The sequence below is a fragment of the Flavobacterium johnsoniae UW101 genome (assembly GCF_000016645.1).
Lineage (GTDB): Bacteria > Bacteroidota > Bacteroidia > Flavobacteriales > Flavobacteriaceae > Flavobacterium > Flavobacterium johnsoniae.
Genome location: NC_009441.1, coordinates 460,182 through 690,867, shown reverse-complemented (window position 1 = coordinate 690,867; position 230,686 = coordinate 460,182). Strand labels below are relative to the sequence as shown.

Below are 230,686 nucleotides of genomic sequence, written 5' to 3'. Positions count from 1 at the left end.
GTCACTTTTGTAGATATCTCCAGATTGTGGTTTGTCTAGAATTTCTTGTATTTTAGAATTTCTATATTCTTTTATGCGTGTCATAGCAAGTCCTGTAATGATAAGTCCTGCAAATAACAAAATACCAGTCCATGGATACAATAACTGCCAAATTGAAGATTTATAAGTGGTGTCTATATTATTTATTTCATTATTAATCTTTTTTGTGTAGCTTTTTTTTGCATAAACTGGTCCTGTTTCTGATTTTACAATATGCTGGCACTCTGTACAATGTACGCTCGTAGTACGGCCCATTCCAAAAACAGGAACAATGATCGATACATATTTCGTGTTTAAGGTAAGTTGTAAAGTGTCTTTTTTATTACAAACCGGACAGGTTTTGCCTAATAACATTTTTTGTGTTAAAGGCTTATTTTTAATTTGATAATAATAAATCATTATTAATTTTTTTTGTTTGCTTCTATCATTTGAAAAAATATCTTCTTGATTTCTATAACATCAAGATCCAAACGTTTTGTTTCTACCCATAAAAGAGCATTTTGATTGTTTTTGCTGGCACGAAAATATTGAGAGAGTTGTTTTTTGTCTTTTATTCTTGAACTGTAATACTCAGGATTTTTTACATATACCATTAAGTAATGTTCGTGGAAAAAGTTATTTATTGAGAAGTCATCACAGTGTTCTATATCTTTCCATTTTACTAAACCAATTTGATCAAAATGGTCTTCATAAAAAACAACGCCTTCGTTTAAGACTGTAATAAATGGTGAGGTATTAGATAAAAATCGTATTTCCTTTAGCAGTTTGCTAAAAATGATAACAAGACATGGAAGTAGTATAAGAACCAATGCGGGTTCATAATCATCTTGGGTAAAAAAGGAGCCAGATACATACCAAAGGCCGCCTAAAAAAGAAAGGAATAAAAAAGAACATAGAATTATGTTTTTTTGAACCTTTTTTTGAGATATATAAAAGTCTTGCTGTAACATAAAAAATAAGACAGATTATTAATAATGTATAAAATCTTACAAAACTAATATGTTTAAAATCTATGTTACTGCTGTAAAAAGCTATATTTATATTAAAATAAGCCATTTTTTGAAGTAAAAAAAGGATAGAAAACAATTAAATTTTCTATCCTTTATGAGAAAGCAGGCTGTGTTTATTATTTTATTAAATAATCATAATCTGCTTTTGAAAGTTTAGTAGGAACACGAAAAAAGAAATCGACATAGTTTTCATATTCTTCCAGATTAAGATGTTCTTTATTGAAGTGATTTGTAAGTTCTTCAAGACTATGGCGGCTCCAATCTGTTTTCTTTTGGGCATGTTTACTTCTGTCTTCGGTAACATAAACCTGCGGAAATGAAAATTCTTTTTTTACCGTTAAAGATTTTGCCTTAATAGCAGCCTGTTCAAGATTAATCCAGGTATGGATATTTACATCGCCATTTACCTGAAAGTTAAATGTTTTACCGCCTAAACCTTTTCCGGTTGTAAACAAAACTTCGTCTACTGTTACATTGCCCATTATCTGCGAAAAAGTATTGGGTCTTGAGGTGTAATTAACATCGAGATTTTTAGTGTGAAGATTTCCAGTTATTAAAACTTCACGCAGAGAAGCAGTTTTGCAAGTAACATTTCCCAAAATAACAGGAACAGAGAAAAGCGGAATATTTTCTTTTTCTTCTATAAATTTATAATAAACGCCCCACTGTACTTCGTCATGCGGAGAAAAAGCTTCAGTTTCGACATTCCCTTCGTAAACGCATATAAACTGCTGGTCAAATTTTTCTTTGTCTTTTGCTTTTTCGTATAATTTCTCAAATGGAGTGCCCGCAGGGAGTACAACTTTAAGTTCTTTATAGGTATATAATTTTAAATTGTCCTGATTGATCATTAATAACGACTTTTAAGATTAATCTAAATTGTCTAAATCCATTTCTTTAGAAAGCTGATCCCATTTTTTGTTGAGGAAATCTTTTGTCTTTTCTAAAAACTCTGGATCTATATCTTTTAAGGTTTGCGCTTTTGGGCACAATACCGCTTTTCCATCTTTGAACTCAATAAAAGCATGAACAGCATTATCTCCCCAAAAGAAAGGAAAAACAATCGCTTTGTTTTCAGTACTTTCAGTTACATATTTTTCCATGCTTATGATAAAGGCAAACATAGGAATCATTTCTACAAAGTTTTCACTAAAAAACATCATTCCCCAATTCCACTCTTCGGTTGTTTCATCATAATCTGAAAACGCCATTGCTTCAGGATAATCAATCCAGCCGTCGATAACTTCCTTATTAATATCGTCATTGTATGTGCGAAGCAGTTCCTGAGTCAAAACCGATTTTGAATACATTTTTCGACTTTCCCAATAGTCAAGCCAGTTTTTATTTAATTCTGGTTCTTCGAGCGGGCTGTTTAAAAACTTTTCGAGCTGTGATTTTGTAATTTTTACTTTGCAATATAAAGAGCTTAATTCAGACATAGTATGAGGTTTAGATTTATAGTAGTTTTAAATTTTGAAGATGGATGTTTTAGTCCCATCGGCTTAAATTTCCTTCGGCACGTTCAAATAATTCTTCCAGAACATTTTCAAGAGATCTTTCTGGAAGACCAGTTTCCAGATGTTTCAATAATTCATTTGTGGCAGCTTTTATATTATCCTGATGGCAATAAATATTTGCAAAGTTTCCGTTTTTGTCGAAAATAACATATTCGCCGCTTTCATTAATATCTTCTTCAGACATCATCCAGCCAATACATGGAAAGGCTTCGTTTATTTTTTGGGTTTGTTCTTCGGTAAGAAGCTTATATTCTTGAAGTTCTGGTCTGTCATTTGCCCAAAAAGCAATAATCATATCAATAATGCCCGCAGAATTATGAGAAAAAGCTGTTCTTTGTTTCATGTATCTGATTAGGTTTTCTGCCGAAGAAATACGGAAAGTTTCATCAGATTCTATACCGCCGACAGTCTTGTAAAAAGTAATTAATTCTTGTGGCAGAGGCAGAGAAAAATAAGAAGTCAGTTCTTGTATTTCTTCATCTGAAGCCAAAGAAGATTCCTGGATTTCATCATATTCAAGTTCGCATGCAGCGATACGGTTTTTAATTTCTTCCATTGTATAAATTTAATTTTTGTAGTTGGAATTTAGAATTTGAATTTTTAGCTCTTAATGACGATTATCGCATTGAATATTAATTTCTTCATTTGATTTGTCGATTACAGAAATACTCGGGCAGCCAAAAGAAAGATATTCGAAACCAAAAACAACGGCAGGTTTGTTTTTAAAAAGTTTCCCCGTCCATTGATCAATAGAATCTTCTCCATTTTCATAATTTAATGGAGTAGGAGATGTGCCTTCGCTTTGGCTGAAAAGTTTTTCGATTATAACATCTTTGGTTTTAGAATCGACAACTAAAAGGCGTCTGCCATAAATTATTTTATTGCTGTCCAGATAGTCTTGTAAAAAATACTCATGACTGTCAGTTTTATAAAAATATGTATTGCCTGTTACTGTGTTCTTTAGCAAATTACGATCGTTGTTTTTTAAAGCTTTAGACGGATAATCCTTTTTTGCAATTTTTTTCCATGTAATAGGTTTCAAACGTTCTTTCGAAAACGGATTTTCTTTACCTACATATACCAATGCGTCTCTGTAATATTCGCTGAATCCGTTTAAATGTTTTTTATTGATTTCAAAACCAATCATAAAATCATAATTGTGATACGGCCAGTCTTCTTCTGAAGAATATCCATTTAACATTGCGGCAGTTTTCAGATTTTTTACCGCAAAAGAAACCAGTTTGTTTTTGGCATAATCATAAACAAACAATGAATCGGTTTCAGAAATATTGGTTTTAGAGAAAAATCTTTTTCTGTAGTTTTTATCAAACGTAAAATAGGCCGCATTTTCTTTTCCCATTTTTTCTATGTTGGGTAAAGCAAGTGTGTCTTTTTCGTCGCCAGCAGGATAAATATCCGAAAGAGAAACAAAAGCAACATCGCTGCTGTCTTTTGGCGTAAGGGTAAATAGATAAATGCTTTCTTTTCGCGGGGTTTCTTCAGTTTCTTGTAAAGTGTCGGTTTCTGTTTCTGTATGTTCAGTTACTTCTGGAAGTGTGCCTGTGGTATTTTCTTTTTTGTTGCAGGAAAAAAGGAACAGCGTAAGAACTGTAGAAAGGGCGTATAGTTTTATTTTCATAAATTAAATTGGGGTTTAATAAAGGTTGTACAAGATAGAAAATTTACAATTTGTAAGAAGAATTAATCTGTTATGCGTTTATATTTTGTTACAGAAATTGTTTTTTTTGTGTTTAGGAAATTATCAGAAAAATTAAATCCCTCATTGCATTTGTAAACCAATAAATTGTATTGAATATCTATTTCACAATAAGGTGCGTGGTGATCGCTGTTTTCTGCAGGCAGGATTAATTTATTGTCTTTTATAAAAGCTTTATAAGCTTCAATATTCTCTTTTTTATCTATGCTGCCAGTCCAGGTGTTTAAGGTTGCATAATCATATCCTTCTTCAAAATAAAAAGTGAGATACAATTTTTGGGTTTCATCGTACCATGTTCCGCCATATTTTTGAGTCAGTCCCTTTATATTGAGCATTTGCGATACAATATTTCCTGTTTTTTTATCGAAAGTAATAGTTTTGTTTGGTCCGCCGTAAAACAAAGCCAGCGTAATGGTACTGTCGGTTTCACTTTTAAAAATAATATCTTTTGCTGTTCTGATTTTGATATCCAGATTGTCATCCATAAGCTCAGAATCGGTGCATTTGATAATTCTTTTTTCAAATAAACCTTTTTTCTCAATTACTTCAAGCCACGGATTAACCATAACACCGTAGCCTACAATTTGTGCTCTGTAATTTTTGTTAAGATCTTTATTTTGGTATAAACCTAAAGATGTGCTCGAAAGTAATAAAGTATAAAAAGGAAGCATCATAGCAATAATACTCATTGCAAATGTTATGAGTAATGCTGTCAAAAAGAGTTTTGCTAAGAGCTTTTTCCAAAAAACGATAATAATTACAAAACTGCTTATCAGCCAGAGCCATGATAAAACGACATCGCTGTAATAGCCGCGAAGACTGATTTCTTTAAAATAATATAACAGACAGTTCAGCACAAAAAGTACACAGATCATGAAATAGATTCGCAATATTATTTTTTTACTCTGACTCATAATTTTTTTAAGATATAATGTAAAGTAAATACAGTAACTATTGATAAAACCCAAATAGGCAGAAATGATAATGAAAGTGTATAAAGCAATTCTTCTTTAAAAAGATAAGTGCTCCACGACGATTCACGATCGACAAAAATGCTGTAATTCCAGAAAAACCAAACTGAAATTAAGGATATTAATTCAATTGTAATTTTTAAATATTTGTTTTTTATGAAAGTAAAAAGCAGAAACACAATTGTTAGAAAAACGGTCGTAAAAACGGATACTAAATAAGCATCGTCAAAAAAATGACTGTCTGGATTTCCGCTGGAAATTCTTTCAGAGAGACTTCCCATTGCCCAATATATTTCTATGAAAGTAAAAATGAAAAGCAGAAACGCAATTATAATGAGTTTTTTGAAGAATGATACTATTTTGGGTTTTACAGTTTGATTCATTTTTTAATTCTGATTACTGAACAAAAATATGAAACCTGTTTAAAGAAATATCTTTCAAAAGTGATATTTGTATCAAGAAAGTTTTTACTCAAAGATAAAATGCTTAACCTTTTGATAATATGGCGAATAGTTTTAATTTTTACTTTTATTCAAAATTAAAACTATGGAAATTAACTGGATTGTAATAGGAGCTGTCGTACTATTGGTTGTTCTTTTGGTTGTACTAACGATCAGAAAAAATCAAAAAGAAAAAAAGAAACTAACAGACTTACTGAATAATGATTTCAAAAAAGCTGAAAAAGCCGATGTAGATGCTGAAGATTCTGCTAATGAAAAGTAAGAGTATGAAGGAGTGAATTAAATTTTAAAACGAGCAATTATTTTTCTTTCTCTATTAAAATCTAATTCTAATGAATCACGAGTTATTTTTTTAAGTGCTATTCCATCAATTAGAGCATCTTTTCGCAAACGATACATTTTATTGTCGATTTTCATTATAACGAGTTCCCCTTTCGAATCTTTTATATATCCATGGTAAGATATTGCAGGCCAAATTGTTAATTGTCTTGTTTTAGCAATTGGCGCTGCTGTTTTTTTTACTGCTGTAGAAGTAACTGCGCTGTATTGTTTTTGTGCAGGAATAACAACTTGCTGAGTCTGTTTATTTAAAAACGGATCTCTTGTAATAGTTTCTAATGCAAATGTGTCTTTATGTATCTGGTTAAATTTTACATTTTGTGCCGTGTAAGTTTCATTTGCAAATGTTTCCTGTGAAGAAAAATACTTGTATACGGTTTTATAAAAAACAGCTCCCCAGAGTGCAATAACTACAATTATTAATACAATATTTATTTTCTTTTTTGCCATCTCTATTTTAGATTACAGTAAATTTGAAAGGAGTACTATATGCACTTACATTTCCGGCAGCATCTGTTGTTTTAATTCGCCAGTAATAATCGCCGGTTGTAGTAAATATTTGCTGATACGATGTTGTCGCATTATTTGTTGACGATAATAGGGTCGTAAAGGTATTTGTACTTGAAAATTCTATCGTGTACACTATTGGCGATTGTATAGTTCCGGTGTCTGTTGGTGAAATCCAATTAAAAGATGCTGACTGATTATTGGTAACGACAGCATTATTAGCAGGCAGGCTGTTTTGAGGCACCGGCGGGGTAACAGTATCAATATGGAAATTTCTGGTAGAAAATACCAATGTCTGGCTTGTACTGTTTACACCTCTTACTTTCCATTGATAAGTTGCATCCTTACTAAGCTGCGTACTGGTTAAAGCTACTGAAGTTGCGGTTAAATTTTCTTCAGCATAGACAGATTCTCCTGTTGTTGTATTTAGAACTTCTACATTATAACCTGTAGCGGCTGCAAGCTTTTGCCACTTTAGTGTAATACTGGCTGTGTTTTTGTAAATGTTGCTGTCTGGCGTTGATAAAATTACTTGTTGATTTGCTAAATCACTTGTAGTAACAACTGAAAATGTTGAAGAAAATGAATAGTTTGACTCATAAGCAAAATTTTCACCTCTTACTTTCCATTGATAGTTTCCTGGGGATAAAGGGCATAGAAAACTTGTTTTGGTAACTAAGGAATCAAGCACTACAGTTTCATCTAAATCCAAAACCTGAACACGATATTTTTTTGCTCCGTCAAGCTCATCCCACTGAAAATTAACTACGTTACTTTCAATAACTGTATTATCTTTTGGAGAAACTGTTTCGATTGTGTCGTCGGAAATATCTTCTTCAAAAATATCTTCGCAAGAGATAACGGTTAGAGAAAGAAGAATAAGTATAAGTTTATTTATTGTTTTCATAATTTTGAAAAATCATTTTTAAGTGTAAAACTTCGGATGTATTGTTTTTCTTGGTAGTATAGAAGTTCATGCTGACAATTCTTGAATAGTCGAATTTTTTTTCGAAACCATATCCCAGAGTTAATAATTGATTGCAGTTTCCTGTTACGTCGAGCTGATTGCTGATAATCTTGTAATTCTCATCTGAAAAAACATGAGATGACTGCAAATCATTAATCGAGATTCTAGGATCTTCTGTAGATGCAAAACTGATTATGCCCTGCTGTACCATTTCTTTTGTAATTCCTTCTTTGCCAATTACTCGATCTAAATAATTGATCTCCTGAGACAGCTTGTCTATATTATTAGCTTTTTTATTAATCGTATTGGTTTTCTCTGATAATGTTTTATTCTCACGAATTACGTCAATCAAAGTATGAAACGATCTTTTGTATGCTGTTATTAAAAGCATTATAAAAATCAATAATAATGCAGTGAATTTCTTTTTATATGAATATTTCTCAAACATCTTTTATGGTTATTTTGATTTCAAATTGAGATTTATTTTTTTTGTCTTTTTTAAAGCTTTTTATTTCAAAATTTTTAAGCCAGTTCATTTTTTTGAGCTTTTCCATCCAATTATTAAAAGATGATTCATTAAATGTTTCTCCTTTTATTATAATAGACTTAGCATCAAAGCTTATTTTTTTATTCTCTTTTATTTCCTGATTTACAGGAATTATATTTAAATCGGTAAGAGAAATATCAGAAGGGATTCCTTTTATAATTTCATAGCCGTAAAAAGATAAAAACTTTGCCGACAAGAAACCGGCTTCTTTTAAAAGGCGCTGTTTATTTTCTTTTTGCTTTTCAAGATCAAGTATCTTTTGATAGGATTGATTTGAGTAAACACTCTGAAGATTTAACTCAGCATTTTTTGAACCATAATATTGTATTAAAAGATAGCTTCCCAGTAAACTGATTAAAAAACCAGCCAGCATTGCGACTCCAAAAACATTAAAAGCTTTTTTGTAGATAATTTCTTCTGTACTGAGCGTTTCGTTTTTTGTTTTTGAAACTTCTTTCTGCTGGATAAAAAAATGGATTATTGTACCATAGAGAGGCAGGAAACTGCTGTTTATTTTTTCTTTTCCAAGAATATAAGTTTCTGTTTTTACAGTTGCAGGTTGTTTTGAAAATGCATCTAACTTTCCATTATCAAATTCCAAAATAATGTCATTTGAAATGATTGTATCTTTTTGAATAGCGTTATATAATAAACCAGATAAAAATGAGCCAACATAAATATCAGCGACTTGAAAACCTTTCTTTAGGAAATTTTCGCTTATTTCATTTACAATGTTTTTTCGGCAAAAACTAATAAAGCTGCTTTTCGAGCCTAATAAACTGGTATGATAAATAGATTCGAAATCAATATTTTTATACCAGCTTACGTCACTTTCGTTATTAAAATCGATTTCTTTATTTAAAATTCCTTTTCCATCAACAACTAAAATCACGGGAATTTTAAGATCAATGCTTTTTGCTGTTTTTTCAAAATTCTCAAAAGACTGGGTGCTGACAATATCAATTTTGTTACCTTTTTTCTTAACAGTAAGTACATTGTAAATTTCTTCATCTTCATTTCTGATGATTCCAATTACATGTAAATTGTTTAGTTTAATTATTTTAGATAAAAATGTAATCATTAATATACCACTGTTGGTTTAATAAAAATATGCAGTTTTGAATTGTTTTTCCCTTTTTTACGGCTGCTAAAAAACCATTTGATAATTGGAATTCTTGATAATAGGGGAGTTCCTGAGCCAGAATCTTCTTTCTTTAATTCGTCTAAACCGCCTAGCAAAATCATTTCTCCATTTTTTACACGTACCAATGATTCAAATTTTTGTGTTGCTTTTCCAGGAGGAGCGGTCTCGCCGGCTCTTCCCAAGAATGAACTTTTTTCGACAACAATTGTCAAAGTCACATTTTCATCAATAGAAACATAAGGCTTTATAGAGAGACTTAAATTAGCATCAGTAGATTTCCATGTTCCCGAATTCAAGATATCGTTACCAATATTACTGTTAATTAAACGGTTGCTTTGTTCAAAATAGTAACTTGTTTCTCCAATAGATAATTTAGCTTCATGTCCGCTTATTGTTGCAATCTTAGGAGTTGATTCTACTTTTACAATTGAATTGTTTTCGAGTAATTTTAAGTTTAGGTAGAAAGCCTCTGTAACTTTTCCTAGTTTAAAAATTCCGAATCCATTGAATGCATCAATTAAACTATTTACAGAAGTTGAATTTACAGTCATATCTGTGGTAGGAAACACAGTGCCGCCTGTAACTTGTTTGTTGATTTTGTCAAGTCCTGCTTTCATTCCGGTTTGTACATCGTGAGATTTGTTATATTGAGCGATTATGACTTCAATCTGCACCATTGGTACAATCTTATCAATTTGCTTTATATAAAGTTTTAATTCCTCAAGAATAGATTTTGAACCAGAAGCTACAAGTCCGTTTAGTTCGACAAACTCTTTAATTTCAAGTTTTTCAGAAAACACTTTTGGAAGCGATGGAAGAACCAATTCAATAGATCTGTTTTCAAGCTGAATTACCTCTGTAGCTCTTAATCCCTCAGAACCTTCTTCACCAATTAAATATAAATTATCCTGTTTTTTGTATGTATATTTTTTTCCTTTAAAAATGTGAAACAACAACTCATCGAAGGTTATATTATCAGCAGACAGAGTAGTTTTTTCATTCTCGGGTTTGTTGTATAAAAAATAGTTTACGTGCAGTTTTTCGGCAGCTTCTGTTAATACATCTGAGGCGTCTGCTATATATGCTTTTACAGACAGAAAGCCATTTTTATTTAAATTAACTTCATAATATCCAGGAAGTCCAGAACTTGCTTTTGGCGGTTTCACTTTTTGCGTGCTTCCATTTACAGTTACTGTCGCATCTTTATTTTTTTCAATATAGAAAAAGCCATTATCATCTTTTGTTGCTGTCAGATCATTTGATTTTGACATCATTTCTATAACCTGATCAAACGGACGATTTAGAATATAAGAGGAAACTCGAAGATTTTTTGCATCGGCCGCCACAATTAAGTTTTTACCCGATTTATCGATGATAGCTTTTGCAACAGCCGAAAGTGTATCGTTTTCTAGTTTTACAGACAAAAAATCATTTTGAGGATTGTAACTGACATCAATTACTTTTGGTGCTTTTTTCTCTACAACAGTTACTGCTTTTCTTTTTTTGAAAACAATGATGTTGTTCATGAAAGTTACTTCCAGATCATATTTTTGAACCAAATGAATCAATACATCTTTTACTGTTACATCAAAAAAGTTGTTGGATACCTGCTGGGTTAATTCTGAATCGACATCAATATTCAGCTGGTGTTCTTCGGCAATAGAAGAAATGAAATCTCGTAATGTTAATCCGGATACATCAATTTTAATAGTTTCATTAAGACCTTTTTTCTGTACAGAAAGAGCATCAAATTGTTTGCTTAATTGATTTATGTCTTGCTGAGCAATAATACTATTTGTAAAAAACAGTATGATAAATACGTAACCTAATTTTTTAAACATTTAGTTATAAGTTAATTAAAATAGAATATATTTCTTCTAAAGCTGTTTCTCCTTCTGCAAGGATATCAAAAGCTTTTTCTGATAATGATTTATAGTTTTCGTCGTTACTGAATAATTCTGTAATGGTATTGTTTTTTACAGCTTCGGCTATTTTGGTGTCAATGGTTAAGACTTCATAAATAGCAGTTCTTCCTTTATATCCGGTATGAAAACACTGGTTGCATCCAACAGGTTTATAGTAAGATGATATTTCATACGGAAATTGAAAGTTCATTGGAAAATCTTTTTTCGTACAAGGAACTTCGGTTTTACAATGATTACAGAGTTTTCGAATTAATCGCTGTGCTACCGAAAGATTTAAAGTTTCGGCAATTAAATAGGAGGGAACTCCCATATCAATTAATCTGGAAATGGTTCCTATTGCTGAATTGGTATGGATTGTAGATAATACTAAATGCCCGGTAAGCGATGCTCGTATGGCCATTAAAGCTGTTTCAGAATCACGAATTTCTCCCAGCATGATAACATCTGGATCTTGTCTTAAAAATGATTTTAATGCCGATGAAAAAGTCAGGCCGATATCTTCCTTAAGCTGTACCTGATTTATACCTTTTAAAGTATACTCAATAGGATCTTCTACTGTAACTATATTTCTACGGCTATCATTAAGCAATCTTAACGTTGCGTAGAGCGTTGTTGTTTTACCGGAACCGGTTGGTCCGCTTATTAAAATAATTCCGTTTGGTTTTTTTACGGCTTCAAGATAATGCTCTAATTCTTCCTTTTGTAGACCTAGTGTGCTTAAATCAATATTTGAAGCATCCTGACCCAAAAGACGCATTACAATTTTTTCTCCAAACAAAGTAGGTAAAATAGAAACCCTGATGTCAAAAGAGTCGTTTGTAATTCGACCATCCTGAGGTAAACGTTTTTCGGTAATATTTAATTTAGATTTTATCTTGATTTTATTTACAAGCTCAAGGTAGTTTTCGCGTTCTACTTTGTAACGTTCAATTAACTGGCCGTCAATTCTAAATCTGATTCTGGCGTTTTTTTCGTAAACTTCAAAATGAATATCACTGCATTTGAGTGATTTTGCTTCTTCTAATAAATTTTCAAGAAAATCTCCTCTGTCAAAATTTAGAGATTTGCTGGATGTTGTTATTCTTTCTTTTCGGTAATAAATAGAAAGTGCCTTTTCGATTTCATACGAATCTATTGGGCTGAAAACAATGTTTTTACCTAAAAAAAGTTCGAGTTCTTCTTTTGCGTCGGCACTGCTATTAGCACTGTCAACATACAATTCGAGAATATTTTCTGAAACAGATTTAGGAAGTATTCGATATTGATTAGCAAGATCACTTGATACAATATGCTGGTTTTCGGAAAGAACAATAATATCCTGCATAATTTATATCACGGTTAATTTTTGATAAAAGTGCAAATAGTCTTTTACCAGAATAATAAATAAAAACAAAGACGAAAAGCCTGCCAGTGGCACTGTATTTTCGTGTATATATTTCTTAAATGCAAATTGCAGTAAAAGAGCAAAAAGCATTGAGAGAATAAAAAACAAAATAAAATTTGGAAGGATAAACAGGGGAGTAACCGCCAGATAAAACAGCAGATCACCTAAACCAAAATAATGCTCAAACGGATTTAAAAACTGTTTGTTCTTTATACTCATATAAATAACAAGCACACCTAATGTTATAATAAAAAAGGCGGTGTTAAAAAGTATGTTCTTTATTGGAATGAGTTTTAAATGTGTCAGGTAAAATGAAAATAGAAAAATAATAACTGGCAGCAATACATGAATGCGCCTGTATTTCCAATCCTGAAAAAACACAAACAATAAAGAAAATGACAAACAAAGTAAAGTTAATTCCAAGCTTATTCTTTTGTTACTTCTGTTAGCATTTTTTTATTGTCGATTTCCCAGGTGTTAAAATTGCCGTCTCCATCTAAATCTGATGTTGCGGTAGCTCTTGCCACAAATGAATCGTTTGAAGCTTCAATGATTTCAATTTTATAAACAGCCTGCCCGCCTTCGTCAACGGTTTGTTCCTGTTCGAAGCCTAATTCTTCAAGACTGTTTGAATATTTTGAATGTCTGTAAAAATGACTTTTTTGTAATCCGTAAACCTGATTCAGCATTGCTTGTGCCTCTATAGCTTTTGCCTGCCCAATTACTGAAGTTTGGTTTGGTAATACCATCAGTAATAATATTCCAATAATGCATAAAACAATTAAGATCTCTGTTAACGAATATGCTTTAATTGTAGCTTTTTTACTATTTTTTAATAATGTTTTAATCGTTTTCGACATTTGTATGCATTTATTTATTAAATTATGTTAATTCGATGGGTCGCAAAAATACAAATTGTAATGAAACTATTACTATTTATTTATAATTTTACTTAAATCGAACATTGGTGCATACATCGACACCATAATTACTCCTACAATTACGCCAATGACAATGATAATCATAGGTTCCAGAATAACGCCAATCATTTTTGTCTGATGGCTTATTTCTTCGTTATATTGTTCCGTAAGTCTTTCAAACATGGTTTCCAGCTGGTTTACCTGTTCTGCTACTTCAACCATTGATACCATTTTGTTTTCAAACACTGAATGCTTTTTTAAACTTTCATGTAATGAGGCACCTCTTGTAATATCCTCTTTAATTTCCTCTATGGCTTTTTCGATAGGATAAAAGCCAATCATTTTTGCTGTTAAGGATAATGAGTTTATTAAAGTCGTTTTTGAGGTCGTTAATAAATTCATGGCCTGACAAAAACGTGAGATATAAATTTTTCTGATGAGGTTTCCGAAATAGGGAATTCTTAAAACAATTTTTGATGTAAGAGCACGATAAAATTCTTTTTCTTTCAGCATTGTATGCATAATGACTAATCCAATAATGACAGCAAAAACGATTGAAAAAATAGTTCCAGAATGATTGGAAATTTTGATAATTACTTGTGTGCTTTTTGGAAGTTCGCTGCCAAATTGTTTGAATACAGAGCTAAACATTGGGACAACTTTATTCAGCATAAAATATAGCACCAAAACCGTTACAATCATTACGATTGCAGGATAGGTTAAAACAGAAACGATCTGCCTTTTCATCTGAATTTTTCTGTTGAAATATTTTTGAAGTTCTCCTAAAACTTCTTCCAGTTTTCTGGTTTCTTCTCCAATCTGAATACTGTAATATTCGTATGCCGAAAACTGATTGGTTTCTTTCATTGACTCATAAATACTTCTTCCCGAAATCACCTTTTCTTTTATTTCCAGTATGATTTCTTTTTCCAATTTATGGGCAGACTGATTGCTGAGAATTTCCAATGCTTTTTTAAAATCTACTCCTGATTTTAAAAGCATCCCCAGTTCTCTGTAAAACACCTCTTTTTTCTTATCAGATAATTTTTTCGATAACTGAAAAGATGCCGAGCCAGATGGTAATTTAAAATCTGTCTTTTCGGCTTTTGGGGCTTTATATGTACTTAAATCTAGACTCATTATTTGGGTATCTTTTGCAGTAATTCATTAGCATAAACTCTTTTATAGAAACTTAAAGAAGATTCGTTTTCATTGATCTCTACATTTAATTTTAGTTTTTGAAACAATAACCTTTCTGATTTGTTTTTTACAGTGTCGATGACAATTTGTTTCAATTTTATTTTAAAAGTATCTACAAAAGTTTCCTGGCTTCTGGTGGTAAAATCTTCTTCAAAATGGTAAATTGTTTTTTCTCCGGCGTATCCGCGAAAAGCCAATTCATTATCCGTTTTAATCATTTTTTCTTTTTCGAATATATCTTTATTAAGACTGTACGTTAATCGGTTTAAATCGTTTACAAGCTGATTCTGATTTTTAAAATCCAGCATTCTTTCGGTTACAATCGAAAATATGAGAAACAATATTCCCATAATTATGGCTGTAATTGCCATTCCTACAAGAGTTTCTATAATCGAAAATGCAGCGACCGAGTTTTTATTATTACGGATTTCCTTCGACATAAAAACTTTTTTGAAATTTAAACTTAGTGCTGTCTTTATATTCGACCGAAATCTTTTTTAAATGATCGGTTACAACTTCTTCTTCGATAAGAAGATTTTCATCATTGCTTTCATATTGCAGAGAATCATTTTTTAACTGTGACAAGAAAAATAATTCGTTGACTTTATTTTGTGTGTTGTAAAATTTAGCCGATGTTCTCGGCGTGAAAACAGCAGCAAAAATCAAAATAGCAAAATACAAACAGATCGATATAATTGTTAAGGCAATTACCGATTCGAGAATAGAATTTGCTTTTACGCTACAATACTTTTTTAAGAATACCATAGGCCGTTTTTTGATTAGAAAATAAGGGGATAGAAATAAAATATTCCGGTCTTTTGTGCGGATTGATTTCTACATTGCTGATGACGTTATCGTGAGATGTTGCATCTGTTTTTAAAAAGAAACGATTGGTATAAACAGAGCCGTAAACATTGCTTCTTAAGGATAATTTTCCGGTACAGTAAATGTCTCCAAAAACCAACCCTTCTTCGGCTATCTCTACCGTTTTTTTGCTGAAATCATCGTCTGAGGAATTTCCAAAATAAACTACAGCGCCGCTTATTGTGGTTTCTTTTTTGATTCTGATCTGGCTTTCTTCTTCATTTTTGTTATAAACACAAATAACAGACGGATAGTTTAAAGTTACTTTTTCTTCTACGTCAATTCCTTTTGTGGCAAATGCCTGAAGGTTTCCTTTAAATCCGGTTTCGAATGTAATTTTAGGCGCGATTAGAATTACATCTTCTAAAACGGCATTTTTTCTGACCCTGATTGAATCCTTAGACCGCAGAATAAAATTGCCTTTGAAAATTATGTTTGAAAGTGATGAGGTGACATAAATATCCTTGGTCTCGTTAAAAAAGGAATTGTAATAAATAGAATCTTTTGCTTTTTCAATATCCTTTAAAGCTGTTTTTACGCCTTCTGTTTCTTCGAATATCTTTTCAAAATTTGGATTTATTTCAGGCAGCCGAATTTCTGATACCGCAATTTTTCCATTATTGTTCAGTTTGTTTGGACTGTTGTTAATGTAAGCGGTTTGAATAAAAGTCGAAGGCAGTTCGCTGTCGCCGTTTAAGGTTACTGTTCCGGAATAGGAAAGGGGTTTGGATATATTGGTTAAAAATACAGCCGTTTTATCTGTTGTGTAACTCCCCACAAAATGAGCCGATTTAACCGTATCATTTCCTACTGATGATTCGGCAAGCAAAAGGGTTAATAACCCGTATGGTTTGGTTTTGTAATTTCCTTCGATTCCTGAATTTTCATCTTTTTGAATTTCCTGCGGCTTAATTTTATTTCCCAAAGCAAAATTTACAACCGACTGGTTTTGGATATACAATTCTTCCTGAAGGTTGTAATATAAATTGAGCTGATTATACAAATTAGAAAAATACAACAGCGCACCGCAAATGATAGATACAATGAGGCAGATGTAAATGGCGTATAATAAACTATGAGCTTTGATCATTAGTTTATTTCTTTTTTGAAAACAGGTTTTTAAAGAAAGATTTGACTTTTGAATCTTTTTTTGGCTGTGATGCTTTTTCGGCCGCTTTTTTGTCTTTTTCAGCTTTCTTTTCTCTTTCTAGTTTTTCCTTTTCGGCTTTTTCTCTTTGTTTGGTTGCTTCTTTATACGAATTAAGCGTGTTAGAATCCTGAATGATTTCAAGTTCTTTGGCTTCTTTTCTAGATTTATCGAGTTTTTCCTGTTCTTCTTTCAGTTTGTACTCCTGAGATTTTGAGATTTTTTGCGGTTTACTTAAAAGAATACCTTTTTTGTAGACAAGTGTGTCTTTCTTTTCTAAGTCGACCCATTTTCCTGTTTTTAGATCCTGACTGTATTTTCCAGTTTCTACAAGGTCACCGTTTGAATTGTAACGAAAGTATTCGCCGCATTTAATGCCTTTTTTCCATTTTTGAGTAGACTCAATTATTCCGTTTGAGTGCCAGGTTTTCCAAAGACCTACTTTTAGACCTTCGTCAAACTGACCTTGTTCTGCTAATTGGTTGTTGTGATACATTTTTACAAATTTATCATCGAGCAGAGCTCCGGCAATACCAGATTGGGCGTTATGGATAGTACCGCCTTTGAACCAAAAGTATATTTTATTATCTTTTACTTTTACTTTTTTGTCGGTTGTAAAAAATTCATATCTGAAGTTCGCATCAGAGATGCGTTTTATGGCATACGGATCTGAAAAAGAAACAAGAAATAAGCTCAGAAAAAACAGCAAAAAGCCGGATAATACTTTTGTTTTCAATGTGGTATTTTTTTTAATAAAACGGGAGCAAGATAAACTTTTAAAATTCTTTTACAAATAAATCTGTAGGTTTTTTAAGGATAAATATATGTTATCAAACATTGCAATAATTCCTGTTACTGAACTATTAAAAAACATACCAAAAAGGGATTAATTTTTTATCTTTGAAAAAGCCCAAAAATGCCTTTTTATGTAATTTTTGATGACAGGTATTATTAGCTTAGCTCTTATTTTTATTGATGTTAAAGCGCTTTAGATTACTATCCTTTTGGAATGCTCGTGCCAAACCGTCATGAAAGCTCTAAAGACTATCGTTATGGCTTCCAGGGGCAGGAAAAAGATGATGAGATTAGAGGTGGTGAAGGGAATTCGATTAACTATACTTTTAGAATGCACGATCCTAGAATTGGTAGGTTCTTTGCAGTGGATCCTCTATTCAGAGAATATGCATATAATTCTCCGTATTCTTTTAGTGAAAATAGGGTTATGGACGGTGTAGAAAGAGAAGGTCTTGAAGTCGAAAATATAAATGCTTATTTAAAGGCTAAAAAATATGGTGTAGATGCTTTGGAAATTAAAAAAATGGATGATGGTATGGGGAATGTTTCATCGCAATTGTATTCACTAAGAACTCTAGGAATTACACCGAGTGAATTTGCTAATTTAAGAGATACTTTTTTGAATGCACCACAGACTTTTACAAATAACTTTATGGCGACATATAAGCCAGTTCAAAAAGCAAATTCAAATATTCTATCTCCCGGTGACGAAATTGGAATTAATTTACAGCCTGCAACACCATTCCCAATTTTTGTTAGAGTAATGAATGTTGTAAAAAAAGATAATTCTTTTGAAATGACATTTGCAACATTAGAAGGGCATACTGATGCTGGGTATATAACATTTTCTGGTGTTTTCAATAAAAGAACAGGACAAATGGATATAAATATTTTTAATGAAACCAGAGAAAATTTAGCCATGGCATATCCATTAGATCTAGGGAGAGGTGCCCAAATATTGCAATGGAAGATTGTAATGAAAAACATAGCCAAAGCAATACAACAAGATCCAAAAAACAATAACACTGTCATTGAAATTACAAAACATATTGAAGAATATGAATATGATGAATCTGGTACGGGAGGTAAAGGCAAGTTAGTTGAGAGTATTACTGAACAAATAGATATTCCTAAGAAGCCAAGTATCCCAGCAAAAACAACAAAGATAAAGAACACGAAAAGCGATTATGATATTCAAGATGGAGATGGTTTTTAAAATAGAATATAAAGTTGCAATTAAATATCAAAATTTGAGCTCGTTTTTATAAAGTTAAAATAATTAAGCGATGGACGATTATACCCTAAGTGGTTTTATATCTGTATGTTTTATTACATTCGTATTGATATATTATTTATCATTTTTATTATATAATAAAAATGATAAAATTAAACGAGCATTTTATTGCTCATTAATTTTCATGTTTTTTACTCTTATGAAATACTTTTTATTTAAATCATTCAACATAAGTTTTGTTTACCTTGATTATCTTTTTTTGTTATTTTCACCATCGGCTTTTTTAGCTTTCTTAGTGTTATTAATCAAAATTTCAAAAGATAAGCGAAAAGGCAAATAATGCATTAGTTTGGCATGGCCCGAATATTTACCTTATAATATATCCTCATTTTTCAATGAATTCTCCTTAAAAATGAATTTGTAATGATTGTTATACTAGTTTATTCAAGTTTGAGTTAATTAGTTATATAACGTGTTCTAAAAAATAGAAACTCGATCGCTTAGATATACGCAGCGATAGCACAGAAATCTTTTCTGTACTCGTAAAGAGCATACACAAAACAAATAGAATTTAAAAAAGAAAACCTCACATTTCCTGTGAGGTTTTCTTTTTATTTTTTCGATAGAAAAACATACATTTTATTCTACTTTCGTCTAAAATTGTATTTTTGACCAAAATCACAATCATGAAAAAAACAACTCCGATTGTTCCGTTATTCAAACAATTCATTAAAGAAACAGAATCAGGAAAACGGCTTAAAAAAAATGGAGAAAAAATAAAATCAGGATCAATTCAAAACTACTATTATGTACTAAATAATCTGATTCAGTTTTCGAGTGAAACAAAATTTGAACTTCGTATTTGTGATGCTTCTAAACTGGATAAACGCGAACTAGCATCAGAGAAAAGTTATTGGAAAAAGTTTTATCTAAAGTTTACAGAATTCCTATATAAAAAAGGCTGTCATGATAATTACGTTGGTGCTAACATCAAAATAATTCGTGTTTTTTTTAATTATCTTAAAAATGATAAAGATATTATTACCGGCGATTTTCAAAGACTATTCTATGTTCGCAAAGAAGAGATAGAAATCTTTGTATTATCTCCAGAGCAATTAAAATTTTTAATACACGATAAAGATTTCGAGCAAACTCTTATTCCAAGTCATAAACGAATCAAAGACATTTTTGTCTTTGGATGTTCTACAGGTTTACGTTACTCAGACATCTTTTTGTTGACTAATAAAAACTTTGAACAAATGGAAGGCGATTGGTATTTAAAACTCAAATCTCAAAAGACTAAAACCTTCAGTTTCATTAAGCTTTCTGCTTATGCCATTACGATCTTTCAACGCTATAAAGCTACCAGTGATAGAATTCCAATTTTTGGGACTATCAGTCTTTTTAATTTCAACAAAAGCCTAAAACAAATTGGCGAGCAAGCTGGATTTACAATGCCTATTGAAGTCTCTAGAGAACAACAAGGAAAAACTCAAAAGCTGACAAAAAAAACAGATACTTCAAGAAATCGCTTTTGCGATAAAATGAGTTCTCATATGATGCGACGTACAGCAATTACAACACTTCTTATTTTGGGAATGCCGGAGCATTTGGTTCGCAAAATTAGCGGACATAGTAACGCTAGTAGTTCTTTTAATCGATATGTACATTATGCACAAGCTTATATGGATAAGGAGATTGAAAAGGTCCATAGCAAATTGGAGAGTTACTAAAGCAGAAAATAGAACTTTTTAGTTGTTATGATTTTCTTCAACAATAAAATTTTAGACAAAAGTTAGATAAGATATATACTTTCACTTAAAAATGAAAAAGAAAACCTCAGATAGTTGAGAGGTTTTCTTTTTTTCTTTGTAGCCACTAGTGAGACGATCTTGACAATTAGAGGCTATTTATTAATAAATAAAATAACAGATTTCAGTTCATTGTCATTTAGTTTTGGAACATTTTCATGGGAAACATTTTTATATTTTTTGATAAATTTAGAAACTTCAATATTTTTAAGCTTTAGTAAAGGTTTTGATACTCCTTCTTTTTTGTAATTATGGCAATTTACGCAATAATTTTCGTACATAAATCTGCCATTATCTATATTTATATTTTGTAAAATTTCATAATCAAATTCTTTTAAAACTTTCCCATTTCTCATTTCAGCACTATATACAATTTTTCCCAAAGAGTTTTTTTGCTTAATTTCATAATCAAATTCGTTTTTGTCATTTTTATAGAAAATCAAACTTAAAATTGATTCTCCATTATCACCATAGAAATCCCAGAAATTTATTGGGCTACCAACATCATTAAATTCTCCTGTAAAAAGTACTTTTTTATCTATAGTTTTATCAATCTTTTTATCTTTTACTTCTATTAATTGCTTTTGATTACAATTCTTAAGTAATAAAATGCAATTAATAATTAATAACGCGCTAATTCCCCAGATTAAGTTTTTTTTGTTCTTCATTTACTTGTGATTTAGTACTATCTGTCTGTTCTTTACCTGATTTTTTCTTATTATATAGATCAATTCTAAAATTTGTAAAAATGTCATTTAATATTGATGCAATTTGTCTACTGTTAAGTTCTTTACCAGAACCTCCTGACATTTGATTATTTTCATAACCCGGATTAACTATAGCTTGGCCATCCTCCTTCATTTTGTATTCATCATCTAAGCCTAAATTATGTCCTGTTTCATGATTTATTGTTGCACCTATCTTTCTCGCAACAGTGGTCATTAGATTAAAATTAAAAGTGCCATTTGTCAAAATAGACTTATAATCTGGATTTCCAATGTCAACAGTCATTATGTTACCTGCCAAATTAGCATGTGCATGTTCTGGATATTTCTTGTTACTCAAACGTTGATTTACTAATATCACAACATAATCGCTATCATTAATCTCTTTTGTACTTTTTATTACTGAAAAAGTAGTTTCAAAACTTTTAATTTTACCATTAAGCTTATAAGAAATAGGCTGTTTTAATCGATTTCCTTTTCCATCAAAAGTTATGCTAAAGTTCCCCATACCAGCTCTGTCGGAGTAAACTAACCTAGAACGATCTCTAGCAAAGTCAGTTATTTGTTGAATTCCCTCAATCTTTCTTCCTGTAAGATTAAGTACTTTGTAATGAATTTTAATATCTGTCGAATAATTTAATTCTGGAGTTCCTTTTCCTTCTTTTAATGTAAAGACAGTATTACTAATTTGCATTTCTAAACCATCAAGATCTATTGCAAATATAGGAGAGTTTCCAGCAAATTGAAATGGAGAATAAAAAGGAAAGTCATGACTGAGAGGATCTAAAGATAAAAATCTTCCAACCCTAGGATTATACATCCTAGCTCCATAATCATAGCTATTAACATCGCCATTAAATTCATCATCCTTTTCTTTTCCATTAAACCCATAACGATAGTCTTTAGAGCTTTCATGACGGTTTGGCACGAGCATTCCAAAAGGATAGTAATCTGAGAAGCTTAGAACGTCCGGATCGAATCTGTAAGAAGAGCCATTTTGAACGAATAACGGACGGTCTGTAACCACAGATAATACGTTTCCTAAATGGTTCGATAACTCATAGTTTTTGTCTCCCACAAAACGGTATGATGTTAATGGACTTTCTGCTACAGTTTCGTTTCCTTCTCCTTGGTCAAGTCCCTCGCAGACATCGCCAATTCCGTTTCCGTTTGTATCTTTTTGATCTCCATTGGCAATTGTTCTACAGTTGTCGCATACATCACCTACACCATCATCGTCAGTATCTTTTTGATCAAAGTTAGGTGTTTTTTTACAATTATCACAAGCATCTCCACGACCGTCTCCATCAGTATCCAATTGGTTTCCTACACCTTCAATATCTTTTTCTAAAAGACCATTTCGTTTGTCTATACAATTGTCGCAGACATCACCTACACCATCACCATCTTTATCTTCCTGTTTTGGGTTAAATGTATAAGGACAGTTGTCTTCACTGTTTATCACACCATCACCATCTGAATCTTCATCCGGATTACCACAAAACGTTGCGTCAAATTTTGCCTGACTTATAACCATTGGGATACCAGTGTCTGATTTTGTTGATGTTTTAGTAGATGGCTCATCAAGTTCAAATTTGTTGATCTTAATGTCTTCCGGATCTTCACCATTGTTTATACTATATGTAAAGTCACAAATATCTGATTTCAAAGTTCTATATGTGCCAATACTGTTACCTGGCTGATATTCGATTGTAGCTGCTCCAAGTGTATTGTTTGGAACCTTAATTTTTAAGTTTCCATCGTTGCCTTCAAAACCTCTGTTTTCTTCTCCGTTTAGAATTGATCTAGGCTGTGCAGCTATTCCTTTGTAAACGTTTCCATTAAGTGTAATTGTAATATCATAATTTGATGTAGCTTGATTTAAAACAATATCAGCTTTATAATCCCATTCTTTTTCCGGTATTGAAATTACAGACATACCTGGTCTGTCGGTTGGTCTTACATCATAATCAACCGCAGTAGCATAACTTCTAAATGAATGACGTGTACGTTTTTTTAGTTTAATTACTGTTTTGTACTTATTATGATTTCGACGGTATTTGATTAAAGAGAATGTTGGACTATAGCCCGTTCCTACTTTCTTAATACCTAATACAATTGAACTTCTATATCCTACAGAATTATCACCAGGAAAATCTCCTTCTACTGAAGATCCATGGAATACGGCCAATGTACTATTTTCGGCATCTGTATTTGGATCGATTTTTAGATGAGTGCTTACCGTAAGCGATTCTGTTTTTCTTGATTTGTTATCAAATAAGTTAATTGCGTTTTTGTTATTTACTTCCCATACTGCAAAACCTCCCTCAGTAGAGAATTTTATTCCGGCTTTAGAAACTGTTTCTGCCACTTTTGCAACAATTGCATTTTTCTCGCTTGCTGTAATTGTTTTAGAATTTTTAAGCGCAGAAGCAACATCTTTTGTTATTTCTAATCTTCCTCTTTCAACTCCTAAACGGCTGCTTCCGTATATTTCCTGTTCAACAAGGAAATACTTTGTTGTACCGCCTTCTTCTTGCATTTCATAAGTACTCAAAACATTCCCTTGAGCATCACGCTGGTAATAAGTTGTTTTAGATGACGTTGCCGTTGTCGTTTTTTTGGCTGTACGGTTTCCTAAACCATCATATTCAAAACTAATAACTACCTTTTGCTGCGGTGTATTTTTAAATTTCGTTACAGATTCAACTTTACCGTCAACACGCCATTTAATTTCGTCTAAATTTTCTTTAGCATCTTTAATTAACTGGCCTATTTCATCGTATGCATAGTTACCGGCATCTTGACTGTCAATGTCTAACGATGTATCATTTGCATTATTTGGATCGTTTGAAAATGCACCGTTTGGAACGGCATCTTTAACGTGATCTAGTTTATTAGTACCGGCTAAATAATTATAACTCAGCTGATCCATTTGCGTTGTGTTTAATGAACCGTCTGCTAATGGAGCCCAGACATTAGTTTTGTCTAAGTTACCATTTCTATCATAGCTGTAATTGCTTTTAAATCCGTCAACTGGAGAATTTGTTGTACCGCCTATGTTATATGAAATAGCTTTAGAGTTCATGCTGCTAATACGATTAAGCTGATCGTATTTATAATAATTGAACTGGGTAGGAATAGGCTGCTGGCTGGTATTTAACAGAGAAGTAACCATTTCCTTGATGTTTCCGTTATATAAATTTGAATTACCGCTGAGATCTTTACTAAAACTAAAGATTGTATTGTCAATAGGATTGTTATTTCCGTTAACATTAAATCTCGATTTGTAATCTCCTGTATAATAATTTAAAGCATAGCCGAAAGCATCTTTTGCCACAACTAAACCATCTTTTCCGGCATCATAAAATCCGATTCTTTCATAGTTTACGCCTTTTAACCATCCTTGTAAAGTATAGATATAATCTAATCCTTGTACTTTTTTGTCTCCAACTTCTACACGAGCAAGAGGACCATGTTCATAATACAGATAGTTGGCTTCTTTCTCCCAGATTACATTGTCTTTACTGGTATAAACTTGTTTTATTCTATTATCGGCATCGTATTCATAGCGGTGTATAAACTGGTCTTTAGTACTGTTTGGCTGATACGTTACTTTGTTTACGTTTCCGCTGATTAAATCGTAGTCGTATACTACTTTTTTAAGATCTTGTTTAAAATCAATTAATTTTTGATTGTTATTGGTATGATGAACTAATTCTTTTACGTTTCCGTGTACATCATAATCATACAATATGGCATTGCTGTATTTATCGTATGCTTTGATTTCTCCTAACTCTGCTGTTAATTGGTTATAATACAATACAGCAGTAACTCTTTTATGGTTATTATCTCCAGCATAAGAGGTAAACCAGTCTTCTGTATCTTTAACCGGAATATCATACAATGTCTTGGTTACCTGATCAAATTTAGACCCTTGGTTGTAAGGGAAATGATCATTAACTGCATCAACAGGTACTAAATCATCATTTGCAAAAACCAATCTTCCGTTTTCATTAATGTGCATTGCAGTACCAGTTTTAACTTCAAGCTGTCCGGCTTCCATAATTCGGCCTAAACCATCATAACGAGTATAGCTGAAAAGAGCTGGCGTTGCTAAAGCTTGATTTGCATTTTGAGAAGCAATAATTCTTCCTAAAGCGTCATATGCAAATTTAGTTACACCTCCGTCTGGTGTTTTCTGCCAAACTAATTGGTTTAATGAGTTGTAACGATATTGTGTCTGCATTTTGTGATCTGGTGCCACTGGAACACCGCTTACAGGAGTAGTATCTACTTTTTCCGGGCTGTTTTCTCTTACGTCTTTAATAACGGCATCAGAATTTGGATCCAGTCTTTTAACTCCTTGTGGAGGAACGGTCTGAATTAAGTTTCCTGCCTGGTCATAATAGTATAAAGTATACTGATATTCTTTATCAAAAGAACTTTGAGTTAGAGTTTCTGTAATTCCTTCAAAGGCAGCTTTTAGATATTTTTCTTTAAATTCTTCTTTTTTTCCTGCGTAGAAAGTATTTTCAATTTCTTGTTTATTAGCAGCTTTTACTGTGGCTGCATATATTTCACAAGGTGTCCTTGTTTCCTCATTTGGAATTTCTAAACTAAATGAAGGAGGAATAATTGCAGGCGGACAAATTTTATTATCCACAGCATACTTATCTGCAAACTGCTGCCAAACTAGTAATTCTTCTGTTGGATTTGCAATTTGTGACTGTACATAATTATAATATTGAATAATTACTGAAGCAGTAACTGTATTTCCATATCTTAATTTAGTTGAACCAAATTCGCTTATGCTAACGAAAAGCGGATTTTTAACGGTTGTAATTTCAAGTTTTGCTAAATATTGTAAATAATCAGTACTGATGTAACCAAAATTAGCTTCACAGAAAAACTTTGCATATTTATCTAAGTCTTCAGGCAGTTTATAGTCAGGCACCTGTAAGTTGATCATATTTTTGTAAGTAAGCCATTGCGGTCTGCATGCTATTGGGGCAACTGCAACTGGAATACATAAGTTTGAACAACTGAAAGTTGGTGTTACTTCTAATATTGATTTAACAGCATTATTTTTAGCTGTCTTTGCTGTTAATGACGAACGATTGTTTTCTATAATTTTTTCATCTGCTACAGAAACATATAAATCATCTAAACTGTCAAAAGATTTTTTGCTTGTCGTTTTAGGCGGATATGTTTCTGACATGAAAGGACAGAAAGGTACAGCAGGAGCCTTAGCCTCTGAACTTGTAATTTTTGTAAAAGTATAATGAGAAATTTTACCACCTTCTTGTGTTAAAGTTCTGCCTTGACTGTCTACAAAATTAATTCTGAAAGTCAGGTCGCTTGTAACGTCTATATAATTAATTCTTCTGGCACTTTTAATGTTAATACCATAGAAATTAATAAAGTTTCTATTGTAAACCGAACCTGAATTTTCATCAAAATTGATGCTTACTAAGTCGTTTTCTGCTACAATAGAGTATTTGTCTATAACAACCGGACGGAAGTTATTTTCAGTATATCTTGTTCTTTGTTTTTGGAAATGAGAAACTAATTTAGAATCTCTCACAAAAGCATTAATAGGGCTGTAGCTTGAAACACTTCCAGCTTTATAAAAATCTCCGCTTGCATTAACTTCATGATTTCTTGTAATTAAGAAATCGTTTAGAATATTTTTTATGTTGTTTTCATAAGTAAGTTCGTCAGCTCCTGCAACGGTACAAGATGTAATAGGAGTGTAGCTGTTACAAGGTTCCTGATTTGGGTTTGGTGTATTAGGACAGTTGTCGCAGCCGTCATAGATTCCATCGCCGTCAGTATCTACAGTACCACAGTTTCCACCGCCTCCGCAGGCATCGCCTAAACCATCTCCATTATAATCCCATTCACCACAAGGAGAGCAACAAACAAGATATAATGGTCTGTTTGTATTTCCAGAAGTTATTTTAGCTGTAACTTGTCTTGTTGAAAATAAAAATACTGATCTTTTTGTCCCTATTCTTACCTGGTTGTAATTTCCTAATACGTTTCCAATTGAAAAACTAGTAATACGTTCTGAACCTAAATTATAACCTCCAAGATTTAAAACTACACGATTTTCATCATTTACAGAAATTGAAACCCCATCAGCTGTATTTTTCCATTTTACAATATCATTTGGTTTAATACCAAAATAAGTATACAAGTATCCATCTGTGAAAACAGGATTGTTAGTAATGTCTAAACTAGCGCTTCTAATAGTTCCTAATGTCTGCAGATTAAATACTAATTTTCTGAATGAGTCATCAAATTTGTCTTTTTTATCACATGGAGCATCTATTAAATAAGAGCATTCTCCCACATTTGCTTTAGTAGTACCTTCAATGATAATTTCTTCTGGAGAAATACAAGTTGAAGCCACTCCGTCACGTTTTACAATTCCAATAATTTGAAATTTATAAGTTTTAGTCACATTATCATAAGAATCCGGGATATAGTAAAAACTTTTAAAGTCTACGATATCTTCCCATCTTGGTGTATTTACATTATTACCACAGGCATCCTGATAGTAAGATGAATTGTTAACAAATCTTAATTCGATAGGAGTTGCAATCTCATTGCCTAAGTGGGTAAAAGTAATATTTAAAGCTCCAGAAGCATCTTCATAAGATTTTATCTTTGGAGTTTCTGATGCCGTTTGTAAATTAAAAGTTGGATTTACCTGTGCATTAAATAAATTTTTGGTCAGGTATATCATACTTGTAGTTTTAAGACCATTTACAAGTAAACCTTGACTTTGAATTTTTTTATCTACTAATCCTTTTAAGAAATATTCCATTTCAAATGCCATAGGACATTTTCCAGTTTCCATATACATGGCTTTTTCTGTAGTTGTGCTTAAATCAGAAATAGCCTGAGCATCTGTAAGGGCAGAATCATATCCATAATCTGCAGGGATGAATCTTTTTTCTTTAGTCGCAAATAATGAAGATGTTTCTTCTGAGCATGCCCATTCGATTCCTTCACTTCCGCTTGGTAGAGAAGGATTTTCAGGAATAGTATTTACTAATCTTGTGATTCTCTCATAGTTGTGCGGATTGCCAACTGTTGTATATTTTTTAAATAAAGTAACAAAAGTGTCTGAGCTTTCTACATTACCAATACAATCATTGTAATTATTTCTAGTAGCTGCATAAACATGTGAGAAAACTGTACGTGTTTTTTGCTTAAGCCCAGTATAATATGTTCTGAAGTTTGTCCAGATCTGCTGTTTAACTATTGGATCCTGAATTGCGTTAATTTTAACTAATAAGTCAGCAGTAGATAAATTGATATAATCTTCATATACTGATTCTGGAGTGATTCCGTTTGAATATACGGCAAAGTAATATGATGCCTGAAGCATATTTAACTTCTTTCCATTGCTTTGAGCGATACCATCAAAATTTGTATTTATGGCTTCTTTCATTATGTCTTTTCTCAAAGTAAAATCTGCTTCAGATTCTACATTATTTTGAGATGCGCGAGATAGATAATATGGATCGCTGTCATTATTTTGTGCACCAATATTTGACAGCTGTGTTATAATGCCGCCAGGTGTAAAAATAGTATTGTCTTTAATTACTCCTGTTTCAGGATCAGCGTAATCAATGTTTCTTAATTTTTCATCAAATCCATCTGAATTATCACCAATTGCATTAAACTTTTCGCAAAATGCAGAATTATAAACATAATATTGATATTCTGGGTGATAAGGCAATAATGCGTTTGCCCAGCTTGGTTTCCATAACGGAATGAAATCTGCTACATAACGTAAATATTTTGGTTCAACTAAGAATACATTTGGATCATCGCTTTCTGGATCGCGGTCGTTTTCTGTTAAAGTAACAGTGTCAACAAGACTTGGTCTATATACTCCGTCTCCAACAAGTGTTACTCTAATTTTAGAGATACTTCCATCTGCTTCTTTATAAGATCCTCCGAATGGTTTTTTCCAGTTATAGTTTGAAATTTTTACAGGAACATTTTGATTAGTGTCCGGGTCAAGTTCTACGCCATTTGTATAGCCGCCATATAAAAGCTGGTTATTTTCATTAAAAATACTTAATGGATCTGTTATTTTACTTGATGCAGGATCATTAATTTCTTCGTCTTCAGCATCTAAACCGGCTACAGAACCATATTGGCCATTAGGACTTACGTCACCTAATAATACTTCAAGATTAAGATTACAAACATTTATTGGCTGTTTGCACAATTCACGACAACCAGATAATAAGCCTCTAAATTCGGCTTTGTATGCGGTTACTTTTGGAAGTATGTTTTTTTGGTCAATACCCGCTGCAGTAAATTGTGTTCCATTATAAGCAAATGTTGAAACAGTAAAAAATGCATTAAGATTTTTAATTACATATTGTACCTCTGCATCTGTTATAAAAGATTCTCTTTCGCTTACTTTACCTAAATCTGCCGGGTCAGCCGACAGCTTTAATTTGAAAGCATCACATTGTTCTTTTGTAAGGTTTGTACAGATTAAAGATTCCTCACAGCTTTTGCAGGTAACATTACAATCTTCTGCCGTAATATCCGGTTCAAGACCTGCGTAATCTGGTAAACATTTTTTATCTGATATTATTTGAGCAATATAGTCATCTGCGTATTTGTTTAGTGCATCATAATCGATTCTAAGATCTTTACTCAAAGGATAGGTGCCTACCTTAAGATGCTGTCCGTTTTCTAATGCAAAATATTCTCTTTTTTGAAGTTCTATAGCAGCAGGACTGAAAGTATCTAAGCTGAAAGTGCCAAATTTTGTAGTTAACGGATTTCCAGTAAGTAATTCATCGGCACAATCATTCTTCATCCCAATAGACCAATTGTAAACAAATGGGTATTGTTTTGTGGTTAAGCAGGAATCTGTATAAGATGCAATATCTTTTTTGAAAGTGTATTCGATTTTAACTTCACCTTCTTTTACAACTGAAACAGGAGTATTTAGACGAATACCGTCTTCTTCAATTCCATTAATGCCAGAAGCATATTTGTCATTGTTTGACAATAAGTTTGTTACAGTTTTAAGATGAAGATTGTCGTTTGTTTCATCATCTAAAGAAATAAGACTGCCTTTGTTATCTCCTACAAGTGCAGTTGCAACTGTTCTTCCTTGCGGATCAAGATAGCTTACACTTGCTTGTTTATTAGGATCAATAACAATATTTTTTTTGTAACGTGAAAAATCACCTACTTTATAACCAAAAAGTCTGTTTAATTCTTCTTGTTTTGGCTGGCCGTAAAAGTATTGCATTTCATGTCCGGTGCCAATTTGGTGGTCTTTTCCAACGCCTCCTTTTCTTTTAATTCTTCCTGTATTGTCAGGAGTATATTCTACTTGAGAAAAAGGATAACCCTGTGCATTTGGAACTAAATCTTTATAGTTGCTGTTAACTGTATTGTTCTCAGAATAATATTTACCTGCACCATTTGCATTTGACATTGTAGGAGCGGGGATAGGAGTACAGTCTGTAACTGTTGGATTATCCCAGTCAAAATCATTATGAGAGTAAATTGTATTTGATGCGTTTTTATTTAAATCATTATAAAAATGAATTCCTGATGAGTTTACCGGAGCAGGCAACACTTCAACTGCCGGTCTTCCCTGATTATCATAAATGACTTCACCAACAATAGCTTTTCCTTGAGTTGCTTTTAATTGAGAACCTACCAGTTCTTCTCCCGGAGTATTTGTTTTAGTTACAGTTTGGCGATTACGCAAACTTCCATCAAAATAACTAACAACTTCTTTCTTTTTACCATCTTCTGCAAATGATGCCTGATACTGCCAGTTTTTCTTTCCAGATTCGTGTGCCTGATCAATCTCTACGAAATGAGGCCAGTGACTTACTTTTGTATAAGCATCTGTTAAACCGCTTGTCCATTGTCCGTAAAAGTTTTTGTTAGTATTGTCAAGAAATCGTCCAACAGGTCTTACACGGTAAACCAGATAACCTTTAGAATAAACAAGAGGTATTCTGTATGAAAGGTCTTTGGTTTGAATTCTGGTGCTGTTTAATTTAAAGTCTTTTTCAGTTAATGCAATCTCATCAGGAGATAATTTTCCATTTGCAGTTTTACTATAGTTGTCAATCCATGTCCATTCTAACTCATATTCTACGGCTGGCGCAACAGCATCTTTTGTCCAGTTAATGATTAATTCTTCGGCACCGGCGCTTACTTGTGAAACTGTTGTCTCGGTAAGTCCGTTGTATTTAATAAGCTGATGAGTTAAAGGAAACACAGAAGTATATTGTGTTGCATTTAACTGCATATTATAGTAACGCTCTGTAGAAAATTTTAGTTCTACATAGGCAGGCGAATTTGTAATAGTTAATACGTTGCTGTTAACATCAGTATATTTTATAGATTTAACTGTAATATCTGCATTGTGAACACCTGGAAGCTGATAGACAGCATAATCATTGAACTGTTTTTCTTTAGTTACGTGGTCATGTTTGATTTTTAAAGTAACTTCAAACGGATTTGTTTTTGGAGCACCTGGAATATCTGTATAAGTAGTAATTGGATTGCCGTTTTTGTCCATTGGTTTCACAATTAATACAACTTCAGCAAAATATACAGTTCCGTAAGCATTTAAAAATGTTTCATCTGAGGAAGCAGATAAATCCTCTTCAAATCCAAAATGAATGGATACAGAAGGTTTAAGGGAAGTGAATACATTTTTCTGATCTAAACTTGCCAATTTTGGATCAGAAACTTGTAAAATTGGCTGCCCATTCAACTGATTTCCTTTTTTCCTAGGACTTATAGTCTCTTCCTGCTGGCTAAAAGCAAACAATGAAAACAGTGTAAATACAAATGCTATTAGATGTTTGTTGATATACATATATCTATATTTTATTTTTATTTATTTGGAAATAACTCTTTGATCAATAATCTCATACTTTTTTAATTTCTCGGCCGGAACAATTTGTTTTTTAGCCGATGTTGTAAAGTATGTCTTAGTATTAAAAACCGATGCATTAACTGCATTTCGATTAAAATTGGTATTAACAATTTCTAACCTCGGATAATGCGGATCCGGTTTTCGATAATCATTGGAAAAATTGACTGCTGTGCTGTAATAAAAAACCTGTTTTTGTAAAAAGTAGTTTTTTGTAACCTGCACCACGATTTTCGAATAAGAAAGACTCGAATAAGGTTTGGCTGTCAGAGTTATTTCCCAATATGTTTTATAGTCAACGAATTTCTCAATTTTACAAAGCTGAAGCAATGGTTTTATGTCAAAGTCACCATTGTAATTCGGTACGGGATTTGAAATTTCAACTGCTTTTTCGCTATTACTAATTTTGAGATATACTTCTTTTGAATTTAATATTTCAGTATCTCCAATTTTAGTATAGATTTCATTGAGATCATTTTTGTAATAAATACCCTTGTAGGTTTCTTCAATTTTCTTTGAATCAAAATCTTTATACAAAGAGTAAGTTGATTTGTACTGCAATGGTTTGGCTAAACTATATTGTTTAGATATTTTTTGAATAACCTCGTTTACGGTCTGTGTATGTGCTAAACAACAATTGAATAAAACCCATACATATATTATTTTTTTATACATGCTTTTATGGTGTTGTATTTGTCGTTTCTATTACGTTCCCAGATCGTGTTTCCTGAATGGTTTTGATACCTTTTGCAGTTTCTTTTTTAACACGTACCAGTCCGCCTTCATTGTCATATTCATAGAATGTACTATAGTTGTTTTCATCTAACTCAGACATTAACTTGAATGTCTCAGGATCGTAAACAAATGATTTTACACTTCCCTGAAGAGGATGAATCCTGATATCGTCAAAATAAACAGGTATGCTTGGGCTTAAGTTTTCTAATTCAATACCAAGTGTAATAGTATTGTTTGGTATTTTGAATTTTTTAACGACTCTCTGCCATCCATCAATAATATCGCCACTTCCTTTTATAGATAAAGAATCAATTTTGTGTGCAGGAATATCAAGAGCTTCTTTATTATTATAAAATTTGATTTTGATTAATGGATTTACATATGTTTTAACCTGTTCGTTAGATTCTTCTTTTACCCATGCACTTAAAACATATTCTTTTCCTGGTTCTGGTTTGAAAGAGAAACAGTCATCACAAGAATCTTTTACAGCAGGTGTACCGCAGACAACCTCTCCAACAATAAGTTTGTCAGAGAAATAGGTTTCATCTGATGCTAACAAATCAAAATTAGAATGTCCGAAATAAGTACCCACAGTAAACTGATTGATATCTGCCACTGGGAACTCAGTTGGCGAAAGATCTAACAAAAATTGTAATGATTTTGTAAGGAACGGTGTTGTTTTAGCCGTTAGATTGTTTTGTGAACCAATTGCCGAATTGTAATTTGGATCTTCATTTCTAGGCAGTGCTTTGCCGGTAAGTGAGTTACGATCTATATAAACTCCATTTTCAATTCCCACTACATATAAGTGCGGTAATTTTGGATCAGTTACCGTTTTGTTATTGTTGTCAAACTTAGCCAATGTTTCTTTCAAGCCCGTAACATCATCTGTCTGAGCACCGTCGGTAATCATGATAACAAAATTTGGTTTCATACTATAGCTTAAAGCACCGTCAAGACCACTTTTCCAAAAATCGGAAGCCTGACTTATACCAATAGTGTCACCATATCTTTTTCCTAGTTTCTCAATCCAGTTATTAAATAAGTATACATTGCTAGCCGTTACTTTAGTTGGAATAATAAAATCCTTTCTCCTTTTATTCACATCATCACTATCAGACATTCCTGTTATTGAAATATGAATATTAGATCCTATATCATCATTTGTAAATGCTTGCTGCGCAACAAATAATTTTAATTGTTTTTTAATTTTATTAATTTCAGACTGATCTAAAGAACCAGACTCGTCTACTACAAGTGCTACGTGAGAAACACACGATAGTTCTTTAGGACAGAAGTCGATGTTTTTAACGCGGCCGTCAGAATTATTAGTTGTTCCATTACTGTAGCTTGTAGCAACTATTGTTGAAGTTACAGAATCAACATATTTGCTTAAATCTATAGCGGTAACAGATCCTGTAGAAGCTTTTGGAATATATACATCGTCGGTTCCGTTTTCTGTAAATGAAAAACTTATCGCAGTACCATTATTGACAAAGTTGTAAATCTTCGCAGTTTTTTCTGTTGTGTAAGGAGCAACAGCCGCAATTTCTTTATGCGCATAAACATTTACATTTGTTCCTGCAGGTGCTGAAGTTAATTTGGTAATCATATTGATAAACAAACGGTGTATTTCTGGCGAAAGTGGGTTGTCTCTCGTACAAGAAATATAGGGTGTACATTGATCGATTGTGATATTTTTCGTGAATAACGTTTTACAGCTTGTTGCACTGCTTGCTACCAATTCGATTACATATTCCCCAGATACCTGAGGGGTAAAAGTATAAAGTCCAGTTGTATCTGTTACTCGGTTTACAACTTTTCCTGTTGAATCAGTTGTGGTCCAAGTATAAGTTAAATTTGTTGCTGTTGTTTCAAAAGAAAAATCAACTGGTTCGTTGTCGCAATATCTTTCTGTTACGGTTATTTCTTTTGTAAATTCTGTTGTACAGCCAGTTGAATCTGTAGCTTTTACTTTCACAATATAATCTCCGGGATTTGTAAAGGTATAAGTGTAAATTTCCAAAGTATTTGATGGAATTTCGTTAACTGGAAGGCCTTCTGCAGTTGTTACAGACCATTCATAGCTTAAACCTGTTGCAGTAGTTTGAAATGCGAAATTGCTTTCTCCTCCTGTGTGAAATTTATCTGTTGTTGATGTTATGTTTCCGGTTAATGGAGTACAATTTACAACTTTTAATGTTATAGGTTCTCTTTCTAGTGTAAGAGCAGACATATCGGGATTGCTAGTATGATAAGATCTGCAAATATATGTTGCTGCATTTGCTGCAGTTAAATTTGTTAACGTATAAGTTCGTTCAGTTGCTCCAATAATTTCAACTCCATTTTTGAACCATTTAAAAGTGTCATCGTTTAAATAACGACTGTCTCCTTCTGGAAACATTTTTAATGTTACAGATTGTCCTATTCCTTTTGTTATGGTTTCAACTACGTTTATTCTTTTTTGATATTGATAAGTAAAATAATTTGATGCTATTTTTGTTTTGTAAATTTCAAATTCGTTTGCAAAATCTATAAAACGAAATTTATTGTCATAAATACCCAAAGTTTTATTTAAAAATGCCACTCCTTGACCGGCTATATAATAATTTACAGTTGAATTAGCTAAATCAAAATTTAGAGCAGGTATTTTTCCTTCAAACTCATTACTTGATATTTCAAAGGTATTGAGTTGAAGATTTTGAAGATATGATGGAAAATTTCCTTTTATTTTGTTTTGTCCTAATCGTATGTAATTTAATTTTGTTAATTCACTAAAACCAGACGGTATTGTAGATATTTCGTTCCACTGTGCATTTAGGTATTTCAGTTCTTTCATGTTGTTGATTACTGAAATATCTTTTATTTTATTATTGGATAAGTCTAGTATTTCGAGTTTCGTAAGATTAGCAAAATTTGGTGGTACAACTAATGTAGTGTTTTGAGAAGCAAAATTATTATTGCCTAAATTTAGATGGATTAAATTTGTTAAGTTACCTAATACTTCCCAGTTTTGGTTAACATTTCCAAAACGAATTTCTAATTTTTTGAGATTAACTAGTTTTGTAAAATCTGAAGGAATGCTATTATTAGTGAAATTGCAACTATGGAGACATAATTCTGTTAAATTAGTTAATTTACTAAGAGGATTTAAATCCTGAAAACTACTTTGAGAAGAAGTCGACCAGCCAATTCTCAGCTTTTCTAAATTATTTAAATTTTGTAATCCAGTCAAATTACCAGTAAAAGAAGAATTAAAAATATATAGTTCTTTGAGATACTGTAAAGCTGATAAATCAGGTAATGTACCAGTTGCATTTAAAATATCAGTAATCTTTGTTACATGACCATCAGTTATAGTAATTCCATACCATCCTGTTTGTGAAAAACCATCCCAAGTTGTTACTGGTGTAGAAAAATCCCAACCTTTTTTTAAAAGCCAGTTTGATCCATTGGTGCTATTGTAAAAAGCCAGAAGCGCATCTTTTTCAATTTGAGGGATGTCAAGGACAGCAGTTTTTGAGTTGATAGAGGATCTTGATTGTTTTACTTTATTTTCATTTATATTCATTTGTAAAAAATCATTTTCAGATTTTTTCATCTCCAAATAATCAGATAATCTTGTCTTTCTTAATTTTGAAAGTTCTGATTTCATGTCTTTATCAGTTACACCACGATTTTTAAGAAAAGCAGTATAATCAACCACATTAAACCCAATAGTTTCATCACTTAATTCCTGTGCAAATGAAAACAATGAAAAGAACACCAAGCAAAAAGTGGTTATCCAGTATTTTTTTATTTTAAGATTGTTTGTCATAATCTAATATCTTTTTTTATAACTACTTGTTTGTTAAAACAACTAGTGTGTTTCTATTTAAAGTGAGTTATATTTTTGAACTAGAGTTTGTTTTTTTATTTGTTGATGCTGTTCCTCTTTTTACAATATTGATGACTCCTGTAATTGGGGTACAGTCTATTGACGGACAGAAATCAATATTGGTAACATAGCCATTTGTGAGGTTTGATGATCCATTAGTATAATTGGTTTCAACTATTGTTTTGCTAGAAGAGCTTTCATACTTACTCAAATCGATACCTGTTATAGTGCCTTGAGAAGATTTAGGGATATAGACATCAATTCCTGTGTAATTTTCAGTAAATGAAAAACTTACAGAAGAGCTGTCGTTGCTAAAATTGAATATCTTAGCATTTGGACCAAATGTATATGGCGCTAAAGCTGCAATTTCGGTTTTCGCATAAGTATTTACATCAACGCCATTTGGAGTAGTCGCCGCTTTATTGATTAAATTGATAAACAGCTGATGTATTTTTGGCGTAAGCGGATTGTTCTGTGTACAAGAAACTACGACAACTGGTGTACAATTTTCTACAAAAATTGTTTTAGCAAAAATTGTTTCACATTTTTTCTCTGCATTTGCAGTTAGTTTCACTTCGTATGTTCCTGCAGTATTTGTTGTAAATGAATAATTCCCCGATGTGTTGGTAACAGTATCAACAATGTTTCCGTTTATGTCAGTAGTTGTCCAAATGTAAGTTACACCGTTCTCCTCTGTTTCAAAAGTAAAATTGTTACTATCGTTGGCGCAGCGTTTATTGTCTACAATTATTTTTTTAGTAAAATTTGTAGTACATCCCAATTCATTTTTTGCAGTTAGTTTTACAAAATAGATTCCTTCATTTAAGAAAGTATAACGATATGGAGTCGTAATATCAGTATCACTGGTACTTAATACTTCTCCAGTTTCGGATGTTATGGACCACGAATAAGTTAAATTAGGAATAATAGTTTCAAAGTAAAATGAATATTCTGTTTTAGGATAAATAAAAGGAAAGTTTGATTTTATTGTTCCCACAATTTCTGGTGTACAATTACTACCTTCTCCAGGGCAGAAGATTATATTTCTAACTTCAGATTCTCTAGTACATTCATAAGGCTCTAAAACTACTTTCCCGGTTTTAGCTTTTTTTCCACCATTTATAACTTGACAAGAAACGAAAAAATCATCTGCAGCTATATATTGACTTATATTAGTAAAGATGGCGGATGAAATATTATATTCAAGATCTTCCGGTGTACTATACTCCGAGTTGTAATAAACTCCATCGATGCTATAGATGTGAATATCATATTCTCTCTCTGGAGAGAATGAAAAATTAATTCCATTTACTCTTTGATCGCCATAACCTTCTTGTATACTTACAAAATTATAAATTTTGTCCCCAACACCATTTTTAATATACGGTTTGAGAGCCATAAATTCTGGCATAGCAATAGAGGAATTGATTTGTTCGTCAGTTTCACCAAGAACTAGTCTTTCAATTAGTTTCTTTACAAATTTTAAATACAGTTCATATACTTCAGATGATTTAGGATTGGTCAATACACATCCATTCTCAATTTGAGAAGCAACCGTTTTTTTTGCTGTAAGAATACATCCTGTTTCAAGATTGGTTAAATCTGCTGTAAGTGTGTAATATCCAGGTTCAGTTGGTGTAAATGGAAATACGCGATGACTCCCAGTACCAATCTGCTGTCCTTTAGGATCAAATAGTTTCCAGCTATAAGTAAACTCTTTATTACCACCACTAAAAAAAACAGGTTCTAAGGTTACTCTTTGTCCCACTTTTGCAAATGATACCCTTCCTCCCGCAGATTCTTCTGGGGCCATGATATCGAAGTAATCATCATATTGTGTATAGGTACATATATCTACTGTTTCAACATTTCTTGTATATGTTGTGCTGCAGCCATTAGGATCAGTAATTTTTAGATTTATCAGAAATTGACCTTTTGCAGGAGGGGTAAATTTAAATTCAGGTTCACTGCTTGTGAATATATTGCTGCCATTTACATCAAAAAGATCCCATTTATAAATAAGATTATTTGTAGAAAATCCAGAAGGAGATAAGGTAACAATAGATTCTCTGTTTTCTACAAGCTGATCTGAATTGCGAGGGGTGTAAATTGTACCATTTCGCTCTTCTGGTGAAATAACACAATTATTAGAATCTCGTACATATAAAGTTGCTTCAAATTCAGAACAGCCAATAGCATCTGTTAGAGTAAGTACTATTTTATAGGCACCAACAGCAGGTAATGTTATTGAAAAATTACTAGTGTTTTTAGTATCAATAACAATACCGTCTGGATTATATAATTTCCATTCGTAAGATAAATTTCCATTTGTACCATTGTAATATTTATAGAAAGTAATATTTGCAGGAGTATTTATTTTAACTGAATTTTGATCGTATGTTGGTCCCCCTGCGTATTGAATTCTTCCTGCCCGATAGTAATCATAGGAACATTCCATTTCTGTTTTTGCTAAGCTTGAAATCTTAGACGCAGTTTTTATGTTTTTAGTTAAAATAGATTTTGCCAGCGGTTTCATTTTATTTTCTTGTATAGCAGCAGCTTCTTTATTTTTTATGATAATAAAGCTGGCCATTTTTATTTTACGTAGTCTGGCAATCTCTTTAGTAAGGTCTTCATCTTTAAGACCTTGTTTTTTTAACACTTCTGTTTCTTTAGATAAATTAAATCCAATAGTGGCATCACTAAGGCCTTGAGAAAAACCAGCCAAAGAAAAAAGAACTGTACAAAGAGCAGTAATCCAGTATTTTTTTATTTTAAAATCATTTACCATAGTCTAGTATCTATTGTTTTTTTGATAAAATGTTATCAAAACAATTATTTAATTCTTTTTATTTGCCTGAATTACTTTTTTGGAGTTTGCTTTAATTGAGCCTTTTTTGCTGTTTTTTGAATTCCTACTACAGGTGTGGATTTGAGTGTTCCTGCAATTGGACTACAATCTTCCGGCGGACAAAACTCAATATATTGAACAGCTGTCTGGAACAGACATTCGTCTGTTTCTAAATGGTTTACATTTTTACCTGCCATCTTAGATGCATAATCAATAAAACAAGAAACAAGTGACTGATCTGCAGCAACGTATTGATTCAATGCAAGATATAAGGTATAATTAATGTCATCTATTGTTTTCTCTAAATCCCAACTGTTGTAATATAGTGACCATCTGGTATAATAATACACATCTGACTGTCGATCTGGAGAAAAAGAGAACTCAAACCCTGCAAAACTATTACCGCTTTCTCCTCCTAATTTTGTTTTGAAATTGTAAATTTTATCTTTTGGACCATTTGTAATGTACGGTACCAAAGCGGTAAATTCCGGGGTCATAGGACTTGTATTGATCTGTTCGTCAGTTTCACCAAGTAAGCATCTCATGACAAGACTTCTCATAAAATCTAAATACAGTTCTTTTACTATTTGTGATTTTGGATTAGTCTCCGTACAAGAATTATTAATTACACAACCAATTTTTTTAGTAAACTGAACAGGACAGTCAGTATCAGGATCAATTATGTCAAGAGTTACCTTGTAATATCCTGCTTTAGTTAATGTTATTGGAAATTTCTGTTGATCTCCGGTACTTACTAATGTATTATCTAAATCATAAAGATTCCATTGATAGGTATAAACCTTTCCATCATTTTCATCATAAGAGCGGAGAATTAAATCTTTTGTTTGATTTGCATCTATAAAAGCAACTTTATAGCTGTACTCTTCGTCAAAATTAATATCACCAGAAATATCACTTACATAAAATTGGCATTTTTCAACAACATTTAATTCTTTAGAAAAATGATGAGGACAGCCATATTGATCTGTAATGGTCAGTTTAAGAATTAAGCCAGCTGATGTTGTAGGTGTAAAGATGAATTCTTTTTCTGTTCCAGATGAAATAAGAGAACCGTTAAGGTCTGTTAATTCCCAATTAACGGGCAGATTTTCTTGTGAACTATAATCATACCAGAAAGTAAATTTGTTTGGAGCATTTATTAAGACATCTGAACTATAATAGAATTTATGATTATTGTTATAAATTGATCCAGTTACTAAGCCTGTATTTCGAGAACAATCGTATTCTAAATTATATGTTTTTTCAAGATTTAATATACACCCATTACCATCTGAAACTTCTACGGCAATCTTATATGTCCCTGAACCAGATTGGAAATAATATGGCGCATATTTATCAGTAGAATATTGAGAACTTACATTATCAGGTTTAGTAACAGTCCATTTGTAATTTAGATCTATTGCTTCGCTTTCAAACCAAAAATATACATATTGGTCTAATGAAATACTTTCTGCAGCAGGGTTTGATGCTATTGTGCCTTGAATACCGCATTCACCTGTTACAGTAACGATTTTGTCAATTGTAGTTTTACATCCAGAATTAAACAAATCATTTAATTCAAGAGTCACACGGTAATTACCAGTTGCATAATAAGCTTTATTTATTTTATTTGATGTTGATGTTGACTTAATTGAGCCGTCTAAATTATAGAATGTCCATTTATAACCTACACCATTACTGGTTGTACTATATTCAAAAGGAATAATTTGTCCGCTGGTAACTGTTTCCGGGATATTTGCAGATCCAGGAATAACAGGACATCCTCTAACTACATTAATGTTTTTTTCGATAATTGTATAACAATCGTTTTCATCCCATACAGTTAAAGTAACTTTATAATTATTAGGAAAAGTATACATTAAAGTAGGACTGCTTTCAGTCGTGGTTAAAAGGGGTGTATTATTTAAGCTGTGAAAAGTCCAATAATAGCGAAGGATAGTAGCAGTTGTTTCAAAAGAAAACGTAGTATTTTCATTTGTTGAAATTATAGGATTAGCAGTTTTAATCTCTCCAACGACATTAACGCAAGGTGGTTTTACTGTAGCAGTTACTGTAGTACGGAAAGTATTTTTACAACCGTTCGCATCAGTAACGATAAGTTTAACATTGTAATTGCCAGGATCTAAATAGTAAATATTAGCAGTATTTGTTGTAAATATAGTTATACTGCTGTTTACATTTCTGTATAGCGTCCATTCGTAAGTTAAATTTGTTGCAGTTGTTTCAAAAAGGAATTCCGTATTTGTTCCTGTAAATATATTAGGAGAAACTGTTTTTATTGTTCCAATTGCTGCTACACAGGCTGGGGCCGCTACAGTTATCATTTTCGTTAAAGTTGTAGTGCAATTATTTACATCTTTTGCTTCTAATTCAACTTTATAAGTTCCAGGAATTGTATAAGTCTGAAAAGCATTCGAAGTTGTTTGGTTTTCTCTTACACTATTGTCAGGATTGTAAAACGTCCAATTATAAGATAAGACAGAAGCGTTATTAGTTTCTAATGAAAAAACTGCTGGGGTATTTAAAGAAACGATTTCTGAATTTGTTTTGATTACACCTAACAAAGGATCACATTCATTAGGGCAAAAATCGATGTAGCGAATTTCAGATGCTCGTAAACAATCACCTGTATGTAAAACACTTTTAGCTGAAGCTTGTGAGTCTGATAGACACGAAATTAAATATTGATTTGAAGAAGCATATTGACTTAAATCAATATATATTTTAGATTCAATCATAGAAAGTAAATAATCTAAAGGCATACCTTGAGAATATTGTAAACTATGAGGAATAGAAATATAAATATCTGATGCTCTTTCTGGTGAAAATGAAAAAGAGACACTTGTAAATTCGTTAGCAGTACTTCTGGTAGTAGCAAAATTGTATATCCTGTTTTTTGCAGTGTTAGTTGTGATATATGGTTTTAAAGTATTAAATTCTGTAGGTACAGCACTAGAATTAATGTCTGCATCGCTTTCACCCATCATTGACCTTGAAATTAAATTCTTTAATAGGTTAATAACTAACCCTTTTACAACGGTGGATTGAGGATTTGTTCCTGTACAGCTGCTAGGAATAGTACATACTATTGATCTGACTAATTGGTATACACAGCCACTGGTATGATCTTTAAGATCTAAAACTGCTTTATAATAACCTCCTTTTACAGGCGTTATAGGAAAATTTAAATTGTTTCCTGAATCGACTACTTGATCATCTTCATTTAACAAACTCCATTTATATTCTAAATCATATTGAGGAGAATAGTTCTGACTAGAGAAAGTAATATTTGTAGTTTGATTTACAGAAATTGTTGCAGATTTGAATAGATCACTATCTGTTCCAACCTGGATATAAGAACGGCCAAATTGGATTACATTATCGCATAAAGAAGTACTTTGTTTGATAGTAACTGATTTTTGAAAGATAGATTTACATCCATTCGAATCTGTAACCTCCAGTCTAATTTCACTTGATCCGGGTAATAGGTAGGTAAAATCTACTGTTTTAGAGAAGAAAACGGTTGATTCATTAGTCTTATTTTGAGTAAATATCCATTTGTAAGTTAGATCTGTTGCCGGAGTTTCAAATGAAAAAGTAGTGTTTTTACTAACATATACTTCTGGAGTAGATGTCAATATTGTACCAGGAAGTGAAACACAGTTTGTATTCACACTTACTACAATAGTCTTTTCAAATGTAGCGCTGCATCCTTTTGAATCTGTAACTTCTAGAACAACATTATAATTTCCGGCAGTTCTATACAAATAATCCACATTGCTAGTCGTGAAATTTGTAAAACTCGTATTATCTGAATTATAAAATGTCCACTTATAAGTTAGATCTGTCGATAAAGTCTCTAGAGAAAAAACTGTTTTTCTGTTAGTAAAGAAATCATTACTAGATGTTTTCATCGTTCCAACGATTGGAGTACAAGGATTTGGACAGAAATTAATGTTTTTAATTTCTGAAGAATACCTGCAGTCTTTTTGCTCTAAAGCTGATTTTGCTAATGATCTGTCTTTAGCATAAGTCCAACATGAAAGTAAAGTTTCATCTGCCGTAACATATTGATTAATATCTATATAAACAGCATCATCTATATTTTTATATACGTAATCGCGTTGGAAATTAGTAAAAAGTCCGTCTCGTACTGAAATATGAACATCTGATTCTCTTTCTGGTGAAAATGAAAAATCTACATTTATAAGAATACCAAATTTATTTCTGGTTGTTTTATAATTATATATTTTATCATTAGGCGAATTAATAATAAATGGCTTTAGAGAAGTAAATTCTTCTAAAAACGGGCTGGCATTTATTTGAGCATCTGTTTCTCCAGTTACAGTTCGAAGAATAAGTTTTTTTATCAGAGCTCTAGTCAAATCTTTTACTTGATTTGATCTTTCGTTTGTTAGTGTGCAACTATTTTGTTTTACACTGCTAAATTTTCTTGAAACTTCTGTAAAACATCCTGTTTCAGGATCAGTAACTTTTAATGTTACTTTATAAAAGCCTTCAGTCGTCAATGTTATAGGGAATCTTGGTTGATTTCCTGTACTGATTAATTCAGAATTTGGACTATAAAAATTCCATTCGAGATTAAAAGTTTTACCCGTTTCATTATACCACTCACGGAAAAGCCCTAACTCAACAGTTTGATTAAGGTCTAGAAATAATACATCATTAAGGTATTCAGATTGACCGTTTAGACTGATATAACCATTACGAGTTAAATGTGTCATTCGACATGCGTCAACAGCTTCTAAAACGACACTAAAATCATATACGCAATCACTTTCGGGATCTGTTATTTTAAGATTTATTCTATAGTTTCCAACTGTTGGAGGAGTGACAGTAAAAACTGGATTTGACCCTGTTGAAACAATACTTCCATTTGGATTTAAAAATTCCCAATCGAATTGTTTTCCATCTAGGTCAAAATCATTACCAAAAAGTTTAACACTTAGTGAAGTGTTTTCTAATATTTCATCTAGGCTGGACCCTTCATATGTAAGTATTACTCCAGTTTTTCTACAATCTTTAATAACAGGAATTATTTTTTCGAATGTAGCTGTACAGCCATATAAATCTGTAATTTCTAAAACAACTTTATGTTCACCATTATTCTCAAAAATGATATCAAATGACTGGTAAGGCTTACTTGTTAAGAATGTACCATCAGGATTATAAAATTTCCAATTATAACTTAGATTTCGACTCATTGTATCAAAACTAAAGTAAGTAGATGTATTACTAAATACATTATTTGGTAAATTATTATAATCATAATCAAAACCTTTAACTATTATAGAACCAGTTTCTGAAGACAAACAAGGATTAGCATATTTGACAGTTATATATTTATCAAAACTTGTTGTACAGCCATTTTCCTGCATAACAATTAAGTTCATTCTATAAGTTCCAGGTGTATCGAATGATTTTAAAATATAATTACCCTCATAAGTTTCATTAGGAGTGTTATCTAAATTATAAAAGGTCCAATTATAGGTTAAATTTGGATAAGTACTGTCAAGATAAAATTCAATATTTGTATCAGTTGTAAAACTATTGTTAGATGGCATTATAGAAGCTCCAGTTACTTCTGTAGCACAAGCTATTTTTAAAGTAATAGGTTCTCTTTCTAAAACTAAATTTCGATCTGGATTTGTCGCAATAGTTATCTGCGGATGTGAAGATAAACAGTAATAATCCCCAGCATCAGATGCACCAAGATTTGAAATTGTATATTCTCTGTTTGTTGCTCCGTTGATTAAACCTCCATCAGGAAATTTACCTTTATACCATTGAAAAGTATCATTAATAGTGTACCTGTTATCAGTACACATTGTAAGAGTTGTGGAACTTCCAATATCAAAATTTTTGGTTTCTTTTGTATCTGTTTTTGCTTGATCAACATATTTAAAACCATAAAAATTTTTATATGTTTGATACTCATTTGCAAAGTCTATAAAACGAAATTTGTTATTATTAATATAAAAATTTCCAATTAAAGTTAACTGTGTAAGCCTGCTTGGTATAGTGCCGCTAAATTCATTGTTGTTTAAGAATAAATTACGAATGGATGTTAAATTGCCTATTTCTAAAGGTATGGAACCAGTTAATTGATTAAAAGACAAATCTAGCATTTGCACTTTAGATAATCCACCTAGTTCAGGAGGAATTGTACCTGTTAATTGATTATTACTTAAATTAAGATGTATTGCTTCAGGAAGGTTACCAATATTTGCTGGAATTGTACCTGTAAATTGATTGTGATCGAGATAAAGTAAGCCAATGTTTCTTAATCGGTTAATGCTGCTAGGTATTGGACCGCTTAATTGATTATTATCTAAATAAAGAGATACAAGGTTGTATAGTAAAATATCGTTAGTTAATGGACCGCTTAACTGATTGTTTCTAAAATAAACTTCTAGTAGGTTATAATATAAGTTACCAATTCCGGTAGGTATTGGTCCAGTTAATTGATTATTCGATAAGTTAAAAAATTTAAGACTTGATAAATTACTTATTTCATTTGGTATAGAGCCACTTAAATTATTGTATTCTAAAAAAAGAGCTTGTACCTTAGAAAGATTCCCAATTTGAGTTGGTATTGAACCACTTAATTGATTATGATATAAGTATAAATGAGTTACTTTTGATAAGTTTCCAATTTCAGGTGGTATAGAACCGGTAAGTTCATTGTTCCCTATAAAAAAAAACTCTACATTATTTAGATTCCCAAGTGAGCTTGGAATTGAACCACTTAATTTATTAAAACTTAAAGCAAACTGACTTAGATTAACAAGATTTCCCATTTGTGTAGGTATTGATCCAGCTAATTTATTATCATTTAAATAAAGAATTTTTAAGCTTAATAAATTTCCTATTTCATTAGGAATAGCACCACTTAGCTCATTGTCCTGTAAATAGAGTTGTTGAAGATTAGTTAAGCTACCAATTTCTGAAGCTAATGTCCCAGTCAAATTATTTTGTCCTAAATTAATGCTTGTTATAGTTCCATTAGTAACAGTAATTCCATACCAGCCATTAGTACCATCCCAAGAGGTAACAGGAGTACTAAAGTCCCAGCCTTGTTTGTTAATCCAATTGGCTCCATTTGTACTGTTGTATAACGCTTGTAAAGCAGCTTTTTCTGTTGAAGAAATATCTGCAGTCAGCGCAGATTTATTAGTCAGTGCTTTTGCTTTTGTTTCTTTTAAAATTTCATTCTCATTTTGTTTTATTTTGGCATATTGATTCGTATGCATTTTTCTTAATAACGAAATTTCAAATTCAATGTCAGCTTCTGCAACACCTTTTTCTTTTAATGATGCTGTTATTTTAGAAACATTCAACCCAATTTCCTCATCTGTATACTGCTGAGCAAACCCTGCAGTACTAATAAAAAAACTAATAATAGTAAAAACTAATGTATATTTTAATTTCATCTGGATCTTCATTATTTTTTAGCGGTTACAGTACTAGGAATTTCATTGCATGAAACCACCTGTTTTTTTATTATTGCTTTTTTACTCGGAGATATTTTTAAACTTTTTCTTCCGGTATGTGCTTGTCTGTCAGAAACACTCACATCATTTGTTTTTAGTTGTGCCTGGAAGTCAAAATGTGATTCAGTGCCGCAGTTAGACAAATCATAATCTTCAAAACCATCAGAAGCAAGCTCAGTATATTTAGTATTTGAAGCCACAGCAACCGGAAAACGATTATTGTATCCAAATAGAGCCGAAGAATAACGTTTTAAAGCATCCTTATTTTCAATTTCCTGTCCGGCAGGATTATATTGTGTTACTTCAGAGGCAAAAGTCCATCTGTCGTAATTAGATGCGGTCTTACCCCAGACATTCTTAGTAGTGTCATATACATAGAAAGGGTAGAAGTCGTTAAAGAAACCTGTTTTACGAGGTGTTGGATCTACAGTGTAATTTCTTCCGGTTAGATACGCATAAGATTTATTAGCTCTCCAATTACCGAGTATGTTATACAAATATGGGTTGAATGACCTTTTCGCAATATCATCTTCTTCAGCGGTATTGTTTTCTTTTTCATATTCAAAAACAAGATTTCCGTTTTCAAAAACCATTTTTGGTAAATTACATTCGCATTGAGATGGCCATACATCATTGTACTGAACTGCAGATGCATTTACAATTCGGTTGCTTGAATCAGATGACATGAAAGGATTATTGCCTATATTGGTTTTTATAGTTGTTATTTTATTGTTACCATCATAATTGTATAAAGGATTGGTCATTGAAGTTACGCTCGCCATAGAAGCCGTTTGAAGGTTTCTATATCCTGAACGGATTACTTTCATCTTAGCAGTATTGATTACATCAGACTTAATAAGGATACCTTTTTCATCAATAAGCTTAAAGTTGTCTTTCGTAACATGAACTGCCCAGGCTTTCATAAGAGTTTTCGTTTTTCCGTCTGGAGCTAAGCCATTTAACCACAATTCATCACCATCTACTAAATAATCAGATTCTAGAAAAGTTTTTATACCTTCATCCTTAAGTTGATATTGGTTATTACCAGTTTTAGTAATATCCCATTCAAGTCCAATGTTTTTAGCAGCCTGACTCATTCCTGCATAACTCCAATAAGCCGGGAAATTAAAACTAAAGTACTTATCGTTGTATTCATTTACAGTTTCAGTCAGCAATACCTCTCCAGTTTCAGCATCATATGCAAGATTTTTTGTAGATACCTTAGAACCAAGATCGTATGCTATAGTTTCTGAAAGTATAGCCGTAGTATGAATAACTTTTGTAGTCACAGCAGATCGAAGCTGACTTTCATATTGAGAATAACTAGGCAATGGAACAGGTACGACAATAATGGCTAAGAATATAGGTATCCCCGCAGTATTGTAATGAATACCGGCAATTTGTGTAGTAGATTTATTTTCTCTAAAGTCATTTATTACGTCATAATCAACACCAACTAACTTAGACGCAATATTTCCTTTTGAATCAATAGTCTGAACAGTATTGTTTAGTCTGCCTTCATTTCTGTTTTGAGCGTCTGTTATTGTATTGTATTTATAATCAACACCTGAGATGAAATCTTTTTGACCTTCACCATACACACGCTGATTTTTCATTTTACCATCCATATCATTCGTATGAACAGAAAACCCCTGAGATAAAGTAATATGATCTTTAACCTTCAAATTAAGAAGACTGGCCAATGCCGATGATTTATCATAATTTAAGGACAAAGTAGTACGGTCTGTTAGCGTTGGGAAATCTTTTGTGGTATAAAACTCCGTTACTACAGATCCTGTAGCATGTTTTTTTACAGAATTTGTCACAACATTTGATTCATTATGTTTCTCTCTGGATAAATTCGCAACCGTTACACGGCTATAAGTTACTTTCGGAGCAGGGAAAAAAGATTCGCCAAAAGGTTCTTCAACATAATTGGTATTGTCCGGACCAAGTGGCAAATCCCTTTTATTCTGATCATAAAAAGGTTTTACAAAAGGATTTTCCTTACATCCTAATGGCTCATAAGTTGCAACACCAGACGATTTTCCATTTTCTGTTTCATATACATATTTCTGTCCGTAAGATTGCTGATATAATTCTTTATTAGTATTTGCAGTCATAACGTCCCATTGGTCATTGATAGCGATATTTTTAACCCTTGTACCGCCTCCAACTTTCTTTCCAGTAGGCTGTATAAGTCTAATCCATGATTTATTGGTAATGAATCTGCTTGCTATTTCGGTTTGTTCTAATTTTGCATTTGGACTTTTGAAAATATCCAGAATAGTTGGCAGCCAGCCAATCATTTCCATAACAATACTTTTCAGATCAGTCGTATCTTCTTCATTATACATACTGTAAACTAATCTGTTAAGGTTTTGTCTTCCAAAGTTCCATCCTGCTTTTGAGATTGGGTTTACTTCATGTGAATCTTTGTTAAAGCCATCGCCTTTTCCAACATAATCAATTGGTATTGCAACATATTGTTTATCGTTTACTTCAAGAAAACCACAATCAACAGTTTTATTCTTAATTCCCTCGATATTAAGATATCCGGTAACATAATCATATTTATCTGTGCTGTCAACTCCTGGTAATGGATTTGGATTTACCATGTTTAACAGAAACCTGAAATATAACGGATTAGATGCATCTCCAACATTTTTTAAGTATTGATCATAAAACTCTTTAGAATTATCAACTTTATGATCTAATTGTACATAGATGTATTTTCCAAGGGTTTTTCTTTCAATTCCATTAGAAATATTGTTTGCAGTAAGTCCTTCTTTTGAACCGCTTCCCACCACTTTAAACATTTGCATGGCATCTTTGTTTTGTACAGAACTATAATCGTCTGCTTCGTAGTTTAATTCCATCTGGCCTCCAGACGGTAAGCGAATAGATTTAAGAAGCCAGGCACTGGCATATTCATCTGCCTGTGTTCTGTTGCTTTGGTCCACAAATGGAAATTCAGCATTTGATAATTGAGCTAATGTTCCTTCATTTACACCTTCTTTCACTTTTTTGTAATTACCCCAAACATCATAAGCCTTCATGTCATAATCTGGATTAAAACCATAATTAAAGACATAAGGCGTATATTTCCCCATATTAGAATTCTTATAGGTAAAGTAAACTTTGCTGAGAGTTAATTTTCCTTCATTATTGATGCTGTTGTCAATACCTTTGCATAAGCTGTAATTGTATTCAAAATTTGCTTCTTTAATTGGAGTAGCATTATCTCCTTGAGCTAAATATTCTGGTTTTGAATAAAGTGAAATTTTATCGAGCTTATACATTTTGGAATCGTAACCAATACCGCCATTTTCACCCTTAACACCATAAGCATCGTTTCTTTCTGAAAGATGAAAAACAGCGACATGTGTTTTAGTCACAATTTTTTTGATATAAAGGAGTTCTTTTTCTCCATATTGATAATTTCCTTTGTCATCTTTTTTACTTGAACGTAAACCTTCATCATAATTGGCTTCGTTTTCTTTAAAAGGAATTCTCCATTTATATAAATGTTCTGCAGTTTTATTATCGTACTCGAATTTTGTATAATTCCCTAAATCGTCATCTGTTGGGCCGTCATTTTTTAAATCCTGATAATCAGCAGATAATACAGAAGTTAATAAATAAGAGTGTGCATATGGAGGTGTTGTAACTCTATTAAAGTATTGATCTCCGCCTTTTTTATTGTTGGCAGAATTATCGCCTGAGTCATAATGAATTAATCCATTTCTATAATCTAATTTTTCAGCAGGCCTGTCTTTATCACTAACATCAAAAGTTACTTCTTTTTTAAGTGTATTATAGGCAGCTCTACCATAAATATATCTTTCTCCGCCTTCTTTAGTAATCCTGATTTCAGTTGTATGATGATCTCTCGAATATTCACTTGGCTGTAGTTTAGAACCAAATCTTTTTGCTTCAACTTTAGTTAATTTTTGTATAGATTGATTTCTAGACAACCTCGATGATTCTCTTTTAACAGCTCCAGTATAGGCAATTGCACCGGTGTTTTTAGCATATTTCACATCTGTGCTTCTTGAAAACTTGCCTCCGCTCAATCCTAGTTTTACAGCGTCGTAACCTCCCAATTTAGTGTTGAATAAGTCTAGTTCTTTGTCGACATGGTTACCTCCAATATTCTTAAAAAACACTTTTTCATAGTCAGGTCTGTTATTTGTTTTATTCTCCTTAAATCTTCCCAAAGCCGGATTCGATGCGCTCCAAAGAGATGTATTGCTTTTACCTAAAGTTACTGTAGCATCAATTCCCCAATGTGTTAAACCACCGGCACCAAGTTCTAAACCTAGGTTTGCACCAACACTATCATCGTTTGTTTCTTTATCGAATACATAACCTACCTGAGATTTGTATGGTCTAAACATTCCCGAGATCCCTTGTCCCTGAATGTTATATAAGTCATAAGTGTTATTAGTAAGAGGAAGAGAAGTAGTGTTTTTGTTAAATGTTCTGTCCTTTTCTCTGTTAAAATCTAAAACATCTGCAGTAGAAGCATTGTATGTGTTTTCAAAACCATAAGCTCTTTCTGTTTTATATTTTTCAGAATTCTTTATTCCCTGACTTGTTCTGTATCCGGTAAATTTCATTCCAGGCTCAATACCCCAGAATTCTCCCTCTATATTTAAATTAAAGATAAAATTGGAAGATACCATACCAACTCTTTTCGTTGGAGTGAAAGAGGCATCGATAAAAGATGTAGATCCGCTTCCAGCGAATCCATTAATGGTACGAGTTTTTTCATTGCCAGCTTTATCTTTAATTTTTTTTAGATTCATAGATGCAGAATAAGTTACATTTTCAACACCTTTTCTGCTGTTATAGCTTATACCAAAATTACCGGTTGGAGTATTGTCTCTTGTTTTTTTTGTGTCATCGATATCTTGATAAGCTACACTTGGTGAAGCAGAGACACCTTCTGAAGCAGATGATTCCAAGTTCATTCCAACCCTTATATTATTTGCAATTTGAGCGCTCAAACCACCGCTTGCAGTAGCTCCAAAACCTTCATAATTATTGTACTTAATGCTCATTCCAACATTTGCTTTCACCTCATTAACACCAAATGCACCAAAAAAAACATTAAAATCAGATCCTACAGTAACATTTGGTTTCATGTTGTTTTCATAGGTCATTTCATCACCATTGAAATCATCTGGAAGTCCGCGCATTTGTCTTGTAATCTGCCCAACATTTAAATCCCATCCTAATCCTACCCATGAAGCTTCTTGATCCATAGTCACTCCAGAATTGTAAGCTAAGTTTATTGGATAACCTCCAACATCCATAATAGGAATGTTGTAATTAAAATCACCGCTGGCAAGATCCACCATATCAGAAGTCCCGATAGGAGTAAAAGATTCGAATTCCGGCTGTGAAGGTCCTCCTGTCAATGCATACATCTGCATTGGCTGTAAAGTTTCCAAAAGAATCATCATCGCTAAGTAAATCGCGACCGTTTTTTTAAGCTTACTAATTTTTGGCTGAATCATAAGGCTATTTGGGTATAGGTGTCTTTAAATTGAAATTTTAAGGTTCCTTTTCTAAAAAGGTAATCGCTGTAAACTAATTGTATTTTTTCATTAGGATCGATTCCGGAAAAAAACAATAATACTTTTTGATAAGGAGCTATTTTATAAGTGCGTTCGTAGTTAACACCAGAACAAGCAATGGTGTCTTTTTTTGAAGTGACAACATAAAAATCTTTCTCTAGTCCAAACGACATATATTTTACTGCATCAGTATAATCGATACCTGTAAATTTTTTTTCGAGTAAATCTTTTTCTTCGTCCTGTTGAAAAGTAAATTCAATAATTCGTTCTCTTTTATTTTTCTCATAAAGAGAATCAACAGGAATTAGATTTTCAGTTCCTAAATCTTTTAATAAATAATATTGAATAGGAACTTCAATAGCAGTAAAAGCAATATCATCTGCTTTTTGAGTATAAGCACGAGATTTCCATCCTATTTTTTCAAGATTAAAATAGCGGTCTCTAATTTCTGAATTTTTAGAATCGTTTTTTGTTTCCTTTTTACAGGAGATAAAAAACAAAACACAAAAAATACAAAACAACTTATTTAAGTCCTTCATATCTTTTGTTTATATAAGTAAGTAATTCTTTTGTTACGGTAATTTTTTCATCGGCATATAAAACAGTAGTTTTATTTTCGGTACCAATTATTAAGTCGTAATTATTTTCTTTTGAAAAATCTTCTGAGTAGCTATTGATGCGTGACCAGATTTTTGAAGATTCAGTTGCAGCGTAGATTTGATTAAATTGTTCCAGTTCTTCTTTTTCCTGGATAAACTGCTTCATCAAAACTTCTTTTTGAGATGCGTTGATAGATTTTGATTGTATTTGAGAATATAAATTATCAAGCGCAATTTTTTTTGAAATAAATTCTTTCTCTCCTTTACTTTTTAATTCTTTGGTCATTGAAAAACCATTAAATAATTCTGTAGTATCTACATAAACTATTTTTGTTTTAGATGTAAAACTTGTCAGAATTACATAAAAAATTAGTGAGAAAACTAGTAAAGAATTGATAATGAGCAACAAACTGCTCTTGTGTTTTATCATGGAAAGCCTTGTTAAATTTGTGGTGTAAAAATAGTTTTTTATTTTTTTTAACAAAGAAAATTCTCATTTTATTTTTGATAATTATTGATTTTTTTAGCTTTAATTGTGAGATTTATTGTGTTTAATTCATTGAATTAAGAAAAAATATGATTTTTATTATAGGTTTTTACTTACCGTTAAAAATGTTAAAGTTTTGATAATTAAGATGTTAAATATTTTTATGCTATTTGATATATAAAATCAATTCATTATTTTATTGTGTTTTTCTATGAAAAATATTTTTTTTGAAAAATAAATAGGAAATATAAAATGTAAGAATTGAAAATAAAGCACCTAACTATTTAGTAGGAATAGTATTAAAAATAATTTATGCTTTAAGGAAAAAATATTACTTTTATTAAATAAAAACAAAACCCTTGTAAAACTAAATTTACAAGGGTTTTTAATTTTGTGGAGAATACCGGATTCGAACCGGTCACCCCTTGCCTGCCAGGCAAGTACTCTAGCCAAATGAGCTAATCCCCCAAAGTCATAGCAAATAAAGTCATTTAATTTTCAAAAAACAAATTTAGGAGCCTAACAGGCAAAATATTTTTCAAAAGTGTAACTTTACATTAAAACTGTTTTTATGAGTTCAGAAATTATAAAGGGTTCTTTACAAACCTCTTTTCAAAATACAATTGCCACGGTGCAGTTTGGACATCCGGCAAGTAATTCTTTCCCGCGTGAATTATTAGACCGACTTACATCTGAAATTAATGAATTAAGCCGAAATGAAAAAGTTTCGGTAATTATATTAAAAAGTGAAGGCGCAAAAGCATTTTGTTCAGGCGCTTCGTTTGATGAACTTTTGCAGGTAGAAAATGAAGAACAGGGAACTGAATTTTTCTCTGGTTTTGCACATTTAATAAATGCAATGCGCAATTGTAATAAGTTGATTATTGGCCGCGTTCAGGGAAAAGCTGTTGGAGGCGGTGTAGGAATTATATCTGCCTGTGATTATGTTTTTGCAACTCAAGAAAGTGATATAAAATTATCTGAACTTGCCATTGGCATTGGACCTTTTGTGATCGAACCGGCAGTTTCACGAAAAATAGGTAAAACAGCAATGGTCGAAATGACTTTGACGGCGCACGCATGGAAATCGGCAGAGTGGGCTTTTCAAAAAGGATTATATTCTGTTTTAAGCAATGCTGAAAATCTTGATGCCGAAGTTGAAAATTTTGCGCAAAAATTAAGTTCATACAATCCCGAATCTTTAAAAGAAATGAAAAAGATTATCTGGGAAGGTACAGAACAATGGGAATCTCTTTTGTTCGAACGTGCAGCTATTACAGGTAAACTCGTTTTATCTGATTTCAGCAGAAATGCTTTGTTACAGTTTAAAAAATAGGTATGATATAAGTCATTGATTTTAGAGAAATAGTAACATAGTTTTGAAAAACATTTTAAGAACAATTTTTCACTATATAAATTATTGAACATGACTATCATTTCACTATTTCAAAATGTCGATGTTGCAGAAAAAATAAAACACGCGCCAGACAGCAGTTACCAAATAGGAGTTGTTATTGGATCTTTCATTCCGTTTCTGGTTTTAGGAGGAATTGCCTTGTGGATGTATAACCGTGCTAAAAAAAGAGATAAAAACGGTTATTAATTTGTAAATTTGCAACCTTAAATTAAAAATCGATGAGTAATATCAGAATTACAAAACAATTTAGCTTCGAAACCGGGCATGCATTGTACGGTTACGACGGAAAATGCAAAAACGTTCACGGGCACAGTTATAAATTATCGGTAACGGTTATTGGTTCGCCAATTACAGACCGATCGAATGTAAAGTTCGGAATGGTAATTGACTTTTCTGATCTAAAGAAAATTGTAAAAGAAGAAATCGTCGATCAGTTTGATCATGCGACTGTTTTTAACCAAACGACACCGCATATAGAATTGGCAAATGAATTAAAAAATCGCGGCCATCATGTTATTTTAGTTGATTATCAGCCAACGAGTGAAAACATGGTTGTAGATTTTGCAGAAAGAATTAAAAACCGTCTGCCTGTTGGAATTTCTCTTTTCTCATTAAAACTTCAGGAAACAGAATCTTCGTTTGCAGAGTGGTACGCATCTGATAATTTGTAAAAAAGTCCAAAGTCAAAAGGTTTTATCTTAGTTGTTTAAAAATCTAAGAAGTCTAACAATCTAACAATCTAAATGAAAAAAGTATATTTTGCTTCAGATCAGCATTTTGGTGCGCCGACTCCAGAATTGAGTTTACCGCGCGAAAAGAAATTCGTAGCCTGGCTTGATGAGGTTAAAGAAGATGCAGAAGCGATTTTTTTATTAGGAGATTTATTTGATTTTTGGTTTGAATATAAAACCGTTGTACCAAAAGGATTTGTTCGAATTTTAGGTAAACTGGCTGAAATTCGCGACAGCGGTATTCCCATTTATTTTTTTGTTGGAAATCATGATCTTTGGATGAATGATTATTTTGAAACCGAATTGAATATTCCGGTTTATCACGATAACAAAGAATTTACTTTTAACGGGAAGACCTTTTTAATTGGTCACGGAGACGGAAAAGGTCCAGGCGATAAAGGGTATAAAAGAATGAAAAAGGTATTTACAAATCCGTTTTCAAAATGGCTTTTCCGCTGGCTTCATCCAGATGTTGGTGTTAGTTTAGCACAATATTTATCAGTTAAAAATAAATTGATTTCTGGTGATGAAGATATTAAGTTTTTAGGTGAAGAAAAAGAATGGCTTATCTTGTATGCTAAACGAAAACTAGAAACCAAACATTATAATTATTTTATTTTTGGGCATCGTCATTTACCAATGATTCGTCCAGTTGGCGAAAATTCCGAGTATGTTAACCTGGGCGACTGGATTGGCTACTTTACTTATGGCGTTTTCGACGGAGAAACTTTCGAACTTAAGGAATACAAGAAATAATTACTTCTTATTAGCCGGGTAAATTCCAATTTTGTGTGTTCGTAAAGAATAACTAGACATTGCGGCAGTATTTGACTGCTGAAATCGAATAGCATTTGAATCCTGTTTTGGCATATGGCATTCTATGCAATTTTCTGCCATTGCTGTTTTTGATACAGTTTTTAGGGTTTCTGGAGTGTGTTTTGGATCCTGATGACAGCTCATACAGATTTTAGAATATGAAACCATGCTTTTAGAAGTATTCTCATGCGGATTGTGGCAGTTCATACAAGTCATAGTTTCGTTTTTCTTGAAACATTTACTTTGAGATAATAATCCAAGCTGATTGCCGTGAACATCATAAACTTTATTATCATTTGATCCCGGAACGCCTCTAAAATAATCCAGAAGATTATCGCCGGGTCTAAACTCAAAACGAGATTTTATTTTTAGTTTATCATTTCCTGAATGACAAATTGCACAGGCATCTATTTTTTGTTGTCGGGTTAATTTTTTAAAAGAAACAATATCCTGTGCCAGTTTTAAATCAGGAAACTTTAAATGAGTCTGCACATGTTTTTTTGCCGGGCCGTGGCATCGCTCGCAGTCTATGCCATAGATTAACGTTTTTGGGTTCATAAAGTCTTCTACTTCCATGTTCGTAAACGTAATGCTGTCTGAACTCGTTGTAATATATCTGCTTGCTATGTTTGAACTATGACAGCCGTAACATTCTTTTTCAATCTTTCTCTCAAAATTTGGTACAGTTGCCGAATATCCTGGACTTGTAGCCCAGCTGTTCAAAGATTTATAATAAGAAACAGGCAATTCGTATGTGTAATGATTCTTCCAATATGCACTGGTTTGAGCATGTTTAACACCAAATAAAACCTCAAAAGGATAAGCTTCTACTTCTTTATTGTTTTTATATAAAACCTGATATAAAGTATCGTTTCGCTCTTCCATCACCAGTTTGGTGTTTTTGTCGTATACAAAAGTGTTTTTTCCTTTCGAAAAATGACCCAAAACGTTTTCTTTAAGAGCGGGAGAAGTTGCTTTAAAATGTGAACTGTGAAAAGCAGATTCTGATTCTGCTTTATGACATTGAATACAGCTTTCTGAACCGGCATAGTTAGTACCACGCGGATCAATGTATTCATCTGATTTGTTTGTGCAGTTTGTTAAGAAAACCGACAAAACCATAAAAGCAATAATAATGCAGGTATTTTTCATTGTCGTAAATATACTTTATTTTGAATACAAACAAAATATATTTCAATAATGAAAAAATAGTGTTAATTTATTTAGAATAATTCTTAGTTTAGTCCAACTCCGTAGACATATTCATCAAGTTCAATTTTAAACAAAGAACCTTCGACTAAATCTTTAATCGATTTTAATTCGGTCATAGAAACAGCAAGATCTATCGAATTGCATGGCGTTTTCAATAAAAATTTATGGCAGGAATATTTCATTTCGCAAGCTTCACAGCAAGTGTTTTCAAGAAGGCTGTCTTCAATTAAATCACAAAATTGATTCAATTCGGAAATTGTAAAATAAAAGCCTGTTTCTTTAAAAACCAATTGAACTTTGTCAAGAATAGTTTGGCTGTTTTGTTTCCAGTAAAAGGCAATTCCAAAATTGTTATGATATATCTGTTCTATTTCTCTCATCGTTAATCCTTTTATTCCAACAAATATAAATATTATTTATATTAATTCTAAATAAAAAATTCATAAAAAATGAAAAAGATTATTTAAGCCATTTTTTTATGTTATCAAGAAATTCTTTTTGCAGGTCTACAAATAAATAATGAGAACAATTATCTAGAAAAGCGAAGTGTTTTTCGCCAGCCAGATCTTTAATGGATTTAATTTGTGCCAATGAAAAAATGCCGTCTTGTTTCCCGTAAATTCCATAAATAGGAACTCCAGCAGCTTTTATTTTCTTTAAAAATGGTCTGCTGTCAATATTGTTTTGCTTTTCGTTTTGATAAAAAAGTAAAGGTGCGTTTTTGTTTCGAATATTGGTTTTATAGAATTCCCCGGTTTCATAATCGGTATATAGCTTTTTAGATTCTGCAGTTGGATTTGGCATTTTAAAAAAGCCGTTTTCTCCTGCGAGTTCAAAACATTTTTTTCGATATTCGGCCGAATTTTTATCAAGATTTTCTACAACGTGTATTCTTTTTAATTGTTCGGAATCATTGTTGTATTTTTTCTTCAGTGTATTTAAAATATGATCGTACGTTTCCTGCTGTGAAAACAAAGCACCTGCTAAAACCAAAGCACTCACATTTTGCGGATATTTATTAGCATAAAGTGTCGCAACCAAACCGCCAAAACTATGGCTGAGTAAAACAGCTTTCTTTAAATTGTATATTTTGTAAATAAAATTTAAATCCTGAAAAGCTTCTTCATAAGTAAATTTTGCGTCAGGATCTGCCGATCTTCCTTCGCCGCGACGATCGTATGCAATAACATAAAATCCCTGATCGGCCAGTTTTTGAGCTGTCGTTCCTTCAAACAAAGTTGCATTACCGCTTGGGCCTCCATGAATAAAAATTACGGGTTTGTTCTTTTCATTTCCGTACGTTTTGATATACAGGTTTTGTGCATTTGCGAAAAAGCAAAACATGAGAAAAAAAGAAACAAAAAATGACTTCATCTATTCCAATTTATGATGTTCATCCATATCTCTTTTCAAATCTAAATTTCTAAAAGTCGGCGATTTTAATGCAGTGAAAACAACAGTTAAAAGTGTAACACTTCCACCAAAAACAACCGATGTTACAGCGCCCATTAATTTAGCTGTTGCACCGCTTTCAAAAGCACCTAGTTCATTAGAAGATCCAACAAAAATTGAATTTACAGCGCCAACACGTCCGCGCATATGATCCGGAGTTTTAAGCTGTAAAATCGTTTGACGGATTACTACCGAAATTCCATCTGCCAATCCGCTTAAAAATAAAGCAAAAACAGAAAGCCAGAAATAAGTTGAAAGACCAAATAGAATGATTGATAATCCAAAAACAAATATGGCAATTAGAAGTTTCTTTCCTGCATTTTTATATAGAGGCACATAAGCCGAAACAATCATTGTAATAAAAGCGCCCACAGCAGGAGCAGCTCTTAAAATTCCGAAGCCTTCAGAACCTACTTTTAAAATATCCTGAGCAAAAACAGGCAGTAATGCAACGGCTCCTCCAAAAAGTACAGCAATCATATCAAGAGATAAAGCACCTAAAACAATCTTGTTTTTAAATACAAATGTTAAACCTTCTGTAAGGCTGTCTTTAATTGATTCTCCAATCTTCGGATTGATGATTGGTTTTGCACTGATTTGCGATAAAGCAATTAAGGAAAGAATTGAGAATCCGAAAACCAAACACATTGACCAGTGAACGCCAATCCAGTTAATTGAGAATCCTGCCAATGCTGGTCCCATTACAGCTCCAATCTGCCAAACCGAACTGCTCCAGGTTGCGGCATTTGGATATACTTTTTTAGGAATAATTAAAGATAAAAGAGAGAAGATAGTTGGTCCCATAAAAGCACGAACCAAGCCTCCAAAAAATACTAAAGCGTAAATTGAATATAGAATTATATTTGAAGACCAGCCGCCAACAACTTTTGGCCAAGTCAGTAAGAATAGACCAAAACTGATTATCGAGAATCCTAAAATACATTTTACCAATAATCCTTTCTTTTCTTTCTGGTCTACAATATGTCCTGCAAACAATGCCATTCCAACAGCCGGAATAACTTCCATTAAACCAATAATTCCAAGCGAAAGCGGATTTTTAGTTAAGCTGTAAACTTCCCATTCGATTACAATAAACTGCATCGACCAGGCAAAAACCATCGCAAAACGCAATAATAAAAATACGTTGAATTCTCTGTAACGCAATGCCTGATACGGATCAGGTTTGTTCGATTTAATCTCTTCCATCTGTTCTAATGTCTTTCAGCATAAGCTGAGTTGAAATGTTACCGTTCCATTCATTTTCGGCAATTGTATAAGCCAGCTGAAACGGATTTTGATTTTGTGCTATATTTAATTTTTTTCCGAGTCCAAAGCCAATTGCAGCGATTCCGTCGGTTCCGAGAGATTGTTTAACGAAAAGTCTCAAATGCTCTTCTTCTGCGCCCAAAGTTTTAGCATAACCAGTGTCTTTAATGTCTTTAGTCATAAAAACCGGAGTCATATTCTGCGGTCCAAAAGGCTCAAATTGTTTTAGAATCCGAATTAGTTTTGGAGTAATATCCGAAAAGTCAATTTCGGCATCAATTTCGATTTCTGGAGTTCGCATTTCGGGTTGAATGGTTTCCTGTACGCATTTCTCAAAAGCATCTTTAAAAAGCTGATAATTTTCGGCTTTTAAAGTCATTCCCGCTGCATACATATGACCTCCAAATTGTTCTAAATGTTCTGAACATGCATCAAGTGCATTGTAAACATCAAATCCTTTTACAGACCTTGCAGAAGCAGCATATTTGTCGCCGCTTTTAGTAAAAACCAAAGTCGGTCGATAATAGGTTTCTATTAATCTTGAAGCTACAATTCCAATAACGCCTTTGTGCCAGTCTTCCTGAAAAACAACAGTAGAAAAACGTTCTTCTTCGTTATTTTGTAAAATCTGCTGAAAAGCTTCTTTCGTGATTTTTTTGTCTAAATCTTTTCGATCAGCATTGTATTGTTCAATTTCTGAAGCGAATTGCTGGGCTTGTTCTAAATCAAATTCGGTTAGTAATTCGACAGCGTGATTGCCGTGTTTGATTCTTCCCGCAGCATTAATTCTTGGCGAAATAATAAAAACGACATCAGTAATGTCTAAAACTTTCTTTTTTGCCTGATGGACCAAAGCTTTAATGCCTGGTCTCGGTTCGCTGTTAATTACCTTCAGCCCAAAATAAGCCAGAACGCGGTTTTCTCCTGTAATCGGAACGATATCGGCCGCAATTGCAGTAGCAACCAGATCGAGATACGGAACTAAATCTTCAATCGTTTCATTTCGGTTTTGGCCCAAAGCCTGAATCAGTTTAAAACCAACGCCGCAACCACACAACTCATCGTAAGGGTAGGAGCAGTCTTCTCTTTTTGGATCTAAAACGGCAACAGCATCCGGTAGAATTTCGCCGGGCCTGTGGTGATCGCAGACAATGAAATCGATGTTTTTGGCTTTTGCATAAGCGATATGATCGATCGATTTGATACCGCAGTCGAGAGCAATAATTAAAGAAATTCCGTTATCGTCTGCATAGTCAATTCCTTTATAAGAGATTCCGTAACCTTCGTCGTAACGATCTGGAATGTAAGTTGCAATGTGAGGATAATGCGATTTTAAATATGATGAAACCAAAGAAACTGCTGTTGTTCCGTCGACATCATAATCGCCAAAAACCATAATGTTTTCCTGATTTTCAATGGCGCGTTCAATTCTTGCAACAGCTTTATCCATATCTTTCATCAAATACGGATCGTGAAGATGTTCTAAAGACGGACGGAAGAAATTTTTAGCATCTTCAAATGTTTCAATACCGCGCTGAATCAAAAGCGTTGCTACAAAATCTTCTACATTTAGGGCTTGCGCCAAATGTTTGATTTTATCTTCAGAAGGTTTTGGTTTTAAAGTCCAACGCATGGGTTGATTTTAGATTTTAGATTTTAGACTTCAGATTTGTGAAATCGTTTAATCTGATTGTAATTTTTTTGCCACGAATTACACAAATTTCCACTAATTTAATTCGTGCTAATTGGTGTAATTCGTGGCAACTTTCATATTAATCTGTGTTAATCTTTTTAATCTGTGGCAGAAATATATTTTGTTTTATTTTGCTTCTAAAGCATTTCCTTCGAATTGAATTCCGTCCCAGCCTAAGTTGATGAAATTTCTAATGTTTTGGTGATTCGTTCCGTTTGGATCGCCTAAAACTTCTTCAAAATAAAATGCTCCAAAACAAGCCAAAGTTTCTTCTTTGCTTAAGTTTTGCAGTTTTGCGAAAGAAAATAATTTACAAGAACCTGAATTTTCTCCTGCTGCATTATGTTGTGTTCCGTTTTGAAAAGCAGTTGGAGTAAAGTTGTAATTTTCTTCAATTACTGCAATGGTTTCCGGAAATGTAATTTGTGTTGGTGTTTGTTTTACTTTTTCTAAAAAGGCTTGAATGCTCATGTTATTATATGTTAGTTTTTTGTCGCAAATTTCACAAATTTCCACAAATTTAATTCGTGCTAATTCGTGAAATTCGTGGCGAAAATTATTCTTCGTCCTTCGAAAATTTACTTTTCTTAGCTTCTTTTGTTATGGTTTTTCCGGCAACAACAACGACGATTTCGCCGCGTGGTGCTGTTTTTTCAAAATGCGCCAGAACTTCTTTTGCTGTTCCGCGCACATTTTCTTCGTGTAATTTTGATAATTCTCTCGAAACGCAGACTTGTCTGTCCTCTCCAAAATATTGCACAAATTCTGCTAAAGTCTTAACGAGTTTATGCGGAGAAACGTATAAAATCATGGTTCTGGTTTCTTCGGCTAAAGCCAAAAAACGAGTCTGACGTCCTTTTTTATCAGGCAGAAAACCTTCAAAAACAAATTTATCATTTGGAAGTCCGCTGTTTACAAGAGCGGGAACAAAAGCCGTTGCGCCTGGAAGACATTCTACTTCAATTTTATTTTCTACACAAGCACGTGTCAGCAAAAATCCAGGATCTGAAATTGCCGGAGTTCCTGCATCTGAAATTAAAGCAATAGTCTCGCCGGCTTTTAATCTTGCAATTAAATTTTCGGTAGTTTTATGCTCGTTATGCATGTGATGGCTGTGCATGTGCGTGCCAATTTCAAAATGCTTTAAGAGTTTACCGCTTGTTCGGGTGTCTTCAGCCAAAATCAAATCGACTTCTTTTAAAACCCGAATGGCTCTAAAAGTCATGTCTTCAAGATTGCCAATTGGCGTTGGAACGATATATAATTTTGACATATTTTTTTATGTGAAATGTAAAATGTGAGTGAAAAGTTATGCGAATTTTTTCTCGATAATTCCAAGAAAACGTTCTGCGTAATCGTCTTTCCCTTCCCAATTGTTATAATCTGGTTTTACCATGTTTTCAATAAAATCTTTTGCTTCGGCATAAGAATCAAAAGTTAATAATTGGTTTAAAACACGACTGTAATCTTCAGTACTGTTTCCGAAAAGGTTTTTAGTAAAAGCAATTCGGTCGTTCAAATCAATATGAAAACCTTTTGCCAGTTTGTCGTTTAAGGAAACTGATTTTGGTTCTCTTGAAGTTTCTAAAACCGGAGCGTTTTTTTGTTCTTTTAAATCATTGTTTGAAGAAACAGGCTCAAAGCTGTCTACTTTTACAAATTGTGCATCAGCATAATTAATTCCAAAATCTTCAAAGGCAATTGGAATTGGAGTTGATTTTGATTCAATTTTAGGCTCTTCTTTAACTTCCTCTTTAATTTCTTCAAGATCTAATTCAAAAGCAGGTTTAAAATCCGGAATTGGTTTTAAATCACTGACCGTTGTAAACGAAAGTTCTCCAATATTGCTTTTAGGTTCTTCTGTTTTTTCAACTTCTTCATTAACTTCCGGTTCTTCAATTTCGGGTGCTTTTGGTTCTTCCGTAATTTCTTCTGCAGGCTCAGGAGTTATTTCTTCAGGAACAGCAGCAATAGGTGCTTCAGCAACAGGTGTTTCAGCAACAGGTATTTCTTCAATTACAACAGGTTCCGGAGTTTTTTCAATTTCAGCTTCTTCAGCCTGAATTGGATTCTCGATCGCAGTTTCAGTCGGAAGAATTTCTTCAGAAATGGTTTTATTTTCAAAAATGGTTTCAATTTCAGCGCTGATTTCGCTGTGGCTGATTGTTGGTTTTACCTCGTCGAAATTCTCATCTACAAATTTTAAAATCGCTAATTTCTCATATAATTTCTGAGTTTCAAGATATAATTGATTGATATCGGATTTGTTCTTAAGCTTTAAAATTCGATGTGCAATGCTGATTAAATCGGCTTCCAATTTTTTTTTCATGACTGTTGAAATTATAGTGAATAAGGTATTTTAGTGTATTTAATGCTTGAATGTCTTTATTCTTGAATAAATCTTAAAGATATTTTAAAGATATTTTTTATTTCTGTTAATAAGCGTTTGCCAATCTCCCGTTTGATAAAAATTTTCTACTTTTGAAAAAATGTAAAACAGTACATTTTTACGTCGATTTATTACCAGTACAAAGTAATAAAAACTATTCATTTTTAAAGGCAGAAAAATACAAAATGTTTCTCGAAAATACAGTAAATCACAAAGAACAATTTGGTTGGATTGAAGTTATTTGTGGATCAATGTTTTCGGGTAAAACCGAAGAATTAATCCGCAGATTAAAGCGCGCACAGTTTGCCAAACAAAGAGTTGAAATCTTTAAACCCGCTATCGATACCCGTTATCATGACGAAATGGTAGTGTCGCATGATGCTAATGAAATTCGTTCAACCCCAGTTCCGGCTGCAGCCAATATTTCTATTTTGGCGCAGGGATGCGATGTTGTCGGAATTGATGAGGCTCAGTTTTTTGATGATGAAATTGTAACAGTTTGTAATGATCTCGCAAATCGCGGTGTTCGTGTAATCGTGGCCGGACTTGACATGGATTTTAAGGGAAATCCATTTGGACCAATGCCGGCACTTATGGCAACAGCAGAATATGTTACGAAAGTCCATGCTGTTTGTACCAGAACCGGAAATCTGGCTAATTATAGTTTTAGAAAAACAGATAATGATAAGCTTGTAATGCTTGGTGAAACCGAGGAATATGAGCCGCTTAGCCGTGCAGCGTATTTTAATGCAATGAAAAAAAATCAGTAAAAGCAGTTTTATATTTATTTAAAATTTCAATAAACAATGGAGGAAAAACAGAATAAAAGAAAACAGAATGTTTTATTATTAGTTGTAATTGGAATTGCACTTGCACTGGCAGTTTTTTTTCAGTTCTTTCTTTCTGAAAAATCAGATGAAGTGAAAACCGAAGTAACAGAACTGGTTGAAAAATACAATAAAAGCTGTCCGCTTAAAATTCAGGAAGGTATTCGTTTAGAAAATGTTACTCTTACAAAAGAAAGAGTTGTTCAGTATAATTTGACATTGACAAATGTAGAAAAAGCGACAGCCGAAACTGATGTGATACAAGAAGAAATTGAAAAAAGTCTGTTGAGTACCGCTAAAGCAAATCCGGGATTACAGGTTTTTAGAGATAATGATTATACTTTGGTTTATAGTTACAGCGATAAAAAGAAAGCTTTTTTATTTGATATAACTATTTTACCAGATCAATATAAATAATTTAGCGTTTTAAAAGACGCTGTTAAACCCGACAGGTTTTTGAAACCTGTCGGGTTTTTTGTTTAAAAACATATATTCATTCCGTAGGAATGTCTCGTCGGTAGAAATTTTAAATTGGGATTACAGATATACGTTCCGTAGGGACGTTTGATTATGGTTCAGCATATTCAATCGTTAGAACAAGTGTCCCTAAAGGACACAACCTAAATACCGCTTATAATTTTTTTCTACCAACGAGATATTCCTACGGAATATTGAATATTATTTAATTTTAACTAATTGATAAAAATAAACCCCGATAGTTTTCGAAAACTATCGGGGTTGTTATTTAAATGAGCTTATATTTCTATATGGTTTAGAAAAATCTTAAATCTTAAATTTTCTTTCTCATTCTCGCAACCGGAATATCTAATTGTTCTCGGTATTTAGCGATTGTTCTTCTCGCAATTGGATACCCTTTTTCTTTTAAGATTTCGGCTAATTGATCATCTGGAAGCGGTTTTCTCTTATCTTCTTCCTCAATTGTGTTTTGAAGAATCTTTTTTATTTCAAGAGTAGAAACGTCTTCACCCTGATCGTTTTTCATAGCTTCAGAGAAAAACTCTTTAATAAGTTTGGTTCCGTATGGTGTTTCTACATATTTACTGTTGGCAACACGCGAAATCGTAGAAATATCCAAACCAACCATATCCGCAATGTCTTTTAAGATCATTGGTTTTAGTTTGGTTTCGTCGCCGTCTAAGAAATATTCTTCCTGATAATGCATAATTGCATTCATGGTTACAAAAAGAGTTTCCTGACGCTGTCTGATCGCGTCGATAAACCATTTTGCAGAATCTAATTTTTGTTTGATAAACTGAACAGCATCTTTCTGTGCAGTCGATTTATCTTTCGATTCTTTATACGTCTGCATCATCTCCTGATAATCTTTAGAAACGTGCAGGGAAGGAGCATTTCTTCCATTTAAAGTCAATTCCAACTCACCGTCAACAATTCTAATGGCAAAATCCGGAACTACATTTTCTGTAACTTTATTATTTCCGGCAAAAGATCCTCCCGGTTTCGGGTTCAGTCTTTCAATTTCGTGAATGGCTTTTTTAAGCTGTTCATTAGAAACACTGTATTTCTGTAAAAGTTTATCGTAGTGTTTCTTTGTAAAAGCATCAAACTGATTTTCGATAATATCAATTGCTAAATCAACATATTCAGTTGGAGTTTTATGTTTTAACTGAAGAAGTAAACATTCTTGTAAATCACGCGCACCGACACCCGAGGGTTCTAGTTCGTGAATTACCGTCATCATTTTCTCGACCATTGCTTCATCAGTATAAATTCCCTGAGTAAAAGCCATGTCGTCTACGATATCCGGAATACTTCTGCGGATATAACCCATGTCATCAATACTTCCAACAAGGAATTCCGCAATTTCGCGTTCTTCATCGTTTAAAATAAAAGTATTCAGCTGATTGATTAAATCCTGATGAAAACTGATAGGAGCCGCAAAAGGTGTTTCGCGCTCTTCGTCGTCGCTGTAATTGTTTACCTGAGTTTTGTAATCAGGAGTATCGTCGTCGCTTAGATATTCGTCAATGTTAATGTCGTCTGCTTCGATTCTGTCTGATTCTGCATCATCATAATCGTCGTAGTCTTCATTTGCGTATTCGTCAGCTTCATAATCGTCTTCTTTACCAGCTTCCAAAGCTGGATTTTCGTTCATTTCTTCTAATAAACGCTGTTCAAAAGCTTGCGTAGGCAATTGAATTAACTTCATCAGCTGAATTTGCTGTGGAGATAATTTTTGGGATAATTTTAAATTTAAAAATTGCTTTAGCATAAAAAAAGTTGCTAAGATGCTAAGGTACTAAGGTACTGAGCATCTTATTTTGACGAATTATATTCGCGATTGAATTATTTATATTTTAAAAACTTAGAACCTTAGTATCTCAGTACCTTAGAACCTCAGATTAAAATTCTGCACTTCCAGGAGTTCTTGGGAAAGGAATTACGTCTCTAATGTTTGTCATTCCAGTTACAAACAATACCAAACGCTCAAATCCTAAACCGAAACCTGCGTGAGTTGCTGATCCAAATCTTCTGGTGTCTAAATACCAGTATAATTCTTCTTTGTCAATTCCAAGTTTTTCCATTTTTTCGACAAGAACATCGTAACGCTCTTCTCTTTCAGAACCACCAACGATTTCTCCAATTCCAGGGAAAAGGATATCCATTGCACGAACTGTTTCTCTTCCCGGTTCTGTATTGTCGTTCAAACGCATGTAAAACGCCTTGATGTTTGCTGGGTAATCGTATAAAATTACCGGACATTTAAAGTGTTTTTCAACCAGGAAACGCTCGTGTTCTGATTGTAAATCAGCTCCCCATTCGTTGATTAAATACTGGAATTTCTTCTTTTTATTTGGAGTTGAATCTCTTAAAATGTCAATTGCTTCTGTATAAGAAACACGTTTGAAGTTGTTCTCCAATACGAAGTTCAATTTCTCTAACAATGCCATTTCGCTTCTTTCTGCCTGTGGTTTAGATTTTTCTTCTTCAAGAAGTCTTCCTTCTAAGAATTTCAAATCGTCTTTACAGTTGTCTAAAGCATATTTAATTACATACTGAATAAAATCTTCAGCCAAATCCATGTTATCGTCAAGGTCGTTGAAAGCAACTTCAGGCTCGATCATCCAGAATTCTGCCAAGTGACGAGAAGTGTTTGAATTCTCCGCTCTAAACGTTGGTCCAAAAGTATAAATTTGACCCAAAGCCATTGCAAAAGTTTCACCTTCTAACTGTCCAGAAACCGTTAAGTTTGTGTGTTTTCCAAAGAAATCTTTTTTGAAGTCAATGTTTCCTTCTTCATTTTTTGGAAGATTATCCAAAGGCAAAGAAGTAACTTGGAACATTTCTCCAGCACCTTCAGCATCTGCTCCAGTAATAATTGGCGTGTTTACGTACACAAAACCTTTTTGCTGGAAATAACTGTGAACTGCATAAGACAATACCGAACGTACACGCATAATTGCACCAAAAGCATTTGTACGTACGCGCAAGTGAGCGTTTTCACGTAAAAATTCTAAAGAGTGTTTTTTAGGCTGCATAGGGAATTTCTCAGCATCAGAATCTCCAAGAATTTCAAGTTTGTTTACTTGAATTTCATATTTCTGACCTGCACCTTTACTTTCAACCAAAGTTCCAATTACAGAAACCGCAGCTCCAGTCGTGATTCTTTTTAAAGTTTCTTCTGGCGTATTTTCAAAGTCAACAACACATTGTATATTATTAATTGTAGAACCGTCATTTAAAGCGATGAACTGATTATTTCTAAAAGTTCTCACCCATCCTTTTGCATTCACTTCCTGTAACGTCGTCGTACTGTTTAATAAGTCTCTAACTTTTGTGTGTTTCATTTTTATATATAATTGATATTAAATAATATTCGTTTTGAACAACTGCAAATATAATCGATAATAATTAATTTGAGAAGCTGAATTTTTTATAGACTTTGTAATATTTCCATTTTTGTCATTTCGACGAAGGAGAAATCTCCGTAAGAAACTCGACAAAGTTAAGAATTACTATGCGAAGCTGCTTGCGGAGATTTCTCCTTCGTCGAAATGACAAATCGGGTGTTATTCCTTATGCTTGTTTTTTGTATTTTTCAAGATTCTCATTTAATACTTTCATAAGTTCAGCATGATTTATTTGCATTGAGACTGCCGAAAGACAAAATGGCGAACCGTATTGTTTAAAATTATACTGAATCATTTTTTTTCTTATAAGATTTGTTTCTTTTTGAATCCAAAAATCAGGATTGTTAACGTCTATAAGTAACATTTTTTGACTCTGTATTTTTAGTTCTGAAAATCCTTCAATGTTTTTCCAATTTATTAATTCAAATGAATTCTTTTTCGGATTAATAATAATTCCATTCCCATCAACAATTAGCAAAAGTTTGTTTTTTACTAATTGTCTAATTGAAATATATAAACTTAAACTAAAAAATAAAACGGAAATAATTCCTATTGCTTTTATTAAAATTGGACTTTTTAATCTAAAGCTGTTGAGATTCTCAGCATTCATGAACATCCAAATTCCTCCAATAACAAAAAGAAGAGAAACAATTAATAAGAAGAACGATTTTTTCTTACTTGAGTAGATTTCGATTTTTCCCATTATTATTGATTGTTGAAATTAAGAGTAAAGTCTTTACTTCTCCAAATTCTCCAATTCCTCTTTTTTAGTTTTCTTCTTCTCAAAAGTTAAAACCAGCGAAGGCAATACCACCAAGTTAGCAAACATTGCAAAAACCAAAGTACAAGAAATTAATCCTCCTAACGCAATTGTTCCGCTGAAGCTTGATAACGTAAAAGTCGCAAAACCTAGGATCAACACGATTGAAGTGTAGAATGTACTTACTCCGGTTTCTCTTAAAGCGCTAAAAACAGATTTCTTTACTTTTCCTTTATTTTGAGTCAGTTCATCTTTGTATTTCGCCATAAACTGAATAGCATTATCAACCGAGATTCCGAAAGCGATACTGAATACCAAAATCGTTGAAGGTTTTAGCGGGATTCCGAAATAACCCATTAATCCCGAAGTGATGCAAAGCGGTAAAATGTTTGTAATCAAAGAAGCTGCTACCATTTTGAACGAACGGAATAAATACAGCATCAAGATCGCAATAGTCAAAATCGCAAACAATAATGACTCGATTAAGTTGTGCGCCAGATAAGTTGTTCCTTTCTGGAAAACTAAAGCTTTTCCGGTAATTGTAACTTCATAACGGTCTTTCGGGAAAATTTCATCAATTTTTTTGCGAAGTTTTCCTTCTACTTTTGCCATTTCATCTGTTCCAATATCTTTCATAAAAGTCGTGATTCGCGCATATTGTCCGGTTGAATCAACGTAAGCTTTCATTAAATTCTCTTTACTGTTTTTGGTTGCATTTTTAGCATAACCCAAAATAAAAGTCTGTTCCTGAGAAGTCGGCAATTGATAATATTCAGGGTTTCCGTTGTAGAAAGCCTGTTTTGCATATTTAACCAAATTGACAACAGAAACTGGTTTCGCCAATTCTGGAATTTCAGAAATAGTGTTTTGCAATTCATCCATTTTACGAATGGTCGCCGGTTTCATGACACCTTTTTTCTTTTTGGTGTCAATCATGATTTCAAGAGGCATAACACCGTTGAATTCTTTTTCGTAAAATAAAATATCTTTAAAGAAAGAAGCGCTTTTTGGCATTTCACCAATCAAACTTCCTGAAACTTTCATTTGTCTGATTCCATTCAAACTTACCAGAAACAGAACAGCATAAATGCAGTAAACAATTGTCTTTTTTCCTTTAACGATAGTTGTTACTGTATTTAAAAGTGTCGAAATGTAAGTTTTGTCTAAATGGTATAAATGTTTTGCTTTTGGCAAAGGCATAAAACTGTAAATAATAGGCACAATAAAAAGTGTCAAAGTATAAACAGAAAGTACGTTGATAGAAGTTACTAATCCAAACTCAAAAAGCAGTTCGTTTCCAGTAATCATCAAGGTTGCAAAACCAATTGCAGCAGTTAAATTGGTCATAAAAGTCGAATGCCCAATTTTTGAAATAACACGCTGTAATGCTTTTGCCTGATTGTTATGCAGTTTAATTTCCTGCTGGTATTTATTAATCAGGAAAATACAGTTTGTGATTCCGATTACGATAATCAGCGGCGGAATAATTGCTGTTAAAATCGTGATTTTATAACCAAATAATCCAAGTGTTCCAAACGACCACGTTACGCCGACAATCAAAATACAGATTGAAATAAACGTAGCTCTGAACGAACGGAAAAAGAAAAAGAAAATTAAAGAAACAGTCAATAAAGACGCTCCAATAAAAAGTCCGATTTCGCCTTTCATGTTATCCGCATTAATCGTACGGATGTAAGGCATTCCAGAAACTTTAAGATCAATTCCGGTTGTTTTTTCGAATTTATCGATTTTCGGAACTAAATCATTTAAGATAAAAGTCTTTCTTTCAGCAGTATTTACCAGCGCTTTGTTCATGTAAATTGCAGAACGTACACTTCCGCTTTCTTTGTTAAACAACAAACCTTCATAAAAAGGCAGATTGTGAAACAAATCGTATTGAACACTTTTTAAATAAGCTGCGTCAAGTACTTTGTTTTCGTCAATAAACGGTGCTAAAACAAACTTTTGATTTACAGTGTCTTTTTCAAGCTTTTTTAAATCATTTAGAGAAATTACTAAATCAACTTCTTTGGCTTTTTTTAAACCATTCATTAATTCAGTCCAGGCAGCATAATTCTTTGGTGTAAAGAATTTAGGGTCTTTAAAACCAATAACAATTAGGTTTCCTTCTTCACCAAATTTGTCTAGAAATTTTTGATAATCTTTATTTGCAATATGATCTTTTGGAAGCAGGTTAGCTTCTGTATAAGTCATAGAAAGATTCTTCCACTGATAACCAAAGAAAATAGTTAAAGCAGAAAGTATAACCAGAATCGTAATTCTGTTTTTAAGTATGATTCGGGCTAATTTTTCCCAAAATCCAACTTGGACAGCGTTTTTCATAAAATCTTTAAAAATGGATGCAAATGTAGTGAAAAGTGCTCGAAATCATCTATAATCAATTGTATTTTACTTAACGTTAACACTAAAATGAAAGTTTGTTATTAATGATAATTTTCTTGGTTTTTGTTATAGAACCGCTAGCTTTTCTCATATTTGTAGTGAATTTTGATTTTGAAAGGCAAAAAGAATTCAAATTAAATCTGTAGAAAAATAGAAAAACATGCAGGAAAACAACACTACGACTTTTATTTTTTTAGCAATTCTTTTACTGTTAATCGTCATCATTTGTTTTATGATGTATCAATTAATGCAGTCCAAAAAAGCAAAAGAAGATGCCGAAAAGAGTTTTTATGCGCTTGAGGTAAAAGTTAACGATCTTCAGCTGGAAAATTTAGAATCAAAACTCAATCCGCATTTGTTTAAGAATATTTTAAATTCGATTCAGTCACATGCGTATCAGACTTATTTCGCTTTAGACAAACTAGCAAATGTTTTGGATTATATTTTGTACGAAAGCAAAAAGAAATTCGTGACTGCAAAAGAAGAAATTAATTTTGCACTCAATTTAATCGAAATCAATAAAATTAAAATTAGTCCGCTTTTTGAATTGAAGATTAAGACAAATATTAATGAAGATGATAAATTATACGATCAGCCTTTGTTAGCGCCTCTCATTTCTATTGATTTAATTGAAAATGCTTTTAAACACGCAGATCTTCAAAGTGCCGATGCTTTTATTTCGGTGGTTTTTGAGTTTAAAGACAATGCTTTTTTTATGACGGTTTCTAATAAAATATCCGATAAAAAAGTTCTCAAAAAAGAGAGAAGTGGTTTTGGCCATGCTACTTTAGAACATCGTCTGCGAATTATTTACAAGAATAATTTTAAACTCGATAAGTTTATTGAAAACGACGTTTACATTGCTCATCTTAAAATAGATTTACTTGAATACAAAACTGAAATGCTTGCTTCTGGACGATGAACTTCCGGGATTGACTTATTTAAAAATGCTTTGTGAACAAATTCCTGAACTGGAAATTGTAAAAACATTTAATAATCCTGAGAAACTTTTGTCTGATATTCCAGATCTGGATTTTGATCTCTTAATTTCTGATATCGAAATGCCGGGAATGGACGGCCTGCATCTAGCCGAAATACTCGAGAATAAATTAGTGATTTTTTGTACGGCTTATAAAGATTACGCTGCCGATGCTTTTAATATTGATGCTGTAGATTATATCACAAAACCTGTAAAATTAGAACGTCTTCAAAAAGCGGTTTCCAAAGCTTTTGAGCGTTTCGATAAAACTGATAATTCAAAAAAGTTTATTCAGCTCAATACAGACAAAGGAAAAACGCTGCTATATTTTAATAAAATCCAATATATTACAACAGCATCAAGTGACAGTCGGGATAAAACGGTTTTGCTTGCAGATGGAAGTTTACTGAATTTGAAAAACGTAAAATTTGATACGCTTTTACAAGAATTACCAGATGCTGATTTCTGCAGAATCAATAAAAAAGAAATTGTTGCGGTAAAGGCGATAAAATTCTTTAACCATAACGAAATTGTGCTTCATCATCTAGAAGAAAATAATAAAAATACATCTCTAATTCTGAGCGAAACGTATCGTTCTGATTTTTTGAAAAAGGTAAAATTATAACTTATTACAAAGTTTTTCCGACTTGTTACATACATTGAAAATTAGCTTGTAATTTGCTTTTTCACTTAAAACTCAGTTCTGATATTTGCGGCAATAAATTAAAAGAACGAGTTATGAATAACATTAAAAACTCTTTATTCTACGTTACCATTATTGGAGGATTTACCGCCCTCATTTATTGGATAATTTCAAAAGGCGCAGCAATTGAAGCCGGGCGTCATATTGTAAAGAAACAAATCGAGAGCAACCATTGGAATGATTTTCTAGATTCTATGGTTCACAATTTACAGCACCCTTTAGCTATATTATTGGCGCAGATCGTGACTATTATTTTAGTAGCGCGTTTATTTGGATGGTTTTTTAGAAAAATTGGCCAGCCTTCTGTAATTGGAGAAATGATTGCAGGTATTGTTCTTGGGCCGTCTTTGGTCGGGATGTATTTTCCTGAGTTTTCAGCAGCTTTATTTCCAAAAGAATCTTTAGGAAACTTACAGTTTTTAAGTCAGATTGGTTTAATTCTTTTCATGTTCGTAATTGGAATGGAGCTGGACTTAAAAGTGCTGAAAAATAAAGCACATGACGCTGTAGTTATCAGCCATGCCAGTATTGTAATTCCGTTTGCGTTAGGATTAACTCTTGCGTATTTTATATACCACACTTTTGCCCCAATTGGTGTTGAGTTTTCTTCTTTCGGATTATTTATGGGAATTGCCATGAGTATAACTGCTTTTCCGGTTTTGGCCAGAATTGTGCAGGAAAGAGGAATGCAGAAAACAAAACTGGGAACCATTGCCATTACTTGTGCCGCGGCCGATGATATTACTGCCTGGTGTATTCTTGCTGTTGTAATTGCTATTGTAAAAGCAGGTTCATTTACAAGTTCATTATACGTTATTGGCTTAGCAATTTTGTATGTAATTATTATGTTAAAAATCGTTCGTCCGTTCCTGAAACGTGTCGGAGATTTAAATTCAACCCGTGAAAGTTTAAATAAACCGGTTGTTGCGATTTTCTTTATCACACTTTTGATTTCTGCTTATGCTGCGGAATTAATTGGAATTCACGCCTTATTCGGAGCATTTTTAGCGGGAGCAATTATGCCTGAAAACAATAAATTCAGAAACATATTTATCGAAAAAGTAGAAGATGTTGCGATTATCGTTTTACTGCCTTTGTTTTTCGTATTTACAGGTTTACGTACACAAATTGGATTGTTAAATGATCCTGAATTATGGAAAGTAACAGGATTAATTATTGCGGTTGCCGTTGCAGGTAAATTCTTTGGAAGTGCTTTGGCAGCAAAATTTGTGGGACAGAACTGGAAAGACAGTTTAGCTATTGGTGCTTTAATGAACACAAGAGGTTTAATGGAACTTGTGGTTTTAAATATTGGTTATGACCTTGGGGTTTTATCAACAGAAATTTTTACTATGATGGTAATTATGGCGTTAGTGACAACTTTCATGACAGGTCCTGCTTTAGATCTTATCGGGTTTATTTTTAAAGATAAAATAACGGCTATTCCTCAGGAAATTGGAAATAAAAGCAAATACAAAATTCTGCTTTCGTTTGCGACTCCTGAGAGAGGAAAAAAGCTTCTTAAAATTGCGAACAGTTTAGTTAAAAAACAAGGTGATAACTCGATCGTAACAGCAATGCATTTATCATTGAGTACAGAAGTGCATTCATTTGACATAAAAGACCATGAACGTAAAATGCTGGTTCCTGTAGTTGAAGAATCACATCGCTTAAATCAAAATATGGTGAGCATGTTTAAAGTGTCTAATGATATTGATACTGATATTATTGATGCGGCAAATCAGGGAGAATATGATTTATTATTGGTTGGTTTAGGACAATCTATTTTTGATGGGACTCTGCTTGGAAAAATTCTTGGATTCACAACCAGAATTGTAAACCCTGATCGTTTAATTGATAAGTTTACCGGAAAAGAAGGTTTGTTTGAAAATAATCCTTTTGACGAAAGAACACGTCATATTATTACCAAAACTAAAATGCCGGTTGGTATTCTTATCGATAAAGATTTAGAAGAAGTAAACCAGGTTTTTATGCCAATTTTTAATAAAGAAGATGCTTTTTTAATTGATTACGCTAAAAAATTAATCAATAATAACGGTTCACAGATTACGGTTCTTGATGCCAGCGGCGATGTGAAAAATACCCGCGAAATTCAGGAAACGATAAGATCGATTGAACAGATTGCCCCAAATCATATTATGATTATGCATGACAGAACAATTAAAAAAGAATTCTTAGATGGTCAGAATTTGATGATTATAAGCTTAGACAGCTGGAAAAAACTTATCGAATCTCAAAGCACATGGCTGAATAATACGCCTTCTGTTTTGATTTTGAAGCCATAAGATTTTAGAAAATCTCAATGTTTTAATCCCAAATTCCAATTTTTATGATTGGGATTTGGGATTTTTTTTGAATTATATAAATGATTATATTTGTAGGATTTTATTTAAATAAATTGTTTATGGAAAAATTCGATGATAGCCAGCTGTATAAATTATTATATGGGAAAGACTTTTCTAAAATTAAAGATTTTTTAGAAAAATATGGTTTAGATAGTGTTGATAGGGGTGGTCGTACATTTTTAATGACAGTTGTAGTGGATGGTGATGAAAAATTGGTAAAAGATCTCTTGGCTTTGGGTTGTGGAATAAATAATAAAGATACTCAAGGATTAACTGCATTGCATTTAGCAGTGATTAATAATAAAGTAGATGCTGTGAAGGTACTCCTTTCTTTTGACTGCGATGTGAATATTGTGGATAACATCGGGAATTCAGCATTATGGCGTGCAGCAATGTCATTAAAAAATGATTCAGAGATAATTAAGCTTCTTTTGGATAAAGGATCTGATGTTAATTTAGCAAATAAACATGGAGTTTCTCCTAAAGATCTTTTAAATTGACTTGTCACAAAGGTTAAACTTTGAAAAAAGTTTTGAGAGAGTTAAAAATACAAACGTTGTCTATTAATTGAAATTTATTTTTTAAAGTCCAAGATCAAGGACATAAGAAATTTTAACTGCAATATTGTCCTCAAACTTCATTAACTGGTTTGGTCCGTAACGATAGAATCCGCCAAGACCAAAACCTTTGTAGATTTTATTTAATTCAATACCCGATTCAAAAAAACCTTTGTCAAGTGTTTTATATTCAGGACCAACATGCTGTTCAGGTTTTTCCATATTTCCCCATGCCATTCTGCTGACCAAAACTATTGTCGGGCGAACTTTTTTAAGAATTTTGATTCGGTTAAAGCCATGTTTGACCTGGAAGAAAATATACTGACTTGAGAAAAACTCATTAAAAAACATGGTTTCAAAGCTGTTTCTTCCAGCAAAAGTAATACGCTGGATAACGGTTTCTTTTGTAAGGTTGTTGGGCATTGTATTGTATAAATGCGTAAGCGGCACATCGCCTAAGGCGTAACCGCCTTGTAAAAGCAAACTTGTTTTTTGTCCGTTTAGATATTTCTTTTCATATTCAGTTTTGAAATCTATTTTTCCAAAATTAAAATCGTTGTCTAAAACATTTGGCAGGGACTGCGTGTACTGTAAAGTAAATCTCGGAAATCTCTTGTCAGATTCCGTTCTTCCTGTCGGCGTTTGCATAAAATCACTAAAAGGCGCCCAAACTATCGAAAGCATGGCAGTTGTCATAATGTAACTTGAATACAATTGACCGTTGTAATTAAAAAGATAATCGAACTTTGGTTCAATCTCCGTTCTGGCTAATTCAAGAACAGCTTCTGTTTTTGGGATAATTTTAGTTTGTACATTGGCTTTCCAGCTTGTATAATGATAAAATGTACTAATGTTAATTGGACGTGGATCGTAAATTTTGAAAACACGTTTGTCAACCGCAAAAACGGTACTCGCAATCTCACGAATATCATCAGTATAAGATCCATTAAGCCAAGTATTGGTGTTTTTGTCTAATAAAACGCCAGCGCCTAAATTGTATTTAACAACACCGTCTTTTGTGCCATAAGCGGTGTAACCTTCAATCCTAAAATTTTTAGAAAACTTATCATTTGTAATACCGCCTAGACCTAAACGGAAACCTTCATAATTGTTATAACTAATGATTTTCTTTAAATCTAAATCAACCGGACCAATAGGAATGTAACCGTTGATGATTTTTCGCCCAAATCCCAAACGTTTTTCAATTCTTCGGCTTACCGATAAACTGTCTAATAATTGATAGGTTTTCTGGCTCTTTTGGTCTAAAGCTTCTTTTCTGTACTGGTTCCAGAACTCTTCGGGTTTTTTACCTGCATCGTCTTTAATTTCGATATAAAGAGACGGATTTTTTATAGGAGTTTCGAGATTATAATGAATGTCGAAATTATTACTCTCAGAAAGTAAATAGGTAAAATCAGAAGCGGCTTTTTTTCTTGGTTCAAAATCTTCGGCAACGTCTCCGTCAAACTGAATTGTTCCGCCTAAAATTTTAATATCGTCGTCATTTTTTCCTTTTACGATCTTGAAAGTAGTATTGCTTTGGAACCATATTTTTTCATTCGGTACATAATTAAACTCATGAATACCGCTGATATCCAAAACACCTTTTATACGCATAACTGCTTTTGCAATGGCAAAATTTTGTGAGTCGATATATAATACTCCTTCTAAACCAGAAGTTTTTCTTTTGTGCTTGTTTTTAAAGTAAATCATAAAAGTCTCGCGCCCTTTTATGTTTACAGTATCTAATAATTTGTAATTATAAGATGCCGGTGCAGTATTCGAAATTGGATTTTCATATTTCGTTTCAAACAACTCATATTTATTGTCATAAATAGAAATTGACTGCAAATTGAAAGCAATAACCTCGTAAATAGGATTTTTAAAACCCGCTATTTTTGTCCCGAGAACGGTTTCTTTTAATTTATTATTCCCGAATTGGTATTGCGATACTTTTTCGGTTTGAAACAAATGCTGTTTGGTTATAATTTCTTTGAATTTATAATCAGAAGAATCTATGTTGATTTTCTTTTTATTTAAATCCTTATAAACTGCCGAAGAATCTATTCTTCCATCAATTGAGTCCGGATTAGCCGTTACGATAAGTTTATTATAGGTTTTGTAATCAAAACTTTTCAGCCTTTTCTGCGGATTGTTATTGTTTTTATTTGCAATAACTTTTTTGATAATGGTTAACGCCGGATTTTCATTAGAAACAATAACTTCTTTTAAGTCATCTGTTTTTTGGATTAATGAAATAGAGTAGAATTTTTTGTTTTCGGCCAAAGCCACAATTTTAGTTTGAAAACCAATATAGGAAACCGTAAAATTTCCGGATTTACTAAGGGTTTTAAAAATAAATTTTCCATCAACATCAGTTATCGTATTGCTGTTATCCGAAGTTGTAATTGTAGCAAATGGAAGAGGTTTGTTGTTTGAATCAGTTACAATTCCGTTTATTTGAAATTGCGCCTGAATACTAAGCGTAAAAAATAATGTCAGTAAACAAAATAGCCTCATAGAGAATTATATAGATTCAAAAACGAAAAGGATTTGATTTTGGTATGCAAAAATAAGAATAAAAAAATCCGTCTGATAATTTTACCAGACGGATTTCTAAAAATTCAGTATCAAATACTTAAACTTTCATGATTTCGGCTTCTTTTGCAGCCAATAACTCATCAATTTTTTTGATGTAAGTATTTGTTAAGTTTTGAACTTCTTCTTCTGCAGATTTACAGATGTCTTCTGAAGTTCCTTCTTTTTCTAATTTTTTGATATCAGTGTTAGCGTCTTTACGAACGTTACGTATACCAATTTTTGCATCTTCAGCTTCAGATTTTGCTTGTTTTGCTAAATCACGACGACGCTCTTCTGTCAAAGGCGGTACGCTGATAATGATAACGTCTCCGTTGTTCATTGGGTTAAAACCAATATTGGCAATTAAAATTGCTTTTTCAATGGCTTGTAACATATTTTTTTCGAAAGGCTGCAAAGTAATAGTTCTTGCATCCGGAACACTGATTTTTGACACTTGAGAAAGTGGTGTTGCTGATCCGTAATAATCAACAAAAACACCTCCCAGCATTGCTGGAGAAGCTTTTCCCGCACGAATGTTTAGAAATTCTTTTTCTAAGTGTGCAATAGAACCGTTCATAGATTCTTCAGTACTTTCTAATATAAAATCGATTTCTTCAGTCATTTTTTTTAATTTTTAATTTTTAGAAGATTAGATTTTTAGACTCAAAAATGGATTCTTCTAATTTGCTAACGATGTTGTTTTATTTATTGAAATTGCTTTTGAAAATTATAAAGATTATTAATCTTCTAATAATCTAAGCAGCCTAAATATTTACTACAGTTCCGATGTTTTCGCCTTCGCAGATTTTTAACAGGTTTCCAATTTTGTTCATGTCAAAAACAACAATTGGCAGTTTGTTTTCCTGGCTTAAAGTAAAAGCGGTTGTATCCATTACGTTTAATCCTTTTTTAAGGACATCATCAAACGAGATGAAATCAAATTTTACAGCCGAAGCATTTTTTTCAGGATCAGAATCGTAAACACCGTCAACGCGGGTTCCTTTTAAGATTACATCAGCATTAATTTCGATTCCTCTTAAAACAGCTGCAGTATCAGTTGTAAAATATGGGTTTCCGGTTCCGGCACCAAAAATTACAATTCTTCCTTTTTCAAGGTGGCGGTCAGCTCTTCTCTTAATATATGGTTCTGCGATAGATTCCATTTTTAAAGCAGTCTGCAAACGCGTTTTCATTCCTTTATCTTCAAGTGCGCCCTGCAAAGCCATTCCGTTAATAACAGTAGCAAGCATTCCCATATAGTCACCTTGCACTCTGTCCATTCCTGCGCTTGCACCGGCAACGCCTCTAAAAATATTTCCTCCTCCAATAACGATCGCAATTTCTACTCCTTTGTCGTGAATCTGCTTAATTTCGTCTGCATATTCCCCTAATCTTTTAGGGTCAATTCCGTATTGTAAATCACCCATTAAGGCCTCGCCGCTAAGTTTAAGAAGAATTCTTTTATATTTCATGTTGTGTTGCGTTAATTTGTGCAAATATAGACATATTCTGATTTTTAAAAATAATGTTTTAAAATAATTTTAAAGTCCTCTTTTATTACTAAAATTTTTATTTTGTATGAATTTACTTTATTTTTGTCTTGTTGGAATGTTTCAATTTTAGATGCGATGAAATTAGGTATAGCAAAATTAAATGATGAGGAGTTTGTCAATAGTCTGACAGAGGAAGATCTGGCTAATTTAATTATTGAATGGTGTGAAGATTGGCTGAAATATAAAGAAATTTCTATGGACGGACTGTATGTGAAATCTTTATGGTATAGGTTTGAAACAATTATCTGGAGGTTCGGTGCAGATTTGAAAACTATTTTGAAAAGGGAAAAGTTTAAAAAGTCACAATTAATTGAAAAGTCTATTATTTGTGTTTTGAATGATAAGAGATACGGTAAAGGACGAGAAACTTTTGCTTTGTTAGTTGGAGATTTTAAATTTCATTTAAGCCAGAAGAATGTCAACATATTATTAAATGATGAAGATGTTTATGGTCATGTAATAATTTCTTTAAGAAAACTGAAAATGAAAGGTTTTGAAGAAAAAATGACAGAAATTATCAATTCGGAGAAAGGTTGGATAAAATCGGAAGCAAAGAAGTATTTGGATAAATCCACTTCTTGGTAAATTAATGTTTAAACATAATGAAAGATGAACTTATTTTATTAGTAAAAGAAATTGCAACTGCTGCCGAAAAATCATTTTTAAGTTTATTTGAAAATAAAGAGAGCTATTATTATTGTGTATTAATAACTACAGGCGAAGCTTTGCCTCCATTTATATCAGCTTGGTCGAGAGAAGCATTAGAAGTTTTTCGTAAAGAAACTTCAGATGAGGATGCTGATTTATTAAAGTGGTTTTATGGAGATTCTCCTTATTTTAATTTTGGTGAAGAAAATTTTGAGATTGTTAGAGAATTATTTTATGTTCGAAAACTTGATCTAGATGATGAAATTGAATACTTTAAAGAAATAGATTTTCGTATTGAAGCAATGGTTTTGGCGATGGAATTATTGGATAAGAAAGGAATTTTTTCTTTAAATCAGCCGAGAGACAAAGTTTACATAAATGTCGAAGTTGTTCCACCTGATAGTTCAAATACTATAAGGGCATTACGTTTAAATAAAAAAGAAGATATCTCAGATTGGCTTAATGAAGTAACAGAAGATGATCTTTAGGTTTGTTGTATATAATCTTCCTTCAAAATGACAAAAGTCATTCTTTCATCTTTTTAAAATCATTAATTTTATAGTAAGCAAAATAAACCTCTATGAAAAGTACTGTAGCAAAAGCATTATTCAACAGCTATTCGTATGCTGAATATCGAAAATTAGTTACCGATTTATTATCTGAAGGAAAATCAACTGGAAGCCAGCAGTCTGAAAGTCTCACGAATTATTCGAAACTAAACGAAGCCAGAATGAATCGTTTAGAAAAAACAATTACAATTTCTGAAGTTGCCATTTCAAAATTAAGGCATTTAGATAATCACTACATCTGGCTTGTAATTTCTGAAGGCTGGTGCGGAGATGCAGCGCAGATTCTTCCAATTTTGAATAAAATGGCTCACGAATCTGATAAAAAAATTGATCTTCGAATTGTTCTTCGTGATGAAAATGATGAATTAATGAATCAATACTTAACCAATAACGGCAGGGCAATCCCGAAAGTTATTGTAATTTGTAAAGAAGCCGGAATTGTCCGTGCAGATTGGGGACCTAGGCCAAAAGGCGCCACAGAATTAATGGAAACCCATAAAAGAGAAGTCGGTCCAATTGATGAAAAAATCAAAACGGATCTGCAATTATGGTATTTGGCAGATAAAGGAATATCTGTTCAAAGTGAATTGGTCGAAATTATGGAAAATATTAAATATAATAGGCTGTAATAACTATTTAAAAGTGTGTTTTTGTTAGTAAGGTATTGATAATAAAAGAAATAAGAAGTTAAAAAATGGGTTTAAATTTTTTTCTTATTAAGAAAATTTGTAATTTAGTAAAACCATCCCACTTCTATTATAACTTTCTGATTTACTCTTTTTATTGGTGTTTGTTTAATGTCTAACAATTAAAATACACTATTATGAAAAAGTTATTCGAAAGGTTTTATGATTTCTTCTCTACATTTTTATTTGGAGGAAAAAATGTGCCTCACTATTAAATTTAAAATAAGTATGAAATAGTATTACTTGTTTTTTAAAGCCTGGCACATTACTTTCATTTAGTAATGTGCTTTTTTATTTATTTAAAGTTTTTAAAAAAAACAGTAAGTGTATCCATGAAACGGATAAACAAAATCTGTTGTTTCTATTGAAGACTTTCTTCGAATAAAGTAATGTCAATCGCATTTTTTACATCATAATCACCAATTTTGGTTCGGCGTAAAACGGTTAAATGCGAACCTGAATTCATTGCTTTTCCAAAATCGTAAGCAAGCGAACGAATATAAGTTCCTTTACTGCAAACTACTCTAAAGTCAATTTCAGGCAATGCAATGCGGGTGATTTCAAATTCGTGAATTGTTGTTTTTCTGCTTTCAATTTCGATTGATTCTCCGGCACGTGCATGTTCATACAAACGAACTCCGTCTTTTTTAATAGCTGAAAAAATAGGCGGTTTTTGATCGATTTCGCCTAAAAACTGTTTTACCGTTTCGTGAATTAGAACTTCGTTAATATGTTCTGTTGGGAAAGTCTGATCGATTTCGGTTTCTAAATCATACGATGGAGTAGTGGCTCCAATATAAAATGTTCCCGTGTATTCTTTTGCCTGTCCTTGAAGTTCAGAAATTTTTTTTGTGAATTTTCCGGTGCAGATTAATAATAATCCTGTTGCTAAAGGATCTAAAGTTCCGGCGTGACCAATTTTGAACTTTTTTGGAAGTCCTACTTTATTAATTAAAAGGTATTTTAATTTGTTAACTGCCTGAAACGAACTCCATTTTAAAGGTTTGTCTATCAGTAAAACTTGTCCTTCTAAATATTCTTCAGGTGTCATTATATAATGGTAAGCGGGTGAATGAAAAAGTGAATCAGTAATAAAATGATTCCGGCAATTATTCTGTAATAGCCAAATACTTTAAAGCCGTTTTTAGTCAAAAAGCTAATAAAAGTTTTAATAGCAAGAAGTGCTACAATAAAAGCCACAACATTTCCAATGATTAAAATATTTACCTGATCGTGAGATAATTCAAATCCTGCTTTATAATAATCGTAGCATTTTTTTACCGTTGCTCCTAACATGGTTGGAACGGCCAGGAAAAATGAAAATTCAGCAGCAGTTGTTCTGGATAATTTTTGAGACATTCCGCCAACAATACTGGCACCGCTTCGTGAAACTCCGGGAATCATCGCGATACATTGAAATAATCCAATTTTAAGAGCTTGTAAATACGTGATTTTCTGTGAAGTTTCGGCCGCGTTTGGATTGTTAAACCATTCATCAACTTTTAATAAAATCAATCCGCCTATTAAAAGTGAAACCGCAACTGTAACCGGGTTTTCTAATAATCCGTCGATAAAGTCACTCAATAATAATCCTAAAACTACAGCCGGAATAAAAGCGACTAAAAGTTTAAAGTAAAAATCAAGAGTTTGAAAAAAACGTTTGAAGTATAAAACGACAACCGAAAGTATAGCGCCAAGCTGAATAACAATCGTAAAAAGTTTAGTGAAATCTTCGTGTGCGATTCCAAAAAAAGAAGAGGCAATAATCATGTGTCCGGTTGAAGAAACAGGTAAAAATTCTGTAATTCCTTCAATAACGGCAAGAACGATAGCTTGTAATGTGTTCATTTAGAATTTTAGATTTCAGATTCTAGATTTCAGATTGTCAACCTGAGCGAAGTCCAAGGGCATTTCAATAGGAAATCTATAAACCTATATTATTTAGATTTTTTGAAAATAGAATAAATCGTGATTCCAAAACCAATTAAAACAGTGGTTGGAGCTAAACGAATACGTCTAAAACTAAAAACATCCTCATTAAAAACATTTGAATTATCACTTCCTCCGCCAGACATTAAAATAAATCCTAATGCAATTACAGCAATACCAATTAATAAAATTTTATAATTGATACCGTCAAAAAGGAATTCCTGTTTTTGAACTTGTTGTTCTTCTTTATTGTTGTTGTTTTTCATTTTTATGTGTTTGTCAGCCTGAGCGAAGTCGAAGGCATTTTTTTTTAAATCTAAAATCTGCAATCTAAAATCTGCAATCTAAAACTAATAAAGATCGTCAGTTCTTAAATTCAGGAATCGCTGTGTTGCAAAATGCGTACTTACCCATGTAATTAAAACGCCTAATCCGAAAACGGCCAATAATACTAATCCAATTAAAGCTTTGTCTTCTAAAATTCCTAAACCAGGGAAATTCGTTTCTACATAAAATAAAAGACCAATTAAGGCTATGATTGCCAATAAAGCACCCAGCATTCCCAGTTTTACGCTTCGCATTACAAAAGGCTTACGAATAAACGATTTTGTTGCGCCCACCATCTGCATGGTTTTAATAATAAAACGATTAGAATGTATAGACAAACGAAGTGAACTGTTAATTAATAAAACGGCTATTACAGTAAGGAAACCGCTTATGATTAAAATCCACATACTAACTTTTTTGATATTGTCATTTACCAGATTCACCAATTGTTTGTCATACACGATATCTTCGATCATCGTGTTTTTACGCAAAGCACTTTCTATTTTTAAAATGCTGTCACGTTCAACGTAATCTGCTTTTAAATGAATGTCGTATGAGTTCAATAAAGGATTTTCTCCTAAAAAGGTCAGGAAATCTTCTCCAATAATATCAGTATGTTCTTTTGCAGCTTTTTCTTTTGTTACATAAACATACGAAAGAGCAAAAGGAGCTCTTTTTAATTCAGAGTTAAAAGCTTTGATAATACTGTCATTTGCCTCATTTTTAAAGAAAACTGTCATAGCGATTTTTTCTTTAAAATCGTCAGCCAGTTTTTTAGAATTAATGATAAATAATCCTAGTACTCCCAAAAGGAATAAAACTAAGAAGACACTTAATACTACCGAAAAATAAGAGGAAATTAACCTGCGTTTTTGAAATTTATCAAAGTTAGAACTCATAGTATGCTTAAATTATGGGGTAAAAATAATAAAGAATTTCTTTATTTAAAGTTAATAACAAACTTTTGTATTATAAATATACGATTTGATATTGAATAAAATGTTGATTTAACCGCAAAGTACGCAAGGTTTTTTAATTCTCTAACCTTATATAAGCGCAAAGTTCGCAAAGCTTTGTGTTGATAAAGCTTTGCGAACTCTGCGTAAACCTTGCGTACTTTGCGGTTAAACTCTCAAAAAAACTATTTCACTTTGTAAACCTCAATGCTCTTAAGCCAGTAAACATGTCTTGGTCCAGTTTTGATGTCGTTTTTACAAATCAAAATCATTTCACCGTTTTTAACAGGTTTTCCGTTTTCTTCAAACAATACATAAGTATTTTCGCCTGTTGGGTTATTAAAAATTTCAGCCCATGAAAAAGTTGCTTTATAATCGTCTGAAGCTCTGGCTACGATATAAAAATTGCGGTCTTTATGTCCGTTTTGTCTGATTTTGGCTTTTTCTAAAATATCTTTCAAAAGAACACCTTTGCAGGCTTTAATAATTCTCTTGGTTTCTCCATTTTTTCCAGTAACTTTTAGATTGTCAATAGTAACAACTTTCATTTTTTTTAGTGAATCAACAGTTAGTTGTAGTGAAAACTCAACATCGCCTTTTACTTCAATAGAATGATTAACCAGTTTCAAACTGTCTTCGGCAGTAAGGGTTGGGTGTCCATGTTTTGGGTTTTTTGAGATTTTTTCTTTAGAAATAGTTTCTTCTTTGTCTTTTTTGGAAGAATTACACATTGAACAACAAAATGCAATGAACAGAATTAGTATGTAGTTTTTTGTTTTCATAAAATGGAATAGTTAATGTAGATTCAATATTACGTATTTTTACTTAATTAGGATAAGTATTTTGAAGTTTTATTTGTTTGTCAATGAAATAGCTTTGTAACAAACAACAATAAATGTAAATTTGCGGCTAAATTAATTTAGTGAAAAGCTTAGAACCTTAGTAACTTAGAATCTTAGTCACTTAGAAATGAAGTACAATCCAAACGAAATTGAAGCCAAATGGCAAAAATATTGGGCAGAAAATCAAACTTTTGCAGCAAAAAATAACTCTGAAAAACCGAAACATTATGTTCTCGATATGTTTCCTTATCCATCTGGAGCAGGATTACACGTTGGGCACCCGCTGGGTTATATAGCTTCAGATGTCTATTCTCGTTTCAAGAGACATCAAGGTTTCAATGTTTTGCACCCAATGGGTTACGATAGTTTTGGATTACCTGCAGAACAATATGCGATTCAGACAGGACAGCGTCCAGAAGATACAACACGCGTAAATATTGACGGCGGTGTTGACAAAGAAGGAAAACAAATTGCGGGTTATAGAAAACAATTAGATAAAATTGGTTTTTCATTTGACTGGGCGCGTGAAGTGCGTACATCAAATCCTGATTATTACAAACATACACAATGGATTTTTATCCAATTGTTCAACTCTTGGTATTGCAGAAAACAAGGAAAAGCATTTGATATTTCAGAGCTTGTAACTGTTTTTGAAGAAAGCGGAAATGCATTGGTTGAAGCAGTTTGCGACGATAATGTTACGATTTTTACGGCTGATGAATGGAAATCTTATTCTGATGACCAAAAAGAGAAAATCTTGTTGCAATACAGAATGACGTATTTGGCAGAAACCGAAGTAAACTGGTGTCCAGGCTTAGGAACTGTTTTGGCAAATGACGAAATCGTAAACGGAGTTTCAGAACGTGGAGGTTTTCCTGTTATAAGAAAAAAAATGACACAATGGAGTATGCGAATTTCTGCTTATGCCGAACGCTTACTTCAAGGTTTAAATGATATCGATTGGAGTGAGTCTATAAAAGAATCTCAAAGAAACTGGATCGGGAAATCGGTTGGGGCTTTGGTGACTTTTAATGTGAAAAATCACGATGAAGTAATCGAGGTTTTCACTACTCGTCCTGATACTATTTTTGGAGTTACTTTTATGACTTTGGCACCAGAACACGATTTGGTTGCTAAAATTACAACTCCAGAACAAAAAGAAGCTGTTGAAGCGTATATCGAAAAAACAGCAAAACGTTCGGAGCGTGAGCGTATGGCCGATGTAAAAACTATTTCTGGTGTATTTACTGGAGCTTATGCAGAACATCCATTTACAAAAGAAGCTATTCCGGTTTGGATTGGTGATTATGTTTTGGCAGGTTATGGGACAGGTGCTGTAATGGCGGTTCCTTGCGGAGATGAAAGAGATTATGCTTTCGCTAATTTCTTTAAAGGTCAGAACGGAATGCAGGAAATCAAAAATATCTTCGCTAATGTTGATATTTCTGAAGCTGCTTACGGATCAAAAGACAACGTTGAAATCGCAGCTTCTGATTTCTTAAATGGATTAAACTACAAAGACGCGACAGCAAAAGCAATTTATAAGTTAGAAGAAATCGGACAAGGAAAAGGTAAAACCAATTACCGTTTGCGTGATGCTGTTTTCTCTCGTCAGCGTTATTGGGGTGAACCGTTCCCGGTTTATTATGTGAATGGATTGCCTAAAATGATCGATACACAGCATTTGCCAATTATTTTGCCAGAAGTAGAGAAGTATTTACCAACAGAAGACGGTTTGCCTCCTTTAGGAAATGCAGCAGTTTGGGCTTGGGACATAAAAGAAAATAAAGTTGTCAATACAGATTTAGTTGATAATGTTTCGATTTTTCCTTTAGAATTGAATACAATGCCAGGATGGGCGGGAAGTTCATGGTATTGGATGCGTTATATGGATGCACACAACGAAAATGAATTTGCAAGCAAAGAAGCTTTGGCTTATTGGGAAAATGTAGATTTATACATTGGAGGAAGTGAGCACGCAACAGGTCACTTATTGTATTCTCGTTTTTGGAACAAATTTTTAAAAGACAAAGGTTTTGCTCCAACTGAAGAACCATTCAAAAAACTGATCAATCAGGGAATGATTTTGGGGACAACGGCTTATGTTTACAGATTAGAAGGTACAAATACTTTTGTATCTAAGAATAAAATTAAAGGTCAAAATGTACAGCCAATTCGCGTTGATGTTCATTTTGTTAATTCTTCGGATGAATTAAATATCGAAAAGTTCAAAGCTTGGAGAGAAGATTTCAATACAGCAGAATTTATTTTTGATGAAAACGGCAAATACATTGTAGGTCGCGAGGTTGAAAAAATGTCGAAATCATACTATAATGTTGTAACTCCAGATGATATCTGCGCAGAATACGGTGCTGATACATTACGTTTATACGAAATGTTCTTAGGTCCATTAGAGCAGGCAAAACCTTGGAATACTGCTGGTATTTCTGGAGTTTTTGGTTTCTTGAAAAAATTATGGAGATTGTATTTTGATGATAATGGTTTAATCGTAAACAACGACGAACCAACAAAAGACAATTTAAAATCATTGCATAAAACAATCAAAAAAGTAGCAGAAGACATTGAGAATTTCTCTTTCAATACTTCGGTTTCTCAATTTATGATTTGTGTAAACGAATTGTCTTCTCAAAACTGTCATTCAAGAGCGATCTTAGAGCCATTAGCAATTTTGGTTTCACCGTACGCGCCTCACATTGCAGAAGAATTATGGGCACAGTTAGGACATAAAACTTCAATTTCAGAAGTGGCTTTCCCTGTTTTTGATGCAAAACATTTAGTTGAGACGAATAAAGAATATCCAGTTTCTTTTAATGGAAAAATGCGTTTTACAATCGAATTGCCTTTGGATTTAACCGCAGCACAAATCGAAGAAATCGTAATGAAAGACGAAAGAACTCAAAAACAATTAGACGGTAGAATACCAAATAAAGTGATTATTGTTCCTGGAAAGATCATCAACCTTGTAGGTTAATTTTATAATTTCTCAATATAAAAATTCCAAATTCCAAATTCCAAATTCCAATTTTACGATTGGGGTTTGGGATTTTTTTATTTTATGTCATTGCGAGGAACGAAGCAATCTCATTTACTGCATCAATTTTTGGGTCTTATTTTAGTGAGGTTGCTTCGTTCCTCGCAATGACAAAAATTGAGGAAAAAAGTTAGCGCCCTTTGCGGTTAAAAACCCCGCAAACATTAGAATTAGTAATTTTTCATAAAAAAAATAATCTGAGTTGTAACATTTTAATAGTTCTCGTATCCAAAGAACGGATCCGATTAATTAATAACTTAAAACTATTAAAAATGAAAAAGTATATCATCTTAATTATTGCATTCTTATTTTCAGCTTTATGTTTAAATGTTTTCGGACAGACAAGACAATTCCCATTTGAAATTTTAAAAACTGGAAACGGAGACCAATCTATAATATTTATTCCCGGCTTTGCGTCTTCTGGCGACGTTTGGAATGAAACCAAAGCCGCATTCGAAAATGATTTTACTTGTTATACACTTACAATGGCAGGTTTTGCCGGGATAAAACCACAATCTAATGCTTCGTTTGAAAATTGGAAAAACGGAATTGTAAATTATATCAAAGATAATAATATTGAAAAACCAATTCTAATTGGTCATAGTATGGGCGGAGGGCTCGCTCTTGCAATAGCGTCTGATTATCCGGATTTGATCAGCAAAATTGTTGTTGTAGATGCGCTTCCTTGTTTAGCTGCTTTAAATGATCCCGCTTTTAAATCAAAAATAAATAACGACTGCTCTTCAACTGTAAATCAAATGACAGGATTGACCAATGATCAGTTTTATGATATGCAGAAAAAAACTATGCCGCGGCTTTTAGCGAATACTTCTAAAATGGATATGGTTGTAGACTGGAGTGTAAAATCAGACAGAACAACTTTTGGGCAAATGTATTGTGACTTTTTTAATGTTGATTTAAGGGATAAAATCTCTCAGATTAAATGCCCGGCTTTAATTTTATTAGAATCTTATTTTATAAATTTAAAACCGGCTATTGAAGATCAGTATAAGAATTTAAAAACTGCTAATTTTCAATACGCCACAAATGGACTGCATTTTATTATGTACGATGATACAGCTTGGTATTTAGAGCAGTTGAGCACTTTTTTAAAATAATAAAAATGGAATTCGAACAAATCTACAAAATATATTGGGATAGAATTTTCAGGCTTTGCATGGGTTTCGTGAACGATTATGATGCTGCTCAGGATTTAGCTCAGGAAACTTTTATAATTGTCTGGCAGAAATTAGAAACTTTTAGAAATGAGTCTTCTATTGGAACCTGGATTTTTAGAATAGCTTCTAATAATTGTCTGAGGCAGATAGAAAAACAAAAGCGTTTCCCAAAATCAGAACTGCCGATTCATCTTTCAGAAGAAAAACAAACTTCATTAGAACCTCAGATTCAATTCTTGTACAAATGCATTGCTGAGCTTCCAGAAACCGATCGTATTATTATTTCGTTAGAATTAGAAGATATCAAACAAAATGAAATTGCTAAAATCGTCGGACTTTCTGAAGCCAATGTCAGAGTGAAAATTCATAGAATAAAAGAAAAACTTACTCAAAAATTTAAAGAAAATGGACAACGATAACAATATAGATTTTAAAGATTTATGGAAAAAACAAGCCATAAGTCAGCCAGATATGACCGATTTGCTGGCAAGAGTAAATAAATTTAAAAAAACCGGACTGCGTTGTTTATGGATTACAAATATTTTGCTTCTTGCAACCAGCATCTTTATTGCCTTTGTTTGGTTCTATTATCAGCCGCAGTTTATTTCGACTAAAATTGGAATTGTTATGGTGATTTTGGCAATGTTGATTTATTTAATGACCTACAATAAATTATTAGGGAATTATAAAAACATTGAAGCAAATCAAACCAATCACGATTATTTGCAGAAATTAATTGAAATAAAAAAGAAACAGCAGTTTCTTCAAACTAAAATGATGAGTTTTTACTTTACAGCTCTTACAATTGGAATTTGTTTGTATATGTATGAATACGCCAGCAGAATGACAGCGTTAGGAGCAGGTTTAACGTATGGAATTACTTTGTTCTGGATGTTATTCAATTGGTTTTATCTTCGTCCGAAACAAATCAAAAAACAGCAGGAAAAAATAAATAGTCTGATTGATAAGTTTGAGGAAATAAACAATCAGTTAGGGATATAAAAAAAGAAGCTTCGCAAATTGCGAAGCTTTCTTTTTTCCAAAAACAAAAAAAATATTAAATTCTAATCTTAAATACTATCTAGGAAAGATGTAGGTTTTAGGATGCACAACAATGATTCCATCACTGTCTGCTTTTCCTGTTAACTCAGATACTACCTTTCCTCCTACATAAACTTTAGCTGTCAAAGTTTGTCCTGCAACTCCACCATAACCGCCTGTGTGCACTAGTGCTCCATCAGAATCTGCATCAGCAGTAAACTCTTTAGTCCAAGGCAGTGTAGTTACATCTTCAATAAGTGGAGCGCCACTTTTTTCCATATAAGTAACATCCATTTTCCCTGTGTAGTTTCCTGTTATTTCATATTTTACATCTCTTGATCCTGTTCCTGAGTTACCATTGTCGTTGTCATTATCACTGCTGCAAGAAACTGCTGTAAAAGCAAGAGTCAATACAAGCGCCGCTGTTTTCAAAATTGATTTCATGGTTGTTTTTTTTAATTAATTAAATTCTTTTAACAAAATTAGAATCTAATATCTGAGGGAGCAATACCTGATAAAATGCATTTTTCACTACCTGATATCAGGTAAAAGTGAGAGATTTCTTTTTGAAACGTTTTTTAATTTGATAAATTTGAATAAATCCTGCTTTATGAAGAAAATCTACTTACTTGCACTTTTTTTATTTTTATCTGCCGTTTCGAATTCACAGGTTATTCTTTCTCTAGATGATGATTCTGTGTATATTGACAGTATTGCCAACATCACTAAAAACACAAAATCCGACAGTATAAAATGTCTTTACAGTTTTAAATTATCAAAATTGTATTTGATGATTCAGGACGCCAAAAAATCAAAAGAATATTTAGCACAGGCAAACAGTCTTAAAGACAAATATCCGTTTTTGAGAGATGCCGGAATTTTTTATAATTCATCCACCTTTTTAGAGAAAGGAGATGTTGAGGGATTTGAAAAAACACTGCTTGACGGTAACGAAAAACTAAAGAAATATTTTAATACCGAAGCATTTCGAATCCGCGCTATTATTCTGCAGAATTATGGAATCATGCAGCAGCGCAAAAACAACGAAAAAGTTTACATGAAACTGCTCATAAATGAAGCCATTCCTGCAGCAAAAAAAAGTCGTGATTATGAACTTATAAGCGGATTGTATAAAGCGGTTGCTATTATTTTTATGAATAATAATGAACGAGGAAAAGCGAGTGAATATTTAAGCGAAGCTCAAAAATATATTGAAAGAGCTATTAAAAAATCACCAACTGCCGCCGAGTCAAAAATGGAAACTTATATAATTAATGCCGAAAATTTAATCGAATTACAGCATTTTTATGATGCTAAAAAAATACTCGATAAAGCATTTTCAACATTAAAAGATTTTCCGGAATCTAACCTAAACGATTCTTATTATTATTCTGAAGGATTGTATTATGCAAAGCAGAATAAAAACTCTAATGCATTAGAAAGTTATGGAAAGGGAATAAAATCTGCCGAAAAACATCAAAATGCGATTGCTTTAAACCGATTGAAATTTGCAGAATATGAGGTGCTTTTTAAATTAAAAAATTATGATAAGGCAAAGAGCAACTTAGATTACCTTTTAGAAAATACTCCTTTTGTTGTAGATAAAAAGAATTATTATAATGAATTGGCAAAAGTTTACAATGCTACAAAAGATTATGATAAAGCCTATTTTTATTCTCATAAATACAATGCTTTGAATGATAGTTTAAATAATACCAAGTTTCAAAGCGAGATTGTAGAACTCGAAGCAAAGTATAAAAAAGCCGAAAGCGAGAAAAAAATAACTTTACTGCAGTCACAAAATGATAACGCAGCTTTGCAGGTAAATAATAACCGTCTTAATTCTGTGCTTTTTGCGGGTCTGTCTTTTCTTTTGTTTCTTATTGTTTTGTTTTTGTGGATTTTTAATAAAAATCAAAAGAAATTAAGCATTCAAAAAGAAATCAACCTTAAACAGGAATTATCATCTTTTGAAGACCGGCATAAACTTTCTGTTTCCAAAGCTTTGATTCAGGGTGAGGAAATGGAACGAAAAAGAATTGCCAGAGATTTACATGATGGACTTGGGAGTATGCTTTCGGGAGTAAAAATTCATTTAAACCTGGCTAAAAAAGATAATGGAGAAGCGGTTAATAATGTTGATACGCTGCTGGATAATTCAATAAAAGAACTCCGAAATATATCGCAGAATTTAATGCCTGAAAGTCTGCTTGAACTTAGTTTAGAACACGCTTTAAGAGATTTATGCGCAGCAAATTCAAATGCAGTTACTAAAATTGAGTTTCAATATTTGATTAAGAAATCAAAACTGCCTAAAAACTACGAAATCATGATTTACAGAATTATTCAGGAACTGTTGAATAATGCTTTAAAATATGCAAAAGCATCACAGGTTTTGGTTTCGTGTTCTCAAAATAAAGACGTGTTTTTTATTACGGTTGAAGACGACGGAGTTGGCTTTAATCTCTCAGAAGCAAAGAGTAAAAACGGAATGGGATTAAAGAATATTCACAACCGTGTAGAGTTTTTAAGCGGAAAATTAGAAATCGACAGTAAAATAAATCAGGGAACTTCCGTTTATATAGAACTGAATGTCATAAACGAAAATCAAAAAAATGAGTAAAAAATATAAAATGGTTGTGGTTGACGATCATCCAATTGTAATTTCTGGAATTTCAGGATTGCTGTCTGATTTAGATAATATTGAAATTGTAGAGAAAATGCAATCCGGAGCTTTGCTTCTCGATTATATCGAAAACAACGAAGTCGATCTGGTTTTAATAGATATTTTTCTGCCGGTAGTAACCGGAATAGATTTGTGTAAAGCTATTAAACAGAAATATTCTCAGGTTATTGTTATTGGTATGAGCAGTCAGTCTGAACGAAGCCTTGTGATGCAGTTTATTCAAAATGGCGGAAATGGTTATATTTTAAAAAGCGCTTCTTTTGAAGAGTTTAAAAACTGTATTAACAAAGCAATTGAAGGAGAAATTGTTTTTAGTGATGAGGTAAAAACGATTGTAAGCCAGCCATTATCTGAAGATTTAGATAATATTCCGAGTTTAAGCAGAAGAGAAAAAGATATTGCACTTTTGCTTTCAAAAGGAAAACAGACTCAGGAAATTGCTGATGAACTTTTTCTGAGTTTTTTAACTGTACAAACACACAGACGTAATATTCTTCAAAAATACAAAACCAAAAATGTCGCAGAATTAATTACTCTGCTTTTAAAAAATAATCTTTTAGACTAAAAAGTGTCCGAAAAAATGCCAAAATGACATTTTGTTAAAATGGTTTACAATTTGCTGTTTGTTTTGTAAATTTAAAATCAATCAAAAAAAAGTAAAAACATGGGAAGTGGATATTTAATTCTCGCCGGAGCTATAATGCTGTTTAGCTGGATGGTGAGTGCAAAACTTAAAAGTAAATTTGAATTATATTCTAAACTGCAATTAAGAAACGGAATGAGCGGTGCAGAAATCGCCGAAAAAATGCTTGCTGATAATGGAATTACAGATGTTCGTGTTATTTCGACTCCGGGTCAGTTAACAGATCATTACAATCCTTCAGATAAAACGGTGAATTTGAGTGAGGCTGTTTACAGTCATCGTAATGCAGCGGCAGCAGCGGTTGCAGCACACGAATGCGGACATGCAGTACAGCACGCAATTGGTTACGAATGGTTAACAATGCGTTCTAAGCTGGTTCCTGTTGTCAGCGTGGCTTCAAACTTTATGCAGTGGATTTTGTTAGCAGGAATTTTAATGATTAGAACTTTTCCGCAGTTATTATTAGTGGGAATTATAATTTTTGCGGTAACAACATTGTTTTCTATTATAACATTACCGGTAGAATACGATGCAAGTAACAGAGCCTTAGCCTGGCTTGAAAATAAGCACATGTTGACACAAGAGGAGCAGGCTGGAGCAAAAGATGCCTTAAAATGGGCTGCAAGAACGTATGTAGTTGCAGCTTTGGGATCGATAGCAACGTTGTTGTACTATATCTCGATTTATTCGAACAGAAGGAATTAATTTGAGAATTAGATAATTAGTCAATTAGATAATTTATCATAAAACCCGACAGTTTAAAACCTGCCGGGTTTTGTTTTTTTATCACTTTGGTGTTTGCTTCCAGATTGAGCGAAGTCGAAATCTTTCAAGAAAATGATTTAAGTATTTATCGAATTATCAAATCGGCTGTTATCTAATTTACAATTGAATCTGTCTGTCAATCTGCTGATCCAGCGAAATAAAAGTCTCTGTTCTTGAAACACCTTCAATAGCCTGGATTTTAGTGTTTAAAAGCTGCATTAAATGTTCGTTGTCACGACAAATAATTTTTATCAAAACCGACCAGTTTCCGGTTGTATAATGACATTCCAGGACTTCTGGAATTTTTCTTAATTCTTTTACGGCTTCAGAGTTTCGGGAAGCTTTATCAAGATAAACACCAATAAAAGCCATTGTGTTGTAGCCTAAAACTTTTGGGTTAACTGTAAATTTAGATCCGGAAATTACGCCGGATTGTTCCAGTTTTTTTAACCGCTGATGAATTGCAGCTCCCGAAATACCAATTTTATTAGCGATTTGTAAAATGGGCTTTCGGGCATCGTCCATAAGATATCGAAGGATTTCTTTGTCGATACCGTCAATTTCAATTAAGAGGGAGTTGATTTTCATAACTTATAATTTGAAACTATTTATTGTGATTTGGGTTTAGAATAGAAATCAAATGTAGTTAAAAGGTGGGTGAAAACAAAAATTCCAAATCCCAACATAAAATTGGAATTTGGAATTTTATAAATTCTATATTTTAAAAAAGGATTATTTTCCTTTGTTTGCCTCGGCAACGTATTTTTCTAAAGCCATTGTCATAGAAGGAGTTTCAGGAGTTGGAGCAAGAATATCAATTCTTAAACCATGATCTAAAGCTTCTTTTTGAGTTGTACTTCCAAACACGGCAATTCTGGTATCGTTTTGTTTGAAATCAGGGAAGTTTTTAAACAAAGATTTAATTCCAGTTGGACTGAAAAACGCTAAAACATCATAATAAACATCAGCAAGATCAGATAGGTCGCTCATTACAGTTCTGTAAAAAATAGCTTGTGCCCAATCTACTTTAAGGCTGTTTAATGTGATAGGAGCATCTGCATTTAATTGGTCAGATGCAGGAAGCAGGAATTTCTCGTCTTTGTATTTTTTGATTAAAGGAGATAAATCTGCAAAATCTTTTGCTCCAACGTAAATTTTACGTTTTCTGTACACAACGTACTTTTGAAGATAAAATGCTACTGCTTCAGATTGACAAAAATACTTCAATCCTTCTGGAACTTTGTAACGCATTTCATCAGCCACTCTAAAAAAATGATCTACAGCATTTCGACTTGTTAAAATGATCGCAGTGTAATGATTAAGATCGATTTTTTGTAATCGAATCTCTTTTGCGCTAACCCCTTCCACATGAATAAATGGTCTGAAATCAATTTTTATTTTGTGTTTTTGTTGGAGCTCAAAGTAAGGAGAATTCTCCACTTTAGGTTCAGGCTGTGACACCAAAATTGTTTTCACTTTCATATTATAAACATTTTCTAAGCACTCCCTTTTGTTATCCAATAATAAAGAAAATAATAAGGCGCTATTTCAAGAGCGCAAAGATATAAAATAAAATAAAATAACTTGCCGATAATTACGTTTTGATACGTTTTAATTGAAATAAAATACGAATAAAGGCTGATACAGAGTGAAATACCTATGATTGCAAACGGTACAATCGTTGGAATATTGTCATAATAAAACAAAATTGCATTGATTGGAAGGATTAAAACGCCTATATAAGTTCTGTAAGTAACTTTTTGCAAATTAAAAAGCTCTACAAAATCGTCGATGTTGAATGAAGCTGCGACAATTTTCTCAATTAAATACTTCGCCAGAATAAAATAAAGTAAGAAAGTAGCGATTTGAATAAACAAAATCCAGTCGGTTTTAGATGCCTGTCCAAAAATATTCATGGTAAGCTGAATAAAAAATGCAAACGAAATAACCTGAACGAAAAATAAACCAACTGTAAAGCTGCTTTTCATGTGGCTGTTATCCCGATAAATTTTGGCATATTTATCAGAAAAAATAAGTTTGCTGAATTCTGTAAAACGAGTTTCGTATGCAGATTTTGTCATTGCAACAACAGCAAAGGTCAGGACAAATAAAGCAGTTGCCCAGTCTTTGTTTTCAATTATTCGAGGATGAAGATGTTCAATCATAGCGTCACAAAATTAGTAATTTTTTGTATCAATACTTTTATTATGTATTTATTATGAACCAAATGCTATAAAAAGTTTACTTTTGCGGTGAAATTACCGAGAAAAAAATGAATGATAGTATTGTCATAATTCCCACTTATAACGAAATAGAGAACGTAGAAAGTATAATAAGAGCCGTTCTTTCGCAGCATAAATCTTTTCATCTTTTAATTATTGATGATAATTCTCCAGATCATACGGCTGATAAAGTTATTGCTTTACAGGAAGAATATCCAGAAAGATTATTTCTTGAAAAAAGAGCCAAAAAAGCAGGACTAGGAACTGCTTATGTTCATGGTTTTAAATGGGCTTTAGCACATAATTATGATTTTATTTTTGAGATGGATGCCGATTTTTCGCATAACCCAAATGATCTTGAAAAATTGTACGATGCCTGCCATTTTGGAGGTGCTGATTTAGCAATAGGATCACGTTATGTAAAAGGCGTAAATGTTGTAAACTGGCCCCTAAGCCGTGTATTAATGTCGTATTTTGCATCGGTTTATGTAAAGTTTATTACCGGAATGAAAATTCACGATGCAACAGCAGGTTTTGTTTGTTATAAAAGAGAAGTTTTGGAGAAAATTAATCTGAACAAAATAAAATTTGTTGGATATGCGTTTCAAATCGAAATGAAGTACAGAACTTATTGTGCTAAATTTGAAATAAAAGAAGTCCCAATTATTTTTACAGACAGAACAAAAGGTGTTTCGAAAATGAGCAATGCCATTATTAAAGAAGCAATTCTTGGGGTGATTTCTCTTCGATTAAAAAAATTAGTCAATACATTATAAAGATAGGACATGAACAGGATTTTAATAAAAAATGCCAAAATTGTAAACGAAGGATCTATTTTTGACGGAGATGTTTTGATCGAAAATGATCTTATTGTTGAAGTTGCAGACAGTATCAGTCTAAAAACATCAGATTGTATTGTTATTGATGCCGAAGGAAGTTATTTAATGCCGGGTGCAATAGACGATCAGGTACATTTTAGAGAACCGGGCTTAACGCATAAAGGCGATATCGAATCTGAATCTCGTGCAGCTGTTGCTGGTGGAATCACTTCTTTTATAGAACAGCCCAACACAGTCCCAAATGCCGTTACTCAGGAAATTTTAGAAGATAAATATCAAATTGCAGCTCAAAAATCATTTGCGAATTATTCGTTTATGATGGGAGCAACCAATGATAATTTGGAAGAAGTTTTAAAAACAAATCCAAAAAATGTAGCCGGAATCAAGATTTTCTTAGGTTCTTCAACAGGAAATATGTTAGTTGACAGAGAAGAAACTTTAGAAAAAATTTTCTCAAGCACACCAATGTTAATTGCAGTTCATTGTGAAGATGAAACTACGATTCAAAATAATCTGGCAGAGTTTAAAGAAAAATACGGAGATGATATTCCTGTAACGGCTCACAACTTAATTAGAAGTGCTGAGGCTTGTTATCTTTCTTCTTCAAAAGCAGTGGCTCTGGCAAAAAAGACAGGAGCGAGACTTCATATTTTTCATCTTTCGACTGCAAAAGAAATGGAATTGTTTACAAATAAAATTCCATTAGAAGATAAAAAAATCACAGCCGAAGTTTGTGTACATCATCTTTGGTTTACTGATGAAGATTACAAAACAAAAGGAAATTTCATTAAATGGAATCCAGCTGTAAAAACCGAAAGTGACAGAAAAGTACTTTGGGAAGCTTTAAATGACGGCAGAATTGATGTTATTGCAACAGATCATGCACCTCATACTAAAGAAGAAAAAGCACAGTCGTATTTAAAAGCTCCATCTGGAGGTCCGCTTGTGCAGCATGCTGTTGTAGCAATGTTTGAAGCGCATCACCAAGGAAAAATCAGCGTAGAGAAAATTGTAGAAAAAATGTGCCACAATCCGGCTAAAATTTTCAAAATTGAAAAAAGAGGATTTATCAAAGAAGGTTATTTTGCCGATTTGGTAATTGTAAACCCAAGTAAGCCTTGGAGCGTAAATACAGATAATATTTTATACAAATGCGGCTGGTCTCCTTTTGAAGGAACAACTTTTAAATCGAGAATTACACATACTTTTGTAAACGGTGAAATGGTTTACAATAATTTTAAAGTAAAAGATATCCGCGCCGGAAAACGTTTATTGTTTGATAGATAAAAAGCTGAAATGAAGAATTGTTTAATAATACTATTAGTTTTGTTTCTTTCTGTAAGTTGTAAAAAAGAGGTTGTAAAACAGCCTGCAAAACTTATCGAGAAAGAAAAAATGATTGATATTATGTATGATTTGTCTCTTTTAGAAGCAATGAGATATCAGCATCAGGAACTAATAGACTCTACTGAAACAAACCCAACAAAATTTATATTGAAAAAATATAAAGTTGATAGTTTACAATTTGCACAAAATAATATGTATTATGCCGCAGATTATGAGAACTATAAAGATATGTTTGATGAGGTAGGAAAGCGATTGGCCAAAGTTCAAAGAGCAACTGATTCTATAGTTAAAATCGAAGATAAAAAAGCGGCTAAAGAGGCAAAAAAGAAAAAGAAAGAAGTTCTAAAAGATTCGATCAAAAAAGCAGAACCTGTAATAAAAAGCATCGATTCGCTAAAAAAAGCAAAAAGAAAACAATTAAGAAAGTAATTACAGCTTCGAAATATTTTTTACATATTCATGTACATCTAGAAAAACCGTTCCCAGAGCGGTTTTTATTTTTTCATTTGAATATAGATTTTTAGAATAAGAAGCTTTTGCTGTAGCTTTAGTCAGTCTTCTTTTTTGAAAAAATAAAGTCGAAAATATGCCGTCGGCAATCCAAAGGAAATTCATTAAAGCGGGTTTTGCATGACGATGTGGTCTTTTAACGTTTAATGCATCTGCAATTGTGTTTAGAATATCTTTAAAGACAATATTATCGGCAATTAAAGTAAATCGTTCGTTTTTAATATCGCTTTTCATTAGCTGAAGAGCAGTTTTTACAACATCATCCACAGAAATAAAACCAGTATTTCCAAGTGTGTAAAAGGAAAGTCCGTTTGCAACTTTTGCATACAATTCAGAACTTCCTTGTTGTTTGCTTTTCTCTTTCGGAATTGGACCTAAAATAACACCCGGATTAATAATAATAACATCTAAACCTTCCTGATGTCCGCGCCATACTTCCATTTCGGCACCATATTTTGAAATGGCATAATCACTATGTGGTTTTTCAGGATTCCAATCTGTTTCTTCGGTAATATAAGTTTCATGAGCTGCTAAATCTCCCAGCGCAGCAATGGAACTCACAAAACAGAATTTTTTAATTTCTCTGGCAATAGAAAAGTTGACAATATTAGCTGTTCCTTCGATATTGGTTTTTCGAAGTGCTTCTTCATCTTTAGGATCAAAAGAAATTAAAGCAGCACAATGGTAAACATACTCAATGCCGTTAAAAGCAATTTCGAGAGAAGGTATGTCCAGAATATCGGCTTCAAGCCATTCTATTTTTTCAAACAATTCTGTTTTTTTGTATAATTCAAAAACCGATTTTGTTTTTTCAATATTATTTTGACTGCGATAAATTGCCCTTACATTTTCTCCATTTTCAATTAAATGAAGTAATAAATGCGAACCAACTAAACCTGTTCCTCCTGTTACTAATACCATTTTGTAAAGATAAGTTTTTGCTTGAAAGAGACAAAGCGACAAAGGCTCAAAGTTGCAAAGGTTTTTTCTTGAGATGTAAAGATTTAAAGGTACAGAGGTTAAAAGTTTTTTATTAGAATTGCAATTGTCATTGATATTGTATTTGCTTTTTGATATTGCCGATGCCATTGATTATATTTGCGCAAAATATTTTAAAAAATGAAGAATCTAGTTGAAGAATTAAAATGGCGCGGTTTGTACCATGATAGCATGCCAGGAACGGAAGAACAATTGCTAAAAGAGGTAACATCGGCCTATATTGGTTTTGATCCAACGGCAGATTCACTGCATATAGGCAGTATGGTTCAGATTATTTTATTGGTACATTTAAAGAATTTTGGTCATCAGCCAATTGCTCTTGTGGGCGGTGCGACCGGAATGATTGGTGACCCATCTGGGAAATCTGACGAAAGAAATCTGCTTAACGAAGAAACCCTGGCTAAAAATGTTGCCGGCATTAAAAGTGTTTTGTCTCGTTTCTTAGACTTTAATTCAAAAGAACAAAATGCCCCAATTATGGTAAATAACTATGATTGGATGAAAGAATTCTCGTTTATTGATTTTGCTCGTGAGGTTGGAAAACGCATTACAGTAAATTATATGATGGCGAAAGATTCTGTTAAAAAAAGAATCAATGGAGAAGGTGAGGGAATGTCTTTTACAGAGTTTACTTATCAATTAATTCAGGGTTACGATTTTTATCATTTATATAAAAATAATAACTGCCTTTTGCAAATGGGAGGTTCTGACCAATGGGGAAATATTACCACGGGAACAGAATTAGTACGCAGAATGGGCGGGGAAAATGCAAAAGCTTTTGCTTTAACAACACCTTTAATTACAAAAGCGGACGGATCTAAATTTGGAAAATCTGAAGGAGGAAATGTTTGGCTGGATGCTGATAAAACTTCAGTGTACAAATTTTACCAGTTTTGGGTAAATGCTACAGATGCTGATGCTGAAAAATATATCAAGATATTTACTTTCTTAGATAAAGAAACAATTGATGCTTTAATTGCTGAGCACCAAACTGCTCCTCATTTAAGAATTCTGCAAAAGAAATTAGCTGAAGAAATCACGATTTTTGTTCACAGTAAAGAAGAATTAGAAAAAGCAATTCAGGCTTCGAATATTTTATTTGGAAATTCAACTGCTGACGATTTGAAAAAACTAGATGAAAAGACTTTCTTAGAAGTTTTTGATGGGGTTCCACAGGCTGAAATCGCAAAAGCAGATCTAGAAAACGGATTGGATATTGTTACTGTTTTAAATGAAAAAACAGGTTTCTTTAAATCTAACGGAGAAGCAAGACGTGCCTTAACTGCAAATTCTATTTCTGTAAACAGAGAAAAAATAAAAGAAGATTTTGTTTTAACTGCAAATGATTTAATTAATAATCAGTTTGTGTTATTACAAAGCGGTAAAAAGAATTATTTTGTAATTCGAGTGGTTTAATCCGCATTAGATAAATAAAAAAAGCATCCTGAATAAGGATGCTTTTCTATTTAATAGTTGTTCTTATTTAAGAACTTTACGAGTCTCGTTTTTCGATTTAATAATGTAGATACCGCTTTTTAGTGAATCTAAGGATTTGTTTTCTTCTTCTATAGATTTAACTTCTTTAGTTAAAACTTTTTGTCCTTCAAAATTGTAAACGTTAATTGAATAAGGCTGTATGCTGTCTTCAACATTTACATTAGACTGAACAGTTTTTGCGAAAGGGTTAACAAAAGTAACTGGTATAACTGTTATGTTGTTATTTTCGTTTGATTCAGTATTTGTTTTAGAATCATCAACCGACATAAGAATGTTTCGATTTCCGGTAACTGTTAAGCCGCCAAAATCTGAAGAGAAAATTGATTTAGATACTGTAATTGAACTTCCCGGGTTTATTGCAGCTATTGAAACGCTGCTTGCTGTAGATTTTATATCTGCTGCATCAAGAATACCATCAGTTGATAAATAAAACTGAAGCGTTGCAGGGGTTGATGCTGTGCTTCCTATATTTTTAATAGTTATTGCCTGTAAGTTAATAATTCCAGATTGATTATTTATTGTGTGTCTTTTATTTCCTAAATCACTTAATGCTGCGCTACAATCAAAACAGTTGCTAAAAATAATCGTATTAGCTGGATCAATAATTAAGTCTGGTTTTCCAGTTGGCGTTGTTGTCTGGTTGACAGTAAATGACGATAAAGACGAAATTATATTATTACTGTTATTTATGTCTTCACTATTAATTAATTGAATAATTACATAATAAGTACCGCTGCTAATATTTGCAGGAATAATTATCGATGGAACACCATATTTGCTTTCATTAGGGTTTAGTGGATCGATGGTAACATCTTTGATTAATATATCATCAGAACTTAGAACAGAATTGCCTTTAGAAAAGTAAATTAAGCAATGAGAGGGTGCAAAAGCTCTGCCTCCTATATTTTTTATAGAATATATTACACTAGCATTAGCTCCGGTAGTGGTTGTTGTACCTCCAAAGTCTGTTGCTATAGCTTGTAAATCTGGTTTTGGGCAATTTAATGCAGCGGGAGAAAAAACGGCATTTGCAATTGTAGGATCAAATTCATAATCAGCATCTCCATTTTCAGGACTTGAACCATCTATCAAATAATAATTTGGCCCCTTTCCAAAATCCATGAAATAAGCACTGCCTACAGTTAAAGACTGGGTTATTTTAATGTTTACTTTTTCTCTTGTTGTATTAGCCGTTAGGTTTGCACAATAGTTATTTTGTGCTTCTTCTACAGTTGAACCCAATAAAATTGGTCTTATATATTTCCAAGATAAAGAGCTGCATAAATTAGTAATTGGTGATCCAAAATTAGGAGGAGTATCAAGCTCATCTCCCTTGTCGACTCCTGAATCTCCAGCATAAGTTACTTTGTAATACCTTGTGCCGTAATTAGCAGGTAATCCTAAGTCAACTTTGTAAATTTTACCAACTTCTAATTTGAAATTTTGTTTTAGATTGACATCAAGAACTCTCAAAGGTTGAAAGTGATGAGTACACTCAATTGAAATAGCCCATTCTATCGTGGTGCCTAAATCTTGTAATTCGTGATATCTGTAATTTGGATTTTGTGACCATGCTTTTAAGTTTAATAAACTAATCACAAGTAATAGAGTAATTTTTTTCATAAGAATTATATTTAAAATTTAGATTAAAAGTATATTTTAAATATAATTGTAGTATTTTTTTTATATTATCTCTAAGTTAATAAATTGAGTAAATTCTTACTAATAAAATAAGCAAACTGCTTTAAAGGACCATCAGGTTGCAGCCACGAATATCAGAATTATCAAAGCGTCCCAATACTTCGAAAGAGTTATTGGGATTTTTTTTGCCTAAATCCTGCGTTGCAATAAAAGAGCAAGAGTTAATATTGGCTAAATCTATTACATTAATACCGCCGGTTTTTCCGTCCTGAATATAGGTTAAAGCATCTTCTGGGTCTCGTACCAAAATATGCATCCATGATGGACATTCAAAAATACCTTCTCCTAAAGAATAAGCCTGCGCTAAAAGTTCGGTCATCCCGTATTCAGAATGAATAGAGGAAACGCCAAAACCTTTGCAGAGAATTTCGTGTAATTCTTCGCGAATCATTTCTTTGCGTTTTCCTTTCATTCCTCCAGTTTCCATAATAATGGTATTTTGAAGATTGAATTGATGTTTTTCGATTAGATCTAATAAAGCATAAGTAACGCCAATTAAAATCACATTTTGACCTGATTCGTCTAATTCGGTCAGTTTTTTAATTAAGTCGTCGTGATTGTGCAGATAGAACCCGCTGTCAGGCTGATTGGATAGTTTTATTAAGTCTTCGACCATATAAATAAGCGAAGATCCCTCTCGTTCTAAATATGACGGCAAAAGGGCTAAAACAACGTAATCTTCGATATTGCCGTAAAATTGCGAAAAACCTTTGCGGTAACTTTCCTCATATAGGGAAATATCGGTCACTAAATGTCTGCTGGTTATCATTCCGGTTGTACCGCTGCTGGTAAAAGTTACTTCGGCAGGATTTTCATTCGAAACGACATTGTGGCTTTTGAAAAATTGAATAGGTAAAAAAGGAATCTGCTTTAATGATTTTACCTGCTGAACATCTGTTTTTAAGTAATCACAGAAATCACGATATACTGCATTATTCGCATACTGAAAGCGGAACACTTTTAATGCTGTTTTTTCAAATTGTTTATGGCTTGAAATTGTAAATATATCGCTGGCTGTAATCAAAACTTTTTTTGTGCAAAGATATTGTTTTTCGGTTTTCAGTCGCAGTTTTCAGTCGCAGTTTTCAGTCGCAGTTTTCAGAGTCTCATAAAAACTATAAACTGTGACTGAGACTGTAAACTTAAAAAAGCTCCAAAAGGAGCTTTTTTAAAAATTATCGAATAATGAGTTTTCGCGTTGCTGTGGCATTCTGCTCACTTATTCTTATGATGTAAACGCCAGGAACCAAATCAGAGACGTTTAATTCTTTTGTAGTTAAATGTGCTTGCAGCACTTTCTTTCCTAAGATATCAAATACGATGATTTCTTTTTCCAGATCATTTTTTGATGATATATATACTTTTCCGTTTACCACAGGGTTAGGGTACAAGCTGAGACCCTCAATACCTGTCGGATCCTGAGTTTTTGGTAATTGCTTACTGTCTTGTGCCGAAACACTTACAGTAAAGAAAAAAGCCAATAAGAATGTAATATAAAAGTAGTTTTTTGCCATCGCGTTTATTTGGATATTGTAAATATACAAAAAAAATTACAAAAATCACACCAAAAAAAAACATCCTAAATATTTAGGATGTTTTTAACATTTTGTATTCGAAGTTATTAGAAACCAACTGACCAGCCAGTAGCCCATGTTGGAGTTCCAACACCATTTCCAGCTCCAGTAGCAGCAGCAGATAGTGTAGCTACAGCAGATACATTAGCTGAAGTTCCGTCTGTCTTTTTACCTTTAGTTTGAGTAGGTACGTCAGTAACAAAGTTTACGTTGTTAACTTTCAAAGCAGTACCAACAAAAGCAATAGTTTCGTCATTTTCTACATCAATACCAGTTGCCCAAGCACTTAATACCACGTTAGAGATAATTCCTTTAGTTCCTCTTCTTAATTTGATAGCTTGGTTCTCAGCGAAGTTAGCTGCTGCTGCAGTACTTCCAGGACCAATAAGAGTCATATTTGTAATAGTAGGGTTAGCGATTGGAGTGAAAGCATATCCAAATTCGAAGTTATCAGCTTCGATACCTCTGTTTCCTTTTCCGAAATCTAATCTACCATACCAGTTTTCGTTTGTTCCGTTCCATCCTTCTGTCCAGTCAAACTGATCATCTTCGTTACCGATAGAGATTAAGTTTTTAGTATTTACAGATCCTCCGAAGAATTCGAATCCGTCATCAGCACCGTGATAAGCTTCTACGTTTTCAACGATTGTACCAGAACCAACACCAAAGAATGAAAGTCCGTTAAATTCTTTTTCAGAGTTAAAAGCAGCTCCAGCATACTCAATTCTTAAATATTTGATAGAACCTGAGTTATCAGCAGAGTTAGTTCCTCCGTAAGTTAATTCAGCAACTTCAGATGTAGCTGTACTAGCACCTCCGCTTACACGGTTGATAGGAGCTCTACCACAAATTACTAAACCACCCCATTTACCAGCTTCTTTAACTGAAGCAGTCATGATTACTGGTTTCGCAGCAGTACCATTTACATTGATTTTTCCACCTTGAGCAACAGCGATGTAAGATGCAGTTCCACCTGTACCTTCGATAGTTGTTCCAGCAGGAATTGTTAAAGTTGCACCGTTTTCTACTTTTATAGCTCCAGTAAGTTTGTAAGTTTTAGACGCATCAAGTACAACCTCACCATCAGTTATAGTCCCTTTGAAGTTAGCAGCATCTGCTACAAAGCTTGAAGATGGTGTTTTTTTGTCGTCATCACTAGAACAGCTTGTAAGTAAACCTCCTGATAAAGCAACAACTGTAACGAAATTTAAAATTGATTTTTTCATAATCGTTTTAATAATTTTTTTGTGTTTAATTTCTAATGCAAAGATGGATTAGAAATCTTTTTCGCATGTTAAGCAACTATGATTGTTAGTTTAAAAAAAAGCAGCTTATGTATTAACTTAATGTTAATTTGTTAAGAGAACATTTTCTGTTTTTGATACAATAAAAAAGACAGCTGTAAAAGCTGTCTTTTAATAACCGAAATATTTTTATTTAGAATTCGTAACTGAATTGTAAGCTTAAGTTTAATCCTTTTTTGTAACTCAAAACATTTACATCTCCAGATTTATTCTCTTGTACTCTGTTGATAGTTGGATCAAGAATGTTTTTTACAACTAAGCCAAGACCATAGTTTTTGTTTAGTTTAGATTTTGCAATGAAATCTAATGAACCAACAGCTTTATCAACTAAGTCACCTTTTTCTAAGGTACCAATAGCATTTACTCGGTCAGAGAAGTAGTTGTATGCAATAGTTGTAGTCAGGTTGCTGTTTTTATCATTCCATTCATTGTAGAAAGATAAATCTGCATTTAACAGTAATGGAGAAGCTCCTGTAAATTTACCAGTTGTGTTGGTAAATGTAGTTGGACGTGTTCCATTTGTTTCTTCATTTACTTTTTCGTTATCTAAATCTTGTTTACTGTATAAGTATGATATATTGATTCCTCCTGTTAATTTTTTTGCGTTTTCGCTGTCAAAATTAAAAAGTACTTTTTTGTATTCTAACTCAGCACCAGCTACATACCCTTTATCTCCAGAGTTTACGTAAGAGATGTCGTTTGTAGAAGAGTTGATGATAACTTCATTGATAGGATTTAAAATATACTTACCAAAAGCAGTTACAGAAAGAACTTCTTCGCTTGAAGGGAATAATTCCCATTTTAAGTCAAAGTTGTAATCATCTGATGCGTATAAAAACGGGTTACCAATTTTTGCCTGTAAGAACTCTTCGTAGATAAATGGAGATCTTTCTTTAAATTGTGGTAAAGTATATGTCTTGCTTACTCCTAAACGTAAATTTTGCTTTTCGTTAAGTTCATATTTCAAAACTAAACTTGGTAAGAAAGCCGTTTTCTCTAATTTATCGCTTCCGCCTTCAGGATCTAATTGTGTACTCCATTCAACATTTTGGGTAATAACTTCAGCTCTTAATCCTAAAACAGCAGTTAATTTGTTGAATTTATATTCAGTATTTAAAAACCCGCCATTGATAGTTAAATCTCCACTATAAGTCTGCGGATCAAGCGCGTTTGGAACTTCAGGTCCTCCACGGAAAGTTGAGATTGTAAAGTAATTATTGGCGAAATTCTGTTGGTTGTAGAATAAGTCCAGATTGTTAGGATCAACAATATCTCCAGTATGAGAAACAGGGAAAGTTGTTGTTTTAAGATTGAACTGAGTTGCTTCAAAATCTCTGTTTTTAAATCTTCCATTATAACCCGCAGTGAATTTTCCTCTATAATCACCTTCATCATTTTTGCTGAATTTATAGTTTACAGATAAATTGGCAGCTAATTCTTTCTCCTTTAGATTTTGGAAGTAACGATTGTTGTTTGGAGCAGACTGAGAGTTGATTACATATCCGCCTTCAACAAGGTTGAATGTGTTGTAAGTTCTGTCTGGAATAGTTTGGTTCACAATGTTGTAAGAACCTCCCCAGTTTAAAGTACTTCTGTCACTTAATTTATGTTCTCCTAATAATTGGTTTACCCATAAATCAGTTTTTTCATATTCATTTCTTCGAATGTATCCATTGCCATCGTTTGCTAAGTCAACAATATATCCCGAAGATTCTTCTTTTCTTTGTGCAGATGTATTAATATACAAAGAGTTGAAGTTGATCTTATTGTTGTTGTTGATTTTGTAACCAGCATTAAACATTCCGGTAGTATTTGTGTTGTAAGAAAGATAGTGGTAATCTAAATCTTTTCCGGCTACACCGGCAGCATTTACACTTCCTTTAGCAGTACCGTTTGTTCTTGAAGAATATTCGTTTGTGAAAGAAGCTGTTCCAAAAATGTTAATTTTACCTTCTCCAACATTAAATGAATCTCCGCCAGAAACTCCAAATGCTCCTCCTAATGGAGTTTTTTTGTCAAATTGTAATGAACCAAAGTTGTATTCAGTAAGAGGATTATTTGGAATTGATGGTTTGCTAAAACCAAAAGCACTTGGTCCGGTTTGTAATGCAAAATTATCCTCACCTAAAGCATTTGTGTTAACTTTTGATTCAGCATCAATTTTAAAAAATCCGTTTCCTTTATAATCTTTAGAAACGATATCAACATTTCCTCCGGCAAAATCTCCGAAAAATTTCCCATTGTAAACTTTATCGATTGAAACAAATTCGATAATGTCAGTTGAAAAAATGTCTAAGTTGATGTTTTTCTTTTCAGGATCATTTGAAGGGATCGGAAGTCCGTTCATTGTTGTTGAGTTGTAGCGATCTCCTAAACCTCTTACAAAGATATTGTTTGAACCTTCTTGTTTAGTAATACCTGTTGTTTTTACAACAGCTGCGGCAGCATCACTAACTCCTTTTTTAGAAAGTTCCTGTGCCCCAATTGACTGTTTAATATCTACAGCATTTTTTTGTTCTAATAAAAGAGCAGACTCTTTTTGTCTGTTAACAGCAGCAGATTTTACAACTACATCTTTTAAAGTAAAACTTCCGGAAGAAAGTGCCTGATTTATAACTACAGTTTCGTTTGCCTTTACGTTAACTGGAGCTTCTTTAGATTCATATCCTAAAAAACTAAAAATTAAAGTATAGTTTCCTGGATTTACGCTCAACGAATATTTTCCGTCTACGTCGGTATTTACGCTAATGTTTGTACCTTTAACTAAAACATTTGCAAAAGGCAACGGATCATTGTTCATTTCTTTGTCAGTCAGAACGCCAGAAATCGTACCTTTGTTTTGCGCGATCGAAATCGTACAAATAAATAGTGCAATAAATAGAAATCTTAAATTGAATTTCATTAGTGTGTTGTGTTTAATTTATTTTTGTGCAAAGAAAGAACCGCGCTGTAAAGTCCATGTTACGGACTTGTTATGTTTTTGTGTTGTTAAGATTATCAAATTGTTACCAGATTAAATTACCGTTAACACCAATTTTTAAAGGTTCATTTGTTAGTATATTTACCCCGTGAAATAAAAAACATCGGATAAATAATTAAGAATATTTGATGTAAAAATCTCAATTTTTGCTATTTATGAAAAAAACACAAACTAAGATTTTATTAGTTGACGACGAACCGGATATCTTAGAAATCGTTGGCTATAACCTTGCTCAGGAAGGCTACCAGATTGTTACAGCTTCTAATGGAAAAGATGCTATAGCAAAGGCTCAGAAAGAATTGCCGGAATTAATTATCATGGACGTGATGATGGCAGAAATGGACGGAATGGAAGCTTGCGAACATATTAGAAAAATTCCTGAGTTAAATAATGTTATCATAACATTCCTTACGGCAAGAAGTGAAGATTATTCGCAAGTAGCTGGTTTTGATGCAGGTGCTGATGACTATATTACAAAGCCAATTAAACCCAAATTATTAGTCTCTAAAGTAAAGGCTCTGTTAAGAAGGTTAAAAGAACAAGAAGTGGTTACAGATACCATAAATGTTGGCGGAATTGAAATAAACCGTGAAGAATATAAAATCATAAAAGGCAATGTAGAAATTGCTCTGCCAAGAAAAGAATTCGAACTATTTTATTTATTAGCTTCTAAACCGGGAAAAGTATTCAAGAGAGATGAAATCCTTGATAAAGTATGGGGAAATGAAGTAGTAGTTGGAGGAAGAACAATTGATGTTCACATTAGAAAACTGCGCGAAAAAATAGGCGAAGATCTTTTTAAAACCATAAAAGGTGTTGGTTATAAATTTGAAGTTTAGATTTTAAGATGCTGAGGTTCTAAGATTCTAAGTTATTTAGATATTTTGGAATTTTGCTAAAGATTTAAAAGCAATCAAATTCTTTTAAAAATATTCAATACATTTAAACCATATAAGGAACTGAAGTTTACTTGGACTTTAGTTCTTTATATGGTTTTTGAGTTACACTTAATTTCTCTTAATCACTTAATGATTAAAAACATAAATGAAAATCAATTTTAAAAAAACGTACAAATTTGCTATAAAATCGGCATTGTATATCAGTCTTTTCTCGACAGGATTTGTGCTGATCTTAATGTCTTTATTTTATAAAAATCAGTTAAAACATCAAATAGCATTTGGAATAATTTTCATTATTGTCATTTACATATTCTCATTTTTGGTTTTACAATATCGTGTAGAACGCTTTATTTATAGAAGAGTAAAGAAAATTTATGATGAGGTTTCGTTATTAGAATCAACAAATCTTATCAATCAGCCTATTACGACAGATATGGAAACACTTTCACGAGAAGTGAAAAAGTTTGCGACCGATAAAAAACTCGAAATCGAAATGCTCGAAATTCGTGAACAATACCGTAGAGAGTTTCTTGGAAACGTTTCCCACGAATTAAAAACACCATTGTTTACCGTTCAGGGTTATGTTTCGACTTTGCTCGATGGTGCAATGGATGATAAACACATTCGAAAAAAATATTTAAAACGTGCCGAAAAAGGCGTAGAGCGTCTTATATATATTGTTGAAGATTTGGATATGATTACCAAATTAGAATCAGGAGATTTAGATTTAAATATGACTGATTTTGATATTGTTGAATTAATCCAGAATGTTTTTGATTTATTGGAAATGAAAGCCGATAAAAAGAAAATCAAATTGGCCTTTGAAAGTAAAAATGTACAATCGGTTATTATTCGCGGAGATCAGGATAGAATTCAGCAGGTTTTAGAAAATCTGATTGTAAACTCAATCAAATACGGAAAAGAAGGCGGGTTGACAGAAGTTGGCGTTGTAAACTTAACTAAGAAAAAAGTCTTAATTCGTATTAGTGATAATGGAGAAGGAGTTGAAAAACAAAACATTCCAAGACTTTTTGAACGTTTTTACCGTGTGGATAAAAGCGGAACGCGTTCTGAAGGAGGTTCAGGTTTAGGTTTGGCGATTGTAAAACATATTATCGAGGCGCATAAAGAGAAAGTTTATGTAGAAAGTGAGTTCGGAATTGGTTCAGAATTCTCTTTTACACTCGAAAAAGCATTTAAAAGTCAAAAACCTGACGTTAAAAAATTGTAATCGAGTTTTTGCTAAACAGCCTAAAAAAAAGGGGTTTAACAATAAATCAACACACGGATTTAGTCCGTAACATTAAATTTTTATTATGGTAACATCTTGTTAATGATTTCTTAACATAGGTGAGTCATCTTTGCATCCTGAAATTAAGGGTATTAGAGAACTAATGATAAAAAGAAAAATATTAGCCGTTTTATTATTGATAACTTGCGCTGCGAATGCACAAGAAATAAATAAACAGGAAGTAAAAAACGAAGTGCTTCGCATTTTAGATTCTATCAACAAAGCAAAACTGCCGGATACTAAATCTGGAGGAGGAGTTGAAGAACACTGGTACGACAGAATCTCTTTAAGAGGTTACGCTCAAATTAGATACAACGGACTTTTTTCTACAAACGATAAAGTTTCCTGCGAGCAATGTGATAAATCCTGGGGAACAACTTCTACAGCTCCAGATGCAAAAGCAAATAACGGGCTTTTTATCCGTCGTGCGCGTCTGGTATTTTCAGGACAGGTTCACCCAAATGTATTTTTCTATTTCCAGCCGGATTTTGCCAGTTCACCAAGTACCGGAATTCAGAATTTTGTTCAAATTCGAGATCTTTATTTTGATCTTTCTTTTGATAAGAAAAGAGAATACCGTGTTCGTATCGGGCAGAGTAAAATTCCGTACGGCTTCGAAAATATGCAGTCAAGTTCACAACGTTTAACGATGGATCGTGCCGATGCAATCAATAGTTCTATATTAAATGAGCGTGATTTAGGAATGTTTTTCTATTGGGCTCCAGCCGAAATTAGAGAACGTTTCAATATGCTGGTAAAAGACGGATACAAAGGTTCTGGCGATTTTGGAGTATTTGCTTTTGGAGTTTACAATGGTCAGATTGCTAATAAATTAGACGGAAACAGAGATTTAAATGTTGTAGCCAGAGTAACCTATCCGTTTGTAATTGGAAGCCAGATCATCGAACCGGGAATTCAGGCTTATACAGGAAAATGGGCATTTACTGGAGAAATTTCTAATGGAGTAACCGTAAATGATCCGCAGTATGTAAAAGACCAAAGAGTAGGAGCAACATTTGTTTTGTATCCAAGACCTTTTGGAATCCAGACAGAATACAATATCGGAACAGGACCTCGTTATAATACCTTAACTAATACGGTAGACGAAACAGATTTAAATGGAGGATATGTTTTGTTGAACTATAAATGGGATATTAAAAAACAGCACATTTATCCATTTGCCAAATTTCAATATTATGACGGAGGAAAGAAATATGAAAAAGATGCCAGAAGTTATGTCGTAAGAGATTACGAATTTGGTATCGAGTGGCAGCCAATTAAAGCTTTTGAATTAACAGCAGAATATGTAATTGCTGACAGAACTTTTGAGGACAGTGCGCTTCCAATAAACAGACAACAAGGAAATGTATTGCGATTGCAAGCGCAGTTTAACTTCTAAAATTAGTCTTCAAAAACATTAAATAACGAGTCCCAGTCTATATCATTTTTAAATTGAGACAAACCTTTATACGACTTTACTTTTGATAAATCTTCAATTGTAAAGTCGTCTTGCATTGCATAGGGTACAAGATTTTCTTCCTGAAGTTTTATCGCCAGATATTCCTGTTCGTACTGTCCCGGAGTTGGAATAAAAAAGGCTTTTTTTCCTAGTTTAGCCAAATCCATAACGGTGGTGTAACCAGAACGGCAAAGAACAAATTCACTTTCGTTAAAAGTCTGTTCCAATTGTTTGGAGTTCATAAAATTATAATAGGTTACATTTCCAGCCTGCCATTTCTCTTGCGTTTTCTCTACAATTCCTTGTACAAAAACCACTTTACCTTTAAACTTGGCAGCTTCTTTTTGAAGTTTTTCATCCAGATATGTACGCTGTGGTTCAGGACCAGATAAAATAATCATCAAATCATATACAATTGGCGTTTCCTTTTTCTTCATTCTGCTCAAAGGCCCAATATATCTTAAATTAAGATGATCGTTTTTAAGATGTCCCAAATCACCTGTAAGATTTACTTTTTCATTAGAATCCGGAACCCAGCATTCAGTATATTTTTTTATAATATGCTGATGGCATTTACTTGTGAACCAAGTCGTATTTCCAGTCATCACATTTAATTGATGCGTCATGAAAACAGAAGGCACTTTTTTGCTGAAAACACCCAGTCGGTTATCCGAAATAATACCGTCAATACCATGTTTTTTGATCCAGCTGTTTACCATTTTTTTCTCGTCTAAAATAGCCGTAATCATTTTAGGCAGATTCTTGATCAGCTTCCATTTAAAATTCTTGCCATTTTTAGCATATTCAATATGATATGAAGGCAGTTCAAGAGTTTGAACATAGGGAAATTCCTTGCGCAATAAAGCAAGAGCAACACCGTCAGAAGCAATAATTGGAATATAATTATTTTCTTGAAGCGCTTTAATGATCGGAATACATCTTGTGGCATGCCCTAGTCCCCAGTTTAAAGGAGCAACTAAAATAGTTTTGTTAGCAGAATAGTCAATGCTCATAATTTTTTAACGCTTTTTAAAAAACGAAGATAAAGAAATATGTTTTGGATGCTATTTCGGGTTTATTACTAAATTATTAACTCTATATTCTTAAAAACACTAGAAATTTCTAGGAGTGTTTCAAAAATAATTTTGTTTAGCCAAATAAGATTATCCCTATGTTAAGTAATTCTGGATTTTTTAAATGACCTTAATAAGGAAATTTGTAAGTTGAGTTTATAATATAAAAATGAACTGCCTGAGAAGCGGACAAAAAAAGGGCTGTCTTTTTAAACAGCCCCTTTTAAATTGAGATTCAAAGTATATGTCTCAGTATCTTAGTTCCTCAGAACCTTAGCGTCTTTGAGATTAATCCTGAATGTACGTTTTGTTACCATTTTTGTTAATATAGTATTTACCGCCTTTTGGACCTGTATATACTTTTTTACCGTTATATTCTCCAGTTACCTTGTCTGCTGTTTTTGGAGCTTTTTCATTGGTTTCTTTTAAAGTTTTTGTTGCTGATTTTTTTGCAGTTGCAGCTTCTTTCTTGGCATCGGCTTTTGCGCCTTCAGCTTTATCGGCAGCTTTTTTTGCTTTTGCAGCGTCACTTTTTGCTCCCGTTGCTTCCTTTTTAGCTTTTGCAGCTTCTTTGTCTGCTGATTTTTTAGCTGCGGCTGCAGATTCTTTTTTCGCATCTGCTGATGCTTCTGTTGCTTTCGCTGCTTCTTTTTTAGCTTTTGCAGACTCTTTTTTTGCATCGGCTTTTGCTTTGTCAGCGTCAGATTTTGCTTTTTTTGCAGATGCTTCGGTTTTGCTCTTAGCGGCTTTTGCAGTAGTTTCCTGCGCATAGAAATTAGTAGATAAAACTACTAAAAAACAAAGTAATACTAATTTTTTCATGGTGGCTATAGTTTATAATTTCACATAAAATTAAGCAATTAATTCTTATGTTTTTGTTAAACATTAAAAATATGCACGAAGCTGCACATTGCCGGTATGAATCGTATTTCCAGTCTCACTTTTACGGCCTTGGTAGTTTAAATTAACATCTAAAAACTGTGTGATATTTTTCTGCAAAAGCAATTTCCAAACTAAATTTTGACCTTGCTGCAATCCTTCGAGCATCTGAAAACCAACCGAAGAAAATTCATTTCCGTTAAATTTATTTTCATAAAAAGAAAATTCTCCATTAATGGTAACTTTCTTTTCGCCGGCAAAAGAAAAGGCAGTTCCAAGTCTGTTTTGAACTAAAGTCTCAAAATTTCCAATCTGGTTTTCCTTATTCTGAAACTCATAAAAGAAATCCAAACTTGTATTTTTAGAAAATAAATAACTGATTTTTGGTGCCAGCTGATAACCTTTTAAATCATAATTTTTTTCGACAAAATCCTTCGAAATTAAATCGGTCTTTATCGTTTTGGTAAAGAAATTAAACAGCCAGCTTTTTTGATACAAGTGTGTATATTGTAATTGATGTGAACTGTTTTTGACGCTTTGTGAACCAACCGAAAGTAAATTTTTACCATTATTAATAAGGTAAGTATAAGTAACGGAATGTTTTTGTTTACCACGATTGTAAAACAAACTGTTCCTGAAACTTGAATTTAAGCCCAGAACATTTTCATCTGATGAATAAAACGGATTGAGTTCTAAACGATCGCCATTGCTGCGTACTTTTCGATCCATTATAAACGAAGTCTGGTTGTATAAATACGAAAGCAGTTTCTTCAAACCCTTTTCGTTCTGCCATTGCAGCGGATTTAAAATAACTGACTGCGAAAATTTATTCTGGTTTGTTTTTATATAAACCTGATTGGGTAAAAAGATGCGAATGTATTTTGCCTGATCCGGAAATGCTGCAATTTCAAATTCTTCCAGTTCCTGAATTCCGTTTCCGTTATAATCATTCCAGGTATAAACGCCTTGTCCGGTTGGAACTTCAACATACGTAAATTCCTGCTGTGCGATTGTTCCCGAACTGGTTTCATACGCCGTTCCAATCTGCATAAACTGATTAAAAAATCGGTCATTGTACAAAACTCTTGAATTTAACGAAGGTTCATTTTTTCTGCTCGAATCTGTAAAATCCAGATTTCGGTAACTGGCATAAACGGCTAAATCAGTTGTTTTATTCTGAATTAATTTTGATTTTAAAAAGTACGTCTGCGAATTGTTTACGTGCTGTAAAAGTCCATTTTGCAAACTATCGTTTCGACGCTGTAAATAACCCAATTCAACAAAAACTTTTGTGCTGTCGCCGCGTCCGACAAAAACACCGTATTCAGAAAATCTTTGGCTTAAAGCCGAAAACTGATTCGTTGCTTTGTCTTTTTCCTGATTATCCTCGATTTGTAAACTCCCGCCAACCCAGTTTTTACCAAAATGATATTTGGTCCGGGTTTGATTTCTAATGAATTTTGAAGTCGAAGCTGTGGCATCAGAATTTAAAAAACTTCCCTGATTTTCAATCGTCCATTTTTTTAATTTGAACAAAGCTGTTGTGGTATGGCGCGCTCCTGAATAACTTTCACTAAAATCTAATTTCTCAAACTGATAGGTGAACAAACCAATATTTGACGTTTCTTTTTTGGCAAACAAATCAAAATTAATACCCGTAACCAATAAACTCTGATTTCCTAAAAGTGTAGAATTTAAATTCCAGTCGCGGTTAAATTCAATATTATACAAACGCTCCACCGATCTGAAATCTTTCTGCACAAATTGATAATTCGCAAAACCGTCTAAAGTCCAGTTTCGCGTAAAAAGACGTTTTTTAATATTGGTTTTAAAAGCAATTCCTTCGTTGTCAGAATCATCAATGCTCGAAAATAAGTTTTTGTCATTATTGCTCATTGCGATTTCAAAATCGACCAGCGTTTTTTCATCGGGATTGTATTTGCCTAAAAAAGTAGCGACCTGAATTTTCATTGGTGCAACTAATTGCACAATGGGTTCGTAATTTCCCTGCGGAATACCGCCAATAGGCGAAACATATTGATAAATTCTTTCAACTGAATTTGTATTCTGAATGATATAATTTCCGAGATTATTTCCAACAAGACTAAACTTTACATTATATAAAACATCTGCAGAATTGTTAGAATATTCATAGGCTTCAACCGAGTTTACAAGGATTTTTTTGTATAAAATTTTATTCTCAGAATAGGTGTCTTCAAATGCCGATGGCGCTTTCATCAAATTAATATCATCACCCGCCTGTGCTAAAATCTGGACTTGTTCTGTAGAAAGATTTTGCTGTAAAGGCTGGTTTTTCATGTCATTTTCAGAATAGATATAGCCACCAAAACTCCAGCTTTTATTTTCGGTTGTGACACCTGCGTAAGTAACCAAACGATTGTAATTTCTTTCAGAATATTGATATTCAACGTTAATTCTCATTTCAGAAGTAATCGTAAAAAGCGATGTAAAAACAATTTCTCCCGCATTATAATCAATCACATAATCGTTGTTTTCGCCGCGTTTCAGCAAAACACCATTTACATACACACGCTCAGAACCTGAAATTACCAAAACATACAATTCACCGTTTTGCCCTTTTAATTTATAAGGACCCTGATTTCCTTCCTGTCCTGTAAAAGTACTTTTGGCATATTGTCCTTTTACAAATGAAACCGAAGCAAAAACATTAGTTTTACTTTTTTCGGTATCAAAATCAAAACTGGCTGCAAGTCCCTGAACCTTTTTATTAAAACTCAGAAATTGGGTTTTTCTGTTTTCCAGAAAAACATCACCCGCCCGAATATTCCAGTCATCTGTAAAAAGTTCCATGAAAATATTATCAAACTGATCTAGTTTTTGAGAATAACCGCCATCCTGAAGCGGAATATTATTATCCTGAAGCGAAGCCCGGAGACTGACTTTATCGGATATTTTTCCTGTAATCTGCAAATCTAAATTAGAATTCAAAACTGTACTTTGATTGTTTCCAATCGTAACCCCGCGCGTAATACTTCCGGAAGTGCTTAAACCGTCAAAAGGAGCCGCTTTTTTAGCATTCCCGTTGTCAATTTTGTATAATTTTTCAGAAGTAACGTCACTGCTTACAACCTGACTGTCTTTATAAAGTCCATATTCTTTGGTCAGGAAATCAGGATAATTGAGATAATTGACAATTAAAGTATCAGAAACCGAAGTGAATTTTTCGTTGAAAAGAAGAGTTCCTTTTTTAAAATCAATTTTATAAAAAGTAGAATCAATTGGCTGGTTTTTAGTGTTTAGAATTTCAAAAAAACCGGAATTGATACTCACTTTTTCAAGATGAATGGTGTCTTTTGTCACAATTACTTTTTTGGTTTTGTACAGCGTTTCTGTTTCCTGCGCCATAAGCCCGGAATACCAAAACAGTATCATACAAAACAGTAATTTTTTCAACATAAACACTTTAACTCTAAAAATTCAAAAGTAGTATTTATAATCAAGAAATTGCGAGGCTTTTATTTGTTAGGGAATTGACTGATTTTCAAATTTTAAATGGCATTATTAAATATAATTCTCATCATAAATGAATCTTTTTTTTAGCTTTGTTCAGGATATAACGAACTTAAACTATGGATACCGGCAAAGAACTTCTATTCTTTTTTAGTGCTTTGGGATCTTTCAACGGAATTATTCTGGGAGTTTATTTTTTCTTTTTTACGAAGAAAAAATTCCTCACAAATTATTTCCTGGGCGCACTCTTGTTCGCTTTAAGCATCCGAATTGGGAAATCTGTTTTTATTTATTTTCATCCCGAACTGCCAAAAATGTATTTGCAGTTAGGACTTACTGCTTGTTTTTTTATTGGTCCTTGTTTGTATTATTTTTTAAGATCGGCAGTTGAAGAAATCAATGTAATGCCAAAATCGTGGAAAATGATGCTGCTGTTTTGGGGAATCCTGATTGTGAGTGTCGGAATCCTATATCCGTACGAAATGTATCCAACACTTTGGAGCTTTTATTTTATTCGGATTATTTACTTTCAATGGTTTGTATATATCCTATTTTCAGGATTTACAATTCGCGGCGTTTTAAAGAAAATTTTCAATACTAAAGAAAAAGCAAGTCCGTCAGAAATTTGGTTTGGAACCCTTTTTCTCGGCACTTTTTTATTATTCCTTTTTTACTTTTTGGCCATTATGGGCGCTTCGGCAGCAACTTATATAAGCGGTGCCGTTGTTTTCTCTTTTATTTTATATCTGATTATTTCTATTCTTTTATACCGAAAGAAAACCGATGATTTGTTTCTGCTGAACAGTCAGAAGGTTTCAGGCAAAAAAATCGATGCAGCCGAAGCTGTGATTATTTCTGAAAAATTAGAAAATATAATGAACGAAAAAAGCCTGTATAAAAACCCAAACCTGAATTTGCAGGATTTGTCGAGAGAAATTAATATTTCGAGCCATCAATTATCGCAGTTTTTAAATAATAATCTGGGAAAGAACTTTACCAGTTTTGTAAACGAATTTAGAATAAACGAAGCCTGCAGAATTATCACTTCAAATGATAAACTGACTTTAGAATCTGTTGGTTACGATGTGGGATTTAATTCAAAATCGACATTTTTTGCTGCTTTTAAAAAACATACCGGAACAACACCTTTAAATTATCAGCTTCAGGCTTTACAAACATAAAAATGAGTATAGGTAAAGAAATATTATTCTTTTTTGGGGCTTTGGGCGCCTTTAACGGATTTATTCTGAGTCTGTATTTTCTATTTTTTACCAGAAAAAAATACCTTTCTAATCTTTTCCTAGGTGCACTTTTATTCGTTTTAAGCACCAGAATTGCAGTTACGGTTTTTGTTTATTTTAATATAGATTTACCTAAAATCTATCTTCAAATTGGACTTTCGGCTTGTTTGTTAATTGGGCCGTTTTTGTATTATGTTCTAAAATCAGGAATCAGCAATCGTATTTCTTCACAATGGAAATGGCATTTAACAATTTGGATTTTTTCAATTTTGACAATTGGTTTTGTGTTTCCTTATCAAAATTATCCCGTTTTATGGAATGATTATTTTGCAGCCTTAATTTTCTTGCAATGGTTCTGTTATCTTTTTATTTCAGGTTTTGAAATCCGGGAATTGCTTCAAAAAACAATTAGTAATTACAGCAGTTCTAATCCGGCAGAAAGATGGTTTGGAATTATTTTTCTGGGAAATGCCTCAATATTTATCTCGTACTTTTTAGGATTTGCCAGAGTGCCTTTTGTTTCCTGTATTACCGGAGCACTTGCTTTTACTTTTATTTTATACCTTATAATTCTGGTGCTTTTATACAGAACGAGAACAGATGATTTGTTTCTGCTCAACGTTGAAAAAGATAAAAAGCTGAACAATGAAGAAGCTTTAATTTTATCTCAAAAGCTGGAAAAAATTATGATCGAAAAAGCCTTGTATAAAAATCCGAATTTGAGTTTAAAAGATGTATCAGCAGAAATTAATATATCCAACCATCAGTTGTCTCAGTTTTTAAATAACAATCTCGGCAAGAACTTTACAAGTTTCGTAAATGAATTCAGAATCCATAATGCCTGCGAAATTATTACTTCAAATGATAAACTAACATTAGAATCTGTTGGTTATGATGTTGGGTTTAATTCAAAATCAACCTTTTTTGCCGCGTTTAAAAAACATACGGGAACCACACCTTTAAATTACCAAATTCAGGCTTTACAGCCTTAAAACAGAGTATCGATTTATAAATCCGTACTCCTGATTTCACTTTCTAAAACCTTATCGACAGATTTTCAGATGACTTTTGTTTCAAATAAAGTCAAACCGCTAATCGTTAAAGTTTATGAAATTAATTATTGTTGTTGTTATTTCTATTTATTGCCTCATTTTTTCATCAATCGAAGTAAAAGCACAAGTTGTAAAAAATAATCGGGATAAATCTTATGTTGATGAGGATAAACTAATAGAAAAAACAACATTCTCAACACCTGCTCCGGATTCTATAATCAAGGATCAAGATCATAATCAGCTAAATGAAGTTGTGGTAAAAAGCAATCCTTCATTAGTAAAGTATGGCGCAAACGGAACAATCAATGTTAACGTAACAGGAACAGTTCTCGCGGCGAGCAGTTCTGTAAACGAATTGTTAGGAAGGGTTCCGAATGTTGTAGTTGCCGAAGGGCAGATAAGCGTTTTGGGAAAAGGAGAAGCAATTATTTACTTAAACGGAATTTTGATTAATTACGAACGGTTTGCAGCTATTCCGGTTTCACAAATTGCGAGAATAGAAGTCATTTCAAACCCATCGTCAAAATACGATGCCGAAGGAAAAGCAGTGGTTAATATCATTACCAGGCAAAATATAGAAAGCGGTATGATGGGATCGGCAAGCCAGCATGTTACCGTCTCAAAATTTGCCGGAACAAGTACAAATACACTGATCGATTTTAATTATACCAAAGGAAAATTTTCGTTTATAACCAATTACGGACTTCAATTGGGGAAAGGACGTGAATTATTGTATACCACCAGAACACGCCCGAATCCTGATGTCTATATGCAGTCTGTTTTGACAACCGACTGGCTTCGAGAGTTTAATAATTACTCTAATTTTGGATTTGGACTTCAATACACTTTTTCTGAAAAAAGTTACATCTCGCTTGCCTATAGCGGTAATATTGAAGATTTAGGCGGAGCAGTAGAAAGCCGGAACTCCATTACCAATAATTCAGGAAATAGTTTTTATGCCACGGATATTGCTAAAAATGATGTTCTGTTGAATCAGTTTATAAATCTGAATTATAACTTAATTACAGATTCAAAAGGATCGTCGTTATTTATTGGAACTCAGTATTCGAATTATAACGGAACGGTAAGAGATTTTATCGAAGAAAATAGTGTAGTAGAAGAAGCAGACGGCAGAAGATATCTGAAAAATGATGTTGGAAATACGATTAATATAACGGCAGTACAAGCTGATTATTCAAAGAAAATAAGCGAGAATACCAAATTAGAATTAGGTGCAAAATTTAGTTCTGCATCTATAAAATCAGGAACGGATTTTTTTATTGCCAATGCTGATGCGGTCGATTTTGAGTTAGATGATAATCTTTCGAGTGATTTTACATACAATGAAAAAATTATGGCCGCTTATTTTAATTATGCAGGCAGTTTGGGAGAAAAAGTCGATTTTTCTGCAGGAGCAAGGGCAGAAAGAACAAATTATGATTTATATACGAATGCAAACGGAGTTCAGGAATTTGGTAAAAACTACGCAAACTTTTTTCCAAACCTGCTTTTGAATTTTAATTTTTCAGAAGACTGGAAAGCGCATTTTTCGTATGTTTCAAGAATAACAAGACCAAGATATCAGGCATTAAATCCGTTTGTGGTGTATCAGGATCCGTTTACAACTATTGAAGGAAATCCAAATTTACTTCCAGAAAAAGTACACGCTTTTGAAATAGGAACGATGTATAAAAAGTTTGATTTTAAAATTGGCTATACCTATAAAATCGACCCAATTTCTGGTGCCGCATTGCAGGGAGATACTCCAAACAGTTATATTTTGAGATCTTTAAATCTTCAAAAAGGACATACTTTTTTTAGTTCGCTTTCAAGATCGTTTAATATCAAATGGTGGAATTCTACAAATACAATAAGTATGAATTTAACTAAATCAGTAGACGATTTTTATTCGTTTGAGATGAGTTCTGTAAAACCTCAAATTTATTTGTACTCAAATAACACCTTTACAATTCCGAAGCTTTTTAAAATTCAACTTTTGGCCTGGTATTTAGGCGACAGAAGTTACGGACTGGGAAGTGATAACAGCCGTTCGACAGTAACATTAGGAATTGAAAAAAACTTTTTTAAAGATGCCTTGAAACTCAATTTTACTGCCAACGATATTTTTCATGATTTTATGGTTTCCGGTAATTATGAAGTGGGGCAAACTCAAATTTATTATCATAGAACATACACCACAAATTATTTTAAACTGATCGCAGCGTACAGTTTTGGAAACTCAAAAAAGACAACTTACAAGAAATCTGAAATTGAGCAGACCGAGAATAATAGGGCGAGGTAAAAACTAAAAAAGGCTTCACTTAATTAGTGAAGCCTTTTTTAAATATGCTTGAATTGAAATAATTACCTCTTATAAACAAGATTAGTTTAGTTCTTTAGTTACAATCTGCATGGTTTCACGGCTTACTTGTTTCAATAAAACTTCTTTGTTTTTTTCAACCATTTCTGCAGCTTGTTCTGTAAAGTGGCGAATAGTGTAAAGAGTTACATTTTCGCTGTATTCTACTTTGAATTTTTTCGAAAGAATCGCATTCAAATCATTAAAGTTTCCAAATTTATCTTCAACGCATACAGAAAAACTAATTGCAGAGTTCTGAATCAGGTTTACTTTGATTTTGAATTCGTGGAATAACCCAAAAATCTCACTGATGTTTTCTTCCATAATGAAAGAGAAATCAATTGAAGAAAGCGAAATTAAAAGCTGCTCTCTTTTTACGATAAAACATGGATATTGCGGTTCTAAATCAACACCTTTAGAAACACAAGTTCCTTTTAATAACGGGTTGATAAATGATTTTACGTATAAAGGAATTTCTTTTTTCTGTAACGGCTGTAATGTTTTTGGGTGAATAACTGTTGCTCCGTAAAACGCCAATTCGATAGCCTCACGATATGAAATTTGGTTTAACAGACTTGCATTTTCAAAATAACGCGGGTCAGCATTCATAACTCCCGGAACGTCTTTCCAGATTGTTACACTTTCGGCATTTAAGCAGTAAGCAAAAATTCCGGCAGTATAATCAGAACCTTCACGGCCAAGAGTTGTCGTAAAGTTGTTTTCATCGGCACCAAGGAAACCTTGAGTAATATTTAATTGTTTTCTTGGAACATTTTTGCTGATGTTTTGTTCTGTAGTTTCCCAGTCTACTTCGGCATCTCGGTAATTTGCATTGGTTTTAATGAAATTACGAACGTCAAGCCATTGCGTTTGAATTCCCATGAAATTCATGAAATGACTTAAGATATTTGTAGAAATTAATTCTCCAAAACTTACTACCTGATCGTAAACGAAGTTGTAGTTTGGAGATTTGTTATGAGCCAGGAAGTATTCTAATTCTGCAAATTGAGCATTTACAGCTGCAAAAACTTCATGTTTCTCATCTTTAAATAAATCTAATACGATTTGAAAGTGATAATTTTTTATTTCCTGTACGGATGAATTCAGTTCTTCTGATTTTTCAAAATAATTCTTGATTACAACCTCAAGAGCATTTGTGGTTTTCCCCATTGCCGAAACAACCAAAATCACATCTTCATAACCCACTTTTTGTAAAACGTCGTATACGTTTTTAATTCCTTCAGCATCTTTTACCGATGCGCCACCAAATTTAAATACTCTCATTTTTAATTTTAGATTTTTAATTTCAGATTTCAGATTCAAATCGAAATCTGGTATTTTGTTTTTTCTGCCACAGATTATTAGGATTAAAATGATTTTATAATCTGTGTTGGTTTGCCGCGAATCGCACAAATTTTCACTAATTAATTTGTGCTAATTTGTGGAATTTGTTGCAAAAATTATAATTTTTCTAAGAACGAATTAATTCCTGTTTCATCCATTTGAACAACTCTCCATTCGTCAAGAATTTTTGCTCCAGAATTCTCGTAGAATTTTACTGCAGGAGTATTCCAGTCAAGAACATTCCATTCTACTCTTCGCACATTGTCTCTTTTTCCCTGTTTCATAATTTCAGCATAAAGAGCAGAACCTAAACCTGTACCGCGCATTTTTTCTTTTACAATTAAATCTTCAAGGTGTATGGTTTTTCCTTTCCAGGTAGAGTAGCGGTAGTAGTATAAAGCAATACCCACTATTTCTTTTCCGCCTTCATTTTCATCTGAATCAATCTCTGCTACAAAAACCTGAAAAAGAGGTTTTTCTCCAAATCCGTCACGAACTAAATCTTCCTCTGTAATAACGACAGCATCAGGTTCTTTTTCGAATATTGCCAGCTCCTGAATTAATCCCAAAACCGATTTCATGTCTTCGGGATTTCCTTTTCTAATATTCATTTATTCGTATAATTAAGTGTTTATTAGCTAAAAAAGCATTTATTTCTAAGGTACTTTTTGCTATTAATTAGCAAATATACAATAGTAGCAAACTAACAAAATAATTTTTAAATCATTCTCACAAAATAAGCGATATTTGTGACTTAAAATTAAAACTATAACGTTATAGCAATGGAAGAACGCAATAAAACACTGGGAGAGTTTATTATTGAGAACCAAAAAGCATTTCAGTATTCGTCGGGAGAACTTTCCCGAATTATCAACTCTATACGTTTGGCGGCAAAGGTCGTAAACTATAAAGTTAACAAAGCAGGTTTAGTGGATATTATTGGCGCCGCAGGCGAACAGAATATTCAGGGAGAAGACCAGCAAAAATTAGATGTCTATGCAAACGAAGTATTTATCCAGACGTTAATAAACCGTGAGATTGTCTGTGGTATTGCTTCTGAAGAAAACGACGATTTTATAACAGTTCAGGGGAGCGACAACTGTCATAATAATAAGTACGTGATCTTAATGGATCCGCTTGACGGATCTTCAAACATTGATGTTAATGTTTCTGTGGGAACTATTTTTTCTGTTTTTAGAAGAATTACTCCAATAGGAACTCCGGTAACCAGCGAGGATTTTTTACAACCGGGAATCAATCAAGTTGCAGCAGGCTATGTAATTTATGGAACTTCGACCATGTTAGTATACACAACCGGTTTTGGAGTAAATGGTTTTACATTAAATCCGGCGATTGGTACATTTTACCTTTCGCATCCAAACATGAAGTTTCCTGAAAACGGGAACATCTATTCAGTAAACGAAGGAAATTATGTTCATTTTCCGCAGGGAGTAAAAAATTACATTAAGTATTGCCAGCGTGAAGAAGAAGACAGACCATACACTTCCAGATACATAGGAAGTCTGGTAGCCGATTTTCACCGAAATATGATAAAAGGCGGTATTTATATTTATCCAACAAGTTCAAAAGCATCAAAAGGTAAATTACGTTTGTTATACGAATGTAATCCAATGGCATTTATAGCAGAACAAGCCGGAGGAAAAGCAACAGACGGTTTTGGCCGTATTATGGAAATCCAGCCGACAGAACTGCACCAGAGAGTTCCTTTTTTCTGCGGAAGCAAAAGTATGGTAGAAAAAGCTGAGGAGTTTATGGCTGCTGAATAAGTATTCAGTCTCAGTTTACAGTGGTCAGTTTTTAGTCGCAGTATTCAGTCTGAACTCTAAATAGCAAACCCGACAGGTTTTAAAAACCTGTCGGGTTTATTTTTTGGTTTCAATTAAATTTTCAATTTTCGCTGTAGCACTGTAAACTGAGACTGAAAACTAAAAACTATTTATTCATATTCTCCATTTCAAAAAGGAAAGTATCTAAATCTACTTTTTTATCGATTAGAGACAATGCTTTTGAAACAATATAATTTACGTTTCCTGGAGTAAATCCTAGAGCTAATCCCATACGGTTTAACATAACTTCCTGCTGATCTCCTAAGTGGTGGTCTACGTGAACCATTCTTGCTAAATCATATAAACGTTCTAAACGCTGTGTGTATAAATAAGGCGGGTTTATTGGATGTTTCCACGGATCTTTAAGGATCTCTTTATATTCGTCTTCTGAAATTTGTAATGTCGAAGCAATTTTGTCTAAAAATTCCTGTTCTTCCGGGCTTATTTTACCGTCAGCAAATGCTACGCGCACAATTGCAGAGAAATGACCTCTGTTTCTTTGTTTGAATTCGTTATCAAATAATTCTGAAAATGGCATAATTAATAAGTTTTTATTGAACAAATATAGACCTATTTTTAAATTATTGATTTTAAATTTCTCATAAAATTTAACTTATTTTTATTGCAGGATTTAAATAGGTAAATCCTTAAGTTTGAAAATTAATCGTAAGTTTACAACCCCTAATTATTTAAATTATAGATTACCTATGTCACAATTTTGGATTTATTTTCAAATAGGATTAAAGCATGTTTTAGATATCAATGCCTACGATCATGTTCTTTTTTTAATTGCCTTAACTGTTCCGTATTTATTTAAAGACTGGAAAAGAATTTTTCTGCTTGTTTCTTTATTTACAATTGGTCATACGCTGGCTTTAATTCTTTCTGTTTACGGGATAATTGCGATAAAAGTAAATATTGTAGAGTTTTTAATTCCAATTACTATTTTGGTAACCGCTCTTTATCATTTATTTACAGCAGGAAAGACTTCAAAAAATGATGGTATAAATCTGGTATTTTTCATAACTTTATTCTTTGGTATTATACATGGTTTAGGTTTCTCTAATTATTTCAAAACCATATTAGGAGGCAGTGCGACTTCAAAATTATTACCTTTGGGAGAGTTTGCCTTAGGGATCGAAGCAGCTCAGTTAGTAGTTGTTTTTGTTGTCTTGGTAATATCATATATAGTGCAGACGGTTTTTCGTTTTTCAAAACGCGACTGGGCACTTGTAATGTCGGCTTTTATTATTGGAGTTGTGATTCCAATGATTATAGAAAGTCCGATTTGGAACAGATAAAATAAATGGAAGTAAAAAAATTAAATAAATACGATAAAGCTTATCTGCGAATTGCTAAAGAATGGAGCCTTTTATCGTATTGTAAGCGTAAGCAGGTTGGCGCGATTATCGTAAAAGACAGAATGATTATTTCTGACGGATACAACGGAACGCCTTCCGGATTTGAAAATTGCTGCGAAGACGAAGACGGCTTAACGCGCTGGGATGTTTTGCACGCCGAGGCAAATGCAATTCTAAAAGTTGCCAGATCGACACAATCGTGTGAAGGAGCAACCCTCTATATCACGCTTTCGCCTTGCAAAGAATGCAGTAAACTAATACATCAGTCAGGAATAAAAAGAGTGGTGTATAAAGACGGATATCGTGATGATTCCGGAATTCAATTTTTAATAAAAGCGGGTGTCGAAGTCGAACATATTCCTGTTTTAGAAGAATAATGAAATTTAATCCCAAATATCTGCCAATTGTTATTGGAGCAACATTTGCTCTGGGAACTGTGATAGGAAGTTTAACAAACGGTCCTGCAGATGATCAGCTTTTGGCTAAAAATTACTCCAAAACAAAGCTGAATAAACTAATTGATTTTATCAATACTGAGTATGTTGACAGTGTCAATACCGATTCGATTGTAAATCTTACCGTCGATAATATTCTCTCAAAATTAGATCCGCATTCTGTTTACATTCCGCCAAGCGAACAAGCTGAGGTTGCCGAAAGCATGAAAGGTGATTTCGTTGGAATCGGAATTAACTTCTATATGTACAAAGATTCTGTTGCGATTATAAAACCAGTCGAAAACGGACCTTCTGCAAAAGCAGGATTAAAATCCGGAGACCGAATTTTATATGCAGGAAAAACCAAATTGTATGGAAGAAGACTACCTTCGGATAGTTTGTTCTCAAAATTAAAAGGAATTAAAGGTTCTGAAATAGAATTGACTGTTTTTAGAAAATCAGAACAAAAGAAATTGAAGTTTAAAATTAAAAGAGATGTTATTCCAATAAAAAGCGTTGATGCTTCTATATTAATTGGAAATAATACAGGTTATATCAAAATCAATCGTTTTGCCGAAACTACTTTTAATGAATTCAAAACAGGTTTAGCACGATTAAAACAAAAAGGAATTCAGTCGCTCGTGATTGACCTTCGCGATAATGGCGGCGGTTATATGGAAGAAGCGATTGCCATTGCAGATGAATTCTTAAAAGACAAACAACTGATTGTTTTTACCAAAAATAAAAACGGAACAACCGAAAAAACATACGCGACAAAAGCCGGAAGTTTTGAAACCGGAAAAGTATATGTTTTAATCAATGAAAATAGTGCTTCTGCCAGTGAAATTCTTGCCGGAGCTATTCAGGATAATGACCGCGGTACAATTGTAGGCCGTCGTTCTTTCGGGAAAGGTTTGGTACAGCGCGAAATGGATTTCAACGATGGATCAGCAGTTCGTTTAACGGTTGCGAGATATTATACGCCAACAGGAAGATCAATCCAGAAACCGTATAAAAAAGGAAACGATGAATATTTTAAAGAATCTGAATCGAGAATCGCAACAGGCGAATTATACGCAAAAGACAGTATTAAAGTAGCAGATTCTTTAAAATTTAAAACTCCAAAAGGAAAAATCGTTTACGGTGGCGGCGGAATCGTTCCGGATGTTTTTGTTCCGATGGAAGCTGAACATGGAAACGAAAATGTGGCCTATCTGCTTCAAACCGGTATCGTAGGACACTTTGTTTTTGAAGAATTGGATAAAGACCGCGATGCTTTTGCCGGACTTAAGTTTAATGAGTTCTTAGAAAAGATAAAATCATCTGATGTCTATTTTAAAAAGTTTAAAAACTATATTTATATGACTGGTTTAGATCTAAAACTGGATAAAACCAAAGCATTAGTAAATAGGTACATAACAGCAGAATTTGCTCGTCAATTATATGGAGAAATATATTATTATGATGTTGTTTTAAAAGATGACGCCATGATAAAAGCGATCCTAAATCCAAAGAAATAAACTTTAATTTCTCATTTGATGGAAAAAAACTCAATTGTAACTGCCGAAATAGAACTTTTAACAGCAATTAGAAATTCTGATATTGCTGTTCTGGAAAAACTTCTTCACGATGACTTGCTTTTTAATATGCCAGATGGTCAAACCATTACAAAAGAGTTTGATTTGAATTCCTATCGTTCGGGAAAAATGAAAATCGATTCGCTCGAAGCGTCAGATCAAATTATTAATGTAATCGGTGATTCGGCTGTTGTTGCTGTTACGGTTTCGCTAAAAGGAGCTTACGATAACAATCCAATAAATGGCGTTTTAAAATATATCAGAGTCTGGAAACAATTTGATGATAATTTAAAAGTTATTGCCGGAAGCTGTGTGCAGCTGGCATAAATATTGGAAAGAATAAATAATATAAACTTAAAATAAAACTTAGCGAACTTAGCCAAAACCTTTGCGAACTTCGCGGTTAAATTCAAAATATGAAAAATCTAAAAAAAATAAGTTTCCTTGTGCTTCTAATGGCTTTTGTAATTTCTTGCACTACGATGAAAAATAATGCGAATAGTGCAGTTTCAGGAAAAGTAGAATCGATTGAATCAGGAAAAGACGGTTATACGGCAAAAATTAATACCGATACAAAAGAAGTGTATTTTGCAACCATCAGCATCGTAAATGTTGGCGGACCACAGAATTACAAACAATTAAAAATTGGAGATGTAGTTTCTTTAAAAGGAGAAATCTGGAAAACCGATGATGAAAATCATATTAAGGTAACACAGATAGTTTCGGTAAAATAAGAGAAACATAAAATATTTAAACCATTAAGAGATTAAGAAAAAAGCTGTAAAGCTTAATAAACTTAATCTCTTAATGGTTTTTATATGTTTGAATTTTATCGAATGCTGTCGTGTGAATGAGTCTGTACGCCGTTATTCCATAAAGTTAAAATATCTGTAGCAACAGCGGCACCGCTTCCTGCAGCTATGGCCAATTGACTTCTCCAGCCAGCTAAAGTTCCAATAACATAAATGCCGTCAGCGACTTTATGATCTTCGTTTTTAAGCTGAATACGCTGTTTTTCCGGAAGTGCTTTTTTATGAGGTTCAACATACTGCATTAGACCTTCAATATCAAAAGTGTTAGCAGAACCAATTCCGACTACTATATTTTTTGTTTGGTACGAGTTTTTGTTAGTAACCACAGTAAACGAAGGAAAAGAGCCTTCAATTTTAATTGCTTTCTCGTTTGCGATTTGTTCAATATGCGGATAAGACGCTGCTAAATCCTGCACACTTTCTGTAAGTAGTTCAGAACCCAGTTTTCCCGGCGTTATTCCATAAGCATTGTAGAAAATTGCCTCTTGTAAAGAAGAGTTTTTCTGATGTGTAAAAATTCCGATTTTTTTGTCGGTAACAAAAGCTTTTTTATTTGCAGATCCTAAGACCAGGGCACAAGACATTCCAGATACGCCTCCGCCGATAATTAAAACGTCAAACATTATATTATCTGCCGTTTGTTTTTTCTTCAATTCTTTTAGAAATTCTAAAAATCAAAAGAATCAATACGGCGCAAAAAGAAGCTGCGATTCCAATAAAAGCTACCATGCTATCACCCTGAAAAGGATTTGAAAAGTCTAATAACGTAATATTAAAAACAATTAAAGCTAATGCTAAAAGCACTAAGATTGAAGTGAAGATTTTCATATTGGTTGTTTATTTTGTCTAAAAATATTAAGTAAAACTTTAATGAAAAAATGTCTTAAAGTTGTATTTTATAAATTTATTGGGGGTAAAAGTATAAAAATAATTGTTAGACAAACAAACCTTTAACATTAGCGGCGAATAATTTAACAGCAATAGCCAAAAGTATAACACCAAATGTCTTACGAACCACACCAAGTCCGTTTTCTCCTAACAAATTTTCAATTTTTTTAGAAGACTTCAAAACGATATAAACCAATATAATATTCAATACAATAGCTGTAATAATATTAATGGTATGAAATTGTGAACGAAGCGAAAGTAAAGTTGTCATAGTTCCCGCTCCGGCAATTAAAGGAAAGGCAAGAGGTACAATAGAAGCAGAACCCGGTTCTTCGTCACGATAAATTCTAATTCCTAAAATCATTTCTAACGCCAAAAAGAACAATACAAATGAACCTGCAACAGCAAACGAATGCACGTCGATACCAATCAGGTTCAATAAGCCTTCTCCAACAAAAAGAAAAACAATCATAATAGCTCCGGCAACAATAGAAGCTTTTTCAGATTCGATGTGTCCGACTTTTGCTCTTAAGTTTACAATAATAGGAATTGAACCAACAATATCAATTACTGCAAAAAGCACCATACTTACTGTAATGATTTCTTTAAAATCGATTTCTAACATATCGCTTTGATTTTAAGGGTTTAAAAACTGCTGCAAAAGTAGATAATAAAGTTAGGTGTTTTTTCGATACGATGTATTTTTGTTATAAAAACATGTTTTATTGGTTAGAAAAGTGATATTTGTAACAATATGTGGTTTAACCGCAAAGATTCGCAAAGAAATTACGCAAAGTTCGCAAGGCTGAAAATTAATAATGCTTTGCTCCTGATAGCTATCGGGATTACGTAATTCCCCTGCGTACTTTGCGGTTAAATATTTACAGTGTTTTATCTCTTTTCTTTGATTATCTTTGCACTTTATAAATTAGAGTATTTTATATCATGTTTCAGTTAGGTAAAACTATTATTTCAGAAGACATTCTGGAAAAAGAATTTGTGTGCAACTTGTCTGCTTGTAAAGGAGCTTGTTGTGTTGATGGAGATGCGGGCGCGCCTTTAAATGAGGCTGAAACTAAAATCTTAGAAGAAATCTATCCGAAGGTAAAACCCTTTTTGCGAAAAGAAGGAATTGAAGCAATCGAAGCGCAGGGAACCTGGGTAACAGGAACAGACGGTGATCTCGAAACGCCGCTTATTGATAATAAAGATTGTGCTTATGTAATTTTTGACGGCAAAACTGCACTTTGTGGTATCGAACAAGCTTATAATGAAGGAATCGTAGATTGGAAAAAACCAGTTTCATGTCATTTATATCCAATTCGGGTAAAAGACTTCACAGAATTTGCCGCGGTTAATTATGACCGATGGGATATTTGTGACGATGCCTGTTCTTTAGGAAAAGAATTAGAAGTTCCGGTTTATAAATTTGTAAAAGAAGCACTGATCCGCCGTTTTGGAGAAGACTGGTATTTGGAGCTCGAAAAAGTAGCTGAAGAACTTAAAAATTCATAAAAAAAGAAGCCTTATTATTAGGCTTTTTTTTGTGCTTTTTTTGACTCAAAAAAATAAAGTTTTGACTCAAAAAAAACTTTTTAAAAGTATTTAAAATTTCTTGCTTTTTATATTAAAAAGTCTATATTTTACAGGGCTTAAAGGTGTGATTGTTGGTTTTAAGCGTTTCATTTACAGTAAATTAGTTATTGTATGAAAAATGTCTCAAAAATTTAACGTTGTTAAAAACTACGTCAGATTGTGAATAAGTTTGGCTTTTATTTTTGGCGTTAAATAACAATCTTTGTAGTCTATTGAATTAGTAAAAAATTCGGTATAAAAATTAAACAAAAATTGTCATGTCTCAAGTAGAACCAATCTTACAAGAAAACAAAAATCGTTTCGTTATTTTTCCTATCAAACATCATGATATTTGGGAATGGTATAAAAAAATGGAAGCTAGTTTCTGGACAGCTGAAGAAATCGATTTGCACCAGGATTTAACAGATTGGAACAACAAACTTAATGATGACGAAAGATATTTCATTAAACATATTTTAGCATTCTTTGCAGCTTCTGACGGAATCGTAAATGAAAATCTTGCTGAGAACTTTGTAAACGAAGTTCAATATGCTGAAGCGAAGTTTTTCTATGGTTTCCAAATTATGATGGAAAACATTCACAGTGAAACTTATTCTTTATTGATTGATACTTATGTGAAAGACGAAGCTGAGAAAACGGAATTGTTTAATGCTTTGGAAGTTTTTCCTGCAATTGCTAAAAAAGGAGAATGGGCTTTAAAATGGATCGAGTCTGATTCATTTGCAGAAAGACTTATTGCTTTTGCAGCAGTTGAAGGTATTTTCTTCTCTGGTGCCTTCTGTTCAATTTATTGGTTGAAAAAACGCGGCCTAATGCCGGGTTTAACATTCTCTAATGAATTGATTTCTCGTGATGAAGGCGTACATTGTGATTTTGCAGTTCACCTGCACAATCACCATTTGGTAAACAAAGTGCCAAAAGAAAGAATCAAAGAAATTATTGTTGATGCATTGGATATCGAAAGACAGTTTGTAACTGAATCTCTTCCGGTAAGTTTAATTGGTATGAATGCTGGTTTAATGACACAGTATTTAGAGTTTGTTGCCGATAGACTTTTGGTTGAATTAGGATGCGAACGTGTTTACGGATCAGCGAATCCATTTGATTTCATGGACATGATTTCTCTTCAGGGAAAAACTAATTTCTTTGAAAAACGTGTTGCAGAGTATCAAAAATCTGGTGTGATGAACACAGACAGCGATGCTCAGAAAATTTCATTCGATGCAGATTTTTAGACAACGAAAAAAACTTTTAGTGTCTATCTTCTAGAGATACTAAAAAAGATTACAGATTATTTTTTTAAGGTTGAATCTCTTTCCCCAAGTCGCAGGTTCAATAGCAATTTTTGACGTATTTAAATTCGATTTTCGAATTTGAAACAGCTAACTATTGAGAATTTGGTAATTCTCTAAAATTAATTTAAAAACACGCAATGTTTAGGTGCTAGGATTCGTTTTCTAGTTACTTTCATTTTTTCAATAACTATAAAAGGTAAGCTTATGTATGTAGTAAAAAGAGATGGCCACAGAGAGCCCGTAATGTTTGATAAGATTACAGAAAGAATCAAAAAATTGTGCTACGGCTTGAACGAGCTTGTAGATCCGGTAAAGGTAGCGATGAGAGTTATCGAAGGATTGTATGATGGAGTTTCGACTTCTGAATTGGATAATCTTGCGGCAGAAACTGCAGCATCTATGACAATTGCCCATCCGGATTATGCACAATTAGCGGCGCGTGTGGCAATTTCAAATTTACACTCTAATACAAAAAAATCTTTCTCAGAAACGATGAAAGATATGTATAACTATGTAAACCCAAGAAACGGTCAGGATGCACCGTTAATTGCTGATGATGTTTACAAAGTTATTCAGGAAAATGCTGCCTTTTTAGATTCTCACATTATTTACACAAGAGATTTTAATTACGATTACTTTGGTTTCAAAACTTTAGAGCGTTCTTATCTTCTTAAAATAAACGGAAAAATCGTAGAACGTCCGCAGCACATGTTAATGCGTGTTTCTGTTGGTATTCACTTAGACGATTTAAAATCGGTTATTGAAACTTACGATTTAATGTCTAAAAAGTTCTTTACGCATGCAACGCCAACGTTGTTCAATGCAGGAACGCCAAAACCTCAAATGTCTTCTTGTTTCCTTTTGGCTATGCAGGATGATAGTATTGACGGAATTTACGATACATTAAAACAAACAGCAAAAATCTCGCAGTCAGCGGGAGGAATTGGGCTTTCTATTCATAACGTGCGTGCGACAGGATCTTACATTCGCGGTACAAACGGAACTTCAAATGGGATTGTTCCAATGTTAAGAGTGTTCAACGATACAGCTCGTTACGTAGATCAAGGTGGTGGAAAACGTAAAGGAAGTTTTGCGATTTATATCGAAACCTGGCATGCTGATATTTTCGATTTCTTAGATTTAAAGAAAAATACAGGAAAAGAAGAAATGCGTGCGAGAGATTTATTCTTCGCAATGTGGACTTCAGATTTATTCATGAAACGTGTTCAGGAAGATTCAACTTGGACTTTAATGTGTCCTAACGAATGTCCGGGATTATATGATGTTTACGGAGATGAATTTGAAGCATTGTATACGGATTATGAATTTAGAGGAAAAGGAAGAAAAACAATCCGCGCTCGTGAGTTATGGGAAAAAATCCTTGAATCTCAAATCGAGACAGGAACACCATATATGTTGTACAAAGATGCAGCAAACCGTAAATCGAACCACAAGAATTTAGGAACAATCCGTTCTTCTAACTTGTGTACAGAGATTATGGAGTTTACATCTAAAGATGAAATCGCAGTTTGTAACTTGGCTTCTATTTCATTACCAATGTTTATTGATAACGGAGAATTCGATCACCAGGCACTTTACAATGTTACAAAACGTGTAACTCGTAACTTGAACAAAGTAATCGACAGAAACTACTACCCAGTAAAAGAAGCTGAAAATTCTAACATGCGTCACCGTCCGGTTGGTTTAGGTGTGCAAGGTTTAGCAGATGCTTTCATTATGCTGCGTATGCCGTTTACAAGCGATGAAGCTAAAAAATTAAACCAGGAGATTTTCGAAACTTTATACTTCGCTGCTGTAACCGCTTCTATGGAAATGGCAAAAGAAGAAGGACCATATTCAACTTTTGAAGGTTCGCCAATGTCACAAGGAGAATTCCAATACAATATGTGGGGAATGAAAGATGAAGAATTATCAGGCCGTTGGGACTGGGCTTCATTAAGAAAAGAAGTTGTAGAGCATGGAGTTCGTAACTCATTGTTAGTTGCGCCAATGCCAACTGCATCGACTTCTCAAATTCTTGGCAACAACGAAGCTTTTGAACCCTATACATCAAACATTTACACACGTCGTGTATTGTCTGGAGAATTTATCGTAGTAAACAAGCACTTACTAGAAGACTTAGTAAAACTTGGTTTATGGAACGAAGATTTGAAACAAGAAATTATGCGTCATAACGGATCTGTTCAAAACATTGATAAGATTCCACAAGACTTAAAAGATCTTTATAAAACAGTTTGGGAAATGTCGATGAAAGATATTATCGATATGTCTCGTCAAAGAGGATACTTTATTGACCAGTCTCAATCGCTAAACTTGTTCATGCAGGATGCAAACTATTCTAAACTAACGTCAATGCACTTCTATGCTTGGCAGTCAGGGTTAAAAACAGGAATGTATTACCTAAGAACAAAAGCGGCTGTAGATGCGATTAAATTCACATTAAATAACGATAAAAAAGAAGAAACAGCACCATCTTTAGTTCAGGAAACTGAAGCAATAAGCGTTGAGGATTATAAAGCGATGCTTTTAAAAGCACAAGCAGCAGATCCTGAGGATTGTGAAATGTGTGGGTCTTAATGATTTTAGAATTTAGATCTGAGATTTTAGATTTTTTAATTGATATATGAAAAGCAGTTGTCGTAATGATGACTGCTTTTTTGTTATAGCTTTTTGTTCAAACATAGCCCGTGGTTTCAACCACGGGAACACAAAGTATTTCCCCAATCCGTTTCCCATGGTTGAAACCAGGCGGTATATGGATCATGATTGTTTAATATCTCTAAATTTCCAGTTGTAATTAGTGCCGAAGACTTTTTCAAAACTTAATGTCTTAGTAGCTCTAATGTTTAAAGAGCTATACCTGCAATTGTAAATCTCAAACCAGTTATATTGGCTTCATTTATTGTGTTAATAAATTTCTGTGTACAAAAATAAAATGAGCTAAATTTTTTGTCTCGAAAAAAATCTTTATTACCAATGTTTTCTAGTTTAAATCTTATAGTGCCATTTTTGAATGAATTAATAAGGTTTTCTTGTGAGAGTCCTTCATATTCAATAGTATTAACTGATTTAATTATATTAGCAACATAAAAGAAATTAATAAGCTCAGGAGTATTAATTTCTAAATATTCAATACTGTTTTCAGAGAGCTTTGTGAAAATGTCTTTACAGCTTTTTTCAATAATTAATACTCCTGGGTAGTAGCAACTAGCTTTGAAATCAGTTTTTCGTTTGTCAGTTTTCTTTCTCGGGTCTTTAAACAAAGTATAATCGCAAGGTTTCCATTCCTTAATTAAGGATGTGCCATCAGTACTTACTAATCCGTCGTCATTATGTGGTAGTAAAAACCTATAATTTTCATAATCAGAACCAATTTTATAAATATTCATTTTCCAAAGTTTTGTAATATTCATTTTGGTGTAAATTTAAATTTATTAGGGAGGAAAAAAAGGCCTTAGAAGGTTTTAGAATAATAAATTAAGACATTTTATCCATGTTTTAAAAGCAAATAAATTTCATTGTTAGGTTTCATTATAATATCCCCAAAAAACCTGCGTTCTAATTATTGCCAAAGACTTTTCAAAACTCATCACTTAGTAACTAAGTATCTCAGAATCTTTTAAAATTAAACCTTTAAAAGAAAGTCGAGTCTTATTGTAATAATTTCTGAACGATGAAAAAAAGCAGTCTTTGGTCCTTACGATTAGGTTTTTCAGGAAAACAAACTTCAAAAATTGAAAAACTCGGCTTAGAAAAATTTCTAAAGCAATCTTATAATTCAAAATTTGATACAACACTTCCAGACTTTCTGCAAGATCAGCCTAAAACCACTTTAGAGTTGAAACAAGTTCGGGAAATAATCAAAACTTCAGAACCCGAAGTCAAAAAGGAAATTCAGAAAAAAGAAAATCAAGCAACTGCCGAATTCAAAAAATGGTGGATTGCCAAAATGCGCACGGATGAATTGCCGCTTCGCGAAAACATGGTTTGTTTTTGGCACAATCATTTTGTTTCCACTTCTCAAAAAGTAAAAATCAATTACTGGATTTATCAGCACAATATGATTTTGCGCGAAAATGCTTTTGGCAATTTTAAAGAATTAACCAAGCAGATTCTAAAATCGAATGCAATGGTTCGATATCTCGATAATGGCGATAATAAAAAAGGAAAAGTAAACGAAAACCTAAGCCGTGAATTACTCGAATTATTCACAATTGGAATTGGAAATTATACAGAAGATGATATAAAAAACGGTGCAAAAGCTTTGGCAGGTTTAAATGTTGGTGATGAAGGTGCCGTTTATAGAAAAAATATTGAAGACAACAGCGATAAAATTTACTTCGGGAAAACCGGAAACTGGAAAGCAGATGACTTGGTCGATATTATTTTCGAACAAAAGAACATTCCGTATCTCATTACCCGAAAAATTTTGAAATGGTTTATTTATGATAATCCGCCCGAAGATTTGGTGGTTTATTACGGAGATTATTTCCGAAAGCAAAAGTTTGAAATTGAACCTTTATTAACTAAAATTTTTACCGAAGAATTTAAAAAAGAGAATTCAGGGAATAAAATCAAAAATCCACTGGTTTATATTTTACAGCTATGTGATGAATTGCAGTTGGAGAATGTTAACGACGCTGCAATTATGGCGTTTATAAAACAGCAGGGAATGGATTTGTACAATCAGGTAAATGTAAAAGGCTGGGATGGCGGAAATTCATGGCTCACTTCGCAGATTTATCTCCAAAGAAATAATACAGCCGATTTATTATGCAGTGGAAAAAGTCTGAATCGAAAGGTTTTGAAAACGATGATGAACGGAGTTGAAAAAGAAAAATCAGAATATGAAAAAACTGCTGTAAAAGTCAATTTTGATTCAGAAGGAAATAACAAAACCATTATTTCTGAATTATCAGACCGGTTATTATTTGTCGTCAGTGATTCGGCTCAGAAAGACATGGAAAATCTTTTGAAATACGATTTTGATCCCAAAGATCCACACGCCGATTTTGCTGTCGTCAGACTTTTTAATTACATCACTAAACTTCCCGAATATCAATTAATCTAAAAAGCAGTAATCATGAACAGAAGAAATTTTCTAACACTGACAGGAACTTTTACAGGCGGATTACTTGTGCTTCCTGATTTTTTGCATGCTTTTGGTTCTCAAAATAATTTAGTTGTTGGGGAACAATGTGTCGTTTTTATACAGTTGAATGGCGGAAACGATGGTTTAAATACTTTTATTCCGTACGATGATCCATTGTATTACGATTTACGAACCAAGATTGCTTTAAATAAAGATTTGGTTGTTGGTAAGAATAAAGGAATGGCATTTCATCCTTCGTTAAAAGATTTTGCCCAAATGCAGCAAAACGGAGATTTAACCGTGATTCAAAACGTAGGTTATCCAGAACCAATTCGTTCGCATTTTAGAAGTCAGGAAATCTGGCAGACGGCAACCGATTCTAATAAATATATGAATGAAGGCTGGCTCGGGAGATTTCTGGATTTGCAATGCAATGGACATCAAGCGACAGCCGGAATCAATTTAGATTCGATTGATAATTTAGCTTTAAAAGGAGTAGAGCCTAATTTTATAACCATAAAAGATCCGGATCGTTTTAAAGTAAAATCAAAAGAAGAAAATGTGACTTTGTCTCAAAATCCGCATTTGGATTTTGTTCGAAAAATCGCCAATTCAGTTACCGAAGGTTCAGATGAAATTCAGAAAGCTTTAGCAAAATCAAAAACGGAAATCAGTTATCCAAAAACTGAATTATCCAAAAACCTGGAATGGATTGCCCGATTGATAAAAGGAAACCTAAACTCGAAAGTGTATTACACATCGCTCAACGGATTTGATACACATGATAATCAGCTTGCGATTCATGAACGAAAATTGACTGATTTAAATGATTCATTGTATAGTTTTTATTCTGATTTAAAACAGTCACAATTATTACAAAATGTAACAGTTGTAGTCTTCTCCGAATTCGGGCGACGAGTAAAAGACAACGGCAACGGAACAGATCACGGAACTGCCGCGCCAATGTTTATAATAGGAGGAAACAACAAAGGAACAATTTTAGGAAAAAATCCAAATCTGGCAGACTTAGATAACGGCGATTTAAAATATGAAATTGATTTTAGAAGTGTGTACGCTTCTTTATTAAAAGAAAAAATGAACTTCGATTATTCTAAAATTGGAATTGCAAATAAACCAGTTTCGGGATTGTTTGGATAACCGTAATCTTGTCATTTCGAGAAACGAGAAATGACAAAAACGGGAGGTTAATATTGATTATTGAATTAAATAACCGGAATAATTTGTGTGAATTTGTGTAATTCGGGGCGAAAAAAACTTAGCGACTTAGCATCTCAGTACCTCAGAGCCTTCTAAAAAGCTATTGTATATATCTCATTTTAAGCTGATTTTTTTATATTATCATACAAAACCTGCTAAATTTGTTAAGAAATCCTTTTTTGTTTCATAAAATGCAATCTTTTTTTTGGTGCACTAAAAATAATTTATACATTCGCAGAGAATTTAAAAAATAACACAAACAAAATGGCAACTAACCGTTTTTATTTTAGCAACAATTTTTATTTCTTCTTTAGTAGAAGTCAGGATTGTGCTATGGTTATTTGAGAAAAATTTTAAGACAAATAAAACTAATATACAATCCTGATGCAAATCAGGATTTTTTTTTGACTATATGACAACGAAAATTGCAATACAAGGTATTAAAGGATCATTTCATCATCAGGTTGTAAAAGAGTATTTCTCTGAAAATGTGGATATTGATGAGTGTTTGTCTTTTGAAGAATTGATCGACAGCCTTATTGCCGGAAAATCTGATCAGGCTGTTATGGCGATCGAAAATTCAATTGCAGGGCCGATTATCCCGAATTATGCATTGATTGACAAGAACAATCTGCACATAATTGGAGAGCATTATTTAAACATTCAGCAGAATTTAATGGCTTTAAAAGGTCAGAAAATTGAAGATATAAAAGAAGTTCATTCGCACCCAATGGCACTTTTGCAGTGTATGGATTTCCTGAAACAATATCCAAATATCAAATTGATTGAGGATAAAGATACAGCCGAAACGGCAAGAAGAATTCAGGAAAAGCAGTTAACCGGAATTGCAGCAATTGCAAGTGTAACAGCTTCTGAAATGTACGATCTTGATATTATAGCGTCATCGATTCAAACGATCAAAAACAATATGACTCGTTTCGTAATCATTAAAAAGCAAAATTCATTTTTGCCGGAAAGCGAAATCAACAGAGCGTCAATCAAATTTGAATTGGATCACAAAAGAGGAAGCTTAGCAGCGGTTTTAAATGTAATGAGCGACTGCAAACTGAATTTGACAAAAATCCAGTCGCTTCCAAAAATTGAAACACCTTGGAAATATTCATTCTTCGTAGATGTAACATTTGAGAAATACGAAGATTTTGCAAAAGCCAAAGCATTATTAAATATAATGGCAGAATATTTTAAAGTATTGGGAGAATATAAAAATACCAGACCTTAAGTCTTAAAGTTGGAAAGTCGAAAGTCAAAAATAGAAAAAGCATAAAGCTACGGCCTAAAGCCTAAAGCAAAATATAAAGCAATAAAAAATGATTACAACAGCAAAACGATTAGACACAGTTGAAGAATACTACTTCTCATCAAAACTGAGAGAAGTGAGACAGCTGATGTCTGAAGGAAAATCGATCATCAATATGGGAATTGGAAGCCCTGATTTGAGTCCGTCAAAAGCAGTAATTGAAGCAGTCGCTGCAGCAATTCAAGACGAAAACGGGCATGGTTATCAAAGCTATCAGGGATTACCAGAAATGAGACAGGCGATGGCAGATTTTTATCGTGATCAGTTTGGTGTTGAAGTGAATCCGAATAATGAGATTTTACCTCTTATGGGTTCGAAAGAAGGAATTATGCACATTTCGTTAGCATTTTTAAATGAAGGCGATCACGTTTTAATTCCGAATCCAGGTTATCCAACTTATACTTCGGTAACCAATTTGGTTCAGGCAGTTCCGGTTTATTATGATTTAAAAGAAGAAAACGGATGGGAACCAGATTTTGAAGCTTTAGAAAAATTGGATCTTTCGAAAGTAAAAATTATGTGGCTGGGTTATCCGCACATGCCGACAGGAGCTAGAGGAAGTTTAGCGTTATTTGAAAAATTGGTTGCTTTTGCTAAAAAACACAACATATTATTGATTAATGATAATCCGTATAGTTTTGTTTTGAATGATAATCCGATGAGTTTATTGCAAGTTGAAGGAGCAAAAGATGTGGCTTTAGAATTAAACTCTTTAAGTAAAACATTCAATATGGCGGGCTGGAGAGTCGGAATGGTTTTAGGAAATCCTGAAATTATCGATGCAGTCCTAAAAGTAAAAAGCAACATGGACAGCGGGATGTATTACGGAATTCAAAAAGGTGCAATTGCGGCTTTAAAATGTGATAAATCTTGGTTCGAAGACCAAAACAAAATTTACAGACGCCGTAGAGAATTAACAGAAAAACTGGCAGAAAAATTAAACTGCAAAGTGTCTAAAGAAGGAGTTGGACTTTTTGTTTGGGCAAAATTGCCAGAAGGAATCGAATCAGCAGAAAAGTTCATTGACGAAATATTATATGAGAAGCATATTTTCATTACACCGGGAACCATTTTTGGAAGTAACGGCGAAGGTTATATCAGATTCTCATTGTGTGTAAAAGAAGAAAAAGTACAAGAAGCGATAGACCGATTTTAGGAATTGTAGATATCAGATTTTAGATTTTAGATTGTCAGGCTGAGCGAAGTCGAAGCCCGCGTTCCAATTGGAAAGCCCTTCGACTTTGCTCAGGGTGACAATAAAAAACCAAGATTTGAAAATTAAAGAAATAGTATGAAAGTATACGTAATAGGAATAGGATTAATAGGCGGTTCGATGGTGCTGGACATCAAAGACCAACATCCTGATTCGACAATTTTGGGAATCGATAATAACGAAAAGCATTTGCAGGAAGCCATTGATTTAGGTGTTGTCGATCAGGCAGGAAGTTTTGAAGATTTGGCTGAAGCTGATTTTGTAATTGTTTCGGTTCCTGTGGATGTTGCCTTAACGGTTCTGCCAAAAGTTTTGGATTTAGTTGGTGATAAAACCATTGTTTTTGAAGTAGGATCGACTAAAAAACCAATTTGTGAAGCAGTAGCAAGTCATCCGAAAAGAAGAAATTTTATTGCCACGCATCCGATAGCGGGAACGGAGTTTTCAGGACCTTCGGCGGCAATAAGAGGTTTGTTTAAAGGAAAAACAAACATTATCTGTGAAGTGGAAAAAACCACTTTTAAATTGCAGGAAAAGGCATTAAAGCTTTTCAGCGAAATAGGAATGAGGATTCGATATATGGACCCGGTTTCGCACGACAAACACATTGCTTATGTTTCGCATCTATCGCACATTAGTTCGTTTATGCTTGGGAAAACGGTAATGAATAAAGAAAAAGACGAACAGGATATTTTTGATATGGCAGGAAGTGGATTTGAAAGCACCGTTCGTTTGGCAAAAAGTTCACCAGCCATGTGGACGCCAATTTTTAAGCAGAATAAAGAACACGTTTTAGAAACTTTAGAAGCTTATATTTCAAATCTCAGTCGGTTTAGGGATTTGTTGAAAGAAGAAGATTACAACGCCATTTTTGAAGAAATGGAAAGCACAAATAAAATAAAAGAAATATTAAACGGATTAATTAAAAAGTAAAAACTATAATAAAATGGAAAATAAGAAAGAAATGAGAAAGTGGTTAGAAGATTTCAATTTAAATCACCCACTTGTGATTGCTGGACCTTGTAGTGCAGAAACAGAGGATCAGGTTTTAAAAATCGCTCATGAATTAAAAGATTCAAAAGTTAGTGTATTCAGAGCTGGAATCTGGAAACCAAGAACTCGTCCAGGAGGATTTGAAGGTGTTGGAGAAATTGGATTAAAATGGTTACAAAAAGCAAAAGCTGAAACTGGTTTGTTAATGGGTACTGAAGTTGCAACTGCAGCGCACTGTAAACTAGCTTTAGAGCACGATATCGACGTATTATGGGTTGGTGCTCGTACAACTGCAAACCCTTTCGCAGTTCAGGAAATTGCTGATACTTTAAAAGGAACTGATAAAATCGTTTTGGTTAAAAACCCTGTAAACCCGGATTTAGCTTTATGGTTAGGTGGTGTTGAGCGTTTACACATGGCTGGAATCGAGAAATTAGGAGTTATTCACAGAGGTTTTTCTACTTACGAAAAAACAAAATACAGAAACATTCCAGAATGGCAGATTGCTATCGAATTACAAAATAAATTCCCTGATTTACCATTAATCATCGATCCATCTCACATTACTGGAGATCGTAAAATGATTTTCGAAGTAACTCAAGAGGCTTTAGATTTGAATTACGATGGTATGATTATCGAAACTCACATCGATCCAGACAATGCTTGGTCTGATGCTGCACAGCAAGTTACTCCAGATGCTTTGAAACAAATCATTAAAGATTTGACTATCAGAAAAACAGATGATACTACAGATGAGTACAGCCAAAAAATGACTAAACTAAGAGCTAACATCGACGTACTTGATACTAACTTATTAGAGCTTTTAGGAAAACGTATGAAAGTGGCTGACGAAATTGGTCAGGTGAAAAAAGATGCAAACGTTGCGATTCTTCAAAACAATCGTTGGAATGAAATCTTAGGAAAAATGATTTTAGAAGGTGAGAAAAAAGGGCTTACTGAAGAGTTTGTTTTAAGAATGTTTAAAGCAATTCACCAGGAAAGTATTGGTCACCAAGAGAAAATTTTCAACGCATAATTTTCTTTAAATTATATAAGTGATATAAGTTAATTTGAGTTTATTCTAAATTTTGACCTTGAGTTTTCTTATATCACGATTTTAAAAATAGATTGTTTTTTTAAAATCCCTGTTGTTTTGAAAGAAGCAGCGGGGATTTTTGTTTTTTATAATATAACCCGTGGTTTCAATCGTGGGCTATGTTTAAAATTATTCATTTATCTTTGCGAAGATTTAGGTTTTGAATTTAAAATCTGAAATCAGCAATCTAAAATTAAAGAATGACAGGAACCGTATACAAATCTACAGGAAGCTGGTACACCGTAAAATCTGAAAAAGGAGATTTTGTGGAATGCCGTATGAAAGGGAAATTCAGAATTAAAGGTATCAAAAGTACCAATCCTATTGCTGTAGGCGATATTGTCGATTATGAATTAGATGAAACTTCAGATGCTGTTACCGGTACGATTCATACGATTCATGAACGAAAAAACTATATCGTTCGTAAATCGGTAAACTTGTCTAAGCAGATTCATATTATTGCTTCAAACATCGATCAGGTTTTTTTACTGGTTACAATTGATAATCCGCCGACTACTACCAGTTTTATTGACCGTTTTCTGGTTACAGCCGAAGCTTACGGAATTGAAGCGATTCTGATTTTTAATAAAATCGATACTTTAAACGAACAAACATTAGACGATCAGCTTTACTTACAGCATATTTATACCGAAATTGGATATAAATGCCTCCGAATTTCATCAACAGAAAATAAAGGAGTTGACAAACTGAAAGAAATGATGGTTGGTAAAGTAAGTATGTTCTCTGGACATTCGGGAGTTGGAAAATCAACTTTGGTAAACGCAATGGAACCAAGTCTTCATTTAAAAACTTCAGTTATTTCAGAGCAAAGCAAACAAGGGCAGCACACAACTACTTTTGCCGAAATGTATGATTTGTCTTTTGATGCCCGAATTATTGATACTCCGGGAATTAAAGGTTTTGGAATTGTAGATATGGAGCCAACTGAAATCAGCGGTTATTTTCCGGAATTCTTCAAATTAAAAGATCAATGCAAGTTTAATAATTGTCTTCATAAAGAAGAACCTCATTGCGCCATAAAAGCAGCTTTAGAAAAAGATGAAATCGCTTGGTCGCGTTACAACAGTTATCTTAAAATATTAGAAGGCGATGAAGAACATTACCGTACCGATATTTATGGAGAAGATCGTGCAGCAAGTGATGAAACGAGAAAATAAATTTTGTCAAAAGTCAAAAGTCGAAAGTCTTAAAGTTTTTTACAAACATGCGAGGCCTTTGACTTTTGACTTTCGACTTTCAGACTTAAATAAATGAGAGTAATTATTCAAAGAGTTTCCCAAGCATCAGTAACAGTTGAGGGTCAAAAAACAGCAGATATTCAAAAAGGATTATTAGTTTTAGTCGGAATTGAAGATGCCGATACTCAGGAAGATATAGACTGGCTTACTGGTAAAATCATAAAAATGCGAATCTTTGGAGACGAAAATGATGTTATGAACTGCTCAGTTCAGGATGTCGATGGCGATATTATTGTAGTCAGCCAATTTACACTTCATGCATCTACAAAAAAAGGAAATCGTCCTTCTTATATAAAAGCAGCCAAACCAGATTTTGCAATTCCAATGTATGAGAACTTTGTAAAATCTCTGGAAAAAGAGTTTGGAAAGAAAATACAAACGGGAATTTTTGGTGCCGATATGAAAGTAAATCTTCTTAACGATGGTCCTGTAACAATTGTTATGGACAGCAAGAATAGGGAATAAAAAAATGTTAAGGATTTCTAAAAATAATATATATTTGACGAAATTACTTACTAATGAAAAGCCCTTTTTTTGCGTTATTTTTCTCTTTAATTACTTATGTTTCAAATGCTCAAAAAGGCGAATATTCTGCACTTTCTATATCTGATAGTTTAAAAGATAATGCGAATGCTGTTGTGCGTTTAGATCAAATGGATATTTCGATTTCTTCGCAGCGAAGCATGAATATTAAAACGCATCGAGTTGTAACAGTTTTTAATCAAAATGGACTTGAACACATTGAAGCTTATCAGCATTATGACAAATCTACTACATTAAAAAATATAGAAGCTGTTGTTTATGATTTGCTTGGCAATGAAATCAAAAAAATAAAACGAAAAGATTTTAAAGACGAAAGCGCGGTAAGCGGCAGTACGCTTTTTTCAGATAACCGTATACTATACTTAGATTATACGCCTATTTCCTATCCCTTTACAATTGTTTATAATAGTGAAATTGAAAGTTCAAATACAGCTTTTATACCACGATGGTATTTTTTAGGAGATTACAATGTCAGCATACAAAAAAGTATTCTCAATATATCTTTTCCAAACGACTTAGGTTTTAAAAAGAAAGAATTTCAGTTTTCTGATTTCAATATAAAAAAAACTATCGATACAGATACAAAACTAAGTTATACAGCCAGTAACATTCAGGCCAGAAAACTAGAAGATTATAGTCCTTCAGCGGGAGATCTTTTCCCAAAAGTAATGATGGGATTAGAGAAGTTTCATCTGGAAGGTGTTGATGGTACGGCAACAACCTGGGAAGCATTTGGTAAATGGTATGGAGATAAAATTTTAAGCGGAACAACGGTTTTACCCGAAGAAACCAAAGAAAGAATAAAAACGCTGGTTGGTGACGAAAAAGACCCAATAAAAAAAGCTAGAATTATTTACGACTATGTACAAAAAAAATCCAGATACGTAAATATTGCAATAGGAATTGGAGGCTGGAAACCAATGCTTGCGTCAGACGTAGATCGTTTAGGTTATGGAGACTGTAAAGCATTGACAAATTATACAAAAGCACTTTTGCAAGTTGTTGATGTTCCTTCATATAATACTATTTTATATGGTGGTCGTTATAAATCTAATATTCAGTCTGATTTTGTTTCAATGCAGGGTAATCACATGATTCTTGCAGTTCCAAATGAAAATAATTATATCTGGCTGGAATGCACGAGCCAGGACGATCCGTTTGGTTATCAGGGAACTTTTACTGATGACAGAGATGTTCTGGTAGTGAAACCTGAAGGAGGAGAAATTGTGCGAACCAAAATTTATGAGGATAAGGAAAATACCCAAAATGGTAAAGGAAATTATACTATTGATGAAAATGGAAATTTTTCCGGAACAATTTCAATAGCTTCGCAAGGATCGCAATACAGTTCAAAAGCCAATCTCGAAAATATACTTCCTACAGAAAAAGAAGCACATTATAAAAGCTACTGGAGTAATATAAACAATATTAAACTGGGAAAAATAAGTTTTGTGAATGATAAAGAAAATGTCAAATTTTTAGAAGATGTCCAGCTTACGGCTCTTAACTACGGTTTAATTTCAGGAAACAAAATGATTTTTACGGTAGATGCTTTCAATCAAAACTCCGAAAATGTAAAACGAATCCGTAACCGTAAAACTCCATTTCAAATTCAGCGCGGTTATTTTGATACAGACGAAATTGAAATCAATCTTCCTGCGGGTTTTTCTATTGAATTTCTGCCGCAAAATGTTGAATTGAAAGGCAAATTCGGAGAATACAAAACAGAAATTATTAAAAAGGATAATAACAAACTTACTTATAAACGCTCCATGTTTTTAAGCAAAGGGAAATATTCAAATAAAGAATATGATGAATACCGACTTTTTATAGAACAGATTTCAAAAAATGACAATTCAAAAATCATATTGACCAAAAACTAACCATAACCAAAATCCAAAAACATGAAAATTACCAGATTATTCATTTTTTTATTCCTGTTATTTTCAGCTTCAAAAATAGAAGCTCAGGAATTTAAATTAGGAAAAGTTTCAATTGCAGAATTGGAACAAAAAGTACACCCAAAAGACTCATCCGCAGCAGCGGCAATTTTGTATAAAAGAGGAAAATCGAGAATTGAATACAATGACAGCGACGGATTCTTTTTACTTACGGAAGTTGAAACCCGTATAAAAATATATAAAAAAGAAGGGTATGATTGGGCGAATCAAAGTGTTACTTATTACAGCGTAAAAAATGAGTCAAGGGAAACAGTTAGCATTTCAGATGTTGTGACTTATAATTTAGTAAACGGAAAGATTGAAAAAACTAAATTAAAAAGTGACGGTGAATTTAATGAAGAGGTAAATAAGTATAGGTCAAGAAAAAAAATCTCAATGCCTAATGTAAAGGAAGGTTCTGTTTTAGAATTTAAATATACAGTAAGAACGCTTAATATATCAATGATGCGAGATTGGAAATTTCAATCTAGTATTCCTGTTGACTATTCTGAATATACAACTTATATCCCTGAGTATTATACTTTTAATTCTATGCAAAAAGGATATGTTTTTCCGAAAGTGGCAACGGTTAAAAATTCTAAATCAATAACTTCACTAAACAGAGAAAGGACTTTAGGACCTGGACATGTGTCTAAAACTACATTTTCTGCAGATAAAGTCGATTACATGGAAACACAAACGAGCTATCTTGCTGAAAATATTCCAGCGCTTAAAGATGAATTGTATGTTAACAATATAGATAACTATACGGCTAGTGTAGAACACGAATTATCAATAGTTAAACCATTTAATCAGCCTTTAAAGATGTATTCTGCAGATTGGAATTCTGTAGTTAAAACGATTTACGATTATGACGATTTTGGTCCTGAATTAAATAAAACCGGTTATTTTGAAAATGATTTAAAAACCGTATTAGCGGGATTAAACACTGCCGAAGAAAAAATACCAGCTATTTTAAGTTATGTGAAATCAAAAGTAAAATGGGACGAATATTACGGTTACAGCTGTGATAAAGGAGTTCGAAAAGCATATCAGGAAGGAACAGGAAATGTAGCAGAAATTAATTTAATGCTGACTGCCATGCTACGATATGCCGGGCTTACAGCAAATCCTGTTTTATTAAGTACGCGTTCAAACGGAATTCCCTTATTTCCTAACAGAACAGCTTTTAATTATGTTGTAGCCGCTGTAGAAACTTCAACTGGAAATGTTTTGCTTGATGGAACAGATCGATTTTCAACCCCTAATATTTTACCGTTACGAACATTAAATTGGAACGGAAGATTGATACGTAAAGATGGAAGTTCAGAAGAAGTGAATTTAATGCCTCAAAAAGTTTCTGCAGATAATATTTTTATGAATTATACTATTGCTGCAGATGGAAAAGTGACAGGAAAAACCAGAAGACAGTATACAGATTATAATGCATTAGTAACCCGAGGTAATATTTCAGGTTTTAAAGAAGAAGAATATCTGGAAAAGTTAGAAAATCAATATAATAAAATAGAAATTAATGAATATTCTAAGGCTAATGAAAAAGATTTTCTACAGCCAATTATAGAAACGTATTCATTTTCAGGAAATAACTTGTGTGAATTAATAGGCGAAAAAATTTATATAAGCCCAATGCTGTTTTTTACAGAAAATAAAAACCCATTTACACAAGAGGTTAGAGAATATCCGGTAGATTTTAGCTACCCATTTGCTGATAAATACAATATTACAATTCAAATACCAGATGGTTTTACAGTAGAAACATTGCCAGCTCCTGCAGCCGTTACTATGGAAGATAATTTAGGAACATTTAAATTCAATATTGCCTCAAACGGTAATACCCTGCAGTTAGCAATTTTACATCAAATAAATCAGGCAATTGTATCAGCAGAAAAATATGATATGCTGAAAGAGTATTACAAAGCCATGATTGCGAAAGAAACTGAAAAAATTGTATTAAAAAAAATATAGCAGGATTAAGTTTGCCTTATTTTTGTTCAAAAATAGAATCATGGATTTGAAAAATGCACAACTAGACGTTGATACCTGGATAAAAGAACACGGAGTTCGTTACTTTAACGAGTTAACAAATATGGCGCAGCTTACAGAAGAAGTAGGCGAAGTTGCCAGAATTATAGCACGTCGTTACGGTGAACAATCTGAAAAAGAAAGTGATAAAAACAAAGATTTAGGCGAAGAACTAGCCGATGTTGTTTTTGTAGTTCTTTGTCTGGCAAATCAAACGGGAATCGATTTGCAGGCTGCTTTTGATAAAAAAATGGACTTAAAATCGGTTAGAGATAAAGATCGTCACAAAAACAACGATAAATTGAAATAATTGTGAAATATCACTCATAAGTTTTGAATTATGAGTTTTGAATTTTGAATTATGAATGGGGAGTGGTAAATTGCGGAGCTGAATTAGGTTTCTAATCATTCATAATTCAAAATTCACAACTTACAATAAAAAAAATGAATTTAAAATTAACGACGAACTCACCATTCACCATTGATGATTCGCAGCTAAATATTACAGGTTCTAAAAGTGAAACCAACCGTTTATTACTTTTAAAAGCTTTGTTTCCAAATATTACTTTAGCCAACACTTCAAACTCAGATGACAGCGAAGTAATGCAGAAAGCACTTACTGGGAATGATGAAATTGTAGACATTCACCACGCCGGAACTGCAATGCGTTTCTTAACCGCTTACTTTGCTGTAAACGAAGGCAGAGAAGTAGTAATGACAGGATCAAGCAGAATGCAGGAGCGTCCAATCAAAATTTTGGTTGATACTTTAAGACAATTGGGAGTTGAAATCTCATACGAAAAAGAAGAAGGTTATCCGCCAATCAGAATCAAAGGAAAAAAAGTAACAGCTTCAAAAGTAACATTGGCGGCAAATGTGAGCAGTCAGTATATTTCGGCACTTTTATTAGTGGCTTCAAAATTAGAAAATGGTTTAGAGCTGACTTTAGAAGGTGAAATTACTTCAATTCCGTACATCAAAATGACTTTGGCTCTGCTAAAAGATTTAGATATAAAAACAAGTTTTGAAGGAAATGTAATTAAAGTTTTTCCAAAGGAATCTGTTGAATCAAAAGAAATGGTTGTAGAATCTGATTGGAGTTCGGCTTCTTATTTCTTTAGTTTAACGGCTTTAGCCGATGCTGCAAAAATCACATTGAGCAGTTATAAAGAAAACAGTCTTCAGGGAGATTCAGAGTTAATTTCTCTGTATGAAAAAATGGGTGTAAAAACCACTTTTCAAGGCAATAAAATGACATTGGAAAAAGTGGCCGGATTTAATTATCAGGATGTAAATTTTGAATTAAACAATACTCCGGATATTGCACAGACAATTGTTGTGACTTGTTTAGGTTTAGGAATAGGATGCCACTTAACAGGTCTTCATACTTTAAAAATTAAAGAAACAGACAGACTGGAAGCTTTAAAAACGGAGCTTACGAAATTAGGAGCAAATATTTCTGTAACGAATGACAGCTTAACCTTAGTAAAATCAGATACTATAAATCACGATGTAAAAATTGGGACGTATAACGATCACCGTATGGCAATGGCATTTGCTCCATTAGCAATTAAAGTGCCTATTATTATTGAAGATGCGGGAGTAGTTTCAAAATCATATCCAGATTTCTGGAACGATTTGAAAGCTTTAAATTTCCAAATCTCAGAATTGTAGTTTTTGAACGATATAAGTGATATAAGTTCATTTTAAAATAAAAGCTCAATAAAGCATAGCCTCTGGTTTTTACCGGAGGTTTTTTTATGTCGAATTTAAATATAATCGCAAAGTTTGTCATTTCGACGAAGGAGAAATCTCCACAAGAAACTCTGCAAAGATTGGATTTTGATGGCGGAGCTACTTGCGAAGATTTCTCCTTCGTCGAAATGACAATAATAGGATGGATAGGTTTATCTAAGAAAAAAAACAATTTTAACTCATCCCGAAACCTCACAAAATCAAGGACTTTTGAAAATAAAAGCCAAAACACTTGACAACGCCTATCTCACAATCGTATATTTGCAACCGATTTAAAATTTTAGGTAAATAAATCTAAAATCTACATTCTAAAATCAACAATCCAAATATGAAATTATCACACTTCAATTTCAATTTACCGAAAGAACTTTTAGCTGAATTTCCGGCAGAAAATAGAGATGAATCTCGTTTAATGGTAATTGACCGTCAAAAAAACACTATCGAACATAAAATGTTTAAAGACGTTATCAACTATTTTGATGACGGAGACGTTTTAATTCTTAACAATACAAAAGTTTTCCCTGCGCGTTTGTACGGAAACAAAGAAAAAACAGGAGCGAGAATTGAAGTTTTCTTATTAAGAGAATTAAATTCTGAGCAGCGTTTATGGGATGTTTTAGTAGATCCTGCTAGAAAAATCCGTATTGGTAATAAACTTTATTTTGGTGACGACGATTCATTAGTTGCTGAGGTAATTGATAATACGACTTCTCGTGGAAGAACTTTACGTTTCCTATACGATGGATCTTATGAAGAATTCAGAAACAAATTAACAGAACTTGGAGAAACTCCAATTCCTAAATACATCAACAGAGATGTAACTCCGGAAGATGCTGAAAGATATCAGACTATCTATGCAAAAGAAGAAGGAGCTGTAGCTGCGCCAACTGCGGGTTTACACTTTTCGAAACACCTTTTGAAAAAATTAGAAATCAAAGGAGTGAACTTTGCTGAGGTAACTTTACACGTAGGTTTAGGAACTTTTAACCCAGTTGAGGTTGAAGATTTGTCTAAACACAAAATGGATTCTGAGGAATTAATCATTACTCAGGAAGCTTGTGATATTGTAAACGAAGGAAAAGCAAAGAAAAAACGTATTTGTGCAGTAGGAACAACTTCTATGCGTGCAATTGAAAGTTCTGTTTCTTCTGCTAATACATTAAATCCTTACGAAGGTTGGACAAATAAATTTATTTTCCCTCCTCACGATTTCAGTATTGCAAACTGTATGATTACAAATTTCCACACACCAAAATCAACATTATTAATGATGATTTCTGCTTTCTGTGGTCACGATTTAATGAAAAAAGCATACGAAGAAGCGATCAAAGAAGGATACAAATTCTATTCTTACGGAGACGCGATGTTAATTCTTTAATTAGAGTTTTATATTATAAAAAAGACCCGACAAGTTTTAGAACCTGTCGGGTTTTTTGTTTTTAATAGTTTTGTTTCAAGTTTCAGGTTTCAAGTTTCACCGCAAAGTCCGCAAGGATTTTTTATTTAGTTTGTGTTTTTTTAAATATAAAAGAACGTAAAGCTTTGCGAACTTAGCGTTTGTAAACGTTAACCATTATAAAAATCCTTGCGGACTTTGCGGTTAAAAAACACAAAGCATTTCAACTTGAAACCTTAAACCTGAAACAAAACAAACAAAATTTGTTATTTTAGCAGACAAAACAAAAACACAATGACTTTTCAAAATACACGCGAATTTGCGAAACAACTTGATGCACAAGATGCATTGAATCATTATCAAGAACAATTTATATTTCCAAAGGTTAACGATAAACGAGTAATTTACTTTACAGGAAATTCATTAGGATTACAGCCAAAACGTACCAAAGCTTATATAGATGAAGTAATGAATGACTGGGCAGAACTGGCTGTTGAAGGTCATTTTTATGCCGAAAAACCTTGGTGGGATTATCAGGAAAGATTTTCTGAACCGTTGAGTAAAATTGTAGGTGCACTTCCGTCAGAAGTTACGGTTATGAATACTTTGACTGTGAACCTTCATTTATTGATGGTTTCCTTTTATCAGCCAAAAGGAAAACGCTATAAAATTATCTGTGAAGAAAAAGCATTCCCATCAGATCAATATATGTTTCAAAGTCAGGTTCATTTTCATGGATACAAACCAGAAGATGCAATCGTAGAAATCAAACGCCGCGAAGGCGAACATAATATTCGTCTGGAAGACGTTTTAGCCAAAATTGAAGAAGTTGGCGACGAATTGGCTTTGGTTTTAATTGGCGGCGTAAACTATTATACAGGACAGGTTTTTGATATTAAAACGATAACCGCAGCCGGACAAAAAGCCGGAGCAAAAGTAGGATGGGATTTAGCACACGCAGCTGGAAATATCAAATTAGAACTTCATGACTGGAATGTAGATTTTGCAGCATGGTGCAGTTATAAATATATGAATTCAGGACCAGGAAATGCTTCGGGAGTTTTCGTTCACGAAAGACATCATAACGATCCTGATTTACCACGTTTTGCTGGTTGGTGGGGACATAATAAAGAACGTCGTTTTAAAATGGAACCTAACTTTGATCCTGTTCATGGAGCAGGCGGGTGGCAGATTAGCAATCTGCCAGTTCTGTCATTAGCGCCTTATTTAGCATCTGTAGAAATGTTTGCTGAAGTTGGAATGGATGCTTTAATTGCAAAGCGTGATCATATTACTTCTTACTTAGAATTTATTCTACATGAAATTGATAAAGAAGTAGAAAGCACTTTCGAAATCATTACGCCTTCAAACCCAGAAGAAAGAGCATCGCAATTATCTGTTTTCCTGCATGGCGAAGGAAGAAGTTTATTTGATTATTTGATGAAAAACGGAGTCATTACAGACTGGCGCGAACCAAACGTAATTCGTCTGGCGCCAGTTCCTTTGTATTGTTCTTATGAAGATATGTACGATTTTGGGCAGATCTTGAAAAAAGGAATTTTAGGGAAATAAGCGTTTATCTAAAAGAATAATAGTAAACGTACGGTTTGTCATTTCGAGGAACGAGAAATCTTCGCAAGAAACTTCGAGGCGAGTGTTTAATCTTTGTAGAGCTGCTCGCGAAGATTTCTCGTTCCTCGAAATGACAAAAATGAGAATAAACTTGTGTCTTCGCATCTTTGCGAGAGTAAATCATTCAGATAAATCAAAAGCATTTTACGAGATAAACATAAAATCTTCAAATTTTATAAACTTTCTGAAAAATTCTGTAATAATTAATATAGCAGATATTCCGTATTTTGTAGTGTATAATTCTAAAAACTACAATCATGAAAGGCTTATATATATTATTCGCGGTAATACTTATTACTTCTTGTCAAAATCAAAGCAAAGAAGATTTAAATAAAGCCAAACAAGCCAGTATTGATTCAATGAAAGTTGAGATTAACAAACAGCGTGTTATCGATTCGATGAAGACTGAAATGGCGAAGATAAAAGAGGAACAAAGAGTCGAATCTCAAAAAGAAAAAGTTGTTGTTGTGCATCAGCAGGCTGCAAACGGAAATACTGCCACAACAACTACAACTACCAAAAAGAAAGGCTGGAGTGCCACTGCTAAAGGTGCTGTAATTGGTGCTGGTGTTGGTGCCGCAACCGGGGCAATCGTTAGCAAGAAAAAAGGTGAAGGTGCCATAATTGGCGGATTAGCCGGAGCAGCTTTAGGAACCGGAACAGGTGCTGTTATTGACAGCAAGAACAAGAAAAAAGAATAGAATCAAAATTTTATAGAAAATAAAACGGCCGATTTAGATTTCTAAATCGGCCGTTTGGCTTATACCAATTCCAGTGTTGGAATTTGAATGGCATTTAATTCTGTTTTATAAAAATCAAATTGGTTTTTAATTTTCGTTTCATCTGCTTTAAAATAAAAAGTAGATGAGAAAAGGTTTTGATAAAATTCAATTCCTTCTAAAATATTCGTTTTAAAAGAATTCCATTTTTTAATCTGCATAGCAGTTACTTCTCCTGAAATGGTTTCAATTTCGTTTCTGAAATAATCAACATACATTTTTAATTCCTTCACAAATAGATTTGGACGATCTGTTCTCACAACCGATTTTCCCTGGTAAATGTGCTGTATCATTTCTTTTAAAGAAACTTCCTGATCAAAATATGCCAAATTTGGTCCCGGGCAAATCACAACACCCTGAGCCTGTCCTTTTATTTTAATATCATTTTCCAGATAAGAAGCATTGGCAAGACCAACACACAAACAAGATTTTTCAGTAATTTTAATTTTGCTTTTTTCGAATTCTTCGACAGATAAAGTATCTTTTTTAGCTTCTAATTCTTCCAGTTTAATATCCTGATATTTTTTGGATGCTGTACAAATTCCATGCGGATCATATTCTTTGCTTAAAGCTAAAAATTTCTTTGGGCATGAACTTCCTGCTTTATTTTCATGAATCCTTTTTTGTTTCAGGAACTCATTTGTTGTGCCTCGCAAAGTATTAAACGGAACTCCCAAAGGCGAAATATTACTTAAGTAAAAATCATCTTCTTTTGCTTTCATTAATAAATTTCGGGTTTCCTGATCTACAGAAGTAGCTTCTGGAACTAATAAAAATGGTGATCCCCAGCCAACAGAGTCTACTTGATATTCATCTAATAAAAATTCATGTTCTTCTGCTGTTCCCACACCGCCCTGAACGGTAATTTTTAATTCTAAAGGGTTTTCTGGAAAATATTGATTTTTTGCCTGTAAAGCTTTAATCATTAAGTCGTGGGCAGATTGTTTCAATTGATCTTTTTTCTGCTTGAATTCTTCTAAAATAGTACCCAATAAGAGTCCATCAGTAGCAAAGGCGTGACCGCCGCAGTTTAATCCTGATTCTATTCGGTATTCTGAAACCCAAAGTCCTTTTTTAGCCAGGAAATTTCCCTGAATCATAGCCGATCTAAAATCGCTTACTTTTAAGATAATTTTCTTTTTCAGTTCATTATTTTCATTTGGAAAAAAATCTTTGAAGTTTTCGAAGTAACCAAAAAGCCTCGGATTCATTCCGGCAGAAAGTACAACAGAAGATGCAAGATTACTATTCGCAAAACCTCTTAAAGCAGCATGAGCATCATTAAACTCAATTGGCAGCTGTTCGTTTTTTACGAAATTATCTTTATCCAACTTCGTCATAATGTTAACATCTATTTCGCCTGGAAAAAGATGTGTTTCAATATAATTCTGAATATTTTCTTTAAAAGCAATTCCGTCATCTAATAAATTCTGGAAACCTTTTTTAATGTCAGAAGTATTTGGCAGCATTGACATGAAATTCTCTAATGCCGTTTTACTTTCTGCTAATTCAGTTTTGAAATTTTCGAATTTTTCTTTTACGATTTTGTCGACTAAATTTAAGTAAGAAGTAATTCTTTCGGCGCGGTAATCGTGAAGTTTCTGTGTGATTTCTTCATACGGTATATTGAATTTTGTGCTGTAAAAATTACGCATCTTCTCAATTAAATCATCATCAGCGAGAGCAATAACAGACGAAATGCCATATTGTGCCACACGAATAGGGCTGTCTATTGTATATGCAAGACCCATTACAGGAATGTGAAAAGTGTGTAAAGGTGTTTTTGCCATTTGTTTTCAGATTAAAATAAAGGCAAATATTGAAAAAAGGATTTTTTTAAAAGCTGATAATTATCAGGTTTGGAGATTTGTTTTGAAGATTGTTTGCCACGAATTACGCGAATTTCCACTAATTTTTATTCAAAGGATTTTAAAAATTAATTCGTGAAAATTCGTGTAATTCGCGGCGATAAAAAACCTATATCAAAATCTTCTTCAAAGACTCAGCGATACTTCGCCATAAAAAGTTGTAGAATGATTTTTCCTGAATTCTCTCGATTTCGACATCTGCGGTTTTGGGTTTGTCTTTTGAATCATTTTTGACCAATAAATTAGCGATTGCTGATTTGAGTTTAGCTTCTTTTTCAGGATTTTTCTTTTTGTATAATTTGACTTTTAAATCGTCATAATCCAATGAAGCATTTCCTTTTGAAACATTGTCATTTCCGTAGAAATTAAAACGGTATTTATGAAAAACGCCTGTAAATGAGGCGTTCATGTAAGGTTTGCTGAATTGCCCCATCGCTCTGACATCAAAATTCGAAATTACGCCCTGAATGTGAAATCCGTCGCTTTTGTCCAGAACATTAAAACTCCAGTCGACATCAAGCGGAGAAGTTTTCATGAAAATGGTTTTTACTTTGATTTTTACATCATTGGTTTTTTTCAAACCAAAACCGCTTCGAAGATTGGTTGCCTGTAAATTGAATTTGTCAAAAGTTAAAACTCCAGGGCCTTTTGAGAAATCAATTTCTTCTTCATAAACCAATTTAGATTTTAGAACCTGAAGAGTGTCAATTTGAAGCGGGAATTTAATATTTCGCAGCAAATGGTTATAAAGATATTTTTTGCTCAAATCGTCTTTTGGTACTTTACTTCGGTAAATGTTTGCATCAAAGTGATTGATTACAAGAGAATTTGCTTTAAAGAAAAAACGATCGTTTTTAAAACCCCAATCCATTTTTGCAATTTGAGCCGAATCGAATTTCAGGGTATAAATGTCTTTTTCCTTTTCTAAACGCTTAACAAAATCTCGACGGGTAAATTGCGGAAGATTAGAGAAATTATTAATTTTTAGAAAGTTCTTTTCGGTGCTGATTTTACCAATATTGATATGATAAAAAGCACTTGGTCTGTAAAACAAGCTGTCAATTACCAATGCATAACTTTTGTATTGCAGTGGAATTTTTTCTTTTAAAGTAGCATCGGTCAGCAGAATTCCTTCTAATTTTAGAATGATTTTTTTGATGCTGAAAATGGGTTTTTGGGTATCTAAAGAAACAACATCAACCGTTCCGTCGTTTAAATAAATATTAGAAACAGCAACAATTTTGCGAAATGGTTCGAAGATTTCATTTTTAATGCTTTTGCTGTTGTTAATTAATTTCTCGCCTTTTTTGTATAAAATTACTCGCGGTTTGTTGATGATAATACTTTCGGCCTGGATAATATCGCGAAAAGCCAAATCCCAAATATTAAAATGTTTGATCGTTATGGATTCAATTTTAGAAAAGAGTCCATTTTTACTGTCTTTCGGCTGATTCTTCGGACTTACTAATAATGTCTGTGCGTAGATGTTTCGAGAGAAAAGTGAAACTTCAATTTTTTCGTAATTGATGTTATAAGCTGTTTTGTTTTTCTCATGAACAATAATTGGAAGTTGTTTTTTTATCCAGTAATTCAGCCCGAAATTGGCAAAAATTACAAGGAGAAAAAGAGAAATTATTCCAATTGCTATTTTTTTATATATTGACATTTATAGTATTAATTTTAAATACATAAATTTAGCTTTTTAAAAAGAATGATTTTTACATTATTCTTCTTTTTGGTTACATCATTTTATAAACCTTATTGTTTTTATTTTTCAAAATATGAGAAGATTTAAAAAATTTCTGCTGGTTTTATTAGTACTTATAGTTGTTCTTGCAATTGCTTTATTTGCTTACATTTTTCATTTGAAACCCAAATATGAAGGCGAATTGCAGCTGAAAAATCTCGAAAAAGAAACCACAGTTTATTTTGACGAATATGGAGTTCCTCATATTTATGCTGACTCTGAAAAAGATGCCATGACTGCGCTTGGATATGTTCATGCGCAGGAAAGATTATGGCAGATGGAACTGCTTCGCAGGATTGCTCCGGGAAAATTGTCTGAAATCTTTGGTTCTGTAGCTCTTAAAAATGATAAGTTTTTTGCGGGAATTGGCATCGAAGAAGCTTCGGCGAAAGCCATTGCCAAATTAGATAAAAACAGCGAAAGTTATAAATTGACACAAGCGTATCTGGATGGAATTAATCAATATTTAGAAGAAGGAACTACGCCAATTGAGTTCACTTTAGTTGGGGTAAAAAAAGAAAAATTCACTATAAAAGACGTTTACAATATCTTTGGTTATATGTCTTTTAGTTTTGCAATGGCTCAAAAAACTGATCCTTTATTAACCGATATCAAAAATAAATACGGTGTTGAATATTTGAAAGATTTGGGTATTGAAGGAGAATTTAATACAACTCAAATTAAAAGTTCAAAAGAGAATATTGAAGATTATGCGGCTGTTTCAAAATCGATTACGGCTTTGTTAGACAAATCGCCAATTCCGCCATTTATAGGAAGCAACAGCTGGGTTGCGGGGCCGCACAAAACAAAAAGCGGAAAAGTAATTTTTGCCAACGATCCTCACATTGGTTTTTCTCAGCCTGCCACTTGGTATGAAGCCCATATTGTAACACCAAAACATGAATTATACGGTTGTTATCTGGCAGGAACTCCGTTTCCGTTATTGGCGCACAATCGTGATTATGCTTATGGGCTAACGATGTTTGAAAATGATGATATCGATTTTTATCAGGAAAAAAATAAAACCGGAGATTCAAACCAATATCAAACGCCGGAAGGTTTTGCAAAATATGAAATCAGAAAAAAAACGATTAAAATAAAAGATACTTCTGATGTTGTTCTAACGGTTAAATCAAGCCGACATGGACCAATTATGAATGATTTATTAGATAGATTAGATCGTAAAAATCCAATTGCAATGTTATGGACATACACAAATCAGCCAATTCAAATTCTGGATGCTGCTTATGGGCTTTCGCATGCTAAAAATAGAGATGAGTTTAAGAAATCGATTAGTTTGATTGCCGCGCCGGGATTGAATGTTATGTATGGTGATGCTAAAGGAAATGTTGGCTGGTGGGCAAGCGGAAAATTGTACAAACACGATAAAGGCGTAAATACTCATTTAATTTTAGACGGTTCCAGCGGTAAGGATGATATTAAGGAATATTTGGATTTTTCTAAAAATCCATCGGCTGAAAATCCAGAATGGGGATATGTATATTCTGCAAATAATCAGCCTGAGGCGATTGATGGTTTTTTATATCCGGGATATTATCTGCCGGAAGATCGAGCGAAAAGAATTTCTGGATTGATGGATGCAAAATCTGATTGGGATAAAGAAGCGTTCAGCAAAATGATTTATGATAATACATCTGATGTTTCAGTTGAGACGGTTCAGAACTTAATTTTAAACATTGATCTTAATGCTCTTTCTGCATCAGAAAAAGAAGCGGTGAATGTTTTAAAATCATGGAAAGGAACAAATAATCTTGAAGATGTCGCGCCAACGATTTACAATAAATGGGTTTATTTGTATTTAAAAAATACTTTTGAAGACGAGATGGGAGAGGATAACTTTAATATGTTTTTAGGCGTTTCTGTTGGAAAACAAGTTGTCGCTAACCAGATTAAAAATGAAAATTCGGTTTGGTGGGATAATATCAAAACAAAAAATGTAAAAGAAACCAGAAAAGATATAGTTTCAAAATCATTTCACGAAGCAGTTTCAGATCTTCAAAAACAATTAGGAAACACAATTGCCGATTGGAAATGGGGCGAAGTTCATACCGTAGAACACGAACATCCGTTAGGAAAAGTCGCAGCACTTCGCGGCTTATTTAACGTTGGACCTTTTGCTTCGCCAGGTTCAAATGAAGTAATCAATAATTTGTTTTTTGGTTTTACCAATGAAGGAAAGTATTATGTAAAAGGCGGACCATCAACCAGAAGAATTGTCGATTTCTCTGATGTTGAAAACAGCTGGAGTATTCTGCCAACCGGACAATCTGGAAATCCGTTCAGTAAACATTACAGCGATCAGGCAGAAATGTACAACACCGGGAAATTCAGAAAAATGAAATTGAATAAAGATGAAATTATAAAAACGTCCACGAAACTTGTTTTGAAACCAAAAATGTAGTTTAAGGTTTAAAATTTCAAGTTCTTTACTAATAATCTTTGTCAAAGTTTTAAACTTTGACAAAGATTATTAGTAACTAAAAATGAAACCTTTGTCCCTTTGTTCCTTTGTTCCTTTGAACCTAACTCAGAACCTTAGCATCTTAGCCCCTTAGAACCTTATTTAGAAACATATTTCCCTTTAACAATATCACTTGCAAAAATCTTCAGATTATTGATAAGTACTTTATTGTTAGTCATTACATTGATGGTTTGGTAGGCAGGGTCTTTTTCGTAGGCGTTTAATAAAGTTTCCAGTTCTACTTCATCAAATACGACAAAGCTATTGTAGATGGCATCTTTAAAATTTTTATAATTAACACTTTGGATAATTTCCATAGATTTTTGCTCATTCCAGCCTTCTTTAGCAGACGCTTCATTTATTTTAGATAAACAGAAATCAATTACATAAGTTTTATAATGTACAGCTTCAACAATTTTGTCTATAATAATTTTGTTTTGCTGTGAAGGCATTGCAACATCAGTATAATTAGTTTGCGATACGCTTTTAGAAGAAATGAGCAAGCAGAATAATACAGCCAGGAAGCTGTACTTTTTAGAATTTTTCATAGGTTAAATTGTTTTTTTGGGTACGGCTAAAATAGTATTTTTAAAAATAAATTATCAAATTTGAATGTTAGAAATTGTAACAAAAAACTCGGCAGAAACAGCTTTAAGGCTGTTTCTGCCGAGTTCATTTTTATAAAGTATATTTAGTTTACTTTGTTTTGCTTTTTGAAAGTTCTTCTAATACTTTTTTACCGCCTTCGTTTGTAGGATCCAATTCAACAGATTTAGAGTAGTTTGCAATAGCTAGTTTTTTATCGCCGTCGGCTAAATAAGCTTCGCCTAAACTATCGTATACATTTCCGGATTTTGGAAAAGCTTCTACGTTGATTTTAAAAACTTCGATAGCTTCTTTCTTTTTTCCTGTTTGCAGTAATTGATATCCAACTCGGTTCATATCGCCTTCTTTAATAGCATACGTTGGATCGTTTTTCAATTTTTTATAAGTATCTAAGCCCGCTGCAGTTCCTTTTGTATCAAAAACGTCTAATAAATCAAGTGCTAATGATTTTTTAGGCTGATTAAAAGGCTGACTGTATAGAATATTGCGGATTGCGTTGTTCATCTCGCCTAAGACTGTTCCGCCGGTATTGTTTAATAAAACCACTAAAATTTTATCAGCAGGAATACGCGAAATGATCGTGTTGAATCCGTTAATACCGCCGCCATGTTCGATTACTTTAATTTTGCTTTTTTCTCCAATATTAATTTCTTTAACAGACCATCCATAGCCATAAGATTCTTCTCCCCATGATTTTATGTAAGGCTTAAATAAAGATTCCATTGATTTTTCTGAAAGCAGTTTATTGGTATAAAGCGCCTGATCCCAAATATATAAATCTTCTACGGTAGAGTATAAAGAACCTGCCGCATACGGAATACTCATATCGATGTATGATGCGTTACTAAAATTTTTCCCTTCTTTTTCATAACCCGCAGCTCTGTTTTTTAAAATTACATCGCTGTGATCGTAGCCGGAATTAACCATTTTTAAAGGAGTAAGAATAGTTTCCTGTAAATATTGTTCGTACGTTTTACCCGTTATTTTTTCGATAATATACCCAAGTAAAAAGTAACCTGAATTGCTGTAATTAAATTTTTCGCCAGGTTTGAATTCAAGAGGAAGTTTGTCAAACGTTTTTACAAAATCAGCAGGCGTATACGGATTTTTTGCTTTGTCTCTTAAAAAGTTTGGAGCACTTGTATAATTCGGAATTCCTGAAGTATGAGTCAGCAGATTATGAATCGTTATTTTATCGCCGTTTTCTTTTGGATAATCCGGTAAATAAGTTGTAATAGGAACATCAAGTTTAAGCTTTCCCTCTTCTGCAAGTTTTACAATTAAAAGCGCAGTAAATTGTTTACTGATAGAACCTAATCTAAATTTTGTATCGGGCTGGTTGGGAATATTCCATTCCATATTTGCCAGACCAAAACCTTTTTTTAAGATTACTTTTCCATTTTCTGCTACCAAGGCAGAACCATTAAATTGTCCGTATTCGTTATATTTGGCTAAAAGCTGTTCAATTTGCTGCGCTTTGTTTTGGGCAAAAATACCTGCAGTAAAAAGAAAAAGCATTAAGCAGAGTGCAATTGGTTTGATTGATTGTTTCATGATGAATGATTATGGTTAAATTAATGAATGATTCGTTTTCTTGATTGATGATTGAAACTTTGTAATTGATAGATATTCAGTAAGTTGAATCGAAATTACGATTTTTTATTCTGAATTAAATCTATGCTGTTAAAAAGTTAGACGATTGATTTGGTTTTTGGTTTCACCAATATTCATTTTTTTTCATTTTATTTTCAATCAAGACGAATTTGAGCATAAACCAAAGCTACTTTTTATAAGGTCTATGCTCGTAACTAACAATTCGTTTTAATTTCCATTCATTTTCTTTTCTTTCCCAGATATGAATAAATTTTCCCGTTCCTTCTGGTATGCCATTACTATAAAAAGTATGTTCACCCACTTGTACTGCGCCAAAATCTCCTAACTTATCAATTACGCAGGAGTTTAATTTTCTGGTTAGTTTTTCTGGTCTTGCACATTTTGCTTCTAGTGATTTTATTTCATTTGCCTTCGATATATTTAATCCCGAACGATCGTCATAAAACTCAACATCATCGGCTATTATTTTTTTAAAAGCGCCTGCATCACATTGATTAAAGGCTACATCAAAAAGCAGGCTGTCCATTTTGATGATTTCAGATTTTAAAAGGTTCAGTTTTAGAACTTCACTATTAGTCTGCGCTATTGTTTCTCTTTTTAAGAACAACATAAAAAGAACGAGTATGTTAATCATATTTGACATAGCTGTGTTTTTTAAGGTTTGCTGCTTGTTACTTTGTTTCAATATCAACTATCTTTTGTCCATTTTCTCCCAGATAATGCACTACGATATTTTCGTAAACTTTATAACCGTCATCCACGTTGGTAAATATTACAAGACCTTGTTTGGTTTTTGGAAGTAAAACAAAAATAGTCTGTACACCTTTATCTGCACCGCCGTGAGATAAAGCATAATTCTCATTTCCTAAATCATAAATTTCAAAGCCTAAACCAAAATATTTATTTTTTTTAGTTGAGACCTGATGAGATTTCATGTCGTCAAAAACTTTTTTACTTAAGTTGTCACCGTTTAAAACACTGCACAAAAATTTGCTGTAATCTTCAACAGTCGTTAATAAATCATCGGCAGCGTTTACTGTTTTGTTTTTTGTCGGCTCATAAGGATTTCCTTTATTGTCGAAACCATCTGCATATCTCGAAAGATCGATTTTATCATTCCATATCAATTGAGAATCGTTCATTTTTAAAGGTTCAAAAATTAATTCTGAAGCCAACTGGTCTAACGTTTTATGGAATTTTTTCTCTAATGCTTTTCGCAGATATTCATAACCTTCACCAGAATATTGGTATTGCGTTCCCGGTTTAAATTTGAAATCTAATTTCTTAGAATCGTTAAAAGATCTCCAATTTGGAAAACCCGTTTGATGGCTCAAAACAATTCTGGTAGTCAGTAGTTTTAAATACGGATCTTTTGCAATATCCGGATCGATCCAGTATTTATAAAGTGGTTCGTCTAAATCCCATTTTCCGGCACTTACCAGTTTTAAAACCGTTATGGCAGTTACAGGTTTTGTCAGTGAAGCAACATTCCAAATCGTATTGTATGGAGCAGAAACACCTTTTTTAAGTTCACCAAAAACCTTTACCTGTTTCAGTTTTCCATCTGCGATAATTCCAATTCCTAAAGCCGGAACATTGTTTTCTTTTAGCCATTTCTCAGTTTCCTGATCGTTATCAAAAAGATTTGATTTTCCTGCCGTAGAACTTGTTATTTCGTGGTTGTAGCTTAATGACCGAGCCAGTTTCCAGTCTTTATTTTTTAACAGCCAAAGATGCGTGAATTTGGCAAAACTTCCGGGCTGTTCCGTATTATCAGCAGTACTTTCATAAAAACGATGCGTTCCCATTTGGATCGCGCCGTATAAAATACCATTTTTATACAACGGATAAATTTCGGTGCTTCCGTCAATTAATTCTCTGCGATAATTGTACTTTCTTGTCGGAGAACAGATTCCGTTTTTCAATGTTTTTAAGAATCTTGCTTTGTCAGAGACACTGTCTTTGTCGTGATAAAATTCAAAATCTTTAGTGTAAAGATTTTCAAATTGCTTTATATCGCAGGTATTGAAGCCAATATCAAAAAGAAGGCTGTCTTTTGACATAATAGTTTTGTACAAAGACGAGTTTTTAGCTTCCTGAGAAAATCCGGATTGGATTTGAAAAAATAAAATTCCAACTAAAAAAACTTTTAGTTGAAAAAAAGATGGATTGATTTTCATTTGTAAATGATTGATGATTGATGATCGTGCAAAAGTAATCCAATCAAAATTTACAAAATTGTACAAATGCGAAATCTTATCTTTTAAGTGAGAGAAAATACGAATCAGGATCGAATGTTTTCGGTGTAGTTTTCATCACATCTTTGAATTTTTTTATAAAATGCGACTGATCAAAGTATTTATTGTAAAGCGCAACATCGGTTAATTTTAGCTTTTCTAAATCAGCATTCACCATTTGATCGACCGCTTTTCTGAATTTTAAAATCTGAATGTATTTTTTAATTGTCAATCCGGTTGCTGTTTTAAATTTAATTTGAAGCAGTCTTTGGGATAATTTTAAATTCTTGCTGATGTCTGCAACCGAAATTTCTTCTTGATTTTTAATGATCTCACAGATTTTTTCGATTGTGTTTTTCTCTGAATGTAAATCTGATAATTCTTCAAAATAAACATTTATTGTTTGTAATAAACGTTCAATGTCTGAATCAATTTGAAGATTAAAAGGCAGTTCTTCAGGATTAATTTTGATAATTGAATCTGTAAAATTGCTTAAATCGTATTTTGGAAACATCGAAAGTGTCCAGGTATGAAACTGAATTATAGTGACTTTGGTTTTCGGCTCAATATTAACCAAAACTTTATTGGTCATTTGTGAACAAAAATAAACACCTTCGTTCATTTCATATTTGTTTTTACTCGTATGAACTTCTATCGCTTTTCCAGTTACAATCGCTAGATTGAAACAGCCGTTAGGTAAAACGAGTTTATTTTCGATCAGGCTTTCGCCGATGCTGTTATCCAGACACCATATTTTATTGATGAACCTTTCAGTTTTTTGAGTTACGTAATGTTCTAAGTATAGGTTCATTTTATGTTTTGTATATATGGTATTTTAAAATCTTAAATCTAGACTAAAATAAGATTTTTTCTATTACCATATATTTAAATAAATTCCCCAAAATAATCTCGTTTTGTATTCTGCCATTCTTCCAGAATAATACTACAATAAACATCGTCTTTGCTGTTTCCTTCAGAATCAACATAATTGTTTCTAAATAAACCTTCTTTTAAAGCGCCCAAGTTCTCAATGGCACGTTGTGATCTTAAGTTTTCAAGATCAGCACTGAATTGTATTCTTTTAAATTGAATGTTTTCAAAACCAAAATTTAATAACTCATATTTACAGGCTTTGTTTAAACCAGTTCCCTGAAAATCTTTTCCGTACCAAGTCCAGCCAATTTCACATTTTTGGCTTGCATGATTTAAATATCCATAACGTGTGCTTCCGGCAACTCGGTTTACAGCTTTATCAATAATAAGAAATGGATAACAAATTCCGTTTGCTTTTTGCTGCAGCGTATTTTGAATATAATTTTCGAAATCCTGATCGTTTCGAACATACATTCCCATATATTTCCAGATTTCATCATCAAAAATAATATCCTTAAGTTCAATGTTTCTTTCATTTTCAAAAGGGATTAATAGTGCTCTTTCGTTTTCTATAATGATTTCGGATTGTAAGATTTCGCTGTTCATAATTTTGATGTATATATTAAGGTAAAACCTAAAGCGAAATTAATTGTTTAAAATCCTTAAATAAATCAAATAAAATAACATTTTGTTATATTTGTAAATTAACTGTGAATCCTAACAAATTTGAAAACGGTTGTGAACAGCCAGGAGTAAATAATTTACTTATTTTAAAGCTTATCTATAATTATTACTTATTTTTACGATCTTATATATTAGATTTTCCTTGATGCAAACTTCACTAAAAATTGCTGTCGTTGGTTCTGGTCTTGTAGGATCGCTGCTGGCAATTTATCTTAAAAAAGCAGGTCACACCGTTCATGTTTATGATCGCAGTCCTGATATTCGAAAAATAAATTTTTCAGGCCGTTCTATTAATCTGGCAATGTCAAACCGAGGCTGGAAGGCTCTCGATGGCGTTGGTGTTGGAGATGCAGTTCGGGAAATTGCAATTCCTATGGATAAACGCGCCATTCATTTGGTCGATAAACTTAATTTTCAGAATTACGGACAGGAAGGCGAGTCGATTTATTCTATTTCCAGAGGAACACTAAATCGCAAAATGATTGATTTAGCCGAAAATGCCGGAGCCGAATTTTATTTTGAGCAAAAAATATGGGATGTAACCCTTAGTGATGCAACTCTGCACATTGGCGAAAGCGAAAGAGGCGAGTGGGAAGAACGAAAATACGATATGGTTTTTGGAGCCGATGGAGCTTTTTCGAGAATCCGCCACAGAATGCAGCGCCAAAGCATGTTTAATTATTCTCAGGAATTTTTAAATATGGGATATAAAGAATTGAATATCCCCGCAAATGCAGATAGAACACATAAATTAGACAAAAACTCTTTCCATATTTGGCCGAGAGGCGAGTACATGTTAATTGCACTTCCTAATCTTGACGGAAGTTTTACTTGTACTTTATTTATGCCTTTTGAGGGTGAAAATTCTTTTGAATCACTTACCGATCGTAAAATGGTAGAGGATTTCTTTGAGAAAAACTTCCCGGATTCGATTGAAGTAATTCCAGAACTGGCAAATGATTTCTTTAAAAATCCAACGAGTACTTTGGTAACCATGAAATGTTTTCCGTGGACTTATGAAGATAAAATTGCCTTGATTGGAGATGCCTGTCATGCTATTGTTCCGTTTTACGGCCAGGGAATGAATGCAGGTTTTGAAGATATTACGGTTTTAAACGAAATGATTGAGAAATTTGGAGACGACTGGAAAAAAATCTTCACAGAATATCAAATTTCACGCAAACCAAACGCTGATGCCATTGCCGAACTTTCATATAGAAATTTCATGGAAATGAGTACCAAAACGGCAGATGAAAAATTCTTGCTGCAAAAGAAAATTGAAAAAGTATTCTCAGATAAACATCCAGATAAATGGATTCCGCTTTACAGTCGTGTTACCTTTAGCGACCGCCCATATGCCGAAGCTTTGGCGATTGGGGATTTCCAAAACGGAATTATGGAAGAAGTTTTAAAACTGGATAACATAGAAAACATCTGGAACACACCAGAAGTTGAAAATAAAATTCTGGAGTTACTTCAAAAATAAATCAATGTCAATTACAATATCAAAAATCAATTTTAAATTGACATTGATATTGTAATTGATTCTTGATGTTTTTATTTTTTAAAGATTTTCGTTAAAACCCCAAAAACGCCTCTTATAAAGGTAGCGCTTGTTACAACTTTTAAAACAGATTTGGTAACGACTTCTGTAGTACTTGGTCCAGCTTTTGAAGATTTTGCCGGCGCTTGTTCTTCTCTTTGCGCAGCCGCTTCATTAGCATCAGCTATTTTTTTATTTAGGATTTCAAAAGCACTTTCTCGGTCAATTTCTTCAACATATTTTTTTACCAGCTTCGATTTGTTGTTTATTTCATCGATTTCTGAAGGAGTTAAAATATCCATTCGACTTTGCGGCGCACGCATCATCGTAGCAACAAGCGGGGTAGGAATTCCTTTTTCGTTTAGTGCTGTAACTAATGCTTCTCCAATTCCTAAACTGGTAAGCAGTTCATCTGTTTTATAATATTGAGAAGTTGGGTAATTGTCAGCTGTTTTTTTAATTGCCTGTCTGTCATTTGCAGTAAAAGCTCTAAGTGCATGCTGAATCTTTAATCCTAATTGAGCCAAAACACCGCTCGGTACATCCATTGGATTTTGAGTTACAAAATAAATACCAACACCTTTCGAACGAATTAATTTTACAATCGTTTCAATTTGTTCCAATAGTACTTTACTGGCTTCATTAAATATTAAATGTGCTTCATCTATAAAGATTACCAATTCCGGCTGTTCAGCATCACCCTTTTCAGGCATTTTTTGATAAATCTCTGCTAAAAGACTTAACATAAAAGTTGAGAACAATTTTGGTTTGTCCTGAATATCCGTCAAGCGGATGATATTTACATAACCTTTACCATTCTCGTCGATTCTCATTAAATCATCGGTTTCAAAAGACAATTCGCCAAAAAACAAATCACCGCCCTGTTGTTCTAATTCAATAATCTTTCTTAGAATTGTTCCCGTAGTGGCAGTTGATATTTTGCCATAACTAGCCGCAATTTCTTCTTTCCCTTCTTCAGTAATATAATTAATGACTTTTTTGATGTCTTTTAAATCTAATAAAGGCATCTGCTTATCGTCACAATATTTAAAAATAACAGCAACGACTCCTGCCTGAGTATCGTTTAAATCTAAAATTCTTGAAAATAAAACCGGACCAAACTCAGAAACCGTCGCTCGCAGGCGAACTCCGTTTTGTTTGGATAATGACATTAATTCAACCGGAAATGCAGATACACTATAAGGAAGGTTTATTTTGGCGTGGCGTTCTGTAATAAAACCTTCTTCTTTTCCTTCTTTTGCAATACCGCTGAAATCACCTTTTATATCCATCATTAAAACAGGAATTCCTGCATTCGACAACTGTTCAGAAAAAACCTGAATTGTTTTGGTTTTTCCAGTTCCGGTCGCGCCCGCTATAAGACCATGACGATTTAATGTTTTTAGAGGTATTTTTACATGTGCTTCAGCTACAGCTTCTCCATCTAAAATTGCACCGCCAAGCGTTATAGAGTCGCCTTTGGCAGAATATCCATTATTAATGTCTTGAATGAAATTGTCCTTTTTATTCATGTTTTATTTGTAATTTAGATGATTATAAGAGTTTTGCTTGTATTTTTAACAAATTTGACGTGTTTTTTTTAGTAGGAAAATGCTTTTTTTGATTGAAAAATACATAAAAAATAATTTCGCAGCTTTTTAAGAACATTTCAAAGGATTGTTTGAATATTTACTAAAACGTTGTAAATTTTTTATTATTCGCCTTGATTTTTGTTTTATCACAAAAATGATGACGGCAAATTAATGAGATATTTTTTAAATTGACGTTAAATTTCCTTCAATAAAATTAAAAAAAGTTTTTTTATTTAAACTAAACGTATAAATTTGCTACCCTACAAGTTAAATATAACTAAAAAATAAAAATTATTTAAAACTATTAAAATTTAAAAAAATGGCAAACGTTAAAGTTAAAAAAGAGAGCACTTCAAATGGGGGAGGAATGATTACAGGGATCATTATTGTAGCGTGTATCTTAGTTGGGATTGTAATTTGGAAATTCGTGATGGGTTCTCCTGCTAACTTCGAGGGAGGAAATCCAGAAACTGGTCACCCAATCAACACTTTAGGAATGGTATACAAAGGAGGATTCATTGTACCTGCATTATTGGGTATGTTTTTAATGGTTGTTGTTTTTTCTATTGAAAGATTTACAGTTATCAGCAAAGCTGCTGGAAAAGCTAACCTAGACAAATTTATGACAAGCGTTCAAGGAAGTATTAAAGAAGGAAACATCGAAGCTGCTATCGCTGCATGTGACAAACAACAAGGTTCAGTTGCAAACGCAATTAAATCTGCTTTAATTAAATACCAAGACGTTAAAAAAGAAGGATTCAACAGTGAAGAAGCTTCAGAAGTAATCCACAAAGAAATTGAAGAGGCAACTTCATTAGAAATGCCAATGTTAGAGAAAAACATGACTATCATCTCTACTTTAGTATCTTTAGGTACATTAGGAGGATTATTAGGAACTGTATCTGGTATGATTAAAGCGTTTGGTGCGTTAGCTTCTGCTGGTACTCCAGATCAGGCTGCTCTTGCAACAGGTATCTCTGAGGCACTTATCAACACTGCAACAGGTATCTCTACATCTGTATTAGCGATCATCTCTTACAACTTCTTTACTGCTAAAATTGACGATTTAACTTACTCTATCGATGAGGCTGGTACTACAATCGTGAATACTTACAGAAGATTCAGAGGAAGTTTAAGACAATAATTAATTTTTGATAAATAATTAGAAATAATTATATCAAAATAAAAAATAAAAGATAATGGCTAAAATAAAAATGAAAAAGAAGTCAACGTCGACAGATATGACTGCGATGTGTGATGTTGCGTTCCTTTTGCTTACGTTCTTTATCTTGACCGCTACTGCTAAGGTGCCTGAGGCACTTCCTGTAGATATGCCTTCTTCTACTGTTCAAAGTAAATTACCAGATTCTGATTTGGCAATTATTACAATAGGTCAAGGAAAAGACGGGAAAAGTAAAGTGTTTTTTGATATCAAAGGAAGAGAGATTCGTAAAAAAACTCTTGAAGGGATGGGAGCAAAATTCGGTGTAACTTTTTCAGAACAGGATAAAGAAAAATTTGCTTTAATGGATGACTTCGGTGTGCCAATTACAAGTTTAAAGCAAATCATCGACATGAAAGCGGCTGATAGAACTAAAGCAGAACAACCTGGAATTCCAATCGATTCTTTAGATAATCAATTAAAAGAGTGGCTTTTAGTTTCAAGAAGAGCTACAATCGACCTTGATGATAAAGAATTGCAGATTGCAATAAAAGGAGATGCTAAAGAACAATATCCACAAATCAAAAAGATTATGGATATTTTACAAGATCAAAAAATCAATTCCTTTAACCTAGTTACAGGAATGAGAGGAAAAGATTTTTAATTAAAAAAAGATACACTAAATGGCTGAATTAAATACCGGCGACGGTGGTGGCGGAAAAGGTGGCAAGGTAAGAAGCAAAAAGCAAAGTTCTAAAGTCGATTTAACGGCTATGGTGGATTTGGCATTCTTATTGATCACATTCTTTATGCTAACCACATCGTTGTCAAAACCTCAATCGATGGATTTGTCATTGCCAGATAAAGATCCTAAAAACGATGAAAAACCTGTTAAGGTTGATGAGAATCGTACTATGACAGTGATGTTAGGTGAAAATAATAAACTGACTTATTATATGGGATTATTGGAGTCTCCTATTGCAGGACCAAAAGATATCTCATACGGTAAAGATGGTATCCGTAGAGAATTGCTTAAAAGAAAAAAATCTGTTTTGGAATACTCTGCTGGTTTAGGGAAACCTAAAAACGGAATTATTGTTATTATTAAGCCAACAAAAAAATCAACTTACCGTAATTTAGTTGATATGCTGGATGAAATGGCAATTACTGGAGTAGATACTTATGCAATTGTTCCTGAATTTACACCAGAGGAGACTAAATTGATAGATAAAAAATAAGACTATCTTGTTTTAACATCCTAATAATCAAGAAAAATGAAATTAGATATTATAAAAAATCAGTGGCTTGATATCGTATTCGAAGGACGTAATAAGATATATGGAGCATACGAGCTGAGAAAATCAAACGGTAAAACTACGGTAAAAGCACTTATCTTAGGTTCTATCTTTTTTAGCTTTGCTATTGCTGCTCCTCTTATTGCGAGTTATTTGCCAGATTCTACTGAAGAAGATACAAATACAGATATTAAGATTGCAACGGTAAAATTACCTCCTAAACCAAAAGAGGAAATTAAACCTAATCAACCGCCACCACCGCCGCCACCACCAAAAGTGGATCAGGTGAAGTTCGTAAAACCGGTTGTTGCTAAAGCAAACGAAGTTACCGAAGATCCTCCAAAAATTGAGGAACTTAAAGATAAGAAAGTAGGTTCTGAAACTATCAAAGGAGATCCAGATGCAGTTTTAACTGTAGATGAGCCAGTAGGTAAAGGACCAGTTTCTCAGGTAGTAGAAGAAGATAACAGTGTATATAACACAGCTGGTATCGAAGTAAAACCTGATTTCCCTGGAGGGATGGATAAATTCTACAAATTCGTAGGAAACAACTATAAAACTCCAGAAGAAGAAGGTCTTAAAGGTAAAGTTTACGTTACTTTTGTAGTTGAAAAAGACGGTTCATTAACCGACATTAAAGTTTTAAGGGATATCGGTTACGGTACAGGAGCAGAAGCAATTCGTGTTCTTAAAAAATGTCCAAAATGGACTCCCGGCGAGCAAAATGGTAAAAAAGTGAGAGTACTTTACTCTTTACCTATTACTATTCAATCTGCAGAATAATGTTAAAAGATATGCTTAATAATATTCAGAAGAAATCGCTCAAAGAGCGATTTCTTCTTGTTTTAGGAATACTGTTTTTTTTAATATATCTTGTGCTGGGTTTAATGATTATGTTTTGGGAAAAACTTCCCTTAGATATGGAACCTAAATACAGATATGCCTTTGGCGGATTGCTAATCGTTTATTCGGCAATACGTTTTTTAAGATTAATTAATGCAAAAGAATAATTATGCTAAAATATAGTAAGTTTTTAGGTTTGGTTATTTTTGTTTTTTTGTTTGCCATGTGCAACCAAAAAAGTAAGAGTGAATCTAATAAAGAAACCATTTTAAAAGGGGCATTAGATGTTACAGTTGACGAAACTGTTAAACCAATCGTTGATGATCAGGTTGCTGTTTTTGAAGGAACTTATTATAGTGCAAAAATTACAGTTATACCAAAATCTGAAGCAGAGTTAATAAATGATTTATTGAATCAGAAAGCTAAAGTGGTTGTTACAGCAAGGGATTTGACTACAGAAGAAATCGCAAGATTTGAAAAAAGTAAAATAAAACCCCGCGTTACTCCTTTTGCAAAAGATGCGATTGCTTTTATTTCAAACAAAAGCAATAATGATACATTAATTGCGTTGAAAACGGTAATTGATTTCATACAGGGTAAAAAAGATACAGGAATTAAAGGTCTTGTGTTTGATAATCCAAACTCTAGTACAGTTCGATATATGAAAGAACTGGCGAAAGTTAAAGATCTTCCAACAGAAAATGTTTTCTCTTTCAAGACAAATGATGAAGTAATTAAATTTGTTTCAGAAAATAACGGAATGATTGGTGTTGTTGGAGTTAATTGGTTGTCACAGCCGTCCCCTAATATGGTTGATGTTGTGAAGAAAATTAATGTTTTAAGTGTAAAAGGACTTAATGATGATAAATACTATAGTCCTACACAAAATGACCTTGCCGAAGTAAAATATCCTTTGGCACGTGATTTGTTTATTATAAATTGCCAAGGGTATAATGGCTTAGGAATGGGATTTGGTTCATTCATAGCCGGAGACATTGGACAGAGAATAGTTTTGAAATCGGGGTTGCTGCCAGTAAGAACGCCTGGAAGAAAACTTCAAATTAGAAACAAACTTTTAAAAGATAACGAATAAATTAATTACAATAAAGATGAATAAATTTAAAATTTTTAGTCTTGCCTTAGTTGCTACAGCCTCTGTTGCAAAAGCGCAGGATATCAAAGAAGCTAAAAAGGCAATTGATGCTGAGCAATTTCAAAAAGCAAAGTCGTTGCTTAAATCAATCATCAAAGCAAAACCATCTGATGGAGAAGCTAATTTTGTTTTAGGAAACGTATATTTAAATCAAAGCGTTGTTGATTCTGCTAAGATTTATTTTTTAAATGGAATAGAAGCATCTGACAAGAAAAACTTAAACTACATTGGTTTAGGCCAGTTAGATCTAGATAATAAAAATGTTGCTGGAGCTCAGGCTAATTTTGCTTTGGCTACAAAAGACATAAAGCGTAAAGATGTAGATGAATTCATTTACATTGGAAAAGCTTACATGAACTCAGTGCATCCTGATTATAACAATGCGATTGCAAGTTTAAAGAAAGCATTGGCAATTGATCCTCAAAATGCAACAGCGCTTTTAGCTATTGGAGATGCATATTACGGAGCTAACAATCAAAACGAAGCTTACAAATCTTACCGTGATGCTTTCACTGCAGATCCTACACTTTTAAGAGCAAAAATGCAATTAGGAGTTTTATTAAAAGGAGCAAAATCGTATGATGAAGCTATTAAAGCTTTCAATGAAGTAATTGCCTTAAACGCTAGTTATGGTCCAGTTTACAGAGAATTAGCTGAAACATACTACAAATGGGGAAGAAACAAACCTTCTACAGCTAAAGTTAACTTGCAAAATGCAATTACAAACTACGAAAAATACTTGAGCTTAACAGATTATTCTTTAGATTCTAAAATGCGTCACGCAGATTTCTTAATCTTGGTTAAAGATTACAAAAGCTTAGAAACTGTAGCAAACAAAATGATTGCTGAAGATAAAGTAAATCCTAGAATTTTCAGATATTTAGGATATGCTGCTTACGAAAACGGAAATGTTGATGTAGCTATTAAATCTCTTGAAGATTATATCAAAAATCCTTCTAACAAAGTGATCGGAAGTGATTATATGTATTTAGGACTTGCTAAAATCAAAAAAGGAACTAATGCTGAAGGAGCAGTAGATCAGGCTTCATTTGATGCAGGTATTGCTAATATTAAAAAAGCTGTTGAATTAGAGCCATTAGTAGTTGAAGAACTTGGAGATTATGGTAAAGAATTATTCGGTAAAAAGCAATGGGCACAAGCGGCGGCTATTTATGAATTAAGTTCGTCTAATTCAGAATCAAAAAACTATTTGACTGATAATGTTTACTACGGTATCTCTCTTTATTATGCCAATTTAGATAAAAAAGCGACTACGCCAGAAGTAGCAGCTGATTTAGCTAAAGCAGATGCTGCTTTCGACAGAGTTTTAGTAGCTTCTCCTTCTTATGATGAAGCTTACCTTTACAAAGGACGAATAGGTAACTTATTAGAGAAAGAAGACCAGATTGTTAAAAACTACGAAACGTACGTTGCTAACATTACAGCTAAAGGTGCTGAAGAATTAGCAAAACCAGCTACAGTTAAGAAAATAGTTGAAGCATACAATAGTATTGGTGCTAGTTATGCAAATACTGATAAAGCTAAAGCAATTGAATATTTTAATAAAACTTTAGTTTTAGATCCAACAAATGCTTACGCTTCTCAATCTGTGAAAGCTTTAAAATAATATAGTTTTAAACTCATTTATATGAAACCGATAGTTCTCTTTGAACTATCGGTTTTTTTGTTACGTATTTAATTGACTATCTTTGCACATTAAATTAAAATAATGTTACCAAAAGAAATACAATTAGAAGTAAATAAAGGAGCGATGCTGCCTTTGATGGAGGAATTTTATACCATTCAGGGTGAAGGTTTTCATACCGGAACTGCTGCTTACTTCATTAGAATTGGAGGCTGCGATGTGGGGTGTCATTGGTGTGATGTGAAAGAAAGCTGGAATGCAGAACTGCACCCGCCGACTAATATCGATATAATTGTAAATAATGCTTCAAGTTATGCTAATACAGTTGTAGTTACCGGTGGGGAACCGCTTACATGGGATATGACTTTGTTAACACAGCAGTTAAAAGATAAAAACTTAAAAGTTCATATTGAAACCTCCGGGGCTTATCCATTATCTGGAACCTGGGACTGGATTTGTCTTTCACCAAAGAAAAATAAACTTCCAACACCTGATGTCTACGCTAATGCGCATGAATTAAAAGTGATTATCTATAATAAGCATGATTTTATTTTTGCCGAAGAACAAGCAGAGCTGGTAAATGATAATGCTATTTTATTCCTTCAGCCGGAATGGAGTAAAAAAGAAGAAATGACGCCGCTGATTGTAGATTATGTTATGAATAATCCTAAATGGAGAGTTTCTCTTCAAACTCATAAATATCTAAACATTCCTTAAATCATATAAAAAAACTCTCCATGTCTTGGAGAGTTTTTTTTATGTAAAAAATATACATTGTATAAAAAAGAAACATTTTAGGTTATTTCCAGTTTTTGTGTTTTTTTAAATTGGTGATGTGTGCTAAATGATGATTTCCGTGCCACGCATACATACCGATAATTTGTTTGATTCGGTATTCGGAATTATTTTCAGGATGAATAAATGATTTTTCAAGATCATTTTCTGATAGATTTTTCATTATATAAGATAATCTAAAATGTAATCCTTCCAGTAAACTCAATGTTGGAGCAATTGGCATCGATAAACTATCAGGCATTTCAGACCACAATTTTTCATCATAAGGTTTTATAATCGGATTATTTTCGGTTAAAGCCCATTTTAATCTAATGTAACAATTCATATGGCTTTCGGCGCAATGATGAATTACTTGACGTACTGTCCAGCCATCAGGACGATATGGAGTATCTAATTGTTCCTCGTTTAGATCAAATGTCTCATTTCTTAATTTTTCAGGAAGAGCCGCTATTTCTCTGATTTTATCTGAAATATATTCAGACGAATATTCATTAGGAGCATTAAACTTTCCTATTGGATATTTTAATTTTTCTAAATCTAGATTTTCCATGATTTTAATTTGTGTTAAATTGAAAGTTTAGCCAGATAATCATAATGTTCACCTTCCATAATAAGCTCACATTTCAATCCATTTGCTATGGCCGCATTTTGAAGTGTATTATAATCGAGGTATAACCAGTCAAAAGTTTCTTCTTTTTCACCTTTATAAGATATGGTAAAAGTAAGTTCTCCATAATATTCTGTTTCTGATGGAATCCATTTTCCGCCGTCTTCATCTTCATCAAACATATAGATAATATCAGAGCTGTCAATTAAAATCTGTCCGCTTGGATTTAGAAGCGATTTCAATTTTGATAAATACTTGTTACAGTTTTCTAATTTCCCAAAAATTCCAGTTCCGTTCATTAATAAAAGAATCGTGTCAAATTTTTCGCCTTCAAAATCTAATACATTTTGAACCTGAGTATTTTTTAAACCACGAAGCCTGCAGGTTTCAATTGCTTTTTCAGAAATATCAATTGAAACAACATCTAAATTACGGTCGTTTTGCAATGATAAACTATGGCTTCCGGCACCGCAGCCAACGTCTAAAATTTTCCCTGTGGCTAATTGTAGAGCTTTTTGTTCGATTTTTGGCATTTCATCATATGAGCGGAATAAATATTCGACACTCATTTCATCTTCTTCAGAAATTGAAGTTTCGGTAATAATATCTTCTGGAGAATTATTAGTTTGGAAATCATACATTGCTTTCCCAAAAAGATCTTTCATCGTAATTTAGTTCAAAGTTTAAGGTTTCAAGTTTAAAGTTGTTTAATTTTGCAGCTCAACTTTAAATAGTAAACTTGAAACAAATTTTAAATAACTTAAATAAGTTAGCCAAAGATAAGCATATCGAAAACAAAAAGTATTTTGATAAGCTGAAAAAGAAACAGCCAAAGAATTTAGATTATGTTATGCAGGACCTGCATGATGCAGAATTTAAAAAAACGGATTGTTTACAATGCGCCAATTGCTGTAAAACAACTGGGCCCTTATTTACTTTGGCAGATATTGAAAGAATTTCGAAATCTTTCAGGCAAAAACCACAGCAGTTTATTGAACAATATCTTCGTATTGATGAAGATAAGGATTATGTTTTAAAAAGTGTTCCATGCACTTTTTTAGACAGCGAGAATTATTGTATGATTTATGATGTAAGACCAAAAGCCTGTCGCGAGTTTCCGCATACAGACCGCAAAAAATTTCATCAAATTTCTGATTTGACTTTAAAGAATGTTGCCATTTGTCCGGCGGCTTATAATATAGTAGAAGAAATGAAAAAGAAACTGCCGCTTTAATCGTTTAAACTGTAATGTTGTTCTGGAATTATATATATTACATTTTTAAATGTACTTTTGAATAAGCTGAAATACCGCAGAAAATATAAATCATAATAAGAATCTTAAATTGAATTTAGAATACTTTATAGCAAAAAGACTCATCACTGTCAAGGATTACAAAAGCAGTATATCGGCACCAATTATTAAAATTGCTATTTCCGCAATTGCAATTGGTATAATTATGATGATTGTTTCTGTAGCAACCGGAATTGGGTTGCAGCAAAAAATACGCGAAAAAGTTTCAGCGTTCAACGGTCAGATTATTATTTCGAATTACGATAATAACAATTCTGAAATAACTTTAATTCCCATTTCAAAAAAACAAGACTTTTATCCCAAATTTAAATCTGTTCCAGAGGTAAGCCATATTCAGGCAATCGCTAGTAAAGCAGGAATAATTAGAACAGAAAATGCTTTTGAAGGAATTGTTTTTAAAGGCGTAGGAGCAGATTACAATTGGAACAATATAAAAGAGTATTTAGTAGAAGGCAGACTGCCGGATTTTTCTAAATCACTAAATGAAGAAGTTATTATATCAAGATTTCTTGCAGACAGGCTTAATTTAAAACTAGGAGACAGTTTTAATACCTTTTTTGTAAAAGAAGAACAAGGAAAACTGCCTAATATCCGCAGATTTAAAATTGCAGGAATTTTTAGTTCGGGATTTCAGGATTTTGATGCATCATATATAATAGGAGATATTCGACACATTCAGAGAATTAATAAATGGAATGCAGATCAAATTGGAGCTTTTGAAGTTTTTGTAAAAGACTTTACTCAAATTAAAGAAACAGGAAATCATATTTACGAACAAATTCCTTCAAATCTTGACACAAAAACAATAACAGAAAAGTACAATTATATTTTTGACTGGCTTCAGCTCTTTGATTTTAATATAGTTGTTATTCTTGGAATAATGATTTTAGTAGCTACAATTAATATGGTTGTCGCTTTGTTAGTTCTTATTTTAGAGCGGACACAAATGATAGGAATTTTAAAAGCCCTGGGAGCTGATAACTGGACGGTTCGAAAAGTTTTTTTATACAATGCATTCTATCTAATTGTTCGAGGTTTGTTTTGGGGGAATTTAATTGGAATTTCATTGCTCTTAATCCAGCAGCAATTTGGGATTGTTCATCTTAATCCCGAAAACTACTATGTGAACCAGGCACCGGTATATTTAAACTGGACATATATAGTATTGTTGAACTTGCTGACTATAACTGTATGTTTCCTCGTATTATTAATTCCTTCTTATTTAATAACAAAAATCTCTCCTGTAAAAGCAATTCGCTTCGATTGATTTTAAAATATATGAATATTTTCAACCCGACAGTTTTTGAAACCTGTCGGGTTTGTTTTTTTGTGTATACATATATAAGTATGGTATTATGATTTTCAGGAGCTAAATCCCGCTATCCGCTTCAATCTTTTTGTGGCGAACCCCGCCACAAAAAGGATTTCCGCTTCTATCGGGGCTAGGGCATCGGTTTCCGGGAGAAGCTTTTAGATGGAAAGATGCCGTTAAAAGGATAAAGAATCATATAAAAAGAGTTGGAAAAGCTGAAAACTCTGCAAAATCGGCAAAACCGAACCAGCGTAAAATACGAAATCCACATGTAAGCCAAGAAAAAACCTATAGATATTCAAAAAAGTTGAAAATGTAAAGAGGCTGTTATGAGATAGTTAAGAAATAAAGCGAAAAAAGATTGAAATTATATAAAGAAAAGGCTTGTAAATGTAAATAAAGGTGGTACTTTTGCACCCGCAACAGCGAAAAACGTTCACAGAAATACTGACAGGAATAAGAATTAAAAGAGAAGAAATTTTCAAAAAAAAAGATTCGAAAAAGCTTGTGAGATTTGAAAATGCTTTTTACATTTGCACCCCGCAAAACACGGAAGTTCATTGAAAGATTGGAAGAAAAAATAGAAAAAAAGAAACGAAAAAAAAAGTTTCAAATTTTTTTAAATTTTTCTTGCGAGAAACAAAAAGAAGTTTTAGTTTTGCACCCGCTTTGAGAGACAAGCGGAATACAAAGAAATTACGTTCGTAGACATATTGAATTGACAGCCGTTTTAACAGAGATGTTAGAACAAAAGAAATAAGAGTAATAGAATCGAAAGATTCGGAAAGAAACCGATAGATATTCATCGAGATATAATATTAAAATATACGATGAAGAGTTTGATCCTGGCTCAGGATGAACGCTAGCGGCAGGCTTAACACATGCAAGTCGAGGGGTAGAAGTCTTCGGGCTTTGAGACCGGCGCACGGGTGCGTAACGCGTATGCAATCTGCCTTTCACAGAGGGATAGCCCAGAGAAATTTGGATTAATACCTCATAGTATTATAGAGCGGCATCACTTTATAATTAAAGTCACAACGGTGAAAGATGAGCATGCGTCCCATTAGCTAGTTGGTAAGGTAACGGCTTACCAAGGCCACGATGGGTAGGGGTCCTGAGAGGGAGATCCCCCACACTGGTACTGAGACACGGACCAGACTCCTACGGGAGGCAGCAGTGAGGAATATTGGTCAATGGACGCAAGTCTGAACCAGCCATGCCGCGTGCAGGATGACGGTCCTATGGATTGTAAACTGCTTTTGTACGAGAAGAAACACTCCTATGTATAGGAGCTTGACGGTATCGTAAGAATAAGGATCGGCTAACTCCGTGCCAGCAGCCGCGGTAATACGGAGGATCCAAGCGTTATCCGGAATCATTGGGTTTAAAGGGTCCGTAGGCGGTTTAGTAAGTCAGTGGTGAAAGCCCATCGCTCAACGGTGGAACGGCCATTGATACTGCTGAACTTGAATTACTGGGAAGTAACTAGAATATGTAGTGTAGCGGTGAAATGCTTAGATATTACATGGAATACCAATTGCGAAGGCAGGTTACTACCAGTTTATTGACGCTGATGGACGAAAGCGTGGGGAGCGAACAGGATTAGATACCCTGGTAGTCCACGCCGTAAACGATGGATACTAGCTGTTGGGCGCAAGTTCAGTGGCTAAGCGAAAGTGATAAGTATCCCACCTGGGGAGTACGAACGCAAGTTTGAAACTCAAAGGAATTGACGGGGGCCCGCACAAGCGGTGGAGCATGTGGTTTAATTCGATGATACGCGAGGAACCTTACCAAGGCTTAAATGCAGACTGACCGATTTGGAAACAGATCTTTCGCAAGACAGTTTACAAGGTGCTGCATGGTTGTCGTCAGCTCGTGCCGTGAGGTGTCAGGTTAAGTCCTATAACGAGCGCAACCCCTGTTGTTAGTTGCCAGCGAGTAGTGTCGGGAACTCTAACAAGACTGCCAGTGCAAACTGTGAGGAAGGTGGGGATGACGTCAAATCATCACGGCCCTTACGCCTTGGGCTACACACGTGCTACAATGGCCGGTACAGAGAGCAGCCACTGGGTGACCAGGAGCGAATCTATAAAGCCGGTCACAGTTCGGATCGGAGTCTGCAACTCGACTCCGTGAAGCTGGAATCGCTAGTAATCGGATATCAGCCATGATCCGGTGAATACGTTCCCGGGCCTTGTACACACCGCCCGTCAAGCCATGGAAGCTGGGGGTGCCTGAAGTCGGTGACCGCAAGGAGCTGCCTAGGGTAAAACTGGTAACTAGGGCTAAGTCGTAACAAGGTAGCCGTACCGGAAGGTGCGGCTGGAACACCTCCTTTCTAGAGCCTGAGTGTTAGCAGTAATGCACGCTTAGGAAAAATGATGAAATTTAAAGGTTTTGAATTTTAGATTGTATTACTCTTGCTGTTAATTTAAAAAAAATGATAAAAATTAAGTAAAACAGAGTCTCGTAGCTCAGCTGGTTAGAGTACTACACTGATAATGTAGGGGTCGGCAGTTCGAGTCTGCCCGGGACTACTTTTTAAGAATTGACAATTAATACTTGTTAATTGATAATTAAAAAGACTGAAAAGCTTAAAAAGAAGGAAATTCTAGAGTTGAAAGATTACGAATTACAAATAATTCCTAATTCATAATTCACAATTCATAATTAGATTGGGGGATTAGCTCAGCTGGCTAGAGCGCCTGCCTTGCACGCAGGAGGTCAACGGTTCGACTCCGTTATTCTCCACGATTTTAGTCATAAAGATTAAAGTCATAAAGTCCAAAGTGATTCACTTGACGACTTTTGACTTTTGACTAGATAAAGTTCATTGACATATTGAGATAAGAAAATAATAAGAAAGTAGAAAGCGTTTTTTACAATTTTATTGTAAAAAACAAAAAAAACGGTCTTGTTTTAAGTAACAAGATTGGTACAATAAGCAAAATAAGGGCGTATGGGGAATGCCTAGGCTCTCAGAGGCGATGAAGGACGTGATAAGCTGCGAAAAGCTGCGGGGACTGGCACACACAGATTGATCCGCAGATATCCGAATGGGGCAACCCGCTATATTGAAGATATAGCACACCGATAGGTGGGCAAACCCGCTGAACTGAAACATCTAAGTAGGCGGAGGAGAAGAAAACAAAAGTGATTCCGTAAGTAGTGGCGAGCGAACGCGGATTAGCCCAAACCAGTGCTGTTACGGCAGTGCTGGGGTTGTAGGACCACGACATTTTATGCATGCAGAACCGGAAGTTACTGGAAAGTGACGCCAAAGAGGGTGATAGCCCCGTATGGGTAATAAATGTAATAGATAGTGGTATCCTGAGTAGGGCGGGGCACGTGAAACCCTGTCTGAATTCGGCGGGACCATCCGCTAAGGCTAAATACTCCTGAGAGACCGATAGTGAACCAGTACCGTGAGGGAAAGGTGAAAAGAACCGTGAATAACGGAGTGAAATAGATCCTGAAACCATACGCTTACAAGCGGTCGGAGCCCTTTCGTGGGGTGACGGCGTGCCTTTTGCATAATGAGCCTACGAGTTAACGCTGCTGGCAAGGATAAGTACTTCAGGTATGGATCCGCAGCGAAAGCGAGTCTGAATAGGGCGCTTTAGTCAGTAGTGTTAGACGCGAAACCGTGTGATCTACCCATGGGCAGGTTGAAGCTGTGGTAACACACAGTGGAGGACCGAACCGGTTGACGTTGAAAAGTCTTCGGATGACCTGTGGGTAGGGGTGAAAGGCCAATCAAACTCGGAAATAGCTCGTACTCCCCGAAATGCATTTAGGTGCAGCGTTAGTTATAAAGTTATACAGAGGTAGAGCTACTGATTGGATGCGGGGGCTTCACCGCCTACCAATTCCTGACAAACTCCGAATGCTGTATAATGTTCACTAACAGTGAGGGCTTGGGTGCTAAGGTCCAAGTCCGAGAGGGAAAGAACCCAGACCATCAGCTAAGGTCCCCAAATATATGCTAAGTTGAAAGAACGAGGTTTGTCTGCCCAGACAGCTAGGATGTTGGCTTGGAAGCAGCCATTCATTTAAAGAGTGCGTAACAGCTCACTAGTCGAGCGGACGAGCATGGATAATAATCGGGCATAAGCATATTACCGAAGCTATGGATTTGCAAGTAATTGCAAGTGGTAGGGGAGCATTCTAACAGGGTTGAAGGTTTTTCGTAAGGAGGGCTGGACTGGTTAGAAAAGAAAATGTAGGCATAAGTAACGATAATGCGGGCGAGAAACCCGCACACCGAAAAACTAAGGTTTCCACAGCTATGCTAATCAGCTGTGGGTTAGTCTGGTCCTAAGGCGAACCCGAAAGGGACAGTCGATGGCTAACGGGTTAATATTCCCGTACTACTAATTACTGTGATGGGGTGACGGAGTGATGAAAGCGCCGCGAACTGACGGAATAGTTCGTTGAAGTACCTAGCTATAGGTCCTGTAGTAAAATGCGCAGGAACTGGTGAAATACGATAGTACTCGGAGTCTTCGGACAAAGAGATAGTGCGCCTAAGGGCTTCCAAGAAAAACCTCTAAACTTCAGGTAATTAGTACCAGTACCGTAAACCGACACAGGTAGTTGAGGAGAGAATCCTAAGGTGCTCGAGAGATTCATGGCTAAGGAATTAGGCAAAATAGACCTGTAACTTCGGGAGAAAGGTCGCCCTGAGCAATCAGGGCCGCAGTGAAGAGGTCCAGGCGACTGTTTATCAAAAACACAGGGCTCTGCAAAATCGTAAGATGAAGTATAGGGCCTGACACCTGCCCGGTGCTGGAAGGTTAAGAGGAGATGTTATCTTCGGAGAAGCATTGAATTGAAGCCCCAGTAAACGGCGGCCGTAACTATAACGGTCCTAAGGTAGCGAAATTCCTTGTCGGGTAAGTTCCGACCTGCACGAATGGTGTAACGATCTGGACACTGTCTCAGCCATGAGCTCGGTGAAATTGTAGTAACGGTGAAGATGCCGTTTACCCGCGGTGGGACGAAAAGACCCTGTGCACCTTTACTATAGCTTAGTATTGACCTTGGATAAATGATGTGTAGGATAGGTTGGAGACTATGAAGCGGCGTCGCCAGGCGTTGTGGAGTCATTGTTGAAATACAACCCTTTGTTTATCTGAGGCCTAACCCCGCTATGCGGGGGACAGTGCTTGGTGGGTAGTTTGACTGGGGTGGTCGCCTCCAAAAGAGTAACGGAGGCTTCTAAAGGTTCCCTCAGTACGCTTGGTAACCGTGCGTAGAGTGCAATGGCATAAGGGAGCTTGACTGAGAGACATACAGGTCGATCAGGTACGAAAGTAGAGCATAGTGATCCGGTGGTTCCGCATGGAAGGGCCATCGCTCAAAGGATAAAAGGTACGCCGGGGATAACAGGCTGATCTCCCCCAAGAGCTCATATCGACGGGGGGGTTTGGCACCTCGATGTCGGCTCGTCACATCCTGGGGCTGGAGAAGGTCCCAAGGGTTGGGCTGTTCGCCCATTAAAGTGGCACGCGAGCTGGGTTCAGAACGTCGTGAGACAGTTCGGTCTCTATCTACTGCGGGCGTTAGAAATTTGAGTGGATCTGATTCTAGTACGAGAGGACCGAATTGGACTAACCTCTAGTGTATCTGTTGTCCCGCCAGGGGCACCGCAGAGTAGCTACGTTGGGAAGGGATAAGCGCTGAAAGCATATAAGCGCGAAACCCACCACAAGATGAGATTTCTTTTAAGGATCGTGGAAGATGACCACGTTGATAGGCTATAGATGTAAAGGCAGTAATGTCATAGTCGAGTAGTACTAATAATCCGTAAGCTTATGTACACCCTTTTCCCGGGCCGAAAGGCCCGGGAGGAAACTTTCTAAAACAAAAACTTACTTTTCTTTATCTCAGTATGTTAAAATATTGTTTAATTGATAATTAACAATTTATAATTGATAATTAATAATTAAAAGCTGCTAGCAGCGAATGACCTTAAGGTGGTTATTGCGGCGGGGCTCACCTCTTCCCATCCCGAACAGAGAAGTTAAGCCCGCCTGCGCAGATGGTACTGCAGTTTTGTGGGAGAGTATGTCGTCGCCTTTCTTTTAAGAATCCTCATCATTTACTTGATGAGGATTTTTTTGTTTTTGTAAATGTTTTGGATTTGTTGCCGATCGCTGTTGTGAAAATATTCTCCTAAGATCAATTACTCTCTTTGTGTTTTACATTGTTTTTCTCCTTTAGTTTTATTGTTTTTGAATTTAGAACAAGAAATATCACCTTTTTTAATTTAGCATTTGAAAAGTCAATATTTGTTGTTTTTGCGTTTTGCGATAGTTTGATTATTTCAAGTTCATTAAAAATCATTTTAATTATTGATAAATTTGTTTCATAATCATTCATGATATGAAACAGCTTATTGATGCTATTAATAGTTTTCTGAAATTAGACGATGAAACAGAACAAGCAATAAAGAAATATTTCGTTATTGAAAAATTAAAAAACTCTCAAAATATAATCTTCACTTTTTTTTAAGATTTGCTACATTTGAAGTAGGATATAAATTCTATCAAGTATTATTTATTATAAAAACTGTATGGATATTAATTTAAAGTGAAATGAAATGTCAAAAAGTGTAGAAAACCCAAAAGTTGATTTCTTTTTTGATAAAGCTGATAAATGGCAGCAAGAGTTAAATTTAATGAGAACAATTTCTCTTGAATGTCAGTTAACTGAAGAATTAAAATGGGGAGTTCCATGTTATACTTTTCAAAATGCAAATATTGTTTTAATTCATTCTTTTAAAGAATATTGTGCTTTTTTGTTTTTCAAAGGAGCTTTGTTAAAAGATACTGACAGTATTTTGATTACAATCTGAAAATGTCCAGGCAGCACGTCAAATACGATTTACAAATCTTCAGGAAATAATTGATTTGAAAGCGGTTTTAAAAACTTACATTTATCAGGCTGTAGAAGTTGAAAAAGCAGGTTTGAAAGTGGAGTTGAAAAAAACATCAGAATTTGAAGTTGCTGAGGAATTCCAAAAGAAGCTGGATGAAATGCCAAATCTCCAAAAAGCTTTTTATGCTTTAACTCCCGGAAGGCAAAGAGTCTATTTACTTCATTTTTCTCAGCCAAAACAGTCTAAAACCAGAGAATCGAGAGTAGAAAAGAATATTTCAAATATATTAGACGGCAAAGGACTTAATGATTAGTAAAAGATGCAGTCGTGTTTTTAAAATTATTTGTGATAACATAAAATAAAGAAAGATGAGTCAAACAAATAAATTGTCATCAGAACAACAGGAATCATTATTGAATGTTTTAGAAAAACGTTTCGAAAATAATAAACATCGTCATCAAAATATAGAGTGGGAAAAAGTTCTGTTAAAACTAAAAGCTAATCCTGAAAAACTTTGGTCTCTTGACGAAATGGAAAGAACTGAAGGCGAGCCGGATGTTGTAGGTTTTGATGAAAAAACAAATGAATATATCTTTTATGATTGTGCTGCAGAAAGCCCAAAAGGCCGCAGAAGTATTTGTTACGATCACGAAGCATTAGAAAAAAGAAAAGAAAATAAGCCCAAAGACAGTGCCATAAATATGGCACAGGAAATGGGAATTCAAATTTTGAATGAAGAAGAATATCGAAACCTTCAAAAACTTGGAAAATTTGATACAAAAACTTCAAGCTGGATTTTAACTCCTGTAAATATTAGAAAACTTGGCGGTGCGATTTTTTCAGATTTTCGTTATGATACTGTTTTTGTGTATCATAATGGTGCCGATTCGTATTATGCCGCAAGAGGTTTTCGCGGTTCATTAAAAGTTTAAGATTAAATAAAAACATGATATTAGCCTTCGATACATATTATTTTGATAATAAAGCAAAAACAGTCTGCCTTGAATTTGAGAATTGGAATGAAGATAAAAACTTTAAAGTTCATACCGAGATAATAGATAATGTTTCAGAATATATTCCGGGAGAATTCTATAAAAGAGAACTTCCGTGTATTCTTAGTTTGTTAAATCAAATCGATTTAAAAAATATCGAAGCGATTATCGTTGATGGATTTGTGTATTTAGATGATGATAAAAAATACGGTTTAGGCGGCCATTTATATGAAAAACTAAATAATGAGATTCCTATTATTGGTGTAGCCAAAACTAATTTTGCGAGTATCGAAAAAGATAAAAAAGCTTTGCTGAGAGGAGACAGTGCAAAACCATTATTCATAACTTCTATAGGAATTGATTTGGAAGAAGCTTTTCAAAAAGTTGAAATTATGGCGGGTGAATTCAGAATGCCGACTTTATTGAAAGAGTTAGACCGACTCACAAAAGAATAAATTATTTTCTTAATCGTCTTTTTGGCTAATCAATTGTCCAAAATGGCTAAAAACAGCTTCAGGCTTCGGCTGATCTTTGCATTATAATTTTAAAACAATTAAAAATGCAAAAGACAATTTTTATTACAGGAGCTTCAACTGGTTTAGGAAAATCAACAGCAAAATTATTTCAAAGCAAAGGCTGGCAGGTAATTGCCACAATGCGAAATCCTGAAAAGGAAACAGAATTAACTTCATTAGAAAACGTAATTGTATTACCGCTTGACGTTACAAATTCAGAACAAATTACAGAAACAATAAAAAGCATTACAGAAAAATATTCTGTAGATGTTGTATTAAATAATGCCGGTTACGGGTTGATTGGTGCTTTAGAATCTTTAAGCGAAATTCAAATCGAACGCCAGATTGTTACCAATCTATTTGGAGTTATTAGAATTTCAAAAGCTTTTACACCGCATTTTCGTGAGAAAAAAAGCGGTACTTTTATAAATGTTACTTCTACTTTTGGTTTAATTGGATTTCCAACTTGTTCTATTTACAGCGCAACTAAATTTGGTGTCGATGGTTTTTCAGAAAGTCTGGCGTCAGAATTAACTCAATTTGGAATTCAGGTTAAAGTTGTCGCTCCTGGCGGCATGAAAACCGATTTTGCAATTCGCTCTATGGAAGTAGGTCAGCACCAAGCGTATGAAAAATTAACCGCAGAAGTTAGTAAAGGTTACAGCGCCGAACAATTAGAGAATTATACAAAAGCAGAAGATGTTGCTCAAATTATATATGAAGCAGCGACAGATAATAAAAATCAATTGCGATATGTTGCCGGAAATGATGCCAATGCTTTATACAATGAAAGATTGAAAAATGGTGCTGAAGCCCAGGTTCAAAATATTAAAGCAATGTTTACTTTTTAATTTAAAATAAGATGAAAAATCAAGCAATAGAATTAACGACTTTTAAATTAAACGGTTTTACAACACAGCAATTTATTGAAGCTAATAAGGAAATCGACGAATTTTTAAAACGTCAAAAAGGATTTCGCTCCAGAACCATTTTTGAATTGAAAAAAGGAATAGTTTACGATATGCTGGTTTGGGACAGTGCTGCAGAAGGCACAGATGCGATGCATAAATTAATGACAGAACTCAGTGATTCTGTCGTACACAACATGATTGATCAAAGTACTGTGAGCTGGAACATTGCGCCAGTCGAACATTTTATAAATTTGTGAGATGAAAAATCAACCTAAAATATTTCATTCGATATCAGAACTTCATAAAGCGATGGGACAGCCAAAACCTATGCATCCGCTTATTAGTATCTTGAATTATGGCGAAGCAGTATTTGACCCAAAAGATTTTGAAAACGGAATTATTTTAGATTTTTATAAAATCTCTTTTAAAACTCATTTTTCTGGAAAGCTTCGATATGGACATGGTTTTTATGATTTCGAGGAAGGTGGCATGTCATTTGTTTCACCGGGACAAATTTTAAAAATGCAGGAAGAAGAGGCGGATTACAGCGGCATGTCATTAAATATTCATCCTGATTTTATTCGGCCTTATACATTAAATGCTAATATTAAAAAGTATGGATTCTTTTCTTATACAGCATCGGAGGCTTTGTATTTATCAGAAAATGAAAAAGAAACTATTTTAGGGGTTTTTGCTAATATTCAAAATGAATTAAAAGAACGCATTGATACTTTTAGTCAGGACGTTCTTATCTCGCAGATCGAACTTTTACTTAACTACAGCAATCGGTTTTATAACAGGCAGTTTATTACCCGAAAAGCAGTTAACAATGATGTGCTTTCAAAACTGGAAATTTTACTGGAAGATTATTTTAATAACGAAAAAACACTTGAAAATGGTTTGCCAACCGTTCAGTTTGTGGCCGATGAATTAGGTTTGTCTGCCAGATATTTAAGCGATCTGCTTCGGAATCTTTCGGGACAAAATACACAGCAGTTTATTCATGATAAATTGATAGAAAAAGCAAAAGATTATATCATGAAAGGAACTTTTTCAATGTCTGAGATTGCCTATAAATTAGGTTTTGAACATCCGCAGTCTTTCAATAAATTATTCAAGAAAAAAACAAATTTAAGTCCAATCGCATTTCAGGAACAATTCAATAAAAATTAAATTATGGCATCAATAAATTTTGAACAGCTCAAAGAACGTTCTTTAGAAATAAGAAAGCGTTATCACGAATTAGAATTATCGCATCACGGAAGCGAATGGACAATAGAAGAAGATGCATTGGCATTTTTGACAGATGCCGGCTTAATTGGCCGTAACGTAATGTCGCAGCAGGGAAGATGGCCAAAAGGAAACACAGAACAGGAACTCAAACATAAATTAGGAGAATCCATTTGGTGGCTTACGGTTTTGGCCGAAAGAATGAATATTGATATTGAAAAAGCCACGGAAGATTTTTTAACCAGTACCGAAAATTTATTGGGAAAATAACTTTTATGTTTTGAATCGTTTTTGCCAAATGGCAAATTCTGCACCAATAACTTTGATTAACTTGCCTCTATGAAAGAATTTATAGATTATATATTGCAATTTGGGACTTTAAATCAGCATCAGCTGGATTTAATTGCAAGTAAAACAACTGTATTGGAACTTCAGAAAGATGAATATTTTTCAGAAGCCGGAAAAATTGCCCAGCAGGTTGGTTTTGTTTTAGAAGGAATTACCCGTGTTTGTTACTACAATAACAAAGGCGAGGAAATTACTAAATATTTTATCGACGAAAATAATCTGGTTGTTGATATGGAAAGTTTCGATAATGATATTTGTTCCAATGCTTATGTGCAGGCGATAACAGATTGTAAATTGCTGGTTTTTTCTAAAAAAGACTGGAAAGAACTTTTAGAAACAATAATTGGCTGGGATGCCATTGTACACAGAATTATTTCGAAAGCATTGAGACAAAAAGTAGAAAGAAGAAGTCCGCTGGTTTCAGAAGATGCTACTACGCGTTATTTAATGTTTTTAAAAATCTATCCCAACGTTATCAATCGCATTCCGTTATCTTATGTGGCATCTTATTTAGGAATTACACAATCGTCTTTAAGTAGAATTAGAAAAAACATTCGTTAAATTGCTTTTTGCCAAATGGCAAATGATTCCATTTTTAAAGTAACCAACTTTGTATTATAATTTTAAAACAATTTAAAAATGAAATCAGTATTAATAACAGGAGCAAATAGAAGCATAGGATTAGAAATAACAAAACAGCTTTCAAAACAGGGATTGTTTGTGTATTTAGGAAGCCGCGATCTTGAAAAAGGAAACGAAATTGTAAAAGAATTAAACAAAGATGGTTTTCAAAATATCAAAGCGATTCAAATTGATGTTACCAATCCGGATTCAATTTTAGCAGCAAAAAAGATTGTAGAAAACGAGCAGGGAAAATTAGATATCCTAATCAACAATGCAGGAATAAGCGGCGGCCAGTTTCCTCAAACTGCTTCAGACACCAGTGTTAAAGACATTAAAAATGTATTTGAAACTAACTTTTTTGGTGTTATAAGCGTTACTCAGGCTTTTTTGGAATTACTTAAAAAATCAGACAGTCCGAGAATTAGTAATATAACTTCCGGACTTGGTTCTTTAACTCTGCATAGTGATGCATCATGGAAATATTACGATTTTAAATCAGCGGCTTACGGAACTTCAAAAACAGCATTAAATGCATATACCATTGTACTGGCTTATGAACTAAAAGATTTATCTTTTAAAGTAAATGCAATTGATCCGGGTTACACGGCAACAGACTTCAATCATTATAGCGGTCCCGGAACTGTAGAAAGTGCAGCATCTTTTATTATCAAACATACATTAACTGATGAAAACGGACCAACGGGACAATTTTTCAGTAATGATATTGAAGATGAAACAGGGGTAAGTCCTTGGTAAAAAGTTCAAATTATCAATATAAAAAAGACTCCAATGATTTATTGGAGTCTTTTTTGGTTTTAAATCTGAATTAATGTCTTTTATAAAATAATTAAATGAACTTTTTACTCATATTTTAAGTATTTCAAAACATCCGTTTTGGCTGCTGCATAAGCTCTTGACAACACAATTAATAAAGTCAGAACCATTAAAATTGTAAACCCAAGAATAAACGGAAATACGCTTATCTCAATTCTGAATGCAAAGTTGTCAAGCCATTTTTTTAGAAAATAATAAACGGGAAACAATGCAGTTAAAAATCCAATTATGCAGTAAAAGACATACTGTTTAGATAATTCTTTAAGCAAAGTATTCGTTTCGGCTCCCAGTGTTTTTCTAATCGCAATTTCTTTCATTCGTCTTTGTATAGAATATGATGCAAGAGAAAATAAACCAAATAGTGCAATTAGAATTACTACAATATTAAGCAGTGAAAACAAATTCTTTTGCTTGGTGTAAGTTTCATAAGTTCTTGCATATTGCTTGTCTACAAAATCATATTGAAAAGGATATTCAGTATCTACTTTTGTTTTCCAGAAATCCTCAATAGAAGAAATCGTATTTTGGATATTATCTGATTTTAATTTTATATAAACCGTATTGATTTCTCCCGCCATATCCAAACTTTTGATATGATAAAAAGTCATTGGCAAAACGGCAGATTCAGGACTTAGCAAATTGAAATCCTTAACAATACCAATGATTTTCATGGGCTGATTACCAATTCTAATTTCAGTATTAATGGGATCTTTAATATTCATCAGTTTTAAGGCTGTCTCATTTATTAAAACAGAACTCGTAGTATCAGAAGCTATTTTTTTATCGAAATCTCTTCCTTTTATTATTTTTATTTTCATTAAATCCAGCATTCCATAATCTAATCCAATTGCTTTTTGTTTAAAAAGTTCGTCTTTATACCAAATTGGCGCTAAAGAAGTATCATTTCCGTCAAAGGAAACTAAACCCGTAGAAACTTTATCAACACCTTTTATCTTAGATAGTTCTTCTTTGATGGCAGTGTATCGGCTGAAAATCTTTTTACCAATTTCATCTCCTTCATAATAAGATGGCGGAAAATTTAATGAAACGGCTAATACCTGACTGCCTTTAAAACCCAAATCTTTGTTAGTTAAATATTGTATTTGTTCATAGACGATATTGGAGCCAATAATAAAGAAGGCCGCAATTGCAAATTGAAAAATCAACATTCCGTTGCGAAGCCAAATACCATTTTTACTTCTTTCAAAATTGCCTTTTAATACTTTTATAGTTTCAAAATTAGAGACATAAAGTGCCGGGAATATACCAGCGGTTAAGATTGTGAGAATAAAAATAAGAATCAATTGCAGATAAAACTGACTGCCAATGATCATTAAATTCTTATCCAGAAAATTATTGTAATAAGGCAGAGTAAGTTCTACAATTACCAAAGCCAGCAAAATAGAGAAACTGCAAATTAGAACTGTTTCAAAAATAAATTGTAGCACAATATCTTTTTTTGATGCTCCAAGAATTTTTCTAACTCCAACTTCTTTGGCTCGTTTAATGGCATTTGCGGTTGCCATGTTAATGTAATTCACTATTGATAAAATAAGAATAAGGACAGATAATCCTGCCATTATCCATAGAAACTGGTAATTTCCCCTTCCTTCTGGATAGCCGTCAGCGATAGAATGTAGTCTTGCATCAGAAAGCGGCTCTAGAAAAATTTTAAAATGACCAATCTTTTTTTCCATTTCGGCAGGTGTCATTCCCGCTTCTTTTGAACTTTTTACAATGATTTCATCATAATAAACCTTTTCTAACATTCTTTTAGTCACATCAATTTTCGAAGGATCTTTAATTTTTAAAAGAATTTTTAAAACAAAAAGACCTCGGTTTTTATTAATATCAACTAAATCCTTCATGTTATTGACAACCACGTTAGGCATAATTGAAGAATTATCAGGAACTCGATAAACAGCACGAACTGTAAACATCGCAGAAAGGCAATTGATTTGTTTTCCAATTGGGTTTTCATTACCAAATACTCTTTTTGAAATGTCTTCAGAAATTGCAATACTCGAACCATCTTTTAGTGCTGAAGCGGCATTGCCATGAATTATTTTAAAAGGAAAAATAGAAAAGAAATCACTTTCGACATTGATAATTTTATTTACCGTCTCTTTTTTTCCTTTATAAGTGATTTTGTCTTTTTTATACCAATTATCAGCATAAACAATATTTTCAACATTAGGATCATTTTCTAAATATGCTTTTAACCGAACTGAATTTTCAGCCACGGCGGGCATATCACTTAATTGAACCAAAACCTGATAAACATTATCTTTTTCAGGATTCCATTTATTGTAACTATGTTCGTCGTTCCAATAGAGCAGGGCAAAAATAAGCCCTGCAATTCCTATTGATAATCCTAAAATATTTAATGTAGAAAATAGTTTATTGTGTTTTAACTGGTAAATAAATATATTGATATAGTTTAGTATCATAGTTTTTTGGGAAGTTAGTTTGTTGAAAAATCAAAAGCTGTAATGATTATTCATATTTAAGATATTTCAAAACATCAACTTTAGTTGCCTGATACGCTCTGGAAAGAACTACCAATAAAGTCAAAATCAACAAAGCTGTAAATCCAATTAAAAACGGATAAATAGAAATGGTAATTCTGTACGAGAAATTTTCAAGCCATTTATTTAGCAGATAATAAGCGGGAAATAAAGCAATTAAAAAACCAACTACGCTAAAAAGAATATATTGTTTACAGAGTTCCTTTAGTAATACATTGGTTTCTGCACCCAGTGTTTTTCGAATTGCGATTTCTTTCATTCGTCTTTCTATAGAATAAGATGCAAGAGCAAATAATCCTAAAAGCGCAATTGTGATAACAATGATATTCAATAAAGAAAAAAGATTTTTTTGTTTTACATAACTGCTGAATGATCTTTTGTATTGTTTATCAACAAAATCGTATACAAATGGATAATCCGGATCTACTTTTTTGATCCAAAGATTTTCTATACCAGCTATAGTTTGCTGCATAGTTTTAGGATCGGCAGTGATGTAAATATTATTTAAGTTTGCTGTAAACCAAGGCACAGTTTTAAAATGAAAAAATGACATTGGAGGAATTGGTTCTCCAGGGTTACCTACATTAAAATCTTTTACAACTCCAACAATAATGGCATCTAGTCCGTTCCAGTGTACTTTTTTGCCTATCGGATCTTTTTCATTTAATAATTTTAGAGCTGTTTCATTAATTAACATTGAAGAAATGGTATCCTGAGCAAATTCTGGATTGAAAGAACGTCCTTTTACAATTTTAATTTTCATCATTTCCAGCAGTCCAAAATCGATTGGCATATTACTGCCGTCAATATTTAGATCTTTATAGTGATAAGAAATTACAGATCTTGCTCCATTTCCTAAAACAAAACCAGCGCTCGAAACCTGCTGAACTCCTTTTATATGCTGCAATTGGTTTTTAATAATAGTGTATCGTTCAAAACGGTCTTTATTAGTTATTCCTTCGCCATAGATATTTCGGTATGAAATATTAAGAATCTGTTTGCCGTTAAAACCCAAATCTTTCGAGTTCATAAGATCTATTTGTTCGTATACAACATAAGATCCAACAATAAAGAAGGCAGCTACTGCAAATTGAAAAATAAGCATACCGTTTCTAAGCCAGACACCGCTTTTGCTTCTGCCAAAATTCCCCTTCAATACTTTTAGCGATTCAAAATTAGAAACATAAACAGCCGGAAATATCCCTGCCAGTATTACAGTAATAACGAATATAACGACAAGCTGTAAATAAAACTGACTGCTTTGCAATGCAAGAGATTTTTCTAAAAAAGCATTGTAATAAGGCAGAGAAAGTTCTACAATAACTAGCGATATTAAAATGGAAAGCAAAGCGATTACTGCGGTTTCAAAAATAAATTGTTTGACAATAGCTGTTTTTGAAGCGCCGATAATTTTGCGCACTCCAACTTCTTTGGCTCTTTTTACAGCATTTGCCGTAGCCGAATTGACATAATTTACAATTGATAAGATTAGAATTAAAACCGATAACCCAACCATGATAAGCAGAAATTGATAATTACCTTTAGGTTCTGCCAAACCGCCGGTTTTGGTATGAAGGCGAATAGACGACAACGATTCTAAACATGGTTTTACTTCGCCATATTTCTTAATAAATTCTTCTGGTGAAATACCTTGATTTTTAGCATAACGAGATGTCATATTCTCAAAATATATTTTTTGAAGATTTTGAGTCACTCGTTTTTGCTCACTCGGATTTTTTAGTTTTAATAACAGCACAAATTGAAAATCACCCCAGGCCTGAGCGTTTCCTTTTAATCGTTCATCCATAAAGTTAACCACGCAGGACGGGTTATAAGCTGATTTTTTATCGAGTTTGTAAACACCTGTTACGATTAGGTTTTTACCTTTCAGCACAACTTGTTTTCCCAAAGCAGTTTCGTTTCCAAAAAGCTGAGCCGCCAAATCTTGAGATAAACAAATACTGTTTATATCTGGTAATGCGGTTTTTGAATTTCCTTCGATAAATGAATAAGGGAAATACTCAAAGAAATTTTTTTGCGCTGCAATTATTTTATCTGACTGTACTTTTTTGTTATTAAAACGAATGATTTCATTGTCGTAATCACCACTCAAATAGCAGTAAGATGCTACTTCAGGATTTATCTCTTTTATGGCAGGTCCTATTGGTGCCGAACTTGATGCCCAGTATGTAGTCGCGTCCATTTGGTTGGCGACTAAAAAGATATTGTCTTTATTAGGGTTCCATTGATCGTAACTTTGTTCGTCGTTCCAATATAAAATCGCAAAAATTAAACCTGCGATTCCAATACTCAAACCTAAAACATTTAAAGCTGTAAAAAGCTTATTGTTTTTGATGTGATAAATAAATATGTTGATCCAGTTTTTAAGCATGATCCTAATTTTTAGAAGTTACCAAAACATCAACATTTTTGTGATTTAATTTCTCTGAAAGAATAACGCCGTCTTTCATTAAAATAGTTCTCTGCGAAAAAGAAGCATCATAATCAGAATGCGTAACCATCAAAATTGTAGAACCGCTTGCATGAAGATCTGTCAATAATTCCATTACCTCATTTCCGTTTTTACTATCCAGATTTCCTGTAGGCTCATCGGCCAGAATAATTTTAGGATTATTTATTAAAGCTCTTGCAACCGCAACACGCTGCTGCTGACCTCCTGAAAGCTGCTGCGGAAAATGTTTCAAACGATGTGAAATGCCCAATATATTGGCAATATCTTCTACTTTTTTCTTTCTTTCAAAAGCATGAATTTTATTGTAAAGCAATGGCAATTCGATATTGTCATAAACAGATAATTCATCTATTAAATTAAAATTCTGAAATATAAAACCGATATTCTTTTTTCTGGCTTTTGATTTCAGGTTCTCTTTTAGTCCAACCATTTCCTGATCGAGTAAGGTATAACTTCCGTCAGTAGCACTGTCTAAAAGTCCTATAATGTTTAATAAAGTAGATTTCCCGCTTCCCGACGGCCCCATTATCGATACAAAATCGCCTTCGTTTATGGTTAATGAAACTTCACTTAAAGCTTTTGTTTCTACTTCTTCTGTTCTAAAAATTTTTGAAAGATTTTTGATGGTAATCATAATTGATTTTTTAAAATTTGATTGATGTTCGTTTTTTGATCTTCAGAAGTAAAAGAAACACAGTCGGAAAATTAAGATAATTAATAATACGGCTGATAGATATTTATTTTGTTATTTTTACCTCTGAAAGACTTTAATAATTAATGATTTACGAGTAGAAATGTGATTTTCGTGCCAAGAAATTAAATCTTGTAACTGCTTAATTTTTAAAATTTTATTTTTTCAAAAAAAATCACAATGTCCATAATTGGACACTTTTTGTCCAAAACTGAACAATAATGAAAAAAACAAACGCTTCAATTTTAATCATCGACGATCAGGAAGATATTCTTTTTGCCTCAAAAGTATATCTGAAAAAGTATTTTGAGAACATTCATACCTTAAATAATCCGAAAAAAATAGTCGAATTACTATCTCAAAACAGCATTGATGTTGTTTTGCTCGACATGAATTACAGGATAGGTTTTGAAGATGGAAGGGAAGGACTCTATTTATTAAAAGAAATAAAAACGCTTTCGCCAAAAACAGTTGTAATTTTAATGACAGCTTTTGGAAAAGTAGAAACCGCAGTTGAAGGATTAAAAGCGGGCGCTTTTGATTATATCTTAAAGCCCTGGGAAAACAAAAAACTATTAGAATCTGTAAAGCAGGCGGTAGACAAATCCCGTAAAGAACAAAAAAAGAACAAAGAGATTGAAAACGAAAACGACTTTTTTGTTGGAACTTCTGAAATTATAAAAAAAGCCTATTCACTTGCCGATAAAGTTGCCAAAACCGATGCAAATGTTTTGATTTTGGGAGAAAACGGAACTGGGAAATTTGTTTTGGCGCATCATATTTACAGTCAGTCCGAAAGAAAAAACAATCCGTTTATTGCCGTCGATTTGGGTTCTTTGAATTCGAATATTTTCGAAAGCGAATTGTTTGGTTATGCTAAAGGCGCTTTTACCGATGCCAAAATAGATACACCGGGACGTTTTGAAATGGCGCAGAACGGCACTATTTTTTTAGATGAAATAGGAAACGTGCCATTGCATTTGCAGTCAAAATTATTACAGGTTATTCAAACCAAAACCGTAACCAGATTAGGAGAAACAAAAGCAAGACCTTTAAATGTGCGAATTATTACGGCGACCAATTTGAATTTGAAACTGGAAGTTGCCGATAAAAATTTTAGAGAAGATTTGTATTACCGAATCAATACAATGGAAATAGTTTTGCCTCCGTTAAGAGAGAGAAACGAAGATAAAATTCCGCTGGCAGAATATCTTCTGGAAAAAATGAGGGATAAATACGGAAGAGGTGAAATTACTTTTGACAAAAAGGTATTAGAACAAATTGAAAATCATGCCTGGAACGGAAATATCCGCGAAATGGAAAATAAAATTGAACGCGCCGTTATTCTTTGCGAAAACAATAAAATCACCGTTTCAGATCTGGATTTAGAAATCATAACGCCTTATGATGAAAACCCGGACGATATTCAGCTTTCGACTGTAGAAAAAGCGGCGATCGAAAAAGCACTGCTTAAACACAATAACAATATCAGTAAAACTGCCGAAGAGCTGGGTTTGTCAAGAGGTTCGTTGTACCGACGTTTAGAGAAATATAATATCAATATTAATTAGTATGTTTAAAACGCTGCAAACCTATAAACTGCTTTTTTTTCGATTACTGGCTATTATTGCAGCGATCGAAATTTCGATTTATTTCTTTAAAATCAATTTGTTTTTTACGGGCATATTTGGCTTTTTTATTGTTTTTCTTCTCATTCGCGAAATGTATTTTTATGTTCGAAATTTTGTTTTAATTTACAATAAAACTATTGCTTCGATACTTCAGGATGATTTTTCATCAGATTTTAAAAAGCATAAAGAGAATAGTAATTACAATGACTTGTTTCAATTGTACGATACTTTGAAGAACAGGCAGAACGAACAAATTTCAAAAGATATTATTTACCGTTCTATTTTAAACAACATCGAAACCGGAATTATCATTTTACAAAAACACGATAATGATTGGGATATATTTTTGATGAACGATTATTTTTCTTCTCATTTTAATGTGCCCAAAGTTTCAAAATGGAAATATCTTAAAAATCAGCTGCCATCACTTTGTGAAATTATTGAAGTTGATGATTTTCATGAAATAAAAACATCTGTAGAAATCAGCATCAACGAACAAAATAACCAGACTTTTGTTTTGCAGGCTTCAAGAACCGAGATTTTTGAACGCGATTATTATATCGTTTTGTTAGATTCGATCCAGAATGTTGTCGAGAAAAAAGAAAAGGATGCCTGGGTAAATTTGATGAAAGTAATTTCGCATGAGCTTTTAAATTCTATAACGCCCATTCGTTCTATTTGCCAAAACCTGCAGGATTTGGTAGAACAGGATTCACTTTCGGCAGAAGATCTGGAAGATATTAAAAACAGTGTCGAAACCATGTTAAGGCGAAGTGACCATTTACAGAAATTTGTCGAAGGTTATCGAAAACTGGCGATGCTTCCTTCTCCTAAAAAAGAAAAAACAGAATTAAAGGATTTGATTGATAATTGTCTTCAAATCATGAATCCGTTGTTTAAAAAAGACGGCATTGAAGTAGAGAATTTAATCTCTTTAAAACGCCTGATAAATGTTGATGCGCAGCAAACTGAACAAGTCATCATTAACCTTTTGACAAACTCGATAAACGCCTTAAAAAATACCAGCAAGAAACAGATTTTAATTTCGGCGGAAGCCAAAGAAAACAGAATCTTCATTAAAATAACCGATAACGGAAATGGAATAGAAAAAGAAATTGAAAATAAAATTTTCCTGCCTTTTTTTACCACCCGAAATGAAGGCGCCGGAATTGGTTTAACACTTTCCAAAAACATCATAGAAGCGCACGGTGGTTATATTTCTTTTAAAACCGAGAATGAAAAAACGGTTTTTGAGATTTGTTTGGTTGAAGGATAAGGTTTTTGAGTTTAGTTTTAATAAAGATATTTCTTATATATTAGCAAGATAAATACTTTTTTTATGAGATAAGAAAAGTAGAAATAACAACCAAAAACAAATAAATCACCATTTTAACAGCCGTATAAACAGGATGAAGAACAGATTTTTACTTGCATTCTTATTTTTGACAATTTTTGCATTTGGGCAAAAAACAACTTTTAAAATTAAATATTCTGAACAATTAGCGGTTTTTGTTTTCTTGCAGAATCTCTCTGAAAATTATCCTGATAATGTTTTTAAAACCGAATTTCAGAAATCAAAATACAATACGGATAAATACAAAAACGTAATTTCAAAATTCGAACAACTAAGAATTGACTACAGTTATAGGTTTGAAGAGTTTCCGTATGGTTCAAAGAAAACAATGCAGACAGAAGATATCCTCAAAAAAAATCTAATCGAGACTGGAAATTTAGGAAGTTTTAAAATTCGTTCTGTTGGGATTATTCCAAATAAAACCTTGATTGATTTGGCAGAAAGTATTTCAGAATTTACGCCAATTTACAATGAACTGATTTATAATCCGAATAAAGAAAAGTTTGAAAAACAATTGGAAGAAATTACAAAATATTCCAATGAACATCAGATAGAGAACTACTTTAATACAGGATTGGTATTTTATAACTCAAGCTGGGATAATGCAATTCCGTTTGAAATTGCTTTTTATCCGCTCCCAAATTCTAAAGGTTTTACAGCGCAGGCGTTTTGTAACAATTTTATCAGCGCGATACAAACAGATCTAAAATCCTATAAAGATTTATTCAGCGTAATGCTTCACGAAACCTATCATATTATTTATGATGAACAATCGCTGGAAGTAAAAACTCAAATCGATACTTATTTTAAAGAAAATAAATCGAAATGCAGTAATTATGCTTATCAATTAATGAATGAAGTTTTGGCAACGGCTTTAGGCAATGGCTATGTTTATGGGCAGTTAGACGGAAAAATGGATACTTACGATTGGTACAACAAAAAGTATATAAATCTTATGGCCAAGCAGATTTATCCATTAGTTAAAGAATATATTGATGAGAAAAAGCCAATGGATAAAAATTTCATTGATAATTATATTCAGGCTTATGAAGTAAATTTTCCAAATTGGATCAATGAACTGGATAATATCATGACTTATAGATATGTGATTTCTGAAAACGAAAAAGATTTTGATGTCATAAATAAAATGTTTCGTTATCGTTCCAGAACACAATACGAAGATCAAATAACAGAAACCAGTATTGAGAAAATGCAGGAAACACCATTAACAAAAGTGATCATCATTTCTAAAAACAATTCTCAAAAGCTAAAACTGATAAAAAGTAAATTTATGGAATTAAAAAAATGGCAGTTTAAAGCTGACAAGGAGTTTGCAGAAAAAATTCTGCTGGACGACAAAAGCCAGTTAATTGTAATAAATCAAAAAGAATCTACAATTGAATCTCTTATTAAAACCATAAAATGAAAAAAGTAAATAGTTTTTTAGTTTCAGTGATCTGCATTTGTTTTTCATCTGCAACGGCATTTGCTCAATTAACATCGCAGCAAATTGATGTTTTGATGGAATCTGCCCTGACAAAGTTTAAAGTGGCAGGCGCATCAATTGCTGTTGTTAAAGATGGAAAAATAATTCACTTAAAAGGATATGGAGTTGGTTCTGTAGAAACAAAAAAAGCAGTAAATGAAAATACTAATTTTCAAATTGCCTCAAACAGTAAAGCATTTACCACGGCAGCGCTTTCTATTTTAGAAGATGAAGGAAAAATAAAATGGACCGATAAAGTAAGAGATTATCTTCCGGAGTTTAAAATGTATAACGATTATGTAACCGAAAATTTCAACATACAGGATTTATTGACTCATCGCAGCGGACTAGGTTTAGGAGTGGGTGATTTGATGTTTTTTCCCGATGGTTCTAATTTTACCATTAAAGATGTCTTGACGAGTTTTCAGTATTTTAAACCCGTTTCGGCTTTTAGAACCAAATTTGATTATGATAATTTGCTTTATATCGTAGCAGGAGAAGTAATTGCAAGGGTAAGCGGTATGAGTTACGAAGAATTTGTGCAAAAAAGAATCATTACTCCTTTGCAAATGAATAATACGTTTGTGGGAAGCCGTTTGATAAAAGACAAATCTAATTTTGCGGTTTCACATTCATCTGAATCTGGAACGATAAAAACAATTGACGGTTTTGGAGATCAAATGAATGCGGCTGCGGGCGGTATATTTTCTAATGCTTCAGATATGGCAAAATGGATGATTGTTCGTTTGAATAAAGGCCAATATGGAGAAGACCCAAAAACAACACTTTTTTCTTTAAAAAACCATAAAGAAATGTGGAGAATCCACACGGTTCAGGAATCAGATGAAAACTCAAGATATAATTTTCATTTTAACGGCTATGGTTTGGGCTGGCAAGTATCAGATGAAAAAGGAAATTTAAAAGTATCGCATACCGGAGGTCTGCCGGGAATGCTTTCTATTGTAACCATGTATCCGGATCTCAATTTAGGGATTGTAGTTTTAACCAATACCGAAAATGGCGGAGCAGGACTTTTTTCAGCAGTTTCAAATACGATTTCAGACAGTTATTTAGGTTTAGACGATTTTGGCTGGACTGATAAATTAGTAGAATGGATGAAAGAGGATAGAAATACGGGTGACGATGTAACCAAAAAAGTCTGGGAAAAAGTTAAGCTGTCAAAAAATGTAAAAATAAAAAACGAAGACTTTATAGGTGTTTATGCAGACAAATGGTTTGGCGAAATTGAAGTATTTGAAAAGAACAAACAATTATGGTTTAAATCCTATCGTTCGCCTAAATTAAACGGTCCGATGGCTTTTTATAATGCGAATACATTTGCTGTAAAATGGGAATATCAAGCTATGAATTGCGATGCATTAGCCATGTTTTCTCTGGATGAAAACGGCAAAGCTCAATCTATTAAAATGAAAGGCATTTCTCCAAACATTGATTTTAGTTTTGACTTTCAGGATTTGGATTTAATAAGAGTTAAATAAAAACATATTAGATAAGATAAAAAGCTGGTATATTTGCAACAATAAAGTATAGACTATACTCTATACTTTATTGTTTTTTATTAAAAAAGAAGGCTATGCTTATAAACGAATTATCAAAAAGAACTGGATTGTCAATCCATACTATCAGATACTATGAAAACTTAGGAATGATTGAAGGATTTACGAATGAAAAGGTCAAATCCAATAATTACAAACATTATAACGATAATGTGATTGAACGCCTCGAAATTATTATAGAAGCAAAAGAAGTAGGCTTTACCTTAGCAGAAATTAAAAAAATATTGACAGCCTGGTTCGAAAGTACAGATTCTAAACCAGAAACACTTGAGCTTTTTAAGGCTAAGATTAAAGAGATCGATAATAAAATAAAATATTTTAAACAGACTAGGTCACTTCTTGAGAAAGTTTGTGAGAAACTACAGAATGATGAATGTTGATAGCATAAAAAAACTCCATTAGAAATAATGGAGTTTTTTTATGCTTTAAAAGGTTATTTTCCTTTTACTATTTTTTCAAGATATTCAACTTTATCTTTTTCTGTCTGGATCAAACGTTCATAAAGTTTTTCTTTTTCTTGATAAAGTTCTACAACTTTATCAAGCGGATTAAAAGTAGGTTGAAAATTGACTGCATTTAATGTTGAACTGTCGTGACTATTAAATGTATTATTAATGATGCTTAGTATGTTTTCGTCGCTGTAATTTTTAATACCTTCAGGAGTAACGCCAAGTGCTTTTGCAACTTCTTCAAGTTTTGCGTCGTCTATAGTTTCGCTGTTTTCAATAGCAGAAATTGTTTGCTGGCTCGTGCCTAAAGCTTGTGCCAAAGCTTCCTGCTTCATATCACGAAGTTCACGAATACGGCTTATGTTTCTTCCAATGTGTTTTGGTCTTGATAGTGTGCTCATAATTCAAAGATAATAATTAAGTGTAATAAACCGGAACTGTAAAAAACAGATTTTAAATGTATGTTACAGTTGTTCTTTGGGAGCGGTAAACAAAAATACAATTTTTCTGATAAGTATTTTTAAACCGAAACACTTTTACTCTGTCTTATTTCTGTCAATAAGATTTGCCATATTAGAATTAAACAGCGGAAGATTTTCATCTAAAGAAGAAAAGAAATCAAGATCGGCGTTTTCTACTTCAATAAGACCTTTTTGTAAAATTGTTTCGCCTGTATTCGTTAATCGAATGGTTTTTGCTCTTGTATCAGTTTCATGTTCGTGTCTTGTAATAAAACCTTTTTCTTCAAGCGTTCGCAATACTTTTGAAACCATCATTCTGTCGGCATTACTCTGGTTCGCAATATCAATTTGTGTTACAGAATCGCTTTTTTTTGAAAGCCAGCCCAAAGCAGCAAGCAGCACAAATTGAGTCTGCGTTAAATCCAGCGGATCTAAAACTTTTTTTAGTTTGCGCTGCCAAAGCATGGTTAGCTGTCCAAGTAAATATCCGGGACTGTCTTTTGGACTTTTAAAATGAAAATTAATTTCCTTAGCCATAATAATGTTGAAGCATTTGTGTCAATATTAAAAATCAAGTTTATTGGTTTCAAAGATAGCCATCAGAACCAAATTACGGATTGTTTACTTTTATTTTGTCTCTAAAAAAGTAAGTTTATAACCGTCGAGATCTTTTACATGAAAAGCTCTTCCAAACGGAGTATCTATAATTGGTCCCGCCGTTGTTATTCCGTTTTCGATGTATTTCTCTTTTAGTTCGTCTACATTTTCGTTAACAGCAAACCAAAGTGCTACGCCAATTCCTAATTCTCGATCTTCTAAAGGTTCAAGTGGAGTACGAATAGCAAAACTTGCTTTTCCTTCGTCGTATTTAAAAATACAAGCCTGCGGATTAGTATTTCCAACTTCAAACCCTAATTTCTTTTCGTAAAAGTCTTTTGATGCTTCTAAATTTTTTACTTGTAGTGATGCAAATGTAAGTTCTTTCATTTTCTTAAAATTAAATTGTTGTCACAAATATAGTATACACGACAACAATATGCAAATGATTTTGGTTTTTTTAGAAATTACACAATCTTTGTTATTCCGAATGAAGTGAGAAATCGCACAATATTAGCCGATTCTCATAAGAATTTTATAAAGTGATATTGTGCCTTTTTCTTGCAGTTAATATTGTATGAATGTCAACTTCGGTTTCTGATTTCCTATATTCTACTTTGAATGTTTGGATTTCTTCAAATTTATTTTCAAAAAATTGAGTTTTTAAGTCATCTAAAGTGTAGAAATAGAAGTATATCCTGTCGCCGCTGCTTCCTGCTTGAAAGTCAGATTTATTTGGGTCGCCTTCTACAAAGCTCATGTAAATCAGTCCATTTTCATTCAATAGATTGTAACAGTTGCTAATTAGTTTTCGACTGTCTGACGGCGACAAATAGGGCAGACAAAAACCACAAACTATTCCGTCGTATTTTGTTTTAATTTCGTCAATTTGCCTGCTGTCCATTACAGCAAAACTTGCTTTTGGGTTGCTCTTACTCGCAAGTTCTATCATATTTGGCGCAATATCAATCCCGAAAATATCAAAGTCTGGTCGTTTTGATAATAGATACTTTGTAATATTTCCAGGTCCACAGCCTATTTCCAAAATTTTTGGATTTATTGTATCAATTGAACTGCATATAAAATCATAAGTGTCATTATACAAATCTAAGTCCATAAACTTGTCTTGGTATAGTGAAGCAATCTTGTTCCAGGTTTCAAATGTTTCTTTATATCTGTCCATTGTTTTTGTAGTGTTCTTAGAATATCGTTTTAATATTTTGTATCTCAAGAAACTCCTTGCTTTTGAAAAGGAGCACTTGGGCTAAACTAAAATACGATTAAAAACGGTTAGACAATATGTCGATCATTAAAAACAAATAATCTTTGCAGGTACGAATTGCAAATTCGCGCTATAGAACGTTTATAATTTAAATTTTAGATAAAGGTTTGTCATTTCGACTGAAAGGAGAAATCGCAATAGAAATTCCACCAATCTTTGTCGATTCCCGAGTGTGATTTCTCGTTCCTCGAAATGACATTACTTGAGTTTATTTGAATTAAAGAAAGGTGTAGAAGAAAGTAAAGGCATAAAAAAAACTCCTTAATTTCTTAAGGAGTTTCTTGGTGGGCGATGAGGGGTTCGAACCCCCGACCCCCTCGGTGTAAACGAGGTGCTCTGAACCAGCTGAGCTAATCGCCCTATTTTACTAGGTTGCTATCGTTTGTGATTGCGAGTGCAAATATACGCTAGTTTTTGAGTTCTGCAAAGAAATTCGAATAAAAAATAAAACTTTTTTTAAAATAAGTTCTATTTCGTTGTTTATGAATTTGTTAAAAAATAGATTTTTTTCTATTTTTTTGCTGAGGTTGGTCTTTACTTAAGACAATGGCAATTCGGCAACAACAAAAGTGCTTCCGCCAACGTAAATAAAATCATTTTTTGAGGCATTTTGCTTGGCTTTCGCGAAAGCGCTTTCAACTGAATCGTATTTTTCTCCAATTAAACCGAAGTTTTTTGCTGCGTTTTGTAATACTTCAGTCGGCAAACCACGAGATGAATTTGGACTGCAAAAATAATATTGCGCCTCTTTAGGGAAAAGCGGTAAAATAGAATCTAAATCTTTATCGTTTACAACACCCAAAACAATATGCAATTTTTCATATTTCTCATTTCGAAGCTGATTCATTACCACCGATAATCCGTGTTTGTTGTGCGCCGTATCGCATACAATTTTTGGGTTTTCACCCAATTGCTGCCATCTTCCCTGCAACCCTGTATTTTTAACCGTATTCAATAATCCTGATTTCAGGTTTTCATCAGAAATTTTGAAATCAGTAGTTTCGTTTACAATTTTTATAGTCTGCTGAACCGTCTTTTTATTATGAAACTGATAATCGCCAATTAAGTCTGATGGAAAAACTTCTGAAATTAAATCTGAAGCAAAATAGATAGGCGCTTTGTTTGCTTCGGCTTTAGCCAAAAATACAGGCTGTGTTTCCGGAGTATATTCGCCGATTACAACCGGAACATTTGGTTTAATAATTCCGGCTTTTTCGCCTGCAATCGCTTCAAGCGTATTTCCTAAAAACTGCGTGTGGTCTAAACCAATATTGGTAATTACAGAAACCAAAGGCGTAATAATATTCGTTGCGTCGAGTCTTCCGCCCAAACCAACTTCAATTATCGCAATATCTGTTTTTTCTGCTGCAAAATAATCAAATGCCAAACCAACCGACATTTCGAAGAAACTCATATCATTGGCTTCAAAGAAATCTTTGTGTTTTGCGATAAATTCACACACAAAATCTTCGGTGATTTCCTGACCGTTTATTTTGATTCTTTCTCTGAAATCTTTTAGGTGCGGCGACGTATACAAACCTACTTTATAACCCGCTTCCTGCAAAACCGAAGCCAGCATGTGCGATGTTGATCCTTTTCCGTTCGTTCCCGCAACGTGAATCGTTTGTAATTTCTTTTCCGGATTGCCAAGATGCTCTGCCAGTAACTTGATGTTAGTCAGGTCTTCTTTGTATGCCGAAGCACCCTGAAGCTGATACATTGGTAATTGATTAAACATCCAGTTTGTTGTTTCCTGATAGTTCATTTTATTTGGATAAAATAGTGTGTAATTGAAATAATTTTCAGTTTTTTTAGTTTAATATTACAATGAAAATTATCTTTATTGCAAAATTGAAATATTTTTTAGAATTAATTATTAAAAACCAGAATTAAAATATGTTTAGCTACATTCAATTACAAGCTGATACTCTCGCAAACGCATCAAACGTAGTGATCGAAAAAATTGCACCAGAAACCGAAATCTCTGTTTTAGGCTTTATCTTAAAAGGAGGTTTTTTCTTAATACCAATCGCACTTTTATTATTTTATACGATTTACGTAATTTTTGAGCGTTACTTATATATTCAAAAAGCGTCAAGAATCGATTCTAGATTAATGCAGGATGTGGGTGATAAATTACATGCCGGAAATATTGAATTAGCCAGAACAATTGTAGAAAGAAACGATACGGCTGTTGGAAATATTCTAAAAGAAGGTGTTTTAGTAATTGGAAGACCAATTGCCGAAATCGAATCTAACATGGACCGCGCTGCTGATATTGAAATTGGAGAAATGGAAAGACGTTTAGGCCACTTAGGACTTATCGCTGGTATTGCACCAACGCTTGGTTTTATTGGAACAATTTCTGGGGTAATTAAAATTTTCTATAGTATCTCAGTTACAGAGAATATTAGTATCGGAAATATCTCTGGTGGTTTATACGAAAAAATGATTAGCTCTGGTTCAGGACTTATCGTGGGTATTATTGCGTATAGCGCTTACCACTTACTGAACGGAAAAATTGATGATTTTGCTTTAAAAATCCAGAAACAGATATTAGAATTTGTAAACATAATTCAAAGATCATAAGGTATGTCAATTAAGAGAAAAAGAAGATTTCACGCTGAGGTTGCGACTTCATCTTTGAGTGACATTATGTTTTTCCTGTTGTTGTTTTTCCTTATTATCTCAACACTGGCAAATCCGAATGTTATTAAGATGACGCTTCCAAAAGCGAAATCAAATGAAAAAACGAATAAACAATTAATTAGTTTATCAGTTACAGAAGACAAGCAGTTTTACATCGACAAACAGCCCGTTCCTTTTGAAGAATTGGAAACTACTTTAATGAACAAAATAGGAGCAGATAAAACACAGACTGTCGTAGTTAGAATTCCGTTTAATCTGCAGGTGCAAGACTTAGTTGATGTATTGCAGATAGGAGTGAAGAACAACTTGAAGTTTGTAATTGCTACAAGTCCGAAGTAAAAAAACATACATAATCTCTAGTCATTGCGAGGAACGAAGCAATCTCACTAAGGTATATCTTTGTATTACTTACAGCCGTGTGATTGCTTCGTTCCTCGCAATGACATAAAAAAAGGCTTTCAGAATTTCTGAAAGCCTTTTTTTATGAGAAACAGATTCGTGAAAATCTATGTAATTCGTATTTTAATTTAAGCTGAAATTATAAATAATCTTTCCAACTTGTTTTACAGGTGCATTATCGTCAGACTGCCATTTAGTATTCATTGCGGCAATTTTTGCCTGTTCTAGTAAACAGCTTGCTGTATTGGTAGTTCCTTTTATTCCTGGAGTCGCGCTTATGGTTTTTCCGTTTTGATCAACTGTAACTTCAACTACTACTTTTCCTTCTTCGTTACAAGTGTATTTAGGTGCTGGTTTAGATAATGCTTTTCTGTTTCCTAAAGAATATCCAGATCCGCCTCCAGAACCACCGCCGCTTCCGGCTCCGTAACCACTTCCTGTTCCAATACCATTTCCGGTTCCGTTACCGCCTCCGGTTCCTCCGCCAGAACCTCCAGATCCGTAATAACCGCTTGAACCTAAACTTCCGTTTGATTTACCTTTATTTCCCGCTGCTTTATCGTCGCCGTCTCCGCCTTTGTTTGATCCTTTCATGATACTTGCCAATGCGTCGTTTGTAGAATTTGAAACTTTTGGTTTTTCAGGAACTACTTTAGTTTCTGGTTTTACAACAGGCGTATTTTTTTTAGGTTTTTCTTTTGTTGGAATAACAACATCTGTTTCATCTGTCTCGGCATTTTCCTGAGAAAGAATAGATTCATCCGGCGTTGCTTTTGCCGGAGCTTGTTTGGCGTTGTTTTTTACATCCAGAACTTCGCTTTTATAATTTGCTCCAGAACCTACATCGCTGTCACCAAAATTTACCGTTACACCGCCGCCGCCGCCGCCTTCTGCAAGTGCAGAGTTGTTCTCTGGATTATAAGGAGGCCAAAAACGGATAAAAAACAACAATAGTATAATTACCGCATATATTGCAGTAGTGAATAGTAATGATTTCTTTTTATCTGAAGAAATGGTGAAACTCATTGTAATTCTGAATTTTGAAATTGTATTATTAAAAACGTTTAAAAGTACTAAAAATTGTTTAGAATGAAAGAGAGAATTTAACCGCAATCCCGATGGCTATCGGGAGCAAAGGTTTACGCAAGGTTCGCAAAGCAGTTTGTTTTTAAATCTCGCAAAGTCACGAAGTCGCAAAGTTTTTCATTTTTTAGTTTCTTTGCGACTTCGCGACTTTACGACAAATAAACTAGCGTTCTTTGCGCAAATCTTTGCGTCCCTTGCGGTTAAACTTAGATAAAAAAAACGAGCCAACAATAATGCGGCTCGTTTAGAATAAAGTATATAATAAGATTATACTAATTGTTTCAACGCAATTTCAAAAGCAGTTGCGCTGATATTTGTTTTAGACGAACTTAAAGCATGAGCTTTTACAATCGCATTTTTTATAGTTTCTGAAGTATCATTAAAAATAGCCTCATCTGTCATTTGAACTTTTTTCTCCATGAAATAAGCAAAAACTCTTGCCATTCCGCAGTTTGAAATAAAATCCGGAATCAAGCTCACTTTGCGGTCTACTTCTTCCATAATAGAACCAAAGAAAATTTCTTTGTCAGCAAAAGGAACATTTGCACCACAAGAGATTACTTCTAATCCGTTTGCAATTAAATTATCGATTTGTCCCTGAGTTACTAATCTTGATGCAGCACAAGGCGTGAAAATCTCAGCACCAATAGTCCAGATTTTAGAATTGATTTCTTCAAACGGGATCATATTTTCAGCAACTAATTTGTTACCGTCTTTATTTAAAAACAAAGTTCTGATTTCTTCAAAAGAAAAACCATCTTCTTTAATCAATCCGCCGTCGCGATCAATAATTCCGATAACTTTTGCTCCCATTTCTGCTAAATAAAAAGCAGCAGCAGAACCTACGTTTCCAAAACCTTGTACGATTGCTTTTTTACCTTTAATGTCACCGCCGTAAGTTGCGTAAAAATGACGAACTGCTTCTGCAACACCAAAACCAGTAATCATGTCGGCAACTGTATATTTTCTAGTTACATCTGGAGAGAATTTAGGGTTTTCAATTACCTTAATAACACCTTGACGCAATTGACCAATTCTGTTTATTTTATCAGCTTCGGTAGGTTTAAAGTGTCCGTTAAAAACACCTTCCTGCGGATGCCATACACCACATTCTTCGGTCATTGGAATTACTTCGTGGATTTCATCAACATTTAAATCTCCTCCGGTTCCGTAATAACTTTTTAATAAAGGAGAAACGGCTTTGTACCAACGCTGCAAAACACCTTTTTTGCGAGGATCGTTTGGGTCAAAATTAATTCCAGATTTAGCTCCTCCAATTGCGGGACCAGAAACTGAGAATTTAACTTCCATAGTTTTTGCCAATGACAAAACTTCGTTCATGTCTAAGCCTTTTCTCATTCTTGTTCCTCCACCCGCAGCTCCTCCGCGAAGTGAATTAATAACAGTCCACCCTTCGGCTTCTGTTTCTGAATCTTTCCAATTGAAAACAATTTCAGGTGCTTTGTTTTCAAATTGTTGTAATAAATCTTTCATTTTGTTGTGATATGTTTATTTTGCGTAAATGTATAAAATAGAATAATGCGAATAATGTATTTTGCATCAAATTTATAAAACAAAAAAGAAAAGCCGAAAACTATTTGGTTTTCGGCTTTTTGAATATTTAAAAAATTAAGAATTATTGTCCTAATAAATGTTTTTTCAAAGTTTCGTCTACTGGTTTGTCAGAAAGCCAGATTCCGAATAATGCTTTTTTGAAATCAAATCCCTGAATTTTTCCTTTCAGAATTTCGTTTTTAGAAACGTAAACATTTTGATCAAGGGGGTTGTATGCTAAAACAAATACATCTTTTTCTGTGATAGCATCGCTTAAATAACTTTTTAACTGCTCGATTCTAGGTCGTAATTCTTCAAGATTACTTCCTGCCGATTTCTCAAAACCGGTATTCATCGCTTTTGTTAATTTATTTGATGATACCATTGATGAAGTAATTTCAATGCGAATAGCCATCTCTGTATCGCTGTCGATAATAAATTGCGGATCCTGACTTAACTGCGATAAGTACAATGCCTGAACATAAACTTCTAACCACATTTTTGATCTTCCGCCAGCACCGTTAAGTTGTAAAGTTTTGCCTTGAAATTCAATTTTTCGTGGAACGGTAACACCATTTACTTCTAAGTGAGTTTGTGCAGAAACTTCAGAAAACTGTAGACTTAAAAGGAGTGTAAGTACTAGTAAAATCTTTCTCATACTCTGTCAATTATTTAATTTTTGGTCAAAAATAATGTTAATTTATCAATTTTATTGATATGTTGAGCAAGTTTTTTTCTTTTGTTTTTTGAATTTTTTTGTTCTATTGCTTTAATAATCAAATTAGTAAGACTTGTTTTGCGTAGATTTGCCCGCTTTATGAATTGTTTAATCTTTTACTGATAAGAATTGTCTTAGAAAAAGAATTTTTTTTGCATAATTTTTTAATTTTTTTGATGCTGAGTTTTAGAAAATTCGCTGCAGGATTATTGCTTCTGTATTATAAATAGTGAATATTTACGAAAACGTTATCGTTATCGCTGCTGATCTATTAAATTTATATGCATGCATTGTAAATTACGCATTTAAAAATTATCTTTGAAAGCCTTTTTTATAAAAAGACATTTCAAAAAAACAAATAATAAAAAACCACATAAACTGAATTTTCAATTTGGTTTAGAAAAACAATAAAATAAAAACTATGGATTTTAATCTTACCGAAGAACATTTAATGATTCAGCAAGCTGCAAGAGATTTTGCTCAAAATGAATTATTGCCAGGAGTTATTGAACGCGACGAAAAACAAATTTTTCCAACTGAACAAGTTAAAAAAATGGGAGAACTTGGATTCATGGGAATGATGGTTGATCCAAAATACGGCGGAAGCGGACTTGATGCAATTTCTTATGTAATTGCTATGGAAGAAATTTCTAAAATTGATGCTTCGGCTTCTGTAGTAATGTCGGTAAATAATTCTTTAGTCTGCTGGGGATTACAGGAATTTGGAACTGAAGAACAAAAACAAAAATATTTACCGGGATTGGCTTCGGGTCAAATTCATGGGGCTTTTTGTTTGAGCGAGCCAGAGGCGGGAAGTGATGCTACTTCGCAAAAAACAACTGCGATTGATATGGGCGATCATTATTTGGTAAACGGAACTAAAAACTGGATTACTAACGGAAACACAGCTTCTGTATATTTAGTAATTGCACAAACGCATCCTGAATTAAAACATAAAGGAATCAATGCGTTGATTATGACTAAAGATATGCCTGGTTTTTCTGTTGGTCCAAAAGAGCAAAAAATGGGAATCCGCGGTTCTGATACGCACTCTTTAATGTTTACGGATGTTAAAGTTCCAAAAGAAAACAGAATCGGCGAAGATGGTTTTGGGTTTAAATTTGCAATGAAAACTTTAGCAGGCGGTAGAATTGGTATTGCATCTCAGGCTTTAGGAATTGCTTCCGGAGCTTATGAACTGGCACTAAAATATTCTAAAGAGCGTAAAGCTTTTGGAACTGAAATCTGCAACCATCAGGCAATTGCTTTTAAATTGGCAGATATGGCGGTTAATATCGAAGCAGCACGTCACTTATGTATGAAAGCGGCTTGGGATAAAGACAATCATAAAAATTATGACGTGAGCGGTGCAATGGCAAAATTATTCGCTTCTCAGGTTGCAATGGATACTGCGGTTGAAGCAGTTCAAATTCATGGAGGAAACGGTTATGTAAAAGAATACCATGTTGAGCGTTTAATGCGTGATGCAAAAATTACTCAGATTTATGAAGGAACTTCAGAAATCCAGAAAATTGTAATTTCAAGAGCCGTTATCGCAGGATAAATTCTCTTTAAAATATATTTTAAACCCTTTCAGCTTTTTAGTTTGAAAGGGTTTTTTTATGAATATTCTATTACTTTTCATAAGTTTATAGTTTCAAGTAAAATAATACTTTCAACCCATTAATAAACTAACCGCAAAATACCATGAAAAAACTATACTTTTTACTTCCGTTTGTTTTTTTAGCTTGTAAATCAGGAACTTCAACTGTAAATGAAAAAGAATCAAAAACAGAAGCAAAACCTGTTGAGATTAGTTATAAAGTAGAAGAGTCTGAAGTGTCAGATTTTTTAAAATACCTTTCTTCGGATGAATTAGAAGGTCGTGACACGGGAACAAAAGGAATCGAAAAAGCAGCTGTTTTTTTAGAAGATTTTTTTAAAAAGAACAATGTCAAACCTTATTTTAAAACTTATCGCGATACTTTAACCAATTTTAAACTTCCGGCTTTTAATATTGTTGGAGTTTTAGAGGGAACAGATCCGGTTCTTAAAAATGAATATGTAGTTTTAAGCGCACATTATGATCATATTGGAATTGAAAAGAAACAGCAGCCAGATCAAATTTACAACGGTGCAAATGATGATGCATCCGGAGTTACAGCTGTAGCGCAGATGGCGAAATATTTCAGCAAAACCAAATCGAATAAACGAAGCATTCTTTTTGTGTTTTTTGCCGGAGAAGAAAAAGGACTTCTGGGTTCTAAAAGCATGGTTCAGAAACTCAAAGCACAAAATTTTAATTTATATACACAGCTGAATATCGAAATGATAGGCGTTCCTATGAAACGTGATTATCTGGCTTATATTACTGGTTTTGATAAATCGAATATGGCCGAAAAAATAAATGAATATACAGGAAAAAAGACAATCGGATTTTTACCAAAAGAAGCCGAATACAAATTGTTTTACAGATCTGATAATTATTCGTTTTATGATGTTTTTAAAAAGCCATGTCAGTCTTTGAGTACTTTCGATTTTGAAAATTTTGATTTTTATCACCATGTTTCAGATGAATTTAAAGTAATGGATATTCCGCATATTACTAACTTTATTCAGGAGTTACTTCCGGCTGTAACCAAAATAAGTACTTCGCCGACTCAGGAAATTGTAATGAATAAATAACAGTTCTTTATTTTGGTTTTCCTTATTTTTGCTTCATGAAAAATATTATTGTTACCGGAACGAGTAGAGGTATTGGCTACGAATTGGCTTTGCAGTTTGCCAACGCCGGAAATCAGGTTTTAGCGATTTCAAGAAAAACTCCAAAATCACTTTTAGAACATCAAAATGTAACCTGCCTGGCAATTGATCTGGCAGATGAAACCGCTTTGGAGGAAGTAGAAAAATTTCTTTCTTCAAGCTGGAAAAAAGTAGATGCGTTAGTTCATAATGCCGGAACCTTACTTTTAAAACCTTTTGCTGAAACAACCCAAGCCGATTTTGAAAGTATTTATAAAGTAAATGTTTTTGCTGTAGCTAATCTTACCAGAATCTGTCTGCCTTATTTACAAAAAGGAAGCCACGTTGTAACGATTAGTTCGATTGGCGGTGTACGCGGCAGTCTTAAGTTTGCCGGATTAGCGGCATACAGTTCAAGTAAAGGTGCTGTGATTACTTTAACCGAATTATTGGCAGAAGAATATAAAGAGCAAGGTATTTCATTTAATGTTCTGGCTTTGGGCTCGGTTCAGACAGAAATGCTTAATGAAGCTTTTCCAGGATATCAGGCGCCAATTTCTGCTGAAGGAATGGCCGCATATATTTATGATTTTACTCTTAACGGAAATAAATATTTTAACGGAAAAGTATTAGAAGTTTCATCGACAAATCCGTAAATAGTTATGAATTGTGAGTTATGAATTATAAGTGAGAGTATTGTAAAAACTAAAAGTTTTGAGTTAGCCGTAAGAGGAGTTAATTTTTATAAATGGCTGGTTGCAGAGAGAAAAGAATTTGTAATGAGTAAACAATTTTTACGTTCAATTACTTCAGTTGGTGCAAATTTTAGAGAAGCTGTCAATGCACAAAGTAAACCTGATTTTATTCATAAATTGTCAATCGCTCAGAAAGAATGTGATGAATCAATGTATTGGTTAGAAATATTAATTGCAACGAATTATATTACTAATACTGAATTTGAGTCAATGCATAAACAATGCGAGGAAGCACTAAAAATCATAAAAAGTATAATCATAACCACAAAGAAAAAACTCATAACTTATAACTCATAATTTATAATTATTTTGAGCGATACATTAGCAAAATATATTCCCGAGCATGCTGTAAAGCCTGTTTTTGATTTGATTGTAGCCAATCAGGTGCATTTGAAGATCGTAAACGAACGTCAGACACGTCATGGAGATTACAGGCGTGGACCTAGCGGTAAACATGAAATTACGGTTAATGCAAGTTTGAATAAATACAGGTTTATGATTACGCTGATTCATGAAATTGCACATTTGGTTGCTTTTGAAAAATTCGGTCGAAATATAAAACCACACGGAAATGAATGGAAATTTACTTTTCAAAGATTAATGGTTCCGTTTATTCGGCCAGAGATATTTCCGAGTCAGATATTACCTTTATTAGCAAGACATTTTAAGAATCCGTCGGCGAGCAGTGATACAGATACAACTTTATCTTTGGCATTAAAGCAATTTGATACAGACAACGACAAAAGTTATGTTTTTGAAATCCCGTTTGGAAGCGTTTTTAGGATCAAAAACGGAAAAGTATTCAAGAAACTAGCAGTTCGTACCAAACGTTTTGAATGCATTGAAATAAGCTCTGGAAAAACATATCTTTTTAATCCAAATGCCGAAGTTGAATTGATGGATTAGAAAAATCAATTCATAAATATATCCAAAAAAAGAAATCCCAAATTCCAATTTAAACAACTTGGAATTTGGGATTTTATGTATTGTAAATTTTAAAAGTTTATAGTCCTCTTAAATATGCTTCACGTACTTTCTTGAACAGGTTAGAAGAGTATACAAACTTAACAATATCTTTATTGTCGGTTTTAAAGATTTCTTCTTTAGTTCCCTGCCAGGCTTTTAATCCTTTTTTTAAGAAAACAATATTTTCACCAATTTCCATCACAGAGTTCATGTCGTGAGTATTAATTACGGTAGTAATATTGTATTCTTTCGTGATTTCCTGAATCAGATTATCAATCAAAGTTGAAGTATTCGGGTCCAGACCTGAGTTTGGTTCATCACAAAACAAATATTTCGGATTGTTTACAATAGCACGCGCAATCGCAACACGTTTTTGCATACCTCCGGAAATTTCAGAAGGTAATTTTTTATGAGCATCTATCAGATTTACTCTTTCTAAAACAAAATCAACACGTTCCTGAATTTGTGCTTTGTTGTTTTTGGTGAACATTTTTAACGGGAAAGCCACATTTTCTTCAACTGTCATCGAGTCAAATAATGCAGAACCTTGAAATACCATCCCGATTTCGGTTCTTAATTCACGTTTTTCGTCTTTATCTAAATCAGAATAAACTCTTCCGTCAAATTCAATTGTTCCTGAGTCAGGTGTGTGAATTCCTAAAAGTGTTTTTAATAAAACTGTTTTTCCAGATCCACTTTGTCCAATAATCAAGTTGGTTTTTCCAGTTTCAAATACCGTCGAAACGCCTTTTAAAACTTTACTGTCACCAAATGATTTTTCTATATTTTTTACTTCTATCATTATCCTAGTAATAATTGAGTTAATATATAATTTAAAAGGATGATAGTAACAGATGTCCATACAAATGACGTTGTACTAGCCTTACCAACTTCTAATGCACCACCTTTCATGTAATATCCATGAAAAGACGGAATTGTTGCCAATAACATGGCGAAGATTAAAGTCTTTATAAAGGCATACGTAATATGAAATGGTATGAAATCTTTCTGGGCTCCCATAATAAAATCTGCTCCGGTTGAAAATCCTCCGTAAGCACAAGCAAGCCATCCTCCAAAAATTCCTAAAAACATACTAATCCCAATAACAAAAGGGTACATTAATAAAGCTATAATTTTTGGGAAAACAAGGTAGTTTACTGAGTTAACTCCCATAACTTCTAACGCATCAATTTGTTCTGTAACACGCATCGTTCCGATACTTGAAGTGATGTAAGACCCCATTTTTCCGGCCATAATTACCGAAATAAAAGTAGGGGCAAACTCTAAAACTACAGATTGACGTGTAGCAAAACCAATAAGATATTTTGGAATTAAGGGATTGGTTAAATTTAATGCCGTTTGAATGGCAACAACTCCTCCAATAAAAAATGATATAAAGCAGACAATTCCAAGTGAATCAATAATCAAATCATCAATTTCTTTGAAAATTAAATTTTTCATAACAGGCCATTTGGTCTGTTTATTGAAAATTTCCTTCAGCATTAAAAAATATTTTCCTATTTGGGATAAATAACGAATTAGCATCATAAGTTTTAAATATTGGCTAAATTAAGGATTAGTTTACAGTTTACCGTTTCAGTTTGCAGTTTTTTAATTTTTTTTAAGATTAAAAAAGCTTTTCTTTCATCTTTTTTAAACGATAATTTCTAATAAATTTAGCTTGTTCAGGGGTAACTAATAAAGGAGTTTTTGCTTTTTTGGCCTTCAAAAAACCTTTGATATAATCTAAAAAGAGAAACGGCTTTTTCTTCATCATTGCCAGTTTTGCCGAAGCAATTGCAGTAATCCAAAAACCATAACCTAAAGTATAAAAAGCTTCGCCTTGTTTGTAGCGGGCAGTTTTGTTGTAATTTGCACCAGTTGGTTTTAGATGTTTTACATGTAAAGATTCATCGGTAACAATTTTCCAATCGTAATATTTACAAAGTAATTCATCTACAGTGTCCCAGCCCATTGCTGGTCGTAAACCTTCAATTTGCTGGAAAGTCTCTTTTCGGTACGCTTTTAAAGCTCCGCGAATATGGTCTTTATCCGTAAGGTTTTCTAAAACCCATTCGCCGTTTTTATCAATATAGCAGAATCCGCCGGCCATTCCAATTTTTGGATCAGATTCGAAATGTTTGATTATAGTTTCAAAATAGTTTGGCGGGAAAATTAAGTCGCCGTCTATTTTTACAATAATATCGTAATCAGAACCCAGAGTTTCAAAACCTTTCTGGAAAGCTTGTATTACTTTGCTTCCCGGTAAATGAATCGCATCTGAAGTTTTGTTTACAACAGAAATATACGGATTATCTTTTGCAAAACTTAATACAACTTCTTCCGTTTTATCTGTCGAATTGTCGTTTACAACTACAACTTTTGCAGGCAGAACAGTTTGAGTAACCAGAGATTGTAAAGTCAGGCCAATTAAATCTTGTTCGTTATGAGCGGGAATGACGATGTAATATTTCATTTTAAGAATTTTAGATTTTAGACTTTAGACTTTAGATTCTGTGAAAGTCATCTAAAAATCAAAAATCAAAAACCGTTAATCTGCAATCTTAGTTCTTAACTTTTTCAGCTGCAACAATATAATATCTTGGAGTAAAATATCGTAATAAAGGTCTGATTCCAAGTTTTTTTACCGGATGTGTAAATTGAAGACGGTCTGTTATTTTCCATCCTGTTTTTTCTAAAAGCCAGTCCAATTGCCAGTCTTCAAATTCGTGGTAATGTCTGTCCCACATATCAGTTTTAGATCGATAAGCAGGTGAGAACCATAAACGCAGCGGAATTGAAATTAACAATTTGTCGCATTTTACGTTTTCTAAAATTGTGTATGGATTTAGTAAATGTTCGAAAATTTCAAATGCTGTAAAAACAGTATATTCTTCTGTTTGCAAAGCAGTATGATCGTTATCTAAATCTTCGCCTTTTGTGTTTTTAACTGTATATCCGTTTTCTTCCATTATTTTAGAAAATGGATTCGGTACGCCAAAATCAAAAATGGTTTCTGATGTGTTAACGTGCTTTTGTAAAAACTCTAAGGTAAGTTTGAATCTTTTATTCGGAAACGTTTTTTCGTACATAGTTATTGCGAGGAACGAAACAAGCTCTCGTTCTTGATTTTAATTAGGTCGCAAATATACTAAAAAAGTCCGCACTATAAGATGCGGACTTTTTTAAGTTTTCAGTCTCAGTCACAGTATTCAGTCTAAGAAACTGAATACTGTGACTGTAAACTGCGACTAGTATCGGTAAACAAAAGCATTAATATTCATTCCGGCTCCTACTGAAGCAAAAATAATAACATCGCCTTTGTTGATTTCCTGGTTTTCAATTTTTCCTTGTAAAATTAAATCGAATAAGGTTGGAACAGTTGCAACACTGCTGTTTCCCAGATCATGTATACTCATTGGCATGATGTCTTTTGGCGGTGTTTTATCGTAAAGTTTGTAGAAACGCTCGATAATTGCTTCGTCCATTTTTTCGTTTGCCTGATGGATTAAGATCTTCTTTACTTCGTCAATGGCAATACCGCTTTTATCTAAACAGCTTTTCATAGCGCACGGAACATTGCTCAAAGCAAATTCGTAAATTTTACGTCCATACATTTTGATGTATTTGATATCCGGATCTAAATCTGGATTATATGATTTTCCAAAGAAAAGATAATTAGCTTCATCATTGGCATAAGTAGCGCTTTCGTAAGATAATAATCCTGCTTCATCTGTTGATGCTTCTAAAATAGAAACTCCGGCTCCATCAGAATAAATCATCGAATCGCGGTCATGATCATCAACAACTCTTGATAAAGTTTCAGCTCCAATTACCATTACTCTTTTAGCCATTCCGGATTTAATGAAAGCATTTGCCTGAAGCACGCCTTCAATCCAGCCCGGACATCCAAAAAGAATATCGTAAGCCACACATTTAGGGTTTTTGATTCCTAATTTGTTTTTTACACGTGTTGCTAAACTTGGCAGAATATCAGTTTGATGAGTTGCGGTTTTTACATCGCCAAAGTTGTGAGCGAAAATGATATAATCTAAAGTTTCAGCATCGATTCCGGCATTTGCAATAGCCTTTTGAGCTGCGAAAAATGCTAAATCAGATGCAGTATATTGAGGTTCGGCATAACGGCGGTTTTGAATTCCCGTAATACCTTTAAATTTTTTAATTACAACTTCATTCGGATAACCAAAAGGAGTTCCGTCCTCATTTAAAAAAACATGTTTGTCAAAATCTGTGTTTTTTACTTCTAAATTAGGAATATAACTCCCAATACCAATAATTTTTATTTTCATTTTTGCCCGTTATTATCCGATAAATTTCATGCTAAAGTATAAATAAAAATATGATAACTATCATAAAAAATACTATGCACGCATATAATTATGAAATAACGATTTTTTAAAGGATATATTGTTTATTTTTTAATGATTTTTTGCTTTTTCCGAGATTTCAAACGTTTGAGATTGATTGTTAAACTTAAATTTTATTTATTTATATTTTTTGAAATGTTATAAAACTGAGTAGTATTTTCTAGAATGTTATAAAAATTTAAAATTGATTTTTTAAGTCAAAATAATTCAATGAAATTATAATTTGTCAGTTTTGTAAAACTTCGATATAAAACAAAACCCGACAAGTTTCTAGAACCTGCCGGGTTTGAATATGTGTAAAACTATTTTTTAGTTTTCCATGTAAGCTTCAATAGGAGCACAGCTGCAAACCAGGTTTCTGTCACCATAAGCGTCGTCTACGCGGCGAACTGATGGCCAGAATTTATTGTCAGCAATATACTCTAATGGATAAGCCGCTTTTTCTCTAGAATAAGGGAAATCCCAAGAATCAGAAGTTAACATTGCTAATGTGTGAGGTGCATTTTTCAATACATTGTTTTTGTCATCAGCAGTTGCAGCTTCAATTTCTTTTCTGATTGAGATAAGTGCATCACAAAAACGATCCAATTCAGCTAAATCTTCAGATTCTGTTGGTTCGATCATTAAAGTTCCGGCAACAGGAAAAGAAACCGTAGGAGCGTGGAAACCGTAATCCATTAAACGTTTTGCGATATCACCAACTTCGATTCCGTTTTCTTTAAATGCACGGCAATCTAAAATCATTTCGTGTGCTGCTCTTCCACATTCTCCAGTATAAAGAATTGGGTAGTGGCCTTCAAAACGAGATTTCATATAGTTAGCATTCAAGATTGCATGTTCTGTAGCACTTTTTAATCCTTCAGCTCCCATCATTGTAATGTAACCGTAAGAAATTAAACATACTAAAGCTGATCCGTAAGGAGCAGATGAAATAGCAGTAATAGCTTGTTCTCCGCCTACTTTTAAGATTGGATTTGTAGGCAAGAACGGAACTAATTTTTCGTTCACACAAATTGGTCCAACTCCAGGCCCGCCGCCACCGTGAGGAATAGCAAATGTTTTGTGTAAGTTTAAGTGACAAACGTCAGCGCCAATTGTAGCAGGATTTGTTAATCCAACCTGCGCGTTCATGTTTGCACCATCCATATATACTAATCCGCCGTTTTCGTGGATTAATTTAGTGATTTCAATAATCGAAGATTCAAAAACTCCGTGAGTAGAAGGATAGGTTACCATTAAACAAGATAAATCATCTTTATGCTCAATTGCTTTTTCTCTTAAATCTTCTACGTCAATATTTCCTTCAGGAGTCGTTTTCGTAACAATGATTTTCATTCCGGCCATCGCTGCAGAAGCAGGATTTGTTCCGTGAGCTGATGATGGAATTAAACATACATTACGGTGACCTTCGTTTCTTGATAAATGGTAAGCACGAATCGCCATTAATCCAGCATATTCTCCCTGAGCTCCAGAGTTTGGCTGCAATGTTGTTCCGGCAAATCCAGTAATTACATTTAATTGCTGCTCTAATTTTTTAAGCATCGTGATGTAACCTTCAGCTTGCTCAACTGGTGCAAACGGGTGAATGCTGTTCCAGTTTGGCATTGAAAGAGGCAGCATTTCAGAAGCAGCATTCAATTTCATTGTACAAGAACCTAATGAAATCATTGAGTGATTCAATGATAAATCTTTACGCTCTAATTTTTTGATGTAACGCATCAATTGACTTTCAGAATGATGATTGTTGAAAACATCATGCGTTAAGAAAGACGACGTTCTTTCTAACGAAGCCGGTAATTGACTAGCTGTAGTTAATTCAGAAACTGTAACTGCTTCTTTACCTAAAGCTTCAGCAAAAATTGCAATGATTTGGTTGATGTCTGAAACAGAAGTTGTTTCGTTTAATGAAATCGAAACTGATTCAGCATCAGGATAGAAGAAGTTTACTTCGTTTTTCTCAGCAATCGCTTTTACTTTTTGAGCATCAGCTTTTACCAAAATTGTATCAAAGAAAGCTGTGTTTGTTTGGAAAACTCCTAATTTATTTAAAGCTTCAGCAGTAGTAACTGCAGAGGCATGAACTTTGTTTGCAATGTATTTCAATCCTTTTGGTCCGTGGTAAACAGCGTACATTCCGGCCATAACTGCTAGTAAAACCTGAGCAGTACAAATATTAGAAGTTGCTTTTTCACGTTTAATGTGCTGTTCACGAGTTCCTAAAGCCATACGTAAAGCACGATTTCCGTTTGCATCAACAGAAACTCCAATAATACGGCCCGGCATTGAACGTTTGTACTCATCTTTAGTCGCAAAATATGCTGCGTGAGGACCTCCGTAACCCATTGGTACACCAAAACGCTGAGTTGTTCCAACTACTACTGCAGCTCCCATTTCTCCCGGAGAAGTTAAGGCAGCTAATGATAAAATATCAGCAGCAAAGGCAACTTTGATTTCATTTTCTTTTGCTTTAGCAACAAAAGCACCGTAATCGTTTACCTGACCATATTTTCCTGGGTATTGTAAAATAGCTCCGAAAAACTCAGTTGAAAAATCAAATGTTTCGTGGTTACCAACAACTAATTCAATTCCAATTGGAGTTGAACGTGTTTGAAGTACAGATAAAGTCTGAGGTAAAATTTCTTCAGAAACGAAGAATTTGTGTGTATTATTTTTCTTTTGATCTCTCGTACGAACGTCAAATAATAACGCCATAGCTTCTGCAGCTGCAGTTCCTTCATCTAATAAAGAAGCGTTAGCAATTTCCATTCCTGTTAACTCGATAACAGTAGTCTGGAAATTTAAGATAGCTTCAAGACGACCTTGAGCAATTTCTGCCTGATAAGGTGTGTAAGCTGTATACCATCCCGGGTTTTCAAAGATGTTTCTCTGAATTGGAGCCGGAACGATTGTTGGATGATAACCCAAACCAATATAGGATTTGAATACTTTATTTTTCTTTCCTAATTCCTGAATGTGGTTTGCGAATTCGTATTCTGTCATAGCAGGATCTAAATTCAAAGGAGCTTTTAAACGAATATCGTCCGGAAGGGTTTCATAAACAAGTTGTTCAATCGAGTCAACACCAATTGTTTGTAACATGTGTTGAAGATCTGTTTCTCTTGGACCAATGTGTCTTAAAGCAAAAGCATCTGTTTTCATTTGTAGCAGTCTATTTTTTAAAGATCAAAAGTAATTTGCCGGGTGTTTTATTTGACGTAATCTCATGCTACACAAGGTTTATTACATTTTATAGTAAATGTGTTGTTTTTTTGTGGCGCAAAATTAAGTATTATTAATAATTTAATGGGTATTTTTAACTTCAATTTTTGTCAATTTTCTAACTAAAGAGTTGATTTGTTACCAATTGATTAGATTTCGGGATATGAAACTTCTAAAACAAATATTTAATTTTTATTTAAACAGCAGTATTCACGTGGCTTTATCGTGTTATGCTTTAGTTCGAATTACGTTTCATGTGTTTCATATTCAATACGATGCGCCAATGGCGTTATTTGTTTTCTTTGGAACAATTGTAGGATATAATTTCGTAAAATATGACGCATTAGTCCGCGTAAAGAAAAATCCAATTGGGACTCAATTAAAAATTATCGCCGTTTTAAGTTTTATTTCTGTGATTTTGGTCGGTTATTATTTTTTTCATTTAAAGCGGATTACTCAAATTGTGTCTGTTGTAATTTTTTTAATTACCGCACTTTATACACTTCCGTTTTTCCCAAACCGAAGAAATGCCCGAAATTGGGCAGGCGTAAAAATTTATATTGTAGCGCTTTGCTGGGTTGGTGCGACTTTGGTTCTGCCTTTAATAAATGCCGAAATTCCGTTTACAACAGATTTCCTCATCAAATGCATTCAGCGATTTGTATTGGTTTTTGTTTTGATATTGGTTTTCGAAATTATCGATTTGGCAAACGACGATCCGCATCTGCAAACCGTGCCGCAGACAATTGGCGTTAAGAAAACAAAACTTTTAGGATTTTTACTTCTGATTCCGTTTTGGTTTTTAGAAGTTTTTATTTCAACATTCAATTATCACGATGCAATTATAAATCTTATCATGGTCATCATGCTGATGTTATTTATCTTTTTTGCCAACTCAAATCGTTCTAAATATTACACTTCCTTTTGGGTTGAAAGTGTTCCAATATTTTGGTGGCTGATGATTGTGTTTTTATAAAAATAATTTGGGCGTGACCCTCCGGTGCGATTTGCTGCCACAATCTTGCCATTTCGACGAAG

At 33.4% G+C, this 230,686-nt stretch carries 188 protein-coding genes, 4 tRNA genes, 3 rRNA genes and 1 pseudogene (1 of these 196 running past the window's edge); 96 read left to right on the top strand and 100 right to left on the bottom strand.

Annotated elements, in window-relative coordinates:
* The 8 genes from FJOH_RS03305 to FJOH_RS03265 form a co-directional block, all read right to left on the bottom strand.
* Positions 1-438: the 5' portion of a hypothetical protein gene (locus FJOH_RS03305; RefSeq protein ID WP_012022720.1), read on the bottom strand. It extends 309 nt beyond the left edge of the window; only the first 438 of its 747 coding nucleotides appear in the window; the start codon lies at positions 436-438; the stop codon falls past the left edge of the window.
* A gap of 2 nt (positions 439-440) precedes the next feature.
* Complete coding sequence (locus tag FJOH_RS03300) at positions 441-989, bottom strand: STM3941 family protein (protein ID WP_012022719.1); 549 nt, start codon at positions 987-989, stop codon at positions 441-443.
* A gap of 176 nt (positions 990-1,165) precedes the next feature.
* On the bottom strand, positions 1,166-1,900 hold the full coding sequence (locus FJOH_RS03295; protein ID WP_012022718.1) for a hypothetical protein: 735 nt from the start codon (positions 1,898-1,900) through the stop codon (positions 1,166-1,168).
* An 18-nt stretch (positions 1,901-1,918) separates the two neighbouring features.
* The gene (locus tag FJOH_RS03290; protein ID WP_012022717.1) at positions 1,919-2,488 is read right to left on the bottom strand and encodes a hypothetical protein; all 570 of its coding nucleotides are present in this window, start codon (positions 2,486-2,488) and stop codon (positions 1,919-1,921) included.
* 49 nt (positions 2,489-2,537) lie between these two features.
* Positions 2,538-3,122: an SMI1/KNR4 family protein gene (locus FJOH_RS03285; protein WP_012022716.1), complete on the bottom strand. Its 585-nt coding sequence runs from the start codon at positions 3,120-3,122 to the stop codon at positions 2,538-2,540.
* Between the two features lie 51 nt (positions 3,123-3,173).
* Positions 3,174-4,205: a hypothetical protein gene (locus tag FJOH_RS03280; protein ID WP_012022715.1), complete on the bottom strand. Its 1,032-nt coding sequence runs from the start codon at positions 4,203-4,205 to the stop codon at positions 3,174-3,176.
* Between the two features lie 62 nt (positions 4,206-4,267).
* Complete coding sequence (locus FJOH_RS27125; RefSeq protein WP_012022714.1) at positions 4,268-5,197, bottom strand: hypothetical protein; 930 nt, start codon at positions 5,195-5,197, stop codon at positions 4,268-4,270.
* Entirely contained in the window at positions 5,194-5,637 is a 444-nt protein-coding gene (locus FJOH_RS03265; RefSeq protein WP_012022713.1) for a hypothetical protein, read from the bottom strand. The genes FJOH_RS27125 and FJOH_RS03265 overlap by 4 nt, the downstream gene beginning before the upstream one ends.
* Before the next feature lie 163 nt (positions 5,638-5,800).
* On the opposite strand from FJOH_RS03265, the gene FJOH_RS26910 reads away from it, so the two are divergent.
* A complete protein-coding gene (locus tag FJOH_RS26910) occupies positions 5,801-5,977 on the top strand; it encodes a hypothetical protein (protein ID WP_165768459.1) in 177 nt (58 codons plus the stop codon).
* Positions 5,978-5,994: 17 nt separating this feature from the next.
* Here FJOH_RS26910 and FJOH_RS03260 read toward each other — a convergent pair whose 3' ends face one another.
* The 12 genes from FJOH_RS03260 to FJOH_RS03200 all read right to left on the bottom strand — a co-directional run bounded on the left by FJOH_RS03260 (position 5,995) and on the right by FJOH_RS03200 (position 17,395).
* Entirely contained in the window at positions 5,995-6,504 is a 510-nt protein-coding gene (locus tag FJOH_RS03260) for a hypothetical protein (protein ID WP_012022712.1), read from the bottom strand.
* 7 nt (positions 6,505-6,511) lie between these two features.
* Positions 6,512-7,468 carry a fibronectin type III domain-containing protein gene (locus FJOH_RS03255; RefSeq protein ID WP_012022711.1) on the bottom strand — a complete coding sequence of 319 codons (957 nt, stop codon included), beginning with the start codon at positions 7,466-7,468 and terminating at the stop codon, positions 6,512-6,514.
* On the bottom strand, positions 7,452-7,976 hold the full coding sequence (locus FJOH_RS03250; RefSeq protein ID WP_012022710.1) for a hypothetical protein: 525 nt from the start codon (positions 7,974-7,976) through the stop codon (positions 7,452-7,454). The genes FJOH_RS03255 and FJOH_RS03250 overlap by 17 nt, the downstream gene beginning before the upstream one ends.
* Positions 7,969-9,156, bottom strand: a complete 1,188-nt coding sequence (locus tag FJOH_RS03245; protein ID WP_012022709.1) for a PilN domain-containing protein — start codon at positions 9,154-9,156, stop codon at positions 7,969-7,971. Before FJOH_RS03245 ends, FJOH_RS03250 begins: the two co-directional genes overlap by 8 nt.
* Entirely contained in the window at positions 9,156-11,060 is a 1,905-nt protein-coding gene (locus FJOH_RS03240; RefSeq protein ID WP_012022708.1) for a type II secretion system protein GspD, read from the bottom strand. Before FJOH_RS03240 ends, FJOH_RS03245 begins: the two co-directional genes overlap by 1 nt.
* Positions 11,061-11,064: 4 nt before the next feature.
* Positions 11,065-12,468: a GspE/PulE family protein gene (locus tag FJOH_RS03235; RefSeq protein WP_012022707.1), complete on the bottom strand. Its 1,404-nt coding sequence runs from the start codon at positions 12,466-12,468 to the stop codon at positions 11,065-11,067.
* A gap of 485 nt (positions 12,469-12,953) precedes the next feature.
* On the bottom strand, positions 12,954-13,388 hold the full coding sequence (locus FJOH_RS03225) for a type IV pilin protein (protein ID WP_012022705.1): 435 nt from the start codon (positions 13,386-13,388) through the stop codon (positions 12,954-12,956).
* A gap of 72 nt (positions 13,389-13,460) precedes the next feature.
* A complete protein-coding gene (locus FJOH_RS03220) occupies positions 13,461-14,588 on the bottom strand; it encodes a type II secretion system F family protein (RefSeq protein ID WP_012022704.1) in 1,128 nt (375 codons plus the stop codon).
* Complete coding sequence (locus FJOH_RS03215) at positions 14,588-15,088, bottom strand: PulJ/GspJ family protein (RefSeq protein WP_012022703.1); 501 nt, start codon at positions 15,086-15,088, stop codon at positions 14,588-14,590. The genes FJOH_RS03220 and FJOH_RS03215 overlap by 1 nt, the downstream gene beginning before the upstream one ends.
* Positions 15,069-15,413, bottom strand: coding sequence for a hypothetical protein (locus FJOH_RS03210; RefSeq protein WP_012022702.1), 345 nt, complete (start codon positions 15,411-15,413; stop codon positions 15,069-15,071). The genes FJOH_RS03215 and FJOH_RS03210 overlap by 20 nt, the downstream gene beginning before the upstream one ends.
* Positions 15,388-16,602 carry a hypothetical protein gene (locus FJOH_RS03205; RefSeq protein ID WP_012022701.1) on the bottom strand — a complete coding sequence of 405 codons (1,215 nt, stop codon included), beginning with the start codon at positions 16,600-16,602 and terminating at the stop codon, positions 15,388-15,390. The genes FJOH_RS03210 and FJOH_RS03205 overlap by 26 nt, the downstream gene beginning before the upstream one ends.
* A gap of 4 nt (positions 16,603-16,606) precedes the next feature.
* A complete protein-coding gene (locus FJOH_RS03200; RefSeq protein WP_012022700.1) occupies positions 16,607-17,395 on the bottom strand; it encodes a toxin-antitoxin system YwqK family antitoxin in 789 nt (262 codons plus the stop codon).
* A 279-nt stretch (positions 17,396-17,674) separates the two neighbouring features.
* On the opposite strand from FJOH_RS03200, the gene FJOH_RS03195 reads away from it, so the two are divergent.
* Together FJOH_RS03195 and FJOH_RS03190 are read left to right on the top strand one after the other, a co-directional pair.
* Positions 17,675-18,670: a DUF1990 family protein gene (locus tag FJOH_RS03195; protein ID WP_159436621.1), complete on the top strand. Its 996-nt coding sequence runs from the start codon at positions 17,675-17,677 to the stop codon at positions 18,668-18,670.
* 704 nt (positions 18,671-19,374) lie between these two features.
* Positions 19,375-20,421 (top strand): tyrosine-type recombinase/integrase, encoded by a 1,047-nt coding sequence (locus FJOH_RS03190; RefSeq protein WP_012022698.1) that lies wholly within the window; start codon positions 19,375-19,377, stop codon positions 20,419-20,421.
* Positions 20,422-20,594: 173 nt separating this feature from the next.
* On the opposite strand, the gene FJOH_RS03185 is transcribed toward FJOH_RS03190, so the two are convergent.
* From FJOH_RS03185 to FJOH_RS03140, 10 genes are all read right to left on the bottom strand, one after another.
* Positions 20,595-21,167: a cytochrome c gene (locus FJOH_RS03185; protein WP_012022697.1), complete on the bottom strand. Its 573-nt coding sequence runs from the start codon at positions 21,165-21,167 to the stop codon at positions 20,595-20,597.
* Positions 21,133-32,121, bottom strand: a complete 10,989-nt coding sequence (locus FJOH_RS27150; protein WP_012022696.1) for a thrombospondin type 3 repeat-containing protein — start codon at positions 32,119-32,121, stop codon at positions 21,133-21,135. The genes FJOH_RS03185 and FJOH_RS27150 overlap by 35 nt, the downstream gene beginning before the upstream one ends.
* Before the next feature lie 21 nt (positions 32,122-32,142).
* On the bottom strand, positions 32,143-32,853 hold the full coding sequence (locus tag FJOH_RS03175; protein WP_012022695.1) for a hypothetical protein: 711 nt from the start codon (positions 32,851-32,853) through the stop codon (positions 32,143-32,145).
* 4 nt (positions 32,854-32,857) lie between these two features.
* Positions 32,858-36,730: a leucine-rich repeat domain-containing protein gene (locus tag FJOH_RS03170; protein ID WP_012022694.1), complete on the bottom strand. Its 3,873-nt coding sequence runs from the start codon at positions 36,728-36,730 to the stop codon at positions 32,858-32,860.
* Positions 36,731-36,797: 67 nt separating this feature from the next.
* Positions 36,798-39,581 (bottom strand): PKD domain-containing protein, encoded by a 2,784-nt coding sequence (locus tag FJOH_RS03165; protein ID WP_012022693.1) that lies wholly within the window; start codon positions 39,579-39,581, stop codon positions 36,798-36,800.
* 71 nt (positions 39,582-39,652) lie between these two features.
* Positions 39,653-47,116, bottom strand: a complete 7,464-nt coding sequence (locus FJOH_RS03160; RefSeq protein ID WP_159436658.1) for a PKD domain-containing protein — start codon at positions 47,114-47,116, stop codon at positions 39,653-39,655.
* Between the two features lie 11 nt (positions 47,117-47,127).
* Complete coding sequence (locus FJOH_RS03155; RefSeq protein ID WP_012022691.1) at positions 47,128-52,701, bottom strand: hypothetical protein; 5,574 nt, start codon at positions 52,699-52,701, stop codon at positions 47,128-47,130.
* Positions 52,698-53,300 (bottom strand): hypothetical protein, encoded by a 603-nt coding sequence (locus tag FJOH_RS03150; protein WP_012022690.1) that lies wholly within the window; start codon positions 53,298-53,300, stop codon positions 52,698-52,700. Before FJOH_RS03150 ends, FJOH_RS03155 begins: the two co-directional genes overlap by 4 nt.
* Positions 53,284-53,790: an OmpH family outer membrane protein gene (locus FJOH_RS03145; RefSeq protein ID WP_012022689.1), complete on the bottom strand. Its 507-nt coding sequence runs from the start codon at positions 53,788-53,790 to the stop codon at positions 53,284-53,286. Before FJOH_RS03145 ends, FJOH_RS03150 begins: the two co-directional genes overlap by 17 nt.
* A 451-nt stretch (positions 53,791-54,241) precedes the next feature.
* Positions 54,242-54,315: transfer RNA gene (locus tag FJOH_RS03140), tRNA-Ala, on the bottom strand.
* Positions 54,316-54,418: 103 nt separating this feature from the next.
* Between FJOH_RS03140 and FJOH_RS03135 the strand changes: the two genes are divergently transcribed.
* From FJOH_RS03135 to FJOH_RS03125, 4 genes are all read left to right on the top strand, one after another.
* A complete protein-coding gene (locus tag FJOH_RS03135; protein WP_012022688.1) occupies positions 54,419-55,183 on the top strand; it encodes an enoyl-CoA hydratase/isomerase family protein in 765 nt (254 codons plus the stop codon).
* A 90-nt stretch (positions 55,184-55,273) separates the two neighbouring features.
* Complete coding sequence (locus FJOH_RS26900) at positions 55,274-55,450, top strand: hypothetical protein (RefSeq protein ID WP_012022687.1); 177 nt, start codon at positions 55,274-55,276, stop codon at positions 55,448-55,450.
* 32 nt (positions 55,451-55,482) lie between these two features.
* On the top strand, positions 55,483-55,935 hold the full coding sequence (locus tag FJOH_RS03130; RefSeq protein WP_012022686.1) for a 6-pyruvoyl trahydropterin synthase family protein: 453 nt from the start codon (positions 55,483-55,485) through the stop codon (positions 55,933-55,935).
* Positions 55,936-56,007: 72 nt separating this feature from the next.
* The gene (locus FJOH_RS03125) at positions 56,008-56,751 is read left to right on the top strand and encodes a UDP-2,3-diacylglucosamine diphosphatase (protein ID WP_012022685.1); all 744 of its coding nucleotides are present in this window, start codon (positions 56,008-56,010) and stop codon (positions 56,749-56,751) included.
* On the opposite strand, the gene FJOH_RS03120 is transcribed toward FJOH_RS03125, so the two are convergent.
* The 8 genes from FJOH_RS03120 to FJOH_RS03085 form a co-directional block, all read right to left on the bottom strand.
* Positions 56,752-57,963 (bottom strand): cytochrome c3 family protein, encoded by a 1,212-nt coding sequence (locus FJOH_RS03120; protein WP_012022684.1) that lies wholly within the window; start codon positions 57,961-57,963, stop codon positions 56,752-56,754. It lies immediately after the preceding gene.
* 83 nt (positions 57,964-58,046) lie between these two features.
* Entirely contained in the window at positions 58,047-58,403 is a 357-nt protein-coding gene (locus FJOH_RS03115; RefSeq protein WP_012022683.1) for a hypothetical protein, read from the bottom strand.
* Between the two features lie 79 nt (positions 58,404-58,482).
* A complete protein-coding gene (locus FJOH_RS03110; protein WP_044047442.1) occupies positions 58,483-59,397 on the bottom strand; it encodes an alpha/beta fold hydrolase in 915 nt (304 codons plus the stop codon).
* Complete coding sequence (locus tag FJOH_RS03105) at positions 59,398-60,681, bottom strand: MFS transporter (RefSeq protein WP_012022681.1); 1,284 nt, start codon at positions 60,679-60,681, stop codon at positions 59,398-59,400. It abuts the gene before it with no gap.
* On the bottom strand, positions 60,668-62,374 hold the full coding sequence (gene recJ / locus FJOH_RS03100) for a single-stranded-DNA-specific exonuclease RecJ (RefSeq protein ID WP_012022680.1): 1,707 nt from the start codon (positions 62,372-62,374) through the stop codon (positions 60,668-60,670). The genes FJOH_RS03105 and recJ overlap by 14 nt, the downstream gene beginning before the upstream one ends.
* Before the next feature lie 186 nt (positions 62,375-62,560).
* The gene (locus FJOH_RS03095; RefSeq protein WP_008465164.1) at positions 62,561-62,905 is read right to left on the bottom strand and encodes a HopJ type III effector protein; all 345 of its coding nucleotides are present in this window, start codon (positions 62,903-62,905) and stop codon (positions 62,561-62,563) included.
* 85 nt (positions 62,906-62,990) lie between these two features.
* Complete coding sequence (rsmI, locus tag FJOH_RS03090) at positions 62,991-63,707, bottom strand: 16S rRNA (cytidine(1402)-2'-O)-methyltransferase (protein WP_012022679.1); 717 nt, start codon at positions 63,705-63,707, stop codon at positions 62,991-62,993.
* A 36-nt stretch (positions 63,708-63,743) separates the two neighbouring features.
* Positions 63,744-64,763: a hypothetical protein gene (locus FJOH_RS03085; RefSeq protein WP_012022678.1), complete on the bottom strand. Its 1,020-nt coding sequence runs from the start codon at positions 64,761-64,763 to the stop codon at positions 63,744-63,746.
* Positions 64,764-65,008: 245 nt separating this feature from the next.
* Here FJOH_RS03085 and FJOH_RS03080 point away from each other — a divergent pair, with 245 nt between their 5' ends.
* Together FJOH_RS03080 and FJOH_RS03075 are read left to right on the top strand one after the other, a co-directional pair.
* Complete coding sequence (locus tag FJOH_RS03080) at positions 65,009-65,593, top strand: thymidine kinase (protein ID WP_012022677.1); 585 nt, start codon at positions 65,009-65,011, stop codon at positions 65,591-65,593.
* A 36-nt stretch (positions 65,594-65,629) separates the two neighbouring features.
* Positions 65,630-66,067: a hypothetical protein gene (locus FJOH_RS03075; protein ID WP_012022676.1), complete on the top strand. Its 438-nt coding sequence runs from the start codon at positions 65,630-65,632 to the stop codon at positions 66,065-66,067.
* A gap of 373 nt (positions 66,068-66,440) precedes the next feature.
* Here FJOH_RS03075 and rpoN read toward each other — a convergent pair whose 3' ends face one another.
* From rpoN to FJOH_RS03055, 4 genes are all read right to left on the bottom strand, one after another.
* A complete protein-coding gene (gene rpoN / locus FJOH_RS03070; protein WP_012022675.1) occupies positions 66,441-67,901 on the bottom strand; it encodes an RNA polymerase factor sigma-54 in 1,461 nt (486 codons plus the stop codon).
* Positions 67,902-68,031: 130 nt separating this feature from the next.
* A complete protein-coding gene (asnS, locus tag FJOH_RS03065; protein WP_012022674.1) occupies positions 68,032-69,477 on the bottom strand; it encodes an asparagine--tRNA ligase in 1,446 nt (481 codons plus the stop codon).
* Positions 69,478-69,706: 229 nt separating this feature from the next.
* Positions 69,707-70,243 (bottom strand): STM3941 family protein, encoded by a 537-nt coding sequence (locus FJOH_RS03060; protein ID WP_012022673.1) that lies wholly within the window; start codon positions 70,241-70,243, stop codon positions 69,707-69,709.
* A 33-nt stretch (positions 70,244-70,276) separates the two neighbouring features.
* Positions 70,277-72,643: an efflux RND transporter permease subunit gene (locus FJOH_RS03055; protein WP_012022672.1), complete on the bottom strand. Its 2,367-nt coding sequence runs from the start codon at positions 72,641-72,643 to the stop codon at positions 70,277-70,279.
* Between the two features lie 220 nt (positions 72,644-72,863).
* Here FJOH_RS03055 and FJOH_RS03050 point away from each other — a divergent pair, with 220 nt between their 5' ends.
* The 4 genes from FJOH_RS03050 to FJOH_RS03035 all read left to right on the top strand — a co-directional run bounded on the left by FJOH_RS03050 (position 72,864) and on the right by FJOH_RS03035 (position 77,251).
* Positions 72,864-73,625 (top strand): sensor histidine kinase, encoded by a 762-nt coding sequence (locus FJOH_RS03050; protein WP_012022671.1) that lies wholly within the window; start codon positions 72,864-72,866, stop codon positions 73,623-73,625.
* Positions 73,588-74,307, top strand: a complete 720-nt coding sequence (locus FJOH_RS03045) for a LytR/AlgR family response regulator transcription factor (RefSeq protein WP_012022670.1) — start codon at positions 73,588-73,590, stop codon at positions 74,305-74,307. Before FJOH_RS03050 ends, FJOH_RS03045 begins: the two co-directional genes overlap by 38 nt.
* A gap of 113 nt (positions 74,308-74,420) precedes the next feature.
* On the top strand, positions 74,421-76,691 hold the full coding sequence (locus tag FJOH_RS03040; RefSeq protein ID WP_012022669.1) for a cation:proton antiporter: 2,271 nt from the start codon (positions 74,421-74,423) through the stop codon (positions 76,689-76,691).
* A 119-nt stretch (positions 76,692-76,810) separates the two neighbouring features.
* Entirely contained in the window at positions 76,811-77,251 is a 441-nt protein-coding gene (locus tag FJOH_RS03035; RefSeq protein WP_044048207.1) for an ankyrin repeat domain-containing protein, read from the top strand.
* Between the two features lie 81 nt (positions 77,252-77,332).
* Here the strand turns inward: FJOH_RS03035 and FJOH_RS03030 are convergent, their stop codons facing one another.
* The 3 genes from FJOH_RS03030 to pyrH form a co-directional block, all read right to left on the bottom strand.
* A complete protein-coding gene (locus tag FJOH_RS03030; protein WP_012022667.1) occupies positions 77,333-79,828 on the bottom strand; it encodes a DUF5686 family protein in 2,496 nt (831 codons plus the stop codon).
* A gap of 118 nt (positions 79,829-79,946) precedes the next feature.
* Positions 79,947-80,510 (bottom strand): ribosome recycling factor, encoded by a 564-nt coding sequence (gene frr / locus FJOH_RS03025; RefSeq protein ID WP_012022666.1) that lies wholly within the window; start codon positions 80,508-80,510, stop codon positions 79,947-79,949.
* A gap of 142 nt (positions 80,511-80,652) precedes the next feature.
* A complete protein-coding gene (gene pyrH, locus FJOH_RS03020) occupies positions 80,653-81,360 on the bottom strand; it encodes a UMP kinase (protein ID WP_012022665.1) in 708 nt (235 codons plus the stop codon).
* 102 nt (positions 81,361-81,462) lie between these two features.
* On the opposite strand from pyrH, the gene FJOH_RS03015 reads away from it, so the two are divergent.
* From FJOH_RS03015 to FJOH_RS03005, 3 genes are all read left to right on the top strand, one after another.
* Positions 81,463-82,026 (top strand): hypothetical protein, encoded by a 564-nt coding sequence (locus tag FJOH_RS03015; RefSeq protein WP_123875759.1) that lies wholly within the window; start codon positions 81,463-81,465, stop codon positions 82,024-82,026.
* A gap of 17 nt (positions 82,027-82,043) precedes the next feature.
* Entirely contained in the window at positions 82,044-82,577 is a 534-nt protein-coding gene (locus FJOH_RS03010) for a DUF4303 domain-containing protein (protein ID WP_012022663.1), read from the top strand.
* 92 nt (positions 82,578-82,669) lie between these two features.
* Positions 82,670-83,287: a thioredoxin family protein gene (locus FJOH_RS03005; RefSeq protein WP_012022662.1), complete on the top strand. Its 618-nt coding sequence runs from the start codon at positions 82,670-82,672 to the stop codon at positions 83,285-83,287.
* A 418-nt stretch (positions 83,288-83,705) separates the two neighbouring features.
* On the opposite strand, the gene truB is transcribed toward FJOH_RS03005, so the two are convergent.
* The 5 genes from truB to FJOH_RS02980 form a co-directional block, all read right to left on the bottom strand.
* Entirely contained in the window at positions 83,706-84,395 is a 690-nt protein-coding gene (truB, locus tag FJOH_RS03000; protein ID WP_012022661.1) for a tRNA pseudouridine(55) synthase TruB, read from the bottom strand.
* Positions 84,395-85,192 carry an undecaprenyl-diphosphate phosphatase gene (locus FJOH_RS02995; RefSeq protein ID WP_012022660.1) on the bottom strand — a complete coding sequence of 266 codons (798 nt, stop codon included), beginning with the start codon at positions 85,190-85,192 and terminating at the stop codon, positions 84,395-84,397. The genes truB and FJOH_RS02995 overlap by 1 nt, the downstream gene beginning before the upstream one ends.
* An 89-nt stretch (positions 85,193-85,281) precedes the next feature.
* Positions 85,282-85,539, bottom strand: a complete 258-nt coding sequence (locus FJOH_RS02990) for a DUF3098 domain-containing protein (RefSeq protein WP_012022659.1) — start codon at positions 85,537-85,539, stop codon at positions 85,282-85,284.
* Positions 85,540-85,623: 84 nt separating this feature from the next.
* A complete protein-coding gene (locus tag FJOH_RS02985) occupies positions 85,624-86,499 on the bottom strand; it encodes a cell division protein FtsX (protein ID WP_012022658.1) in 876 nt (291 codons plus the stop codon).
* A gap of 242 nt (positions 86,500-86,741) precedes the next feature.
* Entirely contained in the window at positions 86,742-87,338 is a 597-nt protein-coding gene (locus tag FJOH_RS02980; RefSeq protein ID WP_012022657.1) for a molybdopterin-dependent oxidoreductase, read from the bottom strand.
* A gap of 187 nt (positions 87,339-87,525) precedes the next feature.
* On the opposite strand from FJOH_RS02980, the gene leuS reads away from it, so the two are divergent.
* The 4 genes from leuS (at position 87,526) to FJOH_RS02960 (ending at position 92,630) form a co-directional block, all read left to right on the top strand.
* The gene (leuS, locus tag FJOH_RS02975) at positions 87,526-90,390 is read left to right on the top strand and encodes a leucine--tRNA ligase (protein WP_012022656.1); all 2,865 of its coding nucleotides are present in this window, start codon (positions 87,526-87,528) and stop codon (positions 90,388-90,390) included.
* Positions 90,391-90,722: 332 nt separating this feature from the next.
* Positions 90,723-91,568, top strand: coding sequence for an alpha/beta fold hydrolase (locus tag FJOH_RS02970; RefSeq protein ID WP_012022655.1), 846 nt, complete (start codon positions 90,723-90,725; stop codon positions 91,566-91,568).
* A 5-nt stretch (positions 91,569-91,573) separates the two neighbouring features.
* A complete protein-coding gene (locus FJOH_RS02965; protein ID WP_012022654.1) occupies positions 91,574-92,047 on the top strand; it encodes an RNA polymerase sigma factor in 474 nt (157 codons plus the stop codon).
* Positions 92,034-92,630 (top strand): hypothetical protein, encoded by a 597-nt coding sequence (locus FJOH_RS02960; protein WP_012022653.1) that lies wholly within the window; start codon positions 92,034-92,036, stop codon positions 92,628-92,630. The genes FJOH_RS02965 and FJOH_RS02960 overlap by 14 nt, the downstream gene beginning before the upstream one ends.
* A gap of 75 nt (positions 92,631-92,705) precedes the next feature.
* Here FJOH_RS02960 and FJOH_RS02955 read toward each other — a convergent pair whose 3' ends face one another.
* Entirely contained in the window at positions 92,706-93,113 is a 408-nt protein-coding gene (locus FJOH_RS02955) for a hypothetical protein (RefSeq protein ID WP_012022652.1), read from the bottom strand.
* Positions 93,114-93,279: 166 nt separating this feature from the next.
* On the opposite strand from FJOH_RS02955, the gene FJOH_RS02950 reads away from it, so the two are divergent.
* The 3 genes from FJOH_RS02950 (at position 93,280) to FJOH_RS02940 (ending at position 96,703) form a co-directional block, all read left to right on the top strand.
* Complete coding sequence (locus tag FJOH_RS02950; protein ID WP_012022651.1) at positions 93,280-95,292, top strand: tetratricopeptide repeat-containing sensor histidine kinase; 2,013 nt, start codon at positions 93,280-93,282, stop codon at positions 95,290-95,292.
* Positions 95,285-95,920: a response regulator transcription factor gene (locus tag FJOH_RS02945; protein ID WP_012022650.1), complete on the top strand. Its 636-nt coding sequence runs from the start codon at positions 95,285-95,287 to the stop codon at positions 95,918-95,920. The genes FJOH_RS02950 and FJOH_RS02945 overlap by 8 nt, the downstream gene beginning before the upstream one ends.
* A 99-nt stretch (positions 95,921-96,019) precedes the next feature.
* On the top strand, positions 96,020-96,703 hold the full coding sequence (locus tag FJOH_RS02940) for a zinc metallopeptidase (RefSeq protein ID WP_012022649.1): 684 nt from the start codon (positions 96,020-96,022) through the stop codon (positions 96,701-96,703).
* Positions 96,704-96,880: 177 nt separating this feature from the next.
* On the opposite strand, the gene FJOH_RS02935 is transcribed toward FJOH_RS02940, so the two are convergent.
* The 3 genes from FJOH_RS02935 to FJOH_RS02925 all read right to left on the bottom strand — a co-directional run bounded on the left by FJOH_RS02935 (position 96,881) and on the right by FJOH_RS02925 (position 98,928).
* Entirely contained in the window at positions 96,881-97,351 is a 471-nt protein-coding gene (locus tag FJOH_RS02935) for an Lrp/AsnC family transcriptional regulator (RefSeq protein WP_012022648.1), read from the bottom strand.
* 144 nt (positions 97,352-97,495) lie between these two features.
* A complete protein-coding gene (locus FJOH_RS02930; RefSeq protein WP_012022647.1) occupies positions 97,496-98,245 on the bottom strand; it encodes a uroporphyrinogen-III synthase in 750 nt (249 codons plus the stop codon).
* 14 nt (positions 98,246-98,259) lie between these two features.
* The gene (locus FJOH_RS02925) at positions 98,260-98,928 is read right to left on the bottom strand and encodes a DUF4271 domain-containing protein (protein WP_012022646.1); all 669 of its coding nucleotides are present in this window, start codon (positions 98,926-98,928) and stop codon (positions 98,260-98,262) included.
* Between the two features lie 107 nt (positions 98,929-99,035).
* Between FJOH_RS02925 and FJOH_RS02920 the strand changes: the two genes are divergently transcribed.
* The 3 genes from FJOH_RS02920 to FJOH_RS02910 are packed head-to-tail and all read left to right on the top strand — an operon-like array spanning position 99,036 to position 101,600.
* On the top strand, positions 99,036-99,761 hold the full coding sequence (locus FJOH_RS02920; RefSeq protein ID WP_012022645.1) for a polyprenol monophosphomannose synthase: 726 nt from the start codon (positions 99,036-99,038) through the stop codon (positions 99,759-99,761).
* A gap of 9 nt (positions 99,762-99,770) precedes the next feature.
* The gene (locus tag FJOH_RS02915) at positions 99,771-101,111 is read left to right on the top strand and encodes a dihydroorotase (protein WP_012022644.1); all 1,341 of its coding nucleotides are present in this window, start codon (positions 99,771-99,773) and stop codon (positions 101,109-101,111) included.
* Between the two features lie 9 nt (positions 101,112-101,120).
* On the top strand, positions 101,121-101,600 hold the full coding sequence (locus tag FJOH_RS02910) for a DUF4296 domain-containing protein (RefSeq protein WP_012022643.1): 480 nt from the start codon (positions 101,121-101,123) through the stop codon (positions 101,598-101,600).
* Here FJOH_RS02910 and FJOH_RS02905 read toward each other — a convergent pair whose 3' ends face one another.
* Positions 101,601-102,602 (bottom strand): NAD-dependent epimerase/dehydratase family protein, encoded by a 1,002-nt coding sequence (locus FJOH_RS02905; RefSeq protein ID WP_012022642.1) that lies wholly within the window; start codon positions 102,600-102,602, stop codon positions 101,601-101,603.
* Positions 102,603-102,800: 198 nt separating this feature from the next.
* On the opposite strand from FJOH_RS02905, the gene tyrS reads away from it, so the two are divergent.
* Positions 102,801-104,096: a tyrosine--tRNA ligase gene (gene tyrS, locus FJOH_RS02900; protein ID WP_012022641.1), complete on the top strand. Its 1,296-nt coding sequence runs from the start codon at positions 102,801-102,803 to the stop codon at positions 104,094-104,096.
* A 63-nt stretch (positions 104,097-104,159) separates the two neighbouring features.
* Here the strand turns inward: tyrS and FJOH_RS02895 are convergent, their stop codons facing one another.
* The 5 genes from FJOH_RS02895 to FJOH_RS02875 all read right to left on the bottom strand — a co-directional run bounded on the left by FJOH_RS02895 (position 104,160) and on the right by FJOH_RS02875 (position 111,658).
* A complete protein-coding gene (locus FJOH_RS02895; RefSeq protein WP_012022640.1) occupies positions 104,160-105,800 on the bottom strand; it encodes a T9SS type A sorting domain-containing protein in 1,641 nt (546 codons plus the stop codon).
* A gap of 121 nt (positions 105,801-105,921) precedes the next feature.
* Positions 105,922-106,902, bottom strand: coding sequence for a LuxE/PaaK family acyltransferase (locus tag FJOH_RS02890; protein WP_012022639.1), 981 nt, complete (start codon positions 106,900-106,902; stop codon positions 105,922-105,924).
* Positions 106,903-107,053: 151 nt separating this feature from the next.
* Positions 107,054-107,392, bottom strand: a complete 339-nt coding sequence (locus FJOH_RS02885) for a T9SS type A sorting domain-containing protein (protein WP_012022638.1) — start codon at positions 107,390-107,392, stop codon at positions 107,054-107,056.
* A 107-nt stretch (positions 107,393-107,499) separates the two neighbouring features.
* A complete protein-coding gene (locus tag FJOH_RS02880) occupies positions 107,500-108,678 on the bottom strand; it encodes a hypothetical protein (RefSeq protein ID WP_012022637.1) in 1,179 nt (392 codons plus the stop codon).
* Positions 108,679-108,889: 211 nt separating this feature from the next.
* Positions 108,890-111,658: a TonB-dependent receptor gene (locus FJOH_RS02875; protein WP_012022636.1), complete on the bottom strand. Its 2,769-nt coding sequence runs from the start codon at positions 111,656-111,658 to the stop codon at positions 108,890-108,892.
* 233 nt (positions 111,659-111,891) lie between these two features.
* On the opposite strand from FJOH_RS02875, the gene FJOH_RS02870 reads away from it, so the two are divergent.
* From FJOH_RS02870 to FJOH_RS02860, 3 genes are all read left to right on the top strand, one after another.
* On the top strand, positions 111,892-112,575 hold the full coding sequence (locus tag FJOH_RS02870; protein WP_012022635.1) for a response regulator transcription factor: 684 nt from the start codon (positions 111,892-111,894) through the stop codon (positions 112,573-112,575).
* Between the two features lie 205 nt (positions 112,576-112,780).
* Positions 112,781-113,866, top strand: coding sequence for a sensor histidine kinase (locus tag FJOH_RS02865; RefSeq protein ID WP_012022634.1), 1,086 nt, complete (start codon positions 112,781-112,783; stop codon positions 113,864-113,866).
* 163 nt (positions 113,867-114,029) lie between these two features.
* A complete protein-coding gene (locus FJOH_RS02860; RefSeq protein WP_012022633.1) occupies positions 114,030-115,325 on the top strand; it encodes a porin in 1,296 nt (431 codons plus the stop codon).
* Between the two features lie 2 nt (positions 115,326-115,327).
* Here FJOH_RS02860 and FJOH_RS02855 read toward each other — a convergent pair whose 3' ends face one another.
* The 3 genes from FJOH_RS02855 to FJOH_RS02845 form a co-directional block, all read right to left on the bottom strand.
* On the bottom strand, positions 115,328-116,398 hold the full coding sequence (locus FJOH_RS02855; protein WP_012022632.1) for a glycosyltransferase: 1,071 nt from the start codon (positions 116,396-116,398) through the stop codon (positions 115,328-115,330).
* A 348-nt stretch (positions 116,399-116,746) separates the two neighbouring features.
* A complete protein-coding gene (locus tag FJOH_RS02850; protein ID WP_012022631.1) occupies positions 116,747-117,280 on the bottom strand; it encodes a hypothetical protein in 534 nt (177 codons plus the stop codon).
* Positions 117,281-117,343: 63 nt separating this feature from the next.
* Entirely contained in the window at positions 117,344-120,775 is a 3,432-nt protein-coding gene (locus FJOH_RS02845; RefSeq protein ID WP_012022630.1) for a hypothetical protein, read from the bottom strand.
* Between the two features lie 173 nt (positions 120,776-120,948).
* Between FJOH_RS02845 and FJOH_RS02840 the strand changes: the two genes are divergently transcribed.
* From FJOH_RS02840 to FJOH_RS02830, 3 genes are all read left to right on the top strand, one after another.
* The gene (locus tag FJOH_RS02840) at positions 120,949-122,010 is read left to right on the top strand and encodes a helix-turn-helix domain-containing protein (RefSeq protein WP_012022629.1); all 1,062 of its coding nucleotides are present in this window, start codon (positions 120,949-120,951) and stop codon (positions 122,008-122,010) included.
* Positions 122,011-122,012: 2 nt separating this feature from the next.
* Positions 122,013-123,062, top strand: coding sequence for a helix-turn-helix domain-containing protein (locus tag FJOH_RS02835; RefSeq protein WP_012022628.1), 1,050 nt, complete (start codon positions 122,013-122,015; stop codon positions 123,060-123,062).
* Between the two features lie 115 nt (positions 123,063-123,177).
* Positions 123,178-125,424: a TonB-dependent receptor domain-containing protein gene (locus FJOH_RS02830; RefSeq protein ID WP_012022627.1), complete on the top strand. Its 2,247-nt coding sequence runs from the start codon at positions 123,178-123,180 to the stop codon at positions 125,422-125,424.
* Positions 125,425-125,505: 81 nt separating this feature from the next.
* Here the strand turns inward: FJOH_RS02830 and FJOH_RS02825 are convergent, their stop codons facing one another.
* Both FJOH_RS02825 and FJOH_RS02820 read right to left on the bottom strand, forming a co-directional pair.
* A complete protein-coding gene (locus FJOH_RS02825; RefSeq protein ID WP_012022626.1) occupies positions 125,506-126,765 on the bottom strand; it encodes an aspartate kinase in 1,260 nt (419 codons plus the stop codon).
* 176 nt (positions 126,766-126,941) lie between these two features.
* Positions 126,942-127,436: a GNAT family N-acetyltransferase gene (locus tag FJOH_RS02820; protein WP_012022625.1), complete on the bottom strand. Its 495-nt coding sequence runs from the start codon at positions 127,434-127,436 to the stop codon at positions 126,942-126,944.
* A 171-nt stretch (positions 127,437-127,607) separates the two neighbouring features.
* On the opposite strand from FJOH_RS02820, the gene fbp reads away from it, so the two are divergent.
* Positions 127,608-128,612 carry a class 1 fructose-bisphosphatase gene (gene fbp / locus FJOH_RS02815; RefSeq protein WP_012022624.1) on the top strand — a complete coding sequence of 335 codons (1,005 nt, stop codon included), beginning with the start codon at positions 127,608-127,610 and terminating at the stop codon, positions 128,610-128,612.
* 166 nt (positions 128,613-128,778) lie between these two features.
* On the opposite strand, the gene FJOH_RS02810 is transcribed toward fbp, so the two are convergent.
* The gene (locus FJOH_RS02810) at positions 128,779-129,210 is read right to left on the bottom strand and encodes a tellurite resistance TerB family protein (protein WP_012022623.1); all 432 of its coding nucleotides are present in this window, start codon (positions 129,208-129,210) and stop codon (positions 128,779-128,781) included.
* A 169-nt stretch (positions 129,211-129,379) separates the two neighbouring features.
* Between FJOH_RS02810 and FJOH_RS02805 the strand changes: the two genes are divergently transcribed.
* The 5 genes from FJOH_RS02805 to FJOH_RS02785 all read left to right on the top strand — a co-directional run bounded on the left by FJOH_RS02805 (position 129,380) and on the right by FJOH_RS02785 (position 132,778).
* Entirely contained in the window at positions 129,380-129,973 is a 594-nt protein-coding gene (locus FJOH_RS02805) for a HupE/UreJ family protein (RefSeq protein WP_012022622.1), read from the top strand.
* 5 nt (positions 129,974-129,978) lie between these two features.
* On the top strand, positions 129,979-130,410 hold the full coding sequence (locus FJOH_RS02800) for a deoxycytidylate deaminase (RefSeq protein ID WP_012022621.1): 432 nt from the start codon (positions 129,979-129,981) through the stop codon (positions 130,408-130,410).
* On the top strand, positions 130,410-131,987 hold the full coding sequence (locus tag FJOH_RS02795; RefSeq protein ID WP_012022620.1) for a S41 family peptidase: 1,578 nt from the start codon (positions 130,410-130,412) through the stop codon (positions 131,985-131,987). Before FJOH_RS02800 ends, FJOH_RS02795 begins: the two co-directional genes overlap by 1 nt.
* Positions 131,988-132,005: 18 nt before the next feature.
* Positions 132,006-132,371 carry a nuclear transport factor 2 family protein gene (locus tag FJOH_RS02790; protein WP_012022619.1) on the top strand — a complete coding sequence of 122 codons (366 nt, stop codon included), beginning with the start codon at positions 132,006-132,008 and terminating at the stop codon, positions 132,369-132,371.
* An 89-nt stretch (positions 132,372-132,460) separates the two neighbouring features.
* Entirely contained in the window at positions 132,461-132,778 is a 318-nt protein-coding gene (locus tag FJOH_RS02785; RefSeq protein ID WP_012022618.1) for a hypothetical protein, read from the top strand.
* Positions 132,779-132,873: 95 nt separating this feature from the next.
* On the opposite strand, the gene FJOH_RS02780 is transcribed toward FJOH_RS02785, so the two are convergent.
* The 3 genes from FJOH_RS02780 to FJOH_RS02770 form a co-directional block, all read right to left on the bottom strand.
* Positions 132,874-133,479 (bottom strand): FAD-dependent oxidoreductase, encoded by a 606-nt coding sequence (locus FJOH_RS02780; RefSeq protein ID WP_012022617.1) that lies wholly within the window; start codon positions 133,477-133,479, stop codon positions 132,874-132,876.
* 4 nt (positions 133,480-133,483) lie between these two features.
* Entirely contained in the window at positions 133,484-133,684 is a 201-nt protein-coding gene (locus FJOH_RS02775) for a hypothetical protein (protein WP_012022616.1), read from the bottom strand.
* A 106-nt stretch (positions 133,685-133,790) separates the two neighbouring features.
* On the bottom strand, positions 133,791-134,369 hold the full coding sequence (locus FJOH_RS02770; protein WP_012022615.1) for a MarC family protein: 579 nt from the start codon (positions 134,367-134,369) through the stop codon (positions 133,791-133,793).
* Between the two features lie 320 nt (positions 134,370-134,689).
* On the opposite strand from FJOH_RS02770, the gene FJOH_RS02765 reads away from it, so the two are divergent.
* The 3 genes from FJOH_RS02765 (at position 134,690) to FJOH_RS02755 (ending at position 139,233) form a co-directional block, all read left to right on the top strand.
* Positions 134,690-135,259 (top strand): DUF3109 family protein, encoded by a 570-nt coding sequence (locus FJOH_RS02765; protein WP_012022614.1) that lies wholly within the window; start codon positions 134,690-134,692, stop codon positions 135,257-135,259.
* A gap of 338 nt (positions 135,260-135,597) precedes the next feature.
* Complete coding sequence (locus FJOH_RS02760) at positions 135,598-136,575, top strand: ribonucleotide-diphosphate reductase subunit beta (protein WP_012022613.1); 978 nt, start codon at positions 135,598-135,600, stop codon at positions 136,573-136,575.
* 264 nt (positions 136,576-136,839) lie between these two features.
* Positions 136,840-139,233 carry a ribonucleoside-diphosphate reductase subunit alpha gene (locus tag FJOH_RS02755; RefSeq protein WP_012022612.1) on the top strand — a complete coding sequence of 798 codons (2,394 nt, stop codon included), beginning with the start codon at positions 136,840-136,842 and terminating at the stop codon, positions 139,231-139,233.
* A gap of 269 nt (positions 139,234-139,502) precedes the next feature.
* On the opposite strand, the gene FJOH_RS02750 is transcribed toward FJOH_RS02755, so the two are convergent.
* On the bottom strand, positions 139,503-140,069 hold the full coding sequence (locus FJOH_RS02750; protein WP_012022611.1) for an imm11 family protein: 567 nt from the start codon (positions 140,067-140,069) through the stop codon (positions 139,503-139,505).
* Between the two features lie 260 nt (positions 140,070-140,329).
* On the opposite strand from FJOH_RS02750, the gene FJOH_RS02745 reads away from it, so the two are divergent.
* The 15 genes from FJOH_RS02745 to FJOH_RS02670 all read left to right on the top strand — a co-directional run bounded on the left by FJOH_RS02745 (position 140,330) and on the right by FJOH_RS02670 (position 158,855).
* Entirely contained in the window at positions 140,330-141,727 is a 1,398-nt protein-coding gene (locus FJOH_RS02745; protein ID WP_012022610.1) for a DUF1800 domain-containing protein, read from the top strand.
* 12 nt (positions 141,728-141,739) lie between these two features.
* Positions 141,740-142,906, top strand: coding sequence for a DUF1501 domain-containing protein (locus tag FJOH_RS02740; RefSeq protein ID WP_012022609.1), 1,167 nt, complete (start codon positions 141,740-141,742; stop codon positions 142,904-142,906).
* A gap of 472 nt (positions 142,907-143,378) precedes the next feature.
* A complete protein-coding gene (locus FJOH_RS02735) occupies positions 143,379-144,206 on the top strand; it encodes a prephenate dehydratase (RefSeq protein WP_012022608.1) in 828 nt (275 codons plus the stop codon).
* A gap of 88 nt (positions 144,207-144,294) precedes the next feature.
* Complete coding sequence (locus FJOH_RS02730; protein ID WP_012022607.1) at positions 144,295-145,440, top strand: pyridoxal phosphate-dependent aminotransferase; 1,146 nt, start codon at positions 144,295-144,297, stop codon at positions 145,438-145,440.
* 135 nt (positions 145,441-145,575) lie between these two features.
* The gene (locus tag FJOH_RS02725) at positions 145,576-146,430 is read left to right on the top strand and encodes a prephenate dehydrogenase (protein WP_012022606.1); all 855 of its coding nucleotides are present in this window, start codon (positions 145,576-145,578) and stop codon (positions 146,428-146,430) included.
* Positions 146,431-146,443: 13 nt separating this feature from the next.
* Positions 146,444-147,526, top strand: a complete 1,083-nt coding sequence (locus FJOH_RS02720; protein ID WP_012022605.1) for a bifunctional 3-deoxy-7-phosphoheptulonate synthase/chorismate mutase type II — start codon at positions 146,444-146,446, stop codon at positions 147,524-147,526.
* A 260-nt stretch (positions 147,527-147,786) separates the two neighbouring features.
* On the top strand, positions 147,787-148,764 hold the full coding sequence (gene rsgA / locus FJOH_RS02715; RefSeq protein ID WP_012022604.1) for a ribosome small subunit-dependent GTPase A: 978 nt from the start codon (positions 147,787-147,789) through the stop codon (positions 148,762-148,764).
* 93 nt (positions 148,765-148,857) lie between these two features.
* Positions 148,858-149,310, top strand: coding sequence for a D-aminoacyl-tRNA deacylase (gene dtd, locus FJOH_RS02710; RefSeq protein WP_012022603.1), 453 nt, complete (start codon positions 148,858-148,860; stop codon positions 149,308-149,310).
* A gap of 53 nt (positions 149,311-149,363) precedes the next feature.
* Positions 149,364-151,271, top strand: a complete 1,908-nt coding sequence (locus FJOH_RS02705) for a DUF3857 domain-containing protein (protein WP_012022602.1) — start codon at positions 149,364-149,366, stop codon at positions 151,269-151,271.
* 21 nt (positions 151,272-151,292) lie between these two features.
* On the top strand, positions 151,293-153,314 hold the full coding sequence (locus tag FJOH_RS02700) for a DUF3857 domain-containing protein (protein ID WP_012022601.1): 2,022 nt from the start codon (positions 151,293-151,295) through the stop codon (positions 153,312-153,314).
* Positions 153,315-153,354: 40 nt separating this feature from the next.
* Positions 153,355-153,681 carry a nucleotide pyrophosphohydrolase gene (locus FJOH_RS02695; RefSeq protein WP_012022600.1) on the top strand — a complete coding sequence of 109 codons (327 nt, stop codon included), beginning with the start codon at positions 153,355-153,357 and terminating at the stop codon, positions 153,679-153,681.
* 134 nt (positions 153,682-153,815) lie between these two features.
* Positions 153,816-155,045, top strand: a complete 1,230-nt coding sequence (gene aroA, locus FJOH_RS02690) for a 3-phosphoshikimate 1-carboxyvinyltransferase (protein WP_012022599.1) — start codon at positions 153,816-153,818, stop codon at positions 155,043-155,045.
* A 409-nt stretch (positions 155,046-155,454) separates the two neighbouring features.
* Positions 155,455-156,504, top strand: coding sequence for a tRNA preQ1(34) S-adenosylmethionine ribosyltransferase-isomerase QueA (queA, locus tag FJOH_RS02680; protein ID WP_012022598.1), 1,050 nt, complete (start codon positions 155,455-155,457; stop codon positions 156,502-156,504).
* Between the two features lie 312 nt (positions 156,505-156,816).
* A complete protein-coding gene (gene kynU / locus FJOH_RS02675) occupies positions 156,817-158,094 on the top strand; it encodes a kynureninase (RefSeq protein WP_012022597.1) in 1,278 nt (425 codons plus the stop codon).
* Positions 158,095-158,411: 317 nt separating this feature from the next.
* Entirely contained in the window at positions 158,412-158,855 is a 444-nt protein-coding gene (locus tag FJOH_RS02670) for a YMGG-like glycine zipper-containing protein (protein WP_012022596.1), read from the top strand.
* A 59-nt stretch (positions 158,856-158,914) separates the two neighbouring features.
* Here FJOH_RS02670 and FJOH_RS02665 read toward each other — a convergent pair whose 3' ends face one another.
* Positions 158,915-160,723 (bottom strand): hypothetical protein, encoded by a 1,809-nt coding sequence (locus FJOH_RS02665; RefSeq protein ID WP_012022595.1) that lies wholly within the window; start codon positions 160,721-160,723, stop codon positions 158,915-158,917.
* A 187-nt stretch (positions 160,724-160,910) separates the two neighbouring features.
* Positions 160,911-162,467: a hypothetical protein gene (locus tag FJOH_RS02655; protein ID WP_012022594.1), complete on the bottom strand. Its 1,557-nt coding sequence runs from the start codon at positions 162,465-162,467 to the stop codon at positions 160,911-160,913.
* Between the two features lie 115 nt (positions 162,468-162,582).
* Here FJOH_RS02655 and FJOH_RS02650 point away from each other — a divergent pair, with 115 nt between their 5' ends.
* Positions 162,583-164,970 (top strand): penicillin acylase family protein, encoded by a 2,388-nt coding sequence (locus tag FJOH_RS02650; RefSeq protein WP_012022593.1) that lies wholly within the window; start codon positions 162,583-162,585, stop codon positions 164,968-164,970.
* A gap of 158 nt (positions 164,971-165,128) precedes the next feature.
* On the opposite strand, the gene FJOH_RS02645 is transcribed toward FJOH_RS02650, so the two are convergent.
* The 6 genes from FJOH_RS02645 to FJOH_RS02620 all read right to left on the bottom strand — a co-directional run bounded on the left by FJOH_RS02645 (position 165,129) and on the right by FJOH_RS02620 (position 170,966).
* Complete coding sequence (locus FJOH_RS02645; RefSeq protein WP_012022592.1) at positions 165,129-165,578, bottom strand: hypothetical protein; 450 nt, start codon at positions 165,576-165,578, stop codon at positions 165,129-165,131.
* 148 nt (positions 165,579-165,726) lie between these two features.
* On the bottom strand, positions 165,727-167,190 hold the full coding sequence (locus FJOH_RS02640; protein ID WP_012022591.1) for a serine hydrolase domain-containing protein: 1,464 nt from the start codon (positions 167,188-167,190) through the stop codon (positions 165,727-165,729).
* Between the two features lie 226 nt (positions 167,191-167,416).
* Positions 167,417-167,893, bottom strand: a complete 477-nt coding sequence (locus FJOH_RS02635) for a nuclear transport factor 2 family protein (RefSeq protein WP_012022590.1) — start codon at positions 167,891-167,893, stop codon at positions 167,417-167,419.
* A 28-nt stretch (positions 167,894-167,921) separates the two neighbouring features.
* A complete protein-coding gene (locus tag FJOH_RS02630) occupies positions 167,922-169,430 on the bottom strand; it encodes a serine hydrolase (RefSeq protein WP_012022589.1) in 1,509 nt (502 codons plus the stop codon).
* A gap of 76 nt (positions 169,431-169,506) precedes the next feature.
* Entirely contained in the window at positions 169,507-170,298 is a 792-nt protein-coding gene (locus FJOH_RS02625) for a helix-turn-helix domain-containing protein (protein WP_012022588.1), read from the bottom strand.
* Between the two features lie 74 nt (positions 170,299-170,372).
* Positions 170,373-170,966: a GNAT family N-acetyltransferase gene (locus FJOH_RS02620; RefSeq protein WP_012022587.1), complete on the bottom strand. Its 594-nt coding sequence runs from the start codon at positions 170,964-170,966 to the stop codon at positions 170,373-170,375.
* Positions 170,967-171,189: 223 nt separating this feature from the next.
* Between FJOH_RS02620 and FJOH_RS02615 the strand changes: the two genes are divergently transcribed.
* Positions 171,190-172,530 carry an FAD-dependent oxidoreductase gene (locus FJOH_RS02615; RefSeq protein WP_012022586.1) on the top strand — a complete coding sequence of 447 codons (1,341 nt, stop codon included), beginning with the start codon at positions 171,190-171,192 and terminating at the stop codon, positions 172,528-172,530.
* Between the two features lie 71 nt (positions 172,531-172,601).
* Here the strand turns inward: FJOH_RS02615 and FJOH_RS02610 are convergent, their stop codons facing one another.
* Positions 172,602-174,119, bottom strand: a complete 1,518-nt coding sequence (locus FJOH_RS02610) for a helicase HerA-like domain-containing protein (protein WP_012022585.1) — start codon at positions 174,117-174,119, stop codon at positions 172,602-172,604.
* Between the two features lie 379 nt (positions 174,120-174,498).
* On the opposite strand from FJOH_RS02610, the gene FJOH_RS02605 reads away from it, so the two are divergent.
* The 8 genes from FJOH_RS02605 to FJOH_RS02570 all read left to right on the top strand — a co-directional run bounded on the left by FJOH_RS02605 (position 174,499) and on the right by FJOH_RS02570 (position 180,994).
* A complete protein-coding gene (locus FJOH_RS02605; RefSeq protein WP_012022584.1) occupies positions 174,499-175,323 on the top strand; it encodes a MotA/TolQ/ExbB proton channel family protein in 825 nt (274 codons plus the stop codon).
* 55 nt (positions 175,324-175,378) lie between these two features.
* On the top strand, positions 175,379-176,005 hold the full coding sequence (locus FJOH_RS02600; protein WP_012022583.1) for an ExbD/TolR family protein: 627 nt from the start codon (positions 175,379-175,381) through the stop codon (positions 176,003-176,005).
* Positions 176,006-176,024: 19 nt separating this feature from the next.
* Positions 176,025-176,579 carry an ExbD/TolR family protein gene (locus tag FJOH_RS02595; RefSeq protein ID WP_012022582.1) on the top strand — a complete coding sequence of 185 codons (555 nt, stop codon included), beginning with the start codon at positions 176,025-176,027 and terminating at the stop codon, positions 176,577-176,579.
* Between the two features lie 36 nt (positions 176,580-176,615).
* Positions 176,616-177,419, top strand: coding sequence for an energy transducer TonB (locus tag FJOH_RS02590; RefSeq protein WP_012022581.1), 804 nt, complete (start codon positions 176,616-176,618; stop codon positions 177,417-177,419).
* Positions 177,419-177,646, top strand: coding sequence for a hypothetical protein (locus FJOH_RS02585; RefSeq protein ID WP_044047430.1), 228 nt, complete (start codon positions 177,419-177,421; stop codon positions 177,644-177,646). Before FJOH_RS02590 ends, FJOH_RS02585 begins: the two co-directional genes overlap by 1 nt.
* A 2-nt stretch (positions 177,647-177,648) precedes the next feature.
* Complete coding sequence (locus tag FJOH_RS02580) at positions 177,649-178,572, top strand: PstS family phosphate ABC transporter substrate-binding protein (RefSeq protein ID WP_012022580.1); 924 nt, start codon at positions 177,649-177,651, stop codon at positions 178,570-178,572.
* A gap of 16 nt (positions 178,573-178,588) precedes the next feature.
* Complete coding sequence (locus FJOH_RS02575) at positions 178,589-180,259, top strand: tetratricopeptide repeat protein (RefSeq protein ID WP_012022579.1); 1,671 nt, start codon at positions 178,589-178,591, stop codon at positions 180,257-180,259.
* 102 nt (positions 180,260-180,361) lie between these two features.
* Positions 180,362-180,994 (top strand): 7-carboxy-7-deazaguanine synthase QueE, encoded by a 633-nt coding sequence (locus tag FJOH_RS02570; protein WP_012022578.1) that lies wholly within the window; start codon positions 180,362-180,364, stop codon positions 180,992-180,994.
* Positions 180,995-181,076: 82 nt separating this feature from the next.
* Here FJOH_RS02570 and FJOH_RS02565 read toward each other — a convergent pair whose 3' ends face one another.
* On the bottom strand, positions 181,077-181,622 hold the full coding sequence (locus FJOH_RS02565; protein ID WP_012022577.1) for a YfiT family bacillithiol transferase: 546 nt from the start codon (positions 181,620-181,622) through the stop codon (positions 181,077-181,079).
* A 14-nt stretch (positions 181,623-181,636) separates the two neighbouring features.
* Positions 181,637-182,344: a class I SAM-dependent methyltransferase gene (locus FJOH_RS02560; RefSeq protein WP_012022576.1), complete on the bottom strand. Its 708-nt coding sequence runs from the start codon at positions 182,342-182,344 to the stop codon at positions 181,637-181,639.
* Positions 182,345-182,418: 74 nt separating this feature from the next.
* Between FJOH_RS02560 and FJOH_RS02555 the strand changes: the two genes are divergently transcribed.
* From FJOH_RS02555 to rrf, 7 genes are all read left to right on the top strand, one after another.
* The gene (locus FJOH_RS02555) at positions 182,419-182,913 is read left to right on the top strand and encodes a YkgJ family cysteine cluster protein (RefSeq protein ID WP_012022575.1); all 495 of its coding nucleotides are present in this window, start codon (positions 182,419-182,421) and stop codon (positions 182,911-182,913) included.
* Positions 182,914-183,022: 109 nt separating this feature from the next.
* Positions 183,023-184,258, top strand: a complete 1,236-nt coding sequence (locus tag FJOH_RS02550) for an ABC transporter permease (protein WP_044047423.1) — start codon at positions 183,023-183,025, stop codon at positions 184,256-184,258.
* 872 nt (positions 184,259-185,130) lie between these two features.
* Positions 185,131-186,644 (top strand): 16S ribosomal RNA (locus FJOH_RS02540).
* A gap of 125 nt (positions 186,645-186,769) precedes the next feature.
* A tRNA-Ile gene (locus FJOH_RS02535) sits at positions 186,770-186,843 on the top strand.
* A gap of 140 nt (positions 186,844-186,983) precedes the next feature.
* A tRNA-Ala gene (locus FJOH_RS02530) sits at positions 186,984-187,057 on the top strand.
* Positions 187,058-187,244: 187 nt separating this feature from the next.
* Positions 187,245-190,128, top strand: a 23S ribosomal RNA gene (locus FJOH_RS02525).
* 152 nt (positions 190,129-190,280) lie between these two features.
* Positions 190,281-190,390 (top strand): 5S ribosomal RNA (rrf, locus tag FJOH_RS02520).
* Together the 16S, 23S and 5S rRNA genes with 2 tRNA genes alongside form the textbook arrangement of a ribosomal RNA operon.
* 99 nt (positions 190,391-190,489) lie before the next feature.
* On the opposite strand, the gene FJOH_RS02515 is transcribed toward rrf, so the two are convergent.
* Entirely contained in the window at positions 190,490-190,690 is a 201-nt protein-coding gene (locus tag FJOH_RS02515; RefSeq protein WP_044047419.1) for a hypothetical protein, read from the bottom strand.
* Between the two features lie 220 nt (positions 190,691-190,910).
* On the opposite strand from FJOH_RS02515, the pseudogene FJOH_RS02510 reads away from it, so the two are divergent.
* From FJOH_RS02510 to FJOH_RS02470, 9 genes and pseudogenes are all read left to right on the top strand, one after another.
* Positions 190,911-191,502, top strand: a pseudogene (locus FJOH_RS02510) (YdeI/OmpD-associated family protein).
* Positions 191,503-191,557: 55 nt separating this feature from the next.
* Positions 191,558-192,121 carry a DUF4256 domain-containing protein gene (locus FJOH_RS02505; RefSeq protein ID WP_012022573.1) on the top strand — a complete coding sequence of 188 codons (564 nt, stop codon included), beginning with the start codon at positions 191,558-191,560 and terminating at the stop codon, positions 192,119-192,121.
* Between the two features lie 14 nt (positions 192,122-192,135).
* Positions 192,136-192,636, top strand: a complete 501-nt coding sequence (locus FJOH_RS02500) for an endonuclease V (RefSeq protein WP_012022572.1) — start codon at positions 192,136-192,138, stop codon at positions 192,634-192,636.
* A gap of 104 nt (positions 192,637-192,740) precedes the next feature.
* Positions 192,741-193,547, top strand: a complete 807-nt coding sequence (locus tag FJOH_RS02495; protein WP_012022571.1) for an SDR family oxidoreductase — start codon at positions 192,741-192,743, stop codon at positions 193,545-193,547.
* An 11-nt stretch (positions 193,548-193,558) separates the two neighbouring features.
* The gene (locus tag FJOH_RS02490; RefSeq protein ID WP_012022570.1) at positions 193,559-193,864 is read left to right on the top strand and encodes a hypothetical protein; all 306 of its coding nucleotides are present in this window, start codon (positions 193,559-193,561) and stop codon (positions 193,862-193,864) included.
* Position 193,865: 1 nt separating this feature from the next.
* Positions 193,866-194,780 (top strand): helix-turn-helix domain-containing protein, encoded by a 915-nt coding sequence (locus FJOH_RS02485; protein ID WP_012022569.1) that lies wholly within the window; start codon positions 193,866-193,868, stop codon positions 194,778-194,780.
* A 3-nt stretch (positions 194,781-194,783) separates the two neighbouring features.
* The gene (locus FJOH_RS02480; protein ID WP_012022568.1) at positions 194,784-195,107 is read left to right on the top strand and encodes a MazG-like protein; all 324 of its coding nucleotides are present in this window, start codon (positions 194,784-194,786) and stop codon (positions 195,105-195,107) included.
* Between the two features lie 69 nt (positions 195,108-195,176).
* Positions 195,177-195,746 (top strand): Crp/Fnr family transcriptional regulator, encoded by a 570-nt coding sequence (locus tag FJOH_RS02475; RefSeq protein WP_012022567.1) that lies wholly within the window; start codon positions 195,177-195,179, stop codon positions 195,744-195,746.
* Positions 195,747-195,824: 78 nt separating this feature from the next.
* Positions 195,825-196,565, top strand: coding sequence for an SDR family oxidoreductase (locus tag FJOH_RS02470; protein WP_012022566.1), 741 nt, complete (start codon positions 195,825-195,827; stop codon positions 196,563-196,565).
* A gap of 104 nt (positions 196,566-196,669) precedes the next feature.
* Here FJOH_RS02470 and FJOH_RS02465 read toward each other — a convergent pair whose 3' ends face one another.
* The 3 genes from FJOH_RS02465 to FJOH_RS02455 are packed head-to-tail and all read right to left on the bottom strand — an operon-like array spanning position 196,670 to position 202,278.
* Positions 196,670-199,093 (bottom strand): ABC transporter permease, encoded by a 2,424-nt coding sequence (locus FJOH_RS02465; RefSeq protein WP_012022565.1) that lies wholly within the window; start codon positions 199,091-199,093, stop codon positions 196,670-196,672.
* Positions 199,094-199,139: 46 nt separating this feature from the next.
* Positions 199,140-201,563, bottom strand: a complete 2,424-nt coding sequence (locus FJOH_RS02460) for an ABC transporter permease (RefSeq protein ID WP_012022564.1) — start codon at positions 201,561-201,563, stop codon at positions 199,140-199,142.
* 4 nt (positions 201,564-201,567) lie between these two features.
* Positions 201,568-202,278: an ABC transporter ATP-binding protein gene (locus FJOH_RS02455; RefSeq protein ID WP_012022563.1), complete on the bottom strand. Its 711-nt coding sequence runs from the start codon at positions 202,276-202,278 to the stop codon at positions 201,568-201,570.
* Between the two features lie 278 nt (positions 202,279-202,556).
* Here FJOH_RS02455 and FJOH_RS02450 point away from each other — a divergent pair, with 278 nt between their 5' ends.
* The 5 genes from FJOH_RS02450 (at position 202,557) to FJOH_RS02430 (ending at position 208,763) form a co-directional block, all read left to right on the top strand.
* A complete protein-coding gene (locus tag FJOH_RS02450) occupies positions 202,557-203,906 on the top strand; it encodes a sigma-54-dependent transcriptional regulator (protein ID WP_012022562.1) in 1,350 nt (449 codons plus the stop codon).
* 1 nt (position 203,907) lies between these two features.
* Positions 203,908-205,242, top strand: a complete 1,335-nt coding sequence (locus FJOH_RS02445) for a sensor histidine kinase (protein ID WP_012022561.1) — start codon at positions 203,908-203,910, stop codon at positions 205,240-205,242.
* Between the two features lie 133 nt (positions 205,243-205,375).
* On the top strand, positions 205,376-206,746 hold the full coding sequence (locus tag FJOH_RS02440; protein WP_012022560.1) for a hypothetical protein: 1,371 nt from the start codon (positions 205,376-205,378) through the stop codon (positions 206,744-206,746).
* Positions 206,743-208,305, top strand: a complete 1,563-nt coding sequence (locus FJOH_RS02435; protein ID WP_012022559.1) for a serine hydrolase — start codon at positions 206,743-206,745, stop codon at positions 208,303-208,305. The genes FJOH_RS02440 and FJOH_RS02435 overlap by 4 nt, the downstream gene beginning before the upstream one ends.
* A 95-nt stretch (positions 208,306-208,400) precedes the next feature.
* Positions 208,401-208,763 carry a MerR family transcriptional regulator gene (locus FJOH_RS02430; RefSeq protein ID WP_012022558.1) on the top strand — a complete coding sequence of 121 codons (363 nt, stop codon included), beginning with the start codon at positions 208,401-208,403 and terminating at the stop codon, positions 208,761-208,763.
* Between the two features lie 53 nt (positions 208,764-208,816).
* On the opposite strand, the gene FJOH_RS02425 is transcribed toward FJOH_RS02430, so the two are convergent.
* The 6 genes from FJOH_RS02425 to FJOH_RS02400 all read right to left on the bottom strand — a co-directional run bounded on the left by FJOH_RS02425 (position 208,817) and on the right by FJOH_RS02400 (position 212,937).
* Complete coding sequence (locus FJOH_RS02425) at positions 208,817-209,233, bottom strand: helix-turn-helix domain-containing protein (RefSeq protein ID WP_012022557.1); 417 nt, start codon at positions 209,231-209,233, stop codon at positions 208,817-208,819.
* Positions 209,234-209,368: 135 nt separating this feature from the next.
* On the bottom strand, positions 209,369-209,830 hold the full coding sequence (locus FJOH_RS02420; RefSeq protein WP_012022556.1) for a MarR family winged helix-turn-helix transcriptional regulator: 462 nt from the start codon (positions 209,828-209,830) through the stop codon (positions 209,369-209,371).
* A gap of 90 nt (positions 209,831-209,920) precedes the next feature.
* The gene (locus tag FJOH_RS02415) at positions 209,921-210,280 is read right to left on the bottom strand and encodes a VOC family protein (RefSeq protein ID WP_012022555.1); all 360 of its coding nucleotides are present in this window, start codon (positions 210,278-210,280) and stop codon (positions 209,921-209,923) included.
* Positions 210,281-210,425: 145 nt separating this feature from the next.
* The gene (locus FJOH_RS02410; protein WP_012022554.1) at positions 210,426-211,073 is read right to left on the bottom strand and encodes a class I SAM-dependent methyltransferase; all 648 of its coding nucleotides are present in this window, start codon (positions 211,071-211,073) and stop codon (positions 210,426-210,428) included.
* A 381-nt stretch (positions 211,074-211,454) separates the two neighbouring features.
* Positions 211,455-211,532, bottom strand: a tRNA-Val gene (locus FJOH_RS02405).
* Between the two features lie 178 nt (positions 211,533-211,710).
* Positions 211,711-212,937 carry a bifunctional folylpolyglutamate synthase/dihydrofolate synthase gene (locus FJOH_RS02400; RefSeq protein ID WP_012022553.1) on the bottom strand — a complete coding sequence of 409 codons (1,227 nt, stop codon included), beginning with the start codon at positions 212,935-212,937 and terminating at the stop codon, positions 211,711-211,713.
* A 131-nt stretch (positions 212,938-213,068) separates the two neighbouring features.
* Here FJOH_RS02400 and FJOH_RS02395 point away from each other — a divergent pair, with 131 nt between their 5' ends.
* On the top strand, positions 213,069-213,761 hold the full coding sequence (locus FJOH_RS02395) for a MotA/TolQ/ExbB proton channel family protein (RefSeq protein WP_012022552.1): 693 nt from the start codon (positions 213,069-213,071) through the stop codon (positions 213,759-213,761).
* A gap of 3 nt (positions 213,762-213,764) precedes the next feature.
* Positions 213,765-214,160, top strand: a complete 396-nt coding sequence (locus tag FJOH_RS02390; RefSeq protein WP_044047417.1) for an ExbD/TolR family protein — start codon at positions 213,765-213,767, stop codon at positions 214,158-214,160.
* Positions 214,161-214,343: 183 nt separating this feature from the next.
* On the opposite strand, the gene FJOH_RS02385 is transcribed toward FJOH_RS02390, so the two are convergent.
* The 3 genes from FJOH_RS02385 to FJOH_RS02375 all read right to left on the bottom strand — a co-directional run bounded on the left by FJOH_RS02385 (position 214,344) and on the right by FJOH_RS02375 (position 217,518).
* Positions 214,344-215,246: a hypothetical protein gene (locus FJOH_RS02385; protein ID WP_012022550.1), complete on the bottom strand. Its 903-nt coding sequence runs from the start codon at positions 215,244-215,246 to the stop codon at positions 214,344-214,346.
* A 327-nt stretch (positions 215,247-215,573) separates the two neighbouring features.
* A complete protein-coding gene (locus tag FJOH_RS02380; protein WP_012022549.1) occupies positions 215,574-216,800 on the bottom strand; it encodes a Glu/Leu/Phe/Val dehydrogenase dimerization domain-containing protein in 1,227 nt (408 codons plus the stop codon).
* 142 nt (positions 216,801-216,942) lie between these two features.
* Positions 216,943-217,518, bottom strand: a complete 576-nt coding sequence (locus tag FJOH_RS02375) for a chalcone isomerase family protein (RefSeq protein WP_012022548.1) — start codon at positions 217,516-217,518, stop codon at positions 216,943-216,945.
* 481 nt (positions 217,519-217,999) lie between these two features.
* Between FJOH_RS02375 and FJOH_RS02370 the strand changes: the two genes are divergently transcribed.
* From FJOH_RS02370 to FJOH_RS02350, 5 genes are all read left to right on the top strand, one after another.
* On the top strand, positions 218,000-219,142 hold the full coding sequence (locus FJOH_RS02370) for an acyl-CoA dehydrogenase (RefSeq protein WP_012022547.1): 1,143 nt from the start codon (positions 218,000-218,002) through the stop codon (positions 219,140-219,142).
* Between the two features lie 143 nt (positions 219,143-219,285).
* Complete coding sequence (locus FJOH_RS02365; RefSeq protein WP_012022546.1) at positions 219,286-220,263, top strand: M20/M25/M40 family metallo-hydrolase; 978 nt, start codon at positions 219,286-219,288, stop codon at positions 220,261-220,263.
* Between the two features lie 35 nt (positions 220,264-220,298).
* Positions 220,299-220,976, top strand: coding sequence for an SDR family NAD(P)-dependent oxidoreductase (locus FJOH_RS02360; protein WP_012022545.1), 678 nt, complete (start codon positions 220,299-220,301; stop codon positions 220,974-220,976).
* A 24-nt stretch (positions 220,977-221,000) separates the two neighbouring features.
* A complete protein-coding gene (locus FJOH_RS02355; RefSeq protein WP_316916982.1) occupies positions 221,001-221,372 on the top strand; it encodes a four helix bundle protein in 372 nt (123 codons plus the stop codon).
* Positions 221,373-221,384: 12 nt separating this feature from the next.
* The gene (locus FJOH_RS02350; RefSeq protein ID WP_012022543.1) at positions 221,385-221,981 is read left to right on the top strand and encodes a SprT-like domain-containing protein; all 597 of its coding nucleotides are present in this window, start codon (positions 221,385-221,387) and stop codon (positions 221,979-221,981) included.
* Between the two features lie 97 nt (positions 221,982-222,078).
* Here FJOH_RS02350 and FJOH_RS02345 read toward each other — a convergent pair whose 3' ends face one another.
* From FJOH_RS02345 to gcvP, 6 genes are all read right to left on the bottom strand, one after another.
* The gene (locus FJOH_RS02345) at positions 222,079-222,843 is read right to left on the bottom strand and encodes an ABC transporter ATP-binding protein (RefSeq protein ID WP_012022542.1); all 765 of its coding nucleotides are present in this window, start codon (positions 222,841-222,843) and stop codon (positions 222,079-222,081) included.
* The gene (locus FJOH_RS02340) at positions 222,843-223,589 is read right to left on the bottom strand and encodes an MlaE family ABC transporter permease (RefSeq protein WP_012022541.1); all 747 of its coding nucleotides are present in this window, start codon (positions 223,587-223,589) and stop codon (positions 222,843-222,845) included. The genes FJOH_RS02345 and FJOH_RS02340 overlap by 1 nt, the downstream gene beginning before the upstream one ends.
* Before the next feature lie 79 nt (positions 223,590-223,668).
* A complete protein-coding gene (locus tag FJOH_RS02335) occupies positions 223,669-224,517 on the bottom strand; it encodes a glycosyltransferase family 2 protein (protein ID WP_012022540.1) in 849 nt (282 codons plus the stop codon).
* Positions 224,518-224,605: 88 nt separating this feature from the next.
* A complete protein-coding gene (locus tag FJOH_RS02330; protein WP_012022539.1) occupies positions 224,606-225,133 on the bottom strand; it encodes a methyltransferase in 528 nt (175 codons plus the stop codon).
* A gap of 159 nt (positions 225,134-225,292) precedes the next feature.
* Complete coding sequence (locus tag FJOH_RS02325; protein ID WP_012022538.1) at positions 225,293-226,351, bottom strand: 3-oxoacyl-ACP synthase III family protein; 1,059 nt, start codon at positions 226,349-226,351, stop codon at positions 225,293-225,295.
* Between the two features lie 387 nt (positions 226,352-226,738).
* On the bottom strand, positions 226,739-229,588 hold the full coding sequence (gcvP, locus tag FJOH_RS02320) for an aminomethyl-transferring glycine dehydrogenase (protein WP_012022537.1): 2,850 nt from the start codon (positions 229,586-229,588) through the stop codon (positions 226,739-226,741).
* 223 nt (positions 229,589-229,811) lie between these two features.
* Between gcvP and FJOH_RS02315 the strand changes: the two genes are divergently transcribed.
* A complete protein-coding gene (locus FJOH_RS02315; RefSeq protein ID WP_012022536.1) occupies positions 229,812-230,624 on the top strand; it encodes a UbiA prenyltransferase family protein in 813 nt (270 codons plus the stop codon).
* Positions 230,625-230,686: the final 62 nt, after the last annotated feature.

Bases quoted from the DNA above. Each gene is read 5' to 3' on its own strand.
- FJOH_RS02455 (WP_012022563.1), bottom strand. From the start codon at position 202,278: ATGATTACCATCAAAAATCTTTCAAAAATTTTTAGAACAGAAGAAGTA.
- FJOH_RS27125 (WP_012022714.1), bottom strand. From the start codon at position 5,197: ATGAGTCAGAGTAAAAAAATAATATTGCGAATCTATTTCATGATCTGT.
- FJOH_RS02965 (WP_012022654.1), top strand. From the start codon at position 91,574: ATGGAATTCGAACAAATCTACAAAATATATTGGGATAGAATTTTCAGG.
- FJOH_RS02500 (WP_012022572.1), top strand. From the start codon at position 192,136: ATGATATTAGCCTTCGATACATATTATTTTGATAATAAAGCAAAAACA.
- FJOH_RS02725 (WP_012022606.1), top strand. From the start codon at position 145,576: ATGAAAGTATACGTAATAGGAATAGGATTAATAGGCGGTTCGATGGTG.
- FJOH_RS03260 (WP_012022712.1), bottom strand. From the start codon at position 6,504: ATGGCAAAAAAGAAAATAAATATTGTATTAATAATTGTAGTTATTGCA.
- FJOH_RS02465 (WP_012022565.1), bottom strand. From the start codon at position 199,093: ATGATACTAAACTATATCAATATATTTATTTACCAGTTAAAACACAAT.
- FJOH_RS02615 (WP_012022586.1), top strand. From the start codon at position 171,190: ATGCAAACTTCACTAAAAATTGCTGTCGTTGGTTCTGGTCTTGTAGGA.
- FJOH_RS02810 (WP_012022623.1), bottom strand. From the start codon at position 129,210: ATGCCATTTTCAGAATTATTTGATAACGAATTCAAACAAAGAAACAGA.
- FJOH_RS02910 (WP_012022643.1), top strand. From the start codon at position 101,121: ATGAAGAATTGTTTAATAATACTATTAGTTTTGTTTCTTTCTGTAAGT.
- queA (WP_012022598.1), top strand. From the start codon at position 155,455: ATGAAATTATCACACTTCAATTTCAATTTACCGAAAGAACTTTTAGCT.
- FJOH_RS02960 (WP_012022653.1), top strand. From the start codon at position 92,034: ATGGACAACGATAACAATATAGATTTTAAAGATTTATGGAAAAAACAA.
- FJOH_RS03060 (WP_012022673.1), bottom strand. From the start codon at position 70,243: ATGGGAAAAATCGAAATCTACTCAAGTAAGAAAAAATCGTTCTTCTTA.
- FJOH_RS02480 (WP_012022568.1), top strand. From the start codon at position 194,784: ATGGCATCAATAAATTTTGAACAGCTCAAAGAACGTTCTTTAGAAATA.
- kynU (WP_012022597.1), top strand. From the start codon at position 156,817: ATGACTTTTCAAAATACACGCGAATTTGCGAAACAACTTGATGCACAA.
- FJOH_RS02315 (WP_012022536.1), top strand. From the start codon at position 229,812: ATGAAACTTCTAAAACAAATATTTAATTTTTATTTAAACAGCAGTATT.
- FJOH_RS03145 (WP_012022689.1), bottom strand. From the start codon at position 53,790: ATGATAAAACACAAGAGCAGTTTGTTGCTCATTATCAATTCTTTACTA.
- FJOH_RS03255 (WP_012022711.1), bottom strand. From the start codon at position 7,468: ATGAAAACAATAAATAAACTTATACTTATTCTTCTTTCTCTAACCGTT.
- FJOH_RS03080 (WP_012022677.1), top strand. From the start codon at position 65,009: ATGTTTCTCGAAAATACAGTAAATCACAAAGAACAATTTGGTTGGATT.
- FJOH_RS02425 (WP_012022557.1), bottom strand. From the start codon at position 209,233: ATGAGCACACTATCAAGACCAAAACACATTGGAAGAAACATAAGCCGT.
- FJOH_RS03290 (WP_012022717.1), bottom strand. From the start codon at position 2,488: ATGTCTGAATTAAGCTCTTTATATTGCAAAGTAAAAATTACAAAATCA.
- FJOH_RS03050 (WP_012022671.1), top strand. From the start codon at position 72,864: ATGCAGGAAAACAACACTACGACTTTTATTTTTTTAGCAATTCTTTTA.
- FJOH_RS02640 (WP_012022591.1), bottom strand. From the start codon at position 167,190: ATGAAACAATCAATCAAACCAATTGCACTCTGCTTAATGCTTTTTCTT.
- FJOH_RS02825 (WP_012022626.1), bottom strand. From the start codon at position 126,765: ATGAGAGTATTTAAATTTGGTGGCGCATCGGTAAAAGATGCTGAAGGA.
- FJOH_RS03120 (WP_012022684.1), bottom strand. From the start codon at position 57,963: ATGAAAAATACCTGCATTATTATTGCTTTTATGGTTTTGTCGGTTTTC.
- FJOH_RS02395 (WP_012022552.1), top strand. From the start codon at position 213,069: ATGTTTAGCTACATTCAATTACAAGCTGATACTCTCGCAAACGCATCA.
- FJOH_RS02880 (WP_012022637.1), bottom strand. From the start codon at position 108,678: ATGAAAAAATCAATTTTAAATTTCGTTACAGTTGTTGCTTTATCAGGA.
- FJOH_RS02705 (WP_012022602.1), top strand. From the start codon at position 149,364: ATGAAAAGCCCTTTTTTTGCGTTATTTTTCTCTTTAATTACTTATGTT.
- FJOH_RS02635 (WP_012022590.1), bottom strand. From the start codon at position 167,893: ATGTCAAATATGATTAACATACTCGTTCTTTTTATGTTGTTCTTAAAA.
- FJOH_RS02885 (WP_012022638.1), bottom strand. From the start codon at position 107,392: ATGGCAAAAAACTACTTTTATATTACATTCTTATTGGCTTTTTTCTTT.
- FJOH_RS02375 (WP_012022548.1), bottom strand. From the start codon at position 217,518: ATGAGAAAGATTTTACTAGTACTTACACTCCTTTTAAGTCTACAGTTT.
- FJOH_RS02740 (WP_012022609.1), top strand. From the start codon at position 141,740: ATGAACAGAAGAAATTTTCTAACACTGACAGGAACTTTTACAGGCGGA.
- FJOH_RS03055 (WP_012022672.1), bottom strand. From the start codon at position 72,643: ATGAAAAACGCTGTCCAAGTTGGATTTTGGGAAAAATTAGCCCGAATC.
- FJOH_RS03105 (WP_012022681.1), bottom strand. From the start codon at position 60,681: ATGGAAGAGATTAAATCGAACAAACCTGATCCGTATCAGGCATTGCGT.
- FJOH_RS02625 (WP_012022588.1), bottom strand. From the start codon at position 170,298: ATGAACCTATACTTAGAACATTACGTAACTCAAAAAACTGAAAGGTTC.
- FJOH_RS02855 (WP_012022632.1), bottom strand. From the start codon at position 116,398: ATGAGCATTGACTATTCTGCTAACAAAACTATTTTAGTTGCTCCTTTA.
- FJOH_RS03130 (WP_012022686.1), top strand. From the start codon at position 55,483: ATGAGTAATATCAGAATTACAAAACAATTTAGCTTCGAAACCGGGCAT.
- FJOH_RS03215 (WP_012022703.1), bottom strand. From the start codon at position 15,088: ATGTCGAAGGAAATCCGTAATAATAAAAACTCGGTCGCTGCATTTTCG.
- FJOH_RS02950 (WP_012022651.1), top strand. From the start codon at position 93,280: ATGAAGAAAATCTACTTACTTGCACTTTTTTTATTTTTATCTGCCGTT.
- FJOH_RS02630 (WP_012022589.1), bottom strand. From the start codon at position 169,430: ATGAAAATCAATCCATCTTTTTTTCAACTAAAAGTTTTTTTAGTTGGA.
- FJOH_RS02330 (WP_012022539.1), bottom strand. From the start codon at position 225,133: ATGTACGAAAAAACGTTTCCGAATAAAAGATTCAAACTTACCTTAGAG.
- FJOH_RS02985 (WP_012022658.1), bottom strand. From the start codon at position 86,499: ATGAGTTCTAACTTTGATAAATTTCAAAAACGCAGGTTAATTTCCTCT.
- FJOH_RS03040 (WP_012022669.1), top strand. From the start codon at position 74,421: ATGAATAACATTAAAAACTCTTTATTCTACGTTACCATTATTGGAGGA.
- FJOH_RS02800 (WP_012022621.1), top strand. From the start codon at position 129,979: ATGGAAGTAAAAAAATTAAATAAATACGATAAAGCTTATCTGCGAATT.
- FJOH_RS02945 (WP_012022650.1), top strand. From the start codon at position 95,285: ATGAGTAAAAAATATAAAATGGTTGTGGTTGACGATCATCCAATTGTA.
- FJOH_RS02720 (WP_012022605.1), top strand. From the start codon at position 146,444: ATGGAAAATAAGAAAGAAATGAGAAAGTGGTTAGAAGATTTCAATTTA.
- frr (WP_012022666.1), bottom strand. From the start codon at position 80,510: ATGACTGAAGAAATCGATTTTATATTAGAAAGTACTGAAGAATCTATG.
- FJOH_RS03300 (WP_012022719.1), bottom strand. From the start codon at position 989: ATGTTACAGCAAGACTTTTATATATCTCAAAAAAAGGTTCAAAAAAAC.
- FJOH_RS02560 (WP_012022576.1), bottom strand. From the start codon at position 182,344: ATGAAAGATCTTTTTGGGAAAGCAATGTATGATTTCCAAACTAATAAT.
- FJOH_RS26910 (WP_165768459.1), top strand. From the start codon at position 5,801: ATGGAAATTAACTGGATTGTAATAGGAGCTGTCGTACTATTGGTTGTT.
- FJOH_RS02860 (WP_012022633.1), top strand. From the start codon at position 114,030: ATGATAAAAAGAAAAATATTAGCCGTTTTATTATTGATAACTTGCGCT.
- FJOH_RS03115 (WP_012022683.1), bottom strand. From the start codon at position 58,403: ATGAGAGAAATAGAACAGATATATCATAACAATTTTGGAATTGCCTTT.
- FJOH_RS02915 (WP_012022644.1), top strand. From the start codon at position 99,771: ATGAACAGGATTTTAATAAAAAATGCCAAAATTGTAAACGAAGGATCT.
- FJOH_RS02340 (WP_012022541.1), bottom strand. From the start codon at position 223,589: ATGATGCTAATTCGTTATTTATCCCAAATAGGAAAATATTTTTTAATG.
- FJOH_RS03110 (WP_044047442.1), bottom strand. From the start codon at position 59,397: ATGAAGTCATTTTTTGTTTCTTTTTTTCTCATGTTTTGCTTTTTCGCA.
- FJOH_RS02400 (WP_012022553.1), bottom strand. From the start codon at position 212,937: ATGAACTATCAGGAAACAACAAACTGGATGTTTAATCAATTACCAATG.
- FJOH_RS03220 (WP_012022704.1), bottom strand. From the start codon at position 14,588: ATGAGTCTAGATTTAAGTACATATAAAGCCCCAAAAGCCGAAAAGACA.
- FJOH_RS02380 (WP_012022549.1), bottom strand. From the start codon at position 216,800: ATGAAAGATTTATTACAACAATTTGAAAACAAAGCACCTGAAATTGTT.
- FJOH_RS03175 (WP_012022695.1), bottom strand. From the start codon at position 32,853: ATGTATAAAAAAATAATATATGTATGGGTTTTATTCAATTGTTGTTTA.
- FJOH_RS03030 (WP_012022667.1), bottom strand. From the start codon at position 79,828: ATGAGGCTATTTTGTTTACTGACATTATTTTTTACGCTTAGTATTCAG.
- FJOH_RS02735 (WP_012022608.1), top strand. From the start codon at position 143,379: ATGACAACGAAAATTGCAATACAAGGTATTAAAGGATCATTTCATCAT.
- FJOH_RS03155 (WP_012022691.1), bottom strand. From the start codon at position 52,701: ATGATTCAGCCAAAAATTAGTAAGCTTAAAAAAACGGTCGCGATTTAC.
- FJOH_RS02385 (WP_012022550.1), bottom strand. From the start codon at position 215,246: ATGAGTTTCACCATTTCTTCAGATAAAAAGAAATCATTACTATTCACT.
- FJOH_RS02940 (WP_012022649.1), top strand. From the start codon at position 96,020: ATGGGAAGTGGATATTTAATTCTCGCCGGAGCTATAATGCTGTTTAGC.
- FJOH_RS02490 (WP_012022570.1), top strand. From the start codon at position 193,559: ATGAAAAATCAAGCAATAGAATTAACGACTTTTAAATTAAACGGTTTT.
- FJOH_RS02365 (WP_012022546.1), top strand. From the start codon at position 219,286: ATGAAAAAACTATACTTTTTACTTCCGTTTGTTTTTTTAGCTTGTAAA.
- FJOH_RS02765 (WP_012022614.1), top strand. From the start codon at position 134,690: ATGTTTCAGTTAGGTAAAACTATTATTTCAGAAGACATTCTGGAAAAA.
- FJOH_RS02790 (WP_012022619.1), top strand. From the start codon at position 132,006: ATGGAAAAAAACTCAATTGTAACTGCCGAAATAGAACTTTTAACAGCA.
- truB (WP_012022661.1), bottom strand. From the start codon at position 84,395: ATGACACCTGAAGAATATTTAGAAGGACAAGTTTTACTGATAGACAAA.
- FJOH_RS02930 (WP_012022647.1), bottom strand. From the start codon at position 98,245: ATGAAAGTGAAAACAATTTTGGTGTCACAGCCTGAACCTAAAGTGGAG.
- FJOH_RS02370 (WP_012022547.1), top strand. From the start codon at position 218,000: ATGGATTTTAATCTTACCGAAGAACATTTAATGATTCAGCAAGCTGCA.
- FJOH_RS02600 (WP_012022583.1), top strand. From the start codon at position 175,379: ATGGCTAAAATAAAAATGAAAAAGAAGTCAACGTCGACAGATATGACT.
- FJOH_RS03265 (WP_012022713.1), bottom strand. From the start codon at position 5,637: ATGAATCAAACTGTAAAACCCAAAATAGTATCATTCTTCAAAAAACTC.
- FJOH_RS02695 (WP_012022600.1), top strand. From the start codon at position 153,355: ATGGATTTGAAAAATGCACAACTAGACGTTGATACCTGGATAAAAGAA.
- FJOH_RS03075 (WP_012022676.1), top strand. From the start codon at position 65,630: ATGGAGGAAAAACAGAATAAAAGAAAACAGAATGTTTTATTATTAGTT.
- FJOH_RS02345 (WP_012022542.1), bottom strand. From the start codon at position 222,843: ATGATAGAAGTAAAAAATATAGAAAAATCATTTGGTGACAGTAAAGTT.
- FJOH_RS02475 (WP_012022567.1), top strand. From the start codon at position 195,177: ATGAAAGAATTTATAGATTATATATTGCAATTTGGGACTTTAAATCAG.
- FJOH_RS27150 (WP_012022696.1), bottom strand. From the start codon at position 32,121: ATGTATATCAACAAACATCTAATAGCATTTGTATTTACACTGTTTTCA.
- FJOH_RS02875 (WP_012022636.1), bottom strand. From the start codon at position 111,658: ATGAAATTCAATTTAAGATTTCTATTTATTGCACTATTTATTTGTACG.
- FJOH_RS02440 (WP_012022560.1), top strand. From the start codon at position 205,376: ATGAAGAACAGATTTTTACTTGCATTCTTATTTTTGACAATTTTTGCA.
- FJOH_RS02995 (WP_012022660.1), bottom strand. From the start codon at position 85,192: ATGAACACATTACAAGCTATCGTTCTTGCCGTTATTGAAGGAATTACA.
- FJOH_RS02745 (WP_012022610.1), top strand. From the start codon at position 140,330: ATGAAAAAAAGCAGTCTTTGGTCCTTACGATTAGGTTTTTCAGGAAAA.
- FJOH_RS02780 (WP_012022617.1), bottom strand. From the start codon at position 133,479: ATGTTTGACGTTTTAATTATCGGCGGAGGCGTATCTGGAATGTCTTGT.
- FJOH_RS02470 (WP_012022566.1), top strand. From the start codon at position 195,825: ATGAAATCAGTATTAATAACAGGAGCAAATAGAAGCATAGGATTAGAA.
- FJOH_RS02610 (WP_012022585.1), bottom strand. From the start codon at position 174,119: ATGAATAAAAAGGACAATTTCATTCAAGACATTAATAATGGATATTCT.
- FJOH_RS02955 (WP_012022652.1), bottom strand. From the start codon at position 93,113: ATGAAATCAATTTTGAAAACAGCGGCGCTTGTATTGACTCTTGCTTTT.
- FJOH_RS03160 (WP_159436658.1), bottom strand. From the start codon at position 47,116: ATGAAATTAAAATATACATTAGTTTTTACTATTATTAGTTTTTTTATT.
- FJOH_RS02390 (WP_044047417.1), top strand. From the start codon at position 213,765: ATGTCAATTAAGAGAAAAAGAAGATTTCACGCTGAGGTTGCGACTTCA.
- rsmI (WP_012022679.1), bottom strand. From the start codon at position 63,707: ATGTCAAAATTATATATCGTTCCAACGCCAATTGGCAATCTTGAAGAC.
- FJOH_RS03125 (WP_012022685.1), top strand. From the start codon at position 56,008: ATGAAAAAAGTATATTTTGCTTCAGATCAGCATTTTGGTGCGCCGACT.
- FJOH_RS02775 (WP_012022616.1), bottom strand. From the start codon at position 133,684: ATGAAAATCTTCACTTCAATCTTAGTGCTTTTAGCATTAGCTTTAATT.
- FJOH_RS03240 (WP_012022708.1), bottom strand. From the start codon at position 11,060: ATGTTTAAAAAATTAGGTTACGTATTTATCATACTGTTTTTTACAAAT.
- FJOH_RS03010 (WP_012022663.1), top strand. From the start codon at position 82,044: ATGAAAGATGAACTTATTTTATTAGTAAAAGAAATTGCAACTGCTGCC.
- FJOH_RS02755 (WP_012022612.1), top strand. From the start codon at position 136,840: ATGTATGTAGTAAAAAGAGATGGCCACAGAGAGCCCGTAATGTTTGAT.
- FJOH_RS02505 (WP_012022573.1), top strand. From the start codon at position 191,558: ATGAGTCAAACAAATAAATTGTCATCAGAACAACAGGAATCATTATTG.
- FJOH_RS02450 (WP_012022562.1), top strand. From the start codon at position 202,557: ATGAAAAAAACAAACGCTTCAATTTTAATCATCGACGATCAGGAAGAT.
- FJOH_RS02495 (WP_012022571.1), top strand. From the start codon at position 192,741: ATGCAAAAGACAATTTTTATTACAGGAGCTTCAACTGGTTTAGGAAAA.
- FJOH_RS02580 (WP_012022580.1), top strand. From the start codon at position 177,649: ATGCTAAAATATAGTAAGTTTTTAGGTTTGGTTATTTTTGTTTTTTTG.
- FJOH_RS02650 (WP_012022593.1), top strand. From the start codon at position 162,583: ATGAGAAGATTTAAAAAATTTCTGCTGGTTTTATTAGTACTTATAGTT.
- FJOH_RS02335 (WP_012022540.1), bottom strand. From the start codon at position 224,517: ATGAAATATTACATCGTCATTCCCGCTCATAACGAACAAGATTTAATT.
- FJOH_RS02430 (WP_012022558.1), top strand. From the start codon at position 208,401: ATGCTTATAAACGAATTATCAAAAAGAACTGGATTGTCAATCCATACT.
- FJOH_RS03210 (WP_012022702.1), bottom strand. From the start codon at position 15,413: ATGGTATTCTTAAAAAAGTATTGTAGCGTAAAAGCAAATTCTATTCTC.
- FJOH_RS02730 (WP_012022607.1), top strand. From the start codon at position 144,295: ATGATTACAACAGCAAAACGATTAGACACAGTTGAAGAATACTACTTC.
- FJOH_RS02605 (WP_012022584.1), top strand. From the start codon at position 174,499: ATGGCAAACGTTAAAGTTAAAAAAGAGAGCACTTCAAATGGGGGAGGA.
- FJOH_RS02665 (WP_012022595.1), bottom strand. From the start codon at position 160,723: ATGGCAAAAACACCTTTACACACTTTTCACATTCCTGTAATGGGTCTT.
- rpoN (WP_012022675.1), bottom strand. From the start codon at position 67,901: ATGCTAAAGCAATTTTTAAATTTAAAATTATCCCAAAAATTATCTCCA.
- FJOH_RS02925 (WP_012022646.1), bottom strand. From the start codon at position 98,928: ATGATTGAACATCTTCATCCTCGAATAATTGAAAACAAAGACTGGGCA.
- FJOH_RS02935 (WP_012022648.1), bottom strand. From the start codon at position 97,351: ATGAAAATCAACTCCCTCTTAATTGAAATTGACGGTATCGACAAAGAA.
- FJOH_RS03095 (WP_008465164.1), bottom strand. From the start codon at position 62,905: ATGAGCATTCAAGCCTTTTTAGAAAAAGTAAAACAAACACCAACACAA.
- FJOH_RS03165 (WP_012022693.1), bottom strand. From the start codon at position 39,581: ATGGTAAATGATTTTAAAATAAAAAAATACTGGATTACTGCTCTTTGT.
- FJOH_RS03170 (WP_012022694.1), bottom strand. From the start codon at position 36,730: ATGACAAACAATCTTAAAATAAAAAAATACTGGATAACCACTTTTTGC.
- FJOH_RS03245 (WP_012022709.1), bottom strand. From the start codon at position 9,156: ATGATTACATTTTTATCTAAAATAATTAAACTAAACAATTTACATGTA.
- FJOH_RS03285 (WP_012022716.1), bottom strand. From the start codon at position 3,122: ATGGAAGAAATTAAAAACCGTATCGCTGCATGCGAACTTGAATATGAT.
- FJOH_RS02410 (WP_012022554.1), bottom strand. From the start codon at position 211,073: ATGGACAGATATAAAGAAACATTTGAAACCTGGAACAAGATTGCTTCA.
- FJOH_RS03280 (WP_012022715.1), bottom strand. From the start codon at position 4,205: ATGAAAATAAAACTATACGCCCTTTCTACAGTTCTTACGCTGTTCCTT.
- fbp (WP_012022624.1), top strand. From the start codon at position 127,608: ATGGAAGAACGCAATAAAACACTGGGAGAGTTTATTATTGAGAACCAA.
- FJOH_RS02415 (WP_012022555.1), bottom strand. From the start codon at position 210,280: ATGAAAGAACTTACATTTGCATCACTACAAGTAAAAAATTTAGAAGCA.
- recJ (WP_012022680.1), bottom strand. From the start codon at position 62,374: ATGCGTTGGACTTTAAAACCAAAACCTTCTGAAGATAAAATCAAACAT.
- FJOH_RS03005 (WP_012022662.1), top strand. From the start codon at position 82,670: ATGAAAAGTACTGTAGCAAAAGCATTATTCAACAGCTATTCGTATGCT.
- FJOH_RS02895 (WP_012022640.1), bottom strand. From the start codon at position 105,800: ATGAAAAAAATTACTCTATTACTTGTGATTAGTTTATTAAACTTAAAA.
- gcvP (WP_012022537.1), bottom strand. From the start codon at position 229,588: ATGAAAACAGATGCTTTTGCTTTAAGACACATTGGTCCAAGAGAAACA.
- dtd (WP_012022603.1), top strand. From the start codon at position 148,858: ATGAGAGTAATTATTCAAAGAGTTTCCCAAGCATCAGTAACAGTTGAG.
- pyrH (WP_012022665.1), bottom strand. From the start codon at position 81,360: ATGAAATATAAAAGAATTCTTCTTAAACTTAGCGGCGAGGCCTTAATG.
- FJOH_RS02830 (WP_012022627.1), top strand. From the start codon at position 123,178: ATGAAATTAATTATTGTTGTTGTTATTTCTATTTATTGCCTCATTTTT.
- aroA (WP_012022599.1), top strand. From the start codon at position 153,816: ATGAATTTAAAATTAACGACGAACTCACCATTCACCATTGATGATTCG.
- FJOH_RS02445 (WP_012022561.1), top strand. From the start codon at position 203,908: ATGTTTAAAACGCTGCAAACCTATAAACTGCTTTTTTTTCGATTACTG.
- FJOH_RS02645 (WP_012022592.1), bottom strand. From the start codon at position 165,578: ATGAAAAATTCTAAAAAGTACAGCTTCCTGGCTGTATTATTCTGCTTG.
- FJOH_RS03295 (WP_012022718.1), bottom strand. From the start codon at position 1,900: ATGATCAATCAGGACAATTTAAAATTATATACCTATAAAGAACTTAAA.
- FJOH_RS02805 (WP_012022622.1), top strand. From the start codon at position 129,380: ATGTCACAATTTTGGATTTATTTTCAAATAGGATTAAAGCATGTTTTA.
- FJOH_RS03135 (WP_012022688.1), top strand. From the start codon at position 54,419: ATGAGTTCAGAAATTATAAAGGGTTCTTTACAAACCTCTTTTCAAAAT.
- FJOH_RS02515 (WP_044047419.1), bottom strand. From the start codon at position 190,690: ATGAATGATTATGAAACAAATTTATCAATAATTAAAATGATTTTTAAT.
- FJOH_RS02785 (WP_012022618.1), top strand. From the start codon at position 132,461: ATGAAAAATCTAAAAAAAATAAGTTTCCTTGTGCTTCTAATGGCTTTT.
- rsgA (WP_012022604.1), top strand. From the start codon at position 147,787: ATGACAGGAACCGTATACAAATCTACAGGAAGCTGGTACACCGTAAAA.
- FJOH_RS02620 (WP_012022587.1), bottom strand. From the start codon at position 170,966: ATGAACAGCGAAATCTTACAATCCGAAATCATTATAGAAAACGAAAGA.
- FJOH_RS02865 (WP_012022634.1), top strand. From the start codon at position 112,781: ATGAAAATCAATTTTAAAAAAACGTACAAATTTGCTATAAAATCGGCA.
- FJOH_RS03190 (WP_012022698.1), top strand. From the start codon at position 19,375: ATGAAAAAAACAACTCCGATTGTTCCGTTATTCAAACAATTCATTAAA.
- FJOH_RS02840 (WP_012022629.1), top strand. From the start codon at position 120,949: ATGGATACCGGCAAAGAACTTCTATTCTTTTTTAGTGCTTTGGGATCT.
- FJOH_RS02990 (WP_012022659.1), bottom strand. From the start codon at position 85,539: ATGAAAAACAACAACAATAAAGAAGAACAACAAGTTCAAAAACAGGAA.
- FJOH_RS03035 (WP_044048207.1), top strand. From the start codon at position 76,811: ATGGAAAAATTCGATGATAGCCAGCTGTATAAATTATTATATGGGAAA.
- leuS (WP_012022656.1), top strand. From the start codon at position 87,526: ATGAAGTACAATCCAAACGAAATTGAAGCCAAATGGCAAAAATATTGG.
- asnS (WP_012022674.1), bottom strand. From the start codon at position 69,477: ATGAAACACACAAAAGTTAGAGACTTATTAAACAGTACGACGACGTTA.
- FJOH_RS02575 (WP_012022579.1), top strand. From the start codon at position 178,589: ATGAATAAATTTAAAATTTTTAGTCTTGCCTTAGTTGCTACAGCCTCT.
- FJOH_RS03085 (WP_012022678.1), bottom strand. From the start codon at position 64,763: ATGAAAAAAAAATTGGAAGCCGATTTAATCAGCATTGCACATCGAATT.
- FJOH_RS02870 (WP_012022635.1), top strand. From the start codon at position 111,892: ATGAAAAAAACACAAACTAAGATTTTATTAGTTGACGACGAACCGGAT.
- FJOH_RS02360 (WP_012022545.1), top strand. From the start codon at position 220,299: ATGAAAAATATTATTGTTACCGGAACGAGTAGAGGTATTGGCTACGAA.
- FJOH_RS03250 (WP_012022710.1), bottom strand. From the start codon at position 7,976: ATGTTTGAGAAATATTCATATAAAAAGAAATTCACTGCATTATTATTG.
- FJOH_RS02835 (WP_012022628.1), top strand. From the start codon at position 122,013: ATGAGTATAGGTAAAGAAATATTATTCTTTTTTGGGGCTTTGGGCGCC.
- FJOH_RS02760 (WP_012022613.1), top strand. From the start codon at position 135,598: ATGTCTCAAGTAGAACCAATCTTACAAGAAAACAAAAATCGTTTCGTT.
- FJOH_RS03185 (WP_012022697.1), bottom strand. From the start codon at position 21,167: ATGAAGAACAAAAAAAACTTAATCTGGGGAATTAGCGCGTTATTAATT.
- FJOH_RS02565 (WP_012022577.1), bottom strand. From the start codon at position 181,622: ATGGAAAATCTAGATTTAGAAAAATTAAAATATCCAATAGGAAAGTTT.
- FJOH_RS02980 (WP_012022657.1), bottom strand. From the start codon at position 87,338: ATGAAAACAAAAAACTACATACTAATTCTGTTCATTGCATTTTGTTGT.
- FJOH_RS02795 (WP_012022620.1), top strand. From the start codon at position 130,410: ATGAAATTTAATCCCAAATATCTGCCAATTGTTATTGGAGCAACATTT.
- FJOH_RS02850 (WP_012022631.1), bottom strand. From the start codon at position 117,280: ATGAAAAAATTAGTATTACTTTGTTTTTTAGTAGTTTTATCTACTAAT.
- FJOH_RS02770 (WP_012022615.1), bottom strand. From the start codon at position 134,369: ATGTTAGAAATCGATTTTAAAGAAATCATTACAGTAAGTATGGTGCTT.
- FJOH_RS03225 (WP_012022705.1), bottom strand. From the start codon at position 13,388: ATGTCGAAAACGATTAAAACATTATTAAAAAATAGTAAAAAAGCTACA.
- FJOH_RS02920 (WP_012022645.1), top strand. From the start codon at position 99,036: ATGAATGATAGTATTGTCATAATTCCCACTTATAACGAAATAGAGAAC.
- FJOH_RS02845 (WP_012022630.1), bottom strand. From the start codon at position 120,775: ATGTTGAAAAAATTACTGTTTTGTATGATACTGTTTTGGTATTCCGGG.
- FJOH_RS02750 (WP_012022611.1), bottom strand. From the start codon at position 140,069: ATGAATATTACAAAACTTTGGAAAATGAATATTTATAAAATTGGTTCT.
- FJOH_RS02590 (WP_012022581.1), top strand. From the start codon at position 176,616: ATGAAATTAGATATTATAAAAAATCAGTGGCTTGATATCGTATTCGAA.
- FJOH_RS02585 (WP_044047430.1), top strand. From the start codon at position 177,419: ATGTTAAAAGATATGCTTAATAATATTCAGAAGAAATCGCTCAAAGAG.
- tyrS (WP_012022641.1), top strand. From the start codon at position 102,801: ATGAAGAATCTAGTTGAAGAATTAAAATGGCGCGGTTTGTACCATGAT.
- FJOH_RS02670 (WP_012022596.1), top strand. From the start codon at position 158,412: ATGAAAGGCTTATATATATTATTCGCGGTAATACTTATTACTTCTTGT.
- FJOH_RS02655 (WP_012022594.1), bottom strand. From the start codon at position 162,467: ATGTCAATATATAAAAAAATAGCAATTGGAATAATTTCTCTTTTTCTC.
- FJOH_RS03205 (WP_012022701.1), bottom strand. From the start codon at position 16,602: ATGATCAAAGCTCATAGTTTATTATACGCCATTTACATCTGCCTCATT.
- FJOH_RS26900 (WP_012022687.1), top strand. From the start codon at position 55,274: ATGACTATCATTTCACTATTTCAAAATGTCGATGTTGCAGAAAAAATA.
- FJOH_RS03235 (WP_012022707.1), bottom strand. From the start codon at position 12,468: ATGCAGGATATTATTGTTCTTTCCGAAAACCAGCATATTGTATCAAGT.
- FJOH_RS02595 (WP_012022582.1), top strand. From the start codon at position 176,025: ATGGCTGAATTAAATACCGGCGACGGTGGTGGCGGAAAAGGTGGCAAG.
- FJOH_RS02970 (WP_012022655.1), top strand. From the start codon at position 90,723: ATGAAAAAGTATATCATCTTAATTATTGCATTCTTATTTTCAGCTTTA.
- FJOH_RS02485 (WP_012022569.1), top strand. From the start codon at position 193,866: ATGAAAAATCAACCTAAAATATTTCATTCGATATCAGAACTTCATAAA.
- FJOH_RS02570 (WP_012022578.1), top strand. From the start codon at position 180,362: ATGTTACCAAAAGAAATACAATTAGAAGTAAATAAAGGAGCGATGCTG.
- FJOH_RS02905 (WP_012022642.1), bottom strand. From the start codon at position 102,602: ATGGTATTAGTAACAGGAGGAACAGGTTTAGTTGGTTCGCATTTATTA.
- FJOH_RS02420 (WP_012022556.1), bottom strand. From the start codon at position 209,830: ATGGCTAAGGAAATTAATTTTCATTTTAAAAGTCCAAAAGACAGTCCC.
- FJOH_RS02325 (WP_012022538.1), bottom strand. From the start codon at position 226,351: ATGAAAATAAAAATTATTGGTATTGGGAGTTATATTCCTAATTTAGAA.
- FJOH_RS03150 (WP_012022690.1), bottom strand. From the start codon at position 53,300: ATGAAGGACTTAAATAAGTTGTTTTGTATTTTTTGTGTTTTGTTTTTT.
- FJOH_RS02820 (WP_012022625.1), bottom strand. From the start codon at position 127,436: ATGAATATTAGAAAAGGAAATCCCGAAGACATGAAATCGGTTTTGGGA.
- FJOH_RS02460 (WP_012022564.1), bottom strand. From the start codon at position 201,563: ATGCTTAAAAACTGGATCAACATATTTATTTATCACATCAAAAACAAT.
- FJOH_RS02700 (WP_012022601.1), top strand. From the start codon at position 151,293: ATGAAAATTACCAGATTATTCATTTTTTTATTCCTGTTATTTTCAGCT.
- FJOH_RS02435 (WP_012022559.1), top strand. From the start codon at position 206,743: ATGAAAAAAGTAAATAGTTTTTTAGTTTCAGTGATCTGCATTTGTTTT.